Origin of the sequence: Paenarthrobacter sp. NPDC057355, from assembly GCF_042667405.1 — a bacterium.
Taxonomy (GTDB): domain Bacteria; phylum Actinomycetota; class Actinomycetes; order Actinomycetales; family Micrococcaceae; genus Arthrobacter.
The window spans coordinates 54,435-224,310 of record NZ_JBHVAL010000005.1 but is presented as its reverse complement, the minus strand read 5'-3'; the positions used below and the strand labels follow the sequence as shown (position 1 = coordinate 224,310).

General features: G+C 62.2%; 165 protein-coding genes, 4 tRNA genes and 1 pseudogene (1 of these 170 running past the window's edge). 92 read left to right on the top strand and 78 right to left on the bottom strand.

The genetic code is table 11. The annotated features are described in order from the left end of the window. Positions 1-146: 146 nt before the first annotated feature. From ACFUOZ_RS08935 to ACFUOZ_RS08920, 4 genes are all read left to right on the top strand, one after another. Positions 147-1,160: a zinc-dependent alcohol dehydrogenase family protein gene (locus ACFUOZ_RS08935; protein WP_377546949.1), complete on the top strand. Its 1,014-nt coding sequence runs from the start codon at positions 147-149 to the stop codon at positions 1,158-1,160. Continuing rightward, entirely contained in the window at positions 1,157-2,248 is a 1,092-nt protein-coding gene (locus ACFUOZ_RS08930; RefSeq protein ID WP_377546946.1) for a Gfo/Idh/MocA family protein, read from the top strand. The genes ACFUOZ_RS08935 and ACFUOZ_RS08930 overlap by 4 nt, the downstream gene beginning before the upstream one ends. A gap of 89 nt (positions 2,249-2,337) precedes the next feature. Next, on the top strand, positions 2,338-3,279 hold the full coding sequence (locus tag ACFUOZ_RS08925; RefSeq protein ID WP_377546944.1) for an aldo/keto reductase: 942 nt from the start codon (positions 2,338-2,340) through the stop codon (positions 3,277-3,279). 172 nt (positions 3,280-3,451) lie between these two features. Then, positions 3,452-4,258 carry a DeoR/GlpR family DNA-binding transcription regulator gene (locus ACFUOZ_RS08920; RefSeq protein ID WP_377546941.1) on the top strand — a complete coding sequence of 269 codons (807 nt, stop codon included), beginning with the start codon at positions 3,452-3,454 and terminating at the stop codon, positions 4,256-4,258. Here ACFUOZ_RS08920 and ACFUOZ_RS08915 read toward each other — a convergent pair. After that, the gene (locus tag ACFUOZ_RS08915) at positions 4,229-4,678 is read right to left on the bottom strand and encodes a hypothetical protein (RefSeq protein ID WP_377546939.1); all 450 of its coding nucleotides are present in this window, start codon (positions 4,676-4,678) and stop codon (positions 4,229-4,231) included. The genes ACFUOZ_RS08920 and ACFUOZ_RS08915 overlap by 30 nt on opposite strands. A 255-nt stretch (positions 4,679-4,933) precedes the next feature. After that, positions 4,934-5,953, bottom strand: a complete 1,020-nt coding sequence (locus tag ACFUOZ_RS08910) for a helix-turn-helix domain-containing protein (protein WP_377546937.1) — start codon at positions 5,951-5,953, stop codon at positions 4,934-4,936. 323 nt (positions 5,954-6,276) lie between these two features. On the opposite strand from ACFUOZ_RS08910, the gene ACFUOZ_RS08905 reads away from it, so the two are divergent. Further along, a complete protein-coding gene (locus tag ACFUOZ_RS08905) occupies positions 6,277-6,843 on the top strand; it encodes a type 1 glutamine amidotransferase domain-containing protein (RefSeq protein WP_377546935.1) in 567 nt (188 codons plus the stop codon). 139 nt (positions 6,844-6,982) lie between these two features. On the opposite strand, the gene ACFUOZ_RS08900 is transcribed toward ACFUOZ_RS08905, so the two are convergent. Then, positions 6,983-7,528: an NUDIX hydrolase gene (locus tag ACFUOZ_RS08900; protein WP_377546933.1), complete on the bottom strand. Its 546-nt coding sequence runs from the start codon at positions 7,526-7,528 to the stop codon at positions 6,983-6,985. Between the two features lie 261 nt (positions 7,529-7,789). Further along, positions 7,790-8,494: a hypothetical protein gene (locus tag ACFUOZ_RS08895; RefSeq protein ID WP_377546931.1), complete on the bottom strand. Its 705-nt coding sequence runs from the start codon at positions 8,492-8,494 to the stop codon at positions 7,790-7,792. Between the two features lie 194 nt (positions 8,495-8,688). Between ACFUOZ_RS08895 and ACFUOZ_RS08890 the strand changes: the two genes are divergently transcribed. From ACFUOZ_RS08890 to ACFUOZ_RS08875, 4 genes are all read left to right on the top strand, one after another. Then, the gene (locus ACFUOZ_RS08890; RefSeq protein WP_377546928.1) at positions 8,689-9,180 is read left to right on the top strand and encodes a hypothetical protein; all 492 of its coding nucleotides are present in this window, start codon (positions 8,689-8,691) and stop codon (positions 9,178-9,180) included. A gap of 681 nt (positions 9,181-9,861) precedes the next feature. After that, positions 9,862-10,326: a DUF5956 family protein gene (locus tag ACFUOZ_RS08885; RefSeq protein WP_377546926.1), complete on the top strand. Its 465-nt coding sequence runs from the start codon at positions 9,862-9,864 to the stop codon at positions 10,324-10,326. A 164-nt stretch (positions 10,327-10,490) separates the two neighbouring features. After that, a complete protein-coding gene (locus tag ACFUOZ_RS08880) occupies positions 10,491-10,907 on the top strand; it encodes a hypothetical protein (RefSeq protein ID WP_377546923.1) in 417 nt (138 codons plus the stop codon). 156 nt (positions 10,908-11,063) lie between these two features. Further along, entirely contained in the window at positions 11,064-11,411 is a 348-nt protein-coding gene (locus tag ACFUOZ_RS08875; protein WP_377546921.1) for a hypothetical protein, read from the top strand. Positions 11,412-11,573: 162 nt separating this feature from the next. On the opposite strand, the gene ACFUOZ_RS08870 is transcribed toward ACFUOZ_RS08875, so the two are convergent. The 3 genes from ACFUOZ_RS08870 to ACFUOZ_RS08860 form a co-directional block, all read right to left on the bottom strand. Then, the gene (locus ACFUOZ_RS08870; RefSeq protein ID WP_377546919.1) at positions 11,574-11,798 is read right to left on the bottom strand and encodes a PLD nuclease N-terminal domain-containing protein; all 225 of its coding nucleotides are present in this window, start codon (positions 11,796-11,798) and stop codon (positions 11,574-11,576) included. 184 nt (positions 11,799-11,982) lie between these two features. Continuing rightward, the gene (locus ACFUOZ_RS08865) at positions 11,983-12,288 is read right to left on the bottom strand and encodes a hypothetical protein (protein ID WP_377546916.1); all 306 of its coding nucleotides are present in this window, start codon (positions 12,286-12,288) and stop codon (positions 11,983-11,985) included. A gap of 135 nt (positions 12,289-12,423) precedes the next feature. Next, a complete protein-coding gene (locus ACFUOZ_RS08860) occupies positions 12,424-12,834 on the bottom strand; it encodes a hypothetical protein (RefSeq protein WP_377546913.1) in 411 nt (136 codons plus the stop codon). A 2,373-nt stretch (positions 12,835-15,207) separates the two neighbouring features. Here ACFUOZ_RS08860 and ACFUOZ_RS08855 point away from each other — a divergent pair. After that, positions 15,208-15,615: a hypothetical protein gene (locus tag ACFUOZ_RS08855; RefSeq protein ID WP_377546911.1), complete on the top strand. Its 408-nt coding sequence runs from the start codon at positions 15,208-15,210 to the stop codon at positions 15,613-15,615. Positions 15,616-15,706: 91 nt separating this feature from the next. On the opposite strand, the gene ACFUOZ_RS08850 is transcribed toward ACFUOZ_RS08855, so the two are convergent. The 5 genes from ACFUOZ_RS08850 to ACFUOZ_RS08830 form a co-directional block, all read right to left on the bottom strand. After that, on the bottom strand, positions 15,707-16,267 hold the full coding sequence (locus ACFUOZ_RS08850; protein ID WP_377546908.1) for a suppressor of fused domain protein: 561 nt from the start codon (positions 16,265-16,267) through the stop codon (positions 15,707-15,709). Between the two features lie 186 nt (positions 16,268-16,453). Beyond that, entirely contained in the window at positions 16,454-16,768 is a 315-nt protein-coding gene (locus tag ACFUOZ_RS08845; RefSeq protein ID WP_377546905.1) for a PASTA domain-containing protein, read from the bottom strand. A gap of 228 nt (positions 16,769-16,996) precedes the next feature. Further along, entirely contained in the window at positions 16,997-17,296 is a 300-nt protein-coding gene (locus tag ACFUOZ_RS08840) for a hypothetical protein (protein ID WP_377546902.1), read from the bottom strand. 80 nt (positions 17,297-17,376) lie between these two features. Continuing rightward, the gene (locus ACFUOZ_RS08835; RefSeq protein WP_377546900.1) at positions 17,377-17,679 is read right to left on the bottom strand and encodes a hypothetical protein; all 303 of its coding nucleotides are present in this window, start codon (positions 17,677-17,679) and stop codon (positions 17,377-17,379) included. A gap of 131 nt (positions 17,680-17,810) precedes the next feature. Beyond that, the gene (locus tag ACFUOZ_RS08830) at positions 17,811-18,167 is read right to left on the bottom strand and encodes a hypothetical protein (protein ID WP_377546898.1); all 357 of its coding nucleotides are present in this window, start codon (positions 18,165-18,167) and stop codon (positions 17,811-17,813) included. Positions 18,168-18,393: 226 nt separating this feature from the next. On the opposite strand from ACFUOZ_RS08830, the gene ACFUOZ_RS08825 reads away from it, so the two are divergent. Next, complete coding sequence (locus ACFUOZ_RS08825; protein WP_377546896.1) at positions 18,394-19,350, top strand: pentapeptide repeat-containing protein; 957 nt, start codon at positions 18,394-18,396, stop codon at positions 19,348-19,350. 206 nt (positions 19,351-19,556) lie between these two features. Here ACFUOZ_RS08825 and ACFUOZ_RS08820 read toward each other — a convergent pair whose 3' ends face one another. Then, a complete protein-coding gene (locus tag ACFUOZ_RS08820; protein WP_377546894.1) occupies positions 19,557-20,090 on the bottom strand; it encodes a hypothetical protein in 534 nt (177 codons plus the stop codon). 641 nt (positions 20,091-20,731) lie between these two features. Between ACFUOZ_RS08820 and ACFUOZ_RS08815 the strand changes: the two genes are divergently transcribed. Further along, complete coding sequence (locus ACFUOZ_RS08815; RefSeq protein WP_377546892.1) at positions 20,732-21,055, top strand: hypothetical protein; 324 nt, start codon at positions 20,732-20,734, stop codon at positions 21,053-21,055. A 25-nt stretch (positions 21,056-21,080) separates the two neighbouring features. Then, a complete protein-coding gene (locus tag ACFUOZ_RS08810) occupies positions 21,081-21,632 on the top strand; it encodes a dihydrofolate reductase family protein (RefSeq protein ID WP_377546889.1) in 552 nt (183 codons plus the stop codon). A 50-nt stretch (positions 21,633-21,682) separates the two neighbouring features. Here ACFUOZ_RS08810 and ACFUOZ_RS08805 read toward each other — a convergent pair whose 3' ends face one another. Continuing rightward, positions 21,683-22,636, bottom strand: coding sequence for a DUF5937 family protein (locus ACFUOZ_RS08805; protein WP_377546887.1), 954 nt, complete (start codon positions 22,634-22,636; stop codon positions 21,683-21,685). 55 nt (positions 22,637-22,691) lie between these two features. On the opposite strand from ACFUOZ_RS08805, the gene ACFUOZ_RS08800 reads away from it, so the two are divergent. Together ACFUOZ_RS08800 and ACFUOZ_RS08795 are read left to right on the top strand one after the other, a co-directional pair. Continuing rightward, positions 22,692-23,984 (top strand): MFS transporter, encoded by a 1,293-nt coding sequence (locus tag ACFUOZ_RS08800; RefSeq protein WP_377546885.1) that lies wholly within the window; start codon positions 22,692-22,694, stop codon positions 23,982-23,984. Positions 23,985-24,392: 408 nt separating this feature from the next. Further along, complete coding sequence (locus tag ACFUOZ_RS08795) at positions 24,393-25,136, top strand: MBL fold metallo-hydrolase (protein ID WP_377546882.1); 744 nt, start codon at positions 24,393-24,395, stop codon at positions 25,134-25,136. A 4-nt stretch (positions 25,137-25,140) separates the two neighbouring features. Here the strand turns inward: ACFUOZ_RS08795 and ACFUOZ_RS08790 are convergent, their stop codons facing one another. After that, positions 25,141-25,584 carry a YdeI/OmpD-associated family protein gene (locus tag ACFUOZ_RS08790; RefSeq protein ID WP_377546880.1) on the bottom strand — a complete coding sequence of 148 codons (444 nt, stop codon included), beginning with the start codon at positions 25,582-25,584 and terminating at the stop codon, positions 25,141-25,143. Positions 25,585-25,678: 94 nt separating this feature from the next. On the opposite strand from ACFUOZ_RS08790, the gene ACFUOZ_RS08785 reads away from it, so the two are divergent. Further along, a complete protein-coding gene (locus ACFUOZ_RS08785; protein ID WP_377546878.1) occupies positions 25,679-25,930 on the top strand; it encodes a DUF2630 family protein in 252 nt (83 codons plus the stop codon). 15 nt (positions 25,931-25,945) lie between these two features. Here the strand turns inward: ACFUOZ_RS08785 and ACFUOZ_RS08780 are convergent, their stop codons facing one another. Both ACFUOZ_RS08780 and ACFUOZ_RS08775 read right to left on the bottom strand, forming a co-directional pair. After that, positions 25,946-27,088: a glycerate kinase gene (locus ACFUOZ_RS08780; RefSeq protein WP_377546876.1), complete on the bottom strand. Its 1,143-nt coding sequence runs from the start codon at positions 27,086-27,088 to the stop codon at positions 25,946-25,948. Between the two features lie 60 nt (positions 27,089-27,148). Further along, on the bottom strand, positions 27,149-28,111 hold the full coding sequence (locus ACFUOZ_RS08775) for a D-2-hydroxyacid dehydrogenase family protein (RefSeq protein WP_377546873.1): 963 nt from the start codon (positions 28,109-28,111) through the stop codon (positions 27,149-27,151). Between the two features lie 152 nt (positions 28,112-28,263). Between ACFUOZ_RS08775 and ACFUOZ_RS08770 the strand changes: the two genes are divergently transcribed. Next, positions 28,264-30,090 (top strand): glycoside hydrolase family 2 protein, encoded by a 1,827-nt coding sequence (locus tag ACFUOZ_RS08770; RefSeq protein ID WP_377546871.1) that lies wholly within the window; start codon positions 28,264-28,266, stop codon positions 30,088-30,090. Between the two features lie 72 nt (positions 30,091-30,162). Here the strand turns inward: ACFUOZ_RS08770 and ACFUOZ_RS08765 are convergent, their stop codons facing one another. Together ACFUOZ_RS08765 and ACFUOZ_RS08760 are read right to left on the bottom strand one after the other, a co-directional pair. Further along, positions 30,163-30,960: a glycerophosphodiester phosphodiesterase gene (locus ACFUOZ_RS08765; RefSeq protein ID WP_377546868.1), complete on the bottom strand. Its 798-nt coding sequence runs from the start codon at positions 30,958-30,960 to the stop codon at positions 30,163-30,165. Positions 30,961-30,973: 13 nt separating this feature from the next. Further along, positions 30,974-31,243, bottom strand: a complete 270-nt coding sequence (locus ACFUOZ_RS08760; protein WP_377546866.1) for a hypothetical protein — start codon at positions 31,241-31,243, stop codon at positions 30,974-30,976. Between the two features lie 136 nt (positions 31,244-31,379). Here ACFUOZ_RS08760 and ACFUOZ_RS08755 point away from each other — a divergent pair, with 136 nt between their 5' ends. Together ACFUOZ_RS08755 and ACFUOZ_RS08750 are read left to right on the top strand one after the other, a co-directional pair. Continuing rightward, a complete protein-coding gene (locus ACFUOZ_RS08755; RefSeq protein ID WP_377546863.1) occupies positions 31,380-32,231 on the top strand; it encodes an SDR family oxidoreductase in 852 nt (283 codons plus the stop codon). After that, positions 32,228-33,124 carry a methyltransferase family protein gene (locus tag ACFUOZ_RS08750; RefSeq protein ID WP_377546861.1) on the top strand — a complete coding sequence of 299 codons (897 nt, stop codon included), beginning with the start codon at positions 32,228-32,230 and terminating at the stop codon, positions 33,122-33,124. Before ACFUOZ_RS08755 ends, ACFUOZ_RS08750 begins: the two co-directional genes overlap by 4 nt. Here ACFUOZ_RS08750 and ACFUOZ_RS08745 read toward each other — a convergent pair. Further along, a complete protein-coding gene (locus ACFUOZ_RS08745) occupies positions 33,121-33,930 on the bottom strand; it encodes an HAD family hydrolase (RefSeq protein ID WP_377546859.1) in 810 nt (269 codons plus the stop codon). The two genes, ACFUOZ_RS08750 and ACFUOZ_RS08745, sit on opposite strands and share 4 nt — an antisense overlap. 80 nt (positions 33,931-34,010) lie before the next feature. Between ACFUOZ_RS08745 and ACFUOZ_RS08740 the strand changes: the two genes are divergently transcribed. Further along, the gene (locus tag ACFUOZ_RS08740) at positions 34,011-35,072 is read left to right on the top strand and encodes a glutathione S-transferase family protein (RefSeq protein WP_377546857.1); all 1,062 of its coding nucleotides are present in this window, start codon (positions 34,011-34,013) and stop codon (positions 35,070-35,072) included. Between the two features lie 3 nt (positions 35,073-35,075). Here the strand turns inward: ACFUOZ_RS08740 and ACFUOZ_RS08735 are convergent, their stop codons facing one another. Continuing rightward, the gene (locus ACFUOZ_RS08735; RefSeq protein WP_377546854.1) at positions 35,076-36,011 is read right to left on the bottom strand and encodes a carbohydrate kinase; all 936 of its coding nucleotides are present in this window, start codon (positions 36,009-36,011) and stop codon (positions 35,076-35,078) included. Positions 36,012-36,051: 40 nt separating this feature from the next. Further along, on the bottom strand, positions 36,052-36,873 hold the full coding sequence (locus ACFUOZ_RS08730) for an alpha/beta hydrolase (RefSeq protein WP_377546851.1): 822 nt from the start codon (positions 36,871-36,873) through the stop codon (positions 36,052-36,054). A 106-nt stretch (positions 36,874-36,979) separates the two neighbouring features. Here ACFUOZ_RS08730 and ACFUOZ_RS08725 point away from each other — a divergent pair, with 106 nt between their 5' ends. From ACFUOZ_RS08725 to ACFUOZ_RS08710, 4 genes are all read left to right on the top strand, one after another. Next, positions 36,980-38,086 carry a GTP pyrophosphokinase family protein gene (locus ACFUOZ_RS08725; protein WP_377546848.1) on the top strand — a complete coding sequence of 369 codons (1,107 nt, stop codon included), beginning with the start codon at positions 36,980-36,982 and terminating at the stop codon, positions 38,084-38,086. Positions 38,087-38,110: 24 nt separating this feature from the next. After that, positions 38,111-39,607 (top strand): SulP family inorganic anion transporter, encoded by a 1,497-nt coding sequence (locus ACFUOZ_RS08720; RefSeq protein ID WP_377546963.1) that lies wholly within the window; start codon positions 38,111-38,113, stop codon positions 39,605-39,607. A 152-nt stretch (positions 39,608-39,759) separates the two neighbouring features. After that, positions 39,760-40,746 carry a bile acid:sodium symporter family protein gene (locus ACFUOZ_RS08715; protein ID WP_377546846.1) on the top strand — a complete coding sequence of 329 codons (987 nt, stop codon included), beginning with the start codon at positions 39,760-39,762 and terminating at the stop codon, positions 40,744-40,746. 377 nt (positions 40,747-41,123) lie between these two features. Continuing rightward, positions 41,124-41,717 (top strand): hypothetical protein, encoded by a 594-nt coding sequence (locus ACFUOZ_RS08710; RefSeq protein ID WP_377546843.1) that lies wholly within the window; start codon positions 41,124-41,126, stop codon positions 41,715-41,717. An 86-nt stretch (positions 41,718-41,803) separates the two neighbouring features. On the opposite strand, the gene ACFUOZ_RS08705 is transcribed toward ACFUOZ_RS08710, so the two are convergent. Continuing rightward, positions 41,804-42,814, bottom strand: coding sequence for a LacI family DNA-binding transcriptional regulator (locus ACFUOZ_RS08705; protein ID WP_377546840.1), 1,011 nt, complete (start codon positions 42,812-42,814; stop codon positions 41,804-41,806). 127 nt (positions 42,815-42,941) lie between these two features. On the opposite strand from ACFUOZ_RS08705, the gene ACFUOZ_RS08700 reads away from it, so the two are divergent. Continuing rightward, complete coding sequence (locus ACFUOZ_RS08700; protein WP_377546837.1) at positions 42,942-44,189, top strand: D-arabinono-1,4-lactone oxidase; 1,248 nt, start codon at positions 42,942-42,944, stop codon at positions 44,187-44,189. 60 nt (positions 44,190-44,249) lie between these two features. On the opposite strand, the gene ACFUOZ_RS08695 is transcribed toward ACFUOZ_RS08700, so the two are convergent. Genes ACFUOZ_RS08695 through ACFUOZ_RS08680 form a run of 4 tightly spaced genes read right to left on the bottom strand, consistent with a single transcriptional unit; the run spans position 44,250 to position 49,823 of the window. After that, positions 44,250-46,007, bottom strand: coding sequence for an acetyl/propionyl/methylcrotonyl-CoA carboxylase subunit alpha (locus ACFUOZ_RS08695; RefSeq protein WP_377546834.1), 1,758 nt, complete (start codon positions 46,005-46,007; stop codon positions 44,250-44,252). A gap of 7 nt (positions 46,008-46,014) precedes the next feature. Beyond that, complete coding sequence (locus ACFUOZ_RS08690) at positions 46,015-47,661, bottom strand: 5-oxoprolinase/urea amidolyase family protein (protein ID WP_377546832.1); 1,647 nt, start codon at positions 47,659-47,661, stop codon at positions 46,015-46,017. A gap of 6 nt (positions 47,662-47,667) precedes the next feature. Then, on the bottom strand, positions 47,668-49,017 hold the full coding sequence (locus tag ACFUOZ_RS08685; protein ID WP_377546830.1) for an MFS transporter: 1,350 nt from the start codon (positions 49,015-49,017) through the stop codon (positions 47,668-47,670). Positions 49,018-49,064: 47 nt separating this feature from the next. Beyond that, positions 49,065-49,823: a LamB/YcsF family protein gene (locus ACFUOZ_RS08680; RefSeq protein WP_377546828.1), complete on the bottom strand. Its 759-nt coding sequence runs from the start codon at positions 49,821-49,823 to the stop codon at positions 49,065-49,067. A gap of 109 nt (positions 49,824-49,932) precedes the next feature. On the opposite strand from ACFUOZ_RS08680, the gene ACFUOZ_RS08675 reads away from it, so the two are divergent. Then, positions 49,933-50,631 carry a GntR family transcriptional regulator gene (locus ACFUOZ_RS08675; protein WP_144660141.1) on the top strand — a complete coding sequence of 233 codons (699 nt, stop codon included), beginning with the start codon at positions 49,933-49,935 and terminating at the stop codon, positions 50,629-50,631. Here ACFUOZ_RS08675 and ACFUOZ_RS08670 read toward each other — a convergent pair whose 3' ends face one another. Next, on the bottom strand, positions 50,632-51,357 hold the full coding sequence (locus tag ACFUOZ_RS08670; protein ID WP_377546826.1) for a LysR family transcriptional regulator substrate-binding protein: 726 nt from the start codon (positions 51,355-51,357) through the stop codon (positions 50,632-50,634). Positions 51,358-51,390: 33 nt separating this feature from the next. Between ACFUOZ_RS08670 and ACFUOZ_RS08665 the strand changes: the two genes are divergently transcribed. Then, positions 51,391-51,840, top strand: coding sequence for a DUF5997 family protein (locus tag ACFUOZ_RS08665; protein ID WP_377546824.1), 450 nt, complete (start codon positions 51,391-51,393; stop codon positions 51,838-51,840). Between the two features lie 50 nt (positions 51,841-51,890). Here the strand turns inward: ACFUOZ_RS08665 and ACFUOZ_RS08660 are convergent, their stop codons facing one another. Continuing rightward, positions 51,891-52,271 carry a VOC family protein gene (locus ACFUOZ_RS08660; RefSeq protein WP_377546822.1) on the bottom strand — a complete coding sequence of 127 codons (381 nt, stop codon included), beginning with the start codon at positions 52,269-52,271 and terminating at the stop codon, positions 51,891-51,893. Between the two features lie 504 nt (positions 52,272-52,775). On the opposite strand from ACFUOZ_RS08660, the gene ACFUOZ_RS08655 reads away from it, so the two are divergent. Further along, the gene (locus ACFUOZ_RS08655; RefSeq protein WP_377546819.1) at positions 52,776-53,339 is read left to right on the top strand and encodes a hypothetical protein; all 564 of its coding nucleotides are present in this window, start codon (positions 52,776-52,778) and stop codon (positions 53,337-53,339) included. A gap of 31 nt (positions 53,340-53,370) precedes the next feature. On the opposite strand, the gene ACFUOZ_RS08650 is transcribed toward ACFUOZ_RS08655, so the two are convergent. The 3 genes from ACFUOZ_RS08650 to ACFUOZ_RS08640 form a co-directional block, all read right to left on the bottom strand. Then, on the bottom strand, positions 53,371-54,888 hold the full coding sequence (locus ACFUOZ_RS08650) for an APC family permease (protein ID WP_377546817.1): 1,518 nt from the start codon (positions 54,886-54,888) through the stop codon (positions 53,371-53,373). 23 nt (positions 54,889-54,911) lie between these two features. Next, a complete protein-coding gene (locus ACFUOZ_RS08645; RefSeq protein WP_377546815.1) occupies positions 54,912-55,787 on the bottom strand; it encodes a universal stress protein in 876 nt (291 codons plus the stop codon). A gap of 87 nt (positions 55,788-55,874) precedes the next feature. After that, positions 55,875-57,248: a flavin monoamine oxidase family protein gene (locus tag ACFUOZ_RS08640; RefSeq protein ID WP_377546813.1), complete on the bottom strand. Its 1,374-nt coding sequence runs from the start codon at positions 57,246-57,248 to the stop codon at positions 55,875-55,877. 107 nt (positions 57,249-57,355) lie between these two features. Between ACFUOZ_RS08640 and ACFUOZ_RS08635 the strand changes: the two genes are divergently transcribed. The 8 genes from ACFUOZ_RS08635 to ACFUOZ_RS08600 all read left to right on the top strand — a co-directional run bounded on the left by ACFUOZ_RS08635 (position 57,356) and on the right by ACFUOZ_RS08600 (position 64,058). Continuing rightward, entirely contained in the window at positions 57,356-58,060 is a 705-nt protein-coding gene (locus ACFUOZ_RS08635) for a TetR/AcrR family transcriptional regulator (protein ID WP_377546811.1), read from the top strand. Positions 58,061-58,078: 18 nt separating this feature from the next. Then, positions 58,079-58,501, top strand: coding sequence for an NAD(+)--rifampin ADP-ribosyltransferase (gene arr, locus ACFUOZ_RS08630; RefSeq protein ID WP_377546809.1), 423 nt, complete (start codon positions 58,079-58,081; stop codon positions 58,499-58,501). Between the two features lie 48 nt (positions 58,502-58,549). After that, on the top strand, positions 58,550-59,155 hold the full coding sequence (locus ACFUOZ_RS08625) for a helix-turn-helix domain-containing protein (protein ID WP_377546806.1): 606 nt from the start codon (positions 58,550-58,552) through the stop codon (positions 59,153-59,155). Continuing rightward, complete coding sequence (locus tag ACFUOZ_RS08620; protein WP_377546804.1) at positions 59,148-60,083, top strand: DMT family transporter; 936 nt, start codon at positions 59,148-59,150, stop codon at positions 60,081-60,083. The genes ACFUOZ_RS08625 and ACFUOZ_RS08620 overlap by 8 nt, the downstream gene beginning before the upstream one ends. 466 nt (positions 60,084-60,549) lie before the next feature. Further along, positions 60,550-61,047 carry a hypothetical protein gene (locus ACFUOZ_RS08615; RefSeq protein WP_377546802.1) on the top strand — a complete coding sequence of 166 codons (498 nt, stop codon included), beginning with the start codon at positions 60,550-60,552 and terminating at the stop codon, positions 61,045-61,047. A gap of 193 nt (positions 61,048-61,240) precedes the next feature. After that, entirely contained in the window at positions 61,241-62,107 is an 867-nt protein-coding gene (locus ACFUOZ_RS08610; protein WP_377546800.1) for a GyrI-like domain-containing protein, read from the top strand. Between the two features lie 114 nt (positions 62,108-62,221). Next, positions 62,222-63,349: a mandelate racemase/muconate lactonizing enzyme family protein gene (locus ACFUOZ_RS08605; RefSeq protein ID WP_377546797.1), complete on the top strand. Its 1,128-nt coding sequence runs from the start codon at positions 62,222-62,224 to the stop codon at positions 63,347-63,349. A gap of 10 nt (positions 63,350-63,359) precedes the next feature. After that, positions 63,360-64,058: a FadR/GntR family transcriptional regulator gene (locus ACFUOZ_RS08600; RefSeq protein ID WP_377546794.1), complete on the top strand. Its 699-nt coding sequence runs from the start codon at positions 63,360-63,362 to the stop codon at positions 64,056-64,058. A 136-nt stretch (positions 64,059-64,194) separates the two neighbouring features. Here the strand turns inward: ACFUOZ_RS08600 and ACFUOZ_RS08595 are convergent. Continuing rightward, positions 64,195-64,277, bottom strand: a tRNA-Leu gene (locus ACFUOZ_RS08595). Between the two features lie 374 nt (positions 64,278-64,651). On the opposite strand from ACFUOZ_RS08595, the gene ACFUOZ_RS08590 reads away from it, so the two are divergent. Genes ACFUOZ_RS08590 through pknB form a run of 7 tightly spaced genes read left to right on the top strand, consistent with a single transcriptional unit; the run spans position 64,652 to position 74,223 of the window. Next, on the top strand, positions 64,652-65,401 hold the full coding sequence (locus ACFUOZ_RS08590; protein ID WP_377546791.1) for an FhaA domain-containing protein: 750 nt from the start codon (positions 64,652-64,654) through the stop codon (positions 65,399-65,401). After that, positions 65,398-65,886 carry an FHA domain-containing protein gene (locus ACFUOZ_RS08585; RefSeq protein ID WP_363932387.1) on the top strand — a complete coding sequence of 163 codons (489 nt, stop codon included), beginning with the start codon at positions 65,398-65,400 and terminating at the stop codon, positions 65,884-65,886. Before ACFUOZ_RS08590 ends, ACFUOZ_RS08585 begins: the two co-directional genes overlap by 4 nt. A gap of 3 nt (positions 65,887-65,889) precedes the next feature. Next, a complete protein-coding gene (locus tag ACFUOZ_RS08580; RefSeq protein WP_377546788.1) occupies positions 65,890-67,602 on the top strand; it encodes a protein phosphatase 2C domain-containing protein in 1,713 nt (570 codons plus the stop codon). Beyond that, a complete protein-coding gene (locus tag ACFUOZ_RS08575; protein ID WP_377546786.1) occupies positions 67,599-69,026 on the top strand; it encodes an FtsW/RodA/SpoVE family cell cycle protein in 1,428 nt (475 codons plus the stop codon). The genes ACFUOZ_RS08580 and ACFUOZ_RS08575 overlap by 4 nt, the downstream gene beginning before the upstream one ends. Next, positions 69,023-70,480 (top strand): penicillin-binding transpeptidase domain-containing protein, encoded by a 1,458-nt coding sequence (locus ACFUOZ_RS08570; protein WP_377546784.1) that lies wholly within the window; start codon positions 69,023-69,025, stop codon positions 70,478-70,480. Before ACFUOZ_RS08575 ends, ACFUOZ_RS08570 begins: the two co-directional genes overlap by 4 nt. After that, the gene (locus ACFUOZ_RS08565) at positions 70,477-72,318 is read left to right on the top strand and encodes a protein kinase (protein ID WP_377546782.1); all 1,842 of its coding nucleotides are present in this window, start codon (positions 70,477-70,479) and stop codon (positions 72,316-72,318) included. Before ACFUOZ_RS08570 ends, ACFUOZ_RS08565 begins: the two co-directional genes overlap by 4 nt. A gap of 6 nt (positions 72,319-72,324) precedes the next feature. Continuing rightward, positions 72,325-74,223, top strand: a complete 1,899-nt coding sequence (gene pknB / locus ACFUOZ_RS08560) for a Stk1 family PASTA domain-containing Ser/Thr kinase (protein ID WP_377546779.1) — start codon at positions 72,325-72,327, stop codon at positions 74,221-74,223. A gap of 15 nt (positions 74,224-74,238) precedes the next feature. On the opposite strand, the gene ACFUOZ_RS08555 is transcribed toward pknB, so the two are convergent. Both ACFUOZ_RS08555 and ACFUOZ_RS08550 read right to left on the bottom strand, forming a co-directional pair. Continuing rightward, positions 74,239-74,880: an aminodeoxychorismate/anthranilate synthase component II gene (locus tag ACFUOZ_RS08555; protein WP_144660206.1), complete on the bottom strand. Its 642-nt coding sequence runs from the start codon at positions 74,878-74,880 to the stop codon at positions 74,239-74,241. 170 nt (positions 74,881-75,050) lie between these two features. Further along, entirely contained in the window at positions 75,051-75,878 is an 828-nt protein-coding gene (locus tag ACFUOZ_RS08550) for a class E sortase (protein WP_377546960.1), read from the bottom strand. A 157-nt stretch (positions 75,879-76,035) separates the two neighbouring features. On the opposite strand from ACFUOZ_RS08550, the gene ACFUOZ_RS08545 reads away from it, so the two are divergent. From ACFUOZ_RS08545 to ACFUOZ_RS08515, 7 genes are all read left to right on the top strand, one after another. Then, entirely contained in the window at positions 76,036-76,290 is a 255-nt protein-coding gene (locus ACFUOZ_RS08545; protein ID WP_281451310.1) for a cell division protein CrgA, read from the top strand. A gap of 45 nt (positions 76,291-76,335) precedes the next feature. Then, complete coding sequence (locus ACFUOZ_RS08540; RefSeq protein ID WP_377546776.1) at positions 76,336-76,845, top strand: methylated-DNA--[protein]-cysteine S-methyltransferase; 510 nt, start codon at positions 76,336-76,338, stop codon at positions 76,843-76,845. After that, complete coding sequence (locus tag ACFUOZ_RS08535; protein ID WP_377546773.1) at positions 76,845-77,372, top strand: RNA polymerase sigma factor; 528 nt, start codon at positions 76,845-76,847, stop codon at positions 77,370-77,372. The genes ACFUOZ_RS08540 and ACFUOZ_RS08535 overlap by 1 nt, the downstream gene beginning before the upstream one ends. Further along, positions 77,369-77,998, top strand: a complete 630-nt coding sequence (locus ACFUOZ_RS08530; protein ID WP_377546770.1) for a methylated-DNA--[protein]-cysteine S-methyltransferase — start codon at positions 77,369-77,371, stop codon at positions 77,996-77,998. Before ACFUOZ_RS08535 ends, ACFUOZ_RS08530 begins: the two co-directional genes overlap by 4 nt. Further along, complete coding sequence (locus ACFUOZ_RS08525; RefSeq protein ID WP_377546768.1) at positions 77,995-78,711, top strand: alpha-ketoglutarate-dependent dioxygenase AlkB family protein; 717 nt, start codon at positions 77,995-77,997, stop codon at positions 78,709-78,711. The genes ACFUOZ_RS08530 and ACFUOZ_RS08525 overlap by 4 nt, the downstream gene beginning before the upstream one ends. 102 nt (positions 78,712-78,813) lie before the next feature. Continuing rightward, complete coding sequence (locus ACFUOZ_RS08520) at positions 78,814-79,413, top strand: DNA-3-methyladenine glycosylase I (RefSeq protein WP_377546766.1); 600 nt, start codon at positions 78,814-78,816, stop codon at positions 79,411-79,413. A gap of 715 nt (positions 79,414-80,128) precedes the next feature. After that, positions 80,129-80,749 carry a GyrI-like domain-containing protein gene (locus ACFUOZ_RS08515; RefSeq protein WP_377546763.1) on the top strand — a complete coding sequence of 207 codons (621 nt, stop codon included), beginning with the start codon at positions 80,129-80,131 and terminating at the stop codon, positions 80,747-80,749. Positions 80,750-80,788: 39 nt separating this feature from the next. On the opposite strand, the gene ACFUOZ_RS08510 is transcribed toward ACFUOZ_RS08515, so the two are convergent. Together ACFUOZ_RS08510 and ACFUOZ_RS08505 are read right to left on the bottom strand one after the other, a co-directional pair. Further along, positions 80,789-81,643 (bottom strand): rhomboid family intramembrane serine protease, encoded by an 855-nt coding sequence (locus ACFUOZ_RS08510; protein ID WP_377546761.1) that lies wholly within the window; start codon positions 81,641-81,643, stop codon positions 80,789-80,791. A gap of 21 nt (positions 81,644-81,664) precedes the next feature. Beyond that, a complete protein-coding gene (locus ACFUOZ_RS08505) occupies positions 81,665-82,207 on the bottom strand; it encodes a peptidylprolyl isomerase (protein WP_018778468.1) in 543 nt (180 codons plus the stop codon). Between the two features lie 153 nt (positions 82,208-82,360). Between ACFUOZ_RS08505 and ACFUOZ_RS08500 the strand changes: the two genes are divergently transcribed. Then, positions 82,361-83,350 (top strand): hypothetical protein, encoded by a 990-nt coding sequence (locus ACFUOZ_RS08500; RefSeq protein WP_377546758.1) that lies wholly within the window; start codon positions 82,361-82,363, stop codon positions 83,348-83,350. 128 nt (positions 83,351-83,478) lie between these two features. Beyond that, positions 83,479-84,354, top strand: a complete 876-nt coding sequence (locus ACFUOZ_RS08495; RefSeq protein ID WP_377546755.1) for a glycosyltransferase — start codon at positions 83,479-83,481, stop codon at positions 84,352-84,354. Positions 84,355-84,387: 33 nt separating this feature from the next. On the opposite strand, the gene ACFUOZ_RS08490 is transcribed toward ACFUOZ_RS08495, so the two are convergent. The 12 genes and pseudogenes from ACFUOZ_RS08490 to dnaA form a co-directional block, all read right to left on the bottom strand. Beyond that, positions 84,388-85,311, bottom strand: coding sequence for a DMT family transporter (locus ACFUOZ_RS08490; RefSeq protein ID WP_377546753.1), 924 nt, complete (start codon positions 85,309-85,311; stop codon positions 84,388-84,390). A gap of 107 nt (positions 85,312-85,418) precedes the next feature. Continuing rightward, positions 85,419-85,494, bottom strand: a tRNA-Ala gene (locus tag ACFUOZ_RS08485). 71 nt (positions 85,495-85,565) lie between these two features. Further along, entirely contained in the window at positions 85,566-85,685 is a 120-nt protein-coding gene (locus ACFUOZ_RS08480; RefSeq protein WP_377546750.1) for a DLW-39 family protein, read from the bottom strand. A 47-nt stretch (positions 85,686-85,732) separates the two neighbouring features. Beyond that, positions 85,733-85,806 (bottom strand) — tRNA-Ile (locus tag ACFUOZ_RS08475). 113 nt (positions 85,807-85,919) lie between these two features. Next, the gene (locus tag ACFUOZ_RS08470; protein ID WP_377546747.1) at positions 85,920-86,642 is read right to left on the bottom strand and encodes a DUF3566 domain-containing protein; all 723 of its coding nucleotides are present in this window, start codon (positions 86,640-86,642) and stop codon (positions 85,920-85,922) included. After that, positions 86,639-89,308 carry a DNA gyrase subunit A gene (gene gyrA / locus ACFUOZ_RS08465; RefSeq protein ID WP_377546745.1) on the bottom strand — a complete coding sequence of 890 codons (2,670 nt, stop codon included), beginning with the start codon at positions 89,306-89,308 and terminating at the stop codon, positions 86,639-86,641. Before gyrA ends, ACFUOZ_RS08470 begins: the two co-directional genes overlap by 4 nt. Before the next feature lie 62 nt (positions 89,309-89,370). Next, positions 89,371-91,449: a DNA topoisomerase (ATP-hydrolyzing) subunit B gene (gene gyrB / locus ACFUOZ_RS08460; RefSeq protein ID WP_377546742.1), complete on the bottom strand. Its 2,079-nt coding sequence runs from the start codon at positions 91,447-91,449 to the stop codon at positions 89,371-89,373. Positions 91,450-91,787: 338 nt separating this feature from the next. Beyond that, positions 91,788-92,342, bottom strand: coding sequence for a DUF721 domain-containing protein (locus ACFUOZ_RS08455; protein ID WP_377546740.1), 555 nt, complete (start codon positions 92,340-92,342; stop codon positions 91,788-91,790). Further along, complete coding sequence (gene recF, locus ACFUOZ_RS08450; RefSeq protein WP_377546737.1) at positions 92,329-93,522, bottom strand: DNA replication/repair protein RecF; 1,194 nt, start codon at positions 93,520-93,522, stop codon at positions 92,329-92,331. The genes ACFUOZ_RS08455 and recF overlap by 14 nt, the downstream gene beginning before the upstream one ends. 23 nt (positions 93,523-93,545) lie before the next feature. Further along, positions 93,546-94,457 (bottom strand): annotated as a pseudogene (gnd, locus tag ACFUOZ_RS08445) (phosphogluconate dehydrogenase (NAD(+)-dependent, decarboxylating)); the annotation flags it as partial. A 15-nt stretch (positions 94,458-94,472) separates the two neighbouring features. Beyond that, on the bottom strand, positions 94,473-95,597 hold the full coding sequence (gene dnaN / locus ACFUOZ_RS08440; protein ID WP_377546734.1) for a DNA polymerase III subunit beta: 1,125 nt from the start codon (positions 95,595-95,597) through the stop codon (positions 94,473-94,475). A 565-nt stretch (positions 95,598-96,162) separates the two neighbouring features. Further along, positions 96,163-97,581 (bottom strand): chromosomal replication initiator protein DnaA, encoded by a 1,419-nt coding sequence (gene dnaA / locus ACFUOZ_RS08435; RefSeq protein WP_262276682.1) that lies wholly within the window; start codon positions 97,579-97,581, stop codon positions 96,163-96,165. Between the two features lie 464 nt (positions 97,582-98,045). Between dnaA and rpmH the strand changes: the two genes are divergently transcribed. The 8 genes from rpmH (at position 98,046) to ACFUOZ_RS08395 (ending at position 103,702) form a co-directional block, all read left to right on the top strand. Continuing rightward, complete coding sequence (gene rpmH / locus ACFUOZ_RS08430) at positions 98,046-98,183, top strand: 50S ribosomal protein L34 (RefSeq protein WP_011776797.1); 138 nt, start codon at positions 98,046-98,048, stop codon at positions 98,181-98,183. 41 nt (positions 98,184-98,224) lie between these two features. Further along, positions 98,225-98,635 carry a ribonuclease P protein component gene (gene rnpA / locus ACFUOZ_RS08425; RefSeq protein WP_377546730.1) on the top strand — a complete coding sequence of 137 codons (411 nt, stop codon included), beginning with the start codon at positions 98,225-98,227 and terminating at the stop codon, positions 98,633-98,635. 1 nt (position 98,636) lies between these two features. Then, on the top strand, positions 98,637-99,050 hold the full coding sequence (yidD, locus tag ACFUOZ_RS08420) for a membrane protein insertion efficiency factor YidD (RefSeq protein WP_377546958.1): 414 nt from the start codon (positions 98,637-98,639) through the stop codon (positions 99,048-99,050). A 16-nt stretch (positions 99,051-99,066) separates the two neighbouring features. Further along, complete coding sequence (gene yidC / locus ACFUOZ_RS08415; protein ID WP_377546727.1) at positions 99,067-100,050, top strand: membrane protein insertase YidC; 984 nt, start codon at positions 99,067-99,069, stop codon at positions 100,048-100,050. Continuing rightward, positions 100,050-100,601, top strand: coding sequence for a R3H domain-containing nucleic acid-binding protein (locus ACFUOZ_RS08410; protein ID WP_144660266.1), 552 nt, complete (start codon positions 100,050-100,052; stop codon positions 100,599-100,601). The genes yidC and ACFUOZ_RS08410 overlap by 1 nt, the downstream gene beginning before the upstream one ends. 5 nt (positions 100,602-100,606) lie before the next feature. Continuing rightward, positions 100,607-101,257: a 16S rRNA (guanine(527)-N(7))-methyltransferase RsmG gene (gene rsmG / locus ACFUOZ_RS08405; RefSeq protein ID WP_377546723.1), complete on the top strand. Its 651-nt coding sequence runs from the start codon at positions 100,607-100,609 to the stop codon at positions 101,255-101,257. Positions 101,258-101,386: 129 nt separating this feature from the next. Continuing rightward, on the top strand, positions 101,387-102,400 hold the full coding sequence (locus tag ACFUOZ_RS08400) for a ParA family protein (protein ID WP_377546721.1): 1,014 nt from the start codon (positions 101,387-101,389) through the stop codon (positions 102,398-102,400). Between the two features lie 66 nt (positions 102,401-102,466). After that, entirely contained in the window at positions 102,467-103,702 is a 1,236-nt protein-coding gene (locus ACFUOZ_RS08395) for a ParB/RepB/Spo0J family partition protein (RefSeq protein WP_377546719.1), read from the top strand. A 5,986-nt stretch (positions 103,703-109,688) separates the two neighbouring features. On the opposite strand, the gene trxA is transcribed toward ACFUOZ_RS08395, so the two are convergent. From trxA to ACFUOZ_RS08370, 5 genes are all read right to left on the bottom strand, one after another. Further along, entirely contained in the window at positions 109,689-110,015 is a 327-nt protein-coding gene (gene trxA / locus ACFUOZ_RS08390) for a thioredoxin (protein WP_144660274.1), read from the bottom strand. A gap of 34 nt (positions 110,016-110,049) precedes the next feature. Continuing rightward, positions 110,050-111,006, bottom strand: a complete 957-nt coding sequence (gene trxB, locus ACFUOZ_RS08385; protein WP_377546717.1) for a thioredoxin-disulfide reductase — start codon at positions 111,004-111,006, stop codon at positions 110,050-110,052. Between the two features lie 228 nt (positions 111,007-111,234). Then, positions 111,235-112,896 (bottom strand): ABC transporter substrate-binding protein, encoded by a 1,662-nt coding sequence (locus ACFUOZ_RS08380; RefSeq protein ID WP_377546714.1) that lies wholly within the window; start codon positions 112,894-112,896, stop codon positions 111,235-111,237. A 140-nt stretch (positions 112,897-113,036) separates the two neighbouring features. Continuing rightward, positions 113,037-115,049, bottom strand: a complete 2,013-nt coding sequence (gene murJ, locus ACFUOZ_RS08375) for a murein biosynthesis integral membrane protein MurJ (protein ID WP_377546712.1) — start codon at positions 115,047-115,049, stop codon at positions 113,037-113,039. A gap of 26 nt (positions 115,050-115,075) precedes the next feature. Beyond that, entirely contained in the window at positions 115,076-115,579 is a 504-nt protein-coding gene (locus ACFUOZ_RS08370; RefSeq protein WP_377546956.1) for an NUDIX hydrolase, read from the bottom strand. 196 nt (positions 115,580-115,775) lie between these two features. On the opposite strand from ACFUOZ_RS08370, the gene ACFUOZ_RS08365 reads away from it, so the two are divergent. The 5 genes from ACFUOZ_RS08365 to ACFUOZ_RS08345 all read left to right on the top strand — a co-directional run bounded on the left by ACFUOZ_RS08365 (position 115,776) and on the right by ACFUOZ_RS08345 (position 121,656). After that, positions 115,776-117,245, top strand: a complete 1,470-nt coding sequence (locus ACFUOZ_RS08365) for a CCA tRNA nucleotidyltransferase (RefSeq protein WP_377546709.1) — start codon at positions 115,776-115,778, stop codon at positions 117,243-117,245. Further along, positions 117,242-117,823, top strand: coding sequence for a histidine phosphatase family protein (locus tag ACFUOZ_RS08360; RefSeq protein WP_018778496.1), 582 nt, complete (start codon positions 117,242-117,244; stop codon positions 117,821-117,823). The genes ACFUOZ_RS08365 and ACFUOZ_RS08360 overlap by 4 nt, the downstream gene beginning before the upstream one ends. A 606-nt stretch (positions 117,824-118,429) precedes the next feature. Next, entirely contained in the window at positions 118,430-118,570 is a 141-nt protein-coding gene (locus ACFUOZ_RS08355; RefSeq protein WP_377546706.1) for a hypothetical protein, read from the top strand. A gap of 130 nt (positions 118,571-118,700) precedes the next feature. Further along, positions 118,701-120,218, top strand: coding sequence for a glycosyltransferase family 87 protein (locus ACFUOZ_RS08350; RefSeq protein WP_377546704.1), 1,518 nt, complete (start codon positions 118,701-118,703; stop codon positions 120,216-120,218). After that, positions 120,211-121,656, top strand: coding sequence for a phytoene desaturase family protein (locus tag ACFUOZ_RS08345; protein ID WP_377546701.1), 1,446 nt, complete (start codon positions 120,211-120,213; stop codon positions 121,654-121,656). Before ACFUOZ_RS08350 ends, ACFUOZ_RS08345 begins: the two co-directional genes overlap by 8 nt. Positions 121,657-121,689: 33 nt before the next feature. Here the strand turns inward: ACFUOZ_RS08345 and ACFUOZ_RS08340 are convergent, their stop codons facing one another. After that, positions 121,690-122,295 (bottom strand): NAD(P)-dependent oxidoreductase, encoded by a 606-nt coding sequence (locus tag ACFUOZ_RS08340; protein WP_377546699.1) that lies wholly within the window; start codon positions 122,293-122,295, stop codon positions 121,690-121,692. An 83-nt stretch (positions 122,296-122,378) separates the two neighbouring features. Here ACFUOZ_RS08340 and ACFUOZ_RS08335 point away from each other — a divergent pair, with 83 nt between their 5' ends. Continuing rightward, positions 122,379-122,777, top strand: a complete 399-nt coding sequence (locus tag ACFUOZ_RS08335) for a winged helix-turn-helix transcriptional regulator (RefSeq protein ID WP_377546696.1) — start codon at positions 122,379-122,381, stop codon at positions 122,775-122,777. A gap of 48 nt (positions 122,778-122,825) precedes the next feature. On the opposite strand, the gene ACFUOZ_RS08330 is transcribed toward ACFUOZ_RS08335, so the two are convergent. Both ACFUOZ_RS08330 and ACFUOZ_RS08325 read right to left on the bottom strand, forming a co-directional pair. Continuing rightward, positions 122,826-123,527, bottom strand: coding sequence for an ABC transporter ATP-binding protein (locus ACFUOZ_RS08330; RefSeq protein ID WP_377546694.1), 702 nt, complete (start codon positions 123,525-123,527; stop codon positions 122,826-122,828). Between the two features lie 24 nt (positions 123,528-123,551). Further along, positions 123,552-124,631, bottom strand: coding sequence for an ABC transporter permease (locus tag ACFUOZ_RS08325; RefSeq protein ID WP_377546692.1), 1,080 nt, complete (start codon positions 124,629-124,631; stop codon positions 123,552-123,554). Positions 124,632-124,825: 194 nt separating this feature from the next. Between ACFUOZ_RS08325 and ACFUOZ_RS08320 the strand changes: the two genes are divergently transcribed. The 7 genes from ACFUOZ_RS08320 to ACFUOZ_RS08290 all read left to right on the top strand — a co-directional run bounded on the left by ACFUOZ_RS08320 (position 124,826) and on the right by ACFUOZ_RS08290 (position 136,977). Further along, positions 124,826-126,106, top strand: coding sequence for a sensor histidine kinase (locus ACFUOZ_RS08320; protein ID WP_377546689.1), 1,281 nt, complete (start codon positions 124,826-124,828; stop codon positions 126,104-126,106). Beyond that, positions 126,103-126,759, top strand: a complete 657-nt coding sequence (locus ACFUOZ_RS08315; RefSeq protein ID WP_377546687.1) for a response regulator — start codon at positions 126,103-126,105, stop codon at positions 126,757-126,759. Before ACFUOZ_RS08320 ends, ACFUOZ_RS08315 begins: the two co-directional genes overlap by 4 nt. Positions 126,760-126,952: 193 nt before the next feature. Then, positions 126,953-130,801 (top strand): NPCBM/NEW2 domain-containing protein, encoded by a 3,849-nt coding sequence (locus ACFUOZ_RS08310; protein ID WP_377546684.1) that lies wholly within the window; start codon positions 126,953-126,955, stop codon positions 130,799-130,801. A gap of 114 nt (positions 130,802-130,915) precedes the next feature. Beyond that, positions 130,916-132,910: a penicillin-binding transpeptidase domain-containing protein gene (locus ACFUOZ_RS08305; RefSeq protein WP_377546681.1), complete on the top strand. Its 1,995-nt coding sequence runs from the start codon at positions 130,916-130,918 to the stop codon at positions 132,908-132,910. Between the two features lie 96 nt (positions 132,911-133,006). Beyond that, the gene (locus ACFUOZ_RS08300; protein ID WP_377546678.1) at positions 133,007-134,689 is read left to right on the top strand and encodes an ABC-F family ATP-binding cassette domain-containing protein; all 1,683 of its coding nucleotides are present in this window, start codon (positions 133,007-133,009) and stop codon (positions 134,687-134,689) included. Positions 134,690-135,025: 336 nt separating this feature from the next. Continuing rightward, complete coding sequence (locus ACFUOZ_RS08295; protein ID WP_377546676.1) at positions 135,026-135,793, top strand: DeoR/GlpR family DNA-binding transcription regulator; 768 nt, start codon at positions 135,026-135,028, stop codon at positions 135,791-135,793. Beyond that, a complete protein-coding gene (locus ACFUOZ_RS08290) occupies positions 135,790-136,977 on the top strand; it encodes an MFS transporter (protein WP_377546673.1) in 1,188 nt (395 codons plus the stop codon). Before ACFUOZ_RS08295 ends, ACFUOZ_RS08290 begins: the two co-directional genes overlap by 4 nt. On the opposite strand, the gene ACFUOZ_RS08285 is transcribed toward ACFUOZ_RS08290, so the two are convergent. Then, on the bottom strand, positions 136,928-137,626 hold the full coding sequence (locus ACFUOZ_RS08285; protein ID WP_377546670.1) for a phosphatase PAP2 family protein: 699 nt from the start codon (positions 137,624-137,626) through the stop codon (positions 136,928-136,930). The two genes, ACFUOZ_RS08290 and ACFUOZ_RS08285, sit on opposite strands and share 50 nt — an antisense overlap. A 55-nt stretch (positions 137,627-137,681) precedes the next feature. On the opposite strand from ACFUOZ_RS08285, the gene ACFUOZ_RS08280 reads away from it, so the two are divergent. The 8 genes from ACFUOZ_RS08280 (at position 137,682) to ACFUOZ_RS08245 (ending at position 146,757) form a co-directional block, all read left to right on the top strand. Then, positions 137,682-139,232, top strand: coding sequence for a bifunctional phosphatase PAP2/diacylglycerol kinase family protein (locus ACFUOZ_RS08280; RefSeq protein WP_377546667.1), 1,551 nt, complete (start codon positions 137,682-137,684; stop codon positions 139,230-139,232). A gap of 104 nt (positions 139,233-139,336) precedes the next feature. Beyond that, positions 139,337-140,281, top strand: a complete 945-nt coding sequence (locus ACFUOZ_RS08275) for an ABC transporter ATP-binding protein (RefSeq protein ID WP_377546665.1) — start codon at positions 139,337-139,339, stop codon at positions 140,279-140,281. A 2-nt stretch (positions 140,282-140,283) separates the two neighbouring features. Continuing rightward, positions 140,284-141,135 (top strand): ABC transporter permease, encoded by an 852-nt coding sequence (locus ACFUOZ_RS08270; protein WP_377546663.1) that lies wholly within the window; start codon positions 140,284-140,286, stop codon positions 141,133-141,135. A gap of 18 nt (positions 141,136-141,153) precedes the next feature. After that, positions 141,154-142,443, top strand: coding sequence for a sensor histidine kinase (locus ACFUOZ_RS08265; RefSeq protein WP_377546661.1), 1,290 nt, complete (start codon positions 141,154-141,156; stop codon positions 142,441-142,443). Further along, on the top strand, positions 142,440-143,129 hold the full coding sequence (locus tag ACFUOZ_RS08260) for a response regulator (protein ID WP_377546659.1): 690 nt from the start codon (positions 142,440-142,442) through the stop codon (positions 143,127-143,129). The genes ACFUOZ_RS08265 and ACFUOZ_RS08260 overlap by 4 nt, the downstream gene beginning before the upstream one ends. 158 nt (positions 143,130-143,287) lie before the next feature. Then, positions 143,288-144,715 carry an amino acid permease gene (locus tag ACFUOZ_RS08255; RefSeq protein ID WP_377546656.1) on the top strand — a complete coding sequence of 476 codons (1,428 nt, stop codon included), beginning with the start codon at positions 143,288-143,290 and terminating at the stop codon, positions 144,713-144,715. A 5-nt stretch (positions 144,716-144,720) separates the two neighbouring features. Next, positions 144,721-145,893 (top strand): alanine racemase, encoded by a 1,173-nt coding sequence (gene alr, locus ACFUOZ_RS08250; RefSeq protein WP_377546654.1) that lies wholly within the window; start codon positions 144,721-144,723, stop codon positions 145,891-145,893. A 36-nt stretch (positions 145,894-145,929) separates the two neighbouring features. Continuing rightward, positions 145,930-146,757 (top strand): IclR family transcriptional regulator, encoded by an 828-nt coding sequence (locus tag ACFUOZ_RS08245; protein WP_377546651.1) that lies wholly within the window; start codon positions 145,930-145,932, stop codon positions 146,755-146,757. Here ACFUOZ_RS08245 and ACFUOZ_RS08240 read toward each other — a convergent pair. The 3 genes from ACFUOZ_RS08240 to ACFUOZ_RS08230 are packed head-to-tail and all read right to left on the bottom strand — an operon-like array spanning position 146,748 to position 148,739. Next, positions 146,748-147,527, bottom strand: a complete 780-nt coding sequence (locus ACFUOZ_RS08240; RefSeq protein WP_377546649.1) for an IclR family transcriptional regulator — start codon at positions 147,525-147,527, stop codon at positions 146,748-146,750. The genes ACFUOZ_RS08245 and ACFUOZ_RS08240 overlap by 10 nt on opposite strands. Positions 147,528-147,561: 34 nt before the next feature. Further along, the gene (locus tag ACFUOZ_RS08235) at positions 147,562-148,296 is read right to left on the bottom strand and encodes a cyclase family protein (RefSeq protein WP_377546647.1); all 735 of its coding nucleotides are present in this window, start codon (positions 148,294-148,296) and stop codon (positions 147,562-147,564) included. Further along, a complete protein-coding gene (locus tag ACFUOZ_RS08230) occupies positions 148,293-148,739 on the bottom strand; it encodes a hypothetical protein (protein ID WP_377546644.1) in 447 nt (148 codons plus the stop codon). Before ACFUOZ_RS08230 ends, ACFUOZ_RS08235 begins: the two co-directional genes overlap by 4 nt. 169 nt (positions 148,740-148,908) lie before the next feature. Here ACFUOZ_RS08230 and ACFUOZ_RS08225 point away from each other — a divergent pair, with 169 nt between their 5' ends. Continuing rightward, on the top strand, positions 148,909-149,802 hold the full coding sequence (locus ACFUOZ_RS08225; protein WP_377546642.1) for an intradiol ring-cleavage dioxygenase: 894 nt from the start codon (positions 148,909-148,911) through the stop codon (positions 149,800-149,802). A 12-nt stretch (positions 149,803-149,814) separates the two neighbouring features. On the opposite strand, the gene ACFUOZ_RS08220 is transcribed toward ACFUOZ_RS08225, so the two are convergent. Together ACFUOZ_RS08220 and ACFUOZ_RS08215 are read right to left on the bottom strand one after the other, a co-directional pair. After that, a complete protein-coding gene (locus ACFUOZ_RS08220) occupies positions 149,815-150,303 on the bottom strand; it encodes a hypothetical protein (RefSeq protein WP_377546640.1) in 489 nt (162 codons plus the stop codon). An 18-nt stretch (positions 150,304-150,321) separates the two neighbouring features. After that, complete coding sequence (locus ACFUOZ_RS08215; RefSeq protein WP_377546637.1) at positions 150,322-151,044, bottom strand: FadR/GntR family transcriptional regulator; 723 nt, start codon at positions 151,042-151,044, stop codon at positions 150,322-150,324. Positions 151,045-151,223: 179 nt separating this feature from the next. On the opposite strand from ACFUOZ_RS08215, the gene ACFUOZ_RS08210 reads away from it, so the two are divergent. Both ACFUOZ_RS08210 and ACFUOZ_RS08205 read left to right on the top strand, forming a co-directional pair. Further along, positions 151,224-152,528: a M18 family aminopeptidase gene (locus ACFUOZ_RS08210; protein WP_377546635.1), complete on the top strand. Its 1,305-nt coding sequence runs from the start codon at positions 151,224-151,226 to the stop codon at positions 152,526-152,528. 238 nt (positions 152,529-152,766) lie between these two features. Next, the gene (locus tag ACFUOZ_RS08205; protein ID WP_377546633.1) at positions 152,767-154,182 is read left to right on the top strand and encodes an amino acid permease; all 1,416 of its coding nucleotides are present in this window, start codon (positions 152,767-152,769) and stop codon (positions 154,180-154,182) included. Between the two features lie 91 nt (positions 154,183-154,273). On the opposite strand, the gene ACFUOZ_RS08200 is transcribed toward ACFUOZ_RS08205, so the two are convergent. Further along, on the bottom strand, positions 154,274-154,933 hold the full coding sequence (locus ACFUOZ_RS08200; protein ID WP_377546630.1) for a DUF1345 domain-containing protein: 660 nt from the start codon (positions 154,931-154,933) through the stop codon (positions 154,274-154,276). Positions 154,934-154,937: 4 nt separating this feature from the next. Continuing rightward, on the bottom strand, positions 154,938-155,099 hold the full coding sequence (locus ACFUOZ_RS08195; RefSeq protein WP_377546628.1) for a hypothetical protein: 162 nt from the start codon (positions 155,097-155,099) through the stop codon (positions 154,938-154,940). A 117-nt stretch (positions 155,100-155,216) separates the two neighbouring features. Between ACFUOZ_RS08195 and ACFUOZ_RS08190 the strand changes: the two genes are divergently transcribed. After that, positions 155,217-155,302: transfer RNA gene (locus ACFUOZ_RS08190), tRNA-Leu, on the top strand. Between the two features lie 77 nt (positions 155,303-155,379). Here the strand turns inward: ACFUOZ_RS08190 and ACFUOZ_RS08185 are convergent. Beyond that, positions 155,380-155,718, bottom strand: coding sequence for a YnfA family protein (locus ACFUOZ_RS08185; protein ID WP_377546626.1), 339 nt, complete (start codon positions 155,716-155,718; stop codon positions 155,380-155,382). Positions 155,719-155,957: 239 nt separating this feature from the next. Between ACFUOZ_RS08185 and rpsF the strand changes: the two genes are divergently transcribed. From rpsF to rplI, 4 genes are all read left to right on the top strand, one after another. Continuing rightward, positions 155,958-156,263: a 30S ribosomal protein S6 gene (gene rpsF / locus ACFUOZ_RS08180; protein WP_377546624.1), complete on the top strand. Its 306-nt coding sequence runs from the start codon at positions 155,958-155,960 to the stop codon at positions 156,261-156,263. 50 nt (positions 156,264-156,313) lie between these two features. After that, entirely contained in the window at positions 156,314-156,886 is a 573-nt protein-coding gene (locus ACFUOZ_RS08175; RefSeq protein WP_377546622.1) for a single-stranded DNA-binding protein, read from the top strand. Between the two features lie 128 nt (positions 156,887-157,014). Next, positions 157,015-157,254: a 30S ribosomal protein S18 gene (gene rpsR, locus ACFUOZ_RS08170; RefSeq protein ID WP_003800144.1), complete on the top strand. Its 240-nt coding sequence runs from the start codon at positions 157,015-157,017 to the stop codon at positions 157,252-157,254. A gap of 17 nt (positions 157,255-157,271) precedes the next feature. Continuing rightward, entirely contained in the window at positions 157,272-157,724 is a 453-nt protein-coding gene (gene rplI, locus ACFUOZ_RS08165) for a 50S ribosomal protein L9 (protein WP_018778531.1), read from the top strand. A gap of 132 nt (positions 157,725-157,856) precedes the next feature. Here the strand turns inward: rplI and ACFUOZ_RS08160 are convergent, their stop codons facing one another. Next, positions 157,857-158,279: a DUF1801 domain-containing protein gene (locus tag ACFUOZ_RS08160; protein WP_377546619.1), complete on the bottom strand. Its 423-nt coding sequence runs from the start codon at positions 158,277-158,279 to the stop codon at positions 157,857-157,859. Between the two features lie 59 nt (positions 158,280-158,338). On the opposite strand from ACFUOZ_RS08160, the gene ACFUOZ_RS08155 reads away from it, so the two are divergent. Continuing rightward, positions 158,339-159,190: a PhzF family phenazine biosynthesis protein gene (locus ACFUOZ_RS08155; protein WP_377546617.1), complete on the top strand. Its 852-nt coding sequence runs from the start codon at positions 158,339-158,341 to the stop codon at positions 159,188-159,190. A gap of 35 nt (positions 159,191-159,225) precedes the next feature. Here the strand turns inward: ACFUOZ_RS08155 and ACFUOZ_RS08150 are convergent, their stop codons facing one another. From ACFUOZ_RS08150 to ACFUOZ_RS08115, 8 genes are all read right to left on the bottom strand, one after another. Beyond that, a complete protein-coding gene (locus ACFUOZ_RS08150) occupies positions 159,226-159,789 on the bottom strand; it encodes a hypothetical protein (RefSeq protein WP_377546615.1) in 564 nt (187 codons plus the stop codon). Between the two features lie 3 nt (positions 159,790-159,792). Beyond that, positions 159,793-160,344 (bottom strand): hypothetical protein, encoded by a 552-nt coding sequence (locus ACFUOZ_RS08145; RefSeq protein WP_377546612.1) that lies wholly within the window; start codon positions 160,342-160,344, stop codon positions 159,793-159,795. Further along, complete coding sequence (locus ACFUOZ_RS08140) at positions 160,341-160,937, bottom strand: ATP-binding cassette domain-containing protein (RefSeq protein WP_377546609.1); 597 nt, start codon at positions 160,935-160,937, stop codon at positions 160,341-160,343. Before ACFUOZ_RS08140 ends, ACFUOZ_RS08145 begins: the two co-directional genes overlap by 4 nt. Beyond that, positions 160,934-161,902, bottom strand: coding sequence for a hypothetical protein (locus ACFUOZ_RS08135; protein ID WP_377546607.1), 969 nt, complete (start codon positions 161,900-161,902; stop codon positions 160,934-160,936). Before ACFUOZ_RS08135 ends, ACFUOZ_RS08140 begins: the two co-directional genes overlap by 4 nt. 457 nt (positions 161,903-162,359) lie before the next feature. Beyond that, positions 162,360-162,656: a hypothetical protein gene (locus tag ACFUOZ_RS08130; RefSeq protein ID WP_079582254.1), complete on the bottom strand. Its 297-nt coding sequence runs from the start codon at positions 162,654-162,656 to the stop codon at positions 162,360-162,362. Between the two features lie 434 nt (positions 162,657-163,090). Next, positions 163,091-164,623: a DUF6297 family protein gene (locus ACFUOZ_RS08125; RefSeq protein WP_377546603.1), complete on the bottom strand. Its 1,533-nt coding sequence runs from the start codon at positions 164,621-164,623 to the stop codon at positions 163,091-163,093. Between the two features lies 1 nt (position 164,624). Next, positions 164,625-165,302: an ATP-binding cassette domain-containing protein gene (locus ACFUOZ_RS08120; protein WP_377546600.1), complete on the bottom strand. Its 678-nt coding sequence runs from the start codon at positions 165,300-165,302 to the stop codon at positions 164,625-164,627. 30 nt (positions 165,303-165,332) lie between these two features. Then, on the bottom strand, positions 165,333-165,539 hold the full coding sequence (locus tag ACFUOZ_RS08115; protein ID WP_377546597.1) for a hypothetical protein: 207 nt from the start codon (positions 165,537-165,539) through the stop codon (positions 165,333-165,335). A gap of 174 nt (positions 165,540-165,713) precedes the next feature. On the opposite strand from ACFUOZ_RS08115, the gene ACFUOZ_RS08110 reads away from it, so the two are divergent. Next, a complete protein-coding gene (locus ACFUOZ_RS08110; protein WP_377546595.1) occupies positions 165,714-166,631 on the top strand; it encodes a diacylglycerol/lipid kinase family protein in 918 nt (305 codons plus the stop codon). 22 nt (positions 166,632-166,653) lie between these two features. Here ACFUOZ_RS08110 and ACFUOZ_RS08105 read toward each other — a convergent pair whose 3' ends face one another. Further along, on the bottom strand, positions 166,654-167,499 hold the full coding sequence (locus ACFUOZ_RS08105) for a hypothetical protein (RefSeq protein WP_377546592.1): 846 nt from the start codon (positions 167,497-167,499) through the stop codon (positions 166,654-166,656). Positions 167,500-167,798: 299 nt separating this feature from the next. Between ACFUOZ_RS08105 and ACFUOZ_RS08100 the strand changes: the two genes are divergently transcribed. After that, on the top strand, positions 167,799-168,245 hold the full coding sequence (locus tag ACFUOZ_RS08100) for an SRPBCC family protein (protein WP_377546590.1): 447 nt from the start codon (positions 167,799-167,801) through the stop codon (positions 168,243-168,245). On the opposite strand, the gene ACFUOZ_RS08095 is transcribed toward ACFUOZ_RS08100, so the two are convergent. Beyond that, positions 168,242-169,210, bottom strand: coding sequence for a hydroxymethylglutaryl-CoA lyase (locus ACFUOZ_RS08095; RefSeq protein ID WP_377546587.1), 969 nt, complete (start codon positions 169,208-169,210; stop codon positions 168,242-168,244). The two genes, ACFUOZ_RS08100 and ACFUOZ_RS08095, sit on opposite strands and share 4 nt — an antisense overlap. Further along, positions 169,207-169,876 carry the 3' portion of a CaiB/BaiF CoA transferase family protein gene (locus ACFUOZ_RS08090; protein WP_377546585.1) on the bottom strand. 581 nt of this gene lie beyond the right edge of the window, so 670 of the gene's 1,251 nt are visible here — the last part of the coding sequence; its start codon lies beyond the right edge, outside the window; it ends in the stop codon at positions 169,207-169,209. The genes ACFUOZ_RS08095 and ACFUOZ_RS08090 overlap by 4 nt, the downstream gene beginning before the upstream one ends.

The following is a 169,876-nucleotide window of genomic DNA, read 5'->3' as shown; positions in this document are numbered from 1 at the left end:
TCTCTACCCCTCTGCGCCCTGTCCCCCACCCCCGGCCCTCCCACAAAAAACCACCACCGCCTTGTTGGGCCAGCCCGGGGGGGGGGCCCGCCCCGGCCCGCCCCCCCGCTACTCCAACACGAAGACCAAGTTCGAAAGGTAGACGCATGTACGCCGCCCTCCTCCGGGCCCCCGGCCCCATCGAGAACCATCCGCTGGAGTACAGCGAGGTACCCGAACCCATTCCGGGACCCGGGGAAGTTGCCATCAGTGTGCTCGCTTGCGGGGTCTGCCGGTCCAACCTGCACATGATCGAAGGTGACTGGTTGCCGGGCACCCCCGCCGCCCTGCCCATCATCCCGGGCCACGAGGTCATCGGCCGGGTCAAGGCCCTGGGTCCTGGCGTAGACAACCTGTCGGTAGGCGACCGGATCGGCGTCCAGCCCATCTGGTCTACCTGCGGCAGCTGTGAACACTGCGTCGGTGGCCATGAACAGCGTTGTCGACGGCGCCAAATCACCGGAGAGACACGCGACGGCGGATACGCCGAAGTCATGCTGGCCAAGGCCAACTTCGCGTGCAAGATCCCCGATTCTCTTTCCGATACCGAAGCAGCGCCATTACTGTGCCCGGGCATCACGGCCTACGGCGCCCTGAAAAAGGCACGTTTGCGTCCCGGCCGGAACGTGGCTGTATTCGGCATCGGCGGAGTTGGCCATCTGGCGCTGCAAATGGCTGCCATCACCGGCGCCCGCGTCAACGCCGTATCCCGCAGTCCCAAGGCCCGTGCACTCGCCGAAGAACTCGGCGCCCACGGAAGCTATGTGCCCTCCGGCAGCGAAGGAGGTTTGGTGCTTCGGGACGGATCGCAGGACGCAGCGATCGTGTTCGCGCCGTCGGACCAGGCCGTGGCCGAAGCGCTGCGTGTCATCAAACCCGGGGGCCGCGTGATCCTCGGGGTGTCCCAATCAGTGGGCGGCATGGACATCGGTGACGAGAAGACCATCGTGGGAACGGTCCTGGGAACCCGCCAGGACATGGCGGACGTACTGGACTTGGCAGTGGACGGCAAGCTCCATGCCGTCCACGAGGACTTCCCCCTCAGCGAGGCCAACCTGGTTCTGCAAAGGCTGAAGAACGGCCAGTTGCAGGGGCGGGCAGTACTGGTCCCGGGGGCATGAACGCCATGACGGGCCGGGGACCGCATCGTTTCATTATTGTCGGCAGGGGCTGGCGTGCGGATTTCTACCTTCGTATCGCCCGGCACCTTCCCCACCTCTTCACATGCGTGGGTGCCGTCACCCGCACGGCAGAAGCCGGGATGGAGATGGAACAGCAGTGGGGGATTCCCACGTACCGCACCATCGAGCATGCAGTCAGCGACACCAACCCGGCGCTTGCAGTCACCTGCGTCCCCCGGGAGGCCAATCCGGACGTTATCCGTACGCTCGTTGGACTGAACGTTCCTGTCCTTTCGGAAACACCACCCGCGGCAGATCTCCCGTCCCTGCGCGCGCTGTGGCACGACGTGGGCGCCACCGGGTTGGTACAGGTCGCAGAGCAGCACCCATACCTTCCCGTCTTCCAGGCCGTTCGCTGCCTCCTTGACTCCGGAAAATTCGGGGAGGTCAGCTCCGCGGCAATGTCGTGGACCCACGACTACCACGCCATCGCCATGCTGCGCTCCATGCTGGCTCTGGGACATGAGCACGTTCAAATTCTGGCGACGTCCCAACCCGTCCCGCTCATGAGTGGCCCGGACCGGCAGGGCAAACCGGATCGAACGAAGCTCGAGGACGTTAATGCCACGTTCGCACTCTTGAGCTCAGGCTCGAAAACAGCTTTGTACGACTTCACCGACACCCAGTGGTTCAACCCCCTGCGGGGGCGCCACTTCCAACTCCGCGGGAGTCACGCCGAACTCACGGGCAACCGGCTGACTTGGTTGAACGACGACGGCGACCCGGTCAGCGCGTCCGTCGAACGGCGCCAGTCCGGCATTGACGGAAACCTTGAAGGCGCCGATCTGGAAACCCTCAGCACAGCCGGCGAAATCCTTTACGTGAACCCCTTCCAAGGAGCCCGGCTCTCCGATGAGGAGATCGCAATAGCCACCTGCCTCAGCAACACACTTCCGGAAAACCGCCATCTGGGCTACTCCCTCGCGGACGCCTGCCAAGATCATTACCTTTCGCTACTCATCCATGAAGCAGCTGGCTCCGGGGGGACAACCAACTCCACGTCACAGCCCTGGCATCCCAGCCAATAACGCCCCCACCGTCCATCAGCCAGGACCAACAGGCCCCTTCAAGGGCCTGGAAGCAACCAGATAACACCGATTCAAAGGAACCACACAATATGCAAAACCGCACCCTGGGACGCACCGGGCTCTCTGTCTCCTCCGTTTGCGTGGGAACAAGTGCCTTGGGCAGCCACCCCACCCAGTACGGCTATGAGGTCAGCCACGAAACAGCAGTACAGACCATCCGCAGGGTGTTCGAAGGACCGTTCAACTTCATCGACACTTCCAACGAATACGGCCACGGCGGAGACAGCGAGCGCCGGATCGGCGAAGCCATCAAGGAAGTTGGCGGCCTGCCTGAGGGCATCGTCCTCGCCACCAAGGTGGATCCGATCGTCGGCACCACCGACTTCTCAGGCGACCGGGTACGCAAGTCCGTCGAGGAAAGTCTTGAACGCCTGGGATTGGACACGCTGCAGCTTGTCTATTTTCACGATCCCGAAAAGATCTCATTCGAGGAAGGCACAGAGGCCGGTGGCCCCCTTGAAGCTCTCGTGGATTTGAAGAATCAGGGCGTTATCAAGCACTTGGGTGTCGCTGGCGGCCCCATTGACCTCGAACTGAAGTACCTGGCCACCGACGCCTTTGATGTGGTCATCAGCCACAACCGCTACACCCTTGTCGACCAAACCGCTGAACCCCTCATCCAGGACGCGGCGGCCCGTGGCGTTGCATTCGTCAATGCCGCACCATTCGGCGGCGGCATGCTGGTCAAGGGTCCGGACGCAGTTCCCAACTACTGCTACCGCCCCGCCAGCCAGGCAATCGTGGAAAGGGTCCGGAAGATGGAACAGCTGTGCAAGGCATACGACGTGCCGCTGGCTGCTGCGGCGCTCCAGTTCTCCACCAGGGACACCCGCGTGGCATCCACCATTGTAGGTATGTCCGAACCCCGCCGGGTTGCCCAAACCGCGGACCTTGCCGAGTGGAACATTCCCGCGGAACTGTGGGAACAGCTGCTCCCCCTGGCCCACGCCGGATCCGGCGAACTGGGATAAGGGCCGACCCACCGAAAGCAGTGTGAATGCCTCCGCTCGATTCCTCAGAAATCCGGCGGAGGCATTTCGGCGCCAACTGGCTGGCCTTTTCCGAATTCTTCTCGGCTAGGATTTCATGACACCGTTAGGGAGGTATCAGCAGGTCGGCTGAACCGCTCAGCAGGAGGTAACCGTGACCCGAGCCGCAGGACAAGTAAGCGGGCGCCCGGACGCGCGCGCTCCCTATGCGGACCAAAGAAGAGAATTTATCCTTTCCACGCTCCGGACCAGCGGCCGCGCGGATGCCGCGGACATCGCGCTTGAACTTGGTGTCACGAACGAAACCGTCCGCAAGGACCTTGTGGCGCTCGAGCAGCTCGGCCTCCTCCGCCGGGTCCACGGAGGGGCCATTCCCGTGGGCCGCATAACCTACGAGCCCCCTATAGCCGCGCGAACGGCCCGTGTCGAAGAAAAGGAACGCATAGCGCGGGCGGCCCTCCGGCACCTTCCGAGCAATGGCTCAGTGCTTATCGACGGCGGGTCCACCACCGCGAAGCTGGCGGAAATACTGCCACGGGACCGCGCGTTGAGGATCTACACCAATACCCTCTCCATTGCCATGGCACTCATGGACGCCCCTTTGCTGACCGTCTATACCCTCGGGGGCCGCGTCCGCCCGGTCACCTCCGCCGAAGTGGACGATTGGGCGGCCAGGGCACTCGCAGAAATCAATGTTGACGTTGCATTTCTTGGAACAACTGCCGTCTCCCTTGACCGCGGTCTCACCACAAACGATGCATCCGAAGCAGCCGTCAAACGACTCATGCACGCAAGCGCGCGGCGGAGCATTTTGCTTGCCGACCACAGTAAGTTCGGGAAGGTCAGCAACTGCAAACATGCAGAGCTGAAGGACATGGACCTTGTTATTACAGATGAAGGCCTCAACGCCGGGATGCTGACGTTATTGCGGTCAAAGGGCCTCGAGGTGGAGCTGGTCTGATCGACTGGGAGTTCCCTCAGTCACTTGGACCCCGGAGTAGATAGTTGCTCCATTCTGGATGGCGAAAGCCGTTGCCGCTCTACTGTGCGTCCAACCGCCAATGGACCAGGCCGGAAATCTTCCCCGCACAATGTTGGTTCCGTGCATGGAGCCTATGGGTCCGTGGTCAGCCTGCCAGTGCCCGTTGAAATCGTAGGTCAGGGCGCTCGTCGGTACCCCCTTATGGAGTTCGATACAGCAGTGCCGAATATCCGGGCGGCTCCCGACGGACATCTCGATGCCCATGATGAAGGCGCCTGTGCAGGGAAGCTCTCCGTCGTACTCGAACTCGAGGAGGCAGTCGGGACCAGACCAGGAGATGGATGCCCTGACCAGTTGGGGTGACTGCAGGCAGATTTGGCTGTTGGCATGAGTACACATGGTGACTCCTAGTACACGGGGTCCGCCTGAGTTGTGCTGGACCCAAACCGCTGGGAACCGATTCCTGCTGTGTGCTCACCCCATCATCGCCGGCGGAAATCGACTGAAACCTATCACCGGCCGCAGTTCCCCGTGAAGACCCGGAGACGCCTCCAAGCGCCAAAGCGTCAATAAGCGCCGGGAATGGACCGCAAAAGTATCAAACAGTGCAACACCAGCAATCCTGTGACGCTCAGACGCCGCGCCGGGGCCAGTTCAATCAGACAATTCTTCCCGCAGCTTTGCGATGCTCGTGCGCGCCAATGGCTCGTGCTGACGAGCTTCCCTGATGGTGAGCCCCGTAGTCTCCTTCAAAGCCCGGCGCATTGACTGGAGACTTGAGAACCCGCTTGCGTTCGCAATGTCGGACAAGGGCATCTTCTTCGAGCCGGGATCCGTGAGCAGCTGCAGCGCCATCACCGTCCTCAGCATCCGGACATAGGTGAACAAGGACATGGATTCATTCTCGAAGTGGTGGAAGAGGGTGCGGCGGGAGATCTTGAAATGCATTGCAATCCCGTCGGGGTCCAAATCCCTGTTCCGAAAATTGGCTTTCACATACTGCCTTATCGCCAATCGCCTCCCGGGCTCCAAGAGTGAGCCATCAGCCGGCGCTTGAAGCAGTGAACTGACCAAGGCCGCGACCACCGACTTAAGGATGTCGGCTACACCTGCGGCCTCCCTGCCCAGGCCGGGTTGTTTCCAGTTCACCAAGGACGGCACTACGAAGCCCCTAACCAGCGGGTGTCGGCTAAGATCCTGCCGCTGCAGCAAGCGAGCGTAGGACCGTTCATCGAGATCCAGCCGTGACCGGTTGATGTTGACCTGGAACGCATGCAACCCTGCCGGCGCTTCGAAGCCACCGTTGCGTGCAACATCGAGGAAGCCCACGTAGCCCGACTGGACCGGCAAGGGGTCAGGAGCGCAGAGTGTCACTGAGGGGGCGCGCCTGAGATACACCAGCCTTACATCATGCGAGCTTGGATTCCCGCCCCAAAACCCCGCCACGGGCTCGTTCCGAACCTCGATAAGGCTGACATCGGGAACCCCGAAACTGGCAGCGGTGGGACTGAAGGAGGGACCGGGCTGCCTGCCCCGCCGCTCAAGCCTCATAGGGGTTTCCACTGCACTTCCGTACCAATTGCGCCAGTGATCGAACTTCTGCTCGGCCGTCAGATAGTGGGGTACGTGGTACTGCGTCAATCGGCCTCCACCATCAGCCTGAAAGGCGGTCACGGTGCAGCCTCCGCCCCGACTGGACGGGATGGCCATGTCCGCTGCTTAAGGCTGAATGATCTTCTGATGGTGAGTCTCCGCAGATGAAGTATTCATGATCTTGCTCCCAGGCCCCCACGCCGCCCGGACATAGGCCTATGTTATTCGGCCTCGCAGTGCCCGGCTGCATCCGGCAAACGAAGGACGGCAATGGAGGACAGTCCAACAAATAGTCAGCTTGCTTATTACTTTGACTTTTCCTATGCTGGATCAAGTCAGACAAACAACTCTCAGAGCAGCAGCGTGCGCCCATAAGGCCTATGCCGCACAACGGAGGAGGAACAATGTCAGAACACAACATCGCCGGCAAGAAGGTCGCATTCCTGTTGACGGACGGCGTCGAGCAGGTGGAGCTCACCAGCCCATGGCAGGCCGTGAAGGACGCAGGTGGCGAACCCACTCTGATCGCTCCCGAAAAGGGCAAGCTCCAGGGCTTCAACGGCGTGGAGAAGGGTGACACCTTCGACGTCGACCTCGCAGTCGCAGACGCCAACGCCTCGGACTTTGACGCACTGGTCCTGCCGGGCGGCGTCGTCAACGCGGACCACCTCCGCGTGGACAAGGACGCCCAGAACTTCACACGCGCCTTCTTTGAGCAGCACAAGCCAGTGGCATCGATCTGCCACGGGCCATGGATTCTCATCGAGGCCGGAGTTATCAAGGGCCGCAACGTCACCTCGTACCACACGCTCCAGACGGACCTGAAGAACGCAGGCGCCAACTGGACGGACGAGGAAGTCGTCGTGGACCAGGGCCTGGTCACCAGCCGCAACCCGGACGACCTCCCCGCCTTCAACGCCAAGGTGGTCGAGGAAATCTCCGAAGGCCAGCACGCAGGCCAGACCGCCTAGCGTCCAGCCCCGGAACAAACGGCGAGTGCCGCCGTCGTACTTTCACAAGAAGTACGACGGCGGCACTGCTCGCGTCGTTCGGAATCGTCATGCGCGTGCCGAAGAGAAGAGTTGTTTCCCGGGGTGGTCGCGGCTCTCGCTAAACGCCGAGAAGACCCTTCGCTGTAGCGCTCTGCCAAGCTATGAGAAGAGACGGATCAACAAGCTCGCCCGCCGCGATCATTTCCCTGACATGGGACTTCTTAACGCGCCGACCTGCTACTCGTTCCCAAGGGTCGTCCAGAGCAGCCAGACCTTCCTCGGCGACTTTGGCGAGAAACAAATAAACCGGCCAAGCTGACCGTCCAGGATTTGGGAAGAAGTGTTGAAGGGCCACTATGGAATCAATGCTTAGTCCGAGCTCTTCCTGCACTTCACGGCGCGCGGCAATCTCAGGAAGTTCTCCTTCCTCGCCGGCACCTCCCGGTAAGTCAAAAATCCAGGCGTTGAGAGGGAAGCGGTACTGGCGAGTCAAAAGTATTTCATCGTCTTGCTCGATCAGCACGGCTACGGCGAAGGGGATGCTCTCGTCAACTTCGTAATGGCCCAACTCGCCGCTGGGCAGGCGAACGAGGTAGTCGGTCAACTTGACGCGACCTGCGTACGCCTTGGTCGCCTCCAGCCGGTCCCACTGAGCTTCATTCATAGGTCTTCTCCGTCCCCCTCAAAGCCGTCCCTCAACGGTAGCCTGCGTCACCACGACCATCCCGCAACCTTAGGGCAGGCCGCAGCTCCGGTTGGAACATTCAGCCATTCGTGCTCCCGGACGTGGCTTCCAAGGCCAAGCTACAAGCCGACGCAGTTCGCCCGAACATTCCACTTTCTTGGAAGTGGCACACGACAAAGCTGGGACACTTCCCCGTGCCCGATGTCGGTATCCGTAGTCGGTTTCCGTAAGGGGATCGTCTTATGGACGCTGGAGTGTGTTCGCGCGGGTCGTGAACTGGACTTGGATGCTCTTGAGTTCAGAGCGTGGAAGCACTGCGGTCATGACGCCACCGGTTGCGAGTTGGGCTCCGATGCCGTAGACGAACGGGTCGGTATCGACCTCTGCACCGGGCACCTCAATTCCGTTGATGATGGTCCTGGCCCGACTGTTGACCATCCGGCCGGTTATTGGGGACTCGTGCTGGTCCCAGGGCATGCTTCCTGGCCAGAGGTTCCGCCGGTACTGGTTCATGAGGATGTGGTTGACATGGTCAGCCAAGAGCCATTGAACCGATGAGCGCTCGGATGGAGTGCGGTGCCAGGTGGTTCGAACGGCCTCCCACAGTTGTGGGTAGCGCAGTCTCTCCACCTGTTCAATCAGCCAAGGGGGCCGCGGCCATGGCGGGACTTCCTCGATCGATCTGCGTGTCTTCTCGTCGAGGTCTGCGAGGTTTACAGGGTCTGAGCGATCATCCGGGTTTCGCCAGAGCGTGTAGGTGATACTTGCGGTCATTTCGCTGTATCCACGATCATCCATGCCGTAAGTCAGCCCGACGGAGTCCGTGTCCTCGAGCGAAGATTGAGGCACGAGCCCCATCACCGGAACGGGCATGAGTTTCAGTTTCTCGGCCCAACCGGCACGGGGATCGGGGGCGTCCTCGGGAAGAATGCCGGCCGCTCTCATATCTCGACTATGAACCAAACCAGGGAACGTGTAAACGTGACAGAGTTTCAGACCTCAAGGTCCATGTGAGGGTAATCCCCTAACGGACTGAGCCGTACGGGAACGATGCTGCGAAAAGCACCGCCACTTCCGGGCTTCGGCCCTCGTGCCCTCCCGCTAAGCTAATGACACGTTCGGCCGCCAAAGGGGGATTTATGCGTCGCCGCATCGCGTTCACGGCTATTGCTGCTGTCTGCATTGGACTGGCCTCCGCCTGCGCAGAACCCGCCAAACTCCAACTGGACCCCGCGGAAACCATGGTGGAGTACAAATTCCGCGCCAGTTCCGTCCCACCTCAGTACCACCGCAGCTACATCATCAAAGCATCGGAGACGGAAGCAAGCATCACCGTGGACTCCTACGGTGAGGTGCTGCGACAGGAAACAGTCGCGATGCCCGCCGAAACATGGTCCAAAGTCATGGCGCTGGCGGCCACCCTGCCACAGCGTTCCGACAGCATTGCCACACCAAAGCCAGGCTGCTCCGGCGGCACCGCCTCAAAGATCATCGTCCGGAACGGTGGCCAGGAGCAGTATTCGAAGTCAGCCGAGAACTGCGGCGGCAAATCCGACCAGCCATTGACGGACACGGCGGCCCCTCTTGAAGAACTCTTCAACATGAAAGAGCTGCTGAAGTACGGCGACTGAAGCAGAAAATTCCCTTGGAACCCGGGGACCCAAAGACGAAGCCCTACGCTATGGCCAGTCTTGCGGAGGCCTTGCGTTTGGTCCCGGGCGTCTTCGGTGGGTTTGGAGCCTGCGAGGACCACGACGTCGGAACCATGCCCCACGCGTGGAGCGGTTTGGGGGCTGGGTTCCTGTTCCTGAGAGTGTCCCACTTCCTTGGAACCGGAACACCACGGCGACATGGAACAACCGGCTGCGGTGCGATTCTCGCTTACGGACTTCCTCGCTGCCGTTTCAACGCTGGACAGGTGTCCGTTACGGGATACTTCATCGGGGACAGGTGAGCTGACTGCGTACTCTCCTTGTATGGGTGAGTTCACTAGGTATCAAAGCGCCGTCCCCAACGGTCGGGGTCGTTTTCCTGGAGTCTTCGCAATGGCCAACGGTCTAGAGACGCAGGCCTCTTGAGTGAGGCAGATAAGCAGTGGCTCCAAGTGGCCAACGCAAGCGCTTCGGCCATGTACAAGGACCCAAAAAAGGTCGTTGCTGATTGCTACCACCCCGAGCTGAACCCTGGCGCCAGATCATGGTTTAAGGTCGAGGCCACGCACCTTCTCGATATGACCGCTGCATACCATTCCACGCAGCAGCCGCTAAGCAAGCTCTGCCGTCTTCAGGGGTGCCGGCTTCAAGCAGTGCGGAATGATGGTGAACATGACACAAAATCCGTGGGAGTGCGCTGAATTGTCGGAAGCTCCTCAAGATTGGATATTTGCCACCGAGAACGGCTGGGGAGCTTTGGTCCTTTGGGCTGTAGGTCCTGGCAACTTTGTGCGTGTACGCCGAGGCCCACGTGAGCGCTTCGGCAGTGTGGTCCATCCCCTAGCGGGGGTTGGAAAGGGCACACAGCAATTCAGGTTGTCAGAGGCCGACTCAACCTCCATCGATGAAGATATTGATGCCTATTTATCTGATGCCAGCATTCCGCCCCGACCGCGCGGATTCGATTGGTTTATCCGTCGGCCGTCCAACAAGGATCTCGACGACGAGACATTCTGGGCCGATATTTGGGCAGCCACGATCGAGCAACTTCCCGTCAATGGACTAAGGCCGTCGACGATGGCAGGTCCAGCAAGGGACGCCGTGGCAAGCCTCTACCGCGACTGACAGCGGCGCCGCGCCAGGAAGATCGAAACAACGCACGCTGAGGGATCCCTTACCGTGCGTCTAAAAGTGAACTGTCTCTTCACGGACGCACCCACACGATATTCACGGCATTGACCGAGATCGCCATATGCTGGCGCCATAGTTGAGAATCGAAAGGTGCCAAGATGGCGGTAGCACCGTATGTGCCCAACGAATTACTTTCGCGGCTGGTCTGTGACCGGATGTACTCGGTCGAGTTCGTTCTGAACGACTACGTGCAGTTGCGATTCGACGGCACGTCTGACGGCGGTCCCGTCATCCTTAACTGCTACGTATGGCCTGTCGTCCAGGCAGCTGGCGGTTCGTGGCATGAGCAAAATCTCGGCTACGCGGATGCACTACGCCGCTTGACCCCCGGCACAGTTATCTCGACAAGCGAAGCCACAGGTAGTGGCATACGCATCGAGCTCGATACCGGAACGATAGTGATACATCCGGCGAGGGAAGATGTCCACGTCGAGATAGCGCACCTCATGGGATTCTCCGATCAAGCTTGGATGGTTTGGCGCCCAGGTGAGGAGAGCTTTGAGGACTTAGCCTGAGCCTTAATTCGCCTCGGAAGGCTGCCCTTCATTCGACTGCCATCTCGAGGCGTTTCTCGTAGGAGGATCCCTGACCGGACGCTGGGTAGCGTGTGACAGACTTCCAGCCAGTAGAGATGAGTTCTCCACGATTGGTGGACTGAAGGAGGAACTTCTATGGTGTCGCAGGATCAAAGGCGAGAAGCGCTCTATGACCTCATACAGCTGCGTGGTCCTCTAGCCGAGTTGACGGTTCGATTGTTGGCGTTTGAATGGTCCTCTCAGGATGAGTTAGCCACTGCTTCTACTCAGGATGTCGGCCATGCCCTTGACGAATTTTCGGCCGGGAAGATTAGTGCGGAAGATCTTTGCGCATGGGCGGAGGAGCTGCAGGGCCGAGAAGATATTGCACTGAATCCGCCGGATCGAGATATCTTGGCGGATGCACTCTTCCAGCTGTCCACGCCCGAGCTTTGTGGACCCGCCGATGAGGTGGCCTTTGCCCTCCGGCTGCGGCTAACTTAATGCAAGGTTCTCAGAGCAGAACACCAGATCGTTCGTTGAAGGATCCGTTTCCGGGCACCGCCCGTTGCAGTCCAGCTGTCGCATATGCCTAGACTTCAGGGCTGCTTATTCCGGATCATCTCAACTCTGAGCCAGCCTGCCGTTCGGTCAGCTGTGCGTAGATCAAATTTTTTCCTGGTCACTAAAACCAGAATCCAAAGGCTTGCGGCCGATCAAGAACCACAGAATAGGGCCGAGGACTGGCAGCGCAAGAATAGTCAGCGTCCAGATGACGGTTCCGCCAGAGGTGTATTTCTTGTTTCGTGCCACGCTGATCAGCGCCGCAACGAGCAGGGCCACGCCGGCGCTCATGACAACGCCCCAGAGGCCAAAGAGCGGGGAGGGCATCAATGGTTCCACCGTTGATGCTGCTGCAGATGTGAGTATCATTTCTCCCCCAAGAACACATAGAAACTATCTGTTGCTTGCACCCTAACGTCGCGCTTTGTCGCCAAGAGCAGGCCGGACCCATAACCGCAGCTACAGAAGGCGCCAAAGGCCGTTCGGTGAGGGATCCTCAACCGTACGTTTGTCACGAGATCTGCCATGGTTCCGGGGTTTGCCATCGAGCGAAGAACTTGTCGATCTCGTCAGGAGATGATTTATCGACGGATAACCATTCTGCGGCTGCCTTGCGTCCGATCTCCTCGCAGGCTTCCTCCGATCCCGGACCGGCTGGGCTGTCGTAGAGGTCGCTGATTTCCATCCAGAGGGAATACGCGCCGCCATCGTGGGAGCATCCTAGGAGCTCGCGAATGAACTGCTCGGCCTCCTCCACAACCAGGTCGTAGATTTGCTCACGTTTGGCCTCTAATACCTTGTTTGCGACGTCGGTCATTGCTTGTAAAAAGCGAGACTCACGGATGGCAACTTCCAAGTAAGTTCCTATCATTTGGTGGACCCATGAAACCGATTTGCACAGCGTCCGGTGGAGGAACCTCAACCGGACGGTCAGGATTTTAAGTGCCGCGACTCAGGTCATAGGGAACACGTTGAAAATGTCCTTCTTCCGCTTTACACCCCAGAGGCGCACGGATCCGTCCGCCCTCCTAACAGCCACAAACCGGTGCACCTTCAAAATGTCCACGTCTTTTGGGTAGTCCTCTTTGGTGTGCGCGGAAAACACTTCGGCGAACCGCTGGTTGATCAGTGGTACGAGCTCTTTCTGCCTCCGCCACCCGTAGGTGGAAAATCCCACGAACAGCCCGAATGAGATGAGCCCAAGGATAAACCAGGGAAGGTCCGGAACATCCGAGCCTCCGAATGATTGGATGCCCCATAGAATCCAGAACACTACGAGGGAAGCTGTGGCCAGGGTGTTGGCCGTCCTGGTTTTCTTAGCCTCGGGAAAGGCAACTGTAAAAGCGGTGCTGCCCTCATCCATAAGATGCCCCCATATCGCCCAAAGAACTTGGCGACAGAGTAACGCGGTTGGAGTTGGAATGCAGCACAGGCTGCATGCGGCTAGCTGGACTTCGTCACCTGGCCGCGCATGCCAACCCCTCTGTAGAAGTTCGCCCGCGCCTCTTCTCACTTCGATGCGGTGGCCAAGTGCGCAGAAGCGGGACAACGGGACGTTCTCCTTTAAAGCCCGGTGGACAGTTTGTGTGTTCTCGACGGCTTGCTGAGATCTACGGCCTCATTACGCCGACGATGCAGAAAGCCAGGAAAAACCGCCCAGCACACCCGATCGGCGGCCAGCCTTCGGCGCGCCAATGGTCGTTCGGTTGACGATCCTTCACGGGCGTCCCTCACCCGCGGATCATGTGCTCGTCTGAGGTCTATACGACGTAACCGTTCCGAACCCCACTATTCTCCCGTCGTACCAGAGTTTGAACGCAACGTCAGGAGTCGCATAAATTTGAGCGATTTCAGCCCAGAATGCGAGTTGGGCCTTTCCCCGCCATCCCGGAACGAGTGCACTCGGACCGCTGATCATGGCACCAATCTGAACTTCCGTAGCGGCAGAGTCTCCGTCAAGGTTGGCGAAGACCAGCAGAAGCGAACGGGTCGGTGTCGGCATTGGCCCCGCCAGCCCGCCGTCTACGGTCGCTGCCAATTCCAGTTCGCAGCCGACCGAGTAGGGCGTGTTCACCTGCTTGTCCCCGGGGACTTCAAGCATCACAGGCGATCACGGACCGTGGTCCAATCGGTCGCGACTGCAACGAAGACCAGCAGTAGTGTCGTGAAAGAGCTGTGGAGGCTTCCATAGACCGAGCCTAACCGGCAGCCCGCCGTCCTGTTGAAGGATCGTCTTACGGACGTTGTCCTAGGGGGCCTGCTGCTTTTCCCCTTCAGCCTTGGTTCTAGCCAAGATGTCTGCGAAGTGCTGACGGTCGAGATGGTCCGCGCCGGCTAGCCGGATCATGCGCCCCATATAGGGATCTCGTTGCATCAACTTCCTGTTGCCAAGGCGGAGGGTTGTGTATCCAGCCTTCCTTTCAGCATCTTCCCTGAAGCCTGCCCAGTTGATGAGGACGATCAGAAGGAGCGCTGAAACGAGTAGTAGACCTAACACCAGATCGGTAAAAAAAGACTGAGGGACACCAGAGTTGTTTAGATAGAGACCTAACAGTCCATCCAGCGCACTAAACCCCGCGACACGGTGGCGCCACCGTGTCACTTGATAAGCAGTCCTGCCACTGATCAAACCACTACGGGATCCCGTGTTTACCAAGTCGCAGCTCCATATTTCCGCCCAAGCACTCTCCGGCTCTCATCGTGCCACGCCCGTAGGTTGTCCTGGGCGATGCCGGACGTCCGGTGAGGGATCCCTTACCGGGCATTTGACCAGTAGGCAAACCGCCGACTTGCATCTCTACAAAGCGGGTTCTCATCGACGAGCGCGGACGGCGCCTGACCTATGCCTGGGCGGAAGCTTAGTTCTGCGACGGAGAGCCATCGCAGCCGCGGTCATCGCAATAGCAGGAATCAGAAGCACGACAGCGCCGGGACTCATGAATGCGCCAGCGCTGACATACGCCAATAGCGAGAACGCCCAAGTAAGCGCCGCGGCATACTCTGCGAGTACAGCTACCGAATCCCGCACTGCGGAATCACGGAAGGAAAGGAAGGCACTATTTGCCGTGTTGTTCATGATCGCTCCTTGCCGTACCAGCGATGACCTGGAGTAATAACACCACCGATGCATCAGGCACGCCAGACGTCGCCGCGACTGGATCAGCGCCGGAAGTCTGTGTCCGCCAATGATCCTTCAACGTGCGCGGTTATCTCCATGAAGACCGTTTAAGCCCCAGGGACCGCAATCGTGAGTTCCCCGCTGCTCAAGAGCGGGGACACGCAGTCTGCAACGCGGATAGCATCCGCTTCAGATGCGCCTGCTATCAGACGAAAAGCGAGTCTGGAGGACGGCATGTCCGCACTCTGCACAGCTGATTCCACGCTGGGATCGTCTTCGCACCCGGCTAGCGACGAATAGATAGGGTAGCTGACGCCTACGCCCCAGCGATCGTCGGCAGAAGCGGTACGCGGATATTCCGTTGGACCGGAGGGTGCAGCACAGGCGCCGAGCAGCACAATGAGCACCGGCGCCAAAGCTCGCTTTCGCATTGTCCCCTCAAACGGTTGTCTTCGCCTTGATCATGGCATTGGACCGTCCTTACGGGAAGACCCCAAGGAGATGAGTGGGCGTTCGATGGAGGATCGGCATACGGGCACTACTTTTGGAAAGGTCGCTCACTTTTTTGCTCCCAAAGACTAGGCTGTCGTCACATTTCTAATACGTAGGAGAAGACCGATGGGGATAGTGGGAAGCCGAACAAAGCCGATGTTCGAGAAGTCTGAACTGTGGTTATCGCCGCTCTCCCCGAATCAGGCGTTGACGGCCATCTCCACAGCTTTTGCTTCGGAGAAGGCAAGGATCCGCCAGGACGAGGACTTCGTAGATATACGAACAGGATCAAACTGGCAGTACCGCCTCTGGGGCAATCTGTTCTCATGGAGTCGTCCGAACGTACCAGTCGGCTTAACCGTCCGCGTCCGCGCAGCCGAACAGGGCGCCCAAATTGAGGCCCACGCATTTGATACCTTCGGTATCAGGCTGACCGATCACGCGTTTTTCGGAGCCCAAGAAACTTTTGAAGACCGTCTCGACGGGTTATTGGTGATGGCAGCTTCCGCCGCAAAGGCATCTCGCGAAGGCTAAACGCCGTCCCGAGCCAGACATCTTGGGGAAGCAAGTCGAGGCATTGCGGCTGGTGTTCCTAAGAGGATCCTTCACTGCGACAATCTTGAACTTAGAACCTCGGGGCGTCAGGTCCACGCTCAGAATCCCAGAAAGGCACACGTCGCTCTTTCCAATGGGCCATCAGGGCATCCATCCCGTGACGGCGCTTGTATAGCAGTTCAGATTCATGCAGTGGCATGGCTTGGAGGAAGTGGACGTGCGACCCATCCGATAATTGGACTGTCGGAATTATCGCTTCCTGTTCACGGAGCAGGAACGCCATCATTTCTGTTCCAGGCCAGAGTGGACCGTCCGACGGAACGGTGTGTCCGTCCGCTATGGTGACGCCGTTCCTATGTCCGTAAAGCCCTAGTGCGGCGAACGGACTGGCCACTGCGTCTTGTCCAGGACGCAGGCCCAAGAGGAATTCCGCGCGATGATCTACCGTGCCCGGACTGTGGGAAGAAGCGCCAGCGGCGGCTCCTACGGTTACATACACGTCGACTCCTTCCCCTGTAGTTGCGGCATCCCATTTCCACACCTGGATGGAAAGCCCTTCAACTTCGAACCTGATTCGCTCTGCTGGCTCATCCCAGCGGGAGAGCAGATACGCTCCGACCGATTCGTACATTAAGTGGTGACCTCCATACAGCCACCATATGCCGCTTGGCTTAGAATTCATGCCCTCGGAGCGACTTCACAGCGCGTTACCCACTGTTGACCTAGATCCACTCCGACGCACACCAAAAGGGGTATATATAGGCTCCTGCTGCCTTACGGCTCTATGCCCGTGGAAGGATCCCTCACCGGACATCGCTCACTCGTCGTGCTGCGCCTCCGCATGACGCGTAAGTGAGGGGGGCGGCCCGCCCGGCTGCTCCGGCACGTCGCTTCGGGCTTGACCGTCCTGGATGAAGGTAATCCATATTTGGCTCCCCCGCTCAAGGACCGACCCGGCGGCCGGATCTTGGGCCGACACCCAGAACAGTCCTGGCCAGGTACGCGAACGGAGCCCCGGCCCGTCAGGGTCCCCGGCGGCTAGCCCAAACCCAATGTTCGCCGCAGTCTCTTGGGCAATGTGCACAGGCTGCCCAACCAGATCGGGAACAGTCAGCTTCTGATGTTTATCCATCTCTGTACTCCTTTGAGCCTGGCCAGCTATGAACGGTGAACCAACCTTCTTCCTTCACCAAAATTACCGCCGGTGGGTCAGCCGGGCCTGGCCAACCCGATTTCTTGGTTCCAACAGCGCGCTTTAGTTAGGCCAGCTGGATGCCCTTAGGAGGATCCCCTTACGGGTGTCATCGTCAGCCCGCCCGCCCGCCGTTCGGTCAGGCTTGGAACGCAGGGCGAGTAACTCTTACAGACAGCGGACGTCGTGCCTGTCCATTCCGATCAGGTCCAGGCCATCGGTGGTTTCTACGCCATGGGCAAACCGTACCAAGACAGAGTCGCCGTTCATGCGCTCGAACTCAGCCTCTATCCACAGTTCAAGCGGGAATGTCGACTCCGCGGTGATGTCGGCCTTGGCGAGGACGGGGACCTTTTCAACGATCCGATGAGTCCGACCCTCCGCGTCGACAACGTCGACCTCGATCCATCCCGGGAAGTGGTCGTCTGCCCATCGCATCGCATTAGCCCGAACGATCACATGTGTCACACCGCAATTGTTCCATTGGATCCAGCGGGGTGAGGAAAACAGGGTTGCGCGTTGAGGGATCCCTTACCGGACGCTTTCGCTTAGCTCACCAGCTTGTGGCCAGTAGCTCGCAGAACGTCCCCTAACCAAACGAGAGCATAAGAAATGGCTCGATCGGGATCTGCCGCGACCCTTCTGATGTTGTCCAGGGATTCTGTGAGCTGACCAATGGTGAGTTCGGTCGGCTGGTCATAGACGTCGTAGATCGCATCGGGTGGGATCGACCAGAAATAGTCCACACCCACGTCTATGGTCGAGCCATGACGTTCCTCGACGTGTCGCATCAGGACATCGAACACCTCCCGCAATTCTCGGGTTGTGAAACTCGTTGGATGGTCGGTCATTGAGGTCCTTCGTTCATCCACAAATCTTCGGCGAGCTGTGAGTCTTTTGATCGAACAAGCATGACACCAATCGTCCTCGACCATGATGTGAGCTCGTATTGCCCGTTGAAGGATCCTTCACCGGGCGCGGGCTAGAGGTCAGCAGCGGCGCCGTGCGATGTGAGGATCGTGCCGTCCGAGGCCAGTGCCACGCGGATGGATGCAGCGTGGAGAGCGATTGTGCCGAGGTCGCCTTCAACGGTGTAGTGGTTTCCCTCGATAAGTAGTGAGTCGATATTGCCGTAGTCAACTGCGCCGTCAGGGTCACACGAAGGCCGGGAACTGAGCTGACCCGTCCAGGTCAAATCTGTTACACCATCGAACACCAGCACCCCATTGCGGTAGCAGTATTGCTCTCCGGGGCGTGCCGGGGAATAAGAGGGGTGTTCCTCGGTCAGTACGAACTCCGCGGTGATGACAAGCTGCCCTCGGCTTGCATTGATGTCCATTATCCAGCTGTCTTCCAGGTAGAAGCCCCTAAGAACTTCATGCTCAAAGTACTTTCCCAACGCCAGCCCTCCCTACCCGCCATGTCCGATGAATCGCACTGCCCGGTCAACTGTAGCGCTGGGAGCAAAGCAGAGCACACGTAAAGCGATCCTTTACCGGCCGCGATCTCGGACCGGTCTTCAAATATCGGACCAGGGGACGGACAGGAATACGCTAGCTCACACGATGACTATGAAAGCACTCCAACAACGGTGGAAAACAGCAGACGGTCGAGCTCTGGCCGGAGAGGTGCTTCGATTCCTCCACGGTATGAGCAGCGCTTTACCCGTGGATGTCGGGGTCCACGACGGACGACACGACCTAAGAGGGCTGGCGCTGCCCGCCCCGCCGTTTGGCCCCACTCTTACCATGGGTGGTAGCACTGCCACCGTAATGTCCGGCATGCATGAATTTCGTGCGGCTCGCTGGCAGGATCTCGACCTGAGCTACGCCAAGCTATCGAATCTCCGTTTCTTCGGCTCAGCGATCACTGGTTGTCTTTTCGACAAAGCGGTTTGTGCTGACTGGCGGCTGTGGGACAGCGAAGTCAAGGACAGCTCGTTTGCCAAAGCCGGGCTGCGAGACGCCGCCCTGGGGACTTGGCAGGAAGGGGGTACGGGCAACGCATGGCGGAACATCAATTTTGACGGGGCGGACCTGCGGGGACTTCTAGCGTCTGGATGCTTGATGGAGCACTGCTCCTTCAAGAGCACCAAGTTGAAAGGTGCTGAGTTCCTTCAGGCGACAATTCAGTATTGCGAGTTCACCGGAGTACTCCAGGATGTTCTCTTTGACGGGCGGGCGATCCCGGGGCATGCCGAACCCGGTGTCTTACTCGACATTGATTTCACCGGCGCTACTTTCCGCGACGTTGAGTTCCGCGGATGCCATTTTCAGGGCGTAAAACTGCCGGATGGTATTGACCTAGTGCCCAATTTCCCGAGAGTTGCACGGCGGGTGCTTGAACTTCTGGGAAATGATGAGTCCGTGGAAGCTCGCATGCTTAGGGCTGTGTCCGAACTCGCACTGAAGTTGCCCGGCGATGATACGTCCGTGGGGATCTTCAACCGAGCAGACTATCTCAGTTGGGGCGGTGAGCCACTCGCAGCCCTGGCTGAGAGCCTGATCCGCCAAGCGCGTTAGGGAGCATGCGGCGACCGTCCGAGAGTAACGTGCCTTGTGGCGTCTATTCTGACCTGGCCATTCGCGGAACAGACGCCTGTAAGCCGGTGGTCTCCGGTCGTTCCAAGCGCCCATTAGGGGATCCCTCACCATTGGGTCTGGGCGCTGGGCGGCAGTCCACTCCGGCAGTTTCCTTATAGCCCGGAGCCAATGAGGCGCCCTGGAGCCTACACGCACACCCAGCAGTAGAGCCCTTGCCCGGAAGCTTTGGATCGTCGGGCTAACCCGGCCAAATCCTTTAGGAAGTCGGCAAGTAGCGCCGGATCAGCTGCGTTCCAGAACTCTTCAGTCTTCGACCAGGGGATCGCCACCTGCTCAAGGGCGCCCTCGGAAGCGGTGGACAGCGCGGTGGAAAGGGGCTCCGTCAGGGTCAGTACAAGACGCTGCCCACCATCCCGATCCGCGAGGGCTTGCCCGCTCCGTGGATCGTCCATGACATCGTCAAAGGACCGTCCGGTGAGCAGCTCTTCCAGTGTTCCCAGCTGCACAACGGGATCAATACCGTTACCGGACACCGTGTCGAATACGGCCGCTTCCTGGTAGGTCACGGCCGCCGGTGGGCGTTTACGGCCGAAGATGCCTCGCCTGGGTTCGGCTGGCGGAGCGATCGTCGCCTGGGATCCGGGACCGACGACACGATCGATCACCGAGGCTGCCTCCTCATCGGATGCAGCAGAGAAGTAGTCAAAAAGAACACCCATGATCGACATTCTCCACTACGTGAGGACGCCACGGCTAAGCCGGGCCAGCAACGAAACACGAACCAGGTACGCCTCTTGATGAACTACAGTCATCGTCTTTGAGTCACCGCCCGTAAGCCGGTCCCCCACTGGCCGCCGCTACCTTGCGCCAAACGCCCCCGCGGTTTCAGGACTACTGCATTCCCGTAAGACCCGCTCGCAAAAATGCCCGGTGATGGTGCCCTAAACGCTACACAGTTTTCTGTCCACTTCCTTGGAACCGGATCACCACGGTGGGACACTTCCCACTCGCGGATTCAGTCGCTGGCGGCACTCCGAACATAGCGTGATGCCGCGCCGAACCCTTGGAGGCATCCTCCAACGTGCTTGTTGTGCAGACGGCTGTGGGCACTCATTCAGGCACAATCGAGGGCCGATGAAATCCACAGCGTCCACGTAACATTGCAGTCCAACATCCCCTGCAAATGGCTGTCACAAAGACAACTTCCGGGACAGTTGGATTTCTGGCCCAAGGTGCTCACATCGACGCGTGAGAAAACAGTGGCTGGCGCCCACCGCCGACGCCACCCTCGCCGTCGTAATGTTGCGCACGTCACATGTGGCACATACGCTGGGGGACGCTGCAGCGTGGCAGCAACCTGATGAAAGGCAGCACATTGACCAGCGAGAAGCTCTCCGTAGTTGTTCGAGTCGACGTTGACGGCGAACAGATCCAGATTGCCGCAACCGGTCACGTCACCACCTCAAGCGTGCAGGGCCTCTACCCGGTGGTGCAGCGAACCAAGAGCCTTGGCGGCGGCCTGAACGTCGAAATGGACCTTTCCGAAGCCACCGTTGACACGGACGCCCTCGGCGAGCTTCAGGTCTACGCTGAACTCTTCGAATTTCCCGTCCGCCTGAACACCGAACCGAGCAACGTCACTGAACTGCCGTCCCGTCGTCGCCTGGCAACCGCCGCGGCCTAAAGGAGAGCGGCCTAAAGGAGAACCGATGCGCAAGGTAACCGCCGGCCTGTTCCACTCCGTTGATGGCGTGGTCCAGGACCCGTTCAAGTTCCAGTTCGACAGCTTCGACGAGGACTTGGGCAAGGGCCTGACCAAGATGATCAACACCGTGGATACCGTGGTGCTGGGCCGGGTCAGCTATCAGGAGTGGGCCAGCTACTGGCCGAACGCAACCCAGGACGATGAGTTCGCCGCTTTCATCAATCCTGTCGAGAAGTTCGTCGCCTCGCGCACTTTGTCCGAGCCTCTGGAATGGAACAACTCGCAGCTGATCAAGGGCGACGTGGAGCAATTCGTCACCGGGCTCAAGAACCGCGACGGCGGCGAAATCGCCGTATGCGGAAGCATCTCATTGGTCCGCCAACTGCTGTTCGCAGGGATTCTGGATGAGCTGACCTTGATGACCCACCCCGTGATCGCCGGGACAGGCCGCCGGCTTTTCGCGGACGGAGACCCCCTGAACCGGCTGCTCCTGAAGGACCAGTACGCCACCAGCCAGGGCAACGTCGTCAGCACTTACAGCCTCCGCGAGGACTGAAAAACGCCCGACGGCGGGTCCCGCCAGAGGCGCGCGACTCGCCGCATTGCTCACCCAAGCAGCAACGCGGCACCCAGCTCGCTCCGAAAGTAGAGCACGCTGTGGCCGTAGCGCGTGGACGTCACGAGCCCGGCATTCCGGAGCACCCTGAGATGTTGATTGACTGCGGACGTGGTCACGCCAAAGCGCACCCCAAGCTCGGTGGATGAGGCAGGCGCAGCGAGCGCCGTCAGCAGGCTGGTCCGGACCTCGCCGAGCACCGCCACAACAGCGGCAGGGCTTCTGACTCGCTCCGCCTCCCACATCGCTCCCTGACCGCGGGCCGGGTACATCAGCATCGGCGGGTCACCGTGGTTCACGGGAGCAGAGGCCCTGCGGGTGAACATGGTGGGTACGAGGGTCAGCCCCGAGCCATCAGTCTTCTCGGTTCGCGACGCAGGGTTCTTCAACCGCACGGATATGACCCGGCCGTCGAATTCCACAGCGCCTGACAATTCATTGAGCATGGTGAACAGCCCGCCCTGGGCGAGTTGCCGCCCGCGATGGACGATGTCTGCTTCCAGGATGGTGCGCATGCGCAGCCAGTGCGGTGCGAAGCACGTTTCCCAAAAGTCCTGGAGGATCTGCACGAGGCGCCGGATCGCCGGGCCAACGGGGCCGGCAAAGACTGCGGGCACTTCACCATGCACCCGGATCAGGTCACCATGGAACTGTTCGGCCGACATTCCCTCCAATGCCGCGAACTCGTCGTCGATCCTGGTGAGAGGGGACTGAGGCCGGGGGTTCAGGAAGTCAGGCGTCCAGAGCCGGTGGTCAACCAGGGCCAGCAGACCGTCCAGATCCAAACGGGAACGGGCTTCCTCCGTGCGGCGCAACCACGGCAACTGAAGCGGGTACTGGCTGGGATCACGGATGGCCCTCAGGGAGAGCCCCAGTTCACACATAGGCGAGATGCCGAAGCGCACACCGCCCAGGTCGGCGCCGGACAATACGTACTTCAACATGAAGCACAACGCTACATCAATACCGGTCGTCCTCGGCGGATGGCAGAACTAGGGGGTGACCAAAACTCCGGCAGACACCATTACCCCTCCCCGGCACGGCCTCCGCGCCGCCCTTTCCGATCCCAGCCTTAAGATCCTCGCTTCGGCCATTCTGGTCTCCACGGTGGGTCGCGGCATCTTCCTCACCCTGACGGTTCTGTACTTCAGCCGCTTCGTCGGACTGAGCGCCGTGGAAATCGCCGTCATCCTCTCTGTTTCCAGCGGGGTCGGCGTCGCTACGTCCTACATTGGCGGCCGGCTTGCGGACCACTTGTCCGCACGCCGACTGCTGGTAGTGATGGTTGCCATCGAAGGTCTCGCGATCGCAAGCTATACATTCGCCGGGAACTTCGGCACCGCCGTCGTGATTGCCTGCATCACGGTAGGCATGGACCGCGCCGCGAACGCCGCGCGCTCAGCGATCATCGCGCGGGCCTTCGAAGGCCCCAACCGCGTCAATGCCCGTGCAGTCCTCCGCACCATCACCAACCTTGGCATCGCGACGGGTGGCATGATCGCCGGACTGGCGTTGCTGGCCGGGACGGCCGACGCGTTCCGCGTGCTGATGATCAGCGCCGGCGTCGTCTATGTCCTCAGCGCCCTGCACCTCCGCCGCCTTCCCAGCCGCGTCGACGCGCCGCGACACGACCCCGCCAACCGTGCGCCTAAGCGGGGCATCTCCCCCTTCAAGGATCGCCGCTACGTTCTGTTGACGGTGCTGTCCGGTATTTTCGGCATGCAGTTCGGACTCGCCGAGATGGGCGTTCCGCTGTGGATTTCCCAGTACACCAGCGCGCCGGACGTGCTGATATCCGTGGTCCTCGTCATCAACACCGTGTGCGTCGTCCTGCTGCAGGTGCCTCTCTCCCGCGGCACAGACCACCCCGCCCGGGCAGGGAAGATCGTAATGACTGGCGGGGTGCTCATGGCCGCGGCTTGCACCCTCTACGCACTAGCGGGCGGCGTACCGGTGGTCGCCGCCATCATTCTCCTATGCGGTGGCGCGCTCCTGCACTCGTTGGCGGAAATCCTTTCGCAAGCGGGGGCGTGGGGCCTCAGCTTCGAACTCGCCAATCCCCTCCAGGCCGGCGCTTATCAGGGAATGTTCGGCATGGGATCCGCCTTGGGGGCCATGCTCGCGCCTCTCGTGGTGACTGCCACCGTCGTCGAACGTGGCACGCTGGGTTGGGCGATCCTGGGGGCAGTTTTTGTTGCCTCGGCGGCGGGCGTAGCGCTTATCGCGCGGAAAGCCACGACGACGGCGGTACTCGCCGAACGACGTCGACGCGGCGATCAAAGCGCCCGCTGAGGATAGGAGGCAGTTCGAGTCACCCGGGAAGGGTGTGTGGCCGGCTCGAGGGGGGTCTGCTTACGGGCCGGCCACACTGTCCGCTCGGGCAAGCGGACGGGCGCACCTCCGGGCCGCCAAAAACGCCGGCCCGGACTTATTGCGCCGTGACCGGCCGAGGAGGGGGTCTCAACACCTCATAGGCCGTGGCTGCTGTTCTGCATCCGGAGTGCGCTCTGCAACCTGTCACTACTAAGTAGTGGCGCGAGTCCGGAGAACGTGTCGTGGTCCTCGATATTTTCTTCGAAGTATTTTCTTTGAAGCACGCGACGACCCCCCGGCACCCGGCCCTTGCCCCAAAATAATAAGCATGCTTATGGTAGTCGTGGCAGTGACCCTCAACGGATCCAACCAGGAAGGGAAACAACCATGGCAATGACCGAGGTGGCTGACGGTGTTTATCGCTTCTCCGACGCCTACGTGAACTTCTACGTGGTGGAAGGCCGCGAAGGACTCACCCTGGTGGACTCCGGGTTGCCCGCCATGTGGGGACCCGTGAAAGATTCGCTTAAAGCCCTGGGTCACTCGATGCAGGACATCCGGGCCCTGGTGCTCACGCACGGCCACTTCGACCACTTGGGCCTCGCCCGGCGGCTGCACCAGGAGCTGGGCATTCCGGTGTGGATCCACACCGAAGACGCCTACATTGCCAAGCACCCCTACCGCTACAGGCACGAACGCTCACGGTTCGTCTTCGCCCTGACCCACCCAAGAGGACTCCCGGTCCTTGCCGGCATGACGCGCGCCGGAGCCCTCAGGGTCAAAGGCGTCGAAGAAGTCCGCTACTTCCCCGGCACCGGGGCCCTTCCTGTTCCCGGAAGCCCGGAGATCACCTTCTCCCCCGGCCACACCAGCGGACACTGCGGACTTTTCCTCCGCGAGCGCGGCATTCTCTTCAGTGGCGACGCGCTGGTCACCCTCGATCCGTACACCCAGCGAACGGGACCGAGAATCGTGGCGGGGGCAGCAACGGCGGACAGCGCACTCAATCTCGCGTCGCTGAAACAGCTCGCACAAACCCGCGCGGGCTTGGTTCTCCCCGGCCATGGCGAGCCGTGGAACCGGGGCATAGAGGAGGCCGTGGCCATTGCCAGGGCGAACGGCCCCGCCTGAGATGCTACTTTTTTCCAGCCTTCAAATCAGAGACAACCTTGGCGATGCGTCGTGCCCGGGTCTCCTCGGCCTTGGCGTCCCCGATGGGCTCAACGTAGCGCCGTTGGGCACTGTAATTGAGCGTCCCATAGAAGGCTTTGGCCTCCGGCTCGGCATCCAGGGCCGCGGCGAGGTCGGCCGGCACCTCGACGACGCGCGGCTCAGTGTCGACCTCCAGGCCCACCTCCACGGTGTCGCCCGCTGCAACGCCGGTGAGCTCGCGGTTGGCAGCACTGACGCCCACCATGTATTTTCCGCCCATCACCGCGATGCTGCTCCGATAGCTTCGGTCGTTAATGGTCACCACCACTGGCGGCTTCTTTCCAGCCCCGAGCGCATCCACCACGTGGGAAGGAACTTCGATGCCGGCCTTGCTGCCATCGCCCACGATGGTGGTTGTGAATTCCATGACCCAAGTATGCCGTCGCCCACCAGTAGACGCACCCCATCGGCAGGACTAGGTTTCATATAACGCCCCGGAGCCCAACCCAAGGAGAGAAACCATGGACGAGCAGGATCTTCTGGAACGAATTCAAGCACTGGTGGAAGAGGAGCACCGACTCCGTGACGCGCCTTTGGACGACGAAAGCATGGGAGACAACAGCGACAACCGTGCGCGCCTGGCCCACCTGGAAGCGCAGCTGGACCAGTGCTGGGACCTGCTCCGCCAGCGGCGCGCCAAGAAGGACGCCGGAGAAAACCCCGACGAGGCGGAGGCCCGCCCCATCAGCGAAGTAGAGGGCTACAGGCAGTAGCCCAGGGGGAAATGGTTAGGCGCCCTCAAGTACTTGGCTGGTAGCCCACGCCAGGTACTTGGCGGCGTTGGCTACAGCGTCGGCCACATCCGGGACGCCGTTCCTGCGCTGAGCGACATCCAGCAACTGCGCCGCGGCCACAATCCCGTGCTTCGCCAGCTCTTCCGGAGTCACCGTGATGCGTCCGGCCACTGCGACCACGGGGATGCCGTGCACGCTCGCGGCGTCGGCCAATGCGATCGGCGCCTTCCCGGTGAGCGACTGCTCATCCATGGACCCCTCGCCGGTGATCACCAAATCTGCTTCGCTCAAGTGTGAAGCGAGCCCTGTCAGTCCCGCCACCAGCGCGAAGCCGCCCTCCAGCACCGCATCCGTAAAGGCAAGGAACGACGCCGGGAACCCGCCCGCCGCTCCAGCGCCCGGAACGTTGACATCACGGCCGCTCGCTTCCCGAAGGAGCGATGCCCAGTTGCGCAGACCGGCGTCGAGCTTTTCGACGGCGTCCGCGTCCGCGCCTTTCTGCGGGCCGAAAACGTGGGCCGCGCCGTCCGCCCCGTACAGCGGGTTTTGCACGTCGACGGCGATGCGGAACTTCACGGCCGACAGCCGCGGATCGAGCTCGGAAACGTCCAAAGCTACGACGTCGGCCAAGGAACCTCCGCCGAGGGGCACCACATTCCCGGCCGAATCAAGGGGCTTGAGCCCTAAGGCGCGCAAGGCCCCGCTGCCGCCGTCGGACATTGCGGAGCCGCCCACGCCGAGCACGATCTCGGTGGCGCCGGCCTCCAGGGCCGCGGCGATGAGCTGGCCGCAACCGTAGCTGTGCGCGCGCAGGGCGTTCTCCGGGGTTGGCTCCATGTGCGCCAGTCCGGAAGCCATGGCAGTTTCGATAACGGCCGTAGCTCCGCCGAAAGAGTTTTTCCGGATCGCCCACGATGCACCCACCGGCTTGAGGATGGGTCCGACAACGGCGTTGTTCCGTTCCTCGTAGCCGGCAGAAATTGCGGCGTCCAAGGTGCCTTCACCGCCGTCGGCAACAGGGAACTGCGTGGTCACGGCATCCGGATAGACACGGAGCGCGCCTTCGGCCATGGCTGATGCGGCTTCGGCGGCGGTCAGGGATCCCTTGAACTTGTCCGGGGCGATGAGGATACGCATGGATCCATCTTGCCAGCTTTCTTCGGAAAGCGCTTGCCCGCGCAGCAATCCGCGCGAGTATTACCCGCCGAGGACGCGCACAGGCTCCCCGGCCAGCCAGGCCTTCACGTCCTCGAAAGCCTCGCCGTAGAACTTCCGGTAGCTTTCGTGCGTCACGTATCCGACGTGCGGCGTGAGCACCGTCCGCGGAGCGTGCAGCAGCGCATGACCGGCGGGGAGGGGCTCTTCCTCGAAGACGTCCAGGGCTGCACCGCGAATCCAACCTTCCTCGAGCGCGCGGATCAGGGCCCCCTCGTCAACCAAGGGACCCCTGGCTGTATTGACCAGCAGCCCGTCGGGGCCCAACAGCCGCAGCTCCTCCGAGCCTACGATTCCCTCGGTTCGTTCGGACAGCCGGAGATGCAGCGTCACGATGTCCGACTCGCTGAACAGTTCTTCCTTGCTGACCAAACGGGCACCCGCGGCCTCAGCATCGTCGGCCGTGAGGTTTTGGCTCCAGGCCAGCACGTCCATGCCGAACGCTGCGGCATACCCGGCGATGCGCTTGCCGATCTTGCCAAGGCCCACGATCCCGAGCGTCTTGCCTTCAAGTTCGAATCCGACGCCGGTCTGCCACTCCCCCGCGCGCAGCGAGTTCTCCTCCACAGGCAGGTTCCGCGCGAAAGCCAGCAGCAAGGCCCAGGTCAGCTCCGGCGCCGCGGCCGGTGATCCTCCTGTCCCGCACACCACAATTCCCCGCTCCGAGGCCGCCTCGAGATCGATCGCCGCATTGGCCATGCCGGTGGTCACCAGCAGCTTCAGGTCAGGCAATGAATCGAGGACACTCTGGGGAAACCGGGTTCGCTCGCGCATCGCCACGATGATGTCGAACGGCGTCAAAGCGGCCACAGCTTGCTCTTCCGAGACGAAAGGTGCGCTGAAAACAGTGACCTTCACGCCGTCGTCGAGCAGTGACTCCCACGGCGCGTAATCGCCGGAAACCTGCTGGTAGTCATCAAGAATGGCCAAACGGTACTCGGTCACGGGAATCTCCTCAGCTCGCATGCTGGACGCGTAGGTCCAGCCTCTCACGTCATGCATCTTTGACCGAGTGAATTCCGCCCAGCTATCGCATCAGGAAGAGAAAGATTCTAACGTTGTAAAGAACAGCCAGTTCCCGCGTCGAAGGAGACATCTTGACCGATTCACCGATCCCCAAGCCCGAGCACCCCCGCCCGCAGCTGCTCCGCGACACGTGGCTCAACCTGAACGGCACCTGGGATTTTGAGATCGACGCCGGGGACTCCGGTTTGGAGCGAGGACTCACCAACCGCGAACTGAACAGCCGGATCCTGGTTCCGTTCGCCCCCGAATCGGCCCTTTCGGGCGTCGAGCACGTGGACTTCATGGAAGCCGTTTGGTACCGCCGCACGGTGACCATTCCACAGGACTGGGCAGGGCTGAAAGTCCTCCTGCATTTCGGAGCAGTCGACCACGATGCCACGGTGTGGGTCAACGGCATCGAGGTAGCCCGGCACCGGGGTGGCTTTACTCCGTTCACAGCAGACCTCAGCGACGTCACCGAACCCGGAACGGACGCCGTCGTGGTGGTGCGGGCCCGCGACTCCCGGCACGACATGCAGGCCAGGGGCAAGCAGGCCACCTGGTACAACAACACCCATTGCCAGTACACGCGCACCACGGGGATCTGGCAGACGGTGTGGCTGGAGGCCGTCCCGGAGATCTACATCAAACGTCTGCGCGTGACTCCCAACCTTGCCGATTCCAGCCTGACCATCGAGGTGCCCCTTTCACGCAACCACCAGGGCCACACAGTGACGGCAACCCTTCGGACCGACTCAGACACAGTGGCCGAAGCCGAGGCCAGAGCAGACCTGGACCTGTCGCCCTCGCTGCGCCTGGGCATACCGGCGGACCAGCTTCGGCCATGGTCCCCCGAAGACCCGTTCCTCTACGACCTGGACGTAGCCATTAAGGACGCCAACGGCGACACCGTGGACAGGGTCACCAGCTACACCGCGATCCGCTCTGTGGCCTTGGACGGCAAAGTAGTCCGCATCAACGGCAAGGCAGTCTTCCAGCGGCTCGTCCTCGACCAGGGCTACTGGCCCGAATCCCTCATGACCTCCCCCGACGACTCTGCCCTGATCAAGGACATCGAGCTGTCCATGGCTGCCGGGTTCAATGGCGCCCGGCTGCACCAGAAGGTCTTCGAGGAGCGCTTCCTATTCCACGCGGACCGGCTTGGCTACCTCGTGTGGGGCGAATTCGGAGATTGGGGCGTCTCCGGCGGCGGCACGATAGGCCACAATCAAAAGCCCACCGCGAGCTTCGTGGCCCAATGGCTGGAGGTTCTGCAGCGCGACTACAACCACCCCAGCATCATCGGCTGGTGCCCGCTCAACGAGACCCATCAACACCTCCACGACCGGATCACCGTCCTGGACGACGTCACCCAGGCCATGTTCCTCGCCACCAAGCTCGCCGATCCCACGCGTCCGGTGATCGACGCCTCGGGCTACTCGCACAGGGTCCGGGACACCGACATCTACGATTCCCATTCCTATGAACAGGATCCGGAGAAGTTCCGGCTGGAACAGGAAGGCCTTGCCGAGGGCAAACCATTCCTCAACCGGGCGCACGACGGCGTTGACTACTCCGTCCCTTACAACGGCCAGCCCTTCTTCGTCTCGGAATTCGGTGGCATCTGGTGGAACGAGGCCGAAGCCAGGCAGGCAGCGGAAGCCGCAGGCACCGACGTCGAAAGCTCCTGGGGCTACGGCCAGCGGGTGGCCAGTGAGGAAGAGTTCTACGAGCGGTTCGAGGGCCTCTGCAACGTCCTGCTGGATAACCCGGACATGTTTGGTTACTGCTACACGCAGCTGACGGACGTGTTCCAGGAGAAGAACGGCATCTTCAACTTCGACCGCAGCGACAAGTTCGACCTCGAAAGGATCCGGGCCGTCCAGCAGCGGCAAGCCGCCATCGAATCCCGAGAGTAGCCCCCGCCGAGGTGGCATTTGATGACAATGTTTGTGCGTGGGACTGTCATCAAATGCCAACTCGCGGGGAGGTCAGACCCATTCGCCCCGCCGGAGCAGCACTTCTTTGAGCAGGTCCAGCCGGTCCGACACGATCCCGTCGACGCCGAGGTCCAAAAGCCGGTCCATTTCGGCGGGATCGTTGATGGTCCAGACGTGCACTTGCTTGTTCAGTCGGTGTGCGCGCCGGATGAACCCAGCGGTCACCACCGGCAAACGGCCGTAGCGGACCGGTACTTGGAAAACGTCGACGCCGGTGAGCAGCCTGCGTGCCAAACGTTGCGGCAGCACGGGGCCAAGGAGGACAAACAGCGCGGTCAATGAGCTGCCGGCTGAGGATGCGACGCGGCCCGAGAGCTTGGACAGGACAGCCCGACGACGCCTGTCCGAGAAGCTGGTGACCAGGACGCGGTCATGGATTCCATGTTTTTCGATGGCCGCGGCCAGCGGGCCCACGGAGTTCCAGTCCTTGACGTCGAGATTCAGCCGGGCTTCCGGAAAAGCCGCCACCAGCTCGTCAAACGTGGGCACCGGTTCCACCCCGCCGATCCTCGCACGGGCCACCTCTGCGGCGCCAAGCTCGGAAATCCTCCCAGCCGAGTCCGTAACCCGATCCAACGAGGAGTCATGGAAGACCAGCAGGACACCATCGGACGTTGTGTGCACGTCGGTTTCCAGGTGCACTGTTCCCAATTCCACGGCAGCACTGAACGCAGCCATGGAGTTCTCCAGTCCCTCCCGGGAAAACCCGCGATGAGCGAAGGCCAAAGGGCCCACCGAGCCGTCTTTGCGGAGGAAATAGGGCAGCGTCACCCCCGTAGCGTAGCCCATCGCGAAGGTGCGGCTAGAGCTCCTGCCGGGCCGCCGCCGTCGTCTGCGGAACGATCGCCACACCGTCGCTGACGTGGACCAACGTGCGGCCGCGACCGCCGTCGAGCTCCACCCAGACTGCGGTGGCATCGCCGGTGACGGCGTCCACCACGCCAGCCGATTCATATCCGGATATTAGCGTGACACTGACGCGATCGCCGCGGCGCAGCGAGCGCCAGTGGTGATCGGGTTCCACGCGCCGCAAGGGCGCTGTGTTGAAGTCGTTGATCCGACGCTTAGCCATGATTCCCCCTGCAAATTCAGTCCAACAGATGAGCCGTGCGAACGGGCCTTGGCTGGAAGCCTACGGCCGCAAGTTGAACGCCGGTTGTATGGAGGCTGGGAACTCGGTGACACCCAAGGACTGACAAACTAGGGACATGACTGTGTTGATTGCCGGCTGCGGCGACCTCGGAACCGAAGTGGGGCTGCGCTTCGCGGCCGCTGGGCACCAGGTGGTGGGCTTGCGACGCTCGCCTGAAAAGCTCCCGCCGGAGATCCAAGGCATCCGCGCGGATCTCTCCGGGCATGTCCCGGAATTGCCTGCCGACGTGGACATTGTGGTCATAGCAGTGGCAGCTGATGCCTCGACGGAAGAGGCCTACCGGGCGGCCTACCTGAATGGCGTGAAGAACGTGCTGGATGCCCTGGACCGTCAGTCGATCAAGCCAGGGCGCATCCTGTTCGTCTCCTCCACCGCCGTGTACAAGGACTCCGGCGGGGCAGTCGTGGACGAGTCGACGCCTACCGAACCCACGCGGTTCAGCGGCAAAGTCTTGCTGGAGGCGGAGGAGTTGCTGTTCGCACGGACTGCCGGCACCCGCGCCATCTCTGTGCGGCTCGGCGGCATCTACGGCCCCGGCCGCACCCGCCTGATCGACCAAGTGCGCAGCGGCAAGGCCACTATTCCTGCACAGCCCAAACACACCAACCGCATCCACCGTGACGACGCCGCGGCCATGATCGTCCACCTCGCACTCATGGAGCAACAGCCCGAAGCCGTGTATCTGGGTGTCGATGACGACCCCGCCGAATACGGCGACGTCCTGCGCTTCCTCGCGGCCGAGCTGCAGTTGCCGGAGCCTCCCGTAGGCCCGGCATCCGACGGCGGTGCAGGCGACAAACGCTGTTCGAACCGGCGGCTGAGGTCCACCGACTTCACGTTCACATTCCCCAGCTACAAGGAAGGGTACCGGGCGATCCTGGCCGGGGAGGGTGTTCGCCACCCATGAAAGCCACTCTTTGGGGGAGGGCCTATTTTGCCGGGCAGGCAGCGGCGGGTGCTGCATGGTGGCTTGGGGTGTTCCTTTTGCCGCCCGTCCGGGAGGCCACTCTTGGGCAGCTGAACCCCGTGGCTGTGGCCATCTTCGATGTGCCGCTGTTTGTTGTGGCTTCGGCCCTGGCTGCCTTCGGTTTCCGGTCTGCAGCCGTGGTGGCTACTGCGTGGACCGGGCTTGTCACGTTGGCTTTGGCTGTCTTCGCCACCATCACCACGCAGGCCGGCTGGGGAGTCCTGGCGATGGCGGCGGCAGCAGCCTGCTCGGTGGCCGCCCTTTGCCTGGTTCTCCTGGGCCGGATACCTACTGAGTGGGTTCTGCGCGGCCCCTTCGCCTTCCGCCCCGCCGCCCAGCGAGCCACCTCAGGGCATGTGGCTGCGACGTTCCGTCAGCTGATCCTCTTCTGGGGCCTGTTCCTGGGAGTGATCCCCCTGGCCGTCCATGCGCTGGAAGATCGCTGGGGCCTCTCCTTCCCGCTGCCCACTCTGGTTCCCGGCATTGTCTTGCTGCTGCTCGCCAGCGCCCTGGGCATCTACTCGGCCACAGCCATGTCCACCAAGGGGAACGGGACGCCCTTGCCGTCGGCAATGCCCAACACCCTGGTCATTGCCGGCCCCTACCGCTGGGTCCGGAATCCCATGGCCCTTGCAGGCATCCTGCAGGGCGCCGCCGTCGGCCTGATGCTGGGTTCGTGGCTGGTGGTGGCGTACGCAGTGGCTGGCTCACTCGTGTGGAATTACGCGGTCAGGCCTCTGGAGGAGGCAGACCTCAGGCTTCGATTCGGCGCCGAGTTCGAACGCTACTGCCAACGGGTCCGCTGCTGGATACCCCGGCTCGGTGCCGGCTAGACCCGCTGCTCGGTGAGTTTCGCTTCGAGAACCTGGGCCACGCCGTCGTCGTCGAAGTGCGGAGCCTGCTGCCCGGCGGCGAGGATCGCTTCCGGGTGCCCGCTCGCCATGGCGTAACCGTGGCCGGCCCAGCGGAGCATCTCGATGTCGTTGGGCATGTCCCCGAACGCAACCACGTCCCCCGCGTCGATTCCCAGCGACTCGGCGTACTTGGCAAGGGTGACTGCCTTGTTGATGCCCGGGACGGACATTTCCAACATTGCTGTCTTCGGAGCTGAGTGCGTTGTGGAAACCAGGTGGGCCACCGCCGGCTGCACCTCGGCGAGGAATTCGTCCGGCGTACCCTGGCGGGTAATCGCCAGGAACTTTACGACGGCGTCATCCGCAGTGAGCGTCTCGGCCAACGGTTTAGGGGTGAACTCGGCGAGCAATTCGCTGGTTTCGTTCTCGATGAAACCAGGCTCCAGCTGGAAACCGGTCAGGGTTTCGACGGCGAACAACGCGTCCGGCCTGATGGACTTGATGATCCGGCGGGCTTCAAAGACGGACTCCGCGTCCAGAACGCACGAGGACAGGGCCTTCTCTGTTTCGAGATCCCACACCACGGCCCCGTTGGAACAGATGACGATCCCGCTGTGTCCCAGTTGCTCCTGGAGGGGGTAAAGCCAACGCGGCGGACGGCCCGTGACAAAGACGAGTTCCACCCCTGCTTCGCGGCATGCTTGGAACGCCTTGATGGTCCGGTCACTGATTTTTCCGTCGTGACCGAGGATGGTGCCGTCAATATCGCTTGCTACGAGCCGCATCATGCCAGTCTACGTTGGCGGGAAAGGACGGATGCCCTGGCCTCTCTCTCGTGGCTGGGACCAGGGCATAGGCTGGGTTGATGAGTGAGAAGACCAGCACAGTCGAAGAACACAGCACCCGGGGTGCCTACGTCACAGGCGGCGAGTTCAACCGGGACACCAACTACATCGAAGACCGGATCACCCGCGATGGTGCCACCGGGCCAAACGGGGAACCCGGCTGGCCTGTGGAGCCCGGACGGTACCGGTTGATCGCCGCCCGCGCCTGCCCATGGGCCAACCGCACAGTGATCGTTCGGCGGCTTCTGGGATTGGAAGACGTCATCAGCCTCGGGCAACCCGGCCCTACGCACGATGCCCGCTCCTGGACCTTTGACCTTGATCCTGACGGCAAAGACCCTGTCCTGGGGATCGAGCGTCTCCAGGAAGCGTTCTTCCGCCGCTTCCCGGACTATCCCCGCGGCATTACTGTCCCGGCAATCGTCGATGTCCCCAGTGGAGAAGTAGTGACCAACAACTTCCCACAGATTACTCTCGACTTCTCAACGGAGTGGACAGAATTCCACCGGCCCGGAGCGCCGAACCTGTACCCGGAACATCTTCGTGGAGAGATCGACCAAGTCAACAGGCGCGTCTTCACCGAGGTCAACAACGGCGTCTACAGATGCGGATTCGCAGGATCACAGGAAGCGTACGACGCCGCCTACACCCGCCTTTGGAACGCGCTGGATTGGCTCGAGGATCGGCTCTCCAAGCAGCGCTTCTTGGTGGGCGACACCATCACCGAAGCCGACGTCCGGCTTTTCACCACACTGGCCCGTTTCGACGCCGTTTATCACGGGCACTTCAAGTGCAACCGGAACAAACTCAGCGAAATGCCTGCTCTGTGGGGCTACGCCAGGGACCTGTTCCAGACACCCGGCTTCGGCGACACCATCGACTTTGTGCAGATCAAACAGCACTACTACATCGTGCATGAGGACATCAATCCAACACAGATTGTCCCTGCAGGCCCGGATCTTTCAGGCTGGCTGACCCCTCACGGACGCGAATCCCTGGGTGGGCGGCCATTCGGCGACGGCACTCCGCCGGGACCGGTCAAGGCAGGCGAAGAAGTAGCTCCGGGGCACGGAGCAGGCTAGGCGCTAAGCCGGTCCGTGGTTGAGCTCGGCCCGCGTTGGCGGGTTGGCTCCGGCGCGGGACACGGTGATGGCGGCCGCGCGGGTGGCGTGATCCATGATCGCCCCGAGTGTTTCAGCCGGCATGGCGCGCAGTTCCTCACGGTTCTGTGCGCCATCCAGCCCGTGATCCACGATCGCGGACAACAGCCCCGCCATGAACGAATCACCCGCCCCCACGGTGTCCACAACGTCCACTGATGGAGCCGGGACCTGGGTCTCCCCTGCACGGGTAATACCCCACGGGCCGAGCGAACCACGCGTGACCACCACCAACGCCGGACCGCCTTCACCGCCCAGCGTCAACCAGCGACGGGCGGAGTCCGTCGGGTCTACGCCGGGATACAGCCACTCAAGGTCCTCGTCGGAGGCCTTGACGACGTCGGACAGGGCCACGAAGCGCTCGGCCTGCGTCCGCGCATACTCAACATCCGTGATGATGCTTGGACGGCAGTTTGGGTCAAAGCTGATGGTGCTGTTCGGGTGGGCATGCTCGACGGCGGCAAGAACCTCGGCAGCGCCCGGCTCCAGGAAGGTGGCAATGGAGCCTGTGTGCAGCAAAGTGGCAGCCTGCAGCATGAGGGGCAGCCGGCCCGCGAGTCCGGGCAGTTCCCAGGTGAGGTCGAACGCGTAGGTGGCGGCGCCGTCGTCGTCTATCCGGGCGGTGGCCACGCTGGTTGGCTTGTCATCCGGAGGGAGCGGAACCATCACGGAACTGGACCGCAGGTGCGCCGCCACGGAGTCGCCGTAGGCATCCTTGCCGAAGCGGCCGATGAACTGGACCGGGTGGTCCAACCTGGCCAAACCGACGGCAACATTGAGCGGACTGCCGCCAACATGCGCCTCGATTCCAGAGGTGCGTTGGACAACGTCTACCAGGGCCTCGCCAATGACTGTCAGCATGGGACAACTCTGCCAGAGGAGGAGTGCCGTGGCCCAACAATTACGAGAGCATTCGCTGCACCAATTCCCGGCACTTCTTGTAGGCAACGGCCTTGGGATCGATGAGGTCGAAGTGGTCGCCCGGAACCCGCAGCAGCTGGGCCGAACTTCCCGCTGCCGTAGCTGCCGCGACGAAGGCCTCGGACTGGCTCGCGGGAACGTCCTCGTCTTCCGTGGCGTGCACGGCATATACGGGAACGTCTATCGGCAGAAGGCTCATGGGATCGGCGTATTTATGCCGTTTGGGGAATCTGGCGGAATCGCCCCCCATGAGGTTACACACCGCGCCGTTGCTCAGGTTCAGCTTCTCTGCGGCCGCAAGGTTGAGGAGGCCGGACTGGCTCACGACCCCCGTCAGGTGCACTGCGTTGTCCTCGGGCGAGCGCACAAGCTGGCGGTCGGCGTCGGGCGTTCCGATGGCCGAAAGCCGCTGCCTGCCCGCCGCCCAGACCGCCAGGTGTCCACCGGCGGAGTGGCCCAGAGCCACTACTTTGTCGAGCTTGAGGTCATGGTCCGGGGCTATCTGGGATAGGTGGTCGATGCCGGCCAGAATGTCCTCAAAGGTATGCGGCCATCCGCCGCCGTTCCCGGCCCGCCGGTATTCAAGGTTCCAAGCGGTGATTCCGTGCGCTGCGAGGTCCCGCGCCAGGGGCTCGCCGAGCTCGGCGCCATACTGCGAACGCCAGTAGCCGCCATGGATCACGACGGCGATTCCTCCGGCCGTAGCGGATGCGCCGCGATGGTTTCCGTTGTTCGGTTCAGGTATGAAGAGTTCGCCCCACTGACTGGGGTGTTCGCCGTAGCTGTACTTGTGCCGCAACATTGCGCCCTCCTTTGTACTGAGCCTATCGCGACGGTTCCGGGGTTTGGCTAGAGGCACCCCGGTGATTGGCCGGTTCAGTGTCGCACCCGCCCCGTAAGCTGGGGGCATGGCAAGCAATTGGGACAGCCTGGACCAGGCTCAGCGGGATGCAGTGGATGCGAATGTGGCCCTCTATGAGCGCGTCCGCCCTGCGCTGAAGCGGGTCACGCGCGATGTCCTGCTGACGCTGCGGGACATGCTGAACGACGCCGAGGTCACGCCTTTGTTTGTCACAGGCCGGACCAAGACCGTTGAGTCATTCCGCGAAAAAATTTCCCGCACGGATGATCCTCTTGAACCGGGCGGGCCCCGCGTGCTCAAGTTCCCGGATCCCTTCCGCACCCTGAACGACATGGTGGGTATCCGCGTCATCACCAAGCTGCCGGCGGAGAACGCCGCGGTAGCCAACATCATCAAGCGCCAGCGGCAACTCTTCGATTGCCGTGGCGACCGCGAGAAGGACATCGGTTCCATCGAGTCCGGGACCTACGGCTACTCCAGCAGGCACCTCATCCTGCGAACCATCCAGAATGAAACCGTGAAGGAGTACCAGCACGTCTTCAACCCGGACATGCCGGCCAACGGCAGTTACTTCTTCGAGTGCCAGATCCGCACGGTCTTCGCCCACGCCTGGAGCGAGATCGAGCATGACATCCGCTTCAAGGCCGAAGATCCACGTGCTTGGACGCCACATTTCGACCGCCAATTCACAGCGACGGCGGCCATGTTGGAGACCGTTGAGAGCGCCTTCGCTGACCTTCACGAACGCTACGAGGAAGTCCGCAGCTACTGGGACGTGGAGGGAGAGGGCGGCTCACCCCTGACTCCCAACCGGGTCCGTGACGTCTGGCGTACGCTCCTGCCGCACGTTGACCGTAAAGTTGATGACGACTGGGGATGGGCTGCCGAGCTCCTTGCCGCCCACGGACTCACCAAGACCGTGGAACTGGCCGGGCTTCTCAGCGCCAACCGGATCACCGAGGTCCGCAAGGCCCTCGACCACCGGTACTCCCCCGGTCCCGACCGCCTCCTGGACGACCTCTTGCTGTGGCAGTACGGAACCGAACACATTGACCTCACCGCTGAGGCGCCCGACGTCGTTCCGCACCCGCGGCGCGACAGCCTCCAGCGGCGTCTTAAGCAGATTGAGCGTTACCGCCAGACTGCACTGTAAGGACCCATGACACCGGCACCATCCATGACCCCTGAGCAACTCATGTCACTCCGGGCGACCTTCCGATCGCCCCGCCGCCTGTTGACTGAATCACTCGCGGGCCTCGTGGTGGCGCTGGCCTTGATCCCGGAGGCCATCGCGTTCTCCGTGATTGCCGGGGTTGATCCGCGGATCGGTCTGTTCGCGTCCTTCACCATGGGCGTGGTGACCGCTCTTGTGGGCGGACGCCCAGCCATGATCTCGGCAGCAACCGGTGCCGTGGCCCTGGTGATCGCTCCGGTGATGAAGGAGCACGGCCTCGACTACCTGATCGCGACGATCATCCTCGCCGGCGTTTTCCAGATCATCCTCGCCGCGCTGGGGGTCACCCGTCTGATGCGCTTCATCCCGCGGTCCGTGATGATCGGCTTCGTGAACGCGCTGGCCATTTTGGTGTTCATGTCCCAGATGCCTGAGCTCTTCAACGTTCCGTGGATGGTCTATCCGATTGTTGCAGTGGGTTTGGCGATCGTCTTTCTGCTGCCCCGGGTCACTAAGGCTGTTCCCGCTCCCTTGGTGGCCATCGTGCTCCTCACATTGTTCACCGCGCTGGGTGGGATTGACGTTCCCACGGTCAGCGACAAAGGCGAGCTTCCGGACAGCCTTCCTGGCTTGTTTCTTCCCAATGTTCCGCTGAACCTGGAGACGTTCCAGATCATTGCGCCATTTGCGTTGTCGATGGCGCTGGTGGGGCTGCTCGAGTCACTCATGACTGCCAAGCTGGTGGATGACATCACGGACACACGCTCCAACAAGACGCGCGTTTCATGGGGCCAGGGAGCTGCGAACATCGTCACAGGATTCCTGGGTGGTCTGGGCGGCTGCGCGGTGATTGGGCAGACGATGATCAACGTGAAGGGTTCCGGTGCCCGGAGCCGGCTCTCGACGTTCCTGGCCGGCGTGTTCCTGCTGATCCTGGTGGTGGTGCTGGGCGATGTTGTGGGAATGATCCCCATGGCTGCACTGGTTGCAGTGATGATCTTCGTTTCGCTCATCACTTTTGACTGGCACTCCGTCCGCCCCTCAACCCTGAGGCGCCTGCCCAAGTCCGAGACCGCCGTCATGATCCTGACTGTTGCCGCTGTGGTGGCGACTCACAATCTTGCGGTGGGGGTCGGCGTCGGGGTCTTGGCCGCGAGCGTGCTGTTTGCCCGTCGGGTGGCTCATTTTGTCACCGTGGAAAGGACTGAGCTCGAACTCAACGGCGAGACCGTGGCGACGTACACGGTGGATGGCGAACTTTTCTTCGCCTCCTCCAACGACCTCTACACGCAGTTCGACTATGCGAAAGATTCCTCAGAAGGCATAGATCGCGTGGTCATCGATCTTCATGGCTCGCATATCTGGGACGCGTCCTCGGTTTCTGTGCTGGATTCGGTGACCGAGAAGTACAGGAACCACGGTCGCGAAGTGGAGTTCATCGGCCTGAACGAGGCGAGCATCCGCATGCGTGAGCGCCTGGCGGGCAAGCTCAACCCCTGACCCAACTAGGTAACAGCAGATGCTCCAATGACCCCTCAATGGAGCGTTTATCGTCACCTAGTTGGGCGGGCATAGGACGGATGTCTGACATATACCTGATTGCGGATGTAACGAAGTCGTTCTTGGCAGAGGGCTGGTGTGAGCATGGATGAATGCTCGAGGCAACCAATTCCCAGTCCGAAACCACATCCCCGGAAAATCCTGCCCTCGCCGCGGAGGCCAAGATTGCCCGGATCGCCGTCACGATCTTCCCTCTTTTGGTGGTTCTGGCTGGCGTCTTGGGATTCCTCATCCCGGATCTGTTCAAGCCGATGGGTGTTGCGGTTCCCTACCTGCTGGGCATCATCATGTTCTGCATGGGGCTCACGCTGACCCCTCCGGACTTCGCCTCCGTGGCCCGGCGTCCCTGGGCGGTGGCTCTGGGCATCGTGGCGCACTACGTCATCATGCCCGGTGCCGGGTGGCTGATCGCTGTTTTGCTGCAATTGCCACCCGAGCTGGCCGTGGGCCTGATCCTGGTTGGTTGCGCGCCGTCCGGCACGGCCTCCAACGTGATGGCATTCCTCGCCAAGGGCGACGTTGCATTGTCTGTGGCCGTCGCTTCCGTGTCCACGCTGATCGCACCCTTGGTGACGCCCGCACTGACACTGTTCCTGGCGGGATCGTTCCTGAACATCGACGCCGGAGCCATGGTTCTGGACATCGTCAAGACCGTGCTGCTTCCCGTGATCGCCGGCCTGCTCGCGAGGCTGTTCCTCTCGAAGCTCGTCGCGAAGGTGCTTCCGGCACTGCCGTGGGCGTCCGCCGTCGTGATTTCGCTGATCGTTGCGATCGTCGTGGCGGGCAGCGCCAGCAAGATTGTTGCTGCGGGCGGCATCGTGTTCCTTGCCGTGGTCCTTCATAACGGCTTCGGCCTGGGCCTCGGCTACCTGGCCGGCAAACTTGGCCGGTTGGACGACAAGGCCCGCCGTGCCCTGGCGTTCGAGGTCGGTATGCAGAACTCCGGCTTGGCCGCGACGCTGGCCACCGCGCACTTTGGCGCACTTGCCGCGCTCCCGTCCGCCGTGTTCTCGCTGTGGCACAACATTTCCGGTGCGATCGTCGCAGCGTGGTTGGCGCGGAGGCCACTGACGGACTAGGCGCTGTTCAGGGCGCTTAAGGGTTGAGGGCCCGGGAAGTGTGTGCTGGTTCCTGTGGTCGTTCGGGGTGACAACGTCCGCACGGCGCCGTGGCTGGAACAGAATCCTGTTGCAGTAAGCCCCCTCATAGCGCCCCTCTCCGTGCGGGTATACGTACATCGCACCAAGGAGGACCATAGCGGGGCGGATCATTCTCCCCTCGACGCGGGGTGAAGGACCGGCTTACGGGCAGGCCTTGCGGGTCTGGTGATAAGTGTGGAGAAGGCGACATTCTTCTGGGATGAGGCGAGCTCTGCCCGCTTCGTCATCCGTGTCAGGACTTGGTCGAGCCGTGTGATAATAAGCGGGATTTGCACATCGCACATAGTGGGGGAACCATGCCAGAGCGCTCAGAATCCGATGCACCAGAGGCAGGGGAACGTGTCGGCGGCGCTCCAGCAGAACCCCAGTTCGGGCTTCGGGCACCCGGGGGATGGACTCCCCCGGCCAGCCAGTCCCAAGCCGCGGTACCGGTTCATGCAGCAGGTGAGAACGTGGTCCGTGGCGCACTCTTCGCGCTGGCGGTTGTTCCCCTTGGCGCGGCCGCTTGGCTGCTGCTGTGGAACACGGGTTGGATGGCATCCATTGTTGCCTTCATCGTCGCGACTGTGGCGGCCCGCCTGTATGTCTTGGGGACCGGTGCAATAATCAGCCGCCGCGGCGCGTGGGTGGTCGCAGGCATAACGCTCGTGACCGTCCTGCTTTCATTCTGGGGCGGCATGCTGCTGGACGCAGCAAAATTCATTGGCGGCCGTTCTCCGCTAACGATGCTGGCCGACGCCGAAACTTGGGACCTGCTCCTATACAACCTTTCCACCAACCGGGACCTGGTAAATGGGTACGCGGTCGATTTCCTGCTTGCCTTGCTGTTCAGCGCACTGGGTTGCTTCTTCACCCTTCGGCAACTGTTCGCCCACACCAGGGGCAGCTAGCCCGGAGCTTGCCGGGCCCTCATCACTCGAGCACGACAAGTTGCCGAATCATGGCTCGGCACTCCGGGGCCAGCACATACGACACGTCAGCCGCCCGCCGTCGTCGTCCCTCGTAGCTGCAGTTTCCACGGCGAGGCGACCCGCACGCCCTCCGCAGGCGCGGTCCCCTCCAGCCGGTCCAACAGCATTCGGACCACGCGTTCGAAGATCGGCTCCGGTCCCACTGTTGTCAGGGGCGGATCGTATTCCTGCCCCTCGGTAGAATTCCCGACGCCGATGATCTGGACATCTTCGGGCACGCGAAGCCCCAGTCGGAAAGCAGCTCGTATGGCCTGCAGCGCCTCCATGTCGTCGGTGCAGAGGACGGCGGTGGGGCGGTCCGGAAGTTGCAGCAACTCGAGCGCCGCCTGGTACGCCAGGGCGGGGCGGTGCTGCGATGTCCGGACAAGGGACTCATCCAGCGGGATTCCCGCTTCCTCAAGACCTTGCGTGTAGGACGCGAATCGGCTCGCGGGTCGTCCCGCCGGATCTGCCCTGCGAATGCACGCAATCCTGCGGTGCGACGCCGTTAGGAAAGCCATGCCTTCAGCCAATCCACCCTCCGGTTCCGGGGCCAGAACGTCGAAGCCATCGGGTTTCATGGTCCCCGAAATCACTACCTGTGCAACGCCGCGGCGAGCCAGTTCGGTGACGGTCTCGTCCTCCGATTTCGCTTCGGGAAAGTAGCCAATAATGACGCCGTCCGCCCCGCCGGACATCATGAACTTCCGCCAGTCCTCGCCCAGGAGGATCACGGGCTGATAGCCGTGTTCCGGAAGGATGTTCGCAGCGGCCGTGGCCAGCGCCCGGTCCCAGGGCCAGTCGAGATTTCCAATCGCGACGGCGACCACGTCAGTTTTGCCCCGACGCATCCCCCGTGCGGCCTGGTTGGGCACGTAGCCCAGCTCCTTCACGGCAGACAACACGCGGTCCTGGGTCGGCTGGCTGATCCGCGTGGTGCCGCCGTGACGACCTGACAGCACATAGGACACAGTTGTCAGCGATACGCCCGCAGCCGTGGCAACATCCCTGATAGTGGGCTTGGGTCCTTTGCTCACGGGAGGCTCCTGACAGACGGCGGTCCTTGAACTCTACATTCACCGGGCCGGACTACCCTTGACGCAATTAGTTTTCAACGTGAACAATTAAACAAGCCGACATGGATCAAAAGGGAAGAATCATTCAATGAAGAACTGGGCAGGAAACCTCGAGTATTCATCCGCAGAAGTGCAGCGGCCCGCCTCGGTGGAAGAACTGCAGGAGCTTGTGGCCAAGGCGACCCAGATCAAAGCCCTCGGCTCCCGGCACTCATTCAACACCGTCGCCGACACCCCCGGCACGCATATTCTCCTGGACGCACTCCCCCAGGAAGTTGTCCTCAACAAAGAAAAGAGCACCGTCAAGGTCAGCGGCGGTATCAGCTACGGAGCCCTCGGCCGTGCCTTGGAGGAGCAGGGCTTCGCCATCCACAACCTGGCCTCGCTCCCGCATATCTCCGTGGCGGGTGCCATCCAAACCGGCACCCACGGCAGTGGGGTCAACAACCCCTCCCTGGCTGCCGCCGTCGTGGGTATTGACCTGGTGCGCGCCTCAGGTGAACTGGTCACCCTCACCGCGGACGACGACGAATTCCTCGCCAGCGTGGTTGGCGTGGGAGCTCTTGGCATCGTCACAGGACTGGAGCTCGCCGTCCGTCCGAGCTACGAAGTCCGTCAGCGCGTGCTCACGAATCTCTCGTGGGAAAGCGCACTGGAGAACTTCCAAAACATCGCTTCCAGTGCCTACAGCGTCAGTTTCTTCACCAACTACACGGGCGATACCATCCCGCAGGTCTGGCTCAAGGCACTTGATACCGAGGCCGCCTTGCCCGAGCTTTTCGGTGCCACCCCGGCCACTGTGGCCATGCATCCCTTGCCGGATATGTCGGCCGAAAACTGCACCGAGCAGTTGGACGTCGCAGGCAAATGGCTGGACCGCCTGCCCCACTTCCGGCACGAGTTCACTCCCAGCAACGGGGAAGAACTTCAAAGCGAATTCCTGTTGCCGCTCGAACATGCCCCGGCAGCATTGAGGGCCGTCCGCGGACTCGCTGACAAGCTGGCACCGTTGCTGTTCGTCTCGGAGATCCGCACGATCGCTGCCGACGAGTTCTGGCTGAGCCCGTTCTACAAGCAGCAAAGCGTAGCCCTGCACTTCACGTGGAAGCCGATGCAGGCGGATGTCGAAGCCGTCCTTCCCGAGCTGGAGGAAGCATTGCGCCACTTAGGATCACGCCCGCACTGGGGGAAGCTGTTTACCCCCAGCCAGTACGACTTTGCCGCGCTTTACCCACGGTTCGAGGACTTCCGCGCCCTTGCCCAAGCCAACGACCCCACGGGCAAGTTCCGCAACGGGCTACTGGATAGCGTGCTGGGTGTGACTGTCGCGTCGTAGCTCGTGGCGTGGCCGCTGTTGCGTCGTTGGCCAACGACGCAACAGCGGGCTGGCAACGGGTTACTCGATGTGGGCCAGCACAGCGCCGGCGGTGACAACTCCGCCGGGTGCTGAGAGTACCTCCGAGAGCGTGCCCGTGCGGTGTGCCGGAACCTGGGTTTCCATCTTCATGGCCTCCAGGACCACCAAGGGATCCCCGGCGGCGACGGTGGTGCCCGGTTCGACGAGCCACTTCACCACCGTGCCGGACATGCTGGAGACAAGGGCGGATTCGGCAGGTGCATCGCCGGTGACAGAACCCGGCAGGCCCGTGACGTCCGCAGCTGCCGGAAGGCCCTGCCCCGAGCGGGCCCAGCCGTCCAGCAGATCCGCAGGCAAGCCCACGGCCAGCCGCTTGCCGTCGATATCCACAGTGATCGTGCGCCGTTCGCCGCCAGGTGCCACGGCGCTGTAGTCCGGGTCGACGGGGATCTGGTCCGCGAAGTCGGTCTCGATCCACCGGGTGTGCACCCGGAGTCCGACCACCGAGGTGAAATCGTCAGCCTCGAGAACCGCGCGGTGGAACGGCAAAACCGTAGCCAGGCCGGAGATGTTGAATTCCTTCAAGGCACGGCGTGCACGGCGAAGGGCCTGCTGTCGGTCAGCTCCCGAGACGATCAGTTTGGCCAACAAGGAATCGAATTGCGGCGGAACCGTGGAACCCGACCGCACCCCGGTGTCCACGCGGATTCCCGGGCCCGTGGGCACTTCAAAGCCGGAAACGGTGCCCGGCGAGGGCAGGAACCCACGGCCGACATCTTCAGCATTGATCCGGAACTCAAAGGAGTGCCCCTGCGCAACGGGATCCTCGGTGATGCTCAGTGGCAGCCCGGCAGCAACGCGGAACTGTTCCTGCACAAGGTCGATCCCCGCGGTCTCCTCAGTGATCGGGTGCTCCACCTGCAGTCTCGTGTTGACCTCCAGGAAAGCCACAGCCCCGTCAGAGGAAACAAGGAACTCCACGGTGCCCGCGCCGTAATAGCCGGCCTCACGGATGATCGCCTTGGATCCGTCGTAGATCCGCTGGCGCTGCTCGTCGCTGAGGAAAGGCGCCGGGGCCTCCTCAACGAGCTTCTGGTGGCGGCGCTGAAGCGAGCAGTCGCGGGTACCCACCACAATGACGTTGCCGTGCTTGTCCGCGACGATCTGGGCCTCAACGTGCCGCGGGCGGTCCAGATACTGCTCTACGAAACATTCGCCCCGGCCGAAGGCAACAACGGCCTCACGGACGGCGGAGTCAAAGGCTTCTTCCACTTCTGCCAGTTCACGGACCACCTTCAGCCCGCGCCCACCTCCGCCGAAGGCGGCCTTGATGGCGATCGGGAGTCCGTGTTCCTCGGCAAAAGCGCGTGCTTCCGCGGCAGAGGACACTGGCCCGTCGCTGCCGGCCACCAACGGTGCTCCGGCACGCACGGCAATTTCCCGGGCGGTGATCTTGTTGCCTAGCTGGCGGATCGACTCCGGCGAGGGACCGATCCACTCAAGTCCGGCGTCGAGCACTGCCTGTGCGAAGTCCGCATTTTCCGAGAGGAACCCGTAGCCGGGGTGTACGGCGTCCGCGCCAGCACGAGCGGCAACAGCGAGCAGCTTTTCGATATTCAGGTACGTCTCAGCGGGGCTGTTTCCGTCCAGGCTGTACGCTTCAGCTGCTGCGCCAACGTGCATGGCATCGGCGTCAATGTCGGCGTAGACGGCGACGGAGGAGATGCCGGCGTCGTCACAGGCTCGGGCGACACGGACGGCGATTTCGCCGCGGTTCGCGATCAGGACCTTGCGCATCAAATACTCACTTCTCTGGGTTCTTGCTGAAGTCTGGTGTTTCGGGGACGAGCCGGAAACGGATCCGGCCGCCGATAGGGACCTGCGCCGCCAAGTCCAGGTGTTCGTCCTTCACGACTCCGATCACCGGATAACCGCCTGTGATGGGATGGTCGGCAAGGAAAAGCACGGGCAATCCCGCGGGCGGGATCTGGAGAGCGCCGGCCATGGTTCCCTCGCTGGGCAACTCGCCCTCGCGTGTGCGCTTGAGCGGGGTGCCGTCCAAACGCATACCCACGCGGTTCGACGCCGGGGTCACCAGCCAGTCCTGCCCCGTCAGGGAGTCGAGGGCGGATTGGTCGAACCAGTCGGCACGGGGACCGGGAACGACGTCGAGCACGGTAACGCCATCACCGGGGAAGTCCGGTTGCAGCTCGGGGCTGCCGACGGCGGTTGATTCGGTTGCGTGGCCGGCCGGGATTTTCTGGCCCACAACCAAAGGCGCGGGCCCAATTCCGGACATGGTGTCTGCCGAACGGCTCCCGAGAACCTCGGGCACATCCACGCCGCCCCGGATCGCCACATAGTTCCGGAACCCCGCTTCGGGAGCGCCCACAGTAAGCACCTCACCGTCGAGCAGCGCGAAAGGTGCGGCCACCGGGACTATACGCTGGGCACCTGGCTGGACGTCGCCGTCGTCGTCGGATTCAACCCACGACGGCGACTCAACGGTCAGCGTTGTCGGCGCACCGGTCACGGCAAGTACTTGGTCTCCGACAGCTTCCACCGTCAGCCCGCCGTTGACGGACTCAATGGCCGCGGCCGATGGCGCGTTGCCCACCAGGCGGTTGGCCCTGCGCAGCGAAGCCCTGTCCAGGGCACCCGCAGCGGAAACACCGAGGGGACCGAAGCCACGCCGACCCAGGTCCTGGATGAGGCTTTGAGCGCCGGGATTGAGGATCTTAAGCCCAGGGCCCGCGTGGTGGTCCGGGTCGGCCTTGGAGTCGTGGGCCGCGGTGGTCACGACCTCGCGAACAGCCCGGTACTGTACGCGGTCTCCGGGCCGGACAAGTGCCGGCTGGGGACGGTCCAGGTCCCACATATGAGCCCCTGTCCTGCCGATAAGCTGCCATCCACCCGGCGAGCGTCGAGGGTAGACGGCGGAATACTGACCGCCGAGGGCCACGGAGCCCGCGGGAACTGCCGTGCGCGGTGACGAGCGGCGGGGCACGGTGAGGGCTTCGTTTTCGCCCACCATGTACCCGAAGCCGGGCGCGAAGCCAGCGAAGGCAACCGTCCAGATCTGCCCTGTGTGCGCCGCAACCACGCCGTCGATGCTCAGTCCGGTCAGCTCCGCGACATCGGCGAGGTCCTCGCCGTCGTACACGGTGTCGATGACCACCAAGCCCGAATCAGTAACTTCCGGAACGTTGAGCTCGAGCTGCAGGAGCCGTGCCCCGATGGCTCGGGTTGCGGACGCTGACTCGCCCACCACCATGACCGTTTCCGCCGCAGCAAGGACGTCCACCTGCCCCGGCAACGGGGACTTGTACAGCATGTCCTGCAAAGCAAGCACGTCCTGCAGGCCATCCAGCTCGGCCAAGACGGCCCGGGTGCCAACTGGCCTGACGGAGCGGACCCTTTTTGCAGTGGTGGTGTGCATTGCGGTTTCCATCTTTGACTATGCCGCCGGCTGAGTGTTGGCAGTCTGCAGCAAGCGCTCTTCTTCTTCAGGCTGGGGATCGCGACCCATCAGCATGCCGACGATCGTGACCACGGCTGCAACCAGGATGTAGAGGGCAATCAGGTACCAGCCATGGTTGGCTGCACCGTAGAGCGCGGTGAAGATAATGGGTGCCACTGCTCCACCGATCACGCCCGCCAGGGTGTAAGCCAGGGAACTGCCGGCGTAACGGAGTCTCGCGGGGAACTGCTCAGTGATGAATGCAGCCTGGGGCCCGTACATGAAGGCATGCAATGCCAGGCCAATCACTGTGCCGATCGTAAGCATGAGGACTGACTTGCCCTGGATCATCAGGAAGAACAGCGGGATGTAGGCAGCTGTAGCTGCTGCGGCGATGCCGTACACCCAGCGGCGGTTGAACCGGTCGGTCAAGGCGCCCGCGGCTGGAATGAGGACCAGCTGGAAGGCCGAGCCGATCAGGATCGCGGACAGGACGTTTCCGGTGGTCATCCCCAGTTCCTTGGTGGCGTAAACGGCGACGAAGACCGTAAACAGCGCATACAGGATGTCCGGGCATACACGGGAGAGGGCTGCCGCGACCAGGGCCTTGGGCTGCTGCGTGAAGACTTCCTTGATGGGGGCCTTGGGGCGGTCGCCTTGGGCCTGGATGGCCTTGAAGACGGGCGTTTCTTCGAGCTTGAGCCGGATAAGCAGGCCGAAGACCACAAGGAGCGCGGAGGCAAGGAACGCTACGCGCCATCCCCAGGAGAGGAAGGCTTCGTTGCTGAGCGACGCGGCCAGCACGGCAAGCACACCGTTGGCCATGAGGTTACCTGCGGGTGGGCCGATCTGGGCCGCAGATGACCAGAAGCCACGCTTGTTGGGGTCGCCGAATTCGCTGGACAGCAGAACCGCGCCGCCCCATTCGCCGCCAACGCCAATGCCCTGCGCAAGCCGCAAAAGAACCAGGATGGTGGGGGCCGCGACGCCAATCACCGAGTAGTCGGGCAGCGCACCAATGAGAACTGTGGCCACACCGATCAGCACCAAGGTGAAAACGAGGACGTATTTGCGGCCGATCTTGTCGCCGAGCCGGCCGAAGATGATGCCGCCAATCGGGCGGGCCAAGTAGCCCACGGCAAACGCCGAGAAGGACAGCAGCAGCGCCACGAATTCGTCGTTGCCGGGGAAGAAGATCTTGGGGAATACCAGTGCTGAGGCCACAGAGTAGATCGCAAAGTCGTAGTACTCCAGCGATGTACCGGTGAGGCTGGCAATGTAGGCCTTGAGTGCGCCGGGCGGCGGCTTCCTCGTCACTGCCTTTGCTGCGTTGTTGGTGCTGGTCATGATGCCCTCCGGGGGGATGAGGTGGTGCGGAGTCCGGTTGGAACGGGTTAGAGGAACGAGCCGACGGTTACGCCGGCCTCGCCCAGTGCGGACTTCACGGCGGCAGCCATTGCAACTGCTCCGGGTGAGTCACCGTGCACGCAGATGCTCTCTGCGGTGATTTTGAGGATGGAACCGTCGATTGCCTTGACGGATTGTTCAGTGGCCATTCGCAGGACGTGTTCGGCCACTTCGTCGGGGTTGTGCAGGACGGCCCCGGGCTGGGAGCGCGGGACGAGCGTTCCTTCCGGGGTATAGGCGCGGTCCGCGAATGCTTCGGAAATGCCTCGAAGGCCTGCTTCCTCAGCCAATCGCAGAACTTCAGAGCCGGGCAGGCCGAGAATCGGAAGGTTGGGGTCTACCGATTTCACGGCATCCACCACTGCGCGCGCTTGGGCCGTGTGCTTGACTATCGCGTTGTACAGACCACCGTGGGGTTTCACGTACTGCACCCGGCCACCGGAAAGAGCTGCCAGAGCCTGCAGCGCGCCGATCTGGTACACCACGTCGTCGGCCAACTCCACAGGGTCCATATCCATGAAGCGGCGGCCGAATCCCGCGAGATCGCGATACCCGACGTGGGCGCCAATTACGACGCCGGCCTGGACCGCCTTGGCGCAGGTGCTGCGGATAACGCTGGGGTCGCCGGCGTGGAATCCACAAGCAACGTTGGCACTGGAGACGGATTGGAACATGGCGGCATCGTCGCCAAGTGTCCAGCGTCCGAATGACTCTCCGACGTCGCTGTTCAGGTCGATGGTTGCCATGGTGTGATCCCTGCCTCGTGATGCGCGTTACATCCAGCATGCACCAAATCGCTGGATTGTTCAACAATCCGGCGATCCTTATTTTCGGCGATCGTGTAATTTTGTGACTATGGCCGGAGCAGATCAGGAATCAAGCGAACATCCCGGCCTGGACGGTGCCCGCGCACGGATGCGGCTCAGGGTCCCCTCCGTGGCCGAACGCGTGGCGGAGGAACTGCGTTATCAGCTTGCAGAGGGCTTCCTTGTTCCCGGCGCCAAACTCACGGAAGCCACAATTGCCGAGGATCTTGGCGTCTCCCGGAACACCGTCCGGGAAGCCTTTGCCGAGCTCGCCGCGGAACGCCTTCTACTCCGTCAGCCAAACAAGGGCGTGTTCGTAGCCACCCTCGAGGCAGGTGACATCCACGATGTCTACACCGTCCGTCGCGCCATCGAGGTCAGTTCCATCCGTGCGGGAGGTTCGCCGGAGCGCATAGCCGCCGTCAGGGCCGCCGTCGACGAGGGAAAGCGTGCGGCGGCCGCCGATGACAATGAAGGACTGGGCAGCGCCAACCAGCACTTTCACGGGGCAATCGTGGCTTTGGCAGAGAGCAACCGCCTGAACACGATCATGGCCCAGATCCTGGCTGAGATGAGGCTGTACTTCCACAAAGCCACCGTCAATGCGCACTTCTACAGCGACTGGCTCGCTGAAAATGAGCAGATCTGCGCAGCGCTGGAGGCCGGCGAACTGGAGCGCGCGGGCGACCTGCTCCTTGCCTATCTCAACCGTTCAGAGCAGCAGCAGGCCGCCATCCACGGCGAGTAGTCAGCGCTTGCCCTTCTTTCGCGAACCGCGGCCGCGTCCTTTGTCCGGATTCGGGGCGTAGCGCTGGGCAACTGCAGGCTTTTTCGCACCCGAACCCCTGCGATCAGGCTTGGGCGCCTTCTTGGGCTTCTCCTGCTGGGCAGACGGTTGGCGTGAACTCTGCGCTGTCCGGCCACGCACAATCCCAATGAACTCCTCGATCACCGGGCTGTCTGTTCCCACGAGCCAAGCCAAGCCGATCTGGGTTCCAGGGGCTCCCGTCAGCCGGCGCATGACCGTGTCCTTGGCATTCAGGTGCCTGGCAACCGACATGGGCATGATCACGAGTCCGGCGCCGGAAGCAACAACCTGCAGGGCCATGTCCGGGCCGCCCATTTCCGCGATGTCCAGGAAATTTTCCTCGGCCAGGTCCTCCAGTGCCACTTCCTCGAACACTGAGACCTCGTGGCCCTTGGGTGCGACCACCACGGGCTGCTCTTCATACAAGGGGATGACGTTCAGGCCTTCCCGGTCCACGGGCAACCGAACAAAGCTGAGGTCAGCGGAACCGTCCCGCAACACCGAAAGCTGCGCGTCGTCGTCGGACATGAAGGAGTGCAGCGGAACTTCAGGCATCCGCTCTTCCCAGCGGCGGATCCATTTCCCGGGAGTCACGCCGGCGACGTACGCGAAGCGAAGCGCGGGTTGGGACTCGGGAGTTTCCGTGGATTCTTCAGCATCTGGCACACACTCACAGTACCGGCCAGATACCCTTGAAGTATGACGTCCTCGAACTCCCAGTCCATGAAGCCGGCAACAGTCGCCAAGAAACTCGGCATCTACCTGCCCGCTACACCCCAGGAGTTCCAGGATTCGTCCATCTCCCGCGAGGAATTCAACGAACTTCAGTCCAACCCGCCGGAGTGGCTTGCCGAACTGCGCCGCAACGGCCCGCACCCGCGCCCGGTAGTTGCGCAAAAACTCAACATCTCCATCAGCGGCCTCGCCCGCGGCGGCGTCGAGGAAGCACTCACGACGGCGGAAATCACCGAGTTGCTGCAAACGCCCCCGCAGTGGCTGGTCACCGAACGCGCCACCCACGCCGCAGTCCGTTCCGAGGCCCAGCGAGTGAAAGACGAGGCCCACAAAAAGGCCGCGACAAAGGAAGCCCGGGAGAACGCCGCGGCCAAACGCGAGGCTCCCAAGGGAACAAAGCGCGACCGCGCATAAGGTTTGATCCACCTATGGCCGGGACCTGTGTCCCGGCCATAGCTGTTTAACTAGTCTTGGTGCAGCTGGACGTAATTGCCGCAGCCGTCGTCGAAAACTGCGCTGATGCCCGACGGATCCTCTGCCGGCTCGCCCTTGAACCTCACGCCCGCAGCCAGCAACCGCTCGTACTCCGCCTGGACGTCGGGCACGCCCAGGACAACCGCAGGCATGCCGGCCTCATAGACGGCATTCATATAGTTTGCACCGATGGGGTTGTCGCTTGGTTCCAGGAGCAGCCCTGTGGCGTTCGGGCCTGCGCCGGGATCCTTGATGATGAAGAGGTTGTACTCAGGCATGGCCATCAGGGTTTCGAAGCCCAACGTTTCCGTGTAGAACGTGTGGGCTGTTGCCGGGTCCTTGACGTGGATGCTGCACATTTTCAGTCTCATGGTGCCAAGGCTACGCCCCGGCACTGACGGTCAAAACGCACGCGACGACGGCCGCGGGTAGTCCCGCGGCCGTCGCCAACCCATCAGGGTTTCAGGTGCCAGAACGAGCGGACAATCTCCCACGCAAAGCGTGCGATGTTGACCCACAGGTTCAGGCGGCCTCAATGCTCGGGACGTTGACGTCGTCGAGACATGGTGCACCCCCTCACTGAGGACAGGGTGCGACCGCGCATGTTTGCACAGCGTGCGCGGAGGGGCATACTCTTGAAGTGTGAGAGTCAAGGGTATGTCCTTGAAATCGCACCAAAGAGCGCATCGCGCTGAACAAAGACCCGATTGCACTCGGGTCTTTCGTTTTTAACGATGCAGCAGTCTCTTGCCTGCTGACATCGAGTCTACCGAGAGTTCACTACCTGATTTGCCGGGGACTCAACCACTCTCGCATCCCCGCATCCCCCGGCGCATACTGAATTCAAAGCAGCGAATTCGCCTGGAGGTGGTCCGATGCCCGCCATGATGCTCCTGTGGGGCGTTGCCTTGGTTCTTGCAACCGCGGCAACAACATACATCCTGCGCAGAAAACTCACCTATGGTCGCGGGCCTGAGCCGGACACGGTCTTCTGGGATCTGTTCGCGGGATTTACGGTGATTGCGCCCGCCGTTCTGCTTCCCACTGTGCTGTGGCCGCCCGCCGGATTGGTGATGGTCGCCCTGGCAGCAACGACGGCGGCAGGAACCTTGGCGGCCGCCCGGAAAGTCGAGCGGACCCACGCAGCCGAGCCCCGGCGTCGTGCTGGTTTTGCCGACGACGCCGCACGGCACCAAAGCATCCTGGCCCAATGGCAGCGCTACGAACTGGATCCGGCGCAGACCATCGATTTTCCGGCCATGACAGACGTGCGGACCCAGGAAACGGCTGCGCTGACGAGGGCCATGCGGGAGGCCGAGTACTGCAAGGTGACCGCCGGGACCGACTACAGGGCCGCCGTCGAACGCCTCGCCCAAGCGTTAACCGAAGCGGAGCGTGCCGCAGGCGTCCCCACAGCTGCCCTCCCCTCGCCGAGATGACACTTAATGACAATCCCGCCGCGCAACATTGTCATCCAATGCCAACTCGGCGCGAGAAATTCCTGAAGAACTCGGGCCGCACCCGGTACATCACCAGCATCACCACCACGCCCAGCAGGATCACGCCCATTCCCAGGATGAACACCAGGCCGATGCCGCCCACCGAAGAGCCCGAACCATAAGCAGGGTCCAGGGAATCAACGGCAGTCTTCACGAACATAACCAGCAGGATCACGCCGCCCAGCAAGGGCGCCAGGAACTTGAAGAAGAAGGAGCGGACACTGCTGAACGCCGCGGCCCGGAAGTACCAAACGCAGGCCAGCGCGGTGATGCCGTAGTAGAAGCAGATCATCATGCCCAGGGCGGTGATGGTGTCCCAGAGGGCATTCTCGGACACGGTCCGGGTGATCACGTAGAAGCCCGCAGCTGCGATGGCCGCGGCAATGGTGGCGGTGCTCGGGGACTTGTACGTGGGGCTGATCCGGCCGAACTTGGGCGAGATGGCCTTGTAGTGGCCCATCGCCAACAGCGTCCGGGCGGGAGAAACGAACGTCGACTGCAGGGACGCAGCCGAACTGCTCAGGATTGCCAAAGACATCAAAATGGCGAACGGACCCATCACCGGACCAGCGAGGACAGCGAAGATGCTCGACTGGTTCTCAGGGTTGCCCGTACCCAGGCCAGTGTCCCCCACGCCGGCGAAGGACAAGGTTGCCAACGCAACAGTCATGTAGATGATCACGATCACCAGCACGGTCACGGTTGCAGCGCGGCCGGGCGTCTTTTCGGGATTGCGGGTTTCCTCGTTCATGGTCAGCGTCACGTCCCAGCCCCAGTAAATGAAGATGGAGAGGGAAACGCCGGCGGTGAAGGTCGTGAAGGAGTCCACCGCAAAGGGGTTGAACCAGTCGGGCGAGATGGCGGTGGCGTCGAAGGCCGTGCCGTTGGCTACATGCGAAAACGCCGAAACAGCGAACCACCCAAGCACCAGCAACTGGAATGCCACCAGCACGTACTGCACGCCCTTGGTGGTCTCCATGCCCCGGTACGAAATCCAGCAAGCCACCGCAATGAACACCAGCGTTGTGGCAATGTTCAGGGGCAGGATCTTGCTCAGCTCCGCAAGTGACGGATCGTTGAAGACCTGACCGAGCATCAGGTAGAAGAAGTCCACTGCAACCGCGGCCAGGTTGGACAGCACAATGATCGTGGCTGCGATGAGCCCCCACCCACCCATCCAACCGATCCACGGTCCAAAGGCGCGCGTCGCCCACGTGAAGGAGGTTCCGGCGTCGGGCATTGCGTTGTTGAGTTCGCGGTAGCCGAGCGCCACCAGCAGCATCGGGATGAAGCCCACCAGGAAGATCGCGGGAAGGTGGACACCCACCTCGGATACGGTGGGACCAAGCGCGGCAGTCAGCGTATAGGCCGGCGCGATGCAGGAAACGCCGATCACGACGGCGCCGATGAGGCCCACCGATCCGGCTTTCAGGCCCTTCTCACTCAGGGCCGAATCTTTCGACTGGACCGTCTTTGGTGCAGTTGACATGGGTATTGCCTCTCGGGCGACGGCTAGGAGCGCTGTCGCGTGTAGTCGCGGGGAACCACGATCATTGGAACTGGCAGGGCACGCAGGATCCGGTTTGCGGTGGTGCCCAGGAAGGTGGCGCGGTGCTGCGCCAGGCGGCTGGAGCCGATGAGAAGGATTTCGCCGTCTTCCCAGTCGAGGCGGTCCACGGCCTCCTCGATCGTGCGGCCTTGCGCGACGACGATTTCGGGTTCGGTCCCGGCGTCCGGACCGGAACCGGCGGTGGAATCCCCGACGGCGGCAAGACGGTCGGCGGCATGCACCCAGGCCGCGTCGGCGAGCCCGGGCGAGTTACCGCCGTCGAGCGCCAACAAGGAGACGAGACGCAACGGAAGGTGGCGGTCGCGCGCTGACTCGACGGCGACGTCAAGGAGTTCATCGGCACCGGGCCGGGCGCCGAAACCACAGCTGAGCCGGGTGATGCCTTCCGTCCGGTGGTAGCCGTGGGGCGCCAGGGCAACCGGAACCGGTGAAGAGTGGAGCAGTGAACTGGCCACTGAACCAATGGTGAACCGCTTGAGGAGGCCGTTGTTGGTGGCGCCAATGACCAGCGCGGCAGCATCGAACTCCACAGCCGCATCAATGAGTGCCTGCGCTTCCGAGTCTCCGCGGCGGATGTGCGCGCGGGCGGCGACGTCGGCCGGGACCAGGGCGAGGCCGTCGTCGAGCCACTGCCGGGCTTGCTCGTTGAGGATCGAGTCGTAGCCGGGCTCAGGCGGGTAAACGGCGTTGTACGGCGAGTCCTCCGGGACCACGAGGACCAGGTCCAGGCTGGCGTCCTGTCCGCGGGCCATCGCAATGGCGAGGTGGACGGCATCGCGACCCCTGGCGTTGGCGGTGTAGCCGACGACGTATCGCATGATTCTCCTTAAACAGTGCTGCCGGCAGTCCGGGGACGGCACTTCCCCCGGACTGCCGGTAACTGGTTTTGCGGTCTTCCGCGGGGCTTAGACCGCTACCGAAGCCAGCTTGTTGGCTTCGACGATGCGTGCTGCGGTGGCCTGGCCCATGCGGACCGCGCCATCGACGTGCTGGTAACCCTCAGCCGCGAGGTCCGACGAGGACCAGTAGATCGGGCCGACGTTGGCGTGCTGGTCCTTGCCGTAGCGGTGCAGGCCGCCGAGGTCGTAGCTGGAGGCGTAGGCGCCGCGGGTCCACTCTTCGGAGCCCCAGTCGGACTCGTAGTAGACCTCGGGGGTCAGTGCCTTGTCACCCAGGAAGCCGGCGATGGATTCCAGGATGGCTTTCTTGCGGTCTTCGGCGCTGAGCTCGAATACGGCGTCGGCCTTTTCGTCGGACACGAAGCCCACCAAGGTGCCGCGGGTGTCGCCGTGGTTGGTGTTGTCGTAGACCTCCTGGACCAGCGCACCGGCGCTGAAGCCCGTGCCGGACAGTCCGTCTTCGCGCCAGAACGGCGTCTCGTAGACGGCGTGCACCTTGATGACCAGGCCCAACGACTGGTGCTGGTGCATCTGGTGCTGGCGGCGCGGCAGCGGCGGGTTGAACGAAACGCGGGAGTACAGGTTCGGCGGAACTGCCATGATCACGTAGCGGGCGTTCACGGTGGCGCCGTCGGAAACGACGGTGACGTTGTTTCCTTCCCAGTTGATGGTGCGGACCGGGCTGTTGAGGACGACGTCGGAACCCAGCTCTGCTGCCTGCAGCAGCGAAACCTGCTGCATGCCGCCGATCACGCGCTTGTCCAGGATGAAGTCCTCATCCGTCAGGTGCGTGAAGGAGCCGGCCGACGCCGCCATGAGGATGGCCTGCAGGGCCGAGAAGGCGTGGGCGGGCTTGGTGAGCATGCCGCCGGCGATGAAGAGGCCGATGTTGTTGCAGGCTTCTTCGTCGTTCGAGTTCTGGCGGAGCCAGTGGTGGAAGGAGATGGTGTCCAGCTCACGGGCCTTGGGGTGCGCCCAGGGTTCGGTGGGCCCGATCTCCGCAGCGAGCTCATCCAGGATGGCGACAAGCTTGTCCATTTCGGCCTTGGTTGTCTCGTTGACCGGGAAGGTGTCGCCGGTGTAGCGGGTGGCCTTGCCGTCTGCGCCGATGTAGATGGATTCGCCATCGCGGTAGCGCGAGTACATTTTCAGGCCGAGCTCGTCCAGCAGGTCCATGAGGGCCGTCTGGTCCGGGGAAACCCACTGGCCGCCGATCTCCAGCATGGCGCCGTCGATGGTGTCTGTCCAGGTGCGGCCGCCCACGCGGTCGCGCGCTTCGAGCACTGCGACGCTGAGTCCGGCCTTCTTCAATTCGCGCGCCGCCGTCAACCCTGACGGTCCGGCACCGACGATCACAACGTCGCGATCAAGATTCTGCATGATGTCCTCTCCGTGGCCGTCCGTTGGTGGCTGACCAATAAATGAATGGCATTCATTTATAACCATGGTAGCGGCTGAGTGAGCGACAGGGAAGACCCGGTGGAATAATGCTGGGGACACAGGCAGCAGAAAGGCTCCCGATGCCCGCACCAACCCCAGCCCCCTCCGCGACGTCCCGGCGGCGCGCCGGCCGACCAACGGCGGCAATCCTGGACCAGGACGGCATTACGACGGCGGCGCTCACCTTGATCAGCAGCAAGGGATACGACGGACTCACCATGGCGGCGTTGGCCCGCTCCCTGGGAGTGGCACCGTCCGCCCTGTACAACCACGTGTCCTCCAAGGACGACGTGCTGGTGCTGCTGGAAGACCATCTGGCGGCGATGGTGGACGTGTCGGCATTTGGAGTGGAGCCATGGGACGTTGCCGTAAGGCGCTGGGCGTGGTCCTACCGTGACGTGTTCTCAGAACACACTCCCCTGATCCCCATCATCGCGGTGCTGCCGGTAGCCAACGCACCCAAGACCCTCGCCATGTACGAGGCCGTCACGGCGGGCTTCCGCGACGCCGGCTTCCCCGAGGACCGCATCATCTCCGCGATTGTGGCGCTGGAAGCCTTCGTGTTCGGGGCCGCTTACGACGTCACCGCGCCGGAGGACATTTTCGACGCCGGCGACCTCGCCGGAGACGTCCCGAACTTCACCTCCGCCGTCGACCGGCTGTCCTTGGCCGGCCACGAGCGCCCGACGGACACGGCCTTCAGCCTGGGACTTGAGGCGCTGATCGCGGGTTTTGGAGCGATGCGGGCGTAAGTTGCCTAGGCTGGGTCCATGACTGAACCGCTGGATGAAGGCCCTTTTTATCACGGCACGAAAGCCGAAGTCCGGGTGGGTGACATCCTCTCACCGGGCTATCGCTCGAACTACAAGCCCGACGTCGTCATGAACCATATCTACTTCACCGCCCTCCGCGACGGGGCCGGACTGGCGGCGGAGCTCGCCGTCGAACTGACTTCCGGCGAAGGTGCGCCGCACGTCTATCGCGTGGAACCTACGGGCCCCTACGAGAACGACCCCAACGTGACGGACAAGAAGTTCCCCGGCAATCCCACGCGCTCCTACCGCAGCACCTTTCCGCTCAGAGTGGTTGAAGAAGTCACCGACTGGACCCGACTTACCCCCGAAGCACTTGAGATGTGGCGGGAGCGGCTTGCTGCAATCCAGGCTGATGAGCGGGCAGAAATCATCAACTGAGAGTCCATTGGCACGCAGGTGCCAAAGTAGTGCAGTATACTGCACTATATGGAAGACAGTGCAGAGAGTTTGGCGCGCGCTATCGGGGAGCGCGTCAAGCAAGAACGCAAAGGCCGCGACTGGACGCTCGACAGGTTGGCTGAACTCGCCGGCGTGAGCCGCAGGATGCTGGTCAACGTAGAGCAGGGCGGCGTGAATCCGAGCATCGGGACCCTCCTTCGGATCAGTGACGCCCTGGGAGTGGGTTTGCCCGCCCTCGTCGAACCGCCGGCACCCCGGGCTGCCCGAATCACCCGTTCAGGTGAAGGGGCGCTGCTCTGGACCGGCCCCTCAGGGGGCCGCGGCGTACTGGTCGCGGGCACTGAGTCTCCCGACGTCGTCGAGCTGTGGGACTGGACGCTGGCACCAGGGGAGCTTCACGCGAGTGAGGCACACTCCGCCGGTACCCGCGAGCTGCTGCAGGTCCAGGAAGGTGTCCTCTGGATAGAGGTCGAGGCAGAGAGCTACGAGCTCAATGTTGGCGACGCCCTCACCTTCCGCAGCGATGTACCCCATTCATATGCCAACTCCGGCATATCTCCTGCCCGCTTTACTTTGGCGGTCTTTGAGCCTGGTGTCGGTGCGGGACACCGAACGGAGGCTCCGAATGCGTAACCGCCTGTCCGGAGCAATTGGCGGACTTCCGCCCTGGTCCATGGCTGTTGCCGCGATGATGGCCATCCAGCTGTCCAACGCCCTGTCGGTTGCCGTGATCGCTCAGGTCGGTCCGGCAGGTACAGCGTGGCTGCGCATGTGCTTTGGAGTCGTCTTCCTGTGGATGGTCAGCCGGCCGGCCATCCGCTCTTTGCGCCGTAGGGATCTTCCGGCGTTGATAGCCCTCGGAGTGGTCACGGGTTTCATGACCACGTTCTTCCTTGCGGCCGTCGAGCGCATCCCGCTGGGGACCGCCGTCGCGATCGAATTCCTCGGCCCCCTCGCAGTAGCCGGCATCATGAGCCATCGCCGGAAGGCGCTGGTGTGGCCGCTGCTGGCCTTCATCGGCGTGGTACTGCTGACCGAACCTTGGCATGGGACCATCGACCTGATTGGAGTGGGATTCGCCTTGGCGGCCGGCGTTTGCTGGGGTCTTTATAACGTGCTGACGCAGCATGTGGGCGACCGGTTCTCGGGTATCAGCGGCCTGTCGCTCACCATTCCGGTTGCCGCGTTGGCCACCCTGCCTTTTGGATTGCCGCAGGTGCTCGGTGGCACGCTTGAGTGGTGGGTCCTGCCGATGGCCGCGGGAATCGCGCTGATTACTCCGGTGATCGCCTTTGGTTTGGAGATGCTGGCTTTGCGGCGCATGACCCACACGGCTTTTGGCACGCTGCTCTCGATTGAGCCTGCGTTCGGCGTACTGATCGGGTTGCTGGTGCTGGCGCAATCGCCCACGCTGATGCAGCTTTTTGGGATTGCGCTGGTGGTCGCGGCGGGGACTGCGGCGCAGCAGGGCGGCAAGCGAGCTTCGACGCCGGTGGTCACGACGGATGTGCCGGCGGCCCCTGGTGGCGTGAGGAACGGAGAGGGACGCGTTGGAAGCTAGTTGATGCGTGCCGTTATTGTTGCCGCCCTTGTCTTCGTTGTCTGCCGTATAGCCTTCGGTCAACTCTGGAATGACGGTCCAGGAGGCTGGCTTGTACTCCTGCCTTACATCACGTGGGCAGTGGTAGCGCTCATCACTGCAAAGAGGCGGCGACGGCTTAGGAATGCTGTGAATGAAAGGTTCCCTGTGGAATTCATGCTGCGGACGCGCAGCGAGTTTCCCGAAGGACTCAATGTCCTCGACGTCAAGAAGACTGTGCCTGGCCTCCACTCGGACGGGACCGTAACTATCTGGCAGCTGAATAGAAAGGGTGCCACCTTCCACCTCAGGCGTTCCTGACCCAACTCCTGCCAATTGTGCTGACTCGCTCAAGGCGAGAGCCGCAGTCGGGTACCCGAATTAAATTTAGGGGCTTGGACTAACGTGCAAACCCAGACCAAGCGCCACATTAAGGTGAAATTGCCCCATGACGTTGGACCGTGACCCTGGAAGAACTGTGAACGACAGGCCGGAGTTTATCCTTCCACCGGAACGCACTTACTACTACGCATGGGGCGGTGACAAGCGCATGTACGCCTATACCCGGGATGAGTGGGGCATGGGAGGCTCCCTGCCCAACGGCGGCAACTACACGGTACGTTCATTGGTGGTGCAGTTCATCCTTGCGATCATCATGGTCCCGGCCGCGGTCGGCAGCTTCATCATGCTTATCGCGGCCATCGTCAGCCTGAATTGGATCGTAATGATCTTCGGCCTGGTCTGCACCCCCTTATTCGCTGCGGCTCCTTATGTATGCTTCAAAGGAGCCAGGGATGAACGGAAAGCACGGAAGGCGCGCAAACTGAAGGGCCTACCGAAACCCCAGACTTCCGCGGACGACGAAGCAGCCAGGCGCTACTTCACAGACCATAAGGAAGCAGGGGTGGAAATCACCCCACCGAACTTCCCTGATGCCAAGTGGTGAACACTCCCACCGGGAACTGTCACAGCGGGGGTGTACGAGCTCAAAGGAATTGGAACCCTTCGGAACCAGTCACTCCATGCCCGCGGAGGAGCGGCAAAGGGGTGCGCTGCAAGATGAGCGGCGATCGAATCGGACCGCGATAGTAGGGTTCGGGGTGCACCGGACGAGCAGGCTTGTAGTTGAAGGGAGAACCGTGATCTCAGCTCTAAACCAACTCGTCGATTTTATTGATGGTCACCTCACCGAGGAGATCATTGTTGATGACTTGGCGGTCAGGCTCGGCATGACGGAGTACCACCTCCGCCGAATGTTCTCATCGCTGGCGGGCATGCCGCTCTCCGAGTACGTCCGCAGGCGCCGAATGACCGTGGCTGCAACGGACGTTCTCGGGACGGGCGACCTGCTGGCTATCGCGGTGCGGTATGGCTACGGCTCCACGGAGGCTTTTAGCCGGGCATTCCGGTCAGTACACGGCGTCGGTCCGAGCGACGTGCGCCGGAACGGCGGCCCCCTTCGCACACAACCGCAGCTCAGGTTCCGCCTGACCGTAGAAGGGAACACCACGATGGACACTCGCATCGCAGACCGGCCAGCATTCAAGCTCATCGGTCGTTCGGCACGCGTACCGCTTATACACAACGGCCCAAACCCGCACATCCAGGCACACATCGCCTCACTGCCAGTAACAGAGCACGCGCGGCTCAAGGAATTGAGCAACACCGACCCCGTTGGCCTTCTCCAGGTGAGCGCCGACGTAGACCCGGACTATACGGAGGGCAGCGAGCTGACCTACCTTCATGGGGTCGCCGTCACCGAAACGACACCCGTGCCCCAGGATCTCGACGCGATTGAGGTCCCCGCCGGCATCTGGGCGGTGTTCCATGCCAAAGGGGCTTACCCGGAGGTTCTTCAGTCCACGTGGGCTTCAACTGCCACCGATTGGTTCCCCTCCAACCCGTGGCGGCTCCGCCCGGGCCCAGCGATTGTGGCAGTCCTCGACCGCGCTGCCGACTTCAGCACTGCGAGCTGCGAACTGTGGCTCCCGGTGGAACGCGGCTGACGGATCAGCCCGCCGGCAGGCCAAATGGCCCTACGGCGGGCTCCTCCGGAGACCTTACTTCTTGTAGAACAAGTATCTAACTTGTATCCTAAGTAAAACTACTTAGGAGACCCCGTGAGCACCGTCGACCTCATCCGGCACGTGAAACTGTCCACCGCGCGTTTGCCCCTTGCCGTACCCATCAGCGATGCCAAAGTCTTCACCGGACGCCAGAAGCCGATGACCGAGGTTGTTTTCCTGTTCGCCGAGATAACAACCGAACAGGGCCACAGCGGCGTGGGTTTCAGCTACTCCAAGCGAGCCGGCGGACCCGCGCAGTACGCCCATGCCAAGGAAGTCGCGGAGGGCATCATCGGCGAGGACCCCAACGACATCGGCAAGATCTACACCAAGCTCCTGTGGGCCGGTGCGTCCGTCGGAAGGTCAGGCGTGGCAACACAGGCGTTGGCCGCCGTCGACATTGCGCTCTACGACCTCAAAGCCAAGCGCGCAGGGCTCCCCCTGGCCAAGCTCCTGGGCTCCTACCGCGACTCCGTCCAGACCTACAACACCTCCGGGGGCTTCCTCAACGCCACCCTCGAGGAGGTCAAGGCCCGCGCCACACAGTCAATCGAAGAGGGCATCGGCGGGATCAAGGTCAAGGTTGGCCTGCCAGATTCCAAGGAAGACCTCCGCCGTGTTGCGGGGATCCGCGAGCATATCGGCTGGGACGTGCCGCTCATGGTGGACGCCAACCAGCAATGGGACCGCGCAACCGCCCTGCGCATGGGCCGCCAACTGGAAGAGTTCAACCTCATCTGGATCGAAGAACCCCTGGATGCGTACGACTTCGAAGGCCACGCACACCTCGCTCAGGTGTTGGACACGCCCATCGCCACGGGTGAGATGCTCGCCTCCGTCGCCGAACACAAGGGCCTCATCAACGCCAACAGCTGCGACATCATCCAGCCTGACGCCCCGCGCGTCGGTGGCATCACCCAGTTCCTGCGCCTCGCGGCCTTGGCTGATGAACGAGGACTTGGCTTGGCGCCGCATTTCGCCATGGAAATCCACCTGCATCTGGCGGCCGCCTACCCGCGTGAACCCTGGGTGGAGCACTTCGACTGGTTGGACCCGCTCTTCGAGGAACGATTGGAAACCAAGAATGGCCGCATGATCGTCCCGGACCGCCCTGGACTTGGCGTCACCTTGAGCGATCAGGCACGTGCGTGGACCACCGAATCGGTGGAGTTCGGCGCGTAATCTGGAATCCATGAGCCGAAACCTGACTGCGGATCTCGCCGCCGACCTCCGCAACCGCATCGTCGACGGCGTCATCCAGCCGGGTGAGAAGCTCCCCAGCGAAAACACGCTCATCGGCGAATTCGGGGTGAGCAGGACTGTAGTCCGCTCCGCGCTGACGCGTTTGCAGGCCGAGGGCCTTGTGGAAACCGAACGCGGGCGGGGCAGCTTCGCGCTGACTCCTCCCGCGGAGGGCCCCACGCAAGCGCCTGGAACACGGCCGGTGTCCAGCATGGAGGAACGGCTGCAGATGCTGGACTTCCGCATCGGCGTCGAAACTGAGGCCGCGGCACTTGCGGCCAGGAACCATAGCGAACGGCAACTCAAAGCCGTCCACGGGGCCTTGGAACAGTTCACTGCGAAGGTCGCCCACCCGGCCCACGCCATGAAGGCGGATTTCGAATTCCACCGTGCCGTCGCAGCCGCCTCCGGCAATCCCTTTTATACGGACTGCATTACCGCGCTCGGCCAAACCATGATCGCCATGCCCCGCCCGCGTCTCGTCGCCGGAGATGACCAGGAAAGCCGCGACCGCTTCGACCAGGTGATCCACGAGCATTCCTCTATATACGCAGCCATTGCGGAGAGCGATCCCCTGGCTGCCGCGGCGGCCATGCGCCTCCACCTCAGCAACTCACGACGCCGGCTCACAGGTTCTGCGCGCGGCTAACCTCCCGGCCCACCACCCAACTAGGTGACAGTAAGCGTCGCAATGAGTGCTCATTGCGACATGTGCTGTTACTCAGTTGGGTACGGGCGGGCAACAAAAAAGCCCCCGATCCGTAGATCGGGGGCTTTCCTTTGCGTGCGCGAGGGGGGATTTGAACCCCCACACCCTTTCGGATACTGGCACCTGAAGCCAGCGCGTCTGCCGTTCCGCCACTCGCGCGCAACTTCTTTTTCCGGGCTTCCACTGGTCTCCCAGCTTCGTTTCCTTCAAAAGCAGCGAGATCAAGCATAACGGACATCCGGAGCAAAACACCAATCGAGCCGGATGCCCTGCCTTTGTATGGAGCGAAAAACCCATGAATCCGCGGAAACTCAAGGTTTTTTCAACCCCCGGGAGCCCCGCCAGCAAGGGCCAGAGTCGAACTTTTCCGGGGCATAAGGCGTTGTGGATTAAGGTCATTCCCAGTCAGTCCCAGTAGTATCGGGAAGTGGAAGGGCCGTTCGGCACTCACTTTGGTGTGTGCACACACGGACCAACAGCAGGAGTATCGGACCAGGCACAGCAGGTGCCGCGGCAAGGAAAGGAGAAGGAATATGGGTTTGCTGGACAAAGTCGAGCGCGGCATTGAAAAAGCCGTCCGCAACGTCTTCTCCACAGGGTCGCGGGCACGGGTTGAGCCGGTGGAGATCGCAAGCAAATTGAGGCGGGAACTGGACAACCAGTCCATCACTATTTCCGCCGGGCGCACGCTCGCTCCCAACGTTTTCGATGTTCTGCTCAGCGATGAGGATTTCGCCCGGGCCCAGGAGTGGGGAACACCGCTCGCTGAGGAACTGTGCGACGTCGTCATCCAACACGTTCGCAGCCAGGGCTACACGCTCCAGGGAGCTGTCAGGATCTCGTTCCGTCGAAACGACGAAGAACGGGCAGGCCATTTCGAAATTGCTTCCCGGACCGAGAAGTCCTCCGGCGAGGCGCCTCCGGCCCCGCAGCCCCCGCGAACGAATGTTCCCGCAGCCCCCGTCCGGCAGCCCACGCGGCTCCAGCCCGTTTTGGACATTAACGGCCAGCGGTACTCACTCAACGCCCCGAGCGTGGTGCTGGGCCGCTCCTCCGAGGCCGACATCCTGGTGGACGACACCGGTGTTTCACGGAAGCACCTTGAAGTGCGCACCGAACACGGCAGCACATGGGCTGTGGACCTTGGCTCCACGAACGGCAGCTACGTCAACGGACATAAGGTAAACGGCAGCGTGGAGCTAACAGACGGCTCAACCATCACGATGGGACGTACCAAGATTATTTTCCGCCTCCTCCCCGAGACCCCGGGTGGCCACGCGTGAACGATGTCAGCGAACTGACCATTACAGCGCTTCGCTTCGGGTTCCTCCTGCTGCTGTGGATTTTGATCTTCAGCATTGTGTCCACCATGCGCCGCGACTTCCAGATTGGGCGCAAGGCAGTCACCGGAGTCCCCACGGCACGTGAAGTCCGCAAGCATCCCGAACTGGCTGCCTCACCGCCGCCGGCCATCCAGCACGCCCGCAACCTGGTTGTCACTGAAGGTCCCCTCAAGGGCACTACGGTTCCCTTGGCAGCGAGCCCGATCCTGCTCGGACGCGCACAGGAAGCCACCTTGGTCCTGGAGGACGACTACGCCTCGGGCCGGCATGCACGACTGTTCCCGCAGGGCAGCCGATGGTTCATCGAGGACCTCGGCTCTACCAACGGCACCTACCTGGCCGATCAGCAGCTCACGCGTGCTTTGCCTGTGGAACTCGGTGTCCCCGTGAGAATCGGCAAGACGGTTATTGAATTGAGGCCATAGTCCATGGCCTCTCCCGAGACCCCCAAGGACAAGGAAAAGCCTGCGGAGCGCCCGTTGATCATGCGCTACGCGGCGCGTTCCGACGTCGGCCGGATCCGCTCCAAGAATGACGACTCCGCTTATGTGGGTCGCCATCTGGCAGTGGTTGCCGACGGCATGGGTGGACATGCCGGCGGCGATGTCGCCTCCGCTTCGACGGTCCTGGACATGATCCACCTGGATCACGACGACTACCCCGACGGCGCCGACACCGTCCTGGCTGATGAGATCCAAACAGCCAACTCCCTCCTTTCCGAGCTGGTCCACCAGAATCCCAAGCTGTCCGGCATGGGTACCACGGTGACGGCATTGCTCCTTGAGGACCGCAAGCTCCACTTCGCCCACATTGGCGATTCCCGCGCCTACCGCCTGCGCAACAAGAAGTTTGAGCAGATCAGCGTTGACCACACCTTTGTTCAGCGCCTCATTGACGAGGGCCGGCTCCGTCCCGAAGAAGCGGAAACGCACCCGCACAAGAACGTCCTGATGCGGGTTCTCGGAGACGTTGACGCCAGCCCTGAGCTGGATCTGGACGTCCTGGACGTCGAAGCCGGCGAACGCTGGCTGCTGTGCTCGGATGGCTTGAACTACGTGGCGGGACACGTCGTGGAGCGCGTCGTCCGGGAGACCAAGGACCTGCGCGAATGCGCGGAAATCCTGGTTGACCTGACCCTCGAGGCCGGTGCCCCGGACAACGTCACGGTTATCGTGCTGGAAATCGCTGAGGAAACGGTCGACGACGTCAACACGGCGGCCGTCGACGTCGTACCGGCCGCGGCGCTTGCCGCCGTCGATGAACCGGACGCTGTCACGGCCACCAAGTCCGCCGACGAGCCGCCGGCCGACAAGGCCTCCAAGGCGTCCTCCGCCTCAAAGACCAAGGCCGACAAGGCGAAGGACTCAGGATCGTCCTCCACTGATGGCGAGCAGGTTAAGGACACGGAAAAGGCCGACGGGCCGACCGAAGATTCCGAATCGGCCGACGAACCGCCCGCGACCACCGATCCCCACCTTGGCGAACACCTGTCAGCGGAGGTTTTGCGCGAAGAACTGGCGAGCCGCCCGCACGAACTGGTGGGGGCCGCGGCCACAGCGGCCGAAACCGGATCCATCCCCACCGTTGCCGGACGTACGGTGGCGCGGCGGGCAGCCACGGTCCTGACGCATAAGGCTGAGCAGGACCGCGCCGAGATCGACGAGCCTCCGCGCCGCCGCAACCGCTGGCTGATGCCCGCCGTCGCCGCTTTCCTGGTACTTGGCGTCGTAGTTGGCCTGTGGCTTGGCTATGCCTGGACGCAGACGCGCTATTACGTGGGTGAATACGACCAGCGGGTTGCCATTTTCAACGGTATTTCCCAGAGACTTGGCCCCATCCAATTGTCCCGGCTTGAAGCTGTCACCGATGTCAGGGTGGATTCCTTGCCCGAGTACGGCCAGCAAAGCGTTCGCCAGACCGTCCCTGCCGGTGACCTCCACGATGCCCAGCTGATTGTTGAGAACCTGAAGCAATACGGCAGCGCCTCGGTGAACTGCCCCAGCACTTCGCCGTCCGGCACAGCCTCTCCCAAGCCATCAGCGACGCCGACGCCCACAGCCACAGTGCCGATACCAAGCACGGCGGCCGTTGCCAGCCCCACTCCTTCGCCCGTACCGACTCCCTGTGAGGGGGCAAAATGATCCAGACCGAAACCGCCCCCAAGCCCCGCCGGAACGTCGAGCTTCTGCTCATCGTGCTGGCCCTCGCCGTTGGAATCGGCGCCAGCGCGCTCGTCAGCCTCAATTCCGAGATGGGCCTGGACAGCGACTTTTGGTTCCAATCGAGCCTGCTGGCCGTAGCCGCTTTCGCGTTCCACGTGGTCCTCCGCCTTCGGGCAAAATATGCCGATCCGGTAATACTTCCGATCGTCGTCGCCCTGAACGGTCTCGGCCTGGCGTTGATCCACCGCATGGATGGACCGGGAGACGATACCGGCAACAACCAGCTCCGCTGGACGCTTATTGCCATGGCGGTATCCATTGCTGTGATCTGGTTCCTCAAGGACCACCGGATTCTTCGCCGCTTCACCTACATTTCACTGGCAGCCAGTGCCTTGCTGTTGGTCCTGCCCTTGGTGCCGGGCATCTCCGCCGGTGAAGTGCTGGGCGCAAGCGTGTGGATCCGCATCGGACCCATGACGTTCCAGCCGGGCGAAATCGCCAAGATCACCCTGGCCATATTCTTCGCCGGTTATCTTTCCTCCAACAGGGACCTCATCCTCCTGGCGGGCCGAAAGATCGGACCCATGCAGTTCCCGCGTTTCAAGGATCTGGGTCCGATGATCACCGCCTGGCTGGTGAGCATTGGCGTCCTGGTCTTCCAGCGCGACCTGGGATCCTCGGTCCTCTTCTTCGGCCTTTTCATCGTGATGATCTACGTGGCCACCAGCCGTATCTCCTGGGTGGTCATCGGCCTGGCGTTGATCCTCGGCGGTGGTTTCATTGCGTCGAAAATCTTCTCCCACGTGGCCTTCAGGATCGACAGCTGGATCAACGCTTTCACTCCTGAGGTCTTCGGCAGGTCACCCGGCGGCAGCGGACAAATTGTCCAGGGCCTGTTCGGCATGGCCGATGGCGGCTTGGTGGGAACCGGGCTTGGCCAAGGCCGGCCGGATCTCGTGCCGTTCGCAAACAGCGACATGATCGTGGCCCTTATCGGCGAGGAGCTGGGCCTGATCGGCCTCTTCGCCGTCGTCATGCTCTATATGCTGCTCTTCACCCGCGGGTTCCGGGCAGCATTGGGAACGCGCGATGCCTTCGGAAAGCTGTTGGCTTGCGGTTTGTCGTTCGCCATCGCCCTCCAATGCTTCGTGGTCATCGGTGGCGTCACCCGACTCATTCCCTTGACCGGCCTGACCACCCCGTTCCTGGCGGCCGGAGGTTCATCGCTGTTGGCCAACTGGATCATCGTCGGGCTGCTGCTCATGATCTCCAATACGGCCCGCGGCCCCGTGGACACCACTCCGATGGTTAGCAAGTCCCCGACCACCAGTTCCCACGGAACAGTGAAAGCCGCAACAGGACAGACCCCAAGCGCACCAACAGAGGCGGTGAAGCATCAATGAACCAGGCTATTCGCAGCTCCTGGATGGCCGCCGTCGCCATGTTCGCGTTGATTTTCGGCGCCATCAGCTACGTCCAGGTCATTGGCGCGGACGACCTTAATGCCAACCCCTGGAACCAGCGCGCCATCCTGGCAACCTTCTGCAACGAACGCGGTGCAATCATCGTGGGCGGCAAACCGGTAGCGGAATCCGTGCCGGGAACAGAGTCCTGTGCATTCCAGCGCTCCTACCCCCAGCCTGAGCTTTACGCAGGCGTCACCGGATTCTTCTCCAGGGGCTTTGGATCCACAGGTCTGGAGCAGTCGATGGGCGAGACGCTCGCGGGCAACTCGGACCAGTTGTTCCTGGACCGCATCAGCCAGATGTTCCTGGGCAAGGAACCCAAGGGCGCTTCTGTTGAACTGACCTTGGATCCTGCCATCCAGAAACTGGCTTACGACCTCATTCCTGACGGGCAGCGCGGCTCAATAGTCGTCACCAACCCGAAGACCGGGGCCATCCTTGCCATGGTCTCCAAGCCGTCGTACGACCCCAACTTGATAGCCACCCATGACACGGCCGCCGCGGAGGCGAACATGGCCAAGCTGAACCAGGTCCCGGGCATCAACCTGAACCAGAACGTCAGCGGTCCTACGGGCAACCTGCTCTCGCCGGGTTCGGTTTTCAAACTCATTGACACCGCGGCTGCCCTGAACTCCGGCAAATACAACAAGGACAGCGAGCTTCCGAACCCCAGCAGCCTCCCGCTTCCGGGTTCGAACGCCAGCCTCCCCAACTATGCCGGCGGTAACTGCAACATCCGGGAGACGGCGTCGTTCGCTTTCGCTTTGGAGCAGTCCTGCAACACGCCGTTCGCCAGCATTGCGCTGGACCTCGGTCAGGACGCGATCCGCCAGCAGGCTGAGAAATTCGGCTTCGGCGAGACTTTCGGTGACCAGCTCAAGCTCCAACAGGCCAAGAGTGTCTTCCCCAGGGACCTGGACCAGGCCCAGCTCGCCCAGTCGTCGGTGGGTCAGCGCGACGTCAAAGCCACGCCGCTGCAGATCAACATGATGACGGCGGCCATCGCCAACGGCGGTGTGCAGATGAAACCGAACCTGGTTCAGACGGTTCGCGCCCCTGACCTCCGGGTCATCAGCGAAACCAAGCCGGAACAACTGCGGACCAGCACCACCCAGCCGATTGCCAGCCAGATCACCGAGTGGATGACCAGCGCCGTGGACAACGGCATCGCCAAGGGCGCAGCCGTTCCCGGGGTCAAGGTGGCCGGCAAGACCGGAACGGCTGAACTCGGAGATTCCGGTGTGAACAACTCTTGGTTTACCGGGTTCGCCCCGGCAAACGACCCGCAAGTAGCCGTCACCATCGTCATGGAAGGTGTGGACGTGCAAAGCGGTGCCCAGCTAACCAGTCCGAACGCGAAGAAGATTTTTGAGGCGGTGTTGAATAAGTGAGGCCTACTTCGGGAATCACACTCGGCGGCAGGTTCCAGCTGACCAGTCGCATTGCGATTGGCGGCATGGGCGAGGTCTGGAAGGCCAAGGACCAGATCCTTGGCCGGATCGTGGCCATCAAGGTGCTCAAGGAGGAATACACGGGGGACCCCGGCTTCCTGCAGCGCTTCCGTGCCGAGGCGCGCCACACAGCCCTCCTTAACCACGTGGGCATCGCCAACGTCTTCGATTACGGCGAGGAAGCCGGCTCGGCCTACCTTGTGATGGAGCTCGTGCCCGGGCACCCGCTCAGCGGCATCCTGGAGCGGGAGCAGGTGCTCTCGCCGGACATGACGCTTTCCATCATCGCCCAGACCGCCCGCGCCCTTGCCGTGGCACATGCGCAGGGCCTGGTGCACCGCGACATCAAGCCGGGCAACCTGCTCATCACACCGGATAACCGGGTCAAGGTCACTGACTTTGGCATCGCCCGCCTGGCGGACCAGGTTCCGTTGACCCAGACCGGCCAGGTCATGGGTACCGCCCAGTACTTGGCACCGGAGCAGGCCACGGGCCAGACCGCCACGGGTTCTTCGGACATCTACTCCCTGGGCGTGATCGGCTACGAGTGCCTCACCGGCCACCGTCCGTTCTCCGGCGAGTCCCAGATCGCGATCGCCCTGGCGCAGGTCAACGACGCTCCGCCGCCCCTTCCTGAGACGCTGCCGGTTCCCGTGCGTGCACTTTTGATGTCCATGTTGGCCAAGGACCCCAAGAACCGTCCGGCCAACGCCATCAAACTGGCTGAAGCGGCCGAGGCGATCCGCAACGGCGATATTGCCACGGCACATGCCGCCGTACCCGGGATGCTGTTGTTCGAAAGCGCAACCGGCCCCATCACGGCGCCAGTCGACACCGCAACGGCCCCCACCGGCGTCGTGGCGTCGCCTTACGGCAAGGAGCAGACCTCGACGGCGACCTCCGCACTTCCGGTGCTGGGTGCCGGCGCAGCCGGAGCTGCTGTGGGCGCTGCCGCGGCTTCCGCTGACAATCCCCTGACGCGTGCCAACGCCCTCGAGGCAGAGCGGCAACTGAACGACGATGAAGAGGTCATCTACAGCGATGACGAGCGCTACGACGACCCGGAACCGGAACGCAAGAAGCGCAGCCCGTGGACGTGGCCGCTTGTCGCACTGATCCTTCTGGTGTTGTTCGCGCTGATTGGTTTCCTGATCTCGCAGTCCGGATTCTTCTCGCCGAGCCCTTCGCCGAGCCAGTCGACGTCGGCCAGCACCAGCCGGTCGCCCAGCCCTACGTCCTCGTCGGCGACTCCGACGCCAACGCCCACGCAGACCTCTGAAGCGCCGACGCCTACCCAGTCGACGCCGCAGAAGATCAACATCATCCCTGAAGAGTTCGAGGGCCAGCCGTTCGAGACAGTCAGCGCCAAGCTCCGTGCACTCGGTCTCGGCGTCGACGGACAAGAGAAATTCGATCAGTCAGCACCTGGAACGGTACTCAACCTCAACCCCACTGGTCCTGTTGACCCCGGAACCACCATTACAGTGACCTACTCCAAGGGCCCTGAGATGGTTGCGGTTCCCACCATTGGCGAGGGCATTCCCGAAAGCCAGGTGCAGGCCGCCCTGCAGGGCGCGGGACTCCAGTATGTCAAGGGCGAGGATGTCAACGGTTCCATCGGCCAGCAACCCGGAACGTTCGTTCGTTCTTCGCCGGCTGCGGGAACAGAGGTACCTGCAGGATCCACCGTGACCTACTATCTGTCCAAGGAACTGATCCCCACCGCTCCCACCACAAGAGCCAACCCGTCCAGTTCTGCTTCCCCAACAGGCCGCTAAAACACCATGTCCACGTCCCGCCCCGGCCCCGCGCATCGAGAGGAGAGCACACCTGTGTCTTCACAGCGCATCCTCAATGAACGCTACGAACTCGGTGAGTTGATCGGTCGTGGCGGCATGGCCGACGTCTACAAGGGAACAGACACCCTCCTGGGACGGACCATCGCCGTCAAGGTCCTACGTGCGGACCTCGCCCGGGATCCCCAGTTCCAGGCACGTTTCAAACGTGAAGCCCAGGCTGTCGCTGCGCTCAACCATCCCTCGATCGTGGCCATCTTCGATACGGGAGAGTATTCCGTTCCGGGTGGCCCGGGAGAGGATGTGCGTGTTCCGTACATCGTCATGGAGTTCGTCTCTGGCCGCACGCTGCGGGACATGATCAAGGCGAAGGAACTGGGCGTGGAGGACTCAGTCGGTTACACGCTGGGTGTGCTCGCTGCCTTGGAGTACAGCCACCGTGCCGGAATCGTGCACCGGGACATCAAGCCGGCGAACGTCATGGTGTGCGCAGACACCGGTGAAGTGAAAGTCATGGACTTCGGCATTGCCCGGGCCATGGCCGATTCCGCCGCCACGATGACTCAAACCCAGGCTGTTGTTGGAACCGCGCAGTACCTCTCGCCGGAGCAGGCCAGGGGCGAAACCGTGGACGCCCGCAGCGACCTCTACTCCGCTGGCTGCCTCCTCTATGAGCTCCTGACCAGCAGGCCCCCTTTTGTGGGCGACAGCCCGGTGTCCGTGGCTTACCAGCATGTCCGCGAAACCCCGGACCTGGCCAGTTCCCACAACCCGGATGTCACCGAGGCCTTGGACTCGGTGTTGGTCAAGGCCCTGCAAAAGAGCCGCACCGATCGCTTCCAGGATGCCGCCGCGTTCCGCCGGGCCCTCCGCGCCGCGAGCAATGGCATCCCGGTGCCAGCCGTCGCGGCCAGCGAAGCCCCCACCGATCCAAACGACCTTGTGGAAGACGATAACCCCTCTACGCAGCTCCTCAGTGCCACGGCCGTGGGTTTGCTGGATGTGGACCAATTCAAGGACGAGCCCCTCGCCCCGGCACAGGAGGAACCCCTTCCCCTGGGCCTCCCATTGGAACGTGAGCGGCACCCGCAGCAGAAGTCCCGCCGTCGTGCGTGGATCGCCACGTTGGTGATTTTCACGCTCCTTGTGCTCGCCGGCGGCGGTTTCTGGCTCTACAACCTCATGAACGCCAAATCTGCCGAGCCTGCCAAGATCGAGGTGCCGGTGGTCGCGAATATGACCGAATCCCAGGCGATCCAGAAGCTCTATTCACTGAAGCTCGTTCCGAAGTCAGTACGCGAGCCCAGCAATACTGTCGCCAAGGACATGGCCATCGGCACAACGCCAGCAGCGGGTTCAACGGTGACCCAGGATGGCGAAGTGATCCTCAGGGTCTCCAGCGGTCCCAGCTCGGTGACCATACCGGCGGACATCGTGGGGCGTACGGAAGCCAATGCCACGGATGTCCTCCGGAAACTCGGCATCATGGGCGATATCAACAGTGTCCGGACGCACAGCGCCACCGTGCCCATGGGCCAGGTCATCGGCACAGCCCCGGCACCGGGCGCCCCGATCGCCACCACCTCCACGGTGGAGCTGCAGATCTCCTCCGGCAAGGTACTGATGCCGCAGCTCATCGCGCTGCCCCAGGCCGAGGCCGAGGCGGCGCTGAAGGCCAACGGCTTGATGATGCAAGTGGTGGAGCAGGAAAACTCGCAGGTCGAACCGGGCAAGGTCACGGCACAGAGCGAGGTCTTCAACACCGAGGTTGATCAGGGCAAGCTGGTCACCGTTACGGTTGCGAAGGCTCCCGCCCCGCCGCCAACGCCCACTCCTACGCCGACTGCGGACACCCCTACGCCGAAGCCCACGCCAACCAAGAAATAGCCCGTGGCCCGGCTGCTACTGCTTGATCAGCGGGCTCAGCTGGGCGGCACGCTCGGCAGCGCCGGTCATGCCAAGGGATTCGAGCCAGTTCCCCAGCATCTGGTAACCGCCTTCAGTAAGCACTGACTCCGGGTGGAACTGGACGCCGCAGAGTGGAGCGGTTTTGTGCTGCAGGCCCATCACTACGCCGTTCGTGGTCTCTGCCGTGACCTCCAGGACATCAGGAATGGAGTCGCGAACGGCTGCGAGGGAGTGGTATCGAGTCGCTGTGACAGGAGAGGGGAGGCCGGCAAAGACGCTCTTGCCTTCGTGCCGCACGGGCGAGGTCTTGCCGTGCATCAGCTCGGGAGCGTGGGTCACCACTCCGCCGTAGGCTTCCGCGAGGGCCTGGTGCCCGAGGCAGACGCCGAACATGGGCTTCGAGGCTTCACCGCACCATTTAATCAGCTCGATGCAGACGCCGGCTTCGGCAGGGGTGCCTGGACCGGGGGACACGAGGACGCCGTCGCGGGTTGCGGCCAGCTCCGTGGCCTCGGCAAGCGTGACGTCGTCGTTCCGGACGACTGTAGTTTCGGCGCCCAGTTCCTGGAGGTAGCCCACCAGGGTGTAGACGAAGCTGTCGTAGTTATCTACTACCAAAATCTTTGTTGTGCTCATGGTTGCTGCACTAAACCAATCGTTGAGTCAGTCAGGGTGGTGAATTGGGAAAACCAAGGGAACAGGAACTCGACCATCAGTACAAGGGCTACTCCCACAAGTACCAACGAGGTAAGGATCCGAACCCACAGCGGGCCGGGCAAATTCCGGAAGATCCATGCGTACATCTGCTACCCCTTTCCGTGGGCACGGGCTACTTGGGCGGCGATTTCCGACGGCGGACCTGCTGAGGCAGGTTGCCAACTATCCAACAGGGAGTAGGCAATGATGCGTTCCTGGGCCCCGAACCTGGGGTTGCAACTGGTCATCGTGAGGAAGCTTTCCGTGGGGGTGGCACCCGGCTGGGTGGGCACGGGCATCAGGACGTCGGTGCGGTCAGGAAGCACGATCTGGTTGTTGCGGAAAACGTAGGTGTAATACCCGTCGGCGGTTTGGACGTAGATCTTGTCCCCGGGAACCAGCGTGTGGATGTTATCCAGGACGGCGCCGTGGGTTTGCCTGTGGCCCGCAACCGCAAAGTTGCCCGGAGCCCCTGGCATGCTGGTACTTCCGTAATGTCCCAGGCCCAGGGTGTCCAGGACGTCCGAGCCCGTACCTTCGATAATGGGGCGGGTATAGTCCGGGCCAAAACGCGGAATGTATATGATGCCGATGGTTCCGCCGTTGCCCGGGGCCTTGCCGACGACGGGAGGGCCATAATCCACCGGCCCCGCAGGTGCCGCGGGAGCTACCGGTCCTGTGAATTCCTGCGCGAAGCTCTTGACGGCCTCCGTCTGCTTCGCGTCGGCTTCCACGTTGGTCCACCACAATTCCCAGGCCACGAAAAGGAGCAGGACAATGCCCGCCGTGATGAGGAGTTCACCCAGGATTTGGCTGATCCTGCGGACAACATTCGAGGCACCACGCTTCTTCCGGGGCCGCAGTTCCTCCCCTTGGCTCGCGGACGGCACGGCCGATACCGCCGTCGTCTGCTGGTGCGCCACAGGGTCTCCTCTTATAGGGCGCGGGCGTCGCTGGCGTGTCCCAAGTTGCGGCTAGACTTGACAGCTAGAACCAACCCGGAACGACGTGTGGCCGTTAACCGCTGGAAATTTCCTTCCTGCAGGATATCAAGGCCAGCGGGACGGGTATCAACCGAGCAGTCCAGGAGGATCCGTGCCCGAGTCCAAGCCCCGCAAGCGGCCTGCCCGCCAGGCCCAACAGACCTCGGCCACGCAGCAGTACAAGCCCAACCCGGTTTGGTACAAGGCCGTCATGTTCGGCCTGATGATCCTCGGCCTCCTCTGGATCATCACCTTCTACATCACCGAAGGCCAGTTCCCGGTCCGCGACTGGGCTTCCTGGAACATCGTTGCCGGCTTCGGAATCGCCATTGTCGGGTTCCTGATGACCACCCGCTGGCGCTCCTAGGAATTCCGGACCTCACATTCCGGTGCCCGCTGGCGTCTACAGGATATGAGCAACCGGCACACCATGGTGGATTCCCCACTGGGGCAGTTGACGCTGACTGCCCGCGGGGAGTTTTTGACGGGCATTTTCTACGAAGGGCACTGGCATATGCCCGCGCCCGACTATTTCGGGGAACCGGCAACCATTGACGATCCTGTCTTTGCCCGGACACGGAGCGAACTGTCAGAGTACCTGAACGGGCAACGCACAGAATTCAGCGTTCCGTTCTCGGCCCGCGGAAATCCCTTCCAGGAGAAGGTCTGGGAGCGGCTCCAACACATTCCGTTCGGGGAAACTGTCAGCTATGGCGAACTCGCCGCGGAGCTCGGGGATCCCCACCTTGCCCAAGCCGTTGGCTCCGCCGTCGGACGGAATCCCATCAGCATCATCATTCCTTGCCACCGCGTTGTGGGCCGGAAAGGTCAGCTCACGGGGTACGCGGGCGGGCTTCGGAACAAGCGCTTCCTCTTGGAACTTGAAGAACCGGACTCCGTGAGAGCGGGCAAGCTCTTCTGATGGAGAACGGACAGGCCGGCAAGAAACCCTTCGAGGTAGTCGTACAAGAACGTGGTGCCACCGTACTTCGGGTGTGCCGCGCGATCCTGGGCGTCCACGACGCCGACGACGCTTGGTCCGATACCTTCCTTGCGGCGCTTCAGGCCTATCCGGAGCTGCCCTTGGACGCCAACGTGGAAGCGTGGCTGGTCACCATCGCCCACCGGAAGTGCATCGACCACCTCCGAGCCGGCGCCCGGCGTGCCCTTCCTGTGGATAATCCGCCCGAACAGCCGACCCGCCTGGGCCTGCCGGGTGACACAGACACCGAGCTTCTAGACGCCGTCGCAAAGCTGCCTGCGAAGCAGCGCCAAGCAGTGGCCTACCACTACCTTGCCGGGCTCCCTTATAAGGAGATCGGGGTTCTCCTGGGCAGTTCCCCGGAGGCGGCACGCCGTGCCGGCGCAGATGGCGTGAAAGCACTCCGGGCGGCCATCCAGGCTCCGGCTTCGCTGGTCCATTCATCGTCGAAAGGTGAAATCCAATGACCCTCGAACCCAGCCCCGTGCATGACGAGGTCGTGTCTCTCCTGGAACCTCTGGATGTGGGGCTCGAGCCCGTCATGGCCAGCCTGCACGCCCGGCTGGCCCGTGACGCACAACTGACCCATGCCTTGGATGTCGCCTACCGTACGATCGATTCGCCAGTGGGGAAGCTCCTGCTGGCAGCTACGGACCGCGGAATTATCCGGGTCGCCTTCGAGCTGGAGAACCACGACTCCGTATTGCAGTCACTGGCGGACACGGTGAGCCCGCGCATCCTGGAAGCCCCCACCCGCTTGGACGACGCCGCACGGGAACTCGAAGAGTACTTCGCGGGCCAGCGCCGGGATTTCGATCTCCTCCTCGATTTCCGTTTGTCCCGCGGCTTCCGCCTCAACGTCCTCCGCCACCTCCCCAGGATTCCCTACGGCAACACTGCGAGTTATGCACAGGTGGCTCAGGCCGCCGGCAGTCCCAACGCGGTCCGCGCTGTAGGGACCGCTTGCGCCACCAACCCGTTGCCGGTGATTGTGCCGTGCCACCGCGTGGTCAAATCCGATGGCAGTTTCGGTGGCTACCTCGGCGGCCCCGATGCCAAGCGGGCATTGCTCACGCTGGAGGCAGCGGCGTGAGTGACGACGCCCTGTTCCCGCGTGAGCTGGTTCAGGCAGAAACTCACGACGCCGGTCCGCGCCTGGTGCGGCCCGGCACGGTTCATGTCCCGCGTTGGCTGACTTTGGAGCAGCAGCGCTGGATCGTGGCACGCTTCGGTGAATGGACCCAGGGACCCGTTCCGCTGCGGGCGGCCACGCTTCCCGGCGGGCACCAAATGTCAGTGCGTACCGTTTGCCTCGGCTGGCATTGGCAGCCGTACCGCTATTCACGGACGGCTACCGACGTCAACGGACAAGCTGTCCTCGATTTTCCGGACTGGATGATCCGCTTGGGGAAAAAGGCGGTCGCCGCTGCCTATTCACCGGAAGTGGGCGTTGACGGGTCGTTGCTCGGCCTTTCAGAGAGCTACACACCGGACGCGGCTTTGGTGAACTACTACGCCGACGGGGCTGCAATGGGCATGCACCAGGACAAGGATGAGCATTCCGACGCGCCTGTGGTGTCCATCAGCATTGGTGAGTCGTGTATTTTCCGGTTCGGCAACACCCGGACCCGCACAAAACCGTACGAGGACGTGGAACTGCGCTCAGGGGATCTTTTCGTCTTCGGCGGTCCTTCCCGGTTCGCCTATCACGGCATCCCCAAGGTCCTCCCTGGCACTGCTCCTGCCGGCTGCGGACTGGACCACGGGCGGATCAACATCACGATGCGCGTCACGGGATTGTCCTAGGTAGATAAACTTCCCCTACGTGCAACGCGGGGTCACTTATGGCCCCTAAATGCCCTCAACAGGGGCCATAAGTGACCCCGCGTTGCTTTGAGAGGAGCACGCATGACCCCGGATAACGGCAGCATCATCGGACCCGACGGCCTGGCACGCCCAGTGTGGGCCGCATCGGATCCATTGATGCAGGCCTACTACGACCACGAGTGGGGAATGCCCGTGCGGGATGAACAGGGCATGTACGAACGCATCTCCCTGGAGGCTTTCCAGGCAGGCCTTTCGTGGGCCACCATCCTCCGCAAGCGCGAGGCCTTCAGGAAGGCGTTCCTGGACTTCCATCCGGAGAGCGTCGCTGCGTTCACCGAGGCTGACGTGGAGCGGCTCATGCTCGACGCCAGTATTGTCCGCAACCGATTGAAGATCCACGCTGCCATCACGAACGCCAAGGCAACCATTGCCTTGCGGGAGGATGGCGGGCTGGTGGACTTCGTGTGGTCGTTCCAACCTGACAGCACGCCCGCTCCGCGCAGCTTGTCCGAGATCCCCACAACGTCCCCGGAATCCATTGCACTTTCCAAAGCCCTGAGAAAGAAAGGCTTCGCTTTCGTCGGGCCCACCACCATGTATGCCCTGATGGAAGCGGTCGGCATCATCGACACCCATCTGGTGGACAGTCACCGCCGCGGGACCTCAGGGGTGTGGACGTAAACTTCTCCACAGAAGTGCGTAACGTTATCCACAAGCGGGGATAACTTCTGTGGACATCCACGTACTTCCCTCGAAAATCCTTGAGACGCCGCCTGTTCAGGCAAAGAGGTCCACTTGGTGACAGTTATACCCACTGTGCATTGGGCTGTGGATAGTGGCCGAAGCTTCATCGAAAGTTCAACCCGTCGGGATTGCCGGGTTCGCCTCAATCGACATTTCCCGCCTGGATGATCCTCCCCCTGGCCCCAGCGTTGGATCTGGCGCGCCCCGCTAGCTCCCCGGTTACCCACATAACAACACCCGGCTTCCCACAAGTTATCCACAATTGGGGAAAACATGTGGGTTGGTGCTTGTGAAACCCTGCTATGCCGGGGTTTACTGACGCACCTAGCCCTGGAACTACACGGATGTAAGTTATTAACAGTGTTGATAACCCTGTTGATAGACGCCTCACTCCGAGGGAATTAACAACCTTGTCCACAGGGCTATCAAATCCGCCCTCTTTGTCCACAAAGCGGAGAGGGATGGGGACATAGTTATCCACAGGTGTGGAGAAATTCATGCCTTTCGGGGGATATCTGCCGCTACAACGGCCCCAATGTCGGGTTAAGCCCTTAACTACACGCATGTAAGTTACTCACAGTGTGGATAACGCCTGTGGATAACACGGGCTTAGCTCATGCAGTCCAGGAACCGGCGGGCTTACCGTGGTCCTATGAAGAGCGACTTCAAGAAACTGATACCCAGTTACAGTGCAACGAAGGGCACGTTCTCCCTGGTTTCGGTCCCGCCCATCCGGTACTTGAAGATTGACGGCTCAGGGGACCCCAATACCGCAGAGTCGTACAAAGACGCCTTGTCCACGTTGTACCCCGTGGCGTACAAGCTGAAGTTCTTCAGCAAAGGGGAGCTGGGGCAGGACTACGGCGTGATGCCGCTGGAGGCGCTCTGGTGGGCCGATGACATGGACGCCTTCACCAGCGCGAGGGACAAGTCCCTCTGGGACTGGACCTTGATGAACATGGTCCCGGATTGGATCACGCAGGAGCATTTTGAAGCAGCGTGCAGCCTGGTGGCAAGGAAGGGGGCAGCTCCCGCGCTGGAGCGGCTCCGCTTGGAACCATTGGAGGAGGGGTTGAGCGTACAGACGCTCCACGTTGGTCCCTACGATGATGAAGGGCCCGTGCTGGATGAGATGCATCACCGGTTCATACCGGAGCAGTCACTGACGATGACGGGCAGGCACCACGAGATCTACCTCGGGGACCCCAGGCGGACCGCCCCGGAGAAACTTAGGACCATCCTGCGGCAACCCGTCGCGCCCGTCCCGGAGTAAGCCCGGAGTAAAGGGGCAGCCCGGAACCCGGACAGGCCGTCAGCTTGCGGTAACACGGAACCATGTGAGTACTGCCAGCAAACCCACAACCAGCACCAAGCCGCCGGCTTGAAGCAGTGCCTGGTTCTTGCCGCGGGGCGCGTAGGCGATGGCAGCGGCGGCCAGGCCACCGGTGATCAACCCGCCAAGGTGGGCCTGCCAGGCGATGTTGGGGATGAAGAAGCCGATGGCTCCGTTGATGGCGATCAAAACCCAAAGTTGCTTGGTCTCGCCGCCCCTGTGCCGCTGCACGACGAGCATGGCGCCGAAGAGGCCGAAGATCGCACCTGAGGCACCCACGACGCCGGAAATTGGGTAGTTGGGGGTCAGCAGGAGGTAGCCGACGGAACCGCCGATAGCAGAGATCACGTACACAGCCAGGAACCGGATCCGCCCGAGCAGGGGCTCAAGGGCTTGGCCGAAAATCCACAGCGTGTACATGTTCAGGACGATGTGGAGAAGGAAGCCTTGTGAATGCAGGAACGCCGCCGTGAGCATGCGCCACGGTTCCGTGGCGGCAAAGACGTTGGCAAACGCAAAGTCCTGGAAGATGAGGTCGCCGGGCACAATCCACTGAAGGATGTACACCAGCACGCAGAGCCCGATGATCGTGAACGTCACCAAAGGACGGCCAACGGCCAAGGCGCCGCCGTACGCGGACCGGTAGGCCGGCGTCGTACGTTTTTGTTCGTTGACGCAGTCAACGCATTGGAACCCGACGGCGGCCGTCCGCTGGCACTCGGGGCACGCGGGGCGCCCGCAACGCTGGCACCGCACGTAGGAGGGCCTGTCCGGGTGCCGTGGGCACACCGGAATATCTGCGGACGGCTCTGCCGACGGGATTCCGTAGCTCATTGATTCAGCTTCAGTGAAGGGTTAGAGCTGTTCGATGTCGATGCTGTTGATGACGACGTCTTCAACAGGACGGTCGCCCATGCCGGTGCGGACAGCCTCGATGGCGTCAACAACCTTGCGGGATTCCTCATCCGTGACCTCGCCGAAGATGCTGTGCTTGCCGAACAGCCAGTCGGTGTTGACCGTGGTGATGAAGAACTGTGACCCGTTGGTGCCCTTGCCCATCTGGATTCCGGCATTCGCCATGGCCAGCTTGTAGGGAGCGTTGAATGTCAGTTCCGGGTGGATCTCGTCGTCGAACTGGTAGCCGGGGCCACCAACGCCGCGGCCCAGGGGGTCGCCGCCCTGGATCATGAAGTCCTTGATGATCCGGTGGAAGATCGTGCCGTTGTACAGGGGAGTTCCGGTCTTGTCCTCGCCCGTTTCCGGGTGGTTCCAGGACTTCTCGCCCGTAGCCAGGCCGATGAAGTTTGCCACGGTCTTGGGCGCGTGGTTGCCGAAAAGGTCAACCTTGATATCGCCGAGGGTTGTGTGGATCGTTGCTTTTGCGGTTGCAATGGTCATAGGCCCATTCTTCCATGCAGGGTCAACGCCTTTGCAGTTGTAAAGCCGGTTCCGCGCTCGGTGAAATCCGCGCCGAATCGGGCAGATGAATAGCCGGTGTTCCCCAAGCGACGTAGGCTAGCAACAAACGAGCACGTGTATCGGGAGGTAGTTGTGAAGAAAACAGACCGTATTGCCCGCGAACTCGAACAATCCGTTGCGGTTGGTGTGGATAACGCACGCGACTGGGCTGCGCCCCGTGTGGAAGCAGCCGTGAACTGGGCTGTTCCGCGTATCCAGCACGGCATTGACACCGCTTCCCCCAAGATCCAAGAGGGGCTGAAGTCCGCTGCGCACAACCTCGCCGACGGCGTGGCAGTCGTTACGCCGCGCATCCAGGATGGACTGGCGCAGCTCGCGCCAAAGATCCACGACGTCGTAGAGGACGCAACGCCCAGGATCCAGGAGACCCTCAACAAGGCAACTCCGGCGCTGGGAGTCGCACGGGACAAAGTGGTGGAAGAGTACCTGCCCAAGCTCTCCGAACAGCTGGGCCAGGCTTCCGTAGCAGTTCACCATGTCCTGGAAAACGCCCCGGCCCAGGTCGATGCGGTTGCGCAGAAGCTTGTCGACTCCGGTGTTGTGCACAGCGTCCAGGAGCAGGCCCAGGCCACCGGCAAGCAGCTCAAGGCAGTGGCGGATGAGGCTTCCAAGGCTGTCGCCACCAAGTTGGGCAAGGAACCCAAGCCCAAAAAGCGTGGCTGGCTCGTCTTTACGGTCATCGCCGCAGCTGCAGCCGCCGGTGTTGCCGCGTGGAAGGCTTCCAAGCCGGTTGAGGACCCGTGGAAGACTCCTTCACCGGTCACGCCGACCCCGGCACCTGTTCCGGCCGCTCCTGCGGCTGCAGAGACCGCGGCTCCGGCACCGTCCGATGCCGCTGCCTCAGCCACTGCGGCCGAAGCCACCAAGCCCAGCGCTTCGGACATTACGCCGGAGGAAGCGAAGGCCGAGGCCGAGCAGGCAACCAAGGACGCCTTCAAGAACGTTGAGGACTCCACCGCAAAGGTCGCCACCGACGCGAAGACGGCCGTCAAGAACATCGCAGCGAGCCTGAACAAGGACAACGAGGGCTCCGGGACGGACGCCACGGGTACCAACAGCTAAGCGCTTTTCACCTGGTAACCACTCCATCCTGAAGGGACTCCGGCAGCAGCCGGGGTCCCTTCAGTGTTTGCCCGCTTGTAACCCAAGCCTCCGCCGAGGGCAATGATGCGGGTGTTAGATTTGAGGAGATGTCAGCCGATAGCCCCTTGGCGGGAGCCCTCCAGGACGCCCCGGAACCCCCGGGTGTTTCCATTGTCATCCCGGCTTATAACGAGGAAAGCGTTATACGCCAATGCCTCATTGCTGCCATCTACCAGTCCGTGCCGGCCGACGAGATCATCGTGGTGGACAACCTGTCCACGGACCGGACCGCCAGGATCGTGCGGCAGATGCAGCAGGAATACCCTGAGAGCCCCATCATTCTTCTTCGGCAGGACAGCGCCCAGGGCCTCATTCCCACCCGCAACCACGGCCTGAACAGTGCCACCGGTGAAGTCATCGGCCGCATCGACGCAGACTCGGTCCTTGAGCCGGATTGGGTTGAGCAGGTGCAAAAGGCGTTCACGGACCAGTCCGTCGCCGCAGCAACTGGACCTGTGGTCTACTACGACATGCCCATGCGGCGGTTCGGGCTCAAGGCCGACGACAAGATGCGGCAGCTCATGCTGCGCCTGGCGAAGCACCAGTACCACTTCCTGTTCGGCTCGAACATGGCCCTCCGTCGATCTGCCTGGGAAACCATCCGCGACGAGGCATGCCTGGACGAGAAAGATGAGATGCACGAGGACATCGACCTCTCGCTCCATCTGTTCGAGCATGACCTCAAGGTCCAGTACGTGCCCCAGATGGTCTCCGGGATGTCCGCGCGCAGGCTCGAGGATTCACCCCGGGACTACCGCTATTACGTGCAGCGCTTCGACCGCACGTACAAAGCGCACAACGTCAAGAAAATGGCCCTGAAGGCCCCCATGGTGGTGTTCTTCTCCGTTTATTTCCCCGCCAAGCTGCTGCGCGCCATCCACACGGCCAATGCCGCACAGGGCGCCCGCCGCGGCGGGCTCTGAGTCCCTGCGGGATCAACGCACGACGCCGGAACTTCAGTCAGCGCCCAGCTCGGCTTCCCTGCGCTCGGTTTCGCCGTCGCCACGCCCTGCACGGCCGCGCCTCTGGCCGGACACGACTACGGCCAGGCCGGCCAGGATGAGCGCCAGCCCGGCATAGGTCCCCGCCGGCAGGGTCTCGTTGAGGAAGACGGCGGCGAGGATGGCTGCACCGGGGATTTCGAGCAGGATGATCATGGACACCAGCAATGGGCTCATCGTTGCCAGCAAGTGGTTAAAGGCTGTGTGCCCCACCAGCTGCGCGCAGACGGTGATGGCAATAATGCCAACCCAACCGCCGGCGTCGAACCCTGTCAACGGCTGCCCACTGACCAATGCCATAACGGCCACCAACGCCGCGCACATGCCGTAACAGAGGGTTGTATAGGTTCCCGTAGCCATGGATTGCCGCGCCTTGCCGCCGGCCAAGGTGTACAGACCGGCCAGGGCGCCGCCAGCGACGGCCAGGAGGTCGCCCAGCAGTGCCTCCGGGGAAGAACCCATATCGAATCCCGTAATGGCTACGACGCCCACAAAAGCTATGCCAAGGCCAACGAGGACCGGCCAGCGGTGGCGCGTACCGCGGAACATCTGGAAAACGGCTATCCATGCGGACTGCAGGCAAACGAGTGCCGTGGCAGCGGCAACGGACGTCAGCTGGAGCGCCGTGATGAAGCACGCGAAATGGAAGGCCAGTGCGACGGCGGCCATCACCGACCAGCCGAACTCGCGCCGGTTGATCCTGCCGAACGCCTTGGGCTCCCTGATGGCCACCGGCGCCGCCATCACTACGGCACCGATCGCATTCCGCCAGAAGGCGATGGCCAGCGCGGTCACCGAGGTGGCGCCCAGTGTTCCTGCGATGAGGGGTCCGGAGGAAGCCACACCCAGGACTCCCAGGGCGGCAATGAGAAGGTTCACAGACCAACCCTAGTGGGCTACAGTTCCCGATCGTTCCCGAGTCCCGGTTTCCCGGGTTAGGCGTTAAATGCAAAAGTCCCGGTCATTTCTGACCGGGACTTTCCTTATGGTGGAGGCACGGGGACTCGAACCCCGAACCCCCTGCTTGCAAAGCAGGTGCGCTACCAATTGCGCCATGCCCCCATAAGAAGCAACCCGTCTATCATACCCCATATCCGGACTGGGTTTTACCAGTTCAGAACCGGGTTCCTCGGCTAATCAACCGAATCGGTTGACTTGCTCCAGACATCCTTCCGGGCTTCGGATTCCTGGTTCTTTTTATAAACCAGGACACCTGCGATTGCGGCTGCCACAACTACCAGCAACTTCTTCACAAGCACCTCATTCCGGTTCAGTTTTACCTGAACCTGTTTAGGTTCCGTGGGCGTACCAGGACTTGAACCTGGGACCTCTTCGTTATCAGCGAAGCGCTCTAACCGCCTGAGCTATACGCCCCGATGCCTCATCGGGCCGAGATATGACTGTACAGCACTTCCCGGCCCGATCTCAAATCGAGGCACTTTCACCGGGGAATTCCGGCCAAAACGCCGGAATTCCGCGGATTTTTGCTAGTCGTCCGTCAGGGTGACGCCAACGCCACCAACCAATGTTGCAGAAATGTTATAGAGCACGGCGGACAGCATGGACAGCGCCGTCAGCAGGACTACATTCACTACCGCGATGATCGTCGCGAAGGAAGCCACCTGGCCCAGGGAAGCGATCTTCTTCAGCTCGAAACCGCTGCCTTCAGAACCGGCAAGCGTGCCCAGGAGGCTGTCCACCTGGTTGAAGATGCCCGTGAGATCCAAGACGGTCCACAGGACGATGGCCGCCACCACTGTGACAATTCCCAGCGCTACGGACAGCAGGAAAGCCATCTTGAGCACTGACCAGGGGTCCACCTTGCTGACAAGAAGGCGTGCACGGCGCACCTTTGCCTTGGGGGCGGGCTTGACCAGGCCGGGACCACCTTGTGCGGGACGTTGTCCTGCCGCTGCAGGGCGCTGCCCCGGCTGGGCCGGACGCTGTCCCGGTGCACCTGCCGGACGCTGGCCGGCCGTTGCTGGGCGCTGGCCCGGCTGGGCGGGGCGTTGGCCCGGGGCGCCGGCTGGACGAGGAGCAGAGTTGGCACCCGTTGCCGGACGTGCCCCTGATGTGCCCGAGCCAGGGGAACCTGCCCCCGGGCGTTGCTGGGGACGGGCAGGCGTGCCGGCCTGCGAGTTGCCTGAGGGCTGCCGGAGTCCGCCGGGGACACCTGTGCTCGGCTTGGGATATGAGTCGGAATTACTCACTCGTTACCTCCGGTATTGTCTTCGTTCAGCTCCGCGCCCGGTTCATTCTCCGGGTCAGCGTCGTTTTCCGTTGCGGCCGTTGCGGTCACCGCAGCGGCGCCGTCGTTTGCAGCCAACGTTACGTCATCGTCGGCGCCGTCCTCGGATTCTTCGCCTTCCAAGCCGCGTTCGCTGTTGCGGGCGACTTCAATAATGCGGTCATTCTTGTCCGGCTTGGCGAAGATGACACCCATGGTGTCACGGCCCTTTGCGGGAACGCCGGCCACGGCCGAGCGCACCACCTTGCCGCCTTCCATGACCACCAGGACTTCGTCTTCTTCCTGGACGATCAGGGCGCCTACAAGATCTCCCCGGTCCTCGGCGAGCTTGGCTACCTTGATACCCAGGCCGCCACGGCCTTGGAGCCGGTACTCATCCACGGCAGTTCGCTTGGCGTATCCGCCCTCGGTCACGATGAACACGAACGAGCCGTCCTGCACCACGTCCGCGGCCAGCAGTTCGTCGTCTTCACGGAACTTCATACCGGTGACACCCGAGGTGGCGCGGCCCATGGGTCGCAGGGCATCATCGGTTGCCGTGAAGCGGATGGACTGGCCCTTGCGTGAGACAAGGAGGAGGTCGTCCGTTTCGCTGACCAGCTGTGCAGAAACCAGTTCGTCACCGTCGCGCAGGTTGATGGCGATGACGCCGGCCGTGCGGTTGGTGTCGTAGTCTTCCAAACGCGTCTTCTTGACCAGGCCGTTCTTGGTGGCCAGCACCAGGTACGGAGCCTGCTGGTAGTCCCTGAGATCCAGGACCTGGGCGATGTGCTCGTCCGGCTGGAAGGCCAGGAGGTTGGCAACGTGCTGCCCCTTGGCGTCACGTCCGGCTTCGGCAAGTTCGTACGCCTTGGCACGGTAGACACGGCCCAGGTTCGTGAAGAACAACAACCAGTGGTGCGTGGTGGTGACGAAGAAGTGCTCCACGACGTCGTCGCCGCGCAGCTGGGCGCCCTTGATGCCCTTGCCGCCACGCTGCTGTGAGCGGTAGTTGTCGCTACGGGTCCGCTTGACGTAGCCACCGCGGGTAATGGTGACCACCATTTCCTCTTCGGGAATGAGGTCTTCCATGGACATGTCGCCGTCGAAGCCCATCAGGATGTGCGTGCGGCGGTCGTCACCGTGCTTGGCCACGATTTCGGCAAGCTCTTCGCTGATGATCTGACGCTGGCGCTCTTCCGAGCCAAGGATGGCGTTGTACTCGCTGATGAGTGCTTCGAGCTCGGCGTGGCGGTCCTGGATCTTCTGGCGCTCCAGCGCAGCCAAGCGGCGGAGCTGCATGTCCAGGATCGCGCGGGCCTGGAGCTCGTCGATGTCCAGGAGGTCCATCAGGCCTTCGCGGGCAGCTTCCGTGGTGTTGGATGCACGGATCAGCGCGATGACTTCGTCAAGCATGTCCAACGCCTTGAGGAGGGCACGCAGGATGTGTGCTTCTTCCTCGGCCTTGCGCAGGCGGTACCGGGTCCGGCGTGCGATGACGTCCATCTGGTGGGCCACCCAGTGCCGGATGAAGGCGTCCAGGCTCAAGGTGCGCGGAACGCCGTCGACAATAGCCAGCATGTTCGCGGAGAAGTTGTCCTGCAGCTGGGTGTGCTTGTAGAGGTTGTTCAGGACAACCTTGGCCACGGCGTCACGTTTGAGGACAATGACGAGCCGCTGGCCGGTACGGCCCGAGGTTTCATCGCGGAGGTCGGCGATGCCCTGGATCTTTCCGTCCTTGACCAGCTCGGCGATCTTGATGGCAAGGTTGTCCGGGTTGGCTTGGTACGGCAGCTCGGTGACCACCAGGCACGTCCGGCCCTGCAGTTCTTCCACGTTGACCACAGCGCGCATGGTGATGGAGCCGCGGCCCGTGCGGTAGGCGTCCTCGATGCCCTTGTGCCCCAGGATGGTGGCGCCCGTGGGGAAGTCGGGCCCCTTGATGCGCAGCAACAGCGCTTCGAGGAGCTCTTCGCGGGTGGCAGTGGGGTTTTCAAGCGCCCACTGAACGCCTTCGGCAACTTCACGGAGGTTGTGCGGCGGGATGTTGGTGGCCATGCCGACGGCGATACCGGAGGAGCCATTGACCAGCAGGTTGGGGAAACGCGCCGGCAGGATGGTGGGTTCCTGGTTCTTGCCGTCGTAGTTGTCCTGGAAGTCGACGGTTTCTTCGTCGATGTCCCGGACCATTTCCATGGCCAGCTGGGCCATCTTGGTTTCGGTGTAACGCGGGGCAGCTGCGCCGTCGTTGCCGGGCGAACCGAAGTTTCCCTGGCCAAGAGCCAACGGGTAGCGCATGGTCCAGTCCTGGATCAGGCGGACCAATGCGTCGTAGATCGCCATGTCGCCGTGCGGGTGATAGGTACCCATGACATCGCCGACAACGCGGGCGCACTTGTTGAACGAGCGGTCCGGGCGGTATCCGCCGTCGAACATTGCGTACAGTACGCGGCGGTGAACCGGCTTGAGTCCGTCACGTACGTCCGGGAGGGCGCGTCCCACGATGACGGCCATGGCGTAGTCCAGGTAGGACCGCTGCATTTCGGTCTGCAGGTCCACCTGTTCAACGCGGTCGGTCAGTACATCGCCCTCAAGGACGACATCTTCGGCATTGGAATCCGCCGGAACTTCAGGAGTTTCGTCACTCATAATCTAAGGTTTCCGTTTCAGGTATATGTCAGTTCTGGAATATTTTGCGTCCTGGATGGACCCTAGATATCGAGGAACCTGACGTCCTTGGCGTTCTGCTGGATGAAGTTACGGCGAGACTCAACGTCCTCGCCCATCAGCACGGAGAAGGTCTGGTCGGCAGCCAAGGCGTCGTCCATTGTGACCTGCAGGAGGGTCCGGCGTTCCGGGTCCATGGTGGTGTCCCACAGCTCGGTGTAGTCCATCTCGCCGAGACCCTTGTACCGCTGGATTCCGTTGTCCTTGGGGAGGCGCTTGTTCATCGCGGCACCCTTGCGGATGGTTTCGTCGCGCTCACGGTCGCTGTAGACGTAGTCGTGCGCCGCGTTGGACCACTTGATCCTGTACAGCGGCGGCTGGGCCAGGTAGACATAGCCGTTTTCAATGAGAGGCCGCATGTAGCGGAACAGCAGTGTCATCAGCAAAGTGGTGATGTGCTGGCCGTCAACGTCGGCATCTGCCATCAGCACGATCTTGTGGTACCGCAACTTGGCGATATCAAAGTCCTCGCCAATGCCCGTACCGAAGGCGGTGATCATGGACTGGACTTCAGCGTTTCCCAAGGCCTTGTCCAGGCGGGCGCGCTCCACGTTGAGGATCTTGCCTCGCAGCGGAAGAATCGCCTGGGTTTCGGGGTTGCGGCCACGCTTGGCGGAACCGCCGGCCGAGTCACCCTCCACAAGGTAGACCTCGCAGCGCGAGGGATCCTTGGATGAGCAGTCAGACAGCTTGCCTGGCATGCCGAACGACTCCAGTGGGCTCTTCCGGCGTGCGTTGTCGCGGGCCTTCCGGGCCGCCATGCGTGCCTGGGCAGCCGAAATCGCCTTGCGGATGACGTCGCGGGCGGGGCCAGGGTTGCGCTCGAGCCAGTCACCGAGCTGGTCGGTGACAACGCGCTGCACAAAGCCCTTGACCTCGGAGTTGCCCAGCTTGGTTTTGGTCTGGCCTTCGAACTGCGGTTCGGAAAGCTTTACCGAGATCACCGCGGTCAGGCCCTCGCGGATGTCGTCACCGGTGAGGTTGTCTTCCTTTTCCTTGATGATGCTTTTCTCCCGCGCGTAGCGGTTGATCAGCGAAGTCATCGCGGCGCGGAAGCCTTCTTCGTGCGTTCCACCCTCGTGGGTGTTGATGGTGTTCGCGTAGGTGTGGACGCTTTCCGAATATGCCGTGGTCCACTGCATGGCAACCTCGACGGCGATGTGCCGCTCGGTGTCTTCGGTTTCGAAGGCGATGACATCCTCGTGGACGATCTCGACCTTCTTGTTGGAGTTGAGGTGCTTGACGTAGTCCAGCAGGCCGTCCGGGTATTCGTACACCACCGTGCGGTGCTCGGCTGCAACTTCGCCTTCGGTCGCGACGGCGTCCAGGTCCAGGTCGTCGTCGCCGTCGCGGGCTGCCGGCCGCTCGTCGGTCAGCGTGATCTTCAGGCCCTTGTTGAGGAAGGCCATCTGCTGGAAGCGGGCGCGGAGCGTTTCGAAATCGAATTCGGTGGACTCGAAGATGGTGCCATCCGGGTAGAAGGTCTGCGAGGTACCGGTTGCCTCGGTTGCTTCACCCTTGACGAGCTCGCCCTGCGGCTTGCCGCCGTCGGCGAAGGACATGCGCCATACGTGGCCCTGACGGCGGACTTCGGTGTCCACACGGCGGGAAAGGGCGTTGACCACGGAGATACCAACACCGTGGAGACCACCGGAAACGGCGTATCCGCCACCACCGAATTTGCCGCCGGCGTGCAGGATGGTCATGACTACCTCAACCGTGGGCTTTCCCTCGGTGGGGTGGATATCCACGGGAATGCCGCGGCCGTCGTCGACCACCCGGACACCGCCGTCAGCACGGAGCGTTACTTCTATGTGGCTGCAATAGCCGGCCAAAGCCTCGTCAACAGAGTTGTCCACTACTTCATAGACCAAGTGGTGCAGGCCGCGGGGCCCGGTTGAACCGATGTACATGCCGGGGCGTTTGCGCACGGCTTCGAGGCCTTCCAGCACGGTGATATCGCTGGCACCATACTCCCTCGGCGCCTCTGTGGGCGTGTCGGGAGTGGGAACAGTCTCCTCTTCGGGCTCTACTGCCAAGGTCTCTGCATTGTCGTTAGCCACAGGCGCTTTCGACTCCTCTGTACTCGATGTCGGCCGTTCCCGAAGTTTGCGCGCGGCGAACCGCGGCCGCCAACGGGCACGTGACTGATTGCGCCGATGAGTAAGACGACGGGGTTCCCAAGGGCCACAAGAGTGGATTCAGGATCCGGCGACGTTTCACCGGCGCTCAGTGATCTACGCCAATTCTATCGTGGAAACACGTGAATCCTTGCAAATACAGGGGCAGCCCACAGCTGAATATGCCGCTGGGAGGCCGCTGGCCCTATCTGCAATGGCCCTGCGGAGGTCCCGATGGGGGCCTATACGGCCCAGGGGCGTTGAAACGCCCTGCACGCCGTTCAGCCGTACGTATCCCGGGGTCCCCGGCCGTTGACGCTGCGGCCACCTTTCCGCCAACTTGGTGCGGACGGCCCGAGGACCTGGATGCTGGTAACCACGCCTTCACCCAGTTCGTTGCGGAACAGTTCCAGCAGGCTGGTACTCAGCAACCGCAGCTGCGTCGCCCACGCTGTCGAATCGCAGCGGACATGAAGAGTTGTGTCGGTAAAGCTCTCCGGTGTGCAGTGGGCGGAGATGTCCGGACCCACCAAGGTGTCCCATTCCGCCATGACGGAACCAACGGCAACAGGTGAAGTCCAGCCGCGTTCCGCTACGAGGCGCCCTACGACCTTGCCCAGCCCCAAAGGATCCCGGCCGCTGCCATGAAACTGGGAGAAGCCCCGGGTATCCCGCAGTCCTTTGCGCTTGGGGGCCGATCCTGGCCGGGGAGCACGTTGCCTCACTTCGCCGCGGGCCGCAGCGGCCTCCCGCATGCGGTTCAGCGCCGCTTGGGCAGCATCGATTTCGTCCGGTTCGCGGCCCGGTTGGAGTCCGTCGGGACTATCCTTCGCCATCGATGCCTCCCGGAACAACGGTTACGCGCCGTCCGGCCAGCTCCTCGGGGATATCGGCGTCGACGGCGGCAGTCACCAGAACCTGCTCGGCACCGGCGACTATTGCTGCCAGTTTACGCCGGCGCTGGACGTCCAATTCAGCAAAAACGTCGTCCAGGATGAGGATCGGAGCAGTGCCGCCAGTGCGGGCATCGTCCAGCATCACGTAATAGGAAGCCAGGCGCAACGACAGACACATGGACCACGTTTCGCCGTGGGACGCATAGCCCTTGGCCGGAGCTTGCCCCAAGGTAAGCTCCAGTTCGTCGCGGTGCGGGCCCACCAGCGAAATGCCCCGTTCCAGTTCCTTTTTCCTCGACGCCGCAAACGCCTGCACGTAGCGTTCGGTGAGTTCGTCAACGGACAGCAGCCGGAGATCCTCGTACGACGCCGGTGGTTCTGTTCCGCTGTTGGCCGGACCGCCGTCGTCGTCGAGAATGTCCTGGATGGTGGAGCGGTAAACCGCGCCGGCATCCTTGGACCCGTCCGTGAGCTGCGCGTAAGCGCTGTTCAAGTGCGGACGAAGCCGTTCCACCAATTCGAGCCGCGCGTGCAACAGTTCGGCGCCGGCCCGGGCCATGTGCTGGTCCCACACATCCAGGGTTGCTTCATGGCCCGCAGTGAACTTGCCCGTGCGGGCCGACTTCAGGAGCGCATTGCGCTGCTTCAATACGCGGTCGTAGTCGCTGCGGGTGGCAGCATGCCGGGGCACCAGGCTGACCAGCAATTCATCAAGGAAACGTCGGCGATTCGAAGGATCGCCCTTCACCAGGGCAAGGTCCTCAGGGGCGAACAGCACAGTGTGGCAGATGCCCAAGATGTCGCGCGCCCGAACCGGATTTCCGCGGTTGATGCGTCCGCGGTTGGCACGACCCGCGTTGATTTCCAACTCGATGACTGTGGATTGTTCACCACGGACCAACCTGGCCCGGATCATGGCGCGCTCGGTACCAAAGCGAAGCAGCGGAGCGTCCGTGCTCACACGGTGGGAACTAAGCGTGGCCAAGTATCCGATGGCCTCCATCAGGTTGGTCTTGCCAATCCCGTTGGAACCCACCAGGACCGTTACACCAGGACCAAGCTTCAAATCCACCTGTGCGTAGCTGCGGAAATCCGTCAGTGAAAGATGTTCGAGGTACACGCCGTTTGCAGGACTCCTGCGGCCTAGTTGGCCGGACGGGTGGCGTGTCCGCCGAACTGGTGACGCAGCGCCGAAACCATTTTCATGGCCGGCGAGTTGTCCTCGCGCGAAGCAAAGCGTGCGAAGAGCGCGGCCGTGATGGCCGGTGCCGGTACGGCGTTGGCAATCGCTTCTTCCACTGTCCAACGTCCCTCTCCGGAGTCTTCAACGTAGTCGTCGATGGACGCCAGGCCGGGGTCTTCGTCGAGTGCCTTGACCATGAGGTCGAGGAGCCAGGACCGGACTACTGTTCCCTTTTGCCATGCACGGAAGGTTCCCGGAAGATCCTTGACGATGTCCTTGGCAGCCAGGAGTTCGTAGCCTTCGGCATAGGCCTGCATGAGGCCGTACTCGATGCCGTTGTGGACCATCTTGGCGTAATGGCCGGCGCCGACGCCGCCAACATGGACGAAACTGTCTGCCCGGTCGCCTTCGGGACGGAGTGCGTCGAAGATCGGCATCGCGAGTTCGATGTCTTCTTCGGCTCCACCGGCCATGAGGCCGTAACCGTTTTGGAGACCCCAGACACCGCCGGAAACGCCGCAGTCAGCGAACCGGATGCCCTTCCCGGCAAGCGCGGCCGCATGCTTTTGGTCCTCGGTGAACCGCGAGTTTCCGCCGTCGATCACCATATCGCCGGGGCTGAGTTTCTCCCCGAGTTCCGTCACAACGGCATCAGTGATCTCGCCTGAAGGAACCATGACCCACACGATTCGCGGAGCCGGCAGTGCAGCAATCAGCTCCTCCACCGAAGCAACATCGGTGACATCCGGGTTGCGGTCGAAGCCTGTGACCTCGATGCCGCCCTTGCGCATGCGTTCGCGCATGTTGAAACCCATTTTTCCAAGGCCGATCAAACCGATGTGCACAGTGTGGACTCTTTTCTGCGAAAGCGGGTGGGTATGTGCCGATTAGTTGGGAAGGCGGACCGGCATCACGAGGTAGCGGTAGTCATCCTGGTCTTCGCCATCAGCCTCTGCCTGCGCCGTGATCATGGCCGGCTTGGGTGCCGTGGTGAAGGAGAAGCGAACGTACTTGGTCTCAATGACGCTCAAGCCTTCAACGAGGTAGTGCGGATTGAAGGCCACGGTGATGTCATCTCCGGAGAGCTGCGCTTCAAGTTCCTCGGAAGCCTGTGCGTCTTCGCCGGTACCGGCGTCCAGGTTCAGCAGACCCTGGGTGAAGGCAAGCCGGACAGGGGTGTTGCGTTCGGCAACCAGCGAAACTCGGCGTACGGCTTCAACGAGTTCCTGGGTTTGGACCGTTGCATGGATTGGGGTGGAGTCCGGGAAGAGCGAACGGATTTTCGGGTAGTCGCCGTCCACGAGAAGTGACGTGGTGGTTCGTCCGCCGCTCTCGAAACCGATGAGCCGGCTGTCGTCGTCCGCGAGGGCCAGGTTGATGTCACCGCTGCCACCCAAGGTCTTGGCAACTTCGTTCAGGGTCTTGGACTTCACCAGTGCGCTGGTGGAAATACCCGGGGTTACGGGCTTCCAAGGGACTTCGCGCATGGCCAGGCGGTAACGGTCGGTGGCGAGGAGCGTGATGAGGTCGTCTTCGATCTCCATGCGAACACCGGTCAGGATCGGAAGGGTGTCGTCTTTGCTCGCCGCGATGATGACCTGGGAAACGGCCTGGGCAAAGGCGTCGCCGGGCAACGTACCGCTGATGGCTGGAAGGGCAGGCAAGGCCGGGTATTCAGATTCCGGCATGGTGGCAAGGTGAAAGCTGCTTCGACGGCACGTGAGGGTGACTTTGCTTCCATCGGTTTCAACTTCGACCGGTGCGGAAGGCAAACTCCGGCAGATGTCTGCCAAAAGACGGCCGGAAACCAGGATCGTGCCCTCGACGGTGATGTCTGCCGGGATTTCCAAGCGTGCCGAAGTCTCGTAATCGAAGCTCGAGAGGCTTACGGTTCCTGCCTCGGCTTTGAGGAGTAGGCCGGAAAGCACGGGTACGGGCGGCCGCGGAGACAACGACCGCGCGGTCCACGTAACGGCTTCTGCCAGGACGTCGCGGTCGACTCTGAACTTCACGGAGGGGTGCCGCCTTTCATTGCTGCTGCCATGTAGTAGCCGCGGATCCCTGCTTGGAACCCGCTGAATCTTCGCAGTCCGGCATCGGAACCTGCATGGTCCGCACTGAGCGAACTACAAACAAGACCCAAGGATGGGAGCGCTGCTGACAGCTTAGCCGGAAGATCCGCGATTAACCCATCCCCGTTTGCCCGGACCTGTCCTATGTGGACAGCCGCAAGGCTGGCCTTGCCTGGCTGTTGGCCTGGTCCGGTGGGTGGTGGATCGAGATTGTTATTTGAGGGATTTCAATTTTTTGTGATTCGTAGTGTTAATAACTGCTGTGGAAACTGTGGATAACCCCATCCTGAGGCTCAGATCCGCGGTTAAGCCCTGTTCATGGACTGTGCGTTAACTGGGTTTTAAACAGGGTGTGGATGGGGACAACTCCGAAGCCGGTTTTTAACGATCCACAGACGCCTTAAGGGTTTTAAGCCCATTAACCGCGCTTGTCCCCTTAAGTATCCACAGGCTTATCCACATGCACCTGTTAATAAGGTATGTAGTGGCGGTCGCGGTGTGGATTTCAGGAGTCGCGTTGCTGCTGCTTGATGCGGTTGGTGAGCTCGGTGACCTGGTTGTAAATCACACGGCGCTCCGCCATCAGCTCGCGGATCTTCCGGTCGGCGTGGATCACGGTCGTGTGGTCACGCCCACCAAGCTCCTGGCCGATCTTCGGAAGAGACATGTCCGTGAGCTCACGGCAGAGGTACATGGCGATCTGGCGGGCCGTGACCAGGGTGCGCGTCCGGGACTTGCTGCAGAGTTCTTCCATGCTGAGCTTGAAGTAGTCGGCGGTCTGGTCAAGGATCTGCTTCGCCGTGATTTCCTGGGCACCGTCGTCGGTAATCAGGTCCTTGAGGACCATCTCGGCAAGGGCCACGTCCACCGGTTGGCGGTTCAGGCTCGCAAAGGCCGTGACGCGGATCAGCGCGCCTTCAAGTTCACGGATGTTGCTGGAGATCTTGGAGGCGATGTACTCCAAAGCGTCGTCAGGTGCGGACAGGCCTTCGCTGAGGCCTTTCTTGCGGAGAATGGCGATCCGCGTCTCGAGTTCCGGCGGCTGGATGTCGGTCAGGAGGCCCCATTCGAAGCGGGAGGTCATGCGGTCCTCGAAGCCGGCCAGCATCTTGGGAGGCTGGTCCGAGGTGATGACTACCTGCTTGTTGGCGTTGTGCAGGGCGTTGAACGTGTGGAAGAACTCTTCCTGCGTCCGGTCCTTGCCCGCCAGGAACTGGATGTCATCGATCAGGAGGACATCAACATTCCGGTACGTGGTCTTGAAGCTGGTTCCCTCATCGTCACGGATGGAGTTGATGAAGTCGTTGGTGAATTCTTCCGAGTTCACGTAGCGGACCCGGATGCCGCTGTAGAGCCTGCGGGCATAGTGTCCGATGGCGTGCAGCAGGTGGGTCTTCCCCAGACCTGAATCGCCATAGATGAACAAGGGGTTGTAGGCCTTGGCCGGCGCTTCTGCCACAGCGACCGCTGCCGCGTGTGCGAACCGGTTCGATGAACCGATCACGAAGGTGTCGAAGATGTACTTCGGGTTCAGGCGGCCGAACTCATGCGAGGTGCTCGGCGGCGTCGGCTGCGGCTTCGGTTCCGGAAAGTCAGGAACGGCGGAAAGCTCGACGGCGGGTTCCGGCTCGGCATGGACGGGCACCAGATCGGTATCGACGTCGATTGCACAGCGGATGTCGTCAGAGAAGACATTGCGGAGGGCGTCATCCAAAGCATCCTTGACCTGCGTCTGGAGAACCTCGCGGGTGAGCTCGTTAGGGACGGCCACCAGGAGGGTTGAGCCGATGAGGCCTTGGGCCTGGGCGAGAATGACGAAACCACGCTGTCGGGGAGTTACACGGTCGTCCTGTTCCAGGAGGCTCAGCACCCTGCGCCAGGAACTTCCGACAGTGTTGGCGTGGTTGGCTTCGTCTACTGTCATCAATCAGTTCCTAAATACTTGCTTGCCGGCGTTGCTCGCAGCCGAGGTGTCTCCGGCGGGCGCAGGTCTGGCGGAAATCCACAGAGTTATGCACAGCGGGTGGAAAATGGGCTACTGAGCCACTCTAGGGGATGGAATCGCCAGAAGATAGCTGGGAAGTTGCCTGTGGATAATTACATGGATGTGGTTCGTGAAACGGGCCTGTGAGCCACTTCATCCACAGCCTTCCAGTCGGCTTTGAACACATCTGTGGATAGCCGCGCCATCTGTTCCCAGTTTGACTGTGGCCGCCTTTTTGCCCTAACGTTGTGAAGTCCTTTGTGTCCGCTTTTGAGATCAGTTGTAACCCCGTACGTTCACCGTGCGGAAGGCAACGGCGGCAGGCACATACAAAACTTAGCGTCGGCCAGTTCTTCCCCTTTTTGATCGGGTGGGCGCACCTTTGATCCACTGGAGTAACTAACGTGAGCAAGCGGACTTTTCAGCCGAATAACCGCCGTCGGGCCAAGAAGCACGGCTTCCGCCTTCGTATGCGCACCCGTGCCGGCCGCGCCATCCTGGCTGCCCGTCGCGGCAAGGGCCGCGTCGAACTGTCGGCCTAAATAACTGACTTGTCGGTCAGTGTCTCTTTACAGGTTCGACGGTGCTAGCCACCCCTAACCGTCTGCGGACGTCTACCGACTTTTCAACAACTGTACGTTCCGGCGTCCGCAATGGACGCCGGAACTTAGTGTTATATACGGCTCCTATCGGGGCCGGTGAGCCGAGTCGAATCGGTTTCATTGTCTCCAAAGCCGTCGGGAACGCCGTGACCAGGAACCTCGTTAAGAGGAGACTGAGAGAAGCAGGCGCACTTTCCCTGCATACGCATGGAACGGGCTTTGCGGTCGTGGTCCGGGCGTTGCCCGCAGCCGCACATGCGAGCTGGGAGCAGTTGCTCTCGGACTACAACGCCGCACTGGCAGTGACGACGAAGCGATTGGGTGTCTCGGTTCCGCCCAAGGCTTCGACCGAACACAACGGCACCACAACGGAAGGGACACCGCGTGCATGACATGAGCACCGCCGTCGTTCCTTCCTATGGTGATGCTTCCGGGAAGGTTCCCCAGCGGAGCCTTTCGGCAGCGGTCGGTACCTTCCTTTGGGAGCTGCCCCGCAACATCCTCATCATCTTGCTGAAGACCTACCGCAAGGTGATCTCACCCCTGTACGGCCAGGTTTGCCGCTTCTTTCCCTCCTGCTCGGCATATGCCCTGGAAGCAGTGACGGTGCACGGCGCCGTGAAGGGCAGCTGGCTTGCAGCCAAGAGGCTCGCCAAATGCCACCCTTGGAACGCCGGCGGAGTGGACCATGTCCCCGCCGGCCATCGTCATTGGCCCGAAGGCCGGACGCCCACAATTGTTGTACTGAACAACCCGGACCAGTTCCTGGCTGCTCAGGCTGATGAAGAAGGCCGCACGGCGGCCTGACGAATAGGGATATCGTATGGACTTCTTTGAAACAATCATGTTTCCGTTCAAGTGGCTGGTGTCGATCATCATGGTCGGCTTCCACGAGGGACTGAGCTTCATTGGCCTGCCCGCCGCGAACGGCTGGACGTGGACCCTGTCCATCATTGGCCTGGTGCTGGTTATCCGTGCCGCCCTGATTCCCGTGTTCGTCAAGCAGATCAAGGCACAGCGCGGAATGCAGCTGCTGCAGCCGGACCTGAAGAAGCTGCAGACCAAGTACAAGGGCAAGACCGATCAGCTCTCCCGCCAGGCCATGGCACAGGAGCAGATGGCCCTGTACAAGAAGCACGGAACCAACCCGTTCTCGGCCTGTTTGCCGATGCTGATCCAGATGCCGTTCTTCTTCGCACTGTTCCAGGTGTTGTCGGGTATTTCCAACAACGCCAAGGCCGGTCAGGGCATTGGTGCCATGAGCCATGAGCAGGTTGTGCAATTTGATCAGTCGAGCATCTTCGGCGCCCCGCTGTCCGCGTCCTTGCTTCACGGAGACCCGAGTGGCGGCAATAGCGCCGTTGCCGTCTGGATTCTGAGCATCATCATGATTCTCGCCATGACGGCCTCGCAGTTCATCACCCAGAAGCAGATCATGGCCAAGAACATGTCCGAAGAGGCCATGGCCAGCCCGTTCATGCGCCAGCAGAAGATGATGCTCTACATCCTGCCGCTCGTCTTCGGTATTGGTGGCATCAACTTCCCGATCGGTGTCCTCATCTACTGGACCACCACCAACCTCTGGACCATGGGCCAGCAGTTCTTCGTCATCCGCCGCATGCCGACTCCGGGATCCCCCGCAGCGAAGGCTCTTGAAGAGCGCCGCGCAGCCAAGGGACTGCCCCCGCTGCTGGGCGGCAAGAAGGCTGCGGAGGCCGCCGCTGAAGCCGAAGCTGCTGCCGCTGCAGCCGCAGAAATCCGGGCACAGCGCGTCCAGCCCCAACGTAAGAACAGGAAGAAGAAGTAATGTCTGCCGAGAGCACTGAAGAAGTTATTGCCGCTGTGACTGAAGAGCAGGAAGACTCCCAGGAAGAGACGCAATCCAAGACGGCAAGCCGTCTGGAAGAGGAAGGCGACATCGCAGCCGACTACCTCGAAGAGCTTCTTGATATCGCCGACATCGACGGTGATATCGACATCGAGGTCCGCAACGGCCGTACCTACATCTCCATTGGTACCGATGAAGAGTCGGCTGCCCTGGACAGCCTGGTTGGACGCGACGGTGAAGTCCTTGAGGCCCTCCAGGAACTGGCCCGCCTGTCGGTTCTCTCGGCGACGGAGAACCGCTCACGCCTGGTTCTGGACATCAACGGCTACCGAAAAGAGCGCGCAGGCGTCCTGCAGCAGATCGCCGAAGACGCCGTGGCAAAGGTCAAGGCCGACGGCGGCACCGTGGCCTTGGAGCCGATGAGCGCTTACGAGCGCAAGATCGTTCACGACGCCGTTGCTGACCTCGGTTTTGTCTCCGAGTCCGAAGGCGAAGGCGCCGGCCGCCACATCGTCGTTTCGGCTGACTAGAGCCCATGGTCGAAATCACCGCAGCTGAACTGACAGCGGCAGAGAAGATTTTTGGTGAGCGCCTGGATCTGGCCAAGCGCTACGTTGAACACCTGGCGACCTCAGGCACGGAACGTGGCCTGATTGGCCCGCGGGAGATCCCGCGGCTCTGGAGCAGGCACGTCCTGAACTGTGCGGTCATCGAGTCCGCGATCGCCAGGAACAGCCATGTTGCCGACGTCGGTTCCGGCGCCGGACTTCCTGGCCTGTGCCTCGCCATTGCGCGTCCGGATCTTGAACTGACGTTGATTGAACCCCTGGAACGCCGGGTCATCTGGCTCCAGGAAGTAGTGGACGACCTCGGTCTGGACAACGTGACGGTCATGCGGACCCGTGCCGAGTTGGCTGTCGGAATGGTTGACGCGGACGTCGTCACTGCCCGTGCCGTGTCAGCCCTGACCAACCTCGCCGGTTTGACGATTCCCCTGCTCAACGGCAAGGGCGAAGTGGTGGCCATCAAGGGCCGCAGCGCCGGTGAAGAGATCGAGAAGGCCGCCAAGGTCATCCGGAAGCTCGGCGGAGTGGAAACTTCCGTTGTCGTGTGCGGACAAGAGCTGTTGGAGGAACCCACCACTGTGGTGAGGATTATCGTCAACAAGGCCGGAAAGACGGCGTAGATCCCGTTTGGTTTCCAGCGTGTCGGCGACTGAGCGGTTAGGCTAGAGAACGGCAGCAAGCGCCGAATGAGAGTGAGAGTGTGACCAGTGGGCAGTAGTGAAACCTCCACGCAACGAATCCCCCCGTTTATGTCTTTGGGGTCCGCGCGGGCTATGGCTACACCCTCTTCGTCTCTGCAGTCCGCGATTGTGCGCACTGATCCGGTTGCAAACGCCTCAGTTTCACGTGAAACCGCTTCGGATGGAGTGCAGAACGTCATGGATTCCATCGATGATTCCAGTCCTATTGCACGCCAGCTCGCCAACGAAACACGCCGTCGTGAGCGCCTGATCGGTCGTGAGCTCCCCAAGCCTGAAGCGACCCGGATCTTCACCGTCTCCAACCAAAAGGGTGGTGTTGGCAAGACGACCACGACGGTGAATATTGCTGCCGCCTTGGCTTCCGCTGGGCTCAACGTGCTTGTGATCGATATCGATCCCCAGGGCAACGCATCCACCGCGCTGGGTATTGAGCACCACGCTGATGTAGACAGCATCTACGACGTCCTCATCAACGACCTCCCGCTGAAGGAAGTCGTGGCACCTTGCCCTGACATTCCTAACCTCATTTGCGCACCTGCAACCATTCATTTGGCCGGCGCAGAGATCGAACTCGTTTCGCTGGTGGCGCGCGAGCAAAGGCTCCGCCGCGCTATCGATGTGTACGCCAAGGAACGGGAAAAGAACGGTGAAGGGCGCTTGGACTTCATCTTCATCGACTGCCCGCCCAGCCTTGGCCTGCTCACGGTGAACGCGTTCTGTGCAGCCAGTGAGGTGCTCATCCCCATCCAGTGCGAGTACTACGCTCTTGAAGGTTTGAGCCAGCTCCTTAAGAACATTGAGATGATTCAGAAGCACCTCAATGCAGACCTGGTTGTTTCAACGATTCTCCTAACGATGTACGACGGCAGGACAAACCTTGCCGCGCAGGTCGCATCAGAGGTCCGCCAACACTTCCCCCAGCAGGTTTTGAGTGCTGTAGTCCCTCGCTCGGTTCGTATCTCCGAAGCGCCGAGCTACCAGCAGACTGTTATGACTTACGATCCTTCATCGAGCGGCGCGCTGTCCTACATGGAAGCCGCAGCCGAAATCGCTGAACGCTAGAATTCTTGAAACACAGCAACAGCCTGGGCCAGTCCGTGCTCGGCTCTTCCACGGAGGGATGAATCAATGAGCGAAAAGCGGAGGGGCCTCGGCAGGGGTCTTGGGGCTCTCATTCCTAGCTCGGCTGCGGCCCAGGGAAATGGCGCCGCCCCGTCTCGTCCTGTGGATCTGTTTTTCCCGGAAGCGCGAAAGGCCGCTGAACCGACAGTCGATGCTGCCCGCGAGGACGCGTCAGCCGTTGAAAGTCCCTCCCCGTCCGGTTCTTCCTCCTCGGCATCCAAGAAGGCACCTGCGGCGAGGACATCTACCAAGGCTCCATCTGCAAAGACTCCGGCCACCAAGTCCAGCGCTCAGCGCTCCGCTTCCACCAAGGCGCCGGAAGCAGACCAGCCGAAGACCGCTTCGGTGGCTGACGTACAGACGCCGCCAGCCGTGGCCGAAGCTCCGGCGACTCCGCAAGTCAATGACGTTGAGCTCGTGGAGGTACCGGGCGCCCGCTTTGCCGAGATTCCGGTTGGCGACATTCACCCGAACCGCAAGCAGCCCCGCTCAGTCTTCGATGAGGACGACATGGCGGAGCTTGTACACAGTGTGCGGGAAATCGGCGTTCTTCAGCCAATTGTCGTACGTACTTCAACCGAAAAGGGTGGAGAACCGTACGAGCTCGTCATGGGTGAGCGTCGTTGGCGGGCAGTACAGGCCGCTGGGCTGGAAACCATCCCTGCTATCGTCCGTGACACCACCGACGACGACCTGCTTCGTGACGCGTTGCTGGAGAACCTGCACCGCAGCCAGCTGAACCCTCTGGAAGAGGCGGCAGCCTACCAACAGCTGCTTGAAGACTTCGGAACAACCCACGAGCAACTGGCCGATCGCATTGGCCGTTCGCGTCCCCAGGTCTCCAATACACTTCGCCTGCTGAAGCTTCCGCCGTTGGTGCAGCGCAGGGTTGCAGCCGGAGTCCTCTCTGCTGGCCATGCCCGGGCACTCTTGGCGCTCCCTGATGCTGCTGCTATGGAGCGCTTGGCTCAGCGCATTGTCGCTGAGGGCATGTCCGTACGGGCTACGGAAGAGGCTGTGACTCTGTACCAGGACCCCACCACTCCTGCAAAGAACAGCATTCCCAAGCCGAACGCGCGCCACGAGCGGCTGGATTATCTTGCTTCGTCGCTTTCTGATCGTCTGGACACGAACGTAAAGATTACTCTGGGTGCCCGTAAGGGGCGAGTGAGCATCGAGTTCGCCAGTGTTGAGGACCTGAACCGCATCATGAACGTTCTCGGCCCTGGCGCTGAGGACTGACCTGCTCCGAGTTCCAGCATTTGTATAAGGGATCCGTTCTTTGGAGCGGATCCCTTTTCGCTGCCGGATGCACACGCGGCGAGCAATTTCCTTATCTGGGGCATTCATGCCCGACGGTTTCACGTGAAACGTTGGCAAATGTTGGAGAAGGTCCCGTTGATCGCCGATCCGGGGGGTAATTGGGGATGCCATGTAACGCGGCAGGTTCAGCCGGCACCGTACGTGCCTCTCTTGCCTACCAGCATCAAATGCGCGCTGGTTATCTGTCGCAAAGTCGCGTCAAACAGTCCCAGCTCACGCCGCACGTTAGGCCGGGTATCGTGCTGCTGTTCGGGTCTTGGCCATTTCCTGGTTCTTCTGAGCTGTTGAATCGTGCCCATGAGCGCGATTTCTCTTGCGGCATTGCCGATACAGCCCTAGTTTGGGGTCCTTTGATGGGCTTAGGGCTACAAGGTAGAGAGCTCGTGGACGTTGCCCAGGACCGAGGAACGTTTCACGTGAAACACGAATGGAGGACGGGCACCAATAGTTCGGGATCCAAATGGTCCGGCAGTCGGTGGTCAGCCCCCCGATCTCTATGTTTTGACCTCACGGAAGGGTGCCCTGCGCATGTGATTGCCGAAGAGGCGCAGACGCAGACACCGATGCCAACACGGACATACTCCTCGACGCGGCAACAAGACGTAGATGAGTAGCTCTGATGATGGTCGAGACAGGCCTGACGAGCAGGCGATATGGTCGACCCCGGGCAATGGTGAGAGTATCGGGACCAACCTGCCCAAGCAGCGGTTCTTCTTCCCAAGTGTCCGCGTCTTGCGTGCGTTTCACGTGAAACACTAAACACTAAAACACTCAGCTCGCGTCGCAAGAGACTACCGGCATGCCACGGCCGCGCCCTGTGACGCTAGGGCGGCAGCCCTAGCAGGCCCAAACGGCCGTAGATCATTGGAGTTCGGATACTGCAGTCCACCTGGAGTGCCGAAGGGATCGTGGCATGCGAGTAGGGATTCGGGTCGGATTCCGGCAAATCCTTGTGCAGTGGAGGACGGTTCGTTGCGGCTAGCCGACTCGCGTGGGAGCGTGGTTCACGTGAAACCGGAAGAACGTGGCTGTTAATCAATCCGAAAGAAACTCAGAACCCACTTCCTAATTGCGACGGCTCTAATCGGCATTTCCCGGATGCTGCCAGAACCGGAGGTATCACACCAGAGTCATGCTCAGGGCTGTCGGTCCCCCGCTCCCTGACGGGCCCCGAGCCTGTCGAATGGGGTCAGGCAACCTGAGAGATTTCAAGCATTCCTAGGGCTACGCTGGCGCCCAGGCGTTGGCTACGGCAAGTACAACCCTTCGATGAACTGGGTACTCGGCAGCGTTCAAGTCGAACTGTCTGCTGAGCTGCGACCGAGCGACCTGGGAAGGCGGACTGATGTCCGATGCCGGAACTGAGTGCCTCCCGTAGACCCTATAGCATCGCCCGCTTAGATGCTCCATGGGGGCGGCTACATGGGCCGAGCCGTCCCTGAACACGCGCTGAATCTGAGAAGGGACTTCTCGAACCCCATTCGGCTGATCCCAATTAGGTCTGCCGTTCTCCCTCGCGATTAATGTGAATGAAGCACTCCTCACCCCCTCGGAGAATGGTGGCCGGCAACGTGGTCCATCTTCGCCGGGATGGGGCGCCCCTCGCGGGCTGCCGCCATCGTGCAGCACCTCTCGGCGACTCCGGGTGCTTACCCCTCAATAGTCAGAAGAGGCCTTCTCACGCAGAGATAATGACTGGCTGCAGTAGCTGCGTGACGATCGCTGGCAGTTACGGCAGGGAGCCTGCCGACCGATAGACGGGCGGCGATACTCTAATAGGCCGGGCTGGTTTCTGCTGCAGGTGTCGGAGAGGGCGATCCGCCCCTTGGGGCCCTTCAGAGGTCGTCCTGGCTCTGACCTCATTCTCCCCCAAGCTTCAGGCCCGTCCATCCATCAGTGCGGCGGGTGTGTAGGAACCTGGAGCGAGTCGAGGCTGTGTGAAGCCGAACCGTCAGCGATGACTCGCTCAGGTCCGAAATGGCATTCTCCAGATGGGCGGCTCATAAACATTCCCACCACCTGCGAGCATTGGCGGACACATACGTCCGATGTCGCCTCCAGCCGCATAGTCCGATGCAAGCTGACTGCTCAGATCTTCCGTAGCATGGGCGGAACTATGACCCTGTATTAGCCAGTACCGGAGCATCAGGGTGCGGTATCAGTCATCGTCTGCATCAGGGGTGACCAGCGACGCGCGTAAAGATGCCCAGGCTGTTTCACGTGAAACAGCCCTATCCAAGCGTCGCAGGATGGGCTTGCTCGTCCGGCCGTGGCTGTGAGTATCGTGGTGGATAACGCTGTGGATAACTATGGGGATAAGTGCAGGCTTCGGCGAAGCTGGCTGCCCATCCCGGAGCTCCCACTGTGGGAAGGGGCAGGCCACTGCCCTTGTAACCGTTGGTCGCCAAGACAACTTGGCAGCAACCGACCCAAACTAACTCCTTATCCGCCCGCTTTTCAGTCTGAGCAAGGGTTTTACATTGATTTCGCAGTCAACGCTGACCGCCCTAATGCCGTATTGCTTACGCGGATGCGCCTATCACCAGCGCGGCCAAGCAGCAGTCATCGAGTCACTTGGATGAACGCCTTTGCGCCACGTGTGGGCAATCTCATGGGCGGTGCATAACCCTGTGGATAACTTTGGGGATAACAAACACTGCGCCTGTGACTAACTCGTTCCATGAGCCTGCCGGGTGGTGGAGTCGTAAGAGCCCTGAACTGCAACATCCCCTTCGCCGGTCGATGAACAAATTGGCGGCTCCACGGGGAAGGTCGTGAAGGTGAGAATGAACTGTGTTCGTAAGTACCGCACGGCCGCACATGAAGTACACCTCCGGGCTAGGTGGGTTGGTGCAGGTCTTGAGTGCTCCACTTTGAGGCGGCATATTCATCGGATGTATGACCGAAAGCGCTGGTGTCAGATCCAGGCTTCTATGTCCGACATGAGCGATTCAGATGGGTCCTCTTTGCACTATGAGCCATCCTTCTCTTCCGCGCGCCTAGGTGACCGCGATGACCGGCGCCCCTGCGTGGGTGTGGCCGCGAATGCTTACTCGTCTGTGAACAGCGATGCCACTACCTGTGCCCAGAGATGCGTCCAGCGCCGTGGTTGCTGACGGACCGAGCTGTGCACGACTTGTTCGGCTCGCGAGTCGACCGAGCTGTGTACAACACGCTCGTACACGCTGAACGGCCGAGCCCCGTTTGACTTGCCCATGCTCGACGAACGACTGAGCTGTGTACGACTTGCCCATCCTCGCGAAGCAAACGAATCACTTGCGCACCAGGAGGCGGACATGGTCGACTTCTATGCCGGCACAGACGATTTGTGGGCAGGTCTGCTCCGAACAGTTGGGCTGGCGCTGCACGGGCCGATTCCGTAGTGCCTCGGGGCGGACTCCCCGCGTCCTGTTTCACGTGAAACACATGCGGCAGCGCATCACGAATCAGCTGAACCGAATCCGGAGATCCCTGTAGGGACCCCGGCCCCGACGCAGGACTGGATGGCCTGTTCGTGAGCGGTGCCTTGGTAGAAGGCGGAACTGACGGGATGCGGTCGCAGCGATCGTGTGGTGCCTGGCGGGCAAGGGCGACCTCGCGTCATCTTCATGCCTGGTTTGTTCGGACGTTCGAAGGGAGGGTCGCGAAGGGGCTGTGATGATAGATGGTGCGCGGCTGACGGCCCTGGTGCTTCTGTTCCCGGATAGCCGCAAGACTGAGGGATGGCCAGCTGCTGGTGAGGCTACTAGCGTGCGCGGCAGTAGGTGATGAAGCCGGTGAGAGACTCGCTGGCCAGTGGGGCCCAGCGCCTCACTAGGTTGGCAGCCAGTGCTATGGCACAGTGCACAAGTTTTGCCGTCAACAGGACCTTCTGTGCGTGCCAGCTGTACGTCGCGAGTGTAAACGAGGCGAAGTGCCTCTGTCGGTTGCTCGCCCTAGCTTGATTCACGGCAATGGAGCATCCTGGCGGCCGTGGGGGCAGTCCCCCAGTGTCTATGACAGGCATGCCATGGCAACGCTCGTCCCATGCGTCATGGCACTTTCGCCCGCGGCAGATCTGCGCCAAATCGCGTCATACACTCCTTCTCGGCGGAGGTGACTTCAGTCTTCTCCGGTTTTTCTGTCCCAACAAGGAGTTCTGCAGAAGGCGCAGGAATGAGCGATCTAGGCTTAATCTACTGATCTCTAGCCGGTTAGGGTGCAGGAGGCGGGTTTCGGAACAGTGTGTCCCGTGTTCGTCTCAGGGATATCCGCCAGCGGACCTCTGTTCTTGGGGAAGCGACGCACCGTTTCACGTGAAACAGCGTCTCACCCGGCGTCCGGGGTGCTGATCAGTTGCGCCAGCCGGCGATGTGCAATCACGTCTTCCTTCAGCTGCGTCGATCTAAGCCAGCCTGCATAAGTAGAAGCAGAGACCCCGCTAACAGTCCCCTGCCGCGGTGGTCGACGAACGTAGGCCGCTCCCGAGGGATTGGGGTGGATCGCCGAAGGTGCTGGCCCGTATTCTTCTATGTGATCTCCGTTCACGCCGAACCTCATGGAGCCCAATGCTACGCGTGGGCCCCCGCTCTTCTGTGGGCCACCGCATTCAGGTTTGTCGTCCCCTGGAGCTGGTATTGATGGGCCTGCACATTGCAGCCCTCGTAACGGCATGCCAGTGAATAGATGGCCTGGCCTACCCTTGTTCGGATTGTTCGCACGTCCTGGAAGCTGGCGCCTTGGTGGACTTTGTGTCACGTGTACCGTCCGCGGCGTCAGCGAAGGCTTAGGCATGACGGCTGATAGCTACGAATGAGACGGCTGATAATTGCATATGAACTGCCCCTTCGGCAATGTTCGGTTGAAATCACCGGGATTAATGGAAGTTCACCAGTGCAACCGCCGTCCGATTGCATGTGCCGTGATCTACAGTGCGTCCCGACTTGCAGGTGCGGCCTACTGGAGGTGCCTGGCGTCCTAGGTGGTACCAAGTGGCCGTAGGAGGCAACGTAGCCTGTTACAGGTCCTCCTGGGCCCGTCCGGAGCTACCGAGGCTCCGTCCCCCGGGGGAAGCTGAGAGTGCAGCTGTCAGGTCTCCCAGCTGCCGGTGACCCCATTTGTGTACCCCTGGAGGGCTTCTTAGCGATTGCGGGGAACGGACCACGCGGCCACGTGAAGCTAATGAGACCCGGTGGTTAAGGTAGGCGTCTCGAGGGTCTGTTTCACGTGAAACACCGCGAGAAATCCAAGGTGGAGCGTTATTTGCGGCCCCTGCGCGCATATGTTTCACGTGAAACGAGCACGCCTTGGACCCGCAGAGGATAGCTTGGGCATCACCAATCAACGCTATTGCAGTACCTGCATACTTCGAATGACAGTTAGATACTTCGTGCGCCTGCTATGCGCGGAGTCCCATTTGATTCCACAAGGACTCGCGTGATCAGGCGGAACGAGCACGCTGCTGGCAGCGGTGAACCATAAGAGACTCCGGGGTGGAGAGAGAGGAAGTCCGTCGCAGCGATCAGACTCCCCTGCAGGCCAAGATACGGTCAGCCCATCCGGTTCGGCTGCGAAAAGCTCTACGGCAGAGAACCCTGCCCCAAGCAGAGGGCCCTCCACCTGGCATGGCACCGGCGCTGCTGCATTCCACTTGGCGCAATCGCAGGCATGTAGATCTCGGCTACATGGGATAAGGAGGTCCCCTTCCTTGAAACCATCGCTGTCTCCCGCTGGAAGGCCAATTTCCGCCTACCCCAGCCAAGGAAAGCCGAGGAGAAGCAGTTCCAACAGTTACATCGTCTCCAGCGCAGCCCAGACTAAAAACGCTACTCTTGAAAGTTCATTTCGCACGAAACAAAGAAAAAGCCGGCCGCCCGCCCCCGTGGGGACAGAACGACCGGCATCTTCGCTAAAGCCAAGAAAAACTTTAGGACAGGACGTCCGCGAATTCCTTTTCGAAGAACTGCTTCGGCTTGGCGCCGATCACGGTGCTCTTCACTTCTCCCCCGCTGAACAGGTACACGGCAGGGATTGAGGTGATGCCGTACTCGGCGGCGATGGCCGGGTTGTCGTCGACGTTCAGCTTCACGACGTCAACCTTCTCACTGTACTCAACCGAGATCTCGTCGAGGATGGGTCCGAGCTTGCGGCAGGGACCGCACCACTCTGCCCAGAAGTCCACGATGACCGGCTTGTCGGAAGCCAAGACATCCGTGCTGAAACTTGCGTCAGTTACGTCTTTTGCGTTGCTCATAACTTTTCCCTTCGTATGGTTGCTTGGATGCAGCTTAGGAGTGCAAGTCTGCGAGGTAGTGCTCGACGTCGAGGGCCGCGACACAACCGGAACCGGAAGCCGTGATGGCCTGGCGGTAGGTGGGGTCGATGACGTCGCCCGCAGCGAACACACCCTTGATGTTGGTTCGGGAGCTGCGACCCTCGACGGCGATGGTGCCTTCGGGGGTCAGCTCGACTTTGCCCTTCACCAGGTCCGTGCGCGGGTCGTTGCCGATGGCGACGAAGACGCCGGTGACGGCGAGCTCGGACTCGGTTCCATCGACAAGGTTCTTCAGCTTCAGACCGGTGACCTTGTCCCCGCCGAGAACATCTTCAACAGCCGTGTTCCAGACGAAGTTGATCTTCTCGTGCGCCTGGGCGCGGTCACCCATGATCTTGGAGGCCTTGAGGGTGTCGCGGCGGTGTACCACCGTGACGGACTTGGCGAACTTGGTGAGGAAGAGAGCTTCCTCCATTGCAGAGTCGCCACCACCGATTACGGCGATGTCCTGGTCCTTGAAGAAGAAACCGTCACAGGTTGCACACCAGCTAACGCCGTGGCCTGAGAGCCTCTTCTCGTTGGTCAGACCGAGCTCACGGTAGGCAGAGCCGGTGGACAGGATGATGGCCTTCGCCTGGAAGGTCTCCCCCGTCCCGATGGTCACGGTCTTGATGTCGCCGTCGAGGTCGAGCTCGGTGACGTCTTCGAAGAGGATTTCGGTGCCGAAGCGTGCGGCCTGCTTCTCGAAGTTCTCCATGAGGTCCGGTCCCATGATGCCCTCCGGGAACCCGGGGTAGTTCTCAACTTCGGTGGTGTTCATCAGTTCGCCGCCGGCAGTAACGGAGCCAGCAATGAGCAGAGGCTTCATGTTGGCGCGGGCGGTGTATACAGCGGCTGTGTAGCCGGCAGGGCCTGAACCTACGATGATGACGTCACGCACCTGCGATGCGCTGTTTTCTGCAATGCTCACGTGGCGTGAACCTCTTCCTTAGTCGATGCTGCGGCTTTCGGGGCAGCCACCTGACTCAACCCCTGATGCGTTCCAAATATTCCGTTGGAGTTGGGGACCCTAAAAGCCACCAGCATTCAGGTTACCGTCTGGGCCCCCGTCATATCTAAGCGGTGACGCTGGAGCGGGTAGCAGCAAGGGCCGTCCTGACGAATCAGAACGGCCCTTGCTGTCACATCTTTGATAAGGCTACTGGACGGCGACCTCAGCCAGGCGGAGTCCGAACCCGTACTGCGTTTTCGGTGCGGCCAGCTTGGGCAGCGCCTTGATGACGACAATGACGTACTGGGCCTTGGTGGGGGTAGCCAGCGGGATAGTCAGCTCGGGTGACGTGAAGCTATTGGTGCCCACGAGCTTGGCACCGTCCATGGCGGGACGATCATTGGTGAACACACTGATGTTTCCACCGGATCCCCCGAGCTGGTTAAGGACAACCGACTTTACGTCAGCCGGTTCCTTCAGCTTTATGACCAGCGGAACTTCCTCGGACAGTCCACCCCAGTTGGCCGTTGCAAACTCCATGTCTGACCAGTAGCTCGCAGCGTTGCCGTCGAAGGCTTTGCCAAGGTCCTTATCGAACGTGGCCGCGAACGGGAAGTTGCCCAGACGGGTGATTTCCTGGATGGCAGGCGGAACCGCCGGCGGAGCTGTCTCCGTGGGCTGGGGCTGCTCGCTGACACTTTCCGAGGGCTGCACCGGCGTGGTCTGGGTGGCAGCAGGCTTGTTGCTGGGCAGGAGACTCCCGAGATTGGTGACGGCGAGGACGAGCCCCACAATCAGGACCGCTGCCAAAAGGCCTCCCACGAGCCAACGCAGCGAGCGTGGTTCCTTTTCGGGGGCTTCTTCCTCGTATACGTCGTCTTCGTCGGAGTAGTCCGCGGAGACAGCGGACGACGCCGGGAAGCTGCTTGCGGCGCGTTCGTCACCGGATGTTCTTCCACGGTTCGAGGCCGCGGCGCCGGCTGCAGAGGCGCCGGCAGCTGCGGCACCACGCTCCGTGTACCCGTAGTCCTCTTCGGACCAAAGGGAAACCTTGGGCTCGGAAGCCTGCTCACGCGCGGGCGCATCCTGCGAAGGAGCGGCCTGCGAGGACACAGCTTCCGTGCGAGGCTCGGTGGACGGAACAGCCTGTGAAGATACAGCCTGCGTGGGGGGCTCAGCAGCCGAAGCGGGTGTTGCGGCAGCACCGGCGTCGTTGTTCTTTGAACCGGCGTTCCTCAGCGCGGAAGCAGCCGCAACGCCAGCTGCGCCTGCCCCGGCCGCGGCAGCAGCCAGCTTGCCCGCGATGCCGCTCTTGGCGGACGAAGGATTGGATGCCGGCATGGGCGGTACGTGCGGCGCGCTGCGGGTGGGTGCCGCGGTCTCTGGCTCATCCTCCGGCTCAGGAGTGATGGCGTAGCCGTCTTCGTCGTACTGGATGTATTCGGCCTCGTGCTCGTCATCCTCGTAAAGGCCGTCGTAGGTTTCAGGCTCATAGGTGCGTGCCTGCCCAAAGATCTCGCTGCCGAGTGTCTCCGTGAAGAACGGCTCAATGTAAGGCGGGTTGGTGGCCACCACCAGGTCCAGCAGATCAGGGGCGGTGCTGTGGTTGGTGATCAGGTACGTGGTGTTGTCGCTGATACCAAGATCCAGGATCTGCACGTGGCCTGGGCGCTCCCCTGTGGCCACTTCGCGGGCGCTCTGGGCAACCTGCTCGGCGTTTCCGGGACCCGCAACGAGGATGCTCACGGGACGGTTGAGGACCTGGTCCACGCCGTCGAGCACCTGATCTTGGTCATGCGAGGTCAACACATTGGCCGTGACCTTATAGCGGCCGCCAAGTACTGATCCGACGTCGATCGGGTGGGACACGTGTTCCTCCTAGGCTGTCCGGGAGCTGCGGGTCCTGCACACGGCTGGCCGGGCTGGCCGGTTCAACCGCTTCTGCAACTACCTATATTCGTTTCTAGCCTAGCGGATTGAGGCCCGCCGCCCACGTTGGCGGCACCGGCTCACTTCCGTCGGTTCCGCGGAACGGGGAAGTATGGATTCCGTCCGGCTTCGCCCTGATAGGTCCGTCTGCCCGGAAGCGGGACCGACGGACGGAACCTGCCGCCCTGGGCAGTACTGGGTTCGTCTTCCTCCGACAGGTAGCTCTTGGGCGCATCCGGTTCGTTGCTTGCCGGCGCAGGGGAACGCTGTGGTGCTACCGCAGGTCCCGCGCGGTAGGAGGCGGCGTCGAACTCACCCGAGATGCGCGGAATCAAACCGGTATCGTCCGAGACCGTGGCGCGTGCCGCCGTCGTGGGTTCCACCTCGCCGGGCACCGGCGCGGGGCCTCCACGGCCCAAACGGCTCATCAGCGGGCGCAGAAGGTCGCGGAGTTCCGTGACGTGGAAAACGCGAAGCAGGACAAGGTACGCGAGCAGCATGACAGGGCCAACGACGATCACCGTCACCAGGGCGGCCGGGCGGCTGCTCCATGCGAAACCGTCGGCACGGTAGCTGCCGAGCAGCCACAACGCGATGGCGCCGGCCACGGCGGATCCCAGGCCTGCGTAACCCATGCGGATGTACGAATTGGCGATGCGTGGGCCGTCGAGGTGACCCAAGAGACGCCGCAGGAACACCACGCTGATTACCACGGAAAGGATGTTGCCCAGGGTGTAGAGGATGGCGATGGCGTAGATGATCTGGCCAACGGGAAGGAACTGGATGAAGAACGCGCCCACGACGTAGATCACTGCCAGCCACAACTGCACGTACAACGGCGTACGGGCGTCCTCGTTGGCGTAGAACACGCGGGACATCATGAAGTTCGCGCTCAGGAAGGGGGTGCTGAGCGCCAGAATGGTGAGCGTTTGGGCCAGCATGACCCCGTCCTGCGGCTCGCCACCGGAGAAGAACATTCCGAGCGGTCCAGCAAGGGCGAACAGCGCCAAGGCCCCGAAAACGGTGGCGACTGCCATGGTCCGAAGGCCGTGAGACAGGGCGTCGCGCAGCTCCGCTTTGTTACCGTCCTGCGAAGCGCGCGTCATGCGGTTAAAGAGGACGGTGGCCAGGGACAGGGCGATGATCGAGTGCGGCAGCAGGTACAGCTGGCTTGCGACCTCCAGCACGGCATTGCCGGGCAGGACAGCCGCGGCGGCTGCGTCCCCGGCATTGTCCAGGCGGAGGCGCTCGGCACCGGGGATCGTCGCAATCCTCATGATGTACAGGAACGCCAACTGCCCGACGGCGGCAGTCGCCAGCGTCCAAACGCTCAGCTTGGCGGCCTGGCCCAAACCGACTCCGCGCCATCCGAAGCGCGGACGCAGGCCCAGGCGCAGCCGGAACACCGGGATCAGCAGAATCGCCGTTTGTGCCACCACGCCGAAGGTGGAGAACCCCGCGAGCAGGAAAGTTTGGGTGGGCCCCCAGTTGTCCAAGGTATGGGGGTTGGTGATGTTGGCCCCGAGAATCCAGATGAACAAGCCCAGGCCGGCGATGGCCACGAGGTTGTTGAGGATGGGCGCCCACATGGCAGGGCCGAATGCGCCGTGCGCATTCAGGACCTGGGTGAGCAGGGCATAGAGCCCGTAGAAGAAGATCTGCGGGAGGCACCACAGGGCGAAGGTGACCGCCAGTGCCTTTTGTTGTTCGGAGTAGCCCTGCGTGGTCAGATCGATGACGAGCGGAGCTGCGAGGGTCACAATCGCCGTGAGTGCAAGAAGAACCAGAACAGCCAAGGTCAACAGCCTGCTGAGGTAGTCCGCGCCACGGTCGGGAGCCTTGCTGGCCTTAATGATCTGCGGAACCAGGACCGCGTTGAACACGCCGCCGGCCACCAACAGGAAGATCAGGTTCGGCAGGTTGTTCGCGTTAATGAACGTGTCATTGACCGTGGAGCCCAGGCCGAGGGCGGCACCGAGCATCCAGGTTTTGGCGAAGCCAAGGAACCGGGAAACCAGCGTGCCGGCAGCCATGATGGCGCTGGAACGGGCTTCACCGGATTGAACGGACTGGGTTGTTTTGGCTTCAGACATCGCCTTTATCGTCCCATGTACGCGGGTCAGAGATGTTCGGGCAGCACTTCCCGTGCCAGGTCGGCGATTCGGCGCTCATTCGGGAAGGACAATTTTCGGGCCAATTCCTGAATGGGAACCCACGCGGCATCCACGGCTTCCTGGTCCGGGTCATTCTCGATGGTCAGCTCGCCGCCGGTTGCCCTGAGCAGGAAGTGATGCACTGTTTTGTGGACCCGGTGGCCACTGACGGTGAACCAGTAATCGATGCTGCCAAGGGGTGCAAGGATGCGGCCTTCGATGCCGGTTTCCTCGGCGATCTCACGTACGGCTGCTTCCTCATTGTTCTCCCGGCCCTCCGGATGGCCCTTCGGCAGGCACCACTCAAGCCGGCCACCCCTGTTAAGGCGGGCAATAATCGCGACCCGGAGTTCGCCGTCGGACGTGTCAACCACAACGCCGCCCGCGGACACTTCCTCCACTGTGGGAAGCGAGGCCTGCGCCGGGTGCTGCGGGGCAGGCGCGACGTGCGCACCGATTGCCGACGGCAACGGTGCGTTTGTCCTCCTGCCTGGAGCGCTCGGTACTGGGTTGGCCATGTGGTCCACTCTAACGACTCTTGCCCCGGAGTGATGACCGGGACATGGCCACAAGGTGGACTGCAGGAGATGCCCGGCGCACGCTTGCCTGATTTCGCATGGAACAGTGGCCCAATGCGGCGCAAAAATCTGCCAAGCTTAAGGAACTATGGCGCACGTATTGGACAGCTCTTCTGTTAACTTCACCATCGATCCGGTGGTGCTCGACCTCGGGCAACGCTTTGTCGACGCCGGATTCGAGCTGTCCCTGGTAGGTGGACCCGTGCGCGACCTTTTTCTGGGCCGGACCTCCCCGGACCTCGATTTCACCACCGATGCAACGCCCGACCAGACCATCTCCGTCATCAAGAAGTGGGCGGACAATTTCTGGGAAATCGGCCGCGCGTTCGGCACCATCGGGATGCGCAAAGACGGCTTCCAGATCGAAATCACCACGTACCGGGCGGAAGCCTACGACCCCGACTCCCGCAAACCCGTGGTGGCCTTCGGCAACTCCCTGACGGACGACCTGCTGCGGCGGGACTTCACCATCAACGCCATGGCACTGCGCCTGCCCAGCTTGGAACTCGTGGACCCCTTCGGCGGCGTGCGGGATCTCCACGCGTCCGAACTCGCGACTCCCGGGGCCCCGGAGGCTTCCTTCTCGGACGATCCGCTGCGGATGATGCGGGCAGCGCGCTTCGCGTCGCAGTTGGGCGTGTCGGTCCACGACGACGTGCGGCTCGCCATGTCCCAGATGGCTGACCGCATCAAGATCATCTCCGCCGAGCGCGTCCGCGATGAACTGGTCAAGCTCATTAACGGAGCACACCCTCGCGTTGGCATCGACCTGCTGGTGGACACGGGACTCGCAGAGTTCGTGCTGCCGGAGGTGTCCGCCCTACGGCTCGAATCCGATGAACACCACCGGCACAAGGACGTGTACCAGCACTCCCTGCAGGTCCTCGAGCAGGCCGCAGCGCTGGAAACGGGCCCCGATGGTCCGGTTCCCGGCCCGGACTTTGTGCTGCGGTTCGCCGCGTTGATGCACGACGTCGGCAAGCCGGCTACGCGTCGTTTCGAACCGGGCGGTGCGGTCAGCTTCCGTCACCACGACGTCGTGGGCGCGAAGCTCACGGCCAAGCGGATGAAGGCATTGCGGTTCGACAACGAGTCCATCAAGGCCGTGTCCCGCCTGGTTGAACTGCACATGCGCTTCTATGGCTACGGTGATGCCGGCTGGACTGATTCCGCGGTGCGCCGCTACGTGACTGACGCGGGTCCCCTGCTGGAACGTCTGCACCGGCTCACACGCTCGGACGTCACAACGCGCAACCAGCGCAAGGCCGACCGCCTTTCCTTCGCCTACGATGACCTTGAGCACCGCATTGCGGCGCTGCTGGAACAGGAATCGCTGGCAGCTGTCCGGCCCGACCTCGACGGAGCGCAGATCATGGCCCTGCTGGGATTGAAGCCCGGACCTGTCGTCGGACGTGCCTACAAATTCCTCCTTGAAGAGCGGATGGAACATGGTCCTCTGTCGTCGGAGGAAGCCGAGCAGAAGCTGATGGCGTGGTGGGAAGCGCAACCCGAGTCCGCCGTCGTCGAGCCTTTGACCGAAACTGAGGAGCCCTCATGAACGCTGTGACTTCCCCGCGCCCCCAACTCTGGATCCTGCGCCATGGGGAAACGGAATGGTCCAAGAGCGGTCAATACACGGGCCTGACGGACCTTCCACTCACCGTTGAAGGCGAGCAGCAGGCCGTGGAGGCCCGCAAGGTCCTGGAAGGCATTGACTTCGACCTGGTTCTGACCTCCCCGCTGAGGCGTGCCCGCAGGACCGCGGAACTGGCTGGCTACCCGGACGCCGTCCATGAGCCGTTGGCCGTCGAATGGAACTACGGCGACTACGAGGGCATCAGCTCCGATCTCATCCGCAAGGACAACCCGGAGTACCTGATCTGGACCGACGGCGTGCCCAACGGGGAAACACTTGATGAAGTAGCCGCACGCGCGGACAAGATCATCGGCCGGGTCCTGGAATCAGGCATGGACAATGTGCTGGTAGTGGCACATGGACATTTCTCCCGCATTCTCACGGCACGCTGGTTGGAAATGGACGCGCGCGAGGGCCGGCACTTCATCCTGGGGACAGCGAAGGTTTGCACCCTCGGGTGGGACAAACGCACTCCCGCAATTGTCCGTTGGGGCCTGTAAATCATTAATTTGCAAAAAATTTTTTGATAATTAGCCGAATGTGCTGGTCAAATCGCCTCTTGATGGGGTAGCTTATATCTTGTTCCCAGAGCGACCCGCCGGGAACAAGGCGCGCATTCACCGGTTAGTCACTCGGGACAATGCCACAGCAGGCTGTAAAGGCCGGAAGGAGGTTGGGAAAAATGATTACTTTGACTAGCGGACGGAAGTTGACCGTCACTGCTACCCCGGCCTCTGCTGATGATCGACGCCATTTTAACTCTCTGACCCACTCCTGATTCACCGGGCCGGCCTATCGCCGGCGGTGTTCTTGGCGGCCAACCCTCTTGTGGTTGGCTGAGTAGTCAGTTGCAGGCGCGGACCCACGCAGCATGCCGCGGATGCGCAGTTTCCCCATAGTTCGGAACCAGCTTCTTGTTGGGTGAACTGCCGGAAGCACGCGCAATATGCAGGCGATTCAGGACTTTCCTGATTCGGTCCGCTTAATTCATTTATTTACACTCGGTTATTTGTGTCTTCTTTTGGCTACGGGTTTTTTCTCGAACTCAAAGGCCTCTAATTGTTGTGCCCAAAATACCGCTGGAAACCTGTGAAAGGAGGTGAACCATGCGAAAACGCCCCGAACAGATGCGTTTCTACAAGAGCAGCGATGCTCCCAAGGACCGCACACTATTCAACGGACAGCTGCTCGACCAGCGCCGTGAAGATGTCTACGTTGTCCTGCACCAGATGGGACTCATCCGTTGATTCCCTGAGCTGGCCACGAAGGAGTTCAGATGCCACACATTCATGCTGAACCTCATGGAGCCCACGCGGCTACGCGTGGGCTCCCCCTTTTAACTGGGGTGGTGCATGCGCCTGACTGTAAGCTCGGTTCATGCAGGAGACAACGCCGCACCGGCAACTGAAACGTGCCCGCTTTGTTGTTCCCAGCCGCAATGACTCACTGCTTCGCAACTTCACGGAACTGGTGGGTGGTCCATTGGGGAAGCATTCGTCTCCCGGTGAAGTTTCCCCGCACCCGTTCACGGTTGAGCGGGTGCTCATCGTCCTTACCGTCATCGCTGCGCTTTTGGCCGTGCTGGCGAAGGACTACTGCCGTATCAATGGGTGGGAAACCCCCGGCCAGTTCTACGCCACCTGCTATTCCGACTTCCCCGAGCTGTTCAAGAACCGTGGCCTGGGCGACGGCGTGTTTCCGTTCTTCACTCCGGGCAGCGTGTTTGAGTACCCGGTCCTCATGGGGATCATCGCCGGCGTAACCGCCCTGCTGGTTCCCGGCACTGGCGTGGGGAAGGAGCGCATTCTGGGCTACTTCGACGTCAACGCCACCCTGATTGTGGCTGTCTGGATTGTCACGGTCCTGCTGACAGCACGGATCAACAAGCGTCGGCCGTGGGATGCCGCCATGGTGGCACTTGCCCCCGGGATCATCCTGGCCGGCTTCATCAACTGGGACATGTGGGCCGTAGGGTTGCTCGCGCTGGGCATGTACTTCTTCTCGCGCAACAAGTTGATCCTTGCCGGTGTATGTATCGGCCTTGGTACCGCCACCAAGCTGTACCCCATCCTGATACTCGGCGCGGTCCTGGTGCTTGCCCTGCGGAGTGGGAAGCTGCGGGTCTTCTTCGTCACGGCCGGAGCGGCCTTGGCTTCCTGGTTGGCTGTGAACCTGCCCCTCGCGGCGTTGAATCCATCCGGGTGGCGCTACTTCTTCGAATTTACGCAATCACGACCCGCCGGTTACAGCTCGCCCTGGTTCGCCTACAACCTGGTGGCGGACCGGCTCCACTGGACACAACTGAACGCGGCAACCATCAACACGCTGGCGCTTTATCTGTTCATTGCTGCCTGCGCGCTCATTGGAGTCCTCGCTGTCAGTGCCCCGCGCCGGCCACGCATCGCCCAGCTGGCGTTCCTCATCGTGGCCGCCTTCATCCTGACCAACAAGGTCTACTCTCCCCAATTCGTCATCTGGCTGATCCCGCTCCTTGCCTTGGCGCGGCCTCGCTGGCGCGACTTCCTCATCTGGCAAGCCGCCGAAGGGCTCCATTGGGCCGCCATTTGGATGTACCTCGGCCAAGCCACCAGCGGCGGATCCGTCCAGCACAACATCGACATGTCCTACTACGTCCTGGCCGTGGGACTTCACATGGTGGCCACGGCATATTTGATGGCCCGCGTAGCCATGGATATCTGGGACCCTGCCCAGGATCCCCTGCGGATGGCGGGCCAGGACGACCCCCATGGCGGGCCCTTTGACGGCGCCCGGGACTGGCTGCGTATAGACCTCTTCCGTCCTTCGCGCTCCGTGTTCCCTTGGGCCTCCAAGCCTGCCACCGCAGCCGCCGGAACTTCAGAAGCCCAGCGATCGGAGGTCAAGAGCGATGGTTGATGTCGCCGTCGTCGGGGCCGGCCCGAACGGGCTCGCCGCGGCAGTGGTCATGGCCCGTGCAGGGCTGGACGTAAAAGTGTACGAGGCCGCTGCGGATATTGGCGGAGGGTCGAGGACCAAGGAACTGCTGGGACCCGGCCACCTGTACGACGTATGCTCGGCGGTGCATCCGATGGCCCTGGCTTCACCGTTCTTCCGTGCGTTCGAACTTTCCCGCCGAATCGAGCTTCGCGTCCCCGAGGTCCAGCACGGTACCCCTTTGGACAGCGGCGGAGCTGCGTTGGCCTACCAATCCCTGGAGCGGACCGTCGAGGAGCTGGGCGTGGACGGTCCCGCTTACGGCCGGCTTTTAGGACCGCTGCTGGCCCGAGTGGACGGGGTTGTGGAGTTCACGTCGAACCAACTGCTGCGCCTGCCGAAAGACCCATTGGCTGCCGTCCTGTTCGGGCTGGCCACGCTCGACCAAGGCACACCCTTCTGGGGTCGCCGTTTCCGCGAGGACGCAGCTCCAGCGCTCCTGACCGGCGTCATGTCGCATGCGCTTGGCTCACAACCATCGCTCAGTTCCACCGGCGCCGGGCTGTTGCTCAGCGTCCTTGCCCATGCGGGCGGTTGGCCAGTACCTGTTGGGGGTTCAATGTCCATCGCGAGGGCAATGGCGGATGACCTGACAGCGCACGGAGGAACCATTCAGGTGGGTGAGCGGGTCGACTCGCTGGACCAGGTCCGGCCTGCCAAGGCCATTCTGCTCGATGTGGCTCCGCCCACCTTGGCGCGTCTTGGCGGCGCCGAAGTCCCTGACAAATACCGGCACGCGTTGGAATCATTCCGCTTCGGGAATGCGGCCTGCAAGGTCGATTTCATCCTTTCGGGTCCGGTGCCCTGGCGGGACGCTGGCTTGGCCCAGGCCGGGACAGTGCATGTGGGCGGCTCGCGGAAGGCCATGGCCGAGTCGGAGAACCTCGTGGACATGGGGAGACATCCCTCCGACCCTTATGTTCTGGTCTCCCAGCCGTCTCTGCTGGACGATTCCCGCGCCCCTCATGGGCGCCACATCCTGTGGACCTACTGTCACGTCCCCAAGAACTCCACCGTGGACATGGCTGAGGCCGTTACTGCCCGGGTTGAACGGTATGCGCCGGGCTTCCGCGACGTTGTGGTGGCGTCGAAAACCACGACGGCGGCGGAACTGTCCGCGTACAACGAAAACTACGTGGGCGGAGACTTCAGCGCGGGAATGCTCGACTTGCGCGGTTTGGTACAGCGGCCCGTGGTGTCCAACGTCCCGTGGCGGACTCCTATGCCCGGCGTATACCTGTGTTCGTCGTCAACGCCGCCCGGGCCCGGAGTCACAGGAATGCCCGGGTACCACGCCGCTAAACATGCCCTCAAGGACATATTCAAGACAGAGGTACCCGGGCTGGGCGTGGGGCTATAGCGAACGCTTGGCTTCAGCCAGCGTTGGCCGGTGCTAGTTTGCGGCCGTGAAGCGGGCGCGGCGGTGGGCCGGGCTTTCGATCTCGTCCAGCATGGCCACTGCGTAGTCCTGGGTGGAGATGGTGCTGCCGGCGGGTGAGTCCTTGGCAACGTTGTATTCGCCGGTACGTTCGCCCGGCTGGATGACGGGTGCAGGCGCCAGAACGGTCCAGTCGAGGGATTCCGGGGTCTGCTTCACGGCTTCGAGCGCCTTGGCTGCAGTGGTGGCCTCGGCTTTGTAGGCCTCGGGGAAGTCCGGGGAGTCGAGGAGGCGGACGCCGTCGATTTCCAGGGTTCCGGCGCCGCCCACGATCATCAGGCGGGTACCTTCGGCGTTGCTGAAAGCGGTAGCCATGGCGTCAAGCCATTCTCCGTGGTCGCCGCCGGTGCGGCTGGGTCCCGTAGCCAGCACGACGACGTCGTGGTCTTTGGCGATGGACGCAAACGTCTGTGCGTCGGCCTGGTCCGCAGCCTGGGCTGCAGCACCGGGAACGTCGGCGCCCTTGCGGGAGATAGCGGTGACCTCGTGGCCCCGGTTGATGGATTCGTTGACGATCTGGCTGCCGACCATGCCCGTTGCGCCGTAGACTGCGATTTTCATTGCTCTCCTTGGGGTTGCTATCCTTGCAATGAAACAAAGGTATCTATTTGATACCGATAGCTTCTAAGGAACTCAGTTACCTCATGGATACTAAAGACCTCCCGGCGAACATCCTGGATCCCAACTGCCCGTCGCGCGTCATCTTCCAGCGCATCGGCGACAAGTGGGCCTCGCTGGTGATTCAAGTGCTTGGCGATGGACCTGTCCGTTTCTCCGAGCTGCGCAAGATGGTCAATGTGGTGACCCCCAAGGTCCTTACCCAGACCCTGCGCACCTTGGAGCGCGACGGCCTCATCACAAGGACCGTCTACGCACAGGTGCCGCCCCGCGTGGACTACCAGCTCACGCCCATGGGCGAGTCCCTGCTGCAGCCTTTGTCCCTGTTGCGTGAATGGGCGGAGAGCCATGTGCCCACCATCATGGAGGCCCGGGATGCCTACGACGATGCCCAAGACCAGGCCCTCCTCGGCTCACCCAACTAGGTGACAGCTCTTGCTCCAATGGAGGCTCAGTGCGACGTTTGCTGTTACTCAGTTGGGCAGGGCGGACGGGACTGATGCGCGGCTGATCCGTCCGTCCCGCATGGTCGCGACTGAGTCGGTGAGGGGCAAGAACTCGGTGTCGTGGGTGACCATCACGGTTGCTGTCCGGAACTCATCCGTCACCTGGCGAAGGAGCCGGACAATCGACTCGCTCCGTTCGTGATCCAGCGCAGCCGTGGGTTCATCCACCAGCAGTACCGCCGGCTCTCCCATGAGGGCGCGGGCGATGTTCACACGTTGCCGCTGCCCACCGGACAATTGGTGCGGCCTCTTATGCAGGGCCGCGGAAAGGCCCACGACATCAAGCAACTCTTCCGCTTCGCGCCGAGCCTCCTTCGCGCGGTTGGCGCGCAGATGCTGGCGGACCATCAACTGCTCGACGGCGGTCAGTGACGGCAGGAGGTTGGGTTGCTGGAAGATGATCCCCACCTTGCTCCGACGCAGTGCGGTGCGTTCGGCCTCCCTGAGGGCAGAGACGTCCTGTCCGTCGATGACCACCAGCCCGGCTGTGGGCCGGATCAGCGTGGCAGCGACCGCAAGCAGTGACGACTTGCCGGAGCCGGACGGTCCAACCAAGGATAGGAATTCTCCCCGGTCAACGCCCAGGTCCACGGAGTCCAACGCCTTGAGTGTGGAGCCGCCATCCGGGTATTCGAGGGAAACATTGACGAGACTGAGTGCAGTGTTCACGGAATATGCCTTTCAAAGAATGTTTTAGTTGCCGCCGAGAGCCAGCAACGGATCCACCGTGGTGACCTTGCGAACGGCCAATACCGCTCCGCCCAGGCCAAGGAGCACGATCCCCGCCACAGGCAGCAACGTGGTGAGGGGAGTGACCAGGAACGGCGCGGCTTCGGCGGCGAGGACTCCCCCAGCCAGGCCCACTAGTCCCCCAACCGCTGCCCCCGCGAGCAACACCAGGGCCGCCTGTGCCAAGGCATCCCGCAGGACGTAACCGGAGGACGCGCCCAGGGCTTTGAGGACGGCGATGTCGCGGGTTCGCTGGACCGTCCACACGGTCAGGAAGGCCACAATCACCAAGGCGGAGATCCCGTAGAGGAATGCCTGCATGAGGAGCAGGGAGCCGTTCTCGCTTTTGTACGACGCCAACGCCTGGAAGGATCCGGTCCGGTCCGTGCTGACTGTGCCGGCCGCAGCGTTGGCGGCGTCGACGTCCACGGAGGTTCCGGCGTCGTAAGTTATGGCGAGGACAGTGGCTGTACCCGGTGCAGCGTGCGCAACTGAACGCCAGGTGTCCAGGGTGGTCCACACAACGCCGGTGTGCGAGTACCACTGGTCCTCCACGACATCGGCGACGGTCAGGTCAGTGCCGCCCAGCCGCAGCCGGCTGCCTTTCGTCAGTCCCAGGTCCTTGGCCAGCGTTTTACCCACGACGACGGTCCCGTCTCCAACAGCCGCTGGACCGTTCGCTCCACCAAAGACCGCGACGTTGGCGGTGCCGGTCGGGGTGCCGCCGTCGGCCAGGGACTGCACGCGGGACTGGCTGATGCCCAGGGCCTCCACCGAGCTCACGCCTGCCTGCTCGCGCCAGCTCTGAAGCTGTGCTGCGGAGACTTCCGATTCCGTATACGAGGCTTTCGGCTCACCCCCCGCGGGTGCTCCGAAGGCGATCTGCTGCGCAGGCAGGTCGGCAATGGCGGAGGTCGACTGGTTGCCCAGTCCGGCCGTCAGCCCGGAAAGCATGACGAGCAGCAACGTGATGAGCGCGACCACGCTTCCCATGAGGGCGAATCGTCCCTTGGCGAAGCGGATGTCGCGGATGGCGAGAAACATCGGATTCCTTCTGTCGGATGCGGGCTTGGTCCCGTGCTTTCAACTCTTCCGTCGAGGAGCCCCCGGTACATCGGGAGCCGGATGGATTCGCCGGCGCCGGGCGGTTGAAACGGGAATCATCCGAATGGTTGATTCAGGCCCCGCTACAGGGTTTTCGGGGGTTGTAGCGGAGGGCCGGGGATACGCTGGAAGGCATGCAGTCCCCCATCGGTGCCGCCACGATCCTCCGCGTCCTGCGCGTGAGCCTGCACGTCGGCTTTGCCGTGTTGTTGCTGGTGGCGACCGTCCGGCTGCTGGCTGGCGCCGGCCCTGCGGGTGCGCCTTCCCCAGTGGCAGTGATTGCCGGCTTGGGGCTCTCTGCCTTGCTGGCCTTGGTGTACCTCGCCGGAACCGTGCTGGAGAAGCGGCACGCCAGCGATCCCTCGAGATTCAACCCTGCACCTTACGCGCTGTGGTGGCTGGCCGCGGTGATGGTGCTCTGGCTGCTGCTGCTCCTGGTCAGCGGTGACTTTGCCTGGGTGGCTTTCCCGCTGTTCTTCCTTCAGTTGCACCTGCTCCCACGGCGCCTGGCGTTGCCGGCCATTGTGCTCAGCACCGCCTTGTTGGTGGGTACCCTGTGGTTCCACAGCAGAGGTAATCCCGACGGCGGCCTGCAGCTGGCCATGGTGCTGGGACCCGTGTTCGGAGCGGCATTCGCGGTGGTGACCGGGCTCGCGTACCGCGCCCTGTTCCTGGAAGCCGAGAGCCAGCGTGCGGTTGCCGAGGAGCTGCGCCGGACCCGCGACGAACTCGCCAAAACACAGCACGACGCCGGTACGCTGGCCGAGCGCGAACGCCTGGCCCGCGAAATCCACGACACCTTGGCTCAGGGCTTCTCCAGCATCGTCCTCATGGGGCGTTCCACCGAGAAAGCCCTGGACAGCGGCGATGTGGAGACCGCGAAGGAGCGGCTCCGGATTGTCCAGGACACAGCGTCAGCCAACCTGGCGGAGGCGCGGAGTTTCGTACGGGGACTGCGGCCGCCCGAACTTGAACAGTCCGGGCTTGTGGACACTCTGCGCCGGCTTTGCGAGAAGACCGAAACCGAGGCGGCTGCCCGTGGGTCCGCGCTCAAATGCCGCTTTGAGGTGGTGGGGGCCCCAGTTGAACTCCCGAACACCTACCAGACCACCCTGCTCCGGGCCGCCCAGGCCTCCCTTGCCAACGTGTGGGCGCACGCCAGGGCGCGTGCCGCCGTCGTGACCCTGTCGTTCCTTGGCAGCGAGGTGACCCTGGACGTTTTCGACGACGGCGTCGGCTTTGAACCCACGACGACGGCTGGTACAGCGCGCGGCGACGGCACCGGCGTCGGGCTTCTGAGCCTGCGCGAACGGCTGGCGGCACTGGATGGCAGGCTGGACCTCGAGTCGGCGCCGGGCGAGGGAACCGTGGTGGCGATCCGCGTGCCGCTGCCGAACGGGGAGGAGTCGGAATGAGTGATATCCGGGTTTTGCTGGTTGACGATCATCCGGTGGTCAGGGCCGGCCTGCGCGCAATGTTGAGCGATTTTCCAGGCGTGACGGTGGTGGCCGAAGCCTCCGATGGTGATGCCGCGTTGGCCGAGTTGAGCAAGCTGCACACGCTGGGCGAGCCTGTCGATTTGGTGCTGATGGATCTGCAGATGGGCAGTGGCATGGACGGTGTGACGGCCACTGAAAAGATCAAGGCCGGAGAGGCCGGAACTCCCCCGCCGCCGGTCCTGATCCTGACCACGTATGACACCGACGCCGACATCCTCGCCGCCGTGGAGGCCGGGGCAAGTGGGTACATGCTGAAGGATGCGCCTCCGGAGCAGATCCGGCAGGCCGTCTTATCCGCTGCTGCCGGGCAAACCGCGTTGGCTCCCGAAGTCGCGGCACGGTTGATGGGGCGGATCAGGAACCCTTCGCCGGTTCTGAGTGGGCGTGAAGTCCAGCTGTTGGAGCTGCTCGCCACGGGGATGAGCAACCGGGCCATGGCCAAACAGCTCTTCATTTCGGAAGCCACCGTGAAGACACATTTGGTGCACATTTATTCGAAGCTCGGGGTGGATAACCGCACGGCAGCCATCGCTGCAGCAACCCAACGCCGCATCATCCGCGGCCACTGATTCCCGCACCCCCGGCCGCCCAAGTAGGTGACAGCAAACGTCCCACTGGGCCCTCAGTAGAGCGTTTGCTGTTACTTAGTTGGGTAAACATTTTTGGTGAAACGGTTGACCTTTTGCCATCGAGCAGTGACGATTAGTGCACGTTTCGCTATGAGTTAGATCACAAACTGTCACTCTTCGAAAGTTGGCTCACATGTCCGCACCCTCCTCGGGTCTGTCCGGAGCTGCGCCCAACAGCTCCGGACGCGCCAGAAAAGGTTCGCTCAGCAGGAAGGCCGCCTCGCTCGGCCTGGCCTCGCTGCTCCTCGCAGGAACCATCCCCGCCCTCACGTTCACTGCCGGTGCGAGTGCTGCTCCCGGTGATCCCGCCGCTATCAAAGCCGTAGCGCCGGAAGTCCCCGTCGACGCAGCTGGAGTACCCCTCGGGGCGGTGACCGGCTTCACCCAGTCCGGCAACGCCGTCGACCTCGCTACCGAAAAGGGCGCCATCCGCGTGACGTTCCTGGACGACTCCAACTTTCGGTTGGAAGCCGATCCCAGCGGAAAATTCACGGACCCTGCCAACACGGACCAAGGCGATCCGGCCAGGACGGCCAACATCGTAGTTGGCAAGGACAAGTTCCCCGGCACTGCGCCCACGGTCACCGACGGCGAAACCCTCACGCTGAAAACCGCGAAGATCAGCCTGGAGATCGACAAGGCCACCACCCGGTTCCGCGTCGCCCGGGCTGACGGATCCCTGGTCCTGGAGGAGTCAGCCCCCATCACCTTCGGCACAAACTCGGCAACGCAACACCTCAAGCAGCACGACGGCGAGCAATTCATCGGCGGCGGCATGCAGAACGGCCGTTCCGTCCACACCGGCGCCCTGATCAACATCGCCAGGAACTTCGACTGGGACGACGACGGATACCCCAACGCCGTGCCGTACTACATGTCCTCCCTGGGCTACGGCGTCCTGCGCAACACCTTCGCCCGCGGTTCCTACGACTTCAAGGACCAGCCAACTACCACCCATGAAGAAAAGCGCTTTGACGCCTACTATTTCGTGGGCGACTACAAGCAGTCCCTGGGCGCGTACACCACGTTGACCGGCAAGCCGATGATGCCCCCGGTCTATGCTCTGGAATACGGCGACGCGGACTGCTACAACCGTTCAAACCCGGGCTACTCATCCTCCGGCTACGGGGATCCCGACGGAGCCAAGCAGCGCACCCCGGATGCGATCAAGACCGCGCGGAAGTTCGTGGAGAACGACATGCCCGCGGGGTGGATGCTGGTCAATGACGGCTACGGCTGTGAGTACCAGCAACTGCCGGAAACCGTGAGCAACATCGAGAATGAAACCAACCTCAAAGTTGGACTTTGGACGCAGCGCTCACTGACCAACCAGGAATACGAAGTGGGCGAAGCCGGTGTTCGGCTCCGTAAGCTGGACGTCGCGTGGGTCGGTCAAGGCTACCGCCAGGCGCTCACCGGCTGTGAGGCCGCGCATGGCGGCATCGAGCAGTATTCGAACGCCCGCGGCACGTCACTGATGGTGGAAGGCTGGGCCGGTTCCCAGCGGTGCGGCATGCAATGGACGGGCGACCATTCAGGAAACCTCGACGCCGTCCGCTGGCAGGTCCCGGCCCTCACCGGAGCCGGTAACTCGGGTCTGGCGTTCACCACGGGTGACGTCGACGGCATCTTCGGCGGATCCCCCGAGTCCTACGTCCGCGACCTCCAGTGGAAGGCCTTCGCTCCGGCCCTGTACTCCATGTCCGGTTGGGCTGCGACGGACAAGCGCCCGTGGCTTTACGGCGACGAAGCAACGGCCATCAACCGCCACTACCTGCAACTGCGCCAGCAGCTCATGCCCTTCATCTACACGCTGGCGCAGGAGTCCTCCTCCACGGGCGTATCGATGATGCGCTCCATGGCCCTCGAGTTCCCTGACCAGGAATGGTCCTACGGCGCCGAAGCCAACAACCAGTTCATGCTCGGCTCGGACTTCCTGGTGGCTCCCGTCTTTACCCAGACCGACGTCCGAAACGGCATCTTCCTCCCTGCCGGCCAGCAGTGGGTGGATTACTGGACAGGCAAGCTCTACCAGGGCGGCCAAATCCTCAACGGCTACAGCGCACCCCTGGACAAGCTGCCGGTGTTCGTTCGCGCCGGAGCGGTGATCCCGCAAGGCATCGTGGCCCGGAACGCGTCCCTGGTCCCGGAAGATTCCATGATCACCTTGGACGTCTACGCCAAGGGACAGGACACCTTCACGCTCTACGAGGACGACAAAGTCACCCGCGAGTTCAAGGACGGCAAGTCTTCCAGCCAGGTCTTTGCAGTGGACGCCCCCGGTACGGGCAACAGCAGCGTCAAGGTGTCCATCGGTGAACGGAAGGGTGAGTACACCGGCAAAGCTGCGGCTCGTCCCTACGAGCTGAAAGTCCATGCCGGCGCCGCACCCAAGGACGTCAAGATCGGTGGCACCAAGCTCACCCAGCACGCCACCCAGGCTGCCTACGCGGCTGCGACCACTGGCTGGTACTTCGACGAGGCCAACAACGGCACCATTTGGGTAAAGACGGGGTCGATCGCCTCCAACCAATCCGCAACAGTCCAGCTCCAGCAGGCCGGTCCGCTGGGCGGAAAGAGCCAGGAAGACACCGCAGCCGAGGTCCGCGTAACAACCGGTCAGCAAGTGTTCCAGGACCAGGAAACCACCGTCACCGCGGCCTTCGTAAACACCGGAACCAAGGCAAAGAGCAACGTGGTTCTCACTCCGGTCCTCCCCGAGGGCTGGACGGTCGTCTCATCAAGCGGAGCAACGGCCGCCAAGGTGGAAGGCGGAGCCACAATCAGTGCCACGTTCGTCATCAAACCCGGCTCCAACGCAAAGGCGGGCCAACAGACTGTGCGGGTATCGGCGTCGTACCTTGCCTCCGGATCGAACCAAACGGTGACCGGCGGCAACCAGATATATGTCGCCTATGGGTCCTTGGCCGCGGCGTACAACACCGTTTCGGTCACTACGGTCGCGGGCAAGGCGCTCGGAAACTTCGACGGCGGTGGGGCCACCTTCGCTGCCGAGCAGCTGGCCGCCGCGACGGTACCGGCAGGCGGCGTCCGACCGGGCAGCTCTGTGACCGTTGACGCCGGTAAGCCGACGCAGGTGGACTACACTTGGCCGGCGGTGGGGCCCGACGTTCCCAACTCCGTGGCATTGTCCGCGCAGACCATCTCGGTAAAGGGCAAGGGAACGCACTTGGCGGTTCTGGGTTCGGCCGCCGTGGGCAACGGAACCAGCCCGGTGCTGACACTGACATATTCCGATGGAAGCATAGACAAGCAGTCCATCTTCTTCCCCAATTGGCTGCAGCCGTCGGTGCTGAACGGGGCCACGCTCGCGGTGTCCGAACAGGGCCGGAACAACGCCAATGGTCCTTCTCCGGAATACACGCAGTACAAGTACCAGGCATTTTCCAACACGGTCCGGCTGAACCCGACCAAGGAGCTTGTCTCCGTCACCCTGCCCACTGACACCCGGGTGAAGTTCTTCGACTGGAAAGTGACCTCACAGCCGTTGCCGGACGTCCCGCACGGGACGGTTTATGCCTCGGAAACGCCGTGGGTGCAGGCGTTGAATGGCTACGGAGTGATCGGCAAGAACGTGGCCAACAAGGACTCGGCATCCTCCCCGGACAAGCCGTTGGCCATCAACTACACCGATCCCGCGACCGGCCAGCAGCCCGTTTTCACCAAGGGCCTAGGGGTTCACGCTGCCTCCAAAATTACGTATTACCTGGGCGGCAAGTGCACCTCCTTCACTTCCCAAGTGGGCCTTGAAAGCGGCTTCGGCGGCAACATCATCTTCAAGGTCAACGCCGACGGCGTGAACAAGTACCAGTCGCGCACGTACACGCCGGGCTTCGCTCCGGAGTCCGTTTCCGTCGACCTCACCGGCGCGGCCTATGTGGAGTTGGTGGTGGATCCGTCCGGTTCCATCAATGGCGCCCACGGTGTCTGGGGTGATGCGAAGTTCACGTGTGCGCCCTGATACGCATGTGATGACGGCCGCCGCGTGCCAACTCCTTCCGGGGTGGCGGGCGGTGGTCGTCCGCTTTCCGGGCACAACAAGAAACTGTCAGGGGAACCGGGCATAATGTGGCGAATGGGGAAAACACGTACTTTTGTTATTGGTCTGGCCGCTATCGTCATGGCAGGCTCTCTCGCCGCCTGCGACGACGGCCGCTCCGGCGCGGAAGGTGCGGCCAAGCAGCTCGCATCCTCCCTTGCAGCGCTCGACGTCGGTCAGCTCGCCGTTGACGGCAAGGACGCTGCCGCGGCCAACGATGAACTCAAAGCGGTGTTTGAAGGCCTCGATGCCAAGCCCTCGGTTGAATCAGGCGAGGTAAAGCTCGACGGCGGCACCGCCACTTTCCCCCTTAAGTACAGCTGGAACGTCGGGTCGGCCAAGTGGGAGTACAGCTCGCAGGCAACCCTGAAGAAGTCCGGCGACAAATGGGCCGTGCAGTGGAGCCCGGCGTTGCTCGCCCCCGAACTTTCCGACGGCGAGACGCTGTCTGTCAAAACCGTTCCTGCCCAGCGCGGCCAGATCCTTGGTGCCGGCGATGCCCCGATCGTGGAGGACCGTCCTGTGTTCCGGGTGGGCATCGACAAGACCAAGGTTCCTGCGGAACAGGCCGACGCCTCCGCCCGCGCCATGGCCACCCTGCTTGGACTGGACGTCGAAGAATACGCCAAACAGGTAGCGGCATCCGGCCCGCAGGCGTTCGTTGAAGGCCTGGTTCTCCGCGCGTACACCCCGGAGATTACCGAGGCAAAGATCGAGGCCATCCCCGGCGGTTCGAGCATCCTGGACTCCATGGCCCTTGCTCCAACACGGACCTTTGCCCGGGCGCTGCTCGGAAGCGTTGGCCAGGCCAGTGCCGAGCAGATCGAGAAGTCCAACGGCGCACTCCGCGCCGGCGACACCACGGGAACGGGCGGCTTGCAGCAAAAATACGACAGCTTGCTGCGCGGCAAGGATGGCGTTGAGGTCATCGCCAGCGCCAAGGCCAAGACGGAAGGTGAGACCCCGGGGACCAAGGTGTTCTTCTCATCCCTTCCCGCACCGGGCACCACGCTAAAGACCACTCTGGACCTGAAGCTGCAGCAGCTGGCTGAGGAAACCCTTGCCGGTGTGGGCCCGGCATCGGCCATCGTCGCGCTGAGGCCTTCCACTGGTGCGGTGCTTGCGGCAGCCTCGGGCCCCGGGAGCAACGGCTACAACACGGCAATGCTGGGCCAGTACGCACCGGGCTCCACCTTCAAGATGGTCGATTCCCTGGCAATGTTCCGGAACGGGGCCACGCCCGATTCCAAGGTCGACTGCCCAGCCACGGTGACAGTTGACGGACGTACCTTCAAGAACGCCGAGGGATACCCGGAAAGCTCGTTGGGATCCGTGGCCTTGCGTGACGCGTTTGCGCACTCCTGCAACACCGCCTTCATCAATGCGCGCGACACCGTCAGCCAGGACCAGCTCGAGTCGGCAGCCCAGGCCCTGGGTGTGGCCGTTGAAGCTCCCAAACTTGGTGCAGACGCCTTTCTTGGTTCGGTCCCCGGTGCTGCCGAGGGCACGGAACATGCGGCATCCATGATTGGTCAGGGCAAGGTGCTCTTCTCGCCGCTCTCGGCTGCTGTCATGGCCGCGTCAGTCGCCAATGGTGCGCCCGTTTCACCCCAGTTGGTGCTCAACGCGGACGCCGTCCCGGCCACGGCATCGGGGACCACAACCTCAAGCGCCACACCTACCGAAGGCGGCTCCGCCACGCCGTCGGCGGACTCTTCCACGGCCAGCGCGCTTCCGGCCTCGCCAGCCTCAACCAAGCCGATCACCAAGGCAGAGGCTGCTTCGCTGGCCGACATGATGCGGGCAGTAGTAACGTCCGGACACGCCGGGTTCCTGACCTCTGTCCCCGGCGCTCCGGTCGGAGCCAAGACGGGAACGGCCGAATTCGGCAATGACAACCCGCCCAAGACCCATGCGTGGATTGTGGCCACTCACGGAGATCTTGCGGTGGCGGTCTTTGTTGAGGACGGCGGATTGGGCGCCACCACCAGCGGCCCGCTGTTAAAGACGTTCCTGACCGCGGCGGGCTGATCCAGGTCCTGCCCGCCGGCAGCCCAGGCTGGGCGTCACCGCTCAAGCCGATTGCCGCCGTCGGGCGTCATTTGCTTGGCGTGGGAGGATTGGAACGTGGCCCATATTGACGTTTCCGGCATCGACTACTTCCTCTCCGACGGTACCCAGCTGCTCAACGGCGTGACTTTCAAGGTTCCCGACGGCACAAAGACGGCACTGATCGGGCCCAACGGAACCGGCAAGACCACGCTGTTCAAGATCATCGCCGGAGATCTCACCCCTGATGAAGGCGCCGTCGGCCGCTCGGGGAACATGGGCATTATGCGGCAGTTCGTCGGCCAGGTCCGCGACGACTCGACCGTCCGCGACCTCCTTGTCTCGACGGCGCAGGCCGGACTCGCGGCAGCCGCCAAAGCCGTGGAAGAAGCCGAACTGGCAATGATGGAGCACGACGACGAGCCCACGCAGATGAAGTATGCCCAGGCGATTGTCGACTGGGGCGATGCCGGTGGTTACGACGTCGAGACCGTGTGGGACGAGGTCTGCATGGCGGCGCTCGGGATTTCTTTCGACAAGGCCCAGTTCCGCCGCGCTTCCACCCTCTCCGGTGGCGAGCAGAAGCGGCTCGTACTGGAGGCCCTCTTCGCCGGACCGGATGAGCTCCTGCTCCTCGACGAACCGGACAACTACCTCGACGTGCCCGGTAAGCGCTGGCTGGAATCCAAGCTCAACGAGTCCAAGAAGACGGTGCTCTTCATCAGCCACGACCGGGAGCTGCTCAACAACGCGGCTGGTCGCATCGTGACCCTTGAACCGGGAATCAACGGTGCCGGCGCTTGGATCCATGGCGGCGGCTTCGGCTCCTATGTGGAAGCCCGGGCCGACCGGAATGCTCGGTTTGAGGAACTCCGCAAACGCTGGGACGAGGAGCACATCAAGCTCAAAGAACTCGTCAACATGTACAAGAACAAGGCTGCCTTCCGTTCCGACATGGCCAACCGGTACCAAGCGGCGCAGACCCGCCTGGCCAAGTTCCTGGAAGCCGGACCGCCTGAGGCGCTGCCGATCGAGCAAAACGTCAAGATGCGGCTCAAGGGCGGCAGGACGGCCAAGCGTGCCGTCGTGGCCGAGAAGCTGGAACTCACGGGTCTCATGAAGCCGTTCTCCACCGAGATCTGGTTCGGGGACCGTGTGGGCGTGCTGGGTTCCAACGGTTCCGGCAAGAGCCACTTCCTGCGGCTGCTCGCCACCGGTGGCACCGACCCGGAGCGCGAGCACCTGCCGGTGTCCGACGTCGTTATCGCTGAAGTTCCGCACGAGGGAACGGTGAAGCTTGGCGCCCGCATCCGGCCCGGGTTCTTCGCGCAGACCCACGTCCGTCCGGACCTGCTGGGCCGTACTTTGCTGGAGATCCTGCACCGCGGCGACGAACACCGCTCAGGTCTTCCGCGTGAAGCTGCAGCTGGAGCCCTGGATTCCTATGGCCTCGCGGGGCAGTCGGAGCAGAAGTACGAGTCCTTGTCCGGAGGCCAGCAGGCACGTTTCCAGATCCTGCTGCTCCAGCTTTCCGGTGCCACGCTCCTGCTGCTCGATGAGCCCACAGACAACCTGGATCTCCACTCGGGTGAGGCGCTGGAGCGTGCCATCGACGCGTTCGAGGGCACCGTCCTGGCGGTCACACACGACCGCTGGTTCGCCAAGTCCTTCGACCGCTTCCTGATCTTCGGCTCCGATGGCATGGTCTACGAGTCCGAAGAGCCAGTGTGGGACGAGAAGCGGGTGGAGCGCGCCCGGTAACCCGGACGCTCGCGCAGATCCCCCGGGGTTGGCCCGGTCGCTCGCGCAGATCCTCCTGGGTTGGCCCGGACGCTCGCGCAGATCCTCCTGGGTTGGCCCGGACGCTCGCGCAGATCCTCCTGGGTTGGCCCGGACGCTCGCGCAGATCCCCCGGGGTTGGCCCGGTCGCTCGCGCAGATCCCCCTGGGATGGCCCGGACGCTCACGCACCGCCACTGTAGGCGCCGTCGTGCACTGCAGGAGGGTTCCACTCAAGGCAGTGGGATGTGAGAGAGGGTGCGTGAGCAAATGATCACACAATGTGATTAAGTGATCACCATGCTGCTACGGTAGACCCATGGGAACTACTGACCGGCACCGGCTCATTGGCGAGCTGCTGCGCGGGCAAGAAGAAGTATCGGTTGACGAATTGGTCTCCGCGACCGGAGCTTCGGGCGCCACCATACGCAGGGACCTGGAGATCCTCGCGGCCAACGGTGTGCTCAAGCGCGTGCACGGGGGCGCCCGGAGTCTCCTGGCCCGCGGCGAAAATCCGGGCTATGGACAGCGCGAACTGGAAGACCACGAAGCCAAGAAGCGCATCGCGACAGCTATCGACAGGCTGATCCAGGACCGCGAACATGTCTGGTTGGACAGTGGCTCCACAGCAACGGCGATCGCACGCCGGCTGGGCAGCCGCGAGCTGACTGTGATGCCCATGTCCCTCCACAGCGTTGAAGCGCTGACACAAAACAAGGACGGACATGCCCCTGAACTCATCCTCCCCGGCGGAACGCTCACCACAGGTGAGCAATCATTCCGGGGACCCATGGCGGAAGCCAATGTTCGCTCGCTGAGGTTCGATACCGCCGTCGTAACTCCTTGCGCTCTTAACCTGAAGGACGGACTCCTGGCGCACGACCTTGACGACGCCGCCGTCAAGCGCGCGGGCCTGGAGTCGGCCGCGCGGGTGGTCGTGGCGGCCTCCGGAAGCAAGTGGAATGCCAACGCGAGGGCCCTGGTTGCGGCCATGGAATTCGTGGACGTGATCGTGACAGACCTCAAACCATCCCCCGATGACCTCGCCCGACTCAAAAAACTCTCCGTGGAAGTTGTGATTGCATGACCACCAACGCCCGAAGCACCACCAACGTCAATGCCGCAGCCGTCGCGACGTTCCTGATCTTCGGCATGAACGGCTTGGTTTTCGCCAGTTGGGCGGCCCGCATCCCCGCAGTGACCGAGACACTCAGCCTGACTTCCGGCCAGATGGGCACGCTTTTGCTCTGCACAGCGGTTGGTTCACTGTTGGCGCTGCCGTCGGCAGGCTGGGTGGTGGGCCGGATCGGTACCGCGAACACCGTTCGCGTAGCCGGCATCGTCGCCGGTGCGGCCGGTGCGGCCATCGCTTTGTCCCTGATCGCCGCGTCGGTCCCTGCAACGGCGATCGCGCTCTTCTTCTTTGGCATCGGCATTGGTCTCTGGGACGTCGCCCAGAACATCGAAGGCGCCGACGTAGAGCACAGGCTTGAACGCACCATCATGCCTCAGTTCCACGCCGCGTTCAGCGGTGGCGCCTTCCTGGGTGCACTCATCGGTGCCGGGCTCTCCCAGCTCGGGGTGGGTCTGCCTGAGCACTTGCTGGTCATTGCCGCCGTCGCGGTCACCCTGGCGTTGACGGTCCCGAAGTTCTTCCTGCCGCACGAGGCAGTGGAAGTTCACGACGGCGGCGCGCCGGCTCCCAAGGGCCCTGCGGCTTGGCGGGACGGCAGGACGCTGCTCATCGGCGTCGTTGTTTTGGGCGCGACCCTCACCGAGGGCGCAGGCAACGACTGGATTGCCAAGGCTGCAGTGGATGGGTTGGGTTCCTCCGAATCCACCGGCGCGTTGCTTTTCGCCCTGTTTGTCCTGGCTATGACCGTCATGCGGTTCCTGGGCGGCAAGGCGATCGACAGGTTTGGCCGGGTCTCAGTTCTCCGTGCCAGCATGGCCGCCGCGGCAGTGGGCTTGGCGCTGTTTGTCTTCGCCGGCAACGTGATCCTGGCCGGAGTTGGTGCGGCGCTCTGGGGCATTGGAGCGGCGTTGGCCTTCCCCATGGGCATGTCCGCCGCTGCCGATGACCCCAAGCACGCCGCAGCCCGCGTTTCGGTGGTCTCGACCATCGGGTACGTCGCGTTCCTGGCGGGTCCTCCGTTGTTGGGCTACCTGGGCGATCAGACCGGGATCCATCTGGCCCTCTTGGCCATCGGAGCTCCTATCCTTATTGCTCTCCTGCTTGCCGGCGTCGCGAAGCCCTTGCCCGCCAAGTAGTTTTGCCCTCGGCTCTTGCATTCTCTTGGATGCATATGTCCCTGAAGCGCCACCACATGAGAAGAGCCAATCCTGCGGCCAGGCACGCTCCACCCAGGACGTCACTCAACCAGTGGGCTGACAGGTAGGTCCGGCTGATCATCATCGCGAGCACTCCCAGGGCGGCCACTGCAGTCATCCACCAACGCCCAATCAACAGTGCCAGAACCACCAACAGTGCGGTAGTGGCCGATACATGCCCTGAGGGGTATGAACCAGTGTCAGTGAGAACCTTGGCCCCCTCCGGGCGAGCCCGGCCCACCACGGCCTTGGTCACCTGTGTCAGCGCCAGGGCGGCGATTCCGGTTGCAGCTACAAATATTGCCGTCACGGGCCGGTTCCAGATCAGCAGTGCGATGGCCAGCAGCCCGTGGCACACGAGCATGCCCGCGTAGCCCATCAGGTTCAGGACTCCGTTCACGCCGTCCCAGAACGGCGTATGCAAGGTGAATGCGAAAGCCTGCCACCACGTGTCGCCGCTATTGAAGGCGGGCTCCCCTTGGCCGAACAGGAGCATGGCAGCCGGGACCAGGAAGCCGCACACCAGCAGTGCTCCCGGGGCAACGAGCTGCCAATCCGGCTGCCGGCGCGGGGACAAGAGGCCAATCATCAACTCATCGTAGCCATGGCGGCTGTCCGTGAGCGTCAGGCGATACTGTGAGGGGATGCGAGGCTTCGTGGCCAAAGGCCCAAAACGTGTTGTGAGGCTCGACCACTTCCTGGTGCGTGCTGTTTCCCGGCAACCCCAAGGAGACCATGATGTCTTCTTCCGCCGGCTCTCTGCCGCGGCAACCAAGGGAAAGCTCTGGTTCGGTATCGCCGGGCTCCTCGCGACAGTGCCCGGCAGGCCCAGACGGGCCGCCCTCCACGGCCTGCTTGCCCTGGGCGTCGCGTCAGGTGTCACCAATGTGATTTTCAAAAGAGCCCTGCCCAGGCGGCGTCCGCTGCCTGAGCACCTGCCGTTGTTCAGGTTCGTGAACCCGCAGCCCACCAGTTCCTCCATGCCGTCCGGCCACTCAGCGTCAGCTGTGGCATTCGCGACGGGGGCAGGAATGGTTTCGCCCGCTATTGGTGTTGCCCTGGCGCCCATTGCAGTAGGTGTGGCCTACTCCCGCGTACATACCGGGGCCCACTGGCCGTCGGACGTCGTCTTCGGTTCCGCTTTGGGAGCTGGAGCAGCTCTTCTCACCCGCAAGTGGTGGCCTGCCCGGCCAGCCGAGCCAACTCCCCGCCGGACCCCGGCGGACGTTCCGGAAATTCACGACGGCGAAGGGCTCAGTATCGCGGTCAACGTCCTTGGCGGGTCCTACTCCCCCGAAACCGGAGAGCTCCTGCGAAATATATTCCCCAAGGCTTATATACGGGAGATATCCGAAGGTGAGGACGTCGCCGAGGAGATCAACGCCGCAGCAACCCGTCCGGGTACCGTGGCGTTGGGTGTGTGGGGCGGTGACGGAACGGTGGGAGCGGCCGCTGCTGCCGCCGTCGAACATTCACTGCCTCTGACAGTCCTTCCCGGCGGAACCCTGAACCACTTTGCCCGGGATCTCGGCGCTGGTTCTGTCGAAGATGTCCTGGATGCCCTCGGCAATGGCCATGCAGCTTCCGTTGATTTGGGGCATGTTTTAGTGGAGCGCGGCCTGCCGGAGAGTCCCGAAATCTCCGAGATTGCCATGCTGAATACCGCCAGTGTGGGCGTGTACCCGAACCTCGTTCGACGCCGTGAGCGGCTCCAGCCCGCCATGGGCAAGCCGCTGGCCGGGGTGGTCGCCTCGCTGCGGACCTTCGGCGTGAACTCGCCAACCACCCTCCTTGTGAATGGCCGGCGCCACAAGCTGTGGATCCTTTACCTGGGTCGCGGACGGTTCTATCCCAGCGACCATGCGCCTCTTCGCCGCCCGGTCCTGGACGATGGTGTGTTCGACCTCCGGATGATCACGGCGGATGAGCCGTTCGCGCGGGCCCGTTTGCTGTGGGCAGTCATCACAGGCGCTGTGTCCGCATCCAAGGTCACCCATCTGACCGAGGCCACGGACATCACCGTGGAGGCCATCGGCCAACCGTTGGTGCTTGCCGTGGACGGTGAACCCAAACCCGGAGTACGCAAGGCGACCTTCACGGTGAAGCCGCGGGTTCTCCGTGTCTATTCGCCGCTGCCGGTCATTGAGCAGGACCAAACCGGGTCATCCGGGAGGACTACCCTGACTGAACCCTGAATCATCCCTGAGACAGGCGATTTACCAGCCCTCCCTGAGTAGCGTTGTGAGTACATTCAAAACTCATCTGCACGCTCACGTGCTCCGAGGAGGGGAACGCTTCCATGATCGAAGCAAAAGGCCTGACCAAGGTCTACGGCGAAAAGACTGCCGTCGGCGGTGTCAGTTTCACTGTCCAGGCTGGACGCGTGACGGGCTTCCTGGGCCCGAACGGCGCCGGTAAGTCCACCACAATGCGCATGATCATGGGACTGGACACACCGACGGCGGGTTCGGTCACCGTGAACGGGGTGCCGTTCGCCAAACACGTTGCACCGCTGCGCGAAATTGGCGCCCTGTTGGATGCAAAGGCGGTCCACACGAGCCGTACCGCGTACAACCACTTGCTCGCCATGGCCGCCACCCACAGCATTCCCAAGGCCCGGGTCCGTGAAGTCATCGAGATGACCGGGCTCGGCGATGTTGCGAAGAAGAAGGTCAAAGGATTCTCGCTCGGAATGGGTCAGCGCCTGGGAATTGCCGCGGCGTTGCTGGGCGACCCGCAAACCATCATCCTGGATGAGCCGGTCAACGGCCTCGACCCTGAAGGCGTGGTCTGGGTCCGCAACCTGGTCAAGTACCTCGCCTCTGAAGGCCGTACGGTCTTCCTGTCCAGCCACTTGATGAGCGAAATGGCACTGACGGCCGACCACCTCATTGTCATCGGGCGCGGCAAGATCATCGCCGACGCTCCGATTGCCGACATCATCACGGGCAAGGGCCAGAAACGAACTCGCGTCCGCACCGATCAACCCGAACAGCTCATGCAGCTCTTGGCTGGTCCCGGTGTCTCCGTGCAGGTCCACGAGCGGGAACTCCTGGAGGTCTCCGGAGTGGAACCCCGATCCATCGCCCGTACGGCGCTGGATAACCAGGTCATGGTTTACGAGCTCACACCACTCCAGGCCAGCCTCGAAGAGGCGTACATGGAGTTGACCAAGGACGAGGTCGAATACCACTCGCACATCACTGCCGGGGATTCGGTTCCCGCCCAGACCGGAGGGAAATAGACATGAGCACCGCAACCGTTGATCGAAAGTCCACGCACAATCCCGTTGGACCGGGACCGGCCTTCCACAGGGTCCTGAACTCCGAGTTCATCAAGTTCCGCACGCTTCTCTCCACGCTCATCCTCCTGGCTTCCACAGCCTTGGTGATGGTCGGCTTCGCGGCGCTTTCGGCGTGGGGAACCGGCCAGTTCTCCGAACAGGCAGCCCGGGATCCGGAGGCTGCCGCCGCCATTGCCGCGCAAGGTGGAGACCTCGCAGTCAGCATTCCGACCTCTGGCATCTCCTTTGCCCAGCTGATCCTCGGTTCCTTGGGCGTGCTGCTCATGAGCTCCGAATTCACCACAGGCATGGCCCGCTCAACTTTCGCGGCAGTACCCAAGCGCCTCTCGCCGTTCTTGGCCAAGCTGATCGTGGTGATGGTGAGTTCCTTCCTGCTCACCGCCGTTGCCACCTACATTGCGGGACTGGTTTCCCTGCCGATCGTGGATAACTACAACCTCAAGCTGGACCTGGGCAGTTCGCAGTCAATCAAGCTCTTGCTGGTCAACAGCATCTACGTTGCGGCCGTCGCGGCAATTGGTATGGCGCTGGGCACCATTGTCCGCAACTCCGCGGGCGGCATCATGAGCCTCGTCGGTTTGTTCTTCGTAGCGCCGATCGCGTTCCAGCTCATCCCTGGCGATTTCTTCGAGGAAGCCCGCAAGTACCTCCCCACCAACACCCTCAACCCGTTGACTGCCGTACAGCACGTGGCGGACACCTTGGAGGCTTGGCAGGCCGGGTTGGTACTGGCTGCCTGGGTTGTTGTACCCGTGGCATTGGCGATGTTCCTGCTCAAGAAGCGGGACGTCTAGTCGGTCTAGGCTCAATCCATGACTGAAGCTCCACAGGTGAAGGACGCGCCGGCCACCTTGGCCGACGCGTCCTTCGCCGAAATTGCCCAGCGCCGCAGAGGCAGGATCCGACGCTATTTCTTCCGGCGTCCCCGTGCCATGGATGCCGTGGTGGTGCTCTGCTACATACTCTTGGCGCTGGCCACCATCATTTCCTCGATTGGGGAGGGCAAGTGGCTCGTAGTGGCGATCCTCCTCCTGATCGCCCTGGCGCTGGTCTTCCGGCGCCAGTTTCCGCTCCAGGTGGTGCTCGCCGTCGCACTCTTGGAAATTTCGGCAACCATCCTCAACCCGTGGGGCTCCAACGTTTCCGCCGGCCTCTGGTTCGCTCTTTATGCCGTTGCGTCCCTCCGGAAGCGCGCCATCACGTTCGTTGTTTTCGTCGCCGCCAGCCTGCCCCTAAGCCTTCTGTACCTGTTCATGTGGACAAGCCCGGCCCAGGCGGACACGCTGCAGGACCTCCCCGAGAATTTCCACCTCATCAACAACATCGCGACCGCGGTGACCATCATATTGTCGAACCTCCTGGCGACGGGCATCGGCATTTCCGTTCGGCAGCGCCGCGAACACGAAGCGGAGATCGCGGAATGGGCTGCCAGGACCACACGGCTGGGCAAAGTGACCGAGCGCAACCGCATCGCCCGCGAAATGCACGACGTCGTGGCCCACTCTTTGACGGTGATGATCAGTCTCTCGGACGGTGCTGCAGTTGTGGTCAAGAAGGACCCGGAACGCGCCGGTGAAGTCCTCGGTGAACTTTCGCGTACCGGACGTACTGCCCTGGCGGACATGCGCCGCGTGCTCGGGGTTTTGCGCGATGATTCAGGCCGGCCTGCCCCGCTCACGCCGCTTGAGTCCGGATACAACCTCGCGAAGCTTCTTGAGGGGTTCCGCACGGCTGGCCTCCCGCTCCACTATGCCCATACCGGCCCGGCCCTGCCGGCCGATCCGGCCTTCGAACTCACTGTCTACAGAATCGTTCAGGAGTCCCTGACGAACGTGTTGCGCTACGGACGCTCGCTGAGCCGGGTGGACGTGCTGGTGACGCGCGAAGGCGATGTGGTCACCATTGACGTGCTCGACGACGGCCGCGGAACCCGGGATGGTGGCAGCGAATCGATGGGCAGCCTTGGCGCGGGGTTGGGCATCGCGGGGATGAACGAACGCGCAGGAATTTATGCTGGAATTGTTACCGCCGGTCCAGGAAAAAGAGGGGGTTGGGCGGTCCACGCCGATCTCCACTGGAACGGCGAAAAGGGGGAATCATGACCGACGACATCAAAGTGCTGCTCGTGGACGATCAGCCGCTGCTCAGGATGGGCTTCCGTCTCATCCTGGAAGGCGAAGAAGACTTCCACGTTGTGGGCGAGGCATCCGACGGCGCCGATGCCGTCCGCCAAGTCGAAGCGTTGCAGCCTGATGTGGTGCTGATGGACGTACGCATGCCCACCATGGACGGGATCGAGGCAACCCGGCGTATCTCCGATTCCGGTTCAGATGCGAGGGTCATCATTCTCACTACGTTCGATCTGGATGAGTACGCCTTTAGCGGTTTGCAGGCCGGGGCCTCCGCCTTCCTGCTCAAGGATGTTGCCCCGGCGGAGCTTGTCCACGCCGTGCGCCTGGTGGCGAGCGGTGACGCCGTCGTGGCTCCCCGCGTCACGCAACGGCTCCTGGAGACGTATGTCCGCGGCGGTGCCGTGCCTGGTAGCGCACCCGCCCCGCACCGGGATCCGTTGCTGGGCGAACTAACCCCCAGGGAGACCGAGATCCTGACGACGATCGCCGAGGGCTTGTCCAATGCTGAGATCGCGCACAAGTTCTTCCTTTCCGAGGCCACTGTAAAAACGCATGTCCGTCGGATCCTGAGCAAGCTGCAGCTCCGGGACCGTGTGCAAGTGGTGGTTTATGCCTACGAGACTGGGCTGGTGGTTCCGAGCAACCCGGACTACTGATCCGAATGACTTTGTGCGTTATTTACATTCATAAATGTTTTTAATGACTATGCGGGGCGTTTCTGTGTTACCTTCGTCACTACAAGCACGCCTCCGGCTCCCCCGCGCAGGAAGTCCCAGGCGTCCCGATCGCATCTGTCATTTATCGGAGACAAGTCATGGACTCTTCAACACCTATGAAACTGGACCACCCGGCTGACGCGCCAACAGCGCCCGTGGAGACCGGCCTGCGCCGTTCCATGGGGCCTCGGCACCTGATCATGATCGCCATGGGAGGTGTCATTGGATCGGGTTTGTTCCTCAGCTCGGGCTACACAATCTCCCAGGCCGGCCCGTTGGGGGCAGTCATTGCCTACCTCGTGGGAGCCTTCGTGGTTTATCTTGTGATGGCCTGCCTGGGAGAGCTCGCCATCGCCTACCCGGTCTCGGGTGCGTTCCACATTTACGCTTCACGCTCCATTGGTCCGGCAACAGGGTTCACCACGGCCTGGCTCTACTGGCTGTGCTGGGCGGTGGCAATCGGCTCCGAGTTCACGGCCTCCGGACTCCTCATGCAGCGCTGGTTTCCCGGTGTTGAAGTGTGGGTTTGGTGCCTTGTTTTTGCTGCCATGCTCTTCGGCTTCAATGCGCTCTCTTCCAAATTCTTTGGAGAATCCGAGTTTTGGTTCTCCATCGTCAAGGTTGGAGCCATCATTGCCCTGATCATCTTCGGCGGGGCTGCCCTGTTCGGAATCCACCCGCTTTCCGACGCCGACCACCACCCGTTCCTCTTCGAGAACTTCAACACTTCCGGAGGGCTGTTCCCCAATGGCTTCTCCGGCGTCCTCGTTACTGCCTTGGCCGTCTTCTACGCATTCTCCGGATCGGAACTGATCGGGGTGGCGGCAGGGGAAACCAAGGACCCGGCCCGGAGCATCCCCAAGGCCATGCGAAGCACAGTGATCCGGCTCCTCATCTTCTTTGTTGGCGCGATCGCAGTCATTGCCGCTACCGTTCCTTACGACCAGGTTGGCCTGGACGAGAGCCCGTTCGTCACAGTCTTTTCTTCCGTAGGCATTCCGTTCGCGGCGGACATCATGAACTTCGTGATCATCACGGCACTTCTGTCTGCCGGAAACAGCGGTCTCTTCTCCTGCGCCCGCATGCTCTACTCTCTTGCGGATGAAGGCCATGCCCCGAAGGCGCTCAAGCGCGTTACCCGGCGTGGGATTCCGCTCCTGGCCTTGGCTGTGAGCATGGTGGGAGGGCTTGCGTCCCTGGTCAGCAGCGTGGCTGCGCCCGAGACCGTCTACCTGGCCCTCGTCTCCATAGCCGGCTTCGCCGTCGTGGGCGTGTGGATGTCGATCGCCGCATCGCATTTCTTCCACCGCAGGGCCTTTATCCGGAACGGTGGTCGAGTAGCTGACCTGGCTTACAGAGCTCCCTTTTTTCCTGTGGTCCCGATCCTGGCCTTTGTGCTGTGCCTGGTCTCCCTCGTTGGCATCGCCTCTGATCCCGCCCAGGTTGCTGCCCTCTACTTCGGTATTCCCTTTGTGGTCGCGTGCTACGTGTTCTTCCACTTCCGCTACGGCCGTGCAGTGAGGTAGGCACCATGACCCAGACGGTGCAGCAGGCCTCTCCTACGGACAAGTTCTCGAATTGGCTGGAAGTTGATGGGGGCGCTTTTCAGGGAAATGTCCGGTCCCTGCTGGCGATGCTGGATGGCCGTGCATTGCTTTGCGCAGTCATCAAATCCGACGCTTACGGACACGGCGCCGACGTGGTGCTGCCGTTCCTGGTCGCGTGCAACGTCCCGTACATCGGGGTGGGCTCCAACGCCGAGGCGGGGTTGGCCCGGGCGCATGGCTTTACAGGCAAGCTGCTCCGGGTCCGTGCAGCGGCACCGCAGGAGGTCCACGCCGGATTGCCCTTTGCCATCGAGGAGCTCGTTGCCGATCCACAGAGCGCCCGCGAGATGAGCATGATTGCCGCGGCGGTGGGGCAAAAGCTGCAGGTGCACTTGGACATCAATTCATCGGGGATCAGTCGGCACAGCCTTGATGTTTCCTCGAAGGTTGGGATGGCCCAAGCCACCTCGATTGCCAACGATCCACACCTTGGCCTGGCCGGAATCATGACGCATTTTCCGTGTGACGATCCCGGCCTGATTGAGCACGGGCTGCAGCGCTTCCGGGTTGAATCTGCGGCGATCCTTCAATCCGCTGGGTTGCCACGCAGCGGCATTCTTCTCCACGCGGCAAACTCGTTTTCAGCCCTGAACGTGCCGTCCGCATGGTTGGACATGGTGCGGGCAGGTGCGGCCCTCTACGGCGACACGGACCCGGGGCACTCCGGGTTTCAGCGGTGCCTGACCTTCAAAGCACGCGTGGGATCAGTCAACTCCTATCCTGCGGGAAGCAGGGTGGGATACGGACTCACGTATACCTTGGAAGCGCCGTCAGTGCTGGCCACGGTGACGGTGGGTTATGGGGACGGCTATCGTCGCGCCCTTGGCCACCGCGGCCCCGGGCACCCGCCAAACCATGTTTTGCTCCGGGGCCGGCGTGCGCCGATTGTCGACCTGATCTCAATGAACTCCATGGTTGTTGATGTGACCGACATCCAAGGAGTCCGCCCGGGTGATGAGGTGGTCCTCTTTGGGCGGCAAGGCGACGCCGAGATTTCCGCAGCGCAGCTCGAAGCGGCGAATGCGGGAATCCTCGCTGACTTGTACACGGTCTGGGCCACGGGCGCCCGGGTCTCCAAGGCGGCGGTGGGCATGTGAGAATGGCGTGGACGCTTGGTGGAAGGAGCCCGATTCGTGGATGCATCGCCTGAGGCTTCGTCGTTGGCGCAAGGCCTGCGGCTGGTCCGGCTGGTCACCGACCGCGAGAAACAGGGCCGCCAACTCCTGGGCGTCTCGCAATTGGCTGCAGAACTGGACATGGAACAAAGCCGGGTCTCACGGCTGGCTCAGGAATTGTGCGACCTTGGGCTGCTGGAACGCGTGGATCGGGGCCCTTTCCGGACAGGATCCCGCTTTTTCGCTTTGGCTGCTGCCCTCAACGGTGGCTGGGTCCAACAATCCCGGACTGAGCTTGAGGAGTTGGTTTCCGCCTTCGGGTTGCGGTCCCGGCTTTCAGTTCGCGATGGTGTTCGGGTCCTCTTGTTGCGTTCTTCCTCCAACAACTCTGTCCTTGGCGGGTTCGCCAAACCCGGCATGGTGACTCCCGTCTGGTGCACGGGCGCAGGCCGGGCGTTGCTCTGGGACCATTCCCCCAAAGCACTTGAAGGGCTGCTCCGCGAGGTCAACTTCATCGGCGTTGGCGGCCCCGCAGCCGCGCACTCCGCGTCGGAAGTCACGGTTCTCATGGAACATGACAAGCGCCAAGGGTATGTTCTTGCCGCGGAAGAATTCGAGCACGGCGTCTGGGAACTGGCTGTTCCTGTCCGCGAGGGCGGCCGGATTGTTGCCGCACTCAGCGTCCTGGGCAGCCGCGCCGATCTGGAGAAAGCAGCACCCGGCATTGCACATGTCCTCCACTCTGTCGCGGACCGGTTGGGCGAACCGTCCGCAGACCGGCCCGGCGTCCCGGCGACGGGCAGCGGCACGACGGCGGCTGGCGGCCAGGCAGCGGCTCAGGGCTGAGCGCTTGTCCCCGAGCGCCCGCCGACCGTTGACTCGAGCCAATCACGCCACGAAAGAAGAGCCGTAGCGAAGGCGTCGCGCTGGGGTTCAAGGCGTGATTTCGGACCGACAATCTGCAACGCGGCGGCAACCTCGCCTTTGAAGTCCCTGACGGGTGCGGACAGGGAGTAGAGGCCCGGCTCAGCTTCCTCGTCGACAACGGAGTAGCCGCGCCGGCGTGCCTGGGAGAGGCGTTCCAGGAAGTCCTCGACCGACACCGGCGTATTGGGCCCGTGCTTGACGAATTCAACCCCGTCAAAGATCTTCCGGACGTCCGTCTCCGCTGCATCCCACAGGAGCGCTTGTCCGGCGTCACTGCAGTAGGCCGGGTAGGGGCGCCCGAGCCAGGAGCCCACAAGGTTGGCACTTTCAGGCACCTGCTCACCAATGGTGACTGTGCTGTTTCCGCTCAACACCCCCAGGAAGCAGGCTTCGTTGGTCTCGGAGGCAAGGCCTTCCAAGGCTGTCAGGCCGTCGGTCTTCAGGCGCTGCTCGGTGACCAGCTGGGCGTCCGTCAGAATGGACCAGTCCAGGCAGTATTCACGATGCTCGGTTCTGGTGAGGAAGCCTTCCTGCTCTGCACCTTTGAGGCTCCGTGACACCTGGCTGCGATCCTTCTCCAGCCGTGCGGCAATGTCGCCCACCGTGCCGCCGTCGTATCCTTCCGCGTGACGCGCCCCAACGGTGAATAAGGCCATCATGCCGCGGCCCATGCTGGAGGTCTTTGACATGGATTGATTCTAGCCAGCCCACGCCAGCCCCAAGCTAGTGGATGGCAAAGACCCGCGCCGGGAAGCCGCTGCCTTCCAAAGGCTTCGCCCAGGTGGCGACCACCATGGCGCCGGATTCGGGCAGCTGATGGAGATTGGCCATCAGCTCAATCTGCCACCGGTCCTGGGCCAGGACGTACGTTTCGAGGCTGAAGTCCTGCCGGGACGTGGCCATCCCAGGGTCCGTGTCGGTCTGTTCATGACCCACAGCGGCCACTGAGCGCTCCTCGATCAGATGCTGAAGGACTTCCCGGGACCACCCCGGGGTGTGGCTGACGCCGTTGTCGTCGACGTTGGCCATCGCGGAGGCGTCAGGCCAGCGATCGCTCCAGCCCGTGCGAAGGGCCACGAATGACCCTGAAGGGACTCTTCCATTGCGGGCCTCCCATTGCCGGATGTCGTCGAGTGTCGGGGTTGCGTCGGCATCGGCCCGGACCCGGTCGCGGATGTCCAGCACCACCAGTGGCAGGATCATGTCCTCCACCGGTATCTGGTCCAGCGTCCGGCCGCCCCGGACAAAGTGCGACGGCGGATCCACATGCGTGCCCCACTGACCCACGATCGAGTACCTGTGGGCAGTGAATCCATCCCCTTTATCCATGTCGAAAAGGGCTTCCCTTGTTTCATTGGGAAACGCAGGAAAGTGTGGTTGCCCCGGGTGGAAGGCATGGGTGAGGTCCGTGAACGTCCTGTTACGGAGAAGTGGTGCCACTTCCTTCCAGAGGTTCACGACGCCATCCGCATGTCCGCGCCGGAGGTTGCGGCGCTTGAAACGCTGAGTGGACCCGAGACTTCGATGACGGGCACCTCCCATGGATGGATATCCACAATTGTCTGCACCAGTTGGTGAACTGCCGAGTCGTCCAGCGTGTCGTCAAAGTACGTGGTGAAGACGAAGGTGGGTGAAATGGTCCGTTGCCCGATGCTGCCCAGCGTGGGATTGGCTCCCTCAGCGACCGTGAAACCTTCAAATCCGGCGGAGGATTCGAAAACGTGGTGGTAGTTGCCGAACCCGCCCAGCTCCGGTGCCGCAGTCAAAGCGTCCAGCAGTGATGAGATTCCGGGATCAGATTCGAGGGCATCCAACTGACCGTCGGCAAGCCGGGTCATTGTCTCCAATGGGATAGGCCAATGGATGCGGAGCTTCCGCACCGCTTTCAGTTCGATGTTCATTGCAGGAGGACCTTCCGTCGAGTGCTTGCAGTCATCATGCCATGAGGTGATGTGCATTACAAGCATATTCAAATGCGTATTATGACCGTCTGGGTTGCGCCGACTACTTCACAGTTCCGCCACAGCCCGGCCATGTACACAGCACAGCCGCGGCGCGTTTGATGGACACATGACTTCTCCTCATCAGCCCCATCCACATCATGACAAAGGGTTGGAGTTCGACCTCTCCACGTTGCTAAGCCGGCGCCGCACCCTGGGTGTACTTCTCGGCGGCGGCGCCGCAGCCGCCCTGGCGGCATGCACCCCGGGTACGGAAGGCGGCAGCGCCACGCCGTCGGGTACCACCGCTGTTGTCACCCCGTCGGGAGGTACGACGTCGGCCGCGTCACCTTCGTCGCAGGCGAGCAGTACCGTAACGCGTGCGTTCGCCGAATGCGGAGTGGAAATCCCGGAGGAAACACTGGGCCCCTATCCGGGCGACGGTTCCAACGGCCCCAATGTCCTGGAGGCTTCCGGGGTTGTCCGGCGCGACATCAGATCCAGCTTCGGAACGTCCACCACCAAGGCGGAAGGCGTGCCCCTGACTGTCACTTTGACGCTGCTGGACAATGCCAACGGTTGCTCTCCGCTGGCGGGCGCAGCGGTATACGCCTGGCATTGCGACCAAAACGGCAAATATTCGCTTTATGATTCCGGGCTGGAAAACGAGAACTACCTCCGGGGTGTGCAGGAGGCTGACGCCAATGGCCAGCTGACCTTCAGTACCATCTTCCCGGGCGCCTACATGGGCCGCTGGCCGCATATTCACTTTGAAGTATTTGAATCCATGGGCAACACCAGTGCAGCGGGCCAAGTCCTTGCTGTCTCGCAGATCGCACTGACCGAGAGTGCCTGCAAAGCCGTGTACGAAACGGCCGGCTACGAGGACAGCGCCCGCAGCTTCCCGAAAACTACCCTGACCTCTGACAACGTCTTTGGTGACGATGGAGGCATATACCAGTTGGCGACTATTTCGGGCTCCGTCCAGGGAGGGTATACGGCGGCCCTGAACGTTACTGTCTAGAGAACTCCGGAACTAATAAACCACCTGGACGGCGAAGGCGTCTTTGTCCCGCTGCAAAGTGGACGCGGCCGCTGCGGCGGCTGCACCGGGAATCTGATCGAAAGCCGGCACGAGGAATACCGACCCCGGAACCTCGTCGATGGACACAACGATTTTCCCATCCGCCGCTTCCTGGATGCGTGCCGTCAGCTGCACCTGGTTCTTGTCCCGCTGGCGCAGGGTTGCGGGCCTGCACAATGAGTAGAAGGGCGTCGCCCTGTATCGGGCTCCCTTGGGCAGGTCGCATTGGATGATGCTGGACTCTTCGAGGATCCCGAGGTTGACGATCAGGGTATCCCTGCAGACGTCTACTTCAGCGAGAATGTCCTTCAGCCTGCTCGCTCCGTTGCGGGCCAAGTAACTGATGATTTGGGCGTGCAGCCGGGTACGACGCTCCCGGACAGCCGCAGACGGTCCGGTGGTTCGGGGGTCGGCTTTTTGTGGCGGGCCGCTTTGGGACATGGTGCCGGCTTTCTTGTATCAGGCCTGGATTGGGCTTCCCTGGGGGGCGGTCACGGATTCGAGGGTGTGTTCCACGCCCTGGAGGTGAAGCATCATGGCCAAGGTGGCTTCGTCCGCGGAGCCCCGTTCAATGGCCGCAAGGATCGCCGCGTGCTCAACACCCGATTCCTCACGACGGTCCATGACCTGGTTCAACGTCTTTGACTGCTTGGCCATCGCGTCATCGATGTCTGCTTGCATCGTTGCGAATACCCCGTTGCCGCTGGCCCTGGCGATCCTGGCGTGGAATTCGGAATTCAATGCCACCCACTGCGGAAGTTCGTCCTCAACGGCCATTGCCTCCAGAATTTCCCGCAGGCCCTGAAGATCCTCTTCGGTGCGCCGCTGGGCGGCCAGGCCAGCAGCAGGAATTTCGATGTGGGGGCGGGCTTCGAGCAGTTGCCGGGCGGAGTATTTGCCCAGCCGCAGGTCATTGACCACCTGTTCCGCCACCACGAAGGTGCCCTTGCCGGTTCGTGTCGACGTCAGTCCGAGGGACGCCAGTGATCGCAGGGCTTCGCGGACCATCGTCCGGGACACTCCGAAGCGTTGGGCCAGCATCGCTTCAGACTCGAGCTTGGCCCCGACGGGAATCTGACCGTTTTCGATTGCCGCTCTCAGCGCGGCCAGAACGCCCTCGGCCGCACCTACGCGCACCACAGGTCCCTGACCAGCTGTCCAGCTGTCCAACAGGTTATGCATGCCCTGACCATGACACGATGCCCATCCAAGGTCAAGAGAGTTGCCGGAACATGTCACGGGGAGGTTTCCTTAAGACCACCGACACCCTCAGGCCGCTGACGAGTCGCGCCGGTTCGTGCCGCCCCCGCCTGACCGCGACCCGCGCCGGGTGGTGAACCCGTCCGGCTAGACTCGGGGGCATGCCTTCGAACGCTTCCGCAGCAGTTGACCATGTCCAGGATCTCGCCGCGTATGTGTCGGCGTCGCCGTCGAGTTTTCACGCGGTGCACGAGGCCGCGCGCCGCCTGGATGACGCGGGTTTCACGGGCCTCGATGAATCAGCAGCTTGGGAAGGCGGTTCCGGGAACTTCTACGTGATCCGCGACGGCGCCCTTATCGCCTGGGTGACCCCGGAAAACGCCGGACCCACCACGGCCTTCAACATCCTGGGCGCCCACACCGACTCGCCGTCGTTCAAACTGAAGCCGAAGCCCACCACGGGCAAGTTTGGGTGGCTACAGGCCGGGGTGGAGGTTTACGGCGGGCCTCTCCTGAACTCATGGCTGGACCGTGAACTGCAGCTCGCCGGCCGTTTGGTGATGCGCGACGGGACGCAGCACCTCACGTCCACGGGCCCCCTTCTGCGCTTTCCCCAGCTGGCCATTCACTTGGACCGCGCCGTCAACGACGGCCTCGTCCTTTCCAAGCAGCAGCACATGAACCCAATCTTTGGCTTGGGCGACCCCTCCGGGGAAGACCTGCTCGGCCTTCTCGCCTCGCGCGTCCAGGGCGCCTCCGTGGATGCTTCTGAAATCGGCGGGTACGACGTCGTCGTGGCAGACACGCAGGCACCGGCGGTTTTCGGGGCCAACAGTGAGTTCTTCGCCTCCGGCCGCTTGGACAACCTTTCGTCGACGCACGCGGGTTTGGCCGCATTGTTGGGCCATGCTGCCTCCGCCCCCGCCGACGGTCCCATCGCCGTTCTCGCGGCCTTCGACCACGAGGAGATCGGCTCAAACTCCCGTTCCGGCGCCTGTGGGCCGATTCTGGAGGACATCCTGACCCGGATTTCCGACGGCCTTGATGCTTCGGTGAGCCAACGGCGCCAGGCGTTGTCGGCGTCGTTCTGTGTTTCTGCGGACGCCGGCCACGCTGTCCACCCGAACTACGCGGAGCGCCACGACCCCGCAAACCGTCCGCTGCTCAACGGCGGACCGTTGTTGAAGATCAATGCGAACCAGCGCTACGCAACGGATGCCACGGGCGCTGCCTTCTGGGCGCGCCTCTGCGATGAGTCGGGCGTGGCTTACCAGGAGTTCGTTTCCAACAACGACATCCCGTGCGGTTCAACAATCGGCCCGCTTACTGCGACGCGGCTGGGCATTCGGACCGTTGACGTGGGTATCCCGCTGCTGTCCATGCACTCGGCGCGGGAGCTGTGCGGAGTGCAGGATCCGTACTCCTTGGCGCGGGTCGTGGAGCGGTTCTTCGCGACCGCCGTGTGACCCAAGTCACGGCCCCAAGCCTCAAGGGGTCGTTTCATGCTCATTTCGATTGTGCTTCCTGGTAAACATCTGATGCTTAAAATCATACTTTTTGTGCAAAGCCCCTTTTTGTAGAACCCCAGAATGTTGCTTCGCACAGGAAGTTGCGTAAGGGCGCTGGCTACTGTGGGTAAGCCAAGTGGCCCACCGCACATCCATTGGGGGGCCTTTCCAAGAACTCTAAGGACGGCGACGTTCCATGCAGGCTGACCAACAGCTTTCAAAGTCCCTGAAGCCCCGCCACCTCTCCATGATCGCGATTGCCGGCGTCATTGGAGCAGGACTGTTTGTTGGCTCCGGTGCCGCCATCCAGCAGGCCGGCCCCGGTATCCTGCTCGCGTATCTGGCCGCAGGGATGGTGGTCATCCTTGTCATGCGCATGCTGGGGGAGATGGCCGCTGCCAACCCGGAAACCGGGTCTTTTTCCACATACGCCGACAAGGCCCTTGGCCGCTGGGCGGGGTTCAGTATTGGCTGGCTCTATGCCTGGTTTTGGATCATCGTCCTCGGTATTGAGGCAACGGCGGGCGCCGCCATCATGCACCGTTGGGTGCCGGGCGTCGATCAGTGGATCTGGGCCCTGGTTCTCATGGTGCTCCTGACGCTGACCAACCTTGGATCCGTGAAGTCCTACGGTGAGTTCGAATTCTGGTTCGCCTCCATCAAGGTCGCCGCGATCGTCATCTTCCTCCTCGCGGGTATCGCAGCCATCCTCGGCCTGATGCCGGGGGTATCGGCGCCCGGCGTCGCGAACCTGCTGGACCAAGGCGGCTTCATGCCGAACGGCCCCGGTGCCGTGCTTGCGGGCATTCTCGTGGTGGTCTTCTCCTTCTTCGGGGCTGAAATCGCCACCATCGCTGCAGGCGAGTCGGAGAACCCCGTGGATGCCGTGAAGAAGGCTGTGAAGTCCACGGTCTGGCGCATCCTGATCTTCTACATCGGATCCATCGCCATCGTGGTGACCCTCCTGCCCTGGAACGACGCTTCAGTGGCCAAGAGCCCGTACGTCGCGGTCATCGAGCTGTACGGCATCCCGGGCGCCGGCACCATCATGGACATCGTCGTGCTTACGTCGGTGCTTTCGTGCCTCAACTCGGGGCTTTACACGGCCAGCCGCATGCTCTTCTCCCTTTCCCAGCGCGGTGATGCCCCCAGGTCCTGGATGAAAATTTCCAAGCGTGGAGTTCCGGCCGCAGCCGTGCTTGCATCCACCGTGGTCGGGTTCATTACGGTCGGCCTGAACTACGTTGCCCCGGACACCGTGTTCCTGTTCCTCGTGAACACTTCGGGTGCCATCGCCCTGTTCGTGTGGCTGGTCATCGCAACCTCACAGCTCATCCTTCGCAGGCGCATGGGTGCGGCAGCCAGGGAGATGGAGCTCAAAATGTGGTTCTTCCCGTACCTCACCTGGATTGCCATTGGTGCGATCGTGGCCCTGATTATCGGCATGGTCATCATTGAATCCACGCGCGAGTCGCTCTTCCTTTCGCTGGGCCTCGCTGCCGTTGTGGTCGCCATCGGAGTGTTCCGCTACCGCCGCAGCGGCGGTAGCCCGGCTGTGGCCACCAGCGCGGAAGCCGAGCGCCAGGAGATCGGTTCCGGACCGGCGTCGTAAGGGTCCTTCTGATGCGGGGCAGCTGCCGTCAACGTTCGACGGCGGCTGTCCCGTTTCGCTTACCGACCCGCTTGGGTGTTGGGTTCCTTGGTTACTGCGCCAGGCCAATGACCAGGTTGATAGTGACTGCCAGAACGACAGTGCCAAACAGGTATGAGAGCAGGCTGTGCTTCAATGCTTCGGCGCGGATCCGGTGGTTTTCCAGGTTGGTGTCGGATACCTGGTAGGTCATGCCCAAGCTGGTGGCCAGGTAGGCGAAATCCGTGTATTGGGGGCGTCTTTCCTGGTTAAAACTGATGCCACCCACTTCTCCCCCTGCGTCTTCTGTAGGGCTGTAGTAAAGCTCGGCGTAGCGGAGGGTGAAGAGAGTCTGCACCAGCATCCAGGACAGTGCGACGCACACCAGCGCCAGCGCTCCCGATGACAGCCGGGACCCGTTGTCTTCGGTGTGGGAGTTGACTATAACCGCCGCTGCTGCGCCGATACTGGCCAGGTTCGCGACAAGAATCAGGAGATCGGTGACTCCGCGCGAGGGGTCCTCGGATGTTGCGTGTTGCTCCGTTTCGGCGGGATCCATCCTCGCGATCACCAACCAGACCCAGGCCACGTATATCAGCGCGGCCGTTGCCCAACCCACTGCGGGGGCGTCCACCCAGCTTCCCGTCATCCCGGTGGCGATGAATGTTGCGACGCCGGCCACCAGCATGGCAACGAAGCGCAACCGGCTGCGCCGGACCCTTGTGTTCTCCACTGCCCTAATCATTGGGGGTCCGGGGCGAGGGAGAGTCGTCGGTCCGCTTCGATGCTTGGAGGATGCCATCCCGCACCCCGGCACGAACCACGAAGTAGAGTGCGTAGAGGGCAATCGCGGCAAAAACAATGGTCAGGACCAGGTTGTTCAACGGGGTGGCGTCCATCCAGCCACTCTAACGGGGTGTCGTCCTGTGGACAGGAATCTGCGAATCGGCCCTGTTCGTGTTAGTGTCTTTGACGCTGTCAAGGAGAAAAACGAAAGCGCTTCTCCTGATCACCTTGCGCGGGTGGCGGAATGGCAGACGCGCTAGCTTGAGGTGCTAGTCCTCGAAAGGGGGTGGGGGTTCAAGTCCCCCTCCGCGCACCAAGGGAAGCCCTGGAAGGTCGTTGATCTTCCAGGGCTTCTGTCGTTTCCCAAGACGTCGTTTTCCGGGACGACCGGCGTCACGCGCCCGGCCGCGGCGCGAACATGATGACGCCCACGCCCACAATGCAGATCGCTGCTCCGATGACGTCCCAGCGGTCCGGCCGGAAGCCGTCCATCAGCATTCCCCAGGCAAGGGATCCGGCGATAAAGACACCGCCGTACGCGGCCAGGACCCGCCCAAAATGCGCCTCCGGCTGGAAGGCGGCGAAAAAGCCGTAGATTCCCAATGCCACCACGCCAAGTCCGGCCCACCACCACGCCTTGCCTTCGCGGACGGCCTGCCAGATCAGCCAGGCCCCGCCGATCTCGGCCACGGCAGCCAGGACGAAGAGGACGATGGACTTCAGGATGGTCATGGCTCCAGTATTCCCTGCGACAGACACCGACCACGGGGTTATCCACATACGCTAGATGACCTGTTTCCGCCGCGTATCCGCTCGAATAGCTTTGAGTGCAGGAGATGCACTAAGATATTGAAGTCTGTGTTACGCCCTCCTTCCGAATCTTCGGCGGGGGAGCGATGCACAGCATCGCAAATGAACCTCCTGTTACGGAAATACCGTAACCGCTTAGCCCAAAGGAGGTGGGTTCACATATGCGTCCTTACGAATTGATGGTAATCATCGACCCCGAGGTCGAAGAGCGTACCGTAGAGTCGTCGCTTCAGAAGTTCCTTAATGTCATCACCACCGATGGTGGAACCATCGAGAAGGTTGACATCTGGGGCCGTCGCCGCCTGGCATACGACATCAAGAAGAAGTCCGAAGGTATCTACGCCGTGGTGAACTTCACCGCTGAGCCGGCTACCGCCAAGGAACTTGATCGCCAGCTGTCTCTGAACGAGACGATCATGCGCACCAAGATCATCCGCCCCGAAGACCAGAAGGTTGTTGCTGAGTAATCAGCCCCTTTCAGATCTTTACCCCGCAGGAACGAACAAGGAGGCAGTAGATGGCAGGCGAAACCACTATTACGGTCATCGGTAATCTCACCAATGACCCGGAGCTGCGGTTCACCCCGTCTGGCTCGGCAGTAGCGAACTTCACCATCGCTTCTACTCCCCGGACCTTTGACCGCCAGTCCAATGAATGGAAGGACGGGGAAACCCTGTTCCTTCGCGCATCGGTATGGCGTGAAGCAGCCGAGAACGTGGCCGAGTCCCTCACCAAGGGCATGCGCGTCATCGTTTCCGGCCGTTTGAAGAGCCGTTCCTACGAAACCAAAGAAGGCGAAAAGCGCACCGTTATCGAGCTTGAGGTCGACGAAATCGGCCCCAGCTTGCGTTACGCAAACGCCAAGGTCAACCGTACCCAGCGCTCCGGCGGTGGGCAGGGTGGCTTCGGCGGAGGCAACTCCGGTGGCTTTGGAGGCGGCGCTCCTGGTGGAAACCAGGGTGGCGGCAACTCCGGTGGAGGTTGGGGCGGCAACCAGCCCGCACAACAGCAGGATGACCCCTGGGCTACGCCTGGTGTCAGCAACGCTGGCGGCTGGGGCAACGGCCCTGATTCCGAACCTCCCTTCTAAACACCAAACAAAAGTCCGACGCCGGACGCTCACCGGGACTGCCGAAAGGCACCTTGGTGATCACCGCCGTCGAACACCACCATCCCGTGGATCAATATCCACGGGCTCCATAGAAAAGGAGCTCCACGATGGCTAAGGCTGAACTCCGTAAGCCCAAACCAAAGTCCAACCCCTTGAAGGCCGCTGACATCACTGTCATCGACTACAAGGACGTAGCATTGCTGCGCAAGTTCATCTCCGACCGCGGAAAGATCCGTGCTCGTCGCGTTACTGGCGTTACCGTTCAGGAACAGCGCAAGATCGCCCAGGCAATCAAGAACGCCCGCGAAGTTGCTCTGCTGCCTTACTCCGGCGCTGGCCGCGGCTAAGGAAGGGATTAACTAACATGGCAAAGCTCATTCTGACCCACGAAGTAACCGGTCTCGGTGCTGCTGGCGACGTTGTCGAGGTCAAGGACGGTTACGCACGTAACTTCCTGCTGCCCCGCGGCTTCGCCCTGACCTGGTCGAAGGGTGGCGAGAAGCAGGTTGAGTCCATCAAGGCTGCCCGCGCTGCTCGTGCCCACGCTTCCGTTGAAGCGGCACAGGCACAGGCCCAGGCTCTGTCCTCCAAGAAGGTCAAGCTCGAGGTGAAGGCCGGCGAGTCCGGTCGTCTCTTCGGTACCGTCAAGCCGGCCGATGTCGCTGCTGCTGTTGAGGCCGCTGGCCTTGGCGCCATCGACAAGCGCAACGTTGAACTGCCGAACCACATCAAGTCTGTCGGTTCGTACCAGGCCAACGTTCGCCTGCACGAGGATGTTTCCGCTGTTATCGACCTCGAGGTCGTTGCCAGCAAGTAGTCTCTGACTGCATCCAAAGAACCCCGCCACCGGATTCCGGTGGCGGGGTCCTTTTGTGTTCGCGCCGAGTTGGCAGTTAATGACAATCCGGAGCATCAACATTGTCATTAAGTGCCACTTCGCGGAGGAGGCTCAGGGCGTGTGGAGCTCTGACATCACGTGCTGGTAGCCGGTCCGGATCATCTCCACCAGGACGTCGCGGTCCACATCGTCCAGCTTGTTGACGTACAGGCATGACGCGCCGGTCTTGTGTTTGCCCAGTTCCGGGAGGAGCCGATCCGCGTCCGGACCATAGGTGAGTCCATAGAGGGCAAGATTGGCCTTCCTCGGGGAGAACCCGACTGCGGCAGCGTCGCCTTCGCGGCCGGTGGCGTACTTGTAGTGGTAGCTGCCGAAGCCAACAATCGTGGGCCCCCACATGACGGGTTCCTGCCCCGTAACCTGACGCATGATCTCCAGCAGTTCCAAGCCATCCGCACGCCGCGCAGGGTGTTCCACGGCCGCCAGGAAATCTTCCACGGACACTTCGGTGGGCTGGGTCTTGTTCTCTGCCATGCACCTAGTCTCCCAGACCGGCTGCCACGTCTGCCAGCACCGGATGGTAGCCTTCACCGGTGACTCCAGAAGCCCTCCGCCTCCGCCCATTCCACCAAGTCGACGTCTTTTCCAACCAGCCGTACCGAGGGAACCCGCTGGCCGTGGTGGTGGACGCTGAGGGGCTCAGCACAGAGACCATGCAGCACTTCGCTAATTGGACCAACCTTTCGGAGACCACATTCCTCCTCCCTCCCACCGACCCGGCGGCCGACTACAAAGTGCGGATTTTCACGGCCAGCGAGAAGTTCCCCTTCGCGGGGCATCCGACGCTCGGATCGGCGCACACGTGGCTGCAGTCCGGGGGAGTGCCCAAGACCGAAGGCGTCCTGGTTCAGGAGTGCGGCGCGGGCTTGGTCCGGGTAAAGCACGACGCCGGTCGGTTGGCTTTCGCTGCCCCGCCACTGACCCGCTTTGGCCCGGTGAGCGACGCTGAACGTACCCAACTGGCGGCGGGCCTACGCATCTCAGAGTCGGCCATTGTCGACGCATCATGGCTCGTCAACGGCCCGCAGTGGATCGGCGTTCTCCTTGAGTCGGCGGACGAGGTGCTGGCCCTCGACCCGGATTTCGTGGCGATGGGTGACCTCAAGGTCGGGGTGATCGGCCCACACGAGCCAGGTTCCGCCGTCGACTATGAAGTCCGCACATTCATTCCCAGTGACGCAATGGTGGAAGATCCGGTGACGGGAAGCTTCAATGCCGGCGCGGCCCAGTGGCTGATCGGATCCGGGCGGGCGCCTGAGGACTATGTTGCCGCGCAGGGCACTGTTCTGGGCAGGGCAGGGCGTATCCACGTCACGGTCATGGATGGTGATATCTGGATCGGTGGAGCGTCGGCGACTTGCATCGAAGGCAGTGTGCTCCTGTAGTTACTTTAACCCGGTACTCGGATCACCGATTATCGCTATGCAGTCCCCGCCACCAGCAGCACCGAATTGATAATTGAGGAGATGACGAAGAGTACGGCGAGGCGGCCGTTGGGAGCCCTAAATACTCTGCGGGCAAGCACTGCGTAGAGTGCGGCGGCGATGGCCCCGAACAGAATTCTCAGCCAAGTTTGTCCCAGCATCAGCGTCGCTGCCGGTTCAAGAAACAGACCCACGAAAAGCGTCGTCAGCATGAACGGTATCTGGCCCAGCAGCACCCAGAGCCAGCTTGTGCGCAGTGTTGGCACCTCGCCCCCGACAATGAACTTGTAGATCAGCCGCAGTGCAAGGGCCTGGAGGAAAGATGCCACCATGCTCCAAAGAAGTACGCCTACGCGCATGAAAGTGAGCAGTACTTCCTGGCTGGAGAACTGGTTGTATTGGGCATTCTCGCTGACCAGTTGTTCAAGCCTGGGGCCTGCCGCGTATTGCGCCGCCGCGGTGTAGGCGAGAAGCAGGCAGATTATCCAGACGGCGTTGATCTTGGGTGCTCCAGGAGCCTGAAGGGATTCGTGGGACGGGGAGGGGTAGCTCGGGGTCATTGATTACCTTTTCAGTAGTGCGTACTCAGCCCATTCGGCCACGGCGGCCAGAACGTAAAGCACGGTGAAGGCGGCGACGGTGCGCATTAACGCTGGGAGGAACTTCGTCCGAATGCCTTCCTTCCTGAGGACTGCAACCAGCGTCGGCCAGAACAGGCGAGCACCCTGGATTGTCATCACCCACGCAACGATCTCGAGCGGGACGTGGACCAGTGTGAGTGCAACGGTCTGTACCAGGCCTGCCGAGGCGACACTTCCCACCAAGCCCATCCCCAGATAGAAGCCGTTGGCAAGCATCATAATCCTCGCACCGTATTGCGTCAGGAGGAGGGCGACCAATGCCAAGGAGAAGTTGTGGGCAAAGATTTCGTAGGCCGTGAGGGCGGTTTCATCTGAACCTGGCTTCCAGGTAAACAGCGATGCAAATAGTCCGCCCGCCACCGCCGTTATGACTGGCGGGACCAGATCCTTGGCAAAAGACGGGAAGAGCCCGCTTATCGAACTGTAGAAAGATCGGAAACCCGGGGGCCGTGCAGGCAGCTGGGATGTGTTCAAGCTGCGACTCCAGCCTCGGACAACTTCACCTTGCGGTCCTGCCCGATGGTGAGATCGTAGTCCGTCCATCGGGCCTCTTCATGGGTGGCCAGGATGACAAGACGATCTTGGCCCGCGGCCAGGAGGGCACTGCGGGCAGCTTTGGAACCATCCCGGTCCAGCCCATTAAGGGGTTCGTCAAGCAAGACAACATCCGTGTGCTGGAAGGCCAATGCCGCTGTAAGGATGAGTCGTTGGCGCTGGCCAAGTGAAAGATCACTGACCTTGGTAGCCAGCATCCCATCGGTGAGGAGCCCGTTGTCTGGGATGGGTCCGGTGAGGGGCCTGATCATGTCAAGCAATTCGCTCGCTGTGAGGTAGTCGAGCGTCAGGTATTCCGTGTCGAGATAGACCGCGTTGAACCTGTTCCGCCAGCCGCGGACAGTTCCGCAGGATGAATGGATCACGCCGCCTAGCAGTTTCAGCAGAGTCGTCTTCCCGCACCCGTTGCTCCCACGGAGGGCCACCACGCCTCTTTCCGGCAAGTCGATCTTCGTGCTGGCGAAGATGACATTGCTTCCGAAGGCGTGTTCAACGCTCGTCAGGGACTTCATGGTTCCTCTGTTTCTGTTGCCGTCAGGTCGCGTAACCACGATGGTGTATCTGCCATAAGAACGCCGAAGAGCAGTGCGGCTACTATCACCAAGGCTCCAGCCACGGCGGCCAGCCATGCTGGCTCTGCCGCTCCGGGAATGATGCCTCCCAGGACCCCGGAAAGAACGACCGCCATCCCGCCGCACAGAGCTGCGCCCAGGCCTGCCCTTGAGCGTTGGGACAGTTCGGCGATACGCGACGCCGGCAGGACCGCTGTCTTCCGCTGGATGATTAGGGCATCAGCGGCGATTTCAAAGACGGCCAGAGCGGCCAGGAGCAAAGCCGACTGCGGATTTCCGTGGAAGAGCAGAGTTGCGATGAGACACGCCAAGGCAGGCAATACAAGGACGGCATTGGTAAGCAGGCTTCTGAATAACAGTGTCCTTGCTTTCCCCGGGACAGTGCGGAAAACGAACAACCCAAATCCGAGAGTCTCAAGTGACGACGTCCGCACGAAACCTGACCTGAAAAGTATCATTCCCAGGAAGAACACAGCAATGGATACAAAAGGCGCAACTCCGGGCCAAGGCGTATTTTCACCGATTATGAGTGCTAGTGAAGCCAGAAGTACTATACCGCCAGCCTTTATGCCCATATCCAGGAATAATCCCCGTGACTTGAACGCATATTTATGGGCAATTCCGGCGAACAAAAGGGGGGTTCCTGATGCCGTAAGGACCACCGAGGCCAGGGTAACTGCCAAGCCAATCGCGTACTGGTCTTTGCCGCCGGAGAAAATGATGAGCGCGGGAGATTGGGCTATGAGCATGGTGACGCTCCCTGTCGCCGCTGCTGCTGCAATGATTCCGGGCGTCCAGGCCCACGATCTGCCGTTTGGAAGCAGGGCAACCGTGGCTCCAGCCAAGCCAAGGGTTGCCAGTACATTGATCAGGCTGCCCCAGTGAAGGTTCTGGACTGCCAGCATCAAAGCCAAGCCCATGTCCGGGATGGCCAGCCCGGCGCGCATGCCGCATCCCAGCGCTCCCGATACGGTAGTCCACTGCCGGTGCGCCCGCCGGAAGCGACGCCTCGCCTGTAAAAGCCCCAATGCCAGCATGGCGCCGGCTATCGTGGTCAGGTCCGGAGCGTTAAGCGGAATACCCAGAGGGGTCAGGCCAGCGTGCGGTGGTGTCCATACAAGGCCAATCACTATTACAAGCAATGTTGCAGCTTGTCCTGCCGTCACTACGGCTTTGCTGGCACCCAGACTGATGCGGAACCCAAGGTCGTCAAGGACACCCTGAAGGCGGCTGGATCTGCGACGGAATTCGTTGATATACGTGGCATGGCATCCGGAAAGGGCCACAGCGAAAGCACTGCGCCAGCGTGGCTGGGTGCTAAGTGGATCCATTGTGGCCCCCTCCGGGTTCACTTGCTGCGGTTTACCAGGCCACGAACTGCTTCAGTGCCCAGCGCTTGACGAGTCCGAAGATGACGCCTGCAAGGGCCGTGCCGATTCCGAACGAGGCGACGATGCCTGCAGCCAACGCGGCCCATGAAAGTGCGTTAAGCGCGAAGTACAGATTGGTCGCCAGACCCGAGGAGATGCCGAGGGTAGCGACGGCCTGGAATACCACGGACAGGGTTGCGAACAGGGCAGCCGTCACGCCGCCGACCTTAGCCGCCTTGGCCACGGCTGGGCTGATATCACGCTTAACTCGTGTAATTGATGCCGACATGGAAATGCTCCTTTCAATATCATGCGAATAGATTCTTCTGGATCATTTGATAGGGCTGTTTGTCTTCGGCCGAATGACATCTTGCAGCCAAGAAGGAGCATTGCCTACGAAGTTGCGCCGGTCAACCCCGTTATTGGTCCAGAGACGGATTAGACGGCAAGTGTTTGAATCTACAAGTTTCAGCAAATTGCGTAACAATTATGTATTTAGTGCCCTAGGGGATGATCTTTGCAATTTCGGCGTCATGAACCTGGCACTGGCCTCACTTAGGACAATCACCTGACCTCCCGTAGACCAGCGGGCGCAAAAAATTTTTAAAAAAGTTTCAAAACTTGCGACACGGACGGCGTGCTACTCATACATATTGCGGGCATGGTGAGTAACACCTACCTCTGTTGGCAGGGCCCGACCTTGCTCCTGTAGCGCCCCCGCCCTCACGCCCGCTTGGGCTTGGACAGCACAGCAACCATGACAATGCCCGCACTGAACAGGGCCTGGACCATCCCCACGGCCCACGGCGTGTAGCCAAGGTAGAGCCCAACCAGCAGCGGAACCATCGCCAGGATCGTCACGTCCAACCCACGCATCAGCGAACCCAGTTGCGCGCGGGGCACGGGCCCGAAGGGTGTGTCTACCGGCGGAGCCGACCAGTCCGGCGCAGCCTTCGTGGCGGAGCGGAGGGTTCCTGCGCCCATCCCGACTCCGGCCAAGGCACCCACCCCAATCAGGGCGGGATCGGACGCACCCAGGAGAACCAGAATCCCACTGAGGACTGTCATCCACGCGGCCATGGCCAGGCACGGCATCAGGGTCCGGCTGGTGCGGACCAGCGCCGGATGGAGGGGGAGCAGCGCATCGAGCTCCAGGATAAGGGCTGTCTTGCGTGCCACGTTCCCCATCCCCGATGCTGTAGCACAGCCGGCTATGACAATGATGGCCAACTGCGCGAACTCCGGCAGCCCACCTTCCACCAGCAGCACGGCGATGGAGGCAAGCAGCCACAGCAGCGAACGCACCACGGGAGGATTCAGGCGGAGGAACGCCACAACATCGGCACGGATCAGCGCCCGAAAGGGGCTCCCCGTGGGTCTGGCGAAGAAGCCTGCCGCCCTGCCGCCGTCGACCGTTTTCCGTCCGGAGCCCAGCGCGCGAAGTACCTCGTTGGAATCCATCATGAACAGGGAAGCGCCGGTGTGGCCGGTCACGGCCCCGCCGCGGATCAGCTCTTCGCCCCGCACCTCACCTGCGTGCGTTCCCACGACGGCAAGAAGCACGACGGCGGCCACCCCCACCAACACTGCCAGCCAGGGTCCCCCGGCGATCCCGGGAAGAACGGCGCACGCCAAGAGCACGGGCAAGCTGATCATCTTGCCGAGCCCTGGCCCGGGCAAACCGATCTGCTGAAAAGCCGCCAAAGCCACTGCGATGACCCCCGCGGCGCCAAAAGTCCCTGACGCCAAAAAGTGCTCCGGGATATCACGGTCTACGGCCGTAACGATGCTGAATGGAAGATAAACCACAGCAAGGGCTACTCCCGTCAGGACCGCTTTGCGGAGGAAATGCGGCAGGACCATCGGTCGGCGGTCGACGGGGAGGGACAGCCACCAGGTGCCCTCAGCCCCACCGACGGTGATCGGTCCAAGCTTCCGGGCAAGGTTGGCCACCACCAGCAGGATCGCGTACGTCACCGCCGTCCACAGCACGGGCGCTGGAAGGACGAGCCATTGCGCTTTGACAATGCTGCTCCCTGTGGAGGCGCGGTCCGCAATCTCGTTGCGCAGGGCAAGGACGAAGGAGGCTGCGATGGTCAGCGAAACGGCGATACCGAGTCCCCAACTGTACGCGTCCACGAATCGATCGCCCCATGAACCCCGGCTCCGTTTGTAACGGCGGGCCGATCGGCGGGTGAAACTGACGATCTCCCGCGCGAGGTGACGGTCCGGCGTCGTGCTTTCACGAATCAGCATGTCAGGACCCGGCAATGATCGAGGCTCCCTGCTGTGGATCGAATTCGCGGACGTCGTCGTCAATCACCAAACACGAAGAAGCGGTGGCGAGCAGCAGGTCCGGATCGTGGGTCACCAGGACCACTGCGCCGCCGTTTGCTGCGTGTTCAGCAATCCGTTCTCCGAGGGCCACGCGCATCCTGGGATCGAGTCGTTGTTCAGGCTCGTCAAGGATCAGGAGCGACGAAGGACGGATAAGTCCCGCTGCAAGCAGCAGCCTGCGTCGTTGTCCGGAAGACAGGGCATCGGGGATGGCGTGGGCTCGTCCCTGCAAGCCGAAGAACTCCAGTTCTTCCTCGACCCGCCTCTCGGGCTCCCCGACGGAGTGCCCACGGGCGACGAGCAGCAAGTGTTCCCGGACAGTCAGCGAAGGGAAGAAAAGATCGTCATCAAAAACTGCGGAAACCTGCCGGCGGAAGGGCACGGCATCGGGGTCGCTGAGGAGCCCGTGGACCCTCACCTCGCCGGCAAGGGAGGCCTGACGACCCGCTATGGTCCGGGCGACGGTCGACTTCCCCGCACCGTTCACGCCCACGATTCCGAGGACCTCGCCGGCTCCCACGGCCGCCGAAACTTCGCCGCACACCGGCGCTCCGGCATATCCCACCAGCAGGTTTTCGGCTTCCAGTACAGTCCCCATGATGCAACCCTACCGGCGCCCGGACTGCCCTCAGAGAAGCGAGTGGGCTTCCAGGTCCTCCATGGCCCAGCCAAGGATTATCAGGTCGAACGGGTCGCGTTCGAAGATCCCGAACAGGTAGGCGTCGAAGTCCCAGAGCTTGGCGTTGCCGCCATTGGCCCAGTACCACGCCCATAAATCGTCAAGGGTGACCTCATGCTCGAGAACGAGTGTTCGTGCTGTCTGGCGTGAGTCCATGGGATATCCACACTGCTGCCGCAGCATCATGCCGCACCCAGCTGGTTGAGGCAGATTCCCAAGTGGGAACCCAATTTCATCGTTTCACGTTCGCGGTTTATCCGGAACCCCTCCGGGTTGCGAATAGTATGGGAACTTCCGAGGGAAACAGCCGCCTGAATAAGGGACCTCGCAATGAATCAGGAGCACATCGTGGATTCTGCCCGGACCTTTGAGTCGATCGTTATCATTTTCAATCCCAACAGCACAGGGGATGCGCCGGAGCTTGCGCAGCAATTGCACCAACGGTTGAAGGAAATTCTCAGCTACGAACCCGAGCTCATCCTCCAACCCACGGAGCATGCCGGACACGCGGTGGACCTTGCGCGGGAGGCCGCAGCGAAGGGCGGCGATGTCCTGGTGGTTTCGGTCAGTGGTGATGGCGGCTACAACGAGGTGGTCAATGGGGTGATGCAGGCCGGGAATCCCAGGGCGGTGTGCGCTGTACGGGCCGCCGGCAACGCCAACGACCACAGCAGGATCATCGCCACCAAGCCCTTGGAAGAGGCCATCGCTGAGGGTCGCGTCCACAACATCGACCTTCTGAGGATCCATACGGGCCAAAAAGAGGGCGAACCGCTTGAGTACGCGCATTCCTACATAGGCTTCGGCTTGACCCCCGTAGTTGCCACCGAGCTGGAAAAGGGCAGCAAGGGAGCCTTGAAGGAAATGGTCACCGTGATTCAGACCTTTTCCAAATTTGAGCCTTTCGGAGTTCGTTTGCCTGATGGGAAGCGTCACAAGTTCGACAGCCTGGTGTTCGCCAATATCCGCGAGATGGCCAAATACGCCACCCTCAGCGAGGCCGATGAGCACCCGTCCGACGGCAAGTTCGAGGTCATCATCTTCCCGCACATGCCCAAGTGGAAGGTCCTTCTGAAGGCGCTTAAGGCCACCACCCAGGGACTCGGTGATCAGCCAAGCGTCAGCAGCTATGAATTCACCACTCTCAAGCCGTTGCCGTATCAGATGGATGGCGAGGTCAAGAGCGTTGATGCCAACGTCAAGGTCAGGGTGGAGTGCGCGCAGGGGGCTTTGGCGACGCTCGGCTAGGCCACCTGGGCAAACTCGAAGCTCAATCGTGTGCGCAAGCGGCGGTGACGAAGTCATGGATTCGTCCACGCAGGTCAGTTGAGGCTGCCACTTTTACCAAGCCTTCGCTCCCTCCCACTTTCACCCTCAGCGGGAGGAGCGTGCCCACTTTGTCCTCCGCGACGGCATGCGGATCACATCGAGCCGGTCGGATGGTGAGCGCCAGCTCCTGCTTTGTGGAGCCCACGGTGACGTCCGTTGGCCATGGATCCGTGGGGGATTGGGCAAGCAACGTGGTCTCGTCGATCGATTCAATGGTGAAGCTTTGTATCTCCCTGCTCTGTGGAGCCGGCGTGATGATAAGACGCACGACGGCGGTCCGACCGTCCGCGGCCACCTTCAGTTCGGGGTCCAGCGCCATCGTGGCGACGGCGGCGGCCTGGGCTGCGATGCACAGCTCGGCTGAGTTTCTGGCCAGCACGCCGAAGGGATCGGCCGCGTCGGTCACCTCTTCGGTGGCTTCCTTGCCGGGCGCAATGAACTGCAGCGTTGCCTGGTTGGAACCGGTCTGTGGGGCTCCACATGACGCCGCCGGCAGTGCCGCCGGAACGCTTTTGGGTTGCCTGGGCGGCAGCTCGAGGCCGTTCCCGGAGCGCTGCCAGAGTATGTCGCCGTCGAAAAGGGGCGAACGGAGTCGCGCGCCAGTCACGGTCAGGGGATTGTCCGTTGTGTTGGTGAACTGGATCTGGATGGCTTGCTTCCCGTATTGGTCACGGGATTGATTGATTTCCACGGTGATGGGTGCATCGCTGCTGCCCGACGATGGTTGTGTAGTCGCGTCGTCGGAGCTGCAGGCGGATAAGGCGGGCAGCATCGTAGACAGGACCATGCACCACTTAAGGACACGCCCTTTTCGGCACACCATGCGATCAGTGTAGGCGTCCCCTGTACGCGGGTACGATGTCGCTCACGCACACCTGCCAACTCCGCCCATGGAGTGTGGCCACGAAAGGGGAGACCCAAGATGTGGGCTCGGAGGGCACCCACCGCGACGAGTCGGACATGCTGTGGTTGGACGGTAAGGCCAGCAAGCCGGCTACATGATGGCGGAGTGCCCTGGCGAGTAAACCATAAGCATGCTTAGCTTAAGGTGTCGCCTAGTCCTCCACCTGCGCAGAAAGGTTCCTCATGGCCACCGTGACCCAGCTGTTCAATGCCCCTGCCGCAGATGTTTGGAAAGTCATCCAGGAGGGGTGGCTGTACTCGGGGTGGGTGGTGGGTGCCTCAAGGATCCGCTCCGTTGATGACCAGTGGCCGGCCGAGGGCTCCCGGCTTCACCACTCCGTGGGATCCTGGCCATTCCTCATCGACGACAGCAGCCGGGTCACCGCCGTCGAACCCGAACGCAAGCTCGAACTTCTGGCGAGGGGGTGGCCGCTTGGCGAAGCGAAGGTGCTCATTACGCTGGAAGACCTCGGCGACTCGCGGTGCAAGGTCTCGATCGCTGAGGACGCTGTACGGGGTCCCGGCAAATTGGTGCCCAAGAAACTGCGCGACCCCGTTATTGCTGTCCGGAACCGCGAAACCTTGAGGCGCTTGGAACTGATGGCGCTGGGCGGGGCGGGCCGCTCCTAGCGCCCGGGCAGGTCCTGGGGCCGCAGCACCCAATCAAAGGCCTCTGCCTTGGACCGCGCGCCTTGGGCCGACCTGGAACGGTTGGGCTCGTCGAGTTCGGCCAGCAAATTCTCCGAAAGCACCACGAGTTCCCCAAAGATTTCAGGCGTCAGCCAATCGGGGCGGGTAGCGAACAGGATGTCTTCGCTGGACGTGTTTCCGCTGGCCCCCGGAGCAAAGGGGCAGCCACCCAGGCCGCCAAGCGCTCCGTCCACCATCTCGGCGCCCGCTTGAATGGCGGCGAGGGTATTGGCAACGCCCAAACCCCACGTGTCATGGCCGTGATAGACGACGCGACGGGAAGGGGATTCGGTGCGCACGCGGGTGATCAACTGTGCAACCTGCGCCGGGACCGCCTGACCCAAGGTGTCGCAGATGACGATGTCCATGGTGCCCTCGGCACGGGGGTCGTTGGCGATGGCCAGTATGCGTTCTTCGGGAACCCGGCCCTCGAACGGGCACGTGAAGGACGTCGCAATGCAGAGCTGGATCCGGCCATTGACTGCCCGCGCGTACTCGATGGCCTCGGGCAGGGCTGCCAGGCTCTGATCGGTGGTTCGGCCAATATTGGCCTTGTTGTGGGAGTCGGAAGCGGACAGGCAGTACTGGAAATTCCTTGCCCCGGCAGCGGCCGCCTTCGCAACGTGGCCCGGGGTTGCTACCCAGATCCAGCACTTTTCGAGTTCGAGCGGGGTCAGTGCTTGCACCACTTCCAGGGTGTTGGCCATCGTAGGGACCAGGTCCGGGCGGGCCATGGAGCCAAGTTCGATCGCCGGCACGCCAAGGCGCAGCAATTCCCGAACGGTATGGACTTTCTGTTCGGCTGGCAGGAGTTTGCCTGTCAGTTGGAGGCCGTCGCGGAGGGTAACGTCGCGCAGGATGGCACTGCCCAGGGTGGTGGCCAGGGGCCCGTCGTAACGGATCATGGCTGGACAGCTTCCTCTCGGCCGGAAGCGGCATCAATTTCGCTGTCGCTCATGCCAAGCAGCCCGCCGAGAACGTCCTGGGTGTTTTCGCCCAGGTCCGGGCCTAGGTTGCGGATGGGCAGCGACCGGCCGCCAATGACGGGAACCACGCCGGGGAAGCCGACGTCGGAAATAACTTCTTCGCCCGTGGACACGTCGAATTTTTGAATCATGTCGCGGGCGGCATATTGACTGTCGTTGCTGATATCCGCGGCGGTGTAAATCGGTCCTGCGGGAACACCGGCAGCTTCCAGGGCCGTCAGGGCTGCCTCGGCAGGCAGGGTCCGGGTCCATTCGCCGATCGCCTGGTCCAGTTCCTCACGGGCGGCCCAGCGACCCGCATTGCTCTGCAAATCAGGGCGCCCCGCAAGGTCCGGACGGCCGATGGTCTGCATATACCGCTGGAAGATCGAGTCGCCGTTTCCTGCCACCACAATGCTTGCATCGTCCTGGCAGACATAAGCATTCGAGGGGGCGATGCCTTCCATCCGGCCGCCCACCCTCTGCCGGTCCACGCCGTAAGCCTGGTAATCGGGGATGAGCGATTCCATCATCGAAAACATTGCCTCGTGCAGGGCGACGTCAATGACGCGTTCGGTGAGGGGGGCAGCGCCAGCCGAGTTCCGG

What these genes read in the sequence shown, in the direction of transcription:
- ACFUOZ_RS08930 (WP_377546946.1), top strand. Translation starts at nt 1,157, where the DNA reads ATGAACGCCATGACGGGCCGGGGACCGCATCGTTTCATTATTGTCGGC.
- ACFUOZ_RS08890 (WP_377546928.1), top strand. Translation starts at nt 8,689, where the DNA reads ATGCGTCGCCGCATCGCGTTCACGGCTATTGCTGCTGTCTGCATTGGA.
- ACFUOZ_RS08730 (WP_377546851.1), bottom strand. Translation starts at nt 36,873, where the DNA reads ATGTTGCGGCACAAGTACAGCTACGGCGAACACCCCAGTCAGTGGGGC.
- ACFUOZ_RS08205 (WP_377546633.1), top strand. Translation starts at nt 152,767, where the DNA reads ATGCAGGCTGACCAACAGCTTTCAAAGTCCCTGAAGCCCCGCCACCTC.
- ACFUOZ_RS08175 (WP_377546622.1), top strand. Translation starts at nt 156,314, where the DNA reads ATGGCAGGCGAAACCACTATTACGGTCATCGGTAATCTCACCAATGAC.
- ACFUOZ_RS08860 (WP_377546913.1), bottom strand. Translation starts at nt 12,834, where the DNA reads ATGGATGAGGGCAGCACCGCTTTTACAGTTGCCTTTCCCGAGGCTAAG.
- ACFUOZ_RS08725 (WP_377546848.1), top strand. Translation starts at nt 36,980, where the DNA reads ATGGCAAGCAATTGGGACAGCCTGGACCAGGCTCAGCGGGATGCAGTG.
- ACFUOZ_RS08130 (WP_079582254.1), bottom strand. Translation starts at nt 162,656, where the DNA reads ATGTCGGCATCAATTACACGAGTTAAGCGTGATATCAGCCCAGCCGTG.
- ACFUOZ_RS08185 (WP_377546626.1), bottom strand. Translation starts at nt 155,718, where the DNA reads ATGACCATCCTGAAGTCCATCGTCCTCTTCGTCCTGGCTGCCGTGGCC.
- ACFUOZ_RS08830 (WP_377546898.1), bottom strand. Translation starts at nt 18,167, where the DNA reads ATGGACATCAATGCAAGCCGAGGGCAGCTTGTCATCACCGCGGAGTTC.
- ACFUOZ_RS08935 (WP_377546949.1), top strand. Translation starts at nt 147, where the DNA reads ATGTACGCCGCCCTCCTCCGGGCCCCCGGCCCCATCGAGAACCATCCG.
- ACFUOZ_RS08795 (WP_377546882.1), top strand. Translation starts at nt 24,393, where the DNA reads ATGGCAATGACCGAGGTGGCTGACGGTGTTTATCGCTTCTCCGACGCC.
- ACFUOZ_RS08505 (WP_018778468.1), bottom strand. Translation starts at nt 82,207, where the DNA reads ATGACCATTGCAACCGCAAAAGCAACGATCCACACAACCCTCGGCGAT.
- yidC (WP_377546727.1), top strand. Translation starts at nt 99,067, where the DNA reads ATGGACTTCTTTGAAACAATCATGTTTCCGTTCAAGTGGCTGGTGTCG.
- ACFUOZ_RS08335 (WP_377546696.1), top strand. Translation starts at nt 122,379, where the DNA reads ATGGATACTAAAGACCTCCCGGCGAACATCCTGGATCCCAACTGCCCG.
- ACFUOZ_RS08625 (WP_377546806.1), top strand. Translation starts at nt 58,550, where the DNA reads ATGGAAGACAGTGCAGAGAGTTTGGCGCGCGCTATCGGGGAGCGCGTC.
- ACFUOZ_RS08755 (WP_377546863.1), top strand. Translation starts at nt 31,380, where the DNA reads ATGACTGTGTTGATTGCCGGCTGCGGCGACCTCGGAACCGAAGTGGGG.
- ACFUOZ_RS08805 (WP_377546887.1), bottom strand. Translation starts at nt 22,636, where the DNA reads ATGTTGAAGTACGTATTGTCCGGCGCCGACCTGGGCGGTGTGCGCTTC.
- ACFUOZ_RS08695 (WP_377546834.1), bottom strand. Translation starts at nt 46,007, where the DNA reads ATGCGCAAGGTCCTGATCGCGAACCGCGGCGAAATCGCCGTCCGTGTC.
- ACFUOZ_RS08895 (WP_377546931.1), bottom strand. Translation starts at nt 8,494, where the DNA reads ATGAGAGCGGCCGGCATTCTTCCCGAGGACGCCCCCGATCCCCGTGCC.
- ACFUOZ_RS08590 (WP_377546791.1), top strand. Translation starts at nt 64,652, where the DNA reads ATGGGTTTGCTGGACAAAGTCGAGCGCGGCATTGAAAAAGCCGTCCGC.
- ACFUOZ_RS08680 (WP_377546828.1), bottom strand. Translation starts at nt 49,823, where the DNA reads ATGGCAACCATCGACCTGAACAGCGACGTCGGAGAGTCATTCGGACGC.
- ACFUOZ_RS08230 (WP_377546644.1), bottom strand. Translation starts at nt 148,739, where the DNA reads ATGAACATCGAACTGAAAGCGGTGCGGAAGCTCCGCATCCATTGGCCT.
- ACFUOZ_RS08400 (WP_377546721.1), top strand. Translation starts at nt 101,387, where the DNA reads ATGTCTTTGGGGTCCGCGCGGGCTATGGCTACACCCTCTTCGTCTCTG.
- ACFUOZ_RS08540 (WP_377546776.1), top strand. Translation starts at nt 76,336, where the DNA reads ATGAGCAACCGGCACACCATGGTGGATTCCCCACTGGGGCAGTTGACG.
- ACFUOZ_RS08100 (WP_377546590.1), top strand. Translation starts at nt 167,799, where the DNA reads ATGGCCACCGTGACCCAGCTGTTCAATGCCCCTGCCGCAGATGTTTGG.
- ACFUOZ_RS08290 (WP_377546673.1), top strand. Translation starts at nt 135,790, where the DNA reads ATGACCACCAACGCCCGAAGCACCACCAACGTCAATGCCGCAGCCGTC.
- ACFUOZ_RS08905 (WP_377546935.1), top strand. Translation starts at nt 6,277, where the DNA reads ATGTCAGAACACAACATCGCCGGCAAGAAGGTCGCATTCCTGTTGACG.
- ACFUOZ_RS08835 (WP_377546900.1), bottom strand. Translation starts at nt 17,679, where the DNA reads ATGACCGACCATCCAACGAGTTTCACAACCCGAGAATTGCGGGAGGTG.
- ACFUOZ_RS08125 (WP_377546603.1), bottom strand. Translation starts at nt 164,623, where the DNA reads ATGCTGATTCGTGAAAGCACGACGCCGGACCGTCACCTCGCGCGGGAG.
- ACFUOZ_RS08325 (WP_377546692.1), bottom strand. Translation starts at nt 124,631, where the DNA reads ATGTTTCTCGCCATCCGCGACATCCGCTTCGCCAAGGGACGATTCGCC.
- ACFUOZ_RS08875 (WP_377546921.1), top strand. Translation starts at nt 11,064, where the DNA reads ATGGTGTCGCAGGATCAAAGGCGAGAAGCGCTCTATGACCTCATACAG.
- rpsF (WP_377546624.1), top strand. Translation starts at nt 155,958, where the DNA reads ATGCGTCCTTACGAATTGATGGTAATCATCGACCCCGAGGTCGAAGAG.
- ACFUOZ_RS08720 (WP_377546963.1), top strand. Translation starts at nt 38,111, where the DNA reads ATGACCCCTGAGCAACTCATGTCACTCCGGGCGACCTTCCGATCGCCC.
- yidD (WP_377546958.1), top strand. Translation starts at nt 98,637, where the DNA reads ATGAGCACCGCCGTCGTTCCTTCCTATGGTGATGCTTCCGGGAAGGTT.
- rpsR (WP_003800144.1), top strand. Translation starts at nt 157,015, where the DNA reads ATGGCTAAGGCTGAACTCCGTAAGCCCAAACCAAAGTCCAACCCCTTG.
- ACFUOZ_RS08285 (WP_377546670.1), bottom strand. Translation starts at nt 137,626, where the DNA reads ATGATTGGCCTCTTGTCCCCGCGCCGGCAGCCGGATTGGCAGCTCGTT.
- ACFUOZ_RS08645 (WP_377546815.1), bottom strand. Translation starts at nt 55,787, where the DNA reads ATGCGATACGTCGTCGGCTACACCGCCAACGCCAGGGGTCGCGATGCC.
- ACFUOZ_RS08535 (WP_377546773.1), top strand. Translation starts at nt 76,845, where the DNA reads ATGGAGAACGGACAGGCCGGCAAGAAACCCTTCGAGGTAGTCGTACAA.
- ACFUOZ_RS08675 (WP_144660141.1), top strand. Translation starts at nt 49,933, where the DNA reads ATGGCCGGAGCAGATCAGGAATCAAGCGAACATCCCGGCCTGGACGGT.
- alr (WP_377546654.1), top strand. Translation starts at nt 144,721, where the DNA reads ATGACCCAGACGGTGCAGCAGGCCTCTCCTACGGACAAGTTCTCGAAT.
- ACFUOZ_RS08900 (WP_377546933.1), bottom strand. Translation starts at nt 7,528, where the DNA reads ATGAATGAAGCTCAGTGGGACCGGCTGGAGGCGACCAAGGCGTACGCA.
- ACFUOZ_RS08735 (WP_377546854.1), bottom strand. Translation starts at nt 36,011, where the DNA reads ATGCTGACAGTCATTGGCGAGGCCCTGGTAGACGTTGTCCAACGCACC.
- ACFUOZ_RS08395 (WP_377546719.1), top strand. Translation starts at nt 102,467, where the DNA reads ATGAGCGAAAAGCGGAGGGGCCTCGGCAGGGGTCTTGGGGCTCTCATT.
- ACFUOZ_RS08515 (WP_377546763.1), top strand. Translation starts at nt 80,129, where the DNA reads ATGAAGAGCGACTTCAAGAAACTGATACCCAGTTACAGTGCAACGAAG.
- ACFUOZ_RS08715 (WP_377546846.1), top strand. Translation starts at nt 39,760, where the DNA reads ATGCTCGAGGCAACCAATTCCCAGTCCGAAACCACATCCCCGGAAAAT.
- ACFUOZ_RS08270 (WP_377546663.1), top strand. Translation starts at nt 140,284, where the DNA reads ATGAGCACCGCAACCGTTGATCGAAAGTCCACGCACAATCCCGTTGGA.
- ACFUOZ_RS08510 (WP_377546761.1), bottom strand. Translation starts at nt 81,643, where the DNA reads ATGAGCTACGGAATCCCGTCGGCAGAGCCGTCCGCAGATATTCCGGTG.
- ACFUOZ_RS08280 (WP_377546667.1), top strand. Translation starts at nt 137,682, where the DNA reads ATGCGAGGCTTCGTGGCCAAAGGCCCAAAACGTGTTGTGAGGCTCGAC.
- ACFUOZ_RS08135 (WP_377546607.1), bottom strand. Translation starts at nt 161,902, where the DNA reads ATGCTGGCAGTCCAGAACCTTCACTGGGGCAGCCTGATCAATGTACTG.
- ACFUOZ_RS08265 (WP_377546661.1), top strand. Translation starts at nt 141,154, where the DNA reads ATGACTGAAGCTCCACAGGTGAAGGACGCGCCGGCCACCTTGGCCGAC.
- ACFUOZ_RS08785 (WP_377546878.1), top strand. Translation starts at nt 25,679, where the DNA reads ATGGACGAGCAGGATCTTCTGGAACGAATTCAAGCACTGGTGGAAGAG.
- ACFUOZ_RS08530 (WP_377546770.1), top strand. Translation starts at nt 77,369, where the DNA reads ATGACCCTCGAACCCAGCCCCGTGCATGACGAGGTCGTGTCTCTCCTG.
- ACFUOZ_RS08240 (WP_377546649.1), bottom strand. Translation starts at nt 147,527, where the DNA reads ATGTCAAAGACCTCCAGCATGGGCCGCGGCATGATGGCCTTATTCACC.
- ACFUOZ_RS08215 (WP_377546637.1), bottom strand. Translation starts at nt 151,044, where the DNA reads ATGCATAACCTGTTGGACAGCTGGACAGCTGGTCAGGGACCTGTGGTG.
- ACFUOZ_RS08700 (WP_377546837.1), top strand. Translation starts at nt 42,942, where the DNA reads ATGAAGAACTGGGCAGGAAACCTCGAGTATTCATCCGCAGAAGTGCAG.
- ACFUOZ_RS08355 (WP_377546706.1), top strand. Translation starts at nt 118,430, where the DNA reads ATGCGAAAACGCCCCGAACAGATGCGTTTCTACAAGAGCAGCGATGCT.
- ACFUOZ_RS08790 (WP_377546880.1), bottom strand. Translation starts at nt 25,584, where the DNA reads ATGGAATTCACAACCACCATCGTGGGCGATGGCAGCAAGGCCGGCATC.
- ACFUOZ_RS08095 (WP_377546587.1), bottom strand. Translation starts at nt 169,210, where the DNA reads ATGATCCGTTACGACGGGCCCCTGGCCACCACCCTGGGCAGTGCCATC.
- ACFUOZ_RS08650 (WP_377546817.1), bottom strand. Translation starts at nt 54,888, where the DNA reads ATGTCAACTGCACCAAAGACGGTCCAGTCGAAAGATTCGGCCCTGAGT.
- ACFUOZ_RS08555 (WP_144660206.1), bottom strand. Translation starts at nt 74,880, where the DNA reads ATGAGCACAACAAAGATTTTGGTAGTAGATAACTACGACAGCTTCGTC.
- rsmG (WP_377546723.1), top strand. Translation starts at nt 100,607, where the DNA reads ATGGTCGAAATCACCGCAGCTGAACTGACAGCGGCAGAGAAGATTTTT.
- ACFUOZ_RS08850 (WP_377546908.1), bottom strand. Translation starts at nt 16,267, where the DNA reads ATGTACGAATCGGTCGGAGCGTATCTGCTCTCCCGCTGGGATGAGCCA.
- ACFUOZ_RS08350 (WP_377546704.1), top strand. Translation starts at nt 118,701, where the DNA reads ATGCAGGAGACAACGCCGCACCGGCAACTGAAACGTGCCCGCTTTGTT.
- ACFUOZ_RS08745 (WP_377546859.1), bottom strand. Translation starts at nt 33,930, where the DNA reads ATGCGGCTCGTAGCAAGCGATATTGACGGCACCATCCTCGGTCACGAC.
- ACFUOZ_RS08140 (WP_377546609.1), bottom strand. Translation starts at nt 160,937, where the DNA reads ATGAAGTCCCTGACGAGCGTTGAACACGCCTTCGGAAGCAATGTCATC.
- ACFUOZ_RS08685 (WP_377546830.1), bottom strand. Translation starts at nt 49,017, where the DNA reads ATGACCAGCACCAACAACGCAGCAAAGGCAGTGACGAGGAAGCCGCCG.
- ACFUOZ_RS08295 (WP_377546676.1), top strand. Translation starts at nt 135,026, where the DNA reads ATGGGAACTACTGACCGGCACCGGCTCATTGGCGAGCTGCTGCGCGGG.
- ACFUOZ_RS08110 (WP_377546595.1), top strand. Translation starts at nt 165,714, where the DNA reads ATGAATCAGGAGCACATCGTGGATTCTGCCCGGACCTTTGAGTCGATC.
- ACFUOZ_RS08820 (WP_377546894.1), bottom strand. Translation starts at nt 20,090, where the DNA reads ATGGGTGTTCTTTTTGACTACTTCTCTGCTGCATCCGATGAGGAGGCA.
- ACFUOZ_RS08815 (WP_377546892.1), top strand. Translation starts at nt 20,732, where the DNA reads ATGAAAGGCAGCACATTGACCAGCGAGAAGCTCTCCGTAGTTGTTCGA.
- trxA (WP_144660274.1), bottom strand. Translation starts at nt 110,015, where the DNA reads ATGAGCAACGCAAAAGACGTAACTGACGCAAGTTTCAGCACGGATGTC.
- pknB (WP_377546779.1), top strand. Translation starts at nt 72,325, where the DNA reads ATGTCCACGTCCCGCCCCGGCCCCGCGCATCGAGAGGAGAGCACACCT.
- arr (WP_377546809.1), top strand. Translation starts at nt 58,079, where the DNA reads ATGACTGAACCGCTGGATGAAGGCCCTTTTTATCACGGCACGAAAGCC.
- dnaA (WP_262276682.1), bottom strand. Translation starts at nt 97,581, where the DNA reads ATGACAGTAGACGAAGCCAACCACGCCAACACTGTCGGAAGTTCCTGG.
- ACFUOZ_RS08340 (WP_377546699.1), bottom strand. Translation starts at nt 122,295, where the DNA reads ATGAAAATCGCAGTCTACGGCGCAACGGGCATGGTCGGCAGCCAGATC.
- ACFUOZ_RS08865 (WP_377546916.1), bottom strand. Translation starts at nt 12,288, where the DNA reads ATGACCGACGTCGCAAACAAGGTATTAGAGGCCAAACGTGAGCAAATC.
- ACFUOZ_RS08665 (WP_377546824.1), top strand. Translation starts at nt 51,391, where the DNA reads ATGACGTCCTCGAACTCCCAGTCCATGAAGCCGGCAACAGTCGCCAAG.
- ACFUOZ_RS08320 (WP_377546689.1), top strand. Translation starts at nt 124,826, where the DNA reads ATGCAGTCCCCCATCGGTGCCGCCACGATCCTCCGCGTCCTGCGCGTG.
- ACFUOZ_RS08740 (WP_377546857.1), top strand. Translation starts at nt 34,011, where the DNA reads ATGAGTGAGAAGACCAGCACAGTCGAAGAACACAGCACCCGGGGTGCC.
- ACFUOZ_RS08255 (WP_377546656.1), top strand. Translation starts at nt 143,288, where the DNA reads ATGGACTCTTCAACACCTATGAAACTGGACCACCCGGCTGACGCGCCA.
- ACFUOZ_RS08925 (WP_377546944.1), top strand. Translation starts at nt 2,338, where the DNA reads ATGCAAAACCGCACCCTGGGACGCACCGGGCTCTCTGTCTCCTCCGTT.
- ACFUOZ_RS08635 (WP_377546811.1), top strand. Translation starts at nt 57,356, where the DNA reads ATGCTGGGGACACAGGCAGCAGAAAGGCTCCCGATGCCCGCACCAACC.
- ACFUOZ_RS08760 (WP_377546866.1), bottom strand. Translation starts at nt 31,243, where the DNA reads ATGGCTAAGCGTCGGATCAACGACTTCAACACAGCGCCCTTGCGGCGC.
- ACFUOZ_RS08150 (WP_377546615.1), bottom strand. Translation starts at nt 159,789, where the DNA reads ATGACCCCGAGCTACCCCTCCCCGTCCCACGAATCCCTTCAGGCTCCT.
- ACFUOZ_RS08160 (WP_377546619.1), bottom strand. Translation starts at nt 158,279, where the DNA reads ATGGCAGAGAACAAGACCCAGCCCACCGAAGTGTCCGTGGAAGATTTC.
- ACFUOZ_RS08810 (WP_377546889.1), top strand. Translation starts at nt 21,081, where the DNA reads ATGCGCAAGGTAACCGCCGGCCTGTTCCACTCCGTTGATGGCGTGGTC.
- ACFUOZ_RS08120 (WP_377546600.1), bottom strand. Translation starts at nt 165,302, where the DNA reads ATGGGGACTGTACTGGAAGCCGAAAACCTGCTGGTGGGATATGCCGGA.
- ACFUOZ_RS08225 (WP_377546642.1), top strand. Translation starts at nt 148,909, where the DNA reads ATGACTTCTCCTCATCAGCCCCATCCACATCATGACAAAGGGTTGGAG.
- ACFUOZ_RS08345 (WP_377546701.1), top strand. Translation starts at nt 120,211, where the DNA reads ATGGTTGATGTCGCCGTCGTCGGGGCCGGCCCGAACGGGCTCGCCGCG.
- ACFUOZ_RS08880 (WP_377546923.1), top strand. Translation starts at nt 10,491, where the DNA reads ATGGCGGTAGCACCGTATGTGCCCAACGAATTACTTTCGCGGCTGGTC.
- murJ (WP_377546712.1), bottom strand. Translation starts at nt 115,049, where the DNA reads ATGTCTGAAGCCAAAACAACCCAGTCCGTTCAATCCGGTGAAGCCCGT.
- ACFUOZ_RS08620 (WP_377546804.1), top strand. Translation starts at nt 59,148, where the DNA reads ATGCGTAACCGCCTGTCCGGAGCAATTGGCGGACTTCCGCCCTGGTCC.
- ACFUOZ_RS08825 (WP_377546896.1), top strand. Translation starts at nt 18,394, where the DNA reads ATGACTATGAAAGCACTCCAACAACGGTGGAAAACAGCAGACGGTCGA.
- ACFUOZ_RS08855 (WP_377546911.1), top strand. Translation starts at nt 15,208, where the DNA reads ATGGGGATAGTGGGAAGCCGAACAAAGCCGATGTTCGAGAAGTCTGAA.
- ACFUOZ_RS08210 (WP_377546635.1), top strand. Translation starts at nt 151,224, where the DNA reads ATGCCTTCGAACGCTTCCGCAGCAGTTGACCATGTCCAGGATCTCGCC.
- ACFUOZ_RS08365 (WP_377546709.1), top strand. Translation starts at nt 115,776, where the DNA reads ATGGCGCACGTATTGGACAGCTCTTCTGTTAACTTCACCATCGATCCG.
- ACFUOZ_RS08915 (WP_377546939.1), bottom strand. Translation starts at nt 4,678, where the DNA reads ATGTGTACTCATGCCAACAGCCAAATCTGCCTGCAGTCACCCCAACTG.
- ACFUOZ_RS08615 (WP_377546802.1), top strand. Translation starts at nt 60,550, where the DNA reads ATGACGTTGGACCGTGACCCTGGAAGAACTGTGAACGACAGGCCGGAG.
- ACFUOZ_RS08520 (WP_377546766.1), top strand. Translation starts at nt 78,814, where the DNA reads ATGACCCCGGATAACGGCAGCATCATCGGACCCGACGGCCTGGCACGC.
- ACFUOZ_RS08765 (WP_377546868.1), bottom strand. Translation starts at nt 30,960, where the DNA reads ATGGGCTACGCTACGGGGGTGACGCTGCCCTATTTCCTCCGCAAAGAC.
- ACFUOZ_RS08495 (WP_377546755.1), top strand. Translation starts at nt 83,479, where the DNA reads ATGTCAGCCGATAGCCCCTTGGCGGGAGCCCTCCAGGACGCCCCGGAA.
- ACFUOZ_RS08410 (WP_144660266.1), top strand. Translation starts at nt 100,050, where the DNA reads ATGTCTGCCGAGAGCACTGAAGAAGTTATTGCCGCTGTGACTGAAGAG.
- ACFUOZ_RS08260 (WP_377546659.1), top strand. Translation starts at nt 142,440, where the DNA reads ATGACCGACGACATCAAAGTGCTGCTCGTGGACGATCAGCCGCTGCTC.
- ACFUOZ_RS08780 (WP_377546876.1), bottom strand. Translation starts at nt 27,088, where the DNA reads ATGCGTATCCTCATCGCCCCGGACAAGTTCAAGGGATCCCTGACCGCC.
- ACFUOZ_RS08885 (WP_377546926.1), top strand. Translation starts at nt 9,862, where the DNA reads ATGATGGTGAACATGACACAAAATCCGTGGGAGTGCGCTGAATTGTCG.
- ACFUOZ_RS08220 (WP_377546640.1), bottom strand. Translation starts at nt 150,303, where the DNA reads ATGTCCCAAAGCGGCCCGCCACAAAAAGCCGACCCCCGAACCACCGGA.
- ACFUOZ_RS08690 (WP_377546832.1), bottom strand. Translation starts at nt 47,661, where the DNA reads ATGGAAACCGCAATGCACACCACCACTGCAAAAAGGGTCCGCTCCGTC.
- ACFUOZ_RS08660 (WP_377546822.1), bottom strand. Translation starts at nt 52,271, where the DNA reads ATGAGACTGAAAATGTGCAGCATCCACGTCAAGGACCCGGCAACAGCC.
- ACFUOZ_RS08870 (WP_377546919.1), bottom strand. Translation starts at nt 11,798, where the DNA reads ATGCCCTCCCCGCTCTTTGGCCTCTGGGGCGTTGTCATGAGCGCCGGC.
- ACFUOZ_RS08655 (WP_377546819.1), top strand. Translation starts at nt 52,776, where the DNA reads ATGCCCGCCATGATGCTCCTGTGGGGCGTTGCCTTGGTTCTTGCAACC.
- ACFUOZ_RS08575 (WP_377546786.1), top strand. Translation starts at nt 67,599, where the DNA reads ATGATCCAGACCGAAACCGCCCCCAAGCCCCGCCGGAACGTCGAGCTT.
- ACFUOZ_RS08640 (WP_377546813.1), bottom strand. Translation starts at nt 57,248, where the DNA reads ATGCAGAATCTTGATCGCGACGTTGTGATCGTCGGTGCCGGACCGTCA.
- ACFUOZ_RS08710 (WP_377546843.1), top strand. Translation starts at nt 41,124, where the DNA reads ATGCCAGAGCGCTCAGAATCCGATGCACCAGAGGCAGGGGAACGTGTC.
- ACFUOZ_RS08315 (WP_377546687.1), top strand. Translation starts at nt 126,103, where the DNA reads ATGAGTGATATCCGGGTTTTGCTGGTTGACGATCATCCGGTGGTCAGG.
- ACFUOZ_RS08115 (WP_377546597.1), bottom strand. Translation starts at nt 165,539, where the DNA reads ATGGACTCACGCCAGACAGCACGAACACTCGTTCTCGAGCATGAGGTC.
- ACFUOZ_RS08750 (WP_377546861.1), top strand. Translation starts at nt 32,228, where the DNA reads ATGAAAGCCACTCTTTGGGGGAGGGCCTATTTTGCCGGGCAGGCAGCG.
- rplI (WP_018778531.1), top strand. Translation starts at nt 157,272, where the DNA reads ATGGCAAAGCTCATTCTGACCCACGAAGTAACCGGTCTCGGTGCTGCT.
- ACFUOZ_RS08600 (WP_377546794.1), top strand. Translation starts at nt 63,360, where the DNA reads ATGAGCCGAAACCTGACTGCGGATCTCGCCGCCGACCTCCGCAACCGC.
- ACFUOZ_RS08305 (WP_377546681.1), top strand. Translation starts at nt 130,916, where the DNA reads ATGGGGAAAACACGTACTTTTGTTATTGGTCTGGCCGCTATCGTCATG.
- ACFUOZ_RS08105 (WP_377546592.1), bottom strand. Translation starts at nt 167,499, where the DNA reads ATGGTCCTGTCTACGATGCTGCCCGCCTTATCCGCCTGCAGCTCCGAC.
- ACFUOZ_RS08275 (WP_377546665.1), top strand. Translation starts at nt 139,337, where the DNA reads ATGATCGAAGCAAAAGGCCTGACCAAGGTCTACGGCGAAAAGACTGCC.
- ACFUOZ_RS08845 (WP_377546905.1), bottom strand. Translation starts at nt 16,768, where the DNA reads ATGGATAAACATCAGAAGCTGACTGTTCCCGATCTGGTTGGGCAGCCT.
- ACFUOZ_RS08455 (WP_377546740.1), bottom strand. Translation starts at nt 92,342, where the DNA reads ATGGCGAAGGATAGTCCCGACGGACTCCAACCGGGCCGCGAACCGGAC.
- ACFUOZ_RS08195 (WP_377546628.1), bottom strand. Translation starts at nt 155,099, where the DNA reads ATGGACGCCACCCCGTTGAACAACCTGGTCCTGACCATTGTTTTTGCC.
- gyrA (WP_377546745.1), bottom strand. Translation starts at nt 89,308, where the DNA reads ATGAGTGACGAAACTCCTGAAGTTCCGGCGGATTCCAATGCCGAAGAT.
- ACFUOZ_RS08580 (WP_377546788.1), top strand. Translation starts at nt 65,890, where the DNA reads ATGGCCTCTCCCGAGACCCCCAAGGACAAGGAAAAGCCTGCGGAGCGC.
- ACFUOZ_RS08360 (WP_018778496.1), top strand. Translation starts at nt 117,242, where the DNA reads ATGAACGCTGTGACTTCCCCGCGCCCCCAACTCTGGATCCTGCGCCAT.
- ACFUOZ_RS08310 (WP_377546684.1), top strand. Translation starts at nt 126,953, where the DNA reads ATGTCCGCACCCTCCTCGGGTCTGTCCGGAGCTGCGCCCAACAGCTCC.
- ACFUOZ_RS08570 (WP_377546784.1), top strand. Translation starts at nt 69,023, where the DNA reads ATGAACCAGGCTATTCGCAGCTCCTGGATGGCCGCCGTCGCCATGTTC.